198 protein-coding genes, 11 tRNA genes, 1 pseudogene and 2 riboswitches (1 of these 212 cut by a window edge) are annotated in these 219,010 nt (G+C 62.8%); of the genes and pseudogenes, 70 read left to right on the top strand and 140 right to left on the bottom strand.

Translation table 11 applies throughout. The features are described from left to right. Positions 1-101: 101 nt before the first annotated feature. The 9 genes from NJ75_RS24275 to NJ75_RS05945 are packed head-to-tail and all read right to left on the bottom strand — an operon-like array spanning position 102 to position 8,175. Positions 102-272 (bottom strand): hypothetical protein, encoded by a 171-nt coding sequence (locus NJ75_RS24275; RefSeq protein ID WP_156135722.1) that lies wholly within the window; start codon positions 270-272, stop codon positions 102-104. Positions 273-283: 11 nt separating this feature from the next. Then, the gene (locus NJ75_RS05980; protein ID WP_039332345.1) at positions 284-1,051 is read right to left on the bottom strand and encodes an MBL fold metallo-hydrolase; all 768 of its coding nucleotides are present in this window, start codon (positions 1,049-1,051) and stop codon (positions 284-286) included. Beyond that, a complete protein-coding gene (locus NJ75_RS05975; protein WP_039332463.1) occupies positions 1,048-1,824 on the bottom strand; it encodes a TatD family hydrolase in 777 nt (258 codons plus the stop codon). The genes NJ75_RS05980 and NJ75_RS05975 overlap by 4 nt, the downstream gene beginning before the upstream one ends. Then, a complete protein-coding gene (gene metG / locus NJ75_RS05970) occupies positions 1,824-3,389 on the bottom strand; it encodes a methionine--tRNA ligase (RefSeq protein ID WP_039332342.1) in 1,566 nt (521 codons plus the stop codon). The genes NJ75_RS05975 and metG overlap by 1 nt, the downstream gene beginning before the upstream one ends. Positions 3,390-3,424: 35 nt before the next feature. Then, positions 3,425-4,393: a DNA polymerase III subunit delta' gene (locus NJ75_RS05965; RefSeq protein WP_039332340.1), complete on the bottom strand. Its 969-nt coding sequence runs from the start codon at positions 4,391-4,393 to the stop codon at positions 3,425-3,427. Then, positions 4,390-5,025, bottom strand: coding sequence for a dTMP kinase (tmk, locus tag NJ75_RS05960; protein WP_039332338.1), 636 nt, complete (start codon positions 5,023-5,025; stop codon positions 4,390-4,392). The genes NJ75_RS05965 and tmk overlap by 4 nt, the downstream gene beginning before the upstream one ends. Next, a complete protein-coding gene (locus NJ75_RS05955) occupies positions 5,022-6,182 on the bottom strand; it encodes a D-alanyl-D-alanine carboxypeptidase family protein (protein ID WP_236727072.1) in 1,161 nt (386 codons plus the stop codon). The genes tmk and NJ75_RS05955 overlap by 4 nt, the downstream gene beginning before the upstream one ends. Positions 6,183-6,239: 57 nt before the next feature. Further along, positions 6,240-7,196, bottom strand: a complete 957-nt coding sequence (locus tag NJ75_RS05950) for an SPOR domain-containing protein (protein WP_039332334.1) — start codon at positions 7,194-7,196, stop codon at positions 6,240-6,242. Beyond that, positions 7,180-8,175, bottom strand: coding sequence for a lytic murein transglycosylase (locus NJ75_RS05945; RefSeq protein ID WP_052242098.1), 996 nt, complete (start codon positions 8,173-8,175; stop codon positions 7,180-7,182). The genes NJ75_RS05950 and NJ75_RS05945 overlap by 17 nt, the downstream gene beginning before the upstream one ends. 161 nt (positions 8,176-8,336) lie before the next feature. On the opposite strand from NJ75_RS05945, the gene NJ75_RS05940 reads away from it, so the two are divergent. Beyond that, positions 8,337-8,426, top strand: a tRNA-Ser gene (locus tag NJ75_RS05940). 5 nt (positions 8,427-8,431) lie between these two features. Here the strand turns inward: NJ75_RS05940 and NJ75_RS24270 are convergent. Then, positions 8,432-8,575: a hypothetical protein gene (locus tag NJ75_RS24270; RefSeq protein ID WP_156135721.1), complete on the bottom strand. Its 144-nt coding sequence runs from the start codon at positions 8,573-8,575 to the stop codon at positions 8,432-8,434. Positions 8,576-8,710: 135 nt separating this feature from the next. Between NJ75_RS24270 and NJ75_RS05935 the strand changes: the two genes are divergently transcribed. Beyond that, positions 8,711-9,238, top strand: a complete 528-nt coding sequence (locus NJ75_RS05935) for a hypothetical protein (RefSeq protein ID WP_052242076.1) — start codon at positions 8,711-8,713, stop codon at positions 9,236-9,238. A 72-nt stretch (positions 9,239-9,310) separates the two neighbouring features. Here NJ75_RS05935 and lpdA read toward each other — a convergent pair whose 3' ends face one another. From lpdA to NJ75_RS05920, 3 genes are read right to left on the bottom strand one after another with little or no spacing between them, the layout of a single operon-like run. Further along, the gene (lpdA, locus tag NJ75_RS05930) at positions 9,311-10,735 is read right to left on the bottom strand and encodes a dihydrolipoyl dehydrogenase (RefSeq protein ID WP_039332332.1); all 1,425 of its coding nucleotides are present in this window, start codon (positions 10,733-10,735) and stop codon (positions 9,311-9,313) included. 13 nt (positions 10,736-10,748) lie between these two features. Then, the gene (locus NJ75_RS05925; protein WP_039332329.1) at positions 10,749-11,135 is read right to left on the bottom strand and encodes an acyl-CoA thioesterase; all 387 of its coding nucleotides are present in this window, start codon (positions 11,133-11,135) and stop codon (positions 10,749-10,751) included. 36 nt (positions 11,136-11,171) lie between these two features. Continuing rightward, positions 11,172-12,461, bottom strand: a complete 1,290-nt coding sequence (locus NJ75_RS05920) for a pyruvate dehydrogenase complex dihydrolipoamide acetyltransferase (protein ID WP_039332328.1) — start codon at positions 12,459-12,461, stop codon at positions 11,172-11,174. Between the two features lie 171 nt (positions 12,462-12,632). Between NJ75_RS05920 and NJ75_RS05915 the strand changes: the two genes are divergently transcribed. After that, positions 12,633-13,091, top strand: a complete 459-nt coding sequence (locus NJ75_RS05915) for a universal stress protein (protein WP_039332326.1) — start codon at positions 12,633-12,635, stop codon at positions 13,089-13,091. Here NJ75_RS05915 and NJ75_RS05910 read toward each other — a convergent pair whose 3' ends face one another. The 9 genes from NJ75_RS05910 to radA all read right to left on the bottom strand — a co-directional run bounded on the left by NJ75_RS05910 (position 13,092) and on the right by radA (position 24,201). Further along, positions 13,092-15,371, bottom strand: coding sequence for a ribonuclease R family protein (locus NJ75_RS05910; protein WP_039332324.1), 2,280 nt, complete (start codon positions 15,369-15,371; stop codon positions 13,092-13,094). A gap of 39 nt (positions 15,372-15,410) precedes the next feature. Further along, positions 15,411-16,730: a M28 family peptidase gene (locus NJ75_RS05905; RefSeq protein WP_039332322.1), complete on the bottom strand. Its 1,320-nt coding sequence runs from the start codon at positions 16,728-16,730 to the stop codon at positions 15,411-15,413. Positions 16,731-16,810: 80 nt separating this feature from the next. Then, positions 16,811-18,358 carry a proline--tRNA ligase gene (gene proS, locus NJ75_RS05900; RefSeq protein WP_039332320.1) on the bottom strand — a complete coding sequence of 516 codons (1,548 nt, stop codon included), beginning with the start codon at positions 18,356-18,358 and terminating at the stop codon, positions 16,811-16,813. 83 nt (positions 18,359-18,441) lie between these two features. Next, entirely contained in the window at positions 18,442-19,032 is a 591-nt protein-coding gene (gene phaR / locus NJ75_RS05895) for a polyhydroxyalkanoate synthesis repressor PhaR (RefSeq protein ID WP_407668266.1), read from the bottom strand. Positions 19,033-19,071: 39 nt separating this feature from the next. After that, complete coding sequence (gene alr, locus NJ75_RS05890) at positions 19,072-20,043, bottom strand: alanine racemase (protein ID WP_330217040.1); 972 nt, start codon at positions 20,041-20,043, stop codon at positions 19,072-19,074. 88 nt (positions 20,044-20,131) lie between these two features. Then, entirely contained in the window at positions 20,132-21,748 is a 1,617-nt protein-coding gene (locus NJ75_RS05885) for an MFS transporter (protein WP_156135720.1), read from the bottom strand. A gap of 88 nt (positions 21,749-21,836) precedes the next feature. Beyond that, a complete protein-coding gene (locus NJ75_RS05880; protein ID WP_039332313.1) occupies positions 21,837-22,265 on the bottom strand; it encodes an iron-sulfur cluster assembly scaffold protein in 429 nt (142 codons plus the stop codon). Between the two features lies 1 nt (position 22,266). Next, positions 22,267-22,821: a CvpA family protein gene (locus tag NJ75_RS05875; protein ID WP_039332311.1), complete on the bottom strand. Its 555-nt coding sequence runs from the start codon at positions 22,819-22,821 to the stop codon at positions 22,267-22,269. Between the two features lie 12 nt (positions 22,822-22,833). Beyond that, positions 22,834-24,201, bottom strand: a complete 1,368-nt coding sequence (gene radA / locus NJ75_RS05870) for a DNA repair protein RadA (RefSeq protein ID WP_039332308.1) — start codon at positions 24,199-24,201, stop codon at positions 22,834-22,836. Positions 24,202-24,320: 119 nt separating this feature from the next. Between radA and NJ75_RS05865 the strand changes: the two genes are divergently transcribed. Continuing rightward, complete coding sequence (locus tag NJ75_RS05865) at positions 24,321-24,842, top strand: hypothetical protein (protein ID WP_156135719.1); 522 nt, start codon at positions 24,321-24,323, stop codon at positions 24,840-24,842. A gap of 4 nt (positions 24,843-24,846) precedes the next feature. Here NJ75_RS05865 and NJ75_RS05860 read toward each other — a convergent pair. The 3 genes from NJ75_RS05860 to efp form a co-directional block, all read right to left on the bottom strand. Beyond that, positions 24,847-24,930: transfer RNA gene (locus tag NJ75_RS05860), tRNA-Leu, on the bottom strand. 40 nt (positions 24,931-24,970) lie between these two features. Beyond that, entirely contained in the window at positions 24,971-25,795 is an 825-nt protein-coding gene (locus NJ75_RS05855) for an inositol monophosphatase family protein (protein ID WP_039332303.1), read from the bottom strand. Positions 25,796-25,798: 3 nt separating this feature from the next. Then, entirely contained in the window at positions 25,799-26,362 is a 564-nt protein-coding gene (gene efp, locus NJ75_RS05850; protein WP_039332301.1) for an elongation factor P, read from the bottom strand. Between the two features lie 108 nt (positions 26,363-26,470). Between efp and NJ75_RS05845 the strand changes: the two genes are divergently transcribed. After that, the gene (locus tag NJ75_RS05845) at positions 26,471-26,848 is read left to right on the top strand and encodes a hypothetical protein (protein WP_052242072.1); all 378 of its coding nucleotides are present in this window, start codon (positions 26,471-26,473) and stop codon (positions 26,846-26,848) included. Here NJ75_RS05845 and NJ75_RS05840 read toward each other — a convergent pair. The 3 genes from NJ75_RS05840 to thiE all read right to left on the bottom strand — a co-directional run bounded on the left by NJ75_RS05840 (position 26,840) and on the right by thiE (position 30,729). Beyond that, positions 26,840-28,792, bottom strand: coding sequence for an OPT family oligopeptide transporter (locus NJ75_RS05840; protein WP_039332299.1), 1,953 nt, complete (start codon positions 28,790-28,792; stop codon positions 26,840-26,842). The two genes, NJ75_RS05845 and NJ75_RS05840, sit on opposite strands and share 9 nt — an antisense overlap. A 64-nt stretch (positions 28,793-28,856) precedes the next feature. Beyond that, complete coding sequence (locus NJ75_RS05835; protein ID WP_039332297.1) at positions 28,857-30,029, bottom strand: L,D-transpeptidase family protein; 1,173 nt, start codon at positions 30,027-30,029, stop codon at positions 28,857-28,859. Positions 30,030-30,084: 55 nt separating this feature from the next. Continuing rightward, complete coding sequence (gene thiE, locus NJ75_RS05830; RefSeq protein WP_039332295.1) at positions 30,085-30,729, bottom strand: thiamine phosphate synthase; 645 nt, start codon at positions 30,727-30,729, stop codon at positions 30,085-30,087. Positions 30,730-30,809: 80 nt separating this feature from the next. Here thiE and NJ75_RS23220 point away from each other — a divergent pair, with 80 nt between their 5' ends. Beyond that, complete coding sequence (locus NJ75_RS23220; RefSeq protein WP_052242070.1) at positions 30,810-31,172, top strand: hypothetical protein; 363 nt, start codon at positions 30,810-30,812, stop codon at positions 31,170-31,172. A gap of 70 nt (positions 31,173-31,242) precedes the next feature. On the opposite strand, the gene NJ75_RS05820 is transcribed toward NJ75_RS23220, so the two are convergent. The 5 genes from NJ75_RS05820 to tkt all read right to left on the bottom strand — a co-directional run bounded on the left by NJ75_RS05820 (position 31,243) and on the right by tkt (position 36,987). After that, positions 31,243-32,148: a fructose bisphosphate aldolase gene (locus NJ75_RS05820; protein WP_039332294.1), complete on the bottom strand. Its 906-nt coding sequence runs from the start codon at positions 32,146-32,148 to the stop codon at positions 31,243-31,245. A gap of 175 nt (positions 32,149-32,323) precedes the next feature. After that, positions 32,324-33,511, bottom strand: a complete 1,188-nt coding sequence (locus tag NJ75_RS05815; RefSeq protein ID WP_039332291.1) for a phosphoglycerate kinase — start codon at positions 33,509-33,511, stop codon at positions 32,324-32,326. Next, positions 33,508-33,978 carry an MOSC domain-containing protein gene (locus NJ75_RS05810; protein ID WP_039332290.1) on the bottom strand — a complete coding sequence of 157 codons (471 nt, stop codon included), beginning with the start codon at positions 33,976-33,978 and terminating at the stop codon, positions 33,508-33,510. Before NJ75_RS05810 ends, NJ75_RS05815 begins: the two co-directional genes overlap by 4 nt. Before the next feature lie 12 nt (positions 33,979-33,990). Continuing rightward, positions 33,991-34,998, bottom strand: coding sequence for a type I glyceraldehyde-3-phosphate dehydrogenase (gap, locus tag NJ75_RS05805; RefSeq protein ID WP_039332288.1), 1,008 nt, complete (start codon positions 34,996-34,998; stop codon positions 33,991-33,993). 21 nt (positions 34,999-35,019) lie between these two features. Then, entirely contained in the window at positions 35,020-36,987 is a 1,968-nt protein-coding gene (gene tkt, locus NJ75_RS05800; RefSeq protein WP_039332286.1) for a transketolase, read from the bottom strand. Positions 36,988-37,207: 220 nt separating this feature from the next. Between tkt and NJ75_RS05795 the strand changes: the two genes are divergently transcribed. The 5 genes from NJ75_RS05795 (at position 37,208) to NJ75_RS05775 (ending at position 39,252) form a co-directional block, all read left to right on the top strand. Beyond that, positions 37,208-37,414 carry a hypothetical protein gene (locus NJ75_RS05795; protein ID WP_156135718.1) on the top strand — a complete coding sequence of 69 codons (207 nt, stop codon included), beginning with the start codon at positions 37,208-37,210 and terminating at the stop codon, positions 37,412-37,414. A gap of 38 nt (positions 37,415-37,452) precedes the next feature. Beyond that, positions 37,453-37,806: a cell division protein ZapA gene (locus NJ75_RS05790; protein ID WP_039332283.1), complete on the top strand. Its 354-nt coding sequence runs from the start codon at positions 37,453-37,455 to the stop codon at positions 37,804-37,806. A 197-nt stretch (positions 37,807-38,003) separates the two neighbouring features. Continuing rightward, positions 38,004-38,591 (top strand): 5-formyltetrahydrofolate cyclo-ligase, encoded by a 588-nt coding sequence (locus NJ75_RS05785; protein ID WP_039332280.1) that lies wholly within the window; start codon positions 38,004-38,006, stop codon positions 38,589-38,591. After that, positions 38,588-38,806, top strand: coding sequence for a DUF2842 domain-containing protein (locus NJ75_RS05780; RefSeq protein WP_039332278.1), 219 nt, complete (start codon positions 38,588-38,590; stop codon positions 38,804-38,806). Before NJ75_RS05785 ends, NJ75_RS05780 begins: the two co-directional genes overlap by 4 nt. Before the next feature lie 68 nt (positions 38,807-38,874). Further along, positions 38,875-39,252 (top strand): limonene-1,2-epoxide hydrolase family protein, encoded by a 378-nt coding sequence (locus NJ75_RS05775; protein WP_039332276.1) that lies wholly within the window; start codon positions 38,875-38,877, stop codon positions 39,250-39,252. A gap of 53 nt (positions 39,253-39,305) precedes the next feature. Here the strand turns inward: NJ75_RS05775 and NJ75_RS05770 are convergent. The 10 genes from NJ75_RS05770 to thyA all read right to left on the bottom strand — a co-directional run bounded on the left by NJ75_RS05770 (position 39,306) and on the right by thyA (position 47,380). Further along, positions 39,306-39,382: transfer RNA gene (locus NJ75_RS05770), tRNA-Asp, on the bottom strand. A 41-nt stretch (positions 39,383-39,423) separates the two neighbouring features. Further along, positions 39,424-39,500, bottom strand: a tRNA-Asp gene (locus tag NJ75_RS05765). Positions 39,501-39,638: 138 nt separating this feature from the next. After that, positions 39,639-39,715, bottom strand: a tRNA-Asp gene (locus NJ75_RS05760). 103 nt (positions 39,716-39,818) lie between these two features. Continuing rightward, positions 39,819-40,391 carry a YdeI/OmpD-associated family protein gene (locus tag NJ75_RS05755; RefSeq protein WP_039332274.1) on the bottom strand — a complete coding sequence of 191 codons (573 nt, stop codon included), beginning with the start codon at positions 40,389-40,391 and terminating at the stop codon, positions 39,819-39,821. Between the two features lie 29 nt (positions 40,392-40,420). After that, positions 40,421-41,767 (bottom strand): dihydrolipoamide acetyltransferase family protein, encoded by a 1,347-nt coding sequence (locus NJ75_RS05750; RefSeq protein ID WP_039332272.1) that lies wholly within the window; start codon positions 41,765-41,767, stop codon positions 40,421-40,423. 4 nt (positions 41,768-41,771) lie between these two features. After that, complete coding sequence (locus tag NJ75_RS05745; protein ID WP_039332271.1) at positions 41,772-42,827, bottom strand: alpha-ketoacid dehydrogenase subunit beta; 1,056 nt, start codon at positions 42,825-42,827, stop codon at positions 41,772-41,774. Continuing rightward, positions 42,824-44,119, bottom strand: a complete 1,296-nt coding sequence (locus NJ75_RS05740; protein ID WP_236727071.1) for a 3-methyl-2-oxobutanoate dehydrogenase (2-methylpropanoyl-transferring) subunit alpha — start codon at positions 44,117-44,119, stop codon at positions 42,824-42,826. The genes NJ75_RS05745 and NJ75_RS05740 overlap by 4 nt, the downstream gene beginning before the upstream one ends. 227 nt (positions 44,120-44,346) lie before the next feature. Then, complete coding sequence (locus NJ75_RS05735) at positions 44,347-45,105, bottom strand: SDR family NAD(P)-dependent oxidoreductase (protein WP_039332267.1); 759 nt, start codon at positions 45,103-45,105, stop codon at positions 44,347-44,349. Between the two features lie 161 nt (positions 45,106-45,266). Then, positions 45,267-46,289, bottom strand: a complete 1,023-nt coding sequence (locus tag NJ75_RS05730; protein ID WP_052242066.1) for a VOC family protein — start codon at positions 46,287-46,289, stop codon at positions 45,267-45,269. A gap of 146 nt (positions 46,290-46,435) precedes the next feature. After that, the gene (gene thyA, locus NJ75_RS05725) at positions 46,436-47,380 is read right to left on the bottom strand and encodes a thymidylate synthase (RefSeq protein WP_039332265.1); all 945 of its coding nucleotides are present in this window, start codon (positions 47,378-47,380) and stop codon (positions 46,436-46,438) included. Between the two features lie 152 nt (positions 47,381-47,532). Here thyA and NJ75_RS05720 point away from each other — a divergent pair. After that, positions 47,533-47,609, top strand: a tRNA-Pro gene (locus NJ75_RS05720). 203 nt (positions 47,610-47,812) lie between these two features. Next, entirely contained in the window at positions 47,813-48,424 is a 612-nt protein-coding gene (locus NJ75_RS05715) for a hypothetical protein (protein ID WP_052242064.1), read from the top strand. Positions 48,425-48,495: 71 nt separating this feature from the next. On the opposite strand, the gene recG is transcribed toward NJ75_RS05715, so the two are convergent. After that, positions 48,496-50,553, bottom strand: a complete 2,058-nt coding sequence (recG, locus tag NJ75_RS05710) for an ATP-dependent DNA helicase RecG (protein WP_039332447.1) — start codon at positions 50,551-50,553, stop codon at positions 48,496-48,498. A 145-nt stretch (positions 50,554-50,698) separates the two neighbouring features. Here recG and NJ75_RS05705 point away from each other — a divergent pair, with 145 nt between their 5' ends. The 3 genes from NJ75_RS05705 to mfd all read left to right on the top strand — a co-directional run bounded on the left by NJ75_RS05705 (position 50,699) and on the right by mfd (position 55,055). Further along, on the top strand, positions 50,699-51,085 hold the full coding sequence (locus NJ75_RS05705; protein ID WP_039332263.1) for a host attachment protein: 387 nt from the start codon (positions 50,699-50,701) through the stop codon (positions 51,083-51,085). Between the two features lie 127 nt (positions 51,086-51,212). Further along, positions 51,213-51,494, top strand: a complete 282-nt coding sequence (locus tag NJ75_RS05700) for an FAD assembly factor SdhE (protein ID WP_039332261.1) — start codon at positions 51,213-51,215, stop codon at positions 51,492-51,494. Between the two features lie 27 nt (positions 51,495-51,521). After that, positions 51,522-55,055: a transcription-repair coupling factor gene (gene mfd, locus NJ75_RS05695; protein WP_039332259.1), complete on the top strand. Its 3,534-nt coding sequence runs from the start codon at positions 51,522-51,524 to the stop codon at positions 55,053-55,055. Here mfd and NJ75_RS05690 read toward each other — a convergent pair. Further along, complete coding sequence (locus NJ75_RS05690) at positions 55,014-56,294, bottom strand: bifunctional diguanylate cyclase/phosphodiesterase (RefSeq protein ID WP_039332257.1); 1,281 nt, start codon at positions 56,292-56,294, stop codon at positions 55,014-55,016. The genes mfd and NJ75_RS05690 overlap by 42 nt on opposite strands. 151 nt (positions 56,295-56,445) lie before the next feature. Here NJ75_RS05690 and NJ75_RS05685 point away from each other — a divergent pair, with 151 nt between their 5' ends. Continuing rightward, positions 56,446-57,225: an NAD kinase gene (locus tag NJ75_RS05685; RefSeq protein WP_156135716.1), complete on the top strand. Its 780-nt coding sequence runs from the start codon at positions 56,446-56,448 to the stop codon at positions 57,223-57,225. A gap of 80 nt (positions 57,226-57,305) precedes the next feature. Then, positions 57,306-57,380: transfer RNA gene (locus NJ75_RS05680), tRNA-Asn, on the top strand. A gap of 86 nt (positions 57,381-57,466) precedes the next feature. Here the strand turns inward: NJ75_RS05680 and NJ75_RS05675 are convergent. From NJ75_RS05675 to NJ75_RS05645, 7 genes are all read right to left on the bottom strand, one after another. Continuing rightward, the gene (locus tag NJ75_RS05675) at positions 57,467-57,790 is read right to left on the bottom strand and encodes a hypothetical protein (RefSeq protein WP_039332255.1); all 324 of its coding nucleotides are present in this window, start codon (positions 57,788-57,790) and stop codon (positions 57,467-57,469) included. A gap of 112 nt (positions 57,791-57,902) precedes the next feature. Continuing rightward, the gene (locus tag NJ75_RS05670) at positions 57,903-60,986 is read right to left on the bottom strand and encodes a CHAT domain-containing protein (RefSeq protein WP_236727070.1); all 3,084 of its coding nucleotides are present in this window, start codon (positions 60,984-60,986) and stop codon (positions 57,903-57,905) included. Further along, on the bottom strand, positions 60,983-69,319 hold the full coding sequence (locus NJ75_RS05665; protein WP_156135715.1) for a hypothetical protein: 8,337 nt from the start codon (positions 69,317-69,319) through the stop codon (positions 60,983-60,985). Before NJ75_RS05665 ends, NJ75_RS05670 begins: the two co-directional genes overlap by 4 nt. Then, the gene (locus tag NJ75_RS05660; RefSeq protein ID WP_236727069.1) at positions 69,319-71,016 is read right to left on the bottom strand and encodes a ShlB/FhaC/HecB family hemolysin secretion/activation protein; all 1,698 of its coding nucleotides are present in this window, start codon (positions 71,014-71,016) and stop codon (positions 69,319-69,321) included. Before NJ75_RS05660 ends, NJ75_RS05665 begins: the two co-directional genes overlap by 1 nt. A gap of 256 nt (positions 71,017-71,272) precedes the next feature. Beyond that, the gene (secA, locus tag NJ75_RS05655) at positions 71,273-74,008 is read right to left on the bottom strand and encodes a preprotein translocase subunit SecA (protein WP_039332443.1); all 2,736 of its coding nucleotides are present in this window, start codon (positions 74,006-74,008) and stop codon (positions 71,273-71,275) included. Between the two features lie 101 nt (positions 74,009-74,109). Continuing rightward, positions 74,110-74,376 carry a hypothetical protein gene (locus NJ75_RS05650; protein WP_039332248.1) on the bottom strand — a complete coding sequence of 89 codons (267 nt, stop codon included), beginning with the start codon at positions 74,374-74,376 and terminating at the stop codon, positions 74,110-74,112. A 49-nt stretch (positions 74,377-74,425) separates the two neighbouring features. Then, positions 74,426-75,034: an energy transducer TonB gene (locus NJ75_RS05645; protein ID WP_052242060.1), complete on the bottom strand. Its 609-nt coding sequence runs from the start codon at positions 75,032-75,034 to the stop codon at positions 74,426-74,428. A 98-nt stretch (positions 75,035-75,132) separates the two neighbouring features. Between NJ75_RS05645 and argJ the strand changes: the two genes are divergently transcribed. Together argJ and NJ75_RS05635 are read left to right on the top strand one after the other, a co-directional pair. After that, entirely contained in the window at positions 75,133-76,359 is a 1,227-nt protein-coding gene (gene argJ, locus NJ75_RS05640; RefSeq protein ID WP_039332246.1) for a bifunctional glutamate N-acetyltransferase/amino-acid acetyltransferase ArgJ, read from the top strand. A 32-nt stretch (positions 76,360-76,391) separates the two neighbouring features. Next, on the top strand, positions 76,392-77,165 hold the full coding sequence (locus tag NJ75_RS05635) for an inositol monophosphatase family protein (RefSeq protein ID WP_052242094.1): 774 nt from the start codon (positions 76,392-76,394) through the stop codon (positions 77,163-77,165). Between the two features lie 40 nt (positions 77,166-77,205). Here the strand turns inward: NJ75_RS05635 and trxA are convergent, their stop codons facing one another. The 8 genes from trxA to ahcY all read right to left on the bottom strand — a co-directional run bounded on the left by trxA (position 77,206) and on the right by ahcY (position 90,088). After that, positions 77,206-77,526, bottom strand: coding sequence for a thioredoxin (gene trxA, locus NJ75_RS05630; protein ID WP_039332242.1), 321 nt, complete (start codon positions 77,524-77,526; stop codon positions 77,206-77,208). 60 nt (positions 77,527-77,586) lie between these two features. Further along, positions 77,587-81,108 (bottom strand): double-strand break repair helicase AddA, encoded by a 3,522-nt coding sequence (gene addA / locus NJ75_RS05625; protein ID WP_039332239.1) that lies wholly within the window; start codon positions 81,106-81,108, stop codon positions 77,587-77,589. Then, positions 81,075-84,047 (bottom strand): PD-(D/E)XK nuclease family protein, encoded by a 2,973-nt coding sequence (locus tag NJ75_RS05620; RefSeq protein ID WP_039332238.1) that lies wholly within the window; start codon positions 84,045-84,047, stop codon positions 81,075-81,077. Before NJ75_RS05620 ends, addA begins: the two co-directional genes overlap by 34 nt. Position 84,048: 1 nt before the next feature. Then, positions 84,049-84,771 carry a nucleotidyltransferase family protein gene (locus NJ75_RS05615; protein ID WP_039332237.1) on the bottom strand — a complete coding sequence of 241 codons (723 nt, stop codon included), beginning with the start codon at positions 84,769-84,771 and terminating at the stop codon, positions 84,049-84,051. Continuing rightward, positions 84,768-85,751 carry an aminoglycoside phosphotransferase family protein gene (locus NJ75_RS05610; protein WP_039332236.1) on the bottom strand — a complete coding sequence of 328 codons (984 nt, stop codon included), beginning with the start codon at positions 85,749-85,751 and terminating at the stop codon, positions 84,768-84,770. The genes NJ75_RS05615 and NJ75_RS05610 overlap by 4 nt, the downstream gene beginning before the upstream one ends. Beyond that, complete coding sequence (gene tsaE / locus NJ75_RS05605; protein WP_039332235.1) at positions 85,742-86,191, bottom strand: tRNA (adenosine(37)-N6)-threonylcarbamoyltransferase complex ATPase subunit type 1 TsaE; 450 nt, start codon at positions 86,189-86,191, stop codon at positions 85,742-85,744. Before tsaE ends, NJ75_RS05610 begins: the two co-directional genes overlap by 10 nt. After that, positions 86,188-88,536, bottom strand: coding sequence for a sensor histidine kinase (locus NJ75_RS05600; RefSeq protein WP_039332233.1), 2,349 nt, complete (start codon positions 88,534-88,536; stop codon positions 86,188-86,190). The genes tsaE and NJ75_RS05600 overlap by 4 nt, the downstream gene beginning before the upstream one ends. Positions 88,537-88,678: 142 nt before the next feature. Then, a complete protein-coding gene (gene ahcY / locus NJ75_RS05595) occupies positions 88,679-90,088 on the bottom strand; it encodes an adenosylhomocysteinase (protein ID WP_039332440.1) in 1,410 nt (469 codons plus the stop codon). Positions 90,089-90,319: 231 nt separating this feature from the next. Between ahcY and NJ75_RS05590 the strand changes: the two genes are divergently transcribed. After that, positions 90,320-90,799 carry a peroxiredoxin gene (locus tag NJ75_RS05590; RefSeq protein WP_039332231.1) on the top strand — a complete coding sequence of 160 codons (480 nt, stop codon included), beginning with the start codon at positions 90,320-90,322 and terminating at the stop codon, positions 90,797-90,799. A 109-nt stretch (positions 90,800-90,908) separates the two neighbouring features. Here NJ75_RS05590 and NJ75_RS05585 read toward each other — a convergent pair whose 3' ends face one another. The 4 genes from NJ75_RS05585 to NJ75_RS05570 form a co-directional block, all read right to left on the bottom strand. Next, positions 90,909-91,655, bottom strand: a complete 747-nt coding sequence (locus NJ75_RS05585; RefSeq protein WP_039332229.1) for a TorF family putative porin — start codon at positions 91,653-91,655, stop codon at positions 90,909-90,911. 14 nt (positions 91,656-91,669) lie between these two features. After that, entirely contained in the window at positions 91,670-92,119 is a 450-nt protein-coding gene (locus NJ75_RS05580) for a hypothetical protein (protein WP_039332228.1), read from the bottom strand. A gap of 110 nt (positions 92,120-92,229) precedes the next feature. After that, positions 92,230-92,844, bottom strand: coding sequence for a GTP cyclohydrolase I FolE (gene folE / locus NJ75_RS05575; RefSeq protein WP_039332226.1), 615 nt, complete (start codon positions 92,842-92,844; stop codon positions 92,230-92,232). A 12-nt stretch (positions 92,845-92,856) separates the two neighbouring features. Further along, a complete protein-coding gene (locus NJ75_RS05570; protein WP_230487615.1) occupies positions 92,857-94,374 on the bottom strand; it encodes a phospholipase D-like domain-containing protein in 1,518 nt (505 codons plus the stop codon). A gap of 139 nt (positions 94,375-94,513) precedes the next feature. Between NJ75_RS05570 and NJ75_RS05565 the strand changes: the two genes are divergently transcribed. After that, a complete protein-coding gene (locus NJ75_RS05565) occupies positions 94,514-95,260 on the top strand; it encodes a class I SAM-dependent methyltransferase (protein ID WP_062780395.1) in 747 nt (248 codons plus the stop codon). A gap of 27 nt (positions 95,261-95,287) precedes the next feature. Here the strand turns inward: NJ75_RS05565 and NJ75_RS05560 are convergent, their stop codons facing one another. From NJ75_RS05560 to grxC, 5 genes are all read right to left on the bottom strand, one after another. Next, the gene (locus tag NJ75_RS05560; RefSeq protein ID WP_039332222.1) at positions 95,288-95,596 is read right to left on the bottom strand and encodes an FtsB family cell division protein; all 309 of its coding nucleotides are present in this window, start codon (positions 95,594-95,596) and stop codon (positions 95,288-95,290) included. Positions 95,597-96,450: 854 nt separating this feature from the next. Next, positions 96,451-96,527, bottom strand: a tRNA-Arg gene (locus NJ75_RS05555). A 45-nt stretch (positions 96,528-96,572) separates the two neighbouring features. Continuing rightward, entirely contained in the window at positions 96,573-97,049 is a 477-nt protein-coding gene (locus tag NJ75_RS05550; protein WP_039332220.1) for a DUF1178 family protein, read from the bottom strand. After that, complete coding sequence (locus NJ75_RS05545) at positions 97,046-97,876, bottom strand: carbon-nitrogen hydrolase family protein (protein WP_269078571.1); 831 nt, start codon at positions 97,874-97,876, stop codon at positions 97,046-97,048. The genes NJ75_RS05550 and NJ75_RS05545 overlap by 4 nt, the downstream gene beginning before the upstream one ends. After that, on the bottom strand, positions 97,873-98,139 hold the full coding sequence (grxC, locus tag NJ75_RS05540) for a glutaredoxin 3 (RefSeq protein WP_039332218.1): 267 nt from the start codon (positions 98,137-98,139) through the stop codon (positions 97,873-97,875). Before grxC ends, NJ75_RS05545 begins: the two co-directional genes overlap by 4 nt. A gap of 172 nt (positions 98,140-98,311) precedes the next feature. Between grxC and NJ75_RS05535 the strand changes: the two genes are divergently transcribed. Further along, positions 98,312-98,773 (top strand): Hsp20 family protein, encoded by a 462-nt coding sequence (locus NJ75_RS05535; protein ID WP_039332216.1) that lies wholly within the window; start codon positions 98,312-98,314, stop codon positions 98,771-98,773. A gap of 54 nt (positions 98,774-98,827) precedes the next feature. On the opposite strand, the gene NJ75_RS05530 is transcribed toward NJ75_RS05535, so the two are convergent. The 4 genes from NJ75_RS05530 to tpiA all read right to left on the bottom strand — a co-directional run bounded on the left by NJ75_RS05530 (position 98,828) and on the right by tpiA (position 102,624). Next, positions 98,828-99,517 carry a Crp/Fnr family transcriptional regulator gene (locus NJ75_RS05530; RefSeq protein WP_039332214.1) on the bottom strand — a complete coding sequence of 230 codons (690 nt, stop codon included), beginning with the start codon at positions 99,515-99,517 and terminating at the stop codon, positions 98,828-98,830. 72 nt (positions 99,518-99,589) lie between these two features. Continuing rightward, entirely contained in the window at positions 99,590-101,221 is a 1,632-nt protein-coding gene (locus NJ75_RS05525; protein ID WP_039332212.1) for a CTP synthase, read from the bottom strand. A gap of 153 nt (positions 101,222-101,374) precedes the next feature. Further along, positions 101,375-101,764 (bottom strand): preprotein translocase subunit SecG, encoded by a 390-nt coding sequence (gene secG / locus NJ75_RS05520; protein ID WP_456152435.1) that lies wholly within the window; start codon positions 101,762-101,764, stop codon positions 101,375-101,377. An 89-nt stretch (positions 101,765-101,853) separates the two neighbouring features. Continuing rightward, on the bottom strand, positions 101,854-102,624 hold the full coding sequence (tpiA, locus tag NJ75_RS05515; protein WP_039332210.1) for a triose-phosphate isomerase: 771 nt from the start codon (positions 102,622-102,624) through the stop codon (positions 101,854-101,856). A 281-nt stretch (positions 102,625-102,905) separates the two neighbouring features. On the opposite strand from tpiA, the gene NJ75_RS05510 reads away from it, so the two are divergent. The 5 genes from NJ75_RS05510 (at position 102,906) to trpC (ending at position 108,905) form a co-directional block, all read left to right on the top strand. Then, the gene (locus tag NJ75_RS05510) at positions 102,906-104,846 is read left to right on the top strand and encodes a peptidylprolyl isomerase (RefSeq protein ID WP_039332208.1); all 1,941 of its coding nucleotides are present in this window, start codon (positions 102,906-102,908) and stop codon (positions 104,844-104,846) included. A gap of 5 nt (positions 104,847-104,851) precedes the next feature. Further along, the gene (locus NJ75_RS05505; protein ID WP_052242058.1) at positions 104,852-106,390 is read left to right on the top strand and encodes an anthranilate synthase component I family protein; all 1,539 of its coding nucleotides are present in this window, start codon (positions 104,852-104,854) and stop codon (positions 106,388-106,390) included. Further along, positions 106,387-106,974 carry an anthranilate synthase component II gene (locus NJ75_RS05500; protein WP_039332206.1) on the top strand — a complete coding sequence of 196 codons (588 nt, stop codon included), beginning with the start codon at positions 106,387-106,389 and terminating at the stop codon, positions 106,972-106,974. Before NJ75_RS05505 ends, NJ75_RS05500 begins: the two co-directional genes overlap by 4 nt. After that, positions 106,971-107,960, top strand: coding sequence for an anthranilate phosphoribosyltransferase (trpD, locus tag NJ75_RS05495; RefSeq protein ID WP_039332205.1), 990 nt, complete (start codon positions 106,971-106,973; stop codon positions 107,958-107,960). The genes NJ75_RS05500 and trpD overlap by 4 nt, the downstream gene beginning before the upstream one ends. Before the next feature lie 156 nt (positions 107,961-108,116). Beyond that, a complete protein-coding gene (gene trpC, locus NJ75_RS05490; protein WP_039332204.1) occupies positions 108,117-108,905 on the top strand; it encodes an indole-3-glycerol phosphate synthase TrpC in 789 nt (262 codons plus the stop codon). A gap of 3 nt (positions 108,906-108,908) precedes the next feature. Here trpC and NJ75_RS25295 read toward each other — a convergent pair whose 3' ends face one another. Together NJ75_RS25295 and NJ75_RS25290 are read right to left on the bottom strand one after the other, a co-directional pair. After that, positions 108,909-109,229 (bottom strand): lysoplasmalogenase family protein, encoded by a 321-nt coding sequence (locus tag NJ75_RS25295; RefSeq protein WP_269078570.1) that lies wholly within the window; start codon positions 109,227-109,229, stop codon positions 108,909-108,911. Positions 109,230-109,299: 70 nt separating this feature from the next. Beyond that, positions 109,300-109,635 (bottom strand): annotated as a pseudogene (locus NJ75_RS25290) (hypothetical protein); the annotation flags it as partial. On the opposite strand from NJ75_RS25290, the gene trmFO reads away from it, so the two are divergent. After that, positions 109,627-110,994 carry a methylenetetrahydrofolate--tRNA-(uracil(54)-C(5))-methyltransferase (FADH(2)-oxidizing) TrmFO gene (gene trmFO, locus NJ75_RS05480; protein WP_039332203.1) on the top strand — a complete coding sequence of 456 codons (1,368 nt, stop codon included), beginning with the start codon at positions 109,627-109,629 and terminating at the stop codon, positions 110,992-110,994. The pseudogene NJ75_RS25290 and the gene trmFO sit on opposite strands and share 9 nt — an antisense overlap. A gap of 4 nt (positions 110,995-110,998) precedes the next feature. Here the strand turns inward: trmFO and NJ75_RS05475 are convergent, their stop codons facing one another. Both NJ75_RS05475 and NJ75_RS05470 read right to left on the bottom strand, forming a co-directional pair. Continuing rightward, positions 110,999-111,469 (bottom strand): EF-hand domain-containing protein, encoded by a 471-nt coding sequence (locus NJ75_RS05475; RefSeq protein ID WP_039332202.1) that lies wholly within the window; start codon positions 111,467-111,469, stop codon positions 110,999-111,001. 80 nt (positions 111,470-111,549) lie between these two features. After that, complete coding sequence (locus NJ75_RS05470; RefSeq protein WP_052242056.1) at positions 111,550-112,137, bottom strand: hypothetical protein; 588 nt, start codon at positions 112,135-112,137, stop codon at positions 111,550-111,552. Between the two features lie 143 nt (positions 112,138-112,280). Here NJ75_RS05470 and NJ75_RS23215 point away from each other — a divergent pair, with 143 nt between their 5' ends. The 6 genes from NJ75_RS23215 to NJ75_RS05440 all read left to right on the top strand — a co-directional run bounded on the left by NJ75_RS23215 (position 112,281) and on the right by NJ75_RS05440 (position 118,149). Further along, a complete protein-coding gene (locus tag NJ75_RS23215) occupies positions 112,281-113,900 on the top strand; it encodes a TadE/TadG family type IV pilus assembly protein (protein ID WP_082013282.1) in 1,620 nt (539 codons plus the stop codon). After that, positions 113,897-114,373 (top strand): TadE/TadG family type IV pilus assembly protein, encoded by a 477-nt coding sequence (locus NJ75_RS05460; RefSeq protein ID WP_039332200.1) that lies wholly within the window; start codon positions 113,897-113,899, stop codon positions 114,371-114,373. Before NJ75_RS23215 ends, NJ75_RS05460 begins: the two co-directional genes overlap by 4 nt. Continuing rightward, a complete protein-coding gene (locus NJ75_RS05455; protein ID WP_039332197.1) occupies positions 114,370-114,819 on the top strand; it encodes a TadE/TadG family type IV pilus assembly protein in 450 nt (149 codons plus the stop codon). The genes NJ75_RS05460 and NJ75_RS05455 overlap by 4 nt, the downstream gene beginning before the upstream one ends. A gap of 149 nt (positions 114,820-114,968) precedes the next feature. Continuing rightward, the gene (locus NJ75_RS05450; protein ID WP_082013281.1) at positions 114,969-116,888 is read left to right on the top strand and encodes a pilus assembly protein; all 1,920 of its coding nucleotides are present in this window, start codon (positions 114,969-114,971) and stop codon (positions 116,886-116,888) included. After that, positions 116,885-117,478 carry a TadE/TadG family type IV pilus assembly protein gene (locus NJ75_RS05445; RefSeq protein ID WP_039332192.1) on the top strand — a complete coding sequence of 198 codons (594 nt, stop codon included), beginning with the start codon at positions 116,885-116,887 and terminating at the stop codon, positions 117,476-117,478. Before NJ75_RS05450 ends, NJ75_RS05445 begins: the two co-directional genes overlap by 4 nt. Continuing rightward, complete coding sequence (locus NJ75_RS05440; RefSeq protein ID WP_039332190.1) at positions 117,475-118,149, top strand: TadE/TadG family type IV pilus assembly protein; 675 nt, start codon at positions 117,475-117,477, stop codon at positions 118,147-118,149. Before NJ75_RS05445 ends, NJ75_RS05440 begins: the two co-directional genes overlap by 4 nt. Before the next feature lie 57 nt (positions 118,150-118,206). Here the strand turns inward: NJ75_RS05440 and NJ75_RS05435 are convergent, their stop codons facing one another. The 6 genes from NJ75_RS05435 to NJ75_RS05410 all read right to left on the bottom strand — a co-directional run bounded on the left by NJ75_RS05435 (position 118,207) and on the right by NJ75_RS05410 (position 121,795). Beyond that, on the bottom strand, positions 118,207-119,601 hold the full coding sequence (locus tag NJ75_RS05435) for a pyruvate dehydrogenase complex E1 component subunit beta (RefSeq protein WP_039332188.1): 1,395 nt from the start codon (positions 119,599-119,601) through the stop codon (positions 118,207-118,209). Between the two features lies 1 nt (position 119,602). Beyond that, positions 119,603-120,670: a pyruvate dehydrogenase (acetyl-transferring) E1 component subunit alpha gene (gene pdhA, locus NJ75_RS05430; RefSeq protein ID WP_156135714.1), complete on the bottom strand. Its 1,068-nt coding sequence runs from the start codon at positions 120,668-120,670 to the stop codon at positions 119,603-119,605. Between the two features lie 305 nt (positions 120,671-120,975). Next, a tRNA-Arg gene (locus NJ75_RS05425) sits at positions 120,976-121,052 on the bottom strand. 63 nt (positions 121,053-121,115) lie between these two features. Next, a tRNA-Arg gene (locus NJ75_RS05420) sits at positions 121,116-121,192 on the bottom strand. A gap of 63 nt (positions 121,193-121,255) precedes the next feature. Next, positions 121,256-121,332: transfer RNA gene (locus tag NJ75_RS05415), tRNA-Arg, on the bottom strand. Positions 121,333-121,360: 28 nt separating this feature from the next. Beyond that, entirely contained in the window at positions 121,361-121,795 is a 435-nt protein-coding gene (locus NJ75_RS05410; RefSeq protein WP_039332184.1) for a (deoxy)nucleoside triphosphate pyrophosphohydrolase, read from the bottom strand. A 72-nt stretch (positions 121,796-121,867) separates the two neighbouring features. On the opposite strand from NJ75_RS05410, the gene NJ75_RS05405 reads away from it, so the two are divergent. Together NJ75_RS05405 and NJ75_RS05400 are read left to right on the top strand one after the other, a co-directional pair. After that, positions 121,868-122,050, top strand: a complete 183-nt coding sequence (locus NJ75_RS05405; protein WP_039332426.1) for a Flp family type IVb pilin — start codon at positions 121,868-121,870, stop codon at positions 122,048-122,050. 100 nt (positions 122,051-122,150) lie between these two features. Further along, entirely contained in the window at positions 122,151-122,330 is a 180-nt protein-coding gene (locus tag NJ75_RS05400) for a Flp family type IVb pilin (protein WP_039332182.1), read from the top strand. Between the two features lie 91 nt (positions 122,331-122,421). Here the strand turns inward: NJ75_RS05400 and NJ75_RS05395 are convergent, their stop codons facing one another. From NJ75_RS05395 to NJ75_RS24265, 5 genes are all read right to left on the bottom strand, one after another. Next, entirely contained in the window at positions 122,422-123,849 is a 1,428-nt protein-coding gene (locus NJ75_RS05395; RefSeq protein ID WP_169745700.1) for a M48 family metalloprotease, read from the bottom strand. A 176-nt stretch (positions 123,850-124,025) separates the two neighbouring features. Continuing rightward, positions 124,026-124,970 (bottom strand): acetyl-CoA carboxylase carboxyltransferase subunit alpha, encoded by a 945-nt coding sequence (locus NJ75_RS05390; protein ID WP_039332178.1) that lies wholly within the window; start codon positions 124,968-124,970, stop codon positions 124,026-124,028. A 32-nt stretch (positions 124,971-125,002) separates the two neighbouring features. Next, positions 125,003-125,842 (bottom strand): tyrosine recombinase, encoded by an 840-nt coding sequence (locus tag NJ75_RS05385; protein WP_052242050.1) that lies wholly within the window; start codon positions 125,840-125,842, stop codon positions 125,003-125,005. Between the two features lie 46 nt (positions 125,843-125,888). Beyond that, the gene (locus NJ75_RS05380; RefSeq protein ID WP_236727068.1) at positions 125,889-127,568 is read right to left on the bottom strand and encodes a hypothetical protein; all 1,680 of its coding nucleotides are present in this window, start codon (positions 127,566-127,568) and stop codon (positions 125,889-125,891) included. A 227-nt stretch (positions 127,569-127,795) separates the two neighbouring features. Next, entirely contained in the window at positions 127,796-127,939 is a 144-nt protein-coding gene (locus NJ75_RS24265) for a hypothetical protein (protein ID WP_156135713.1), read from the bottom strand. 97 nt (positions 127,940-128,036) lie between these two features. On the opposite strand from NJ75_RS24265, the gene NJ75_RS05375 reads away from it, so the two are divergent. Together NJ75_RS05375 and aroB are read left to right on the top strand one after the other, a co-directional pair. Further along, the gene (locus tag NJ75_RS05375) at positions 128,037-128,618 is read left to right on the top strand and encodes a shikimate kinase (RefSeq protein WP_039332172.1); all 582 of its coding nucleotides are present in this window, start codon (positions 128,037-128,039) and stop codon (positions 128,616-128,618) included. Then, positions 128,609-129,715 carry a 3-dehydroquinate synthase gene (gene aroB, locus NJ75_RS05370; protein WP_039332170.1) on the top strand — a complete coding sequence of 369 codons (1,107 nt, stop codon included), beginning with the start codon at positions 128,609-128,611 and terminating at the stop codon, positions 129,713-129,715. The genes NJ75_RS05375 and aroB overlap by 10 nt, the downstream gene beginning before the upstream one ends. Here the strand turns inward: aroB and NJ75_RS05365 are convergent. The 12 genes from NJ75_RS05365 to NJ75_RS05310 all read right to left on the bottom strand — a co-directional run bounded on the left by NJ75_RS05365 (position 129,712) and on the right by NJ75_RS05310 (position 146,995). Continuing rightward, positions 129,712-130,164, bottom strand: coding sequence for a DUF488 domain-containing protein (locus NJ75_RS05365; protein WP_039332168.1), 453 nt, complete (start codon positions 130,162-130,164; stop codon positions 129,712-129,714). The two genes, aroB and NJ75_RS05365, sit on opposite strands and share 4 nt — an antisense overlap. Before the next feature lie 38 nt (positions 130,165-130,202). Then, complete coding sequence (locus tag NJ75_RS05360) at positions 130,203-130,985, bottom strand: enoyl-CoA hydratase-related protein (RefSeq protein WP_039332424.1); 783 nt, start codon at positions 130,983-130,985, stop codon at positions 130,203-130,205. Positions 130,986-131,151: 166 nt separating this feature from the next. Next, positions 131,152-132,120: a glucokinase gene (locus tag NJ75_RS05355; protein WP_039332166.1), complete on the bottom strand. Its 969-nt coding sequence runs from the start codon at positions 132,118-132,120 to the stop codon at positions 131,152-131,154. 28 nt (positions 132,121-132,148) lie between these two features. Then, entirely contained in the window at positions 132,149-133,987 is a 1,839-nt protein-coding gene (gene edd / locus NJ75_RS05350) for a phosphogluconate dehydratase (RefSeq protein WP_039332422.1), read from the bottom strand. Continuing rightward, positions 133,987-134,613 carry a 6-phosphogluconolactonase gene (locus NJ75_RS05345; protein ID WP_039332164.1) on the bottom strand — a complete coding sequence of 209 codons (627 nt, stop codon included), beginning with the start codon at positions 134,611-134,613 and terminating at the stop codon, positions 133,987-133,989. The genes edd and NJ75_RS05345 overlap by 1 nt, the downstream gene beginning before the upstream one ends. Beyond that, the gene (gene zwf, locus NJ75_RS05340) at positions 134,606-136,054 is read right to left on the bottom strand and encodes a glucose-6-phosphate dehydrogenase (protein WP_039332162.1); all 1,449 of its coding nucleotides are present in this window, start codon (positions 136,052-136,054) and stop codon (positions 134,606-134,608) included. The genes NJ75_RS05345 and zwf overlap by 8 nt, the downstream gene beginning before the upstream one ends. A 171-nt stretch (positions 136,055-136,225) precedes the next feature. After that, the gene (locus NJ75_RS05335; RefSeq protein ID WP_236727067.1) at positions 136,226-137,137 is read right to left on the bottom strand and encodes an alpha/beta hydrolase; all 912 of its coding nucleotides are present in this window, start codon (positions 137,135-137,137) and stop codon (positions 136,226-136,228) included. A gap of 1 nt (position 137,138) precedes the next feature. After that, positions 137,139-139,187, bottom strand: a complete 2,049-nt coding sequence (locus NJ75_RS05330; protein WP_039332160.1) for a glycoside hydrolase family 97 protein — start codon at positions 139,185-139,187, stop codon at positions 137,139-137,141. After that, the gene (locus NJ75_RS05325; protein WP_039332158.1) at positions 139,187-140,821 is read right to left on the bottom strand and encodes an alpha-amylase family glycosyl hydrolase; all 1,635 of its coding nucleotides are present in this window, start codon (positions 140,819-140,821) and stop codon (positions 139,187-139,189) included. The genes NJ75_RS05330 and NJ75_RS05325 overlap by 1 nt, the downstream gene beginning before the upstream one ends. Beyond that, positions 140,818-142,641 carry an alpha-amylase family glycosyl hydrolase gene (locus NJ75_RS05320; RefSeq protein WP_082013280.1) on the bottom strand — a complete coding sequence of 608 codons (1,824 nt, stop codon included), beginning with the start codon at positions 142,639-142,641 and terminating at the stop codon, positions 140,818-140,820. The genes NJ75_RS05325 and NJ75_RS05320 overlap by 4 nt, the downstream gene beginning before the upstream one ends. Continuing rightward, positions 142,634-144,160 carry a tryptophan halogenase family protein gene (locus tag NJ75_RS05315; protein ID WP_039332156.1) on the bottom strand — a complete coding sequence of 509 codons (1,527 nt, stop codon included), beginning with the start codon at positions 144,158-144,160 and terminating at the stop codon, positions 142,634-142,636. Before NJ75_RS05315 ends, NJ75_RS05320 begins: the two co-directional genes overlap by 8 nt. A gap of 114 nt (positions 144,161-144,274) precedes the next feature. Further along, positions 144,275-146,995: a TonB-dependent receptor gene (locus NJ75_RS05310; protein ID WP_052242088.1), complete on the bottom strand. Its 2,721-nt coding sequence runs from the start codon at positions 146,993-146,995 to the stop codon at positions 144,275-144,277. Between the two features lie 350 nt (positions 146,996-147,345). Between NJ75_RS05310 and NJ75_RS05305 the strand changes: the two genes are divergently transcribed. The 3 genes from NJ75_RS05305 (at position 147,346) to NJ75_RS05295 (ending at position 150,921) form a co-directional block, all read left to right on the top strand. Further along, positions 147,346-148,380 carry a LacI family DNA-binding transcriptional regulator gene (locus NJ75_RS05305; protein ID WP_039332154.1) on the top strand — a complete coding sequence of 345 codons (1,035 nt, stop codon included), beginning with the start codon at positions 147,346-147,348 and terminating at the stop codon, positions 148,378-148,380. Between the two features lie 139 nt (positions 148,381-148,519). Then, a complete protein-coding gene (locus tag NJ75_RS05300) occupies positions 148,520-150,025 on the top strand; it encodes an MFS transporter (RefSeq protein WP_039332152.1) in 1,506 nt (501 codons plus the stop codon). Further along, positions 150,022-150,921, top strand: a complete 900-nt coding sequence (locus tag NJ75_RS05295) for an ROK family protein (RefSeq protein ID WP_039332150.1) — start codon at positions 150,022-150,024, stop codon at positions 150,919-150,921. The genes NJ75_RS05300 and NJ75_RS05295 overlap by 4 nt, the downstream gene beginning before the upstream one ends. Here NJ75_RS05295 and NJ75_RS05290 read toward each other — a convergent pair. The 4 genes from NJ75_RS05290 to NJ75_RS05275 all read right to left on the bottom strand — a co-directional run bounded on the left by NJ75_RS05290 (position 150,900) and on the right by NJ75_RS05275 (position 157,787). After that, the gene (locus NJ75_RS05290; protein WP_052242046.1) at positions 150,900-152,222 is read right to left on the bottom strand and encodes a glycoside hydrolase family 32 protein; all 1,323 of its coding nucleotides are present in this window, start codon (positions 152,220-152,222) and stop codon (positions 150,900-150,902) included. The two genes, NJ75_RS05295 and NJ75_RS05290, sit on opposite strands and share 22 nt — an antisense overlap. Position 152,223: 1 nt before the next feature. Next, entirely contained in the window at positions 152,224-153,618 is a 1,395-nt protein-coding gene (locus NJ75_RS05285) for a putative 2OG-Fe(II) oxygenase (RefSeq protein ID WP_052242045.1), read from the bottom strand. Further along, positions 153,615-155,117 (bottom strand): tryptophan halogenase family protein, encoded by a 1,503-nt coding sequence (locus NJ75_RS05280; protein ID WP_039332148.1) that lies wholly within the window; start codon positions 155,115-155,117, stop codon positions 153,615-153,617. Before NJ75_RS05280 ends, NJ75_RS05285 begins: the two co-directional genes overlap by 4 nt. A gap of 159 nt (positions 155,118-155,276) precedes the next feature. Continuing rightward, on the bottom strand, positions 155,277-157,787 hold the full coding sequence (locus NJ75_RS05275; protein WP_039332146.1) for a TonB-dependent receptor domain-containing protein: 2,511 nt from the start codon (positions 157,785-157,787) through the stop codon (positions 155,277-155,279). Positions 157,788-158,053: 266 nt separating this feature from the next. On the opposite strand from NJ75_RS05275, the gene NJ75_RS05270 reads away from it, so the two are divergent. Next, entirely contained in the window at positions 158,054-159,073 is a 1,020-nt protein-coding gene (locus NJ75_RS05270) for a LacI family DNA-binding transcriptional regulator (RefSeq protein WP_052242042.1), read from the top strand. Positions 159,074-159,079: 6 nt separating this feature from the next. Here NJ75_RS05270 and NJ75_RS05265 read toward each other — a convergent pair whose 3' ends face one another. The 3 genes from NJ75_RS05265 to NJ75_RS05255 are packed head-to-tail and all read right to left on the bottom strand — an operon-like array spanning position 159,080 to position 163,657. Beyond that, positions 159,080-160,312, bottom strand: coding sequence for a glycoside hydrolase family 68 protein (locus NJ75_RS05265; RefSeq protein WP_236727066.1), 1,233 nt, complete (start codon positions 160,310-160,312; stop codon positions 159,080-159,082). Then, positions 160,236-162,335: an alpha-galactosidase gene (locus NJ75_RS05260; protein ID WP_039332142.1), complete on the bottom strand. Its 2,100-nt coding sequence runs from the start codon at positions 162,333-162,335 to the stop codon at positions 160,236-160,238. Before NJ75_RS05260 ends, NJ75_RS05265 begins: the two co-directional genes overlap by 77 nt. Further along, the gene (locus NJ75_RS05255; protein ID WP_052242041.1) at positions 162,335-163,657 is read right to left on the bottom strand and encodes an MFS transporter; all 1,323 of its coding nucleotides are present in this window, start codon (positions 163,655-163,657) and stop codon (positions 162,335-162,337) included. The genes NJ75_RS05260 and NJ75_RS05255 overlap by 1 nt, the downstream gene beginning before the upstream one ends. 320 nt (positions 163,658-163,977) lie before the next feature. Here NJ75_RS05255 and NJ75_RS05250 point away from each other — a divergent pair, with 320 nt between their 5' ends. Then, the gene (locus tag NJ75_RS05250; RefSeq protein ID WP_039332138.1) at positions 163,978-164,901 is read left to right on the top strand and encodes an intradiol ring-cleavage dioxygenase; all 924 of its coding nucleotides are present in this window, start codon (positions 163,978-163,980) and stop codon (positions 164,899-164,901) included. A gap of 70 nt (positions 164,902-164,971) precedes the next feature. On the opposite strand, the gene NJ75_RS05245 is transcribed toward NJ75_RS05250, so the two are convergent. From NJ75_RS05245 to NJ75_RS05190, 12 genes are all read right to left on the bottom strand, one after another. Then, entirely contained in the window at positions 164,972-165,979 is a 1,008-nt protein-coding gene (locus tag NJ75_RS05245) for a zinc-binding dehydrogenase (protein WP_039332137.1), read from the bottom strand. 10 nt (positions 165,980-165,989) lie between these two features. Next, positions 165,990-166,829, bottom strand: a complete 840-nt coding sequence (locus NJ75_RS05240; RefSeq protein ID WP_039332135.1) for an SDR family NAD(P)-dependent oxidoreductase — start codon at positions 166,827-166,829, stop codon at positions 165,990-165,992. Positions 166,830-166,855: 26 nt separating this feature from the next. After that, positions 166,856-167,932, bottom strand: a complete 1,077-nt coding sequence (locus NJ75_RS05235) for an aromatic ring-hydroxylating dioxygenase subunit alpha (RefSeq protein ID WP_052242038.1) — start codon at positions 167,930-167,932, stop codon at positions 166,856-166,858. Positions 167,933-167,942: 10 nt separating this feature from the next. Further along, positions 167,943-168,476 (bottom strand): 2,4'-dihydroxyacetophenone dioxygenase family protein, encoded by a 534-nt coding sequence (locus tag NJ75_RS05230; protein ID WP_039332133.1) that lies wholly within the window; start codon positions 168,474-168,476, stop codon positions 167,943-167,945. 7 nt (positions 168,477-168,483) lie between these two features. Then, the gene (locus NJ75_RS05225) at positions 168,484-169,029 is read right to left on the bottom strand and encodes a 2,4'-dihydroxyacetophenone dioxygenase family protein (protein ID WP_039332131.1); all 546 of its coding nucleotides are present in this window, start codon (positions 169,027-169,029) and stop codon (positions 168,484-168,486) included. 13 nt (positions 169,030-169,042) lie between these two features. Next, positions 169,043-169,576 carry a 2,4'-dihydroxyacetophenone dioxygenase family protein gene (locus NJ75_RS05220; RefSeq protein ID WP_039332130.1) on the bottom strand — a complete coding sequence of 178 codons (534 nt, stop codon included), beginning with the start codon at positions 169,574-169,576 and terminating at the stop codon, positions 169,043-169,045. A 74-nt stretch (positions 169,577-169,650) separates the two neighbouring features. Next, positions 169,651-172,155, bottom strand: coding sequence for a TonB-dependent receptor (locus NJ75_RS05215; protein WP_039332129.1), 2,505 nt, complete (start codon positions 172,153-172,155; stop codon positions 169,651-169,653). Between the two features lie 150 nt (positions 172,156-172,305). Beyond that, positions 172,306-173,247 carry a helix-turn-helix domain-containing protein gene (locus NJ75_RS05210; RefSeq protein ID WP_039332128.1) on the bottom strand — a complete coding sequence of 314 codons (942 nt, stop codon included), beginning with the start codon at positions 173,245-173,247 and terminating at the stop codon, positions 172,306-172,308. A gap of 17 nt (positions 173,248-173,264) precedes the next feature. Further along, positions 173,265-174,506, bottom strand: coding sequence for an MFS transporter (locus NJ75_RS05205; protein WP_039332126.1), 1,242 nt, complete (start codon positions 174,504-174,506; stop codon positions 173,265-173,267). 34 nt (positions 174,507-174,540) lie between these two features. Further along, a complete protein-coding gene (locus tag NJ75_RS05200) occupies positions 174,541-175,086 on the bottom strand; it encodes a VOC family protein (RefSeq protein ID WP_039332124.1) in 546 nt (181 codons plus the stop codon). A gap of 54 nt (positions 175,087-175,140) precedes the next feature. Next, positions 175,141-176,154: a zinc-dependent alcohol dehydrogenase family protein gene (locus tag NJ75_RS05195; RefSeq protein ID WP_039332122.1), complete on the bottom strand. Its 1,014-nt coding sequence runs from the start codon at positions 176,152-176,154 to the stop codon at positions 175,141-175,143. A gap of 85 nt (positions 176,155-176,239) precedes the next feature. After that, the gene (locus NJ75_RS05190) at positions 176,240-177,040 is read right to left on the bottom strand and encodes an IclR family transcriptional regulator domain-containing protein (RefSeq protein WP_039332120.1); all 801 of its coding nucleotides are present in this window, start codon (positions 177,038-177,040) and stop codon (positions 176,240-176,242) included. Positions 177,041-177,155: 115 nt separating this feature from the next. On the opposite strand from NJ75_RS05190, the gene NJ75_RS05185 reads away from it, so the two are divergent. Genes NJ75_RS05185 through NJ75_RS05165 form a run of 5 tightly spaced genes read left to right on the top strand, consistent with a single transcriptional unit; the run spans position 177,156 to position 182,471 of the window. Then, complete coding sequence (locus tag NJ75_RS05185) at positions 177,156-178,373, top strand: Tm-1-like ATP-binding domain-containing protein (RefSeq protein ID WP_039332406.1); 1,218 nt, start codon at positions 177,156-177,158, stop codon at positions 178,371-178,373. 4 nt (positions 178,374-178,377) lie between these two features. Further along, the gene (locus tag NJ75_RS05180; protein WP_052242036.1) at positions 178,378-178,827 is read left to right on the top strand and encodes an acetyl-CoA carboxylase biotin carboxyl carrier protein; all 450 of its coding nucleotides are present in this window, start codon (positions 178,378-178,380) and stop codon (positions 178,825-178,827) included. A gap of 1 nt (position 178,828) precedes the next feature. Beyond that, positions 178,829-180,163 (top strand): acetyl-CoA carboxylase biotin carboxylase subunit, encoded by a 1,335-nt coding sequence (locus tag NJ75_RS05175; protein ID WP_039332118.1) that lies wholly within the window; start codon positions 178,829-178,831, stop codon positions 180,161-180,163. Then, a complete protein-coding gene (locus NJ75_RS05170) occupies positions 180,160-181,632 on the top strand; it encodes an acetyl-CoA carboxylase (RefSeq protein WP_039332117.1) in 1,473 nt (490 codons plus the stop codon). The genes NJ75_RS05175 and NJ75_RS05170 overlap by 4 nt, the downstream gene beginning before the upstream one ends. Then, on the top strand, positions 181,629-182,471 hold the full coding sequence (locus tag NJ75_RS05165) for an HAD-IIA family hydrolase (RefSeq protein ID WP_039332115.1): 843 nt from the start codon (positions 181,629-181,631) through the stop codon (positions 182,469-182,471). Before NJ75_RS05170 ends, NJ75_RS05165 begins: the two co-directional genes overlap by 4 nt. Here the strand turns inward: NJ75_RS05165 and NJ75_RS05160 are convergent. Both NJ75_RS05160 and NJ75_RS05155 read right to left on the bottom strand, forming a co-directional pair. Beyond that, entirely contained in the window at positions 182,468-182,749 is a 282-nt protein-coding gene (locus NJ75_RS05160) for an HNH endonuclease family protein (protein WP_039332112.1), read from the bottom strand. The genes NJ75_RS05165 and NJ75_RS05160 overlap by 4 nt on opposite strands. Then, positions 182,749-183,627 (bottom strand): DMT family transporter, encoded by an 879-nt coding sequence (locus NJ75_RS05155; RefSeq protein WP_269078569.1) that lies wholly within the window; start codon positions 183,625-183,627, stop codon positions 182,749-182,751. The genes NJ75_RS05160 and NJ75_RS05155 overlap by 1 nt, the downstream gene beginning before the upstream one ends. A 202-nt stretch (positions 183,628-183,829) precedes the next feature. On the opposite strand from NJ75_RS05155, the gene NJ75_RS05150 reads away from it, so the two are divergent. From NJ75_RS05150 to NJ75_RS05125, 6 genes are all read left to right on the top strand, one after another. Further along, positions 183,830-184,846, top strand: coding sequence for a glycosyltransferase family 2 protein (locus NJ75_RS05150; RefSeq protein WP_052242034.1), 1,017 nt, complete (start codon positions 183,830-183,832; stop codon positions 184,844-184,846). Next, positions 184,843-186,516, top strand: a complete 1,674-nt coding sequence (locus NJ75_RS05145; protein WP_039332108.1) for an ArnT family glycosyltransferase — start codon at positions 184,843-184,845, stop codon at positions 186,514-186,516. Before NJ75_RS05150 ends, NJ75_RS05145 begins: the two co-directional genes overlap by 4 nt. 4 nt (positions 186,517-186,520) lie before the next feature. Beyond that, a complete protein-coding gene (locus NJ75_RS05140; protein WP_039332105.1) occupies positions 186,521-187,432 on the top strand; it encodes a hypothetical protein in 912 nt (303 codons plus the stop codon). A gap of 347 nt (positions 187,433-187,779) precedes the next feature. Beyond that, the gene (locus tag NJ75_RS05135) at positions 187,780-188,565 is read left to right on the top strand and encodes a glycosyltransferase (protein WP_236727063.1); all 786 of its coding nucleotides are present in this window, start codon (positions 187,780-187,782) and stop codon (positions 188,563-188,565) included. Then, positions 188,562-189,395 carry a class I SAM-dependent methyltransferase gene (locus NJ75_RS05130; protein WP_236727062.1) on the top strand — a complete coding sequence of 278 codons (834 nt, stop codon included), beginning with the start codon at positions 188,562-188,564 and terminating at the stop codon, positions 189,393-189,395. Before NJ75_RS05135 ends, NJ75_RS05130 begins: the two co-directional genes overlap by 4 nt. A gap of 111 nt (positions 189,396-189,506) precedes the next feature. Next, positions 189,507-191,051: a CpaF family protein gene (locus tag NJ75_RS05125; protein WP_052242028.1), complete on the top strand. Its 1,545-nt coding sequence runs from the start codon at positions 189,507-189,509 to the stop codon at positions 191,049-191,051. Between the two features lie 7 nt (positions 191,052-191,058). Here the strand turns inward: NJ75_RS05125 and NJ75_RS05120 are convergent, their stop codons facing one another. Beyond that, positions 191,059-191,277 carry a hypothetical protein gene (locus NJ75_RS05120; RefSeq protein ID WP_052242026.1) on the bottom strand — a complete coding sequence of 73 codons (219 nt, stop codon included), beginning with the start codon at positions 191,275-191,277 and terminating at the stop codon, positions 191,059-191,061. A gap of 60 nt (positions 191,278-191,337) precedes the next feature. On the opposite strand from NJ75_RS05120, the gene NJ75_RS05115 reads away from it, so the two are divergent. Continuing rightward, entirely contained in the window at positions 191,338-192,252 is a 915-nt protein-coding gene (locus tag NJ75_RS05115) for a DMT family transporter (protein ID WP_236727061.1), read from the top strand. A gap of 88 nt (positions 192,253-192,340) precedes the next feature. Continuing rightward, positions 192,341-192,472: a hypothetical protein gene (locus NJ75_RS25285; RefSeq protein ID WP_255355086.1), complete on the top strand. Its 132-nt coding sequence runs from the start codon at positions 192,341-192,343 to the stop codon at positions 192,470-192,472. 61 nt (positions 192,473-192,533) lie between these two features. Here the strand turns inward: NJ75_RS25285 and gcvPB are convergent, their stop codons facing one another. The 12 genes from gcvPB to NJ75_RS23690 form a co-directional block, all read right to left on the bottom strand. Beyond that, positions 192,534-194,087, bottom strand: coding sequence for an aminomethyl-transferring glycine dehydrogenase subunit GcvPB (gene gcvPB / locus NJ75_RS05110; RefSeq protein WP_039332100.1), 1,554 nt, complete (start codon positions 194,085-194,087; stop codon positions 192,534-192,536). Beyond that, positions 194,084-195,442, bottom strand: a complete 1,359-nt coding sequence (gene gcvPA, locus NJ75_RS05105; RefSeq protein ID WP_039332098.1) for an aminomethyl-transferring glycine dehydrogenase subunit GcvPA — start codon at positions 195,440-195,442, stop codon at positions 194,084-194,086. Before gcvPA ends, gcvPB begins: the two co-directional genes overlap by 4 nt. A gap of 4 nt (positions 195,443-195,446) precedes the next feature. Continuing rightward, the gene (gene gcvH, locus NJ75_RS05100; RefSeq protein ID WP_039332096.1) at positions 195,447-195,818 is read right to left on the bottom strand and encodes a glycine cleavage system protein GcvH; all 372 of its coding nucleotides are present in this window, start codon (positions 195,816-195,818) and stop codon (positions 195,447-195,449) included. Next, positions 195,818-196,954: a glycine cleavage system aminomethyltransferase GcvT gene (gene gcvT, locus NJ75_RS05095; RefSeq protein WP_082013284.1), complete on the bottom strand. Its 1,137-nt coding sequence runs from the start codon at positions 196,952-196,954 to the stop codon at positions 195,818-195,820. The genes gcvH and gcvT overlap by 1 nt, the downstream gene beginning before the upstream one ends. Positions 196,955-197,029: 75 nt before the next feature. After that, positions 197,030-197,155: riboswitch (glycine riboswitch) on the bottom strand. Continuing rightward, positions 197,156-197,256, bottom strand: a riboswitch (glycine riboswitch). 53 nt (positions 197,257-197,309) lie between these two features. Then, on the bottom strand, positions 197,310-197,987 hold the full coding sequence (locus NJ75_RS05090; protein ID WP_039332094.1) for an NAD(P)H-binding protein: 678 nt from the start codon (positions 197,985-197,987) through the stop codon (positions 197,310-197,312). Continuing rightward, positions 197,980-199,179 carry a deoxyguanosinetriphosphate triphosphohydrolase gene (locus tag NJ75_RS05085; RefSeq protein ID WP_236727060.1) on the bottom strand — a complete coding sequence of 400 codons (1,200 nt, stop codon included), beginning with the start codon at positions 199,177-199,179 and terminating at the stop codon, positions 197,980-197,982. The genes NJ75_RS05090 and NJ75_RS05085 overlap by 8 nt, the downstream gene beginning before the upstream one ends. Then, positions 199,160-199,849 carry an aspartate/glutamate racemase family protein gene (locus NJ75_RS05080; protein WP_039332092.1) on the bottom strand — a complete coding sequence of 230 codons (690 nt, stop codon included), beginning with the start codon at positions 199,847-199,849 and terminating at the stop codon, positions 199,160-199,162. The genes NJ75_RS05085 and NJ75_RS05080 overlap by 20 nt, the downstream gene beginning before the upstream one ends. Before the next feature lie 79 nt (positions 199,850-199,928). Next, complete coding sequence (locus NJ75_RS05075) at positions 199,929-200,249, bottom strand: hypothetical protein (protein WP_039332091.1); 321 nt, start codon at positions 200,247-200,249, stop codon at positions 199,929-199,931. Continuing rightward, positions 200,249-201,661: an NAD(P)(+) transhydrogenase (Re/Si-specific) subunit beta gene (locus NJ75_RS05070; protein ID WP_039332090.1), complete on the bottom strand. Its 1,413-nt coding sequence runs from the start codon at positions 201,659-201,661 to the stop codon at positions 200,249-200,251. The genes NJ75_RS05075 and NJ75_RS05070 overlap by 1 nt, the downstream gene beginning before the upstream one ends. Beyond that, the gene (locus NJ75_RS05065; RefSeq protein WP_011445494.1) at positions 201,661-201,945 is read right to left on the bottom strand and encodes an NAD(P) transhydrogenase subunit alpha part 2; all 285 of its coding nucleotides are present in this window, start codon (positions 201,943-201,945) and stop codon (positions 201,661-201,663) included. Before NJ75_RS05065 ends, NJ75_RS05070 begins: the two co-directional genes overlap by 1 nt. Before the next feature lie 11 nt (positions 201,946-201,956). Next, entirely contained in the window at positions 201,957-203,072 is a 1,116-nt protein-coding gene (locus NJ75_RS05060) for an NAD(P) transhydrogenase subunit alpha (RefSeq protein WP_039332391.1), read from the bottom strand. A 19-nt stretch (positions 203,073-203,091) separates the two neighbouring features. Beyond that, positions 203,092-203,214, bottom strand: coding sequence for an aa3-type cytochrome c oxidase subunit IV (locus tag NJ75_RS23690; RefSeq protein WP_082013273.1), 123 nt, complete (start codon positions 203,212-203,214; stop codon positions 203,092-203,094). Positions 203,215-203,382: 168 nt separating this feature from the next. Here NJ75_RS23690 and NJ75_RS05055 point away from each other — a divergent pair, with 168 nt between their 5' ends. Further along, entirely contained in the window at positions 203,383-204,801 is a 1,419-nt protein-coding gene (locus NJ75_RS05055; protein WP_039332086.1) for a sigma-54-dependent transcriptional regulator, read from the top strand. Between the two features lie 19 nt (positions 204,802-204,820). Further along, a complete protein-coding gene (locus tag NJ75_RS05050) occupies positions 204,821-205,588 on the top strand; it encodes an SDR family NAD(P)-dependent oxidoreductase (RefSeq protein WP_039332084.1) in 768 nt (255 codons plus the stop codon). Here the strand turns inward: NJ75_RS05050 and folP are convergent. The 3 genes from folP to NJ75_RS05035 all read right to left on the bottom strand — a co-directional run bounded on the left by folP (position 205,585) and on the right by NJ75_RS05035 (position 208,631). Further along, positions 205,585-206,691 (bottom strand): dihydropteroate synthase, encoded by a 1,107-nt coding sequence (folP, locus tag NJ75_RS05045; RefSeq protein WP_039332082.1) that lies wholly within the window; start codon positions 206,689-206,691, stop codon positions 205,585-205,587. The genes NJ75_RS05050 and folP overlap by 4 nt on opposite strands. Then, on the bottom strand, positions 206,691-207,833 hold the full coding sequence (locus tag NJ75_RS05040; RefSeq protein WP_039332080.1) for a site-specific DNA-methyltransferase: 1,143 nt from the start codon (positions 207,831-207,833) through the stop codon (positions 206,691-206,693). Before NJ75_RS05040 ends, folP begins: the two co-directional genes overlap by 1 nt. Positions 207,834-208,040: 207 nt before the next feature. Further along, complete coding sequence (locus tag NJ75_RS05035; RefSeq protein WP_039332078.1) at positions 208,041-208,631, bottom strand: ribonuclease HII; 591 nt, start codon at positions 208,629-208,631, stop codon at positions 208,041-208,043. 49 nt (positions 208,632-208,680) lie between these two features. On the opposite strand from NJ75_RS05035, the gene NJ75_RS05030 reads away from it, so the two are divergent. Further along, complete coding sequence (locus tag NJ75_RS05030; protein ID WP_039332389.1) at positions 208,681-209,811, top strand: PQQ-dependent sugar dehydrogenase; 1,131 nt, start codon at positions 208,681-208,683, stop codon at positions 209,809-209,811. Positions 209,812-210,174: 363 nt separating this feature from the next. Here NJ75_RS05030 and NJ75_RS05020 read toward each other — a convergent pair whose 3' ends face one another. Further along, complete coding sequence (locus NJ75_RS05020) at positions 210,175-212,487, bottom strand: S8 family peptidase (RefSeq protein ID WP_052242023.1); 2,313 nt, start codon at positions 212,485-212,487, stop codon at positions 210,175-210,177. A gap of 95 nt (positions 212,488-212,582) precedes the next feature. Between NJ75_RS05020 and NJ75_RS05015 the strand changes: the two genes are divergently transcribed. The 7 genes from NJ75_RS05015 to NJ75_RS04995 all read left to right on the top strand — a co-directional run bounded on the left by NJ75_RS05015 (position 212,583) and on the right by NJ75_RS04995 (position 216,421). Beyond that, positions 212,583-213,272 carry a pyrimidine 5'-nucleotidase gene (locus NJ75_RS05015; RefSeq protein WP_039332383.1) on the top strand — a complete coding sequence of 230 codons (690 nt, stop codon included), beginning with the start codon at positions 212,583-212,585 and terminating at the stop codon, positions 213,270-213,272. Between the two features lie 46 nt (positions 213,273-213,318). Then, positions 213,319-214,155, top strand: coding sequence for a 2,3,4,5-tetrahydropyridine-2,6-dicarboxylate N-succinyltransferase (gene dapD / locus NJ75_RS05010; protein ID WP_039332075.1), 837 nt, complete (start codon positions 213,319-213,321; stop codon positions 214,153-214,155). Between the two features lie 110 nt (positions 214,156-214,265). Continuing rightward, positions 214,266-214,424 carry a hypothetical protein gene (locus NJ75_RS24710; protein WP_169745699.1) on the top strand — a complete coding sequence of 53 codons (159 nt, stop codon included), beginning with the start codon at positions 214,266-214,268 and terminating at the stop codon, positions 214,422-214,424. A gap of 18 nt (positions 214,425-214,442) precedes the next feature. After that, positions 214,443-214,796: a hypothetical protein gene (locus tag NJ75_RS23685; protein WP_082013272.1), complete on the top strand. Its 354-nt coding sequence runs from the start codon at positions 214,443-214,445 to the stop codon at positions 214,794-214,796. A gap of 35 nt (positions 214,797-214,831) precedes the next feature. Then, complete coding sequence (locus tag NJ75_RS05005) at positions 214,832-215,263, top strand: cupin domain-containing protein (protein ID WP_039332381.1); 432 nt, start codon at positions 214,832-214,834, stop codon at positions 215,261-215,263. Continuing rightward, on the top strand, positions 215,260-215,664 hold the full coding sequence (locus tag NJ75_RS05000) for a DoxX family protein (RefSeq protein ID WP_039332073.1): 405 nt from the start codon (positions 215,260-215,262) through the stop codon (positions 215,662-215,664). Before NJ75_RS05005 ends, NJ75_RS05000 begins: the two co-directional genes overlap by 4 nt. Before the next feature lie 4 nt (positions 215,665-215,668). Then, the gene (locus tag NJ75_RS04995) at positions 215,669-216,421 is read left to right on the top strand and encodes a sulfite exporter TauE/SafE family protein (protein ID WP_039332071.1); all 753 of its coding nucleotides are present in this window, start codon (positions 215,669-215,671) and stop codon (positions 216,419-216,421) included. Here the strand turns inward: NJ75_RS04995 and NJ75_RS04990 are convergent. Next, complete coding sequence (locus NJ75_RS04990) at positions 216,414-217,016, bottom strand: GNAT family N-acetyltransferase (protein WP_052242022.1); 603 nt, start codon at positions 217,014-217,016, stop codon at positions 216,414-216,416. The two genes, NJ75_RS04995 and NJ75_RS04990, sit on opposite strands and share 8 nt — an antisense overlap. Positions 217,017-217,095: 79 nt before the next feature. Between NJ75_RS04990 and NJ75_RS04985 the strand changes: the two genes are divergently transcribed. The 3 genes from NJ75_RS04985 (at position 217,096) to NJ75_RS04975 (ending at position 218,719) form a co-directional block, all read left to right on the top strand. Continuing rightward, a complete protein-coding gene (locus NJ75_RS04985) occupies positions 217,096-217,401 on the top strand; it encodes an alkylphosphonate utilization protein (protein WP_039332069.1) in 306 nt (101 codons plus the stop codon). A 286-nt stretch (positions 217,402-217,687) separates the two neighbouring features. Further along, on the top strand, positions 217,688-217,978 hold the full coding sequence (locus NJ75_RS04980) for a hypothetical protein (protein WP_039332377.1): 291 nt from the start codon (positions 217,688-217,690) through the stop codon (positions 217,976-217,978). 342 nt (positions 217,979-218,320) lie between these two features. Continuing rightward, positions 218,321-218,719 (top strand): hypothetical protein, encoded by a 399-nt coding sequence (locus NJ75_RS04975; protein ID WP_039332067.1) that lies wholly within the window; start codon positions 218,321-218,323, stop codon positions 218,717-218,719. Between the two features lie 14 nt (positions 218,720-218,733). On the opposite strand, the gene NJ75_RS04970 is transcribed toward NJ75_RS04975, so the two are convergent. Further along, on the bottom strand, positions 218,734-219,010 hold the 3' portion of the coding sequence (locus NJ75_RS04970; RefSeq protein ID WP_039332066.1) for a YybH family protein. It continues 119 nt past the right edge of the window; 277 of the gene's 396 nt are visible here — the last part of the coding sequence; the start codon falls outside the window, past its right edge — the gene reads right to left on this strand; it ends in the stop codon at positions 218,734-218,736.

Raw genomic sequence — 219,010 nt, 5'->3', positions numbered from 1 at the left:
ACACAATGGACAGGTTTATCGCCTGCAAACCATTGAAACTAGGACACAAGACACGAATTGGTGTTGATATATGTAAACTAAGCACGGAGAGGAGCGCGTCGTCACCATCCCAGCACAGAGCATACCAGAGCCACGACGATAAACAGAAAGGCCCATAAAGCGGCCATTCTCAAGCCGTCAGACAATCCGATCTCACGGCCCTTTAAGTTGGCGACGGCCAAGACAAGCGCCATGGAAATGCCAATGATGCGCACTGTGTCGTAGCTGTCCATGCCGCACCGCCTTAGAGATTTACTTCGAGCCCGTCGTACGCAGGTTCGACATGGTCCGGAGTTTCGGCGCACAATGTCCGGTAATCCATCGACTTGTCGAGATGCGTCAGGATGCCGTGTCGTGCTCTTGTGGCTTCGATCAGTTCGAGCGCCATGCCCAGATGCGAATGCGTCGGATGCGGCTGCCGCCTGAGGCAATCGACGACCAGAACGTCGACCTTGTAGAACAGGTCGATCATTTCATTCGTAATTTCGCTGAAGTCTGTGGCATAACCAATTGTTTTTCCGCCCTGATCAAAGCGAAACGCGGTGGACTGCGCCGGACCGTGCGGCATCTGGCAATGACCGATGCCAATGCCGCACAACATCCTGACACGGTCGAGATTGTCCAGCTCTACAATGGTATGATAACCGTGCTGCCCGGCGAAGACATACCCGAAGCGTTGGCGCAGTCGGCGGACGGTCTCGCTTGCCGCATAGCCCGGAATGGGTCCTGCTCGACCATAGCGGAGCGGCCTGAGGTCATCGATCCCATGGCAGTGGTCGGCGTGGTCGTGAGTCCACAGTACCCCATCAACGCGATCGATGCCGCAACTGAGAAACTGCTGCCGCAGGTCCGTCGGGGTGTCGACCAGCAGGCGACTGCCGTCAAAGCCTTCGATCATGATGGCAACCCGGGTGCGCCGGTTTCTTGGCTCGTTCGGATCGCAATCGCCCCAATCGTTGCCGATGCGCGGCACGCCCGTCGACGTGCCGGAGCCGAGGATCGTCAGCTTCACAGGCTGGCCTTGCTGAACAGCTTGAAGAAATTGGCGCCGGTGCGATCCGCAAGGGCTTCCTGCGAGGTTCCACGCAGGCCAGCGACGAAGGCGCAAGTGTCCGACACGAACGCCGGTTCGCAGGTCTTGCCCCGGTGCGGCACCGGCGCCAAGAACGGCGCGTCGGTTTCGACCAGGATTCGATCTTCAGGCAGTTCGGCGGCAATCGCTTGCAAGTCCTTGGCATTCTTGAACGTCACGATGCCGGAAAGCGAGATTGACAGGCCCAGTTCCAGCATCCTGGCAGCAAACGTCGCGGATGCGGTGAAGCAGTGGATCAATGCGGGGAAGGCTCCCTTCCCCATTTCTTCCTCGATGATCCGCGTCGTGTCGTCTTCCGCATCGCGCGTGTGGACGATGAGTGGCAGGCCGGTTTCGCGGGCCACGCGGATGTGGACCCGGAACAGGTCCTGCTGCACCTGCCGGTCCGAATGGTCGTAATAGTAATCCAGCCCGGTTTCGCCAATGCCGATGACCCGCGGGTGCGCGGCGGCTTCCAGCAGCGCAGCCTCGCCCAGATCGGCATGACCATCAGCCTCGTGCGGATGGATGCCGATGCTCGCCCAGACATCGCTTTCGCGCTCAGCCGTGGCGACGATATCGGCCCACTCGCGCTGGCGGGTCGAGATGTTGAGAAAGCCGCGTACGCCGGTTTCGCGCGCACGCCCGAGAACCTGGGCCTGATCTTCGACCAGACCCTTGTAGTTGAGATGGCAATGCGAATCGATCAGCATCATGCCGAGGCAGGCTCCTCGGGCATTTCGAGGCGCGGGAACGCCGGCACCGGCTGCGCGAGCTTTTCACCGGTAGCCACGCGCGCCAGATACCAGTCGGCATCGGTCAGGGCTGCAAACGTGCGAGCGTCGCCGGGTACGCCGAGCTGGTCGAGGACCTTGGCAGCAGCGGCGGGCACCACCGGCGCAATCGCGATTGTCAGATCCCTGATGGCCATGAACAGGGTAAGCAGCACCGCCTTCATTCGTTCCGGATCGGTCTTGCGCAGGGCCCAGGGGGCCTGCTCGTCAACGTAGGCATTGCATGCGAAGACCGCGCGCATCCACGCATCGATACCTGCAGAGAAGTTCAGTGCCTCGAACTCGCGCGGCAGTTCGTCCCGGCAGGCTGTGAACACGGTGGCGAGCAGCGCATCGTCGGCCTCGGAGCTTGCAAACTTCTCAAGTGTCCCGTCCATGTTCTTGAAAATCATGGACAGTGTTCGCTGGACAAGATTGCCGTAGCTGTTTGCCAACTCTGCATTGCAGCGCGTGACAATCGCTTCCGGGGAGTACGACCCGTCCTGCCCGAAGGCGACTTCGCGCATGAGGAAATAACGCAGCGGATCGACGCCAAAACGCTCCGCCAGTTCCAGCGGATCGGTGACGTTGCCGAGCGACTTGGATTCCTTCTGCCCGCGATTGAGCAGGAAGCCATGGCCGAAGACCTGCTTGGGCAGGGCGATATTCGCGCTCATGAGGAACGCCGGCCAGTAAACCGTGTGAAAGCGGACGATGTCCTTGCCGATCAGGTGGAGGTTCGCGGGCCAATACCTTGCAAAGTCGCCGGATTCATCGGGAAACCCGAGCCCGGTGACGTAGTTCGTCAGCGCATCGACCCACACGTACATGACGTGGCCGTCGCTGCCCGGCACCTTCACGCCCCAGTCGAAGCTGGTGCGCGAGACCGAGAGATCGCGCAGACCACCTTCGACGAAGCGCATCACCTCGTTGCGGCGGCTGTCGGGCTGGATGAATTGCGGGTTCTCGTTGTAGAGCTTCAGGAGAGGCTCGGCGTACTTCGAGAGGCGGAAGAACCAGGATACCTCGACGGTCCACTCTACCGGTGTTCCCTGCGGCGAGAGCTTCTCGCCCCCTTCCCCGGCCACCAGTTCACTTTCATCATAGAACGCTTCGTCGCGGACCGAGTACCAGCCTTCGTAGCGATCAAGGTAGAGATCGCCGCTGGCTTCCATGCGCCGCCAGAGTTCCTGGGTCGAGGCGTGATGGCGTTCTTCTGTTGTCCGGATAAAGACGTCGTACGAAACGTTAAGCTCATCGCACATCTTTATGAAATACGAAGACATTTCATCTGAAAGCTCGCGCGGCGTTATGCCCAGCTCGCGCGCCTTCTGCGCCATCTTCAGGCCGTGTTCGTCCGTGCCCGTCTGGAAGCGCACGTCGCGCCCCATGGCCCGCTGGAACCGCGCGATCACGTCAGCCGCAATCGCTTCGTAGGCATGGCCGATGTGCGGCTTCCCGTTGGGGTAGGAAATGGCGGTGGTGATGTAGAAGGGTTCGCCCATTGGGCCAGTCGCTTTCTGAAAGGGAATCCGGTGGCTTATCGCGCCCCTTCCCTAGTCGGCGCGGCCGATGCCAGCAAGGAGCCGATTTCCATGGTCAGCATCGATGGATCAAAGTTGTAGATCGGCGCTTCGCCGGCAAGCCGGACCAGGCGGGCATGGACTTCGACAAGCCGCACCTTGGCAGCATCGTCGACACGATCGAGCGCGCCGACCACGGTCATCCGCGCAGCTTCTATGGCGGCGGCGATCCTTTCACGGTCCGGTCGCGCGCCGAGCGCCCCGGCCAAGGCGCCGCGTAGCGAGAGGTCAGGATCGCCATGTTCGACGATCCGGGCGAACAGCGCCTGCGCCTTGCCCAGGTCCTGCGCCGCGAAGGCCAGGGCCGCGCCGGGCGATCCTCCCGCGACCGCCAATGCGCCCTTGCGGGTCTCGGCATCGAGTTCTGGTGCTGCATGATCCAGGGCGCGCGAAACGTCGCTCGCCGAAAGTGGATGGAACCGCACCACGGTGCAGCGTGACCGGACTGTCGGCAGCAAGCGGCCGAGAGCGTGGACGACGAGCAGGAAGAAGGTGCCGACGGGCGGTTCTTCAAGGCTCTTGAGCAATGCGTTCACCGCGCTCTTCTCAAGCAGGTCAGCCGAATCGATGATCACCGCCCGCCGCCGCCCCAGTGTTGGGCGGGTCGTGAGGCGCCGCTGCAGCGCGCGGACCTGATCGACAGAGATGCTGCGCTTCAACTGATAGGGCTTGCCCTCGTCGCGCTTCTTGGCCTCGTCGTCATTGGCGGGGAGCGGGAAGAGCGTCAGAATGTCGGGATGCGCCTCGACCGGCGGTTGCGGCACTCCGGGTTCGGCAACAAGCTCTGCGGCAGCCGCACGAGCGAAGCTGGCCTTGCCGAGGCCCTCGCGCCCGGCGAGAATCCAGCCATGGTGCATGCGTTCGCCGGCAATGGCCGCGCGCCAGATGCGCCAGGCTTCGTCATGGCCAATCATGCGCTCGCTCATGTGAGAAAGCCTGCGATACGGGCCATGATCCTCGAATGCACGTCAGCGGGCGATCCCTCGGCATCGATCACAGCAAAGCGGTCCGGGTCTTGCGCGGCAAAGGCGCGGAAAGCCTCGGCCACACGGGCATGATAGGGTGCACCGCGGCTCTCGATGCGATCACCCGCGCCACCATCACGCATGGCGAGACGCTGGGCCGACACTTCCGGGCGTACGGTGAGCAGGACCGTAAGGTCCGGCAAGAGGCCCTCGCTGCCGATGCGGTGCAGGTCAAGAACGTCAGTGTCGGAAAGCCCGCCGCCACCGCCCTGATAGGCACGGCTGCTGTCGACGAAGCGGTCACAGATCACCCATGCCCCGCGCGCGATGGCAGGCCGGATGAGCTTCTCGACGTGATCGGCACGGGCCGCGGCGAAGAGCAGGGCCTCGGCGCGGGCGCCCCATCCCTCCCCATCGGTGGTGAGCAGCATGGTGCGGATCGCCTCGGCGCCCGCAGTCCCACCCGGTTCGCGCGTCGTCACGACTTCCAGCCCGCGGGCACGCAAGGCTTCAGCAAGCATCCGCCCCTGCGTCGACTTGCCAACGCCCTCGCCGCCTTCAAGCGCAATGAAGCGGCCCGGTGCAGCGCTCACAGGCCGACCAGCCCCATTGCACCATTGCGCAGGCGGGCCAACACGCCGCCGCGTGCCACATCCTCACCGGCGGCGAGCGGCAGGACATGAACCGGCTCTCCGGGCACGCGAACGAGGAGGCTCGCCACGGTTTCACCCTTGCGGATGGGCGCCTTCAACGGACCCTTGTAGCGCACCGACAGCCTGTACTTGCTCGCTGCTCCCTTGGGCATGGTCACGCTCAGGTCATGAGGCGCAACAAGCGATACCTGGCGAGCTTCGCCACCCTGCACCGCCGCCGAGCCAAGGGCAGAGCCTTTGCGATAGATAGGTTTGGCATCCCAGGCGGCAAAGCCCCATTCGATGAACGCGCGTGACTGGTTGGTGCGGTCAATCGGCCGGTCATAGCCGCCAAGCACCATGACAAGCCGCCGCCCGTTGCGCTGGGCCGAGCCGACGAAGCCGTAGCCCGCCTCGTTGGTAAAGCCCGTCTTCACGCCGTCCGCACCTTCGGTGTGGCCGTAGAGCGGGTTGTGGTTGGGCTGGGTGATGCCGTTCCAGGTCATCTGCGAATGGCCATAGAAGCGACGGTACAGGTCCGGGAAGCGAGTCATCAGCGCGCCGCTCAGCGTCGCCAGGTCCGCAGCGGTAACGTAGGTCTGGCCCTCGTCCATCCAGCCATTTGGCGTGTTGAAGTGGCTGTCGCGCATGCCGAGCTCGTCGGCCGCCTGATTCATCAGCGCAGTGAAGGCGGGCACGGAGCCGGTTGCCCCCTCGGCCAGCACGACGCAGGCATCATTGGCCGAAACCGTGACGATGCCCTCGATCAGTTCCGCCACCGTGGGCTGCGCTTCGGCGGGCAGGAACATCGTGCTGCCGACATTGCGCCACTTGCGGAAGGTTTCGGGCCGGATCGGGATGCGCTGGTCGAGCCGCAGCTTGCCCTTCGAAATCAGGTCGAACGCGACGTAGCTAGTCATGATCTTGGTGATCGAGGCTGGGACGAAACGCCGATGCGGATCGCGCGAGAAAAGCACGCGCCCTGAGCCGACATCAAGCATCAACGCAATCGGCGCGTCGATCCGGGGCATCGAACCGAGCGGATCCGCTCCACGGAACTCTGGCGCCGCGGCTTGCACCGGCAGGGCTGCCAGCGTGGCAGCCATCGCAATTGTCACGACCTTCAAACGCAAGTGCAATCCCCGGACAACGCCGGTCGCTTCGCGCCTATCAGGTCACGGCGCGAAAACGACCCTTGCGTCGGCATAGCCGCCCGCGCGAACCTTCGCCAGCGCTGCATCTGCTTGTCCACGATCCTTGTGCGGTCCGACACGCACGCGCCACAGCTTGCCGACCTGCGACACCGAACCGCCGGTCGCCCTGGCGGCGGCATCGGCACGTGCCTGCGTGGAGTATGCGCCTACCTGGATAAGAAAGCCTTTTGCCGAGGCAGAAGTGGGTAAAGGCTTCGGGGTAGCGGGCTTCGGAGTAGCAGGCGGGGGCGCTTCCTTGGCCGCAACCGGCGCATCCAGCCTGGCGGGAGCAGGCTTGGCAGGGGCAGGTTGGGCGGCAACCTTCGGTTCGGGCTTCGCGGGCGCGGCGGGTTTCGGCAAGGTCGGCTCGGCGACGGTGTCGGCCGGCAAGGCAGCAGGCGCGATGCCGAGCTTCCGCTTCAGCGCAGCCAGCAAGCCCGGCGGCGTATCCATCCGTGCGGGAGCCTGATGGCCTGTCCTGAGCAACGCCCGCTCGGCCTCGGGCGGGTTCACACGGCGAACGCGCACAGGCAGACGCGCACCTGGCGCAGCGCCGAGTTGCGTCCATGCGCCCGCCGACAGCGCCACCAGACCATTGCCGGTCATGGGGCCGCGTTCGGTCAGTCGGACGAGGATGGTCTTGCCGGTGTCGAGCGAAGTGACTTCGACGTAGCTCGGCAACGGCAGGGTTCTGTGGGCACCGGAAACGCCCGCCCCGGCGACAGCCTCGGCATAGCCGACCGAATCGTAATTCAGCGTGTCGGCGGGCGTATAGGTCACCCCGTCGACGACGAACGGCGCCCCCAGCACCATCGGATAATCGCCCGCTGGACCTGGGCCACCAGCCTCGGAAACTGCTGAAACGCGGGCATTCGCACCGCCACAAGCAGCAAGCAGCAGCGTGGCAACGAGTGCAATTCGGCTAACGGGAGATCTCATCTGCAAGAAGTCCTACGGACAGAGCGTAAAAGTTCGAGCAGTTGTAATCGAGGATAACCCTATAATTTCCGGTTAGCAGATAGGCGGTCCGCCCTCTGCCATCGGGTTCGAGCAGGCTGGCCATGACATTGTCGCCGGGCCAGCTGCCGCTCCGCGGCACTATGCCCAGAGCGCGCCATTCGGCCATGGTCTTCCACCCGGTATGCCGGTCGAACACGCGCGGGCACCGTGGGCTTTTCAGCGTGGTGCCAAGGCTGTTGCGATCCAGCCCATCCGGCACGCTGACGGCAATGCCCCAAGGCTGCCCCGAACGCCAACCGGCATCGCGAAAGTAATTTGCGATCGAGGCGAGCGTATCGGTGCGGCTGCTCCAGATGTCGGCAAAACCATCGCCATCGCCGTCTTGCGCCACGCGCAGATAGACCGAGGGCAAGAATTGCGGATTGCCGAAAGCCCCTGCCCAGCTGCCGACCAGCTTCGACCGCGGCACGCCCCGATCGACCATCTTCATCGCCGCAACAAATTCGTCGGCAAACAGCTCCCGTCGCCGTCCTTCGTAGGCGAGCGTTGCCAGCGCTCGTGGCAGATCGAAATTGCCGGTATAGCCCCCGTAATCGGTTTCATGGCCCCAGATTGCCATCAAGACCGGCCCAGGCACGCCATAGCGCTGCTCGATCGCGCCAATCTGGCCGCTCACCGCCGCATATTGCCGACGCCCCCGCAGAATGCGCGACGAATCGACATGCTGGCGACGGTACGGCTCGAAAGCCGGGATGGTGCCGGACGATGATCCCGGCTGCGCACGGTCGAGCTGGATGACACGCTGGTTGAGAGTGAGGCCCGAAGTCATTGCCGCAATTGTCGATTCGCGGACGCCTTCAGCCCGTCCACGCGCGGCAAGAAGTTGCAGATACCCTTGAAAGCCTGCCTCTTCCTCATCGGCCTGCCCAGCGGCAGGGCCGGCGGCGAGCAGAGCCATGGCAGCCACTCCAAACGCCCGGATCGCCTTCGCATTCTTCAGAAACATCATCAAACCGATGTCGCACGGAACATCATGGTTGGGAATCCCCTTTGCGACCGACGCCAAACCCGCTAACGGCGAGCCGAGCCAGCATCGCCAGAAGGCGAAGCCGGCAGTGCGGACAGGTGGCCGAGTGGTTTAAGGCAGCGGTCTTGAAAACCGCCGTGGGTGGAAGCTCACCGTGGGTTCGAATCCCACCCTGTCCGCCAAATTTTTAGCTTTCCTCTGACTCCGGGATTTCCAGCGCCTTGACGCTCATGTCGTCCCGGTCGACTGCATGACCCGGCTTGACCGTCTTGCAGCGCCATTCTGCTTCCCAGGGCAGCGGATTCAGGGGTTCTTCGATCTCGAATTCCATTGAACTCTCTCCTCACCTTGGAAAGCGACGAGAAAAGCGAGCGTTCCTTCCCAACAAGAATTGTTTCAATTTGGACCTTGTCTTTCAGCAACACGTGTGGGACGCCTCTGAAATAACAGGGGAATGGAGCACCACATGAAGTTCGTCATAAGCGCCGCTGGAATCCTTTTGATTTCGGCCACCACTGGTTTTGCGCAAGAAGCCACATCCCAAACTGCAACAGTCGCCGCAACGCCTACTGCCCAATCCGCAGTTGTTCAGACCTCCGCCCGATTGCTGCCGGCGAGCACTTTGGTTCCGGTAACTCCCGACACCGAGATCACTTCGAAAAAGGTCGAGGTCGGTGACAAGTTCAACTTTTCAGTGGTCAACGATGTGCTGGAAAACGGAACGGTCGCTATTCCTCGTGGGTCCAAGGTCGAAGGAACTATCACGTGGAAGACCGGGAAGGCCGTCGGGGGCAAGTCCGGGAAATTCGAAGTGACATTCAACAAGATCAACGTCCGCGGCACCGACTATGCCATGCGCGGAGTGCATCGCCAGGAAGGCAAGGGGAACACTGTAGCGGCTGTTTTCGCGACGTGGCTCGTGAGCGGACGGTCAGCCGTAATGCAGCCGGGTCAGTTTGTGAACGCGTTCACCGTGGACAGTATCCCTTACTGATTTCACAAGTTAGACAAAGAAGGGCGCGGATGGATGACCGTCCGCGCCCTTTTTGTTGCCAGATGCCGATCCTCAGATGTGGATCGCGCGCCCGTAAGCCGCCAGGACGCTTTCGTGCATCGATTCGCTGATGGTCGGGTGCGGGAACACCGTGTGCATCAGTTCGGCCTCGGTCGTCTCGAGCGTCTTGCCGACGACATAGCCCTGGATCATCTCGGTCACTTCCGCGCCGATCATGTGCGCGCCCAATAGCTCGCCGGTCTTGGCGTCGAACACGGTCTTCACGAAGCCTTCGGGCTCGCCCAGGGCGATGGCCTTGCCGTTGCCGATGAACGGGAACGTGCCGACCTTGAGTTCGTAGCCGGCTTCCTTGGCCTTGGCCTCGGTCAGGCCGACGCTGGCGATCTGGGGGTGGCAGTAGGTGCAGCCCGGAATGTTGGCGCGGTCCATCGGGTGCGGGTGAACGTCCTTGTTGCCGAGCTCGGCGGCAATGGCTTCGGCGGCGATCACGCCTTCATGGCTTGCCTTGTGCGCCAGCCACGGCCCCGGCGTCACGTCGCCGATGGCCCAGAGACCCTTGACGTTGGTGCGTCCATAGCCGTCGATGGCGATGATCCCGCGCTCGGCCTTCACGCCCAATGCTTCGAGGCCGATGTTTTCGGTGTTCGGCACGATGCCGACCGCAACAATGACGTGGCTGTAGTCGGCCTCGGCAACCTTGCCGTCCTTGCCCTTGATCTTCGCCTTCACGCCCGAGGCCGAGACGGCAAGGCTCTCGACGCCCGCGCCGGTCATGATCTTCATGCCCTGCTTGGTCAGCGCCTTTTCCAGGAATGCAGACACGTCGGCATCTTCAACCGGCACGACGCGATCCATCATCTCGACGACAGTAACTTCGGCGCCCATGTCGTTGTAGAAGCTGGCAAATTCGATACCGATCGCGCCAGAGCCGATGACCAGCAGCTTGGTCGGCATCTGCTTGGGCGTCATCGCGTGGCGATAAGTCCACACGCGCTCGCCATCAGCCTTGGCGAAGGGCAGATCGCGAGCACGGGCGCCGGTGGCGACGATCACTTGCTTGGCGGAGATCGTCTCGGTGCCCCCTTTGCCATCGACGCCGCCGGTCACCTCGACCGAAGTCGCCGACTTCAGCACGCCGTTGCCCATGTGCACGGTGATCTTGTTCTTCTTCATCAGGTGCGTGACGCCCTGATTGAGTTGCTTGGCCACACCGCGCGAGCGCTTCACCACCGCGTCGAGGTCGGCGCGGATGTTGTCAGCGGCGAGGCCATAGGCGGCCGCATGCTTCATGTGGTTGAGCACTTCGGCCGAGCGCAGCAGCGCCTTGGTCGGGATGCAGCCCCAGTTGAGGCAGATGCCGCCGAGGTTCTCGCGCTCGACAATGGCGGTCTTCAGGCCGAGCTGCGCGCAGCGGATCGCCGCGACATAGCCGCCGGGACCCGATCCGAGGACGATGACGTCGTATTGGTCAGCCACGCAAATGCTCCTGTCAGTCTGTCTGCGGCAAGGGCCGCGGTTTGCGTTCGTCGTCGATGGCGACGAAGAAGAATCGTGCTTGCGTTACCTTCTGGCGATCCTCGCCGGTGCGGGCGCGGCGCCAGGTTTCCACATCGATGGTCATCGAAGTGCGTCCCGCCTTGGCAAGAGAGGCATAGACCGAAACCTCGTCACCCACATGGACCGGGTGATGGAAGGTCATGCCCTCCACGGCGATCGTCGCGGCGCGGCCCTTGGCCCTTCTTGCCGCGACAATGCCTGCCGCCATGTCCATCTGCGCCATGAGCCATCCGCCAAAGATATCGCCGGCGGGGTTCGCATCAGCTGGCATCGCCGTGATGCGGATGGCCGGTTCGCCCTGTGGTAGCGGATCGGCCATCATTGCACCCCTGCGACTTGTTTCAGGCGATCAGGCTCAGGCCACCAGACCCAGCGGGTTCTCGATCAGGTTCTTGAACGCCTGCATCAGTTCGGCACCATCGGCGCCATCGATGGCGCGGTGGTCGAAACTGCCGGTTGCCGACATGACCGTGGCAATGCCCAGTGCGCCATCAATCACGTAAGGGCGCTGCTCGCCCGCGCCCACGGCCATGATCATCGCCTGCGGCGGGTTGATCACCGCGTCGAAGCTCTTGATCCCGAACATGCCGAGGTTGGAAAGCGAAGCCGTGCCGCCCTGGTATTCGTGCGGCTGCAGCTTGCCCTCGCGTGCCTTGCCGGCGAGCGTCTTCATTTCCGTGGCGATGGCCGAGATCGACTTGCTGCCGGCATCGACGATGATCGGCGTGATCAGGCCAGAAGGCGCCGCGACGGCGACCGAGATATCGGCGCGGCTGTAGGTGCGCAGTTCGTCGCCCGCGAAGCTGACGTTGCACTTGGGTACCTGCACCAGCGCCTTGGCCAGCGCCTTGATGATCAGGTCGTTGACCGAAAGCTTCACGCCCTGCGCCTCGAGCGCCTTGTTGAGCTGACCGCGCAGCTTGAGCAGGGCATCGAGCTGGATGTCGACGGTAAGGTAGATGTGCGGGATCGTCTGCTTCGCCTCGGTCAGGCGGCGAGCGATCGTCTTGCGTACGTTGTTGAGCTTGGTCGCCTCATAGGGGATGCCAAAGTCGGGCACGGCTGCAGGTGCCGGAGCCGCAGCAGGTGCCGCTGCCGGAGCAGAGGCTGGTGCAGTGGCCGCAGGCGCGGCGGTGGCGGGCTTGGCACCTTCGACGTCGGCACGGACGATGCGGCCATTGGGGCCTGATCCGGCGATCCCCGCAAGGTCGATGCCCTTGTCTGCGGCAATGCGCTTGGCCAGAGGGCTGGCGATCACGCGGTCGCCCTTGGCGGCAGGCGCTGCGGCAGCAACAGGGGCCGGTGCCGGGGCAGGCGCTGCTGCAGGGGCAGGCGTTGGCGCGGGTTCCGCCTTCGGAGCAGGAGCGGCCGTGGCGGCAGGCGCAGGTGCGCTGGCATCTTCGTCCTCGCCTGCGATCATCGCGATCACGGTGCCAACCTTCACGCCCTCGGCACCCTCGGCAACGTCGATCGAAACGATCGTGCCTTCATCGACAGCCTCGAACTCCATCGTGGCCTTGTCAGTTTCGATCTCGGCCATGATGTCGCCCGAGGAAACCTTGTCGCCGACCTTGACCAGCCATTTGGAAAGCGTCCCTTCTTCCATGGTGGGGGAAAGGGCGGGCATCTTGATGGCGATGGGCATGGGCGTGTTTTTCCGTGTCCTGATGGCAAGCCGCAGGGAGTCCGTAGCGGAAACCTCCTCTGCACCTTTTGTCACGCCCATTTCACCAGCATGGCGCGTCGGGTCAAGTGGCTTGCCGCTTGCGCCGCATACGAATTTGCCGATACGTGTGGATCGAGAGGACAGTTCGCCATGTCGCAGCGCATTTATCTGGTCATCATGGACGAGACCGACGAGGCCAAAGGCGCCTTGCGTTTTGCGGCGCGGCGCGCGGTCCGCACCGATGGCACGGTCCACATCCTTGCATTGGTGCCGCAACAGCAGTTCGTCGCGTTTGGTGGCGTGCAGGCCACGATCGAGGAGGAAGCGCGCGATCGGGCCGAAGTCCTCGCCATGACTGCCGCCGGAAGCCTGGCCAGCGAGTCAGGCCTTTCTCCGCAGATCTCTGTGCGTATGGGCGACGGCCCGAAAGTCGTGCGCGAATATCTGGGCGAGCATCCCGAAGTCTCCGCGCTGGTGCTGGGCGCGGCCGGTGGCGGCAATCCCGGGCCTCTGGTCAGCCACTTCGCCGGCATTGCCGGGCAGCTCCCCTGCCCGCTGATGATCGTTCCCGGCGCGATCTCCGACGAGGAAATCGACCGCTTCAGTTGATCACTTGCGCTTGCCCTGGTGCCGGATGTTCGATGGGCGACCCCGCTTGCCCGCGGTATAGTTTCCCTGCCGCCTGGGCGTGTGTTCCATCTTGCCGCCACGCCGCTCGATGCGTTGGACGCCTTCGGCAACGTCAACCGGCTCGAACTTGAGCGCCCCTGTAAGGGGGTTGGCCTCGGCAAGCCGCAGCTTGAGAATCTGCCCCATGGCAAACTCCTCGCCGCTCAGTTCACCGATCAGGCGCTGCGCCTTCTCGTCATGGTTGAAACGCTCCGCCCCGAGGGTCGATACCGGCACCAACCCATCGCCACCGAGACCGATAATGGTGGCGAACAGACCGAACTTCTGGACGCCGGTGATTCGCGTGTCGAACACTTCGCCGACCTTGCCCGAAAGCCAAGCCGCGACATAGCGGTCGATGGTGTCGCGCTCGGCCTCCATCGCGCGGCGCTCGGCATTGCTGATGGCTTCGGAAACCCGCGCAAGATCGCCCCGGTCACGGTCCGACAGACCGGACGTCGGCGGCAGATCGGCCTTGGGCCGTGGCTGCTCCAGACCATAGGCGTCGACCAGCGCGCGGTGGACCAGCAAGTCCGAATACCGTCGGATCGGCGAGGTGAAGTGCGCGTAGGACCCCAGGCTCAAGCCAAAGTGCCCGGCATTGCGCGGACCGTAGTAGGCCTGCGTCTGGCTGCGTAGCACGGCCTCCATGATCAGCGCCTTTTCCGCCTCGTCGGCAATGTCCTTGAGCATGCGGTTGAACAACGAGGGTGTGATCACCTGCCCCAGCGAAAGCTTGCGATCGAATGTCGCCAGATAGTCCTTGAGCGCCACCAGCTTCTCGCGGCTCGGCGGTTCGTGAATGCGATAGACGACCGGAGCGACCTTTGCCTCCAGCGCCTTGGCCGCAGCAACGTTCGCCGCGATCATGAAGTCCTCGACCACCCGGTGCGCATCGAGCCGTTCGCGAATCGCGATCTCGGCGATCTTGCCCTGCTCGTCGAGCACCACGCGCCGCTCGGGCAGTTCGAGGTTCAGCGGATCGCGTTCATTGCGCGCCTTCTCCAGCAACCGCCACGCGTCCCACAAGTTGGCGAGGTGCGCCTCGGCTTCCCCTGAATCGATGCGCCGCTGCGCTTCTTCATAGGCGATCACTTCGGCGATCCGCACGATCGCGCGGGTAAAGCGCCAATCCTTGATCCGCCCCGCGCTGTCGATCGAGAGGTGGCAAGCCATCGCGGCACGGTCTGCGCCCGATTTCAGCGAACAGACGTCTGCCGACAGCACTTCGGGCAGCATCGGCACGACGCGATCAGGAAAGTAGACCGAGTTGCCGCGCTTGCGGGCTTCACGGTCGGTCTGGCCGCCGGGACGAACGTAGAAGCTGACATCGGCAATCGCGACAAGGGCGTTGAAGCCGCCCTGTCCGTCCGGCTCGGCCCAGATGGCGTCGTCATGATCGCGCGCATCGGCCGGGTCGATCGCCACGATCGGCAGATGCCGCAGGTCTTCGCGCTTGTCTTCGCTGAGCGGCAGCTTCGCCGCCTCCTCGGCCTCACGGAGCGCGGCTTCGGGGAACACGAACGGAATGCCATGCTTGTGGATCGCGATCAGGCTGAACGCGCGCGGCGCCAGCGGATCGCCCAGCACGGCAACCACCTTCATGCCCGAACGCGGTGAGCGCCCCGCAGGCTCGGCCAGCACGAGTTGCCCCGCCTCTGCGCCACCAAGGTCCGAAATCGGCACGGCATTGCGCACGCGCTTGTCGACCGGCGCGAGCCAGCCTTTGCCAGTGCCGTCAAGTTCGACGACGCCCATCAACTGCTCTTCGCCGCCCTGAATCTTCTTCATCGGATGGGCGAGCCAGCCCTTCCCTGCTTCCTCAGTGCGCGCCAGAATGCGATCACCGACGCGCAGCGCAGGGCCGCGGTCCCTGGCCTTGCCCCGCGGTTCCACGACCCGCAGCCGCGGCGGCGGGCTTGCGTCCTCCGGCTGCCAGCTGTCGGGGATGGCGACAGGTTCGCCCTCATCGATTTCGACAATGCGCAACACCGTTACGCGCGGCACGCCACCCATGGCGTGGAAGGCGCTGCGGTTGCCATCGATCAGGCCTTCTTCGGCCATGTCCTTGAGCAGCGTCTTGAGCGCGATCTTCTCGGTGCCTTTCAGGCCGAAAGCCTTGGCGATCTCGCGCTTGCCCGCAGGCTCGTCCGATTGTGCAATGAAGTCCAGCACTTGCTGGCGCGTCGGGAGCCCTTGCGGAAACTTGTTCTTGGCCATTGGCGGCATGTGGTCGTTATGCCCGCCGATGGCAAGAAGTTACGGCTTGGGTAACGGGCCGAATTGACCGCCCGGTACTGCCGAAGCGATGGGACTTTCGTCTCCATCGGCAGCGACTGCACTGACGCCGAACAGCCAGTCGTCCGCGCGAACGCCAGGCAGGCTGGCTTTTGTCCCCACGGTTTCGAGCACGCGCGTCTCCCACATCGGCGCGTCGGTCCGGCGTTGCCACAGCACATAGCGCGCGGCCCCCGGCACCGGTTGCCACGCGATGTCCGTGCTGGGCTGCACTGCGCCCTTGACCACGGGCACGGGCGGAATCGGCGTGCGCGCCAGCTTTGCCAGCGCACGCACGTTCAGTCGCGTCACCTTGGCAAGATACGGAAAATCCATCTCGTCCACAGTATCGCCGAACTTCACCCCGCCTTCGGTGCGCAAGTCCTGATGCTGGTGTTCGTAGTCCTCGACCGCCACGGTGAAGCGGATCGCGGGGTAGCCCTTGTCGGAAAAAGGCAACTGGTCCCCGCCCCGGCCGAGCCGGTCAGCCCGCCAGATCTGCCGCACCGCCAGCCCGGCATCATCCTTATCCGCCAGCTTGGCAATCCAGCGCGAGATATTGCGTGATGGACTGTCATTCTCGCCCCCATAACGGCGCATCTGGGCGCGGAGGGCGTCGGTCGCATCGGCGCGAGGGCCTTCGGACAGGACGCGCACGTGTGCATCGTCCCTGTAGCCGTCGGACCCAGTCGAGCCGCCGACGATATCGTTGTTGAGCACGGCCTTCACGGTCCAGCCCTGCTGCGCCGCATAGTCCGCCAGCAGCTTGCCGCCGAGCAGCCCCTGCTCTTCGCCCGACAGCGCAGCATAGACGATCGTGGCGGGGAACTTCTCCTTCGACAGCACACGCGCAGCTTCAATTACCAGCGCAGTGCCCGAGCCGTCGTCGTTAGCGCCCGGCGCATCCTTCGTCGCGTCGAGCACGTCCGACACGCGGCTGTCGATGTGCGCCTGCACGATGACAACCTCGCTGGGACGTTCGGTACCGCGCTGGATGGCCACCACATTGACGAGACGGGTCGGCACCGGGACACGGTCACCGCTCACCACCGTTTCCGGCAGGACGATCTCCAGGCAGTTGCCGCAAGCGGCCGAACTCTTGCGAAACTCCGCTTCGGCCCATTTACGCGCCGCACCGATCCCCCGCTCGGGGTCGGTCTGCGACGACAGCGTATGGCGCGTGCCGAAGCTGACGAGCTTTTCCACATTGGCCCGCAGCCGTGCCTCGGAGATAGCGTCCTCGGGCGCGGCCAGAACTGCAGACGAATACAGGAACGGGACGAGGTAAAGCGCGTGTCTCATGCGGCCGAGACTAGCGCCACGACCGGCAGCGCCAAGGGGCCCTGACAAAAAGGGCGGCAGTTCCCTGCCACCCTTGTTGATCAATAAGCCCTGGCGATCAGGATCTTCTCGACCGCCGGTTCGCCGGTGAACGGACAAACCCCATCCGGCTTCCGGGCATCGAGGGGCGTGTTGCGGATCGTCAGCTTGAGCGCCTTCAACTGCTCGACAACCTTGTCCAGCGCGGCACCGGTCGGCTTGCTCCAGCCCATTTCGACCCAGCCGGGATACTTGTTACCCTCGGCGAAGTAGGTCTTCAGGCCGTCAAGATCCCTCACGTCGCGCACGATCTGCGCATCGCGGCGCTGGCGCGCCTCCTCGTAGAGGGAATTCTGGATCGCCTCGAGCTCTGCCGCAGCCGAGGCGATGAAATCCCCCTTGGCCTGCCCGACGAAGTTGGGCTTGGCATCCTCGCGCCACAGCCGGTCACGGCGTAGCGCCGAAACCTGCCCGCCCTCTGCGTCGCGACCGCCGATCTCGAGAATCAGCGGCACGCCGCGCTTGACCCACGCCCAGCGCTTCTGCGTGGCCTTGCCCGGACGCTTGTCGAGCAGGACGCGCACACGCTCGCCGAAGGCAGACTGGCTGGCCAGCGCCTTGCGGATCTCTTCGCAGTAGGCAAGCAGCGCTTCGTCCCCATCGTTGTCGCGCAGCATCGGCAGGATCACGATCTGCTGCGGCGCCACCTGCGGTGGGACGCGAAGGCCGTCGTCGTCGCCATGTGTCATGATCACGCCGCCGATCAGGCGCGTCGAAACGCCCCACGACGTGGTGTGCGCCAGCGCCTGCTGGCCCTCCTTGTCCTGATAACGGATGCCCGCGGCCTGCGCGAAGGTCGTACCCAGGTAATGCGAAGTGCCGGCCTGCAGCGCCTTGCCGTCCTGCATCATGGCCTCGATCGAGAAAGTCTCGACCGCGCCGGGGAAGCGTTCGTTCTCGGGCTTCGGCCCGGCGATGACCGGCATCGCCAGCGGACCTTCGGCAAAGGCGCGATACATCTCGAGCGCGCGCAGCGTCTCCTTCATCGCGTCAGCCTCGTCGGCGTGCGCGGTGTGGCCCTCCTGCCAGAGAAACTCGCTGGTGCGCAGGAACATGCGGGTGCGCATTTCCCAGCGCACGACGTTGGCCCACTGATTGACCATCAGCGGCAGGTCGCGCCATGACTGGACCCAGCGCGCCATCGCCGCGCCGATCACCGTTTCCGAGGTCGGACGAACAACCAGCGGCTCTTCCAGCTTGGCTTCGGGATCGGGCGTCAGTCCGCCCTTGCCGTCAGAAATCAGGCGGTGGTGCGTGACGACCGCCATTTCCTTGGCGAAGCCTTCGACATGTTCGGCTTCCTTGGCGAAGTAGGACAGCGGGATGAACAGGGGGAAGTAGCAGTTCTCGACGCCCGCTTCCTTGATCTCGGCGTCCATCAGCTTCTGGATGCGTTCCCAGATGCCGTAGCCCCATGGCTTGATCACCATGCAGCCGCGCACGCCGGATTCCTCGGCAAGCTCGGCCTCGGAAATCACGGCCTGATACCACTGGGCGAAGTCGTCAGCGCGCTTGACGTTGAGCGCGTGCTTGATTGCGGGCTTGTTCATGAGGCAGCGCGTTAAAGCGCAAAAGCGCTTCCCGCAATGCCGTCATCAGCTCAAAATGACGGAAAGGCGGGAAGGAAAACCGCTTACTTGGAAAGCTCGTCGAGCTTCTTCTGCATGTCGGCCATCTGCTTGCGCAGGACGTCCAGGTCGTCGCCCTCAGCAACGGGGGTACTCTCGTCCTTGGTGGCCGCGCCGGGAACGAAAGCGGCGGCAGCAGCCTTGAACATTTCCATGTTACGCTGTGCGATCTGGGCGAGCGGATTGGCGCCGATGCTTTCCTCGATCGCCTTGCGCATCTTGGCCTGGTTCTCGCGGAAATGTTCCATCGAGGCTTCTAGATAGCCGGGCAGGAATGCCTGCATCGAATTGCCATACATGGAGATGAGCTGTCGCAGGAAATTGGTCGGCAGCATCTGCTCGCCGGCGGACTCCTCCTCCATGATGATCTGGGTCAGAATCGCGTGCGTCAGATCCGCACCCGTCTTGGCATCGATCACCTGAAAGTCGACATTGTCCTTAACCATCTGAGCAAGATGGTCGAGCGTGATATAGCTTGAGGTACTGGTGTTGTAGAGGCGACGGTTTGCGTACTTTTTGATTATAACCGTGCCGCCGGACTTGGACTCACTGGCCATGGTTTGGGCCCCCACTGCGACGTTGCTTAGTATTAGCATGTGCAGCATGTGCGGCGCAACAAATCTTAACAACCCCAGTCAGAATCCATTTTGGCGGGAGAAGCGCTTGCCCAGCAATGTCAGCAATTCGTATTGCGAAAGCCCGCTTTGCGCGGCTGCAGCAGGGAGCTGGTAGTCCGCGGTTAACCATTCACCCTCATGACAATCGGGGATTTCCGCCAGATCCACGATCGTCAGGTCCATCGAGACACGCCCCAGGACCCGAGCCTTTCGGTCCTGCCAAAGAAACGTGCCGATGCAGGACCAGCATCGCAGGTATCCGTCGGCGTAACCGAGCGAGATGATCCCGATCCGCATCGGCTGATCGGCAGTGAACAGTGCGTTGTAGCCCACCCTGTCGCCCGCCCGCAGTGTCCGAGTCTGCAACAGCGCCGCTTCGGGCCGGACGACCGGGCGGATGTGCGGCGCCAGTTCGGGTCTGGCGATGCCGCCATAAAGCGCAAGCCCGGGCCGGGTCAGGTCGGCGTGATAGCCCTTGCCGAGCGCTATGCCGGCGCTGTTGGCGAGGCTGTAACGCCGGGCCGGGATGCTGCGGCGGACGTCCTCGAACAACTGCAGCTGCGATTCGTTCTGCGATACGTCCTCGTCCGCACTGGCCAGATGGCTCATGCACAGGTCGATCTGAAGTGCACTGATCGCGGGATCGCCAATCTGATCAAGCGGCACGCCGAGACGGTTCATCCCGGTATCGACCATCAGGTGGCAAGGGCCTCCTCCGCCACTGCTCCAACGCCGCGCCTGCTCCAAACTGTTGATGACAGGACGAACACCTGTTGCCCTTGCAAACTCGCTTTCTTCGCCGGTCAAGGGACCATGAAGCACTGCTATGGATGCAGCGGGCACGTAAGGCAGTATCTCTGCCGCTTCAGTCCAGTGCGCCACGAAGAAGGTGCCGCAGCCCGCGGCGGCAAGCACCGGAACCACCCGCGCCGCGCCTACCCCGTAGGCATCAGCCTTGACCGCGGCACCAGCGCTCGCGCGGCCGGACAGGGCATCAAGCGCGCGCCAGTTGGCGGCGAGCGCTTCGGCATCGAAGCCGAGACGGAGCGTCGGGGCTGGCGGGGCAGGAAAGGTGATGTCAGTCGTCCGTGAAATCAGTGGGCAGTCCAGGCTTCAAGCCCCACAGCGAGACCAGAAACGCGACGAGGACGATCACCCAGGTGTACCACAAACCGGCATAGGGATCGCCGGTTCGGGCGACGATGTAGCTCGAAATCAGCGGCAGGAAACCCCCGAAATATCCTGTGCCAAGATGATAGGGGATCGACATCGAACTGTAACGGATCCGCGGCGGGAACATCTCGGACAGGAGGGCGGCGACCGGGCCGTACGTGGCGCCGGACATCGCCATGAGCAGCAGCAGCGCGACGAGGATGAGGGCAAGACGGAGCGGCGAAGGCTTAACCTTGGCAAAATCATAGCCGAAGGCTGCCAGTTCGCTCTGGAGTGCCTGCGCCCTTACCGTTGCCTTTTCAGTCCATGGATAGTCCGAGAGAGTTAGCGCTTCGCCTCCGACAGTTACGGCAAAGTTGCCCTTCTGCTCCAGAGAGTAGGAAATCCCCGAGGCGGATAGATCGGAAAGCAGCTTTCCGCACTTGCTTGTCTGTTCGCCCTTGAACGGACTGTAATCACACTCCGCCCCGGACACGAGCACAGGACTTCTTTGCGCTGCTGCAGCAAGCTCCGGATTGGCGGCCGACCCTAGAAGCCAGAACGTGGGGAAGAGCAGCAGGAGAGTGACGGCATAGCCGATCACGATCGGCTTCTTGCGCCCGATCCGGTCTGAAAGTGCGCCGGCCATAAGGTAGAACGCCATGCCGATCGCTCCGCCTATGCCGACGATGACCTCCGCCCAGGTGTCGTCAAGTCGCATCGCGGACTTGAGAAACGCAAGGCTGGAAAACATCGCGGTATACCAGATAACGGTCAGACCAGCGGCGATGCCGAACAGCGCGATGAAGATGCGGCGCTTGTTACCTGGATAGGCAAAGCTCTCGACGAAGGGATTGCTTGCCAGCTCTCCCTGCTCCTTCATCGCCTTGAAGACAGGGCTTTCCGAAAGCTTGAGGCGCATCCACAACGATACCGCAAGCAGCGCAAGGCTGACCAGGAATGGCACGCGCCAGCCCCAGGAATTCCACACCGCCTCGCTCATCACGCTCTTGCTCGTCAGGACCACGATGAGGCTGAGTACGAATCCGCCGACAACGCTGGCCTGGATATAGCTGGTGTAGTAGCCCCGGCGACCACCCGGTGCATGTTCTGCCACGTAAACCGCAGCGCCGCCGTATTCACCACCAAGCGCAAGGCCCTGGAGGACTCGCAGAAGAATGACGATGGCGGGGGCGACAAGGCCGATGCTGTCGGCCGAGGGAATAAGGCCGACGCCTGCGGTGGCGATGCCCATGAGCGTCACGGTTACGAGGAACGTGTACTTGCGGCCCAGCTTGTCACCGAGGAAACCGAACAGCACGGCGCCCAGAGGACGAAAGCCGAAACCGACGGCGAACCCTGCCCACACCAGTAGCAGCTGGAGCGTTGCGTTGTCGGATGGGAAGAACGTCTTGCCGATGATCGCGGCAAGTGTGCCGTAGATGAAGAAATCGTACCATTCGAACACGGTGCCCGCCGAACTGGCAGCGATCACCAGCCTGATGTCGGAAGCGCTCGGCTCCACCGCGGCCCCGTGTTTCATGGTATCTGGCACTCGATTTCCCCCGCGTCACTCTTATCGGAGGGTGCTGTAGCCAAGCGGCATCGCCTGCCGCAAGCCCCGCATTCGATCAGGGAAGGACATGCTCCGGCAGGGCATCAAGTGCGGCATCCCATGCGAGCAGTATCGCGGCGTGGCGAGCGGGATAGGCGAGCGCCGGATTGAGCAAGTGGATGCCCGGCCACTCAGGCTGGTTGCCCTCCCCCGCCAGCCATGCCGCCAGCGTCACCCGTGCCCGTGCAATGTCGGTTCGGGAGCGGCCAGCAGCCTGCTCGGCAAAAACCGCAGCCGCTGCCTGGCCAACTGCGCAGGCGTGCGGGCGAACGCCGACTGCCTCTATGGCGCCAGTATCGTCCGTGCGAAGCGAAAGTTCGATCGAACTGCCACAACTGCGTGACCTGGCCGCGCCGTGATACGGCGCATCCGGCACCCACGGATACTGTGCCAAAACCATGGCCTGGCCCAGGATGTCGGGCGTGTAGAGCCCGCGCGTGGTCATTCTATTCGCCCAGCAACTGCTTGCGCGCCTTGCGCCTGGCAACTTCACGGGCCTGATCGGCAGCCTCTTCACGGCGCTCCGAAATCAGTGTCAGCAATTCTTCGCTTGCGGCATTGAGGAAGGGATAGGCGCGCGACTGCACGATCCACTCCGGACGCCCATCCTCACCCCAGACGAGATCATAGCCGAAGACGATGATCGAATAGCCCAGCACGACGATGATGAAGCCCTTGACCGCCCCGAACCCGAAACCCAGCACGCGATCAATCGGTCCAATCGCCGAATCCCGACTGGCAGACCCCATCCGACGCGCAATAATCCGCGTGAGAAGATAGGGGAGCAACAGCAGCAGGAAGAATGCGAGGACCCCGGCGCCAGTCTCGGTCGGCAGATGGACGGCCAGCCAAAGCGTCAGCGGTGCGTGGAGATAATGCACTGCCAGCAAGGCAATGCACCACGCGGCCAGCGAGAGCACTTCCTCGATGAAGCCACGTATGAATCCCCCGACGGCACCGATGCCCAGGAAGATCAGGACGACATAATCAAGACCGGTCATTGCGCCGCGAGCCTATGAGCCGCCCATTATGCGGTCAATGAGATTTGGCAGCAGCTTGAGCGGGGAGTAGCGCAGACCGTCGACCTTTTCCGCGCCTGCTTCGGGTCCGCAGCCGAGGCTGAAACCCAGCTTGGCCGCTTCGCGCAGGCGAACGGGTGTGTGGGCCACCGGGCGGACTTCGCCAGCGAGCGAGACCTCCCCGAACCAGATCGAAGCGGCAGGCAAAGGGCGGTCCGACAAGGCGGAGATCAGCGCTGCGGCCACGGCAAGGTCGGCGGCCGGGTCGGTCAGGCGGTAACCGCCGGCGACATTGAGATAGACTTCGGCCGTCGAAAAGCTCAAGCCGCATCGGGCTTCGAGCACCGCCAGCAACATTGCAAGCCGGCCACTGTCCCACCCAACCACGGCGCGCCGCGGGGTGGCCCCGCTCGCGAGTCGGACCGTGAGCGCCTGTATTTCAACCAGCACCGGCCTCGTGCCTTCAAGCGCCGGGAAGACTGCGCTGCCCGCGACCTGATCCTCACGCCCTGAAAGGAACAGCATCGAGGGATTGCCGACCTCTTCCAGCCCTGCCCCGGCCATTGCGAAGACGCCGATCTCGTCCACGGCGCCGAAGCGGTTCTTGATTGCGCGTAGGATGCGATACTGGTGGCTGCGCTCCCCTTCGAAGCTCATGACCACATCGACCATGTGTTCGAGCACGCGCGGGCCCGCGATCGAGCCGTCCTTGGTAACGTGGCCGACCAGCACCAGCGAGACGCCGGTTTCCTTGGCATAGCGGATAAGTTCGAACGCGCAGCCGCGTACCTGGCTGACCGTGCCCGGTGCACCTTCGATCTGGTCCGAATGCATCGTCTGGATCGAATCGATCACCAGCAGCGAGGGCGGGTTCATCGATCCCAGCGTGGTCAGAATGTCCCGCACCGATGTAGCCGAAGCCAGTTGGATCGGCGCCTTGCCGAGGCCGAGGCGGTCAGCCCGCAGACGAACCTGATCCGACGCTTCTTCGCCGCTGATGTAGACTGCCTCGCCACCGGCCATCGCGATCTTCGCCGCCGCCTGAAGGAGCAAGGTTGACTTGCCGATGCCCGGATCACCGCCCATCAGGACAGCACAACCGGGCACAAGCCCGCCGCCCAGTGCCCGATCGAACTCGGCAATGCCTGTGGACCGGCGCACCGGAAGCGCGACCGGCGCATCGAGCGGCACGAAAGCAACGCGGCGGCCGCCACTCGACAGGTCATGCTTGGCCGAAAAGATCGTTTCCGGCGCTTCTTCGATCAGCGTGTTCCATTCGCTGCAATCGACACATTGCCCCTGCCAGCGGGTGGTGACGCTGCCACAGGCCTGGCAGACAAAGCGACGTTTGGGTTTGGCCATGGATTGCGATTACCAGAACATAGGCGGAACGCAAGCGCATCTCCGCCATTTCCGTAGCTCTTTGCTAACCATGCTGTGGGGCATCATCCTTAACGGCGGATCAGGTATGTCCCTTAGCCATGGCCGCGCCGTCTGATCATTTTCTGGGTATCCAGCCCCGGATGTACCGCCACTTTGCGGTACTCACCGTTGCCCTGTCGACCGTGATTGCCGTGTTCGCCAACGGCGATGCTCAGGAGGCGATGGCGCAGGCCGACCGTCATGCCGAGCGCCAGGCTGCCAAGGCGCGGAGCGGCAAGGCCAAGTTGGTGGACAACCGCTCCAGCCAGCGCAAGTCGTCCTCGGGACAGGCCGGCTTCAATGGCCAGTTCGGCGCGCCCATGGATGGCAGCGGGATGTCGGACGGCAACAGCAGCATCATTCCCGAAGGAATGACGACCGCGCCCGGCACGATCATCATCGAGGTTGATCAGGCTGCACTTGCCCGGATGACTCCTGCGCAACGCGCAGCCTATCTGCGGAAACTTGAGGAAGAACGGAAGAAGCGCCTCGAACAGGGGCAGATGACGCCGACGCCCGAGCAGGTCAGCGCGCTTGCCGCGCAATCGGCGCTGCGATCCGGATCGGATGCTGTCGATTAGGGAATGGTGCCCCTGGCCCGACTCGAACGGGCACGTATTTCTACAAACGATTTTGAGTCGTTCGCGTCTACCATTCCGCCACAGGGGCACTGGACGGCACCGGCCTTAGCCAGCGCCGTCCTGCAACGTCAAGCGTTACGGAGTGCGCCAACAAGAAGCTTGTGGAGCTTCGAGTGCAGCGCATCGTTGCCGGCGAGGATCGTCTCGTCGCAGATCGGGTGCGAGCGCCCCTTGTAATCGGACACGAAACCGCCGGCTTCGCGCACGAGAAGGCAACCTGCTGCCGTATCCCAGGGATAGAGACCGGATTCCCAGAATCCGTCGAAGCGGCCCGCTGCGACCCAGGCAAGGTCGAGCGAGGCGACGCCGAAACGGCGGATACCGGCAATGCGGGGGCCCAACTCGCTGTAGATGCGAATCCATTCACCCATGTCACCCCGGCCGGAGAACGGAATGCCAGTGGCAATCAGCGCCTCGTCGAGATGGCGACGCGCCGAAACGCGCAACCGGCGGTCCTGCAGCCATGCACCTTGCGACTTTTCGGCCCAGAAGCTTTCGTCGGTGATCGGCTGATAGACGAGCGCTGCGGTGACTTCGCCCCAGCCCTTCCCATCCAGCGTGGGTTCCTGCACGGCGATCGAGATCGCGAAATGCGGAATGCCATGGAGGAAATTGCTGGTGCCGTCGAGCGGATCGATGATGAAGCGCGGCTTGCCCGGCTCACCGGCGATCTCACCACCTTCTTCCATCAGGAAGCCCCAGCCCGGACGTGCCGCGCGGAGTTCATCCCACAGCGTGCGTTCGGCGTGCTGGTCGGCCTTCGAGACGAAGTCCGCCGGGCCCTTCTTGCTGACCTGAAGATGCTCGATCTCGCCGAAGTCGCGGCGCAGGCGGCCACCCGCCTTGCGCGCCGCGCGCTCCATCACGCGCATCAGGCCGGAAATGGCTGCCATCGATCAGTTCGCCTTGCCGACGTAGCTGCGCTCATACACGTCGACGACGATGCGCGTGCCGCTCTCGATGTGCGGCGGCACCATCACACGCACGCCATTGTCGAGGATGGCGGGCTTGTACGACGAAGAGGCGGTCTGGCCCTTCACCACGGCGTCGGCTTCGACGATGGTGGCTTCCACCTGTTCCGGCAGCTGCACCGAGATCGGGCGCTCGTCATACATTTCGAGAAGTACGGTCATGCCATCCTGCAGGAACGCCGCGGCATCGCCGAGCAGATCCTTGGGCAGGTTGATCTGGTCGTAGGTCTCGACGTCCATGAACACCAGGTCCTCGCCCTCGGCGTAAAGGAACTGGAAGTCCTTGGTGTCGAGGCGGACGCGCTCGACAGTGTCGGCGCTGCGGAAGCGGACGTTGGTCTTGCGGCCGTCGATGAGGTTCTTCATCTCGACCTGCATGAAGGCGCCGCCCTTGCCGGGCTGGGTATGCTGGGTCTTGGCGACCTTCCAGATGCCCTTTTCGTATTCCAGGATATTGCCCGGACGGATGTCCACGCCGCTGATCTTCATGATGGAAAGAGCCTTACCGTGAGTAGGGAAGCGCGGCCCTTAGCGGTTCGGGCCCAAAGCTTCAAGCGCGATTGCCCAACGCTGCTGCCACGTGCTAGCGCAACGAGCATGAAGCGCATGGTTGTTTTCGCAGTCGGAGTTCTCGGTCTTGCTGGCGTTGCCCAGGCGGTGCCGGGCGGCAGGCTGATGGTCCTGCCCAAGGGCGGCTGGACTTGCGAAGTGCCGGGCGATGCCGCGGTGCTTCCGGTCGAGAAGCCTGAACTGGGGTTCAAGACGATCCCGGATTCGAGCTATATCGCACCTGATGGATCGCGCGGCACCTATCTGCGCCTGGCAGACCGGGTGACGATCACCAGCGGCGTGTTCGCCGGCCGCCGCTTCCAGATGGACGGCGAGGAAATCCTGCGCGAACTGGCGACGGACGATACGCAACTCAACCTGCGTTGCGTTCATGCCGGGCCGGTCAACCTCTCTACCTCAGGCTGATCCCACGGCACTGTCACGCCGCATGCGCCAGTAGGCGTAGGCGATGATGCTCCCGAACGCGATCACGCCGAATGGCAGCGCGCCCGGGAAGTCCTCGACCACAGCCAGGGCATCGGGATTGTCGGTAGCCGCGACGATTGCGGCGTAGGCAATGTTGAACAGGCTGTCACCGACGATCAGGCCGGTGGCGGTGAGGACGCCCATGCGCTCGGCAAATTCGGGCGCGGACTGGCGGGCGGCCCATCCATTGTAAAGGTGGCCAAGTACCGCGCCAACGATCACCATCGCCGTGACCGAGGTTGGCAGGTACATGCCCATGCCGACAGCGAGCGGCGGGAGCGAGCGGTTGCCGGTACGCTTCAGAATCTCGTCGACGAAGATAACGCCCACGCCGATCGCGGCGCCGAGGCCGACGAGGTTCCAGTCAAGATTGCCGCCGAGCACCCCTTGGGCAATGGCGGAGATCAGCGAGGCCTGCGGGGCCGAAAGCGCGTTCTCGCCTGCGCCTGGCGCTCCCTGGAAGCCGAAGGTTGAGTTGAGCAGGTCTAGGATCGGCGGGATCACGAGTGCCCCGAACAGCACGCCCAACACGAGAGCGACCTGCTGACGCCACGGCGTTGCGCCGACGAGCTGGCCGGTCTTGAGGTCCTGCAGGTTGTCGTTGGAGATCGTCGCGACGCCGAACACGATGGCGGTGACGAACAGGGCGAAGGCGACCAGCGCCTTGGTGTCATCCTCGCCCAGGCCTCGTCCGAACAGGCCAAGGAGAAGGAGCGAGATGCCAAGCGCGGCGAGGATTCCAACGCCGGAAATCGGGCTGTTCGACGCGCCGATCAGGCCGGCCATGTAACCGCAGACCGAGGCGATGATGATGCCGGCGACGAGGACGTAGACTACAGATGTGATCAGCGATAGCCCGAGCGCGGCCGCGACGGGGCCTCCGGTGGCGAAGTCTGCCAGCAGCAGGGCAATCGGGATCATCGCCGCAAGGATGGTTCCCCCCACGATGCCGATGGGAATGTCACGCTCGGTCAGGTCAAGGCTGCCCATTCCGGCACCGCTGCGGGCGCGGTTGGCAGCGATGGCCGCAGTCACTCCCTTCACGATCGGTCCAATTACGCGAAGCAGCGTCCAGATCGCCGCGACACCGATCGTGCCAGCGCCGATGAAGCGGATCTTCTGGCGGAAAACCGTGCCGACGAATTCGGACAGTTCGGTTCCGGCCGGAATCCCGCCTGCCGTCAGTTGTGGAAGCAGAATGCCGAAGCTGATCACAATACCGACGAGCATGGCGATACCGACGGCAAGTCCAACGAGGTGGCCAACGCCGACCAGGGCGAGCGACAGTCCACCGGTCAACATCGAGCCGCCGGTTCCGACCTTGAACGCCCCGCCCACTTCCTCGACGGCCAGCTTCATCTTGGCGAGCAACGGGTAGAGCGCAGCGAGGAGCCCTCCTGCAGTCACTGCAGCAAGACCCTTCCGGTTCTCCTCCGCGCCACCGACCCCTGCCCCCACCTTTAGAACTTCAGCGGCGGCAACGCCTTCGGGATAGGGAAGGTCGGACCCGGTCACCAAGGCTCGGCGCAGCGGCACCGAGTACATCACGCCGAGGATGCCGCCGACGGCAATGACTGCGACCGACTCCCAGTAGGGAAAGTCTGCCCACCAACCGACCATGACGAGGCCGGGGAGTACGAACACGATCGCCGATAGCGTGCCCGCCGAACTCGCAATCGTCTGGACGATGTTGTTCTCCTGGATGGTTGCGCCCGAAAACGCACGCAGAACAGCCATGGAGATCACAGCCGCAGGGATTGAAGTCGCGAACGTCAGGCCGATACGCAAGCCAAGGTAGACGTTGGCGGCCGTGAACACGATCGTCAGGATCGCGCCCAGAACCACGCCACGAAGTGTCAGTTCCCTTGGGACCATGCCGCTCATTTCCGCTCCATCCGGTGTAACAGGTGGCCTGTCTTGCACGATGAAGCACGCATGGGAAGCGGCATCAGCTTACAAACGAAACCTTCGTCGCACCCGTTACCATCTGCGCGAGCCGGGCTGCGTCCCAGTTCGTCAGACGAACGCAGCCGTGGCTTTCAGCGCGTCCGATGGTCTGCGGCTCAGGGGTGCCGTGGATGCCGTAGTGCTCCTTGGAAAGGTCGATCCAGACAACGCCCACGGGGCCGTTCGGTCCGGGCGGAAGGAGATGTTCGCCCTTGCTGTCGGGCACGTCCCAGAACAGGCTGGCGTCGTAAGAAAATTCGGGGTTGTAGGACGTTCCGTTGATCTTCCAGTCGCCGAGCGGCAGTGGATCATGGGAAGAGCCGGTTGTCACGGTGAAGACGGCCACCAGCTTGTCCGACTTGTCGTAGGCTTCGAGAGTCCCCATGGACTTGCTGACGACGATGCGCGCAGCTTCAGGCTGAGCGTCGCTCACGCCAAGCATGGCCAGTGTCGAAAGCCAGCCCTTGTTATCGACCATGCCGGGATCAAGGCGGTCGCCACCGGTGTTAGGCACGCGAAGCTGCATTCCGGCGCGGTACGGTTCGACCGGGGGTGTGTCGGCTGTGGGCGGGTTGCGAGTCTGGCGCTCTTTCATTGAAGCTTCGCGCGCTGCTGCTTCTTGCGCCAGGGCGGGATTCAATCCCCGCAACACCTCTGGCGTGGTATGAAAGCGCTCGGCCAGCTTCTCCTCGAGCGATGTGTAGCCGATTTCCGAAAGCTTGGCCTGCTGCGCCGGGTCCTTGGGCAGCGGTGCATAGCGGCCTGCGGCGAACTCTTCGGGAATCGTGACGACGCGTGTTGCCGCAATATTCGACCAGCGCGACAGGGCCTTCATCGTGGCATCATCGAACTTGCCAGTCACAGGCAGGTCGTTTGCCTTCTGGAAACCGCTCACGGCATTTGTCGTCGATAGGCCGGTCTTGCCGTCGATGATGCCGGGTGAGAACCCGAGCCGTTCCAAAACTACTTGCGCCTGCATGACCGGACGCGCCGCGTCTTCCTGTTGTGGCGGCTGACCCGGGGCGGGATCGTTCGACGCCATGGGAGCCGCGAACGCAGGCGTACTTGCCACCGTCTCGCTCGGGGCTGGTTCAGGCTTGTTCGAATTGCAGGCGCTGAGGCTCAGGGCACTCAGTACGAGTAAGGACGACGCGGCTAGGTTGAAACGGGACATTGGCGCTCCGGAGACATTTCCTCTCCAGAACCCCCTGCCCTTGCCGCCGGTTCCGTCAGCTATCCTCGTTCAGTCGCGGATTTGCCCGGATGGCGTCGAAGAAAGCTGCCACGTTGGCCACTTCGTCGCCACCCCACACCGCATTGCTGACCGCCAGGAAGTCAGCGCCGGCCTGTATCAGCGGCGCGCAATTCTGGGGCGTGATTCCTCCGATCGCAACGCACGGCAGCTCGAAGATCGACTGCCACCATTCGAGGAGGTCGAGTCCGGCGACGTGCTTGGTGTCCTTGGTGCTGGAAGGAAAGAAGGCGCCGAAGGCAACATAGTCCGCCCCCGCCTCGCCCGCGTCCATGGCGAGATGCCGGCTGTCGTGGCAGGTAACGCCAATCTGCGCATTACGGCCTAGGCGGTCGCGGGCGTCCTTCACGTCACCATCATCCTGCCCAAGGTGCACGCCGTCGGCACCGAGACGCTTGGCCAGGCTGATCGAATCGTTGACGATGAAAGCCACGTCACGGTCCGCGCAGATGCGCTGGAGCGGCTCGGCAAGGCGCGCAGCCTCGTGCTCGTCCACGTCCTTCACCCGGAACTGGAATGCGGCCACCGGCCCTGCATCAAGGGCGCGCACGAGCCTGTCAGGAAAAGTGCCCGCAACATCGAGGGGCGAGATCAGGTAGAGTTCGGAGGAAAGCTTTGCCATGGCGCGCGCCTTATCGGTTAGCCGCCGCTGCTGCAACTTCGGTTCCGGAACGGTTCATCCGGCGGGAGCATTGTCGGGGGATGACCAAAGCCTTCCTTGCCCTTGTCCCTGCGGTTGCTCTTGCCGCCTGCGCCACCACCACGAAACCAGAACGCACCGATGGGAACGCGATGGTTGGCCAGACAACACTCGTCGGCGCCGACAAGATCCGGGTCGATTCGCTGATCGAAGACAGCCGTTGTCCGATGAATGCGCGTTGCGTCTGGGCTGGCCGCGTGATCGTCGAAGCAACCCTGCAGCGCGGCGGCACGTTCGAGACCAGGCGCTTCACTCTTGGGGAGCCGACCGATGGGATCATGCTCGATACAGTCGAGCCCGGCCGTCTTGCTGGCAAGAAGCTGAAGCCATCGGACTACCTGTTTCACTTCAGCGTCGCGCGATGACCCCACAATAAAACACCCCGCCCCGGCTGTGCCGGTGACGGGGTGGCCTTTCCGTCCTCTCAAACGGTAATCAGGCGGCGACGAGAGTCTTCTGCGTCGAGCCGGTATAGATTTCGTCGATTGCCGCAGCGAGCGAAGCGTCGAATTCCGCGTCGGTCATCTGGTGACGCAAGTCTTCAAGCAGGGCGCGGCTGAAGCTGGCGATGATGCCCGTATTCTTGGCGAGTTCGACGCAAGCCTCGGGACGCTTGTATCCGCCCGACAGTGCCACCACGCGAAGCACCTTGGGGTGCGCGACGAGCGGGTCGAACGTGCACGGCACGATCGGCAGCGACAGCTTGAGCATCACCTGCGTGCCTTCGGGCAGGGCATCGAGGTTCTTGAGGATTTCTTCCAGCAGGATCGCGTCGCACTCGGCGCGGGTCTCGCTCTTGATGTTTACCTCAGGCTCGATGATCGGCATCATGCCGTGGCTGAGCACTTGATTGCCGACTTCGAACTGCTGCGCAACCACGGCAGCAATGCCTTCGCGGTTGGCCGAGTTGATGACCGAGCGTTCCTTGGTGCCATAGACGCCCAGAGCCTTCGAACGGGTCAGCAGGTCGTCAAGTGTCGGCATCGGCTTCATCAGCTGGACGCCGTTTGCCTCGTCCTCGAGGCCCTTGTCGATCTTGATGAAGGGTACGACGCCCTTTTCGATCAGCGCCTGCGGAACCGACTTGCCATCAACCGTGCCGTCCATCGTACGCTCGAACAGGATGGCGCCGATGACCTTCTCACCCGAAAAAGCATCCGAACGAATGATGCGGGCGCGCATCTCGTGGATCAGGCCGAACATTTCCTCTTCCGAGGCCCACGCGCCTTCTTCGATGCCATAGCCCTTGAGAGCCTTCGGCGTCGAACCGCCCGACTGGTCAAGTGCGGCAATGAAGCCGTTGCCGGAGGCCATCTTCGCGGTCATTTCGGTCGTGTTCATCAGCGGGTCCTGTTCCTTGCAGAAACGGCGGAATTCCGTCTCCGCATACCTATGCGTAAAAGCGCTTTTGAAAGACGCTCCCGAAGATCCAAGAGCGTCTGAAATGGCGCATACCTATGCGGTTATGCGCCATAAAGGAGCGCGTGCCGCAGTGCAACACGCGCTCCGGAATTTTTTAGCGTTCGAGGGCTGCCACGCCCGGCAGTTCCTTGCCTTCCATCCATTCGAGGAACGCACCGCCGGCCGTCGATATGTAGCTGAAATCGGCGGCAACACCGGCGTGGTTGAGCGCGGCCACAGTGTCTCCACCACCGGCAACAGAAACCAGCGACCCTTCCTTTGTCAGCGCAGCGGCCGTCTTGGCCAGAGCGACAGTGGCCGCATCGAACGGCTCGGTCTCGAACGCGCCCATCGGACCGTTCCACACCAGCGTACGGCAGGTCTTCAACGCGTCGCCCAGAGCCTCGACGGCGGCAGGCCCCACGTCGAGGATCATCTCATCCTCGGCAACCTCATGGACGTTGCAGGTACGCAAGCTGGCTGGGTTGGCCGCGAATTCCTTGGACACAACCACGTCGTAGGGCAGGTGGACAGTGCAGCCCGCCTTGTCGGCATTGTCGAGGATTTGCTCGGCGGTGTTGGTCAGGTCGTGTTCGCACAGCGACTTGCCGACATTGACCCCGCGCGCGGCGAGGAAGGTATTGGCCATGCCACCACCGATGATCAGGTGATCGACCTTGGTCACAAGATGCTTGAGCACGTCGAGCTTGGTCGAGACCTTGGCACCGCCGACAACGGCCGCGACCGGACGTTCCGGCTCGCCCAAGGCCTTCTGCAGAGCCTTGAGTTCGGCCTCCATGGCGCGACCAGCGTAAGCGGGCAGCACGTGGGCCAGGCCTTCGGTCGAGGCGTGGGCGCGGTGTGCAGCCGAGAAGGCATCGTTGACGTAGATATCGCCGAGGCTGGCGAAGCGCTCGATCACAGCCGGATCGTTCTTCTCCTCGCCGCCGAAGAAGCGGGTATTTTCAAGCACCGCGATAGCCCCCGGCGCAAGTGCCGCGACCGCAGCCTTGTCGCCTTCCCAGTCGATGTAGCTGACCGGGCGGCCCAGCACGTGAGACAATGGCTCTGCCAGCTTCTTCAGCGAGAATTCTTCCGAAGGCTGCCCCTTCGGACGGCCGAAATGCGCCAGCACCAGAACCTTGGCGCCCTTGTCCGATAGCTCGTTCAGCGTGGCAACGGTGGCGCGAAGGCGCGTGTCGTCGCTCACCACGCCGTCCTGCATCGGCACGTTGAGGTCCTCGCGAACCAGCACGGTCTTGCCGGTCAGATCGCCGATATCGTCCAGAGTCTTGAAGCTCATTCCTCGATCCTCACTTCGTCGCCGACGGCAATTTCGCCATCGCTGATCACCCGGCCGAGCACCCCGCCGCGCCAGTCAGGCATCAGCGCAAGTTTCAGGCCGGGCAGTATTTGGTCCATGCGGCTGCACGGGTCGCATTCGCAGGTTGTCTCGATCCGCAGGCTCTTGCCAATGGCGATGACCTTCCCAGCCTCGCGGGGCAAGCGGATGCCACGGACCAGCAGGTTCGCTCGGCGCACGTGCCAGGGAAGCATTTCATCTGCGGTCAGCTTGAGGTCCGCCAGAGCGGCATCCCAGCTTTCGGCTTCCATCAGCGAGACCTGCCTGCGACCGGATTTGCCGGGACGGATTGCCCCGCGCAGGTCACCGCGAACACCAAGTTCGCGCGTGACGGAAACGTGATCGAGCGTCTCGATAGGCCCGCGCGGCCGGTCATGCCGTGCAATGCCTCCGAGACGCCCGCTCATCGCGTCAGTTCCTCAGAGGAACTTCGCCATTGCGCCCGCGGTGTCGAGCATGCGGTTGGAGAAGCCCCACTCGTTATCGTACCACGACAGGACGCGAACCAGCTTGCCTTCAAGCACGGCGGTCTCGAGGCTGTCGATGGTCGACGAGTGCGGATCGTGGTTGAAGTCGATCGAGACCAGCGGCTCTTCCGTGTAGCCCAGCACGCCCTTCAGCGCACCTTCGGCAGCGGCCTTGAGCAGCCCGTTGACTTCTTCGACGGTGGTGTCGCGCTTCGGCGTGAAGGTCAGGTCAACGACCGAGACGTTCGGGGTCGGGACGCGGATCGACGAACCGTCGAGCTTGCCCTTGAGATCGGGCAGAACTTCACCCACGGCAACGGCGGCGCCGGTGCTGGTCGGGATCATGTTCATGGCAGCGGCACGGGCACGACGCGGGTCCTTGTGGATCTGGTCGAGAATCTTCTGGTCGTTGGTGTACGAGTGGATCGTGGTCATCAGGCCACGCTCGATGCCGATCGATTCATGCAGGACCTTGGCCATCGGCGCGAGGCAGTTGGTCGTGCACGAGGCGTTCGAGACGATCAGGTGATCGCCGGTCAGCTTGTCGTGGTTCACGCCATAGACGACGGTCAGGTCGACACCCTTGGCCGGTGCCGAGATGAGCACGCGCTTGGCGCCTGCATCGAGGTGCTTCTGGCCGCCGGCGCGATCGGTGAAGAAACCGGTGCATTCCAGCGCGATGTCGATGCCGTTGGCGGCGTGAGGCAGGTTGGCCGGGTCCTTCTCGGCGGTCACCTGAATGCGCTTGCCATCGACGATCAGATCGTTGCCGTCGACCGAAACGTCGCCCGCGAACGCGCCGTGGACGCTGTCGCGCTTGAACAGCAGGGCGTTGGCCTTGGCATCGGCCAGGTCGTTGATCGAGACCAGCTCAAGGCCGCAATCGGGCCGTTCGAGGATGGCGCGGGCGACGTTGCGCCCGATGCGTCCGAAACCGTTGATTGCAACCTTGATCGCCATGTCAGGTATCTCCTGTTTGAATTACGAAACCCGCGAGAGGATCTGCGGGACAATCTTTTCGGCGGTAAGGCCGAAGTGATCATAGAGGGCGTCGATCGGAGCCGAAGCGCCGAAGGTATCGATGCCGATCGACAGGCCATCACCGACATACTTCTGCCAGCCAAGAGTGACGCCAGCCTCGATCGACACCTTGAGCGCGTCTGCAGGCAGGAGGTCTGCCTTGTAGGCGGCGTCCTGTTCGTCGAACAGTTCCCAGCACGGAACCGAGACAACGTCGGCGCCGAGGCCCTTTTCTTCCAGAGCTGCAGCAACCTTCATCGCCACTTCGACTTCGGAGCCAGTTGCCAGCAGCACGACCTTGCGTGCGGCCGACGACGAAACGAGACGATAGGCGCCCTTGGCACTCTTCATTTCGGCGTCGAAGCGGACCGGCGGCAGGTTCTGGCGGGTCAGCGCGAGGACCGACGGGCGATCCTTGTTGGCCAGCGCCAGGGCCCACGCTTCCGCCGTTTCGATGGCGTCGGCCGGGCGGAACACCAGCAGGTTCGGAATCATGCGCAGGCTCATGACATGCTCGACCGGCTGATGGGTCGGGCCGTCTTCGCCAAGCCCGATCGAATCGTGGGTGAACACGTAGATCGCGCGAACGTGCTGCAGGGCCGACATGCGCACGGCGTTGCGGCAATAGTCGGAAAACACCAGGAAGGTGCCGCCGTAGGGAATGATTCCTCCGTGCAGCGCCATGCCGTTCATCGCGGCGGCCATGCCGAACTCGCGGATGCCGTAGTAGACATAGCGGCCGTCGTAGCTTTCCGGCGTGAACGGGGCGGTCGATTTGGTCTTGGTGTTGTTCGAACCGGTAAGATCCGCCGAACCACCGACCATCTCGGGCACGTTTGCAGTGAACGCCTCGAGCGCCATTTCGCTGGACTTGCGGGTCGCAACCTTGGGCGGGGTGGCGATCAGCGACTGGATGTAGGCATCGAAACCTGTATCGGCCGGAAGGTCACCTGCCATGCGGCGGGCGAGTTCGGCGGACTGCGGGTTGGCTGCAGCGCGCTTTTCCCACTCGGCGCGAGCGGCCTTGCCGGCTTCTGCCGACGTGCGCCAGTTGGCAAGGATATCTGCCGGGATTTCGAACGGCGCCGAAGTCCAACCAAGATATTCGCGGGCGGCGGCGATTTCGTCAGCGCCGAGCGGCGCGCCGTGAACGTTGTGGCCACCCTGCTTGTTGGGCGCACCTTTGCCGATCACCGTACGGCAGGCGACCAGCGACGGACGCGGATCTGCCTTGGCTTCGGCAAGGGCGCGGGCGATGTCGGCAAAGTCATGACCGTCGCACGAGGTCACGTGCCAGCCTGAAGCAGTGTAGCGTCCGAGGATGTCTTCGTTGGTCGACAGCGACGTGTCGCCATCGATGGTGATCTTGTTGTCGTCCCACAGGACATTTAGGCGGCCGAGCTTGAGCGTCCCGGCAAGGCCCACGGCTTCGTGGTTGATGCCTTCCATGAGGCACCCGTCACCGGCGACAACCCAGGTGTGGTGGTCAACCAGGTCATCACCGAACTGCGCGTTGAGATGACGCTCGGCCATCGCGAAGCCGACGGCCATGGCAAGGCCCTGCCCCAGCGGGCCGGTGGTGCATTCGACGCCCGGGATCAGGAAGTTCTCGGGGTGACCGGCGCAGACGCTGTCGATCTGGCGGAACTTGCGGATGTCCTCCATCGTCGGGCTTTCGTAGCCCGTCAGGTGAAGGAGCGCATAGATCAGCATCGAGCCGTGACCGGCCGACAGGATGAAGCGGTCACGGTCGGACCACTTCGGCGCGGCAGGATCGTGCTTCAGGAACTGCGTCCACAGCACCGTCGCCACGTCGGCCATGCCCATGGGCATGCCGGGGTGACCGGAATTGGCTGCCTGAACCGCGTCCATGGCAAGCGCACGGATCGCGTTGGCCATGGGAGCCAGCGCGGTGGAATCGCGTGTCATGCTGAAAAAGCCCTTCCCTGCGAGCGGCCGAACGGCTGTGGCCGCATGAATCCGGTGATTCGGAGCGGGGTCTCTTTGGTCACCATAGGGCCAAGGGTCAAGGCTGGCAGGGCGGCTTCTTTATTGCAGATGCACAATGTGAGCTTCTGCGCCCGACTTTCCCCGGCGCAGTCCTGCCATGGTGTTGCGCGTCCATGCGATTGTGCTAGCGTGCCAAGCCATGGCGACGGAAGCACTCGGCGCCGCTCTGGACCGGCTTGAGCAGGCGCTCATGCGGGTCGAAGGAGCGGTCGCGCAACAGGGAACCACAGGGGCTGCAGCGGGCGAAGAGCTGGCGCTGCTCAAGGTTCGTCATCGACGCCTGAAGGACACGGTCGCCCAGGAATTGCGACAGCTTGATCTGTTGCTGGCAGGTCTTCCGAAATGAGCCCGCTATTATGAGCCCCTTGGCATGAGCCCTCTGTCATGAGCAACGTCAGTCTACCGATCGGCGGCCGCAACTTCGCGGTGTCCTGCGCTGACGGCGAGGAAGCCCATATCGAGATGCTCGGCCGCATGGTCGACGAACGTGCTCGCAAGATCGGTGGCCAGCAAAGCGAGACGCGGATGCTTCTGTTCGCGGCATTGATGATGGCAGACGAGCTGCACGAAGCGCACAAGGGCGCTCCTGCCCCTGATGCCGCACAACCGGTAACGCCCGCTCCCGCCTCGATCGAAAGCACAGAAATCGACCCTGCCATGGTCGATCGCGTCAACGCATTGGCAGAACGCATCGAAAAACTCGCTGCCGCCCTTGAGCAAGGGCCGGTCAGCGCCTAACTAGGTCGTGACGGGATCTGCCCGGCACGAGCCGCATGAACATCCCTGAGGCTATAAGCAATCCAAGGGGGCTGCCCCTGTCTGGGATCCTGGTCCCGGGCAAGCGGTCCCCACCTGACGTCGAGGCGTCAGAGGATTTTCCGAGCAAACGACCCATGGTGGGCCCGTCACCCCCTCCTTTCTGTCCGGAGCACCTTGTGGAAGCCAAGAATGCGTTGCGCACCGAATTTAGAGCGCGGCGCAATGCCCACGTCGCAGCGCTCGATGCCCGCGTGAAGGCGCTGATGTTCCGCCGGCCGCCCTCGCCCGTCATGGCGATGGTACCGGAAGGAGCGACCGTCGGGATCTATCTCGCCGGCCCGGCAGAGGCACCGGCAACCGCCTACGCGCAGGTGCTGCATGAGGCCGGTCACAAGATCGCACTGCCGTGGTTTGCCGACCGCTCGTCGCCGATGGTGTTTCGCGAGTGGAGTTCGCCGTGGGTGGACGAACTGCTCGCGCCCGGACCGTGGAAGGGCATAGTCCAACCGGCAGAGGATGCCGCAGAGGTCGTGCCCGAAGTGCTTTTCGTGCCCCTGGTTGCTTTCAGCGCCGATGGTGGGCGCATTGGCCAGGGCGGCGGTCATTACGACCGCTGGCTTGAAGCGCATCCGTCCACCCTTCCCATCGGCCTTGCCTGGGACTGCCAGCTGGTCGAGCACCTGCCCCGCGAGGCGCATGACGCCCCGCTGTATGCCGTGGTAACGCCGACGCGAATCTATGGTCCGTGGGAGCGCCAAAGGTGAGGGAAGATTACAAGCCGACCTGGCGCAAGCCCGTTGGCATTCTCGGTCTGGTCCTGGGCCTGATCGTTTATGCGTTGGGCGTCGCTGCTTTGTCCGGCGTCATCGGGCAATGGCACGTCCTGCTGCAGACCCTTGCCTACATCGTGCTTGGAACCGTCTGGCTCCTGCCGCTGCGGCGCTTCCTGATCTGGATGGAAACCGGCCGCTGGGGTTGAGCGCAAAGGTTGCTGGACAGTGCAACGCGATTCCTTACCCTTTTGCCTAACGCAAAGGGGAGAATGGCATGCCTGGTCCAATTGAAACCGTCGAGGCCTTCTGCGCGATGTGGGAGCAACCCGGCGGATTTGCCGCTGCGGTGCGGGAATACTTCACAGAGCAGACCGATTACGAAAACGTGGGGATGACCCACACCATCGGCATCGAGCAAGGCCTTGCGCTGGTCGCAGGCTTCGAAAACGACATGGGGATTGCGCGCATCAAGGTCGACATGCTGGCGATTGCTGCCAACGGCAATACGGTCTTGACCGAGCGGGTCGATCACATGATCAACGCTGCAGGCGAGACTTTCGTATCCCTGCGCCTAATGGGTATTTTCGAGGTGCTTGACGGCAAGATCGTGAAGTGGCGCGATTACTTCGACACCGCGCCGTTCAAGGGTTAGGCGCTCTGAACGCGAAAGGGCGCCCTGAGGCGCCCTTTGCATCGCATCTGACGTGGCGCGAGTGACGGGGCTCGAACCCGCGACCTCCGGCGTGACAGGCCGGCACTCTAACCAACTGAGCTACACCCGCGTAACGTCAAAAAAGTGCCGCGAAGGCACCGTACCAAGTGGTGGCGCGAGTGACGGGGCTCGAACCCGCGACCTCCGGCGTGACAGGCCGGCACTCTAACCAACTGAGCTACACCCGCGTACCTCTTGGAAGCCGCGCCTCTATGGCAGGCCGTGTGGGCTGTCAACGGGCTTGAAAGCGGGAATTTTTCCACAACGGAGCGCCGCGTGGCGCACAAAGAAAAAGGCGCCCGGAGGCGCCTTCTTCATCATCCCAATGGCGCGAGTGACGGGGCTCGAACCCGCGACCTCCGGCGTGACAGGCCGGCACTCTAACCAACTGAGCTACACCCGCTCGCCGTTGGGAGCGCCGCCTCTATGGCAGCTTTTGCAGGCTGTCAACGCTCAACCACGAGCATTTGGCCTCGATCGACATTTTCTTCTCGCCGCCTGTGCCTTCAGCAATTCTGGTACTTCCAATTGCGGCTCTTGCCTTCGCCAATCCATTCGACCGCCTGCGCAATGCGCTTGTCCCGCGTGGGTTCGGTCTTCGCCTCGACGATCCATTCGATGTACTCCCGGCGCTGACCGGGAGGCATTGCCGCAAAGCGCTCTGCTTGCCCAGCGACTGCCAGAGCGGCGCTGAAGGGTTCGGGGAGTTCCGGCACTGGCTTGGGGGAAGCGCGCGGCAACTTTGCCTTTGGCGCAGAAAGCCGGGCGACGGCGGAGTTCAGTCGTTCGACAACAGTGGCCTCGTCCGGGAAATTCTCGAGCGATGCGATCCTGCGAAACGGACCCGTCCCACCCGCTACCTCGTCGTTATGGAAGAAGATCGAGACATGGGCCTTGAAGGCCGCCATGCCTGCCAGGTTCTTTCCGCCCAACGTGAAGTGCGGCATGCCCCACTTGATGGCTTCGACGCATTCGGGCACCTCGCGATGCACCAGCGCCCGAAAATGCTCGAGAACCGGTCGAGCGAATGCTCCTGCATTCGCGATATGCTGATCGATGCGCGGATCGGTCGTCGGCATGTGTACCTCCGATCCGCACATCTATCACATCAGTCAGCCAGTAGCAGCACCGGCGTTTCGATGAGCTTCTTGATTCCCTGGACAAAGCTTGCGGCATCGTGGCCGTCGACCACGCGATGGTCGCAGCTGATCGAGATGTTCATCAGCTTGCGCTTCTCGATGCGCTCGCCACCCATGCCGTCGGGCACGAACATCGGCCGCTCGATTATCCGGTTGGGTCCGATGATGGCGACTTCGGGCCGGTTGATCACCGGGGTCGTCGCCACGCCGCCCAAGGGTCCGAGCGACGTGACGGTGAGGGTCGAGCCCGAAAGCTCATCCGACTTGGCGCTGCCATTACGCGCCGCTTCAGCAAGACGGCCAATCTCGCGCGCAAGCTGCCACAGGTTGAGGGACTGCGCATTGCGGATCACCGGCACCATCAGGCCCGCCGGCGTCTGCGCCGCCATGCCGAGATGGACCGCTCCGTAACGGGTCACCACGCCAGCTTCGTCATCGTAGCGGGCATTGATCATCGGGAATTGCGGCAGGGTACGACAGATCGCGGTGATGAGCAGCGGCAGCATCGTCAGCTTGGGCTTGTCGCCGCGGCTGCTGTTGAGCTGTTCGCGCATCACTTCAAGTGCCGTAACGTCGCACTCTTCGACATAGGAGAAGTGCGGAATGTGGCGCTTTGATGCCGCCATGTTCTCGGCAATGCGGCGGCGCATACCAATGACCTTGATCACCTCATCGCCACGCTCCGGACCGGCGGAGCGATAGCCCCCCGTTGCATTGTAGGCGAGGAACTGATCGAGATCCGCATGGCGCACGCGCCCTTCCTCGGACGGGCGCACTTCGGACAGATCGATGCCGAGATCGCGCGCACGCTGGCGGACGGCCGGGCTCGCGAGGACCTTGGCATCGTAGCCGCGGCGAACTTGCTCGACCGCCTGCGCGGGAGCAGGCTTAGGCACTGCCGTGGCAGGCGGAGGTGGCGGTGGAGAAGGTGGCGGCGGTGCAGCTGCCTCAACCCGCGCCGCGTCGCCAGCGTCCGACGTCTCGACCTCGATGCGCTCTTCAACGATTTCCGCCTTGGGCGCGGGCGCGGGCGCAGGGGCTGGCGCCGCAGCAGGCGCCTGCGCCTCCCCTTCCCCTTCGGTCTCGATGACAACCAGTGCCGAACCAATCGCTACCACATCACCGACTTCGCCCGCGATCGAGACGACCTTGCCCGCCACGGGGCTTTCCATTTCGACCGTTGCCTTGTCGGTCATCATGTCGGCCAAGCGGCCATCTTCCTCGACCATGTCGCCCACGGCGACGTGCCAGGCCACGATCTCGGCCTCGGCGATGCCTTCGCCGATGTCGGGCAGGCGGAATGTATAGGTTCCCATGGCTTCAGGCTTTCGTAAGGCGGTCGATGGCCTCGCCGATGCGGACAGGGCCTGGGAAGTAGGCCCATTCGAGGCTGTGTGGATAGGGGGTGTCAAAACCCGTCACGCGCTCGATCGGGGCTTCGAGGTGATAGAAGCAGCGCTCCTGAACCAGAGCCGAGAGTTCTGCACCGAAGCCCGAAGTGCGCGTCGCTTCATGGACGATCAGGCATTTGCCGGTCTTTTCCACCGACTTTTCCACCGTCTCGATGTCGAGTGGAACCAGGGTGCGCAAGTCGATGATCTCGGCATCAACGCCCTTTTCCGCGCAAACCGCGGCGGCCACGTGGACCATGGTGCCGTAGGCCAAGACCGTGAAAGCGTTGCCCGGACGGACGATGCGGGCCTTGCCCAGGGGAATCGAATAGTAGCCTTCAGGCACCGCGCTGTCGGCATGCTTCGACCACGGCTCGACCGGCTTGTCGTAATAGCCATTGAACGGGCCGTTATAGATGCGCTTCGGTTCAAAGAAGATCACCGGATCGTTATCCTCGATCGCCGAGATCAGCAGGCCCTTTGCATCGTGCGGGTTGCTCGGCACGACCGTCTTCAGGCCGGCGACATGCGTGAACAGCGCCTCGGGGCTCTGGCTATGCGTCTGCCCCCCGAAGATGCCGCCGCCGAACGGCGAGCGCACGGTCATCGGCGCGATGAACTCGCCGGCCGAACGATAGCGCAAGCGTGCCGCTTCCGACACCAACTGGTCGAGCCCCGGATAGATGTAGTCGGCAAACTGGATCTCGGGCACGGGGCGCAGGCCATAAGCGCCCATGCCGACAGCCACGCCAATGATCCCGCACTCGCTGATCGGCGTGTCGAACACGCGGGTCTTGCCGTACTTCTTCTGCAGGCCCGCAGTGGCGCGGAACACGCCACCAAAATAGCCGACATCCTCTCCCATCACGACAACGTTGGGATCGCGCTCCATCATGATGTCGAGCGCATCGTTGATTGCCTCGATCATGTTGAGACGGCGGGTCGGAGCCTCGGCGAGGCTGACCGGCGATTCTTCGTGGGTCATGGCTGCTTCCCCTCCTCGGACCACTCTGGCCATTTGACCCGACGCTCGTGAATTGCCTGCTCGCTCTGCTCCCGAAGGTGCCAGGGCAAGTCTTCGAACACGTCTTCGAACATGGTGTGGAACGGGTGATGCAGGCCGTGGCCGAGAATGCCGTTCTTTTCAGCTTCCTTGGTCGCGGCCTTGACCATGTCCATCAGTTCGCGATCCATCGCGGCGTGCTGCTCTTCGGACCACTCACCAAGCGCGATCAGATGCTGCTTGAGCCGATTGATCGGATCTCCAAGCGGCCACTCCTCACGCTCGTGCGCCGAACGATACTGGCCAGGATCGTCCGAGGTCGAATGTCCCTCGGCGCGATAGGTGAAGTGCTCGATCAGCGTGGGTCCAGCGTTCGATCGAGCGCGGTCTGCTGCCCACTTGGTGGCCGCATAGACTGCCAGGGGGTCGTTGCCGTCCACCCGCAGCCCAGCCATGCCATAACCGATTGCGCGAGCGGCAAAGGTGGTACGCTCGGCGCCGGCAAATCCCGAAAAGCTCGAGATCGCCCACTGGTTGTTGACGACATTGAAGATGACCGGCGCGTTGTAGACGGTTGCGAAGGTCATCGCTGAATGGAAGTCCCCCTCTGCCGTCGATCCCTCGCCGATCCAGGTGGCCGCAATCCGGGTGTCACCCTTGATCGCGCTGGCCATCGCCCAGCCCACCGCTTGTGGATACTGCGTGGCGAGGTTGCCGCTGATCGTGAAGAACGAAGCCTCACGCGCCGAATACATGATCGGCAGCTGACGCCCCTTCAGCTTGTCCGCCCGGTTCGAGTAGATCTGGTTTATCATCTCGACGATCGGGTAGCCCCGCGAAATCAGGATACCCTGCTGGCGGTAGCTCGGAAAGACCATGTCGTCAGATGCCAAGGCCATTGCCGGGGCCACGGAGGTTGCCTCTTCCCCCGTACACTTCATGTAGAAGCTGGTCTTGCCCTGCCGTTGGCCGCGATACATGCGGTCGTCGAAGGCCCGGGTCAGCGCCATGGTGCGAAGCATCCGCCGCAAGGTTTCGGCATCGAGCTTCGGATCCCATGGCCCGATTGCGCGATGATCGTCGCCCAGCACGCGAACCAAGTCGAAACACAGCTCCTGCGTTTCAGCTGCGGTGCACTGCTCGTCAGGACGCGGCTGCGCACCGGCGGGCGGGATTTCGAGGTGCGAATAATCGACCTCGTCGCCCGGCCGGAACTTCGGTTCCGGCACATGCAGCGCCAACGGCGCCATGTTGCCGCGCACGCTTCCGCTCATGCTGCGAACACCTGCATCTGAACTCTCCCACATCGAATCGCGCTTTCCATATGGAAAAGCATGACAGACGCAAAGTTATATACTCTTGTTATTTTATTTCACAGAGCTTTTCTCGCTTCCGCCGTCCGGCGGATCGAAAAACGTCTTTTCTAGCAAGGCTAATATATCGTCCGAGGATCACAAAGCGCCGAAGCGCCTCTTGTTCCAACAGGAGCCCGGTGTACCGGTCAGCTGCCGTCAGTGATCAGAGTTCCGCCATCGATCACGAGATTGTGGCCGGTGACAAACGCGCCGGCCGGCGCAGCGAGGAACACCGCGGCGCCCGCCACTTCATCCGGCGTTCCAGGACGACGCAATGGCGTCATCGCCATGCGACGCGCCATGAAAGCGGCATCGTCAAGCAACGGCTGCGAAAGTTCCGTGGCGATGAACCCGGGAGAGATGGCATTGACCCGCACTCCGCTAGGTCCCCACTCCACAGCGAGATTGCGTGCCAGTTGCGCTACGCCCGCCTTCGCAAGAGCGTAGGCATTGATCCTAAGGTTGCCTCGCAGAGCCGAGAGACTGGCCATTAGCAAGGCCGCACCGCCGCCGCTCGCCGCGATATGCGGAAGGGCAAGATTGCACAGCACGACCTGGCTCCGCAGATTGATTGCCATGACACGAGCATAATCGTCCATGTCGATCTGCGCGAACGAACCCGGATAACCGGTGATTCCGGCATTGCAAACCAGATGGTCGATCCGCCCGAAAACCTCGAGGCTTTCAGCCACTAGGTGGGCCAGCGCTGCGTCATCGCTCACGTCGCAGGGGCAACCCGGCATGCCCAGCTCCGCGGCCACGCGCGCAGTATCGGCCGGGTCCTCGCTCGAGATCATCACTCTTGCGCCGGCTGCGATAAGCGCCTCTGCAATCGCGCGACCAATCCCACGCGTGGAGCCGGTAACGATGGCCGCTTTGCCCGAAAGATCGAACAGACCACTCATGCGCGAGCGACAGGACTGCCTTGGTCAGCCAGCACGGATAACGTCACGTCCATGTCGGTAACACCCTCTCCCATATGCTTGCACCGTAAGGGCGCATAAGAGATGGACCGTTGCAGGACAAAGGCAATCCATGGATGCCCCCCAATCAATGCCATGCATGGTTATTCGGCCGCGTCCAAGAGACGTGCCGTTTCGGCCGGGTGATATCGCAACTCGTCAGGCCCGGCATATCGCACGTCCCAATTGGGTTCGCCTTTCATGAAGTCCGGCAGGTTGGTCATGTATATCGCTGTTCCGAAAGCGCCGTCCCAGATGCGCGGCTTCCAGCTGTCATCAACGCAATCACAATCTGCACCGTATTCTGCCTCGCCACCCGCCGGACACGGCACGTAAAGGAACGCGGCCGAGGTCAGCCTGTGCCGCCCGAAACCCCAGTTCCAGTCACCGTAAGTGTAGCCGCGCCTGTCGAGGTAGTTCTTGGCCACCATCAGCTCGTCGATATCCTCGACTTCCCAATTGGCGTGGTGAAACTTCAGCGTCCCGTTGAAGCCCGGCATTGGCGCGTGCGCATCGGCCAGGAACACGTTGTGATGTTCGTAGCAGCCATCCGCCCGCATGTAGACGCCAAAGCCCTTCTGCATGTCGGTGATGCGGAAGCCGAGGATGTCCTGATAGAAAGCCACCGCCTCCTGCACGTCCGGAAACGTCCAGACGCAGTGGTGCGTGCGCTTTGGCACCGCCCGATCAATCCATTTGCGCGGCTGGTTGAGGCGGGCAATCCGGCCCACCGTATTCTGCGGGGTTGGCGCGCCAAAGACAGCACGCGGCTGCCACAGTTGCAGCCCAATCGCCTGCCCGAACGGCGTGACGAAATGGACCGCGCCCTCAGCATCAGTGGCCAGGTCAACGACGCGCTCAAGGCGAGCCTTGAGGCGTTCCAGCCCTTCCGCGTTGTCCACCGCCCAAACGCATTCATGGACGCCCTTCGTCGTCTGCGCCGAACCCTTGGGCAGATCGGGATGACCGCGCTTCAAGAACAATGACTGAGAACCGTCGGCCGCTTCGAAAAGCGCCGAGCCATCGTTCTGCTCGATCAACGTCAGCCCAAAATCGCGGAAGAAGCGAACGCAAGGTTCAACCTCCTCTACCATCCATGTCAACCGCTTGATGCCAATGATCGCCACGCCAATTCTCCTGCCTTGCTTGCAAGGGAATGGCGGCGTTCTCATCCAATCGTCTTGCGCCAGATCAAATCCGGATCATGAATTGTTTGAAGGACAGTGCATCAATTTCATGGATGCCGAACAGTAAGTCCACGCCCTTTGCCGATTCAGATCGCCACGTCGGCCTTGATCACGCCCTGCGGTGCATAACCGGTCACTTCAAAATCCTCGATCCTGTAATCGAAGATTGAGTCTGGCCGGCGCAGGATCGCAAGCCGAGGATCTCCTGAAGGCTTTCTGGCGAGCTGGGTTTCAACCAGTTCGGCGTGGTTGAGATAGAGATGCGTGTCGCCCCCCATCCAAACCAGTTCTCCTGGTTCGAGATCACACTGCTGCGCTAGCAAGCGGATGAACAGGGCCGCACCCCACAGATTGAATGGCAGGCCCAGCGCCACGTCGCAGCTGCGCTGGTAGAGCAGACCATTCAGCCGGTTCCCGCTGACGTGGAACTGGTAGGTCTTGTGGCAGGGAGGCAGCGCCATCGCGTCAAGCTCGGCCACGTTCCAGCCCTCGACGATATGGCGACGGCTGCCGGGATTGGTCCTCAGCGAGCGGACCACGTCGGCAACCTGGTTCACCCCATACTCGCGCCGGCGAAACAGGTCATCGCCTGCCGGTTCATAGACCGGCCAGTCTACCCATTGCTTGCCATACACCGGACCGAGATCGCCCCATTCACGGGCGAACGCCTCATCTTCTACAACGCGTGCCGAAAAATCCGCGCGGGAAATGTCATCGCCGGAAGCCTTGCGGTATTTGTCCAGTGGCCAGTCCGTCCAGATCTCGACACCCTGCGCGCACAGCTTGCGGATATTTGTATCGCCAGTCAGGAACCACAGAAACTCGCGGGTCGCTGTTTTCCAGTACACCCGCTTGGTCGTAAGCAAGGGCATGCGCCCGTCGGAAAGGTCGAAGCGCAATTGCGCGCCGAAAACCGATCGTGTGCCCACGCCGGTGCGATCCACCCGCTCGTCTCCGCGCTCCCAGATCTCGCGCATGAGATCGAGATACTGCTGTTCGTAATGGCGGGCGGAATCGGCGCGTTCAGACATGGCTTCGCTTCTAGCTGCGCGGGCGGGCTCGAGCAAAATCGCCGCCGCAATTTCCCGGCGAAAAAACTTGGCGTTACCCGCTTGCCAGCGTCGGAACTGCTTCGTATAGGGCGCCCCTGCCTCGCAGCCGGGTCACCGGTTGGCGGATCGGTCGGGGAATAGCTCAGCCTGGTAGAGCACTGTCTTCGGGAGGCAGGGGCCGGAGGTTCGAATCCTCTTTCCCCGACCATTTCACCTTCGAAGGTGATCGAAAGGGCGGCCTTCGGGTCGCCCTTTTCGTTTGGCCAGGCTGCTCGGTTCATCGCGCACCTGCCACAACTCCTTCATTTGGCCCGCAAATCCGTCTCGCAAAGTCGCAAACCGGGTTTCGCTGCGGAACGACAAAGACGACCTTGTCCGGGTTACCCAATCAACAGGACAGGAACTCCATTCGTGACCATCCGCAAACTCACTGTTGCCCTTCTCGTCGCCACATTACCCATCGCCACCGCAGCAAACGCACAAGACGCAGCTGCTGGCACCGAAGCCACGGCCACGGCTGAAGCCACCACGGCCGCGCCGGCGGCGGCCACACCGGCCGTCGGCGCTGTTGTCTATGATGCTGCCGGCGCCGAAGTCGGCAAGATCAAGAGCGTCAACGCGCCCAACTTCGTGATCGACACCGGCAAGAACACCGCCACCTTGGCGCTGACCGCACTCGGCACTGGTCCCAAGGGCCCGGTCCTCGGCATGACCAAGGTCGAACTGGATGCGGCTGCCGAAAAGGCTGCTGCAGCGGCAAAGGCTGATACGGCTGCTGCGATCGTTGTCGATGCGCCGGTCTATGCCTCGGATGGCACCACCCAGCTAGGCAAGGTCGCCGAAGTGACCGATACCGAATTCGTGCTCGATGCGGGTACGGTTCGCGTGAAGCTGCCGAAGACTTCGGTCGCCAAGGGCGCCTCCGGTCTGATGATCGGCATGACCGCGCAAGGCTTTGCAGACGCTACAAAGAGCGCCGACCAGAGTGCGAATGCAGCGGCCGCAAAGCCCGCTGGCAAGTAAGCAATTCAGGGAGCGGGCGGCGCGTTTACCCCTTTTTCGCGCCGCCCCAACCGTTCCCTCGGATCAGGCTCTTAGCCGCCCCTGAGAAGTTGCACGCCCCAATCCCGCTCGAAAAGGTAGAGCAGCACGCGGGCCGCTTCCCCTCTTGGCGATGACAAACCGCCGTCGCGTTCCATCAGCAGTCGTGCATCATCATGTGCTAGTGGCAGCAACCGCGCGATCTGTTCGAAGTCCGCCACCTTGAACGGCGTATCGCCCGATTGCCGGGTGCCAAGCAACTCTCCGCCGCCCCGCAAGCGCAAGTCTTCCTCAGCCAAGCGAAATCCGTCCTGCGTTTCTCGCATAAGTGCAAGCCGCTCGCGCCCCGTTTCCGAGAGAGCCTCACCACGCAGCAGCAGGCAGGTCGATTGCTGGCTGCCCCGTCCGACACGCCCGCGCAACTGGTGCAACTGGGCCAAACCGAAGCGCTCTGCCTGCTCGATCACCATCAGCGTCGCGTTAGGAACGTCGACGCCGACCTCGATTACCGTCGTCGCAACCAGCAGTTGCGCGTCACCTCGGGCAAACTGCTCCATGGCCGCATCCTTGGCCTCGGGCCGCAGCTGGCCGTGAACCATGACCACGGTATCCCCGAACCGCTCCTTCAGCGCAGCATAGCGCGCTTCTGCGGCAGCAATGTCTTCCGTCTCCAGCTCGCGCACCATCGGGCAGACCCAGTAGGCCTGCGCACCTTTGGCAATGTGCCGCGCCACTCCCTCGACCACGTCGGCAAGGCGCTCTGTCGAAATCACGCGGGTGTCGATGGCCTGACGGCCGGGCGGCATTTCGTCGAGCCGCGAGACGTCCATCTCCCCGTACTGCGCCAGGGTCAGCGTGCGCGGGATCGGTGTGGCCGTCATCGCCAGGCAATGCGGAGTCCGCCGCGCCTTCTGGGTCAGCATCAGGCGCTGCCCCACGCCAAAGCGGTGCTGCTCGTCGATAACCACAAGCGCAAGATTGCGGTAGGCGACGGCCTCCTGGAAGATCGCGTGCGTACCGACGCAAATGTCGATCGAGCCATCGAGCAGCCCCATCAGGATCGATTCGCGCGCCTTGCCCTTGTCGCGTCCGGTCAACAGCGCGATGTTCACGCCTGTCCCTGCAGCCATCCGCGTCAGAGTCTCGGCATGCTGGCGCGCGAGGATTTCGGTCGGCGCCAGCAGCGCGGCTTGCCCGCCCGCCTCCACCGCGATCAGCATGGCATTGAGCGCCACCGCCGTCTTGCCAGACCCGACATCGCCTTGCAGCAGACGCAGCATCGGCGCGCCTTGCGCCATGTCGCTTTCGATCTCGGCAATCGAGCGCTTCTGCGCGCCAGTCAGTTCGAACGGCAGCTTGAGCATTGCACGCAATCGCCCGTCCCCGTGCAGCGGCGTGCCCTTCTTCGCACGGTTGCTCTCCCGCACCAGCATCAGGGCGAGGCTGTTGGCCAGCAGTTCGTCATAGGCGAGCCGGTCCTTGGCCAGCTTGTCCTCGGCCTTGTGTGCAGTCGGCAGCGCCGCGTCCCAAGACGGCCAGCCCATTCGCGCGATGAGGCCCGGCTCGATCCACTCCGGCAGCTTGGGCAGGTGCGCCAGCGACTGCGCCACCAGGGCCTGAACCCGCCCCTGCGTCAGCCCTTCTGACAGCGGATAGACCGGCTCGTTCAGCTGGCCGAGCATGCCGGCGCTGTCCTCGCTCACATGATCGGGATGCACGATCTGCCAGGTCTGGCCGAACTGGTCGAGCCTGCCCGCCACCCAGCGCTTCTCGCCCAAGGGGAGCTGCTTCTTCGCGGTATAGGCCGCTCGCCCGAAATAGGTAAGCGCGACATAGTTGCCAGCGGCATCCTCGGCTATGACCCTGAAAGGACCGCGCCCGGCCGACTGGCGATAATCGCGCACCGTCAGCGGCAGCACGATCTGTTCCCCCAGCCCCGCCTCGTCCAGATTGGCCACCGCCCGGCGCAGCACCCAGCGATCGGGCAGGTGGTACGCGATATCCTTGACGCGGGTCAGCCCCAGCTTCTCGAGCGGGCGCGCCAGACCAGGCCCCACGCCTTTGAGGCTGGAGCTTTCCGCGAACAGGGGGTTGAGCAGGTCAGGACGCATCGCCCGCCCGACATAGGCTGCAAGGCCACGTTTCGCCAATGCCGCCCAAAGCGAAATTCACGGCCATTTTTGACCCAGCGCATGGTTCAGGTGCCGAGCCGGTGCTTGAGTTGCTTTCGAAGATAACGAAAGCAGGAGCAAAACGATGTTGATCCCTCATGGAGCCGTCATTGCCGTCGTCGATGGCAAGGCCTGGGAACTCTACCGCAACGCCGGGACAGAAGCCACGCCCGAACTCGCGGCCATGGAAACGCCTGCGCTCGTCGAGCACAATCACTCCAGCGGCGGCAGCCACGCATCGCCGCATCAGCAGGACGAGACCGCCCACTGTGCCGCGGTAGCCGATTGGCTCAACCGGCAGGTGCAGGGTCACAAGATCGCCCAGCTCGTGCTGATCGCTCCGCCGCGCGCCTTGGGCGAACTGCGTCACCAGATCGGCAAGGGCACCCAGAACGCGATCATCAAGGAACTGGCCAAGGACATGGTCGGTCGCCAGCCCACCGAGATCATCGCCGCGCTGCGGGGCAAGTAACTCGCGCGGCCAAGCGATGGGGCATTCCGGCGCGGGGAAGGACGGCTTCGGCCGGAGGCGCCGGGATGCCCTTTGGCATGGGGCCAGGACCCTTGTCTCGCTGGGCCGATGGGCCTAACGGCAGAGCATGACCGAGCCTGCTGCAATCGCCCCCGAGAGCCTTCGTCGCCTGCACTTCCGCGCCTGGCACCGCGGCACGCGCGAAGCGGACTACATGATCGGTTGTTATTTTGACCGCTACCACGCCAATTGGTCGGCCGAGCAGGTCGCCTGGTTCGAAGAGCTGATCGAGGAAGACGACGTCGAGATCATGGCATGGGCGCTCGGCACACAGCCTGTGCCCGAAAAGTATGCCGGTGCGATGATGGACGCCATGCGCAAGCTGGACTACGTCGAGATCCCGCGCTGATTTTGCCTCTCGCGCGTTAAGCCTGCCATGTCCGACCTCGCCCGCATCCTTTCGGCCAAGACGCCGCTAACGCTTTCATCCGTCGCGCGTGGCGCGCAGCCGCTTGTTCTCGCCGATCTCGCCCGCGCCGCCAAAGGTCGCGCCGTCTTCATTGCGCCTGACGAGTCGGCAATGCGGGCCATCGTCGAGAGCGCCGCATTCTTCGCGCCGGACCTTGAAGTCATCGACTTTCCGGCGTGGGACTGCCTGCCGTTTGACCGTGCCTCCCCGGCGCTATCGGTCAGTTCCCGCCGCCTCGCCGCACTGCAGCGGCTGCAGCGCAAGCGCAGCGGACCGCAACTGCTCGTCACGACGATCAACGCCGCGCTCCAGCGCGTCCTGACGCCGTTCCGTATCCGCGAATCCACCCGCCTGCTTTCGCCGGGCACCGAGATCGGCCGCGAAAGCCTGATCGCACTCCTCCAGCGCCAAGGCTATTCGCGCACCGACACGGTCGTCGACGCTGGCGAGTACGCGGTGCGCGGATCGGTGTTCGACATCTATCCTTCTGGCCTCGACCACGGCCTTCGGCTGGACTTCTTCGGCGACGAGCTTGAAACCCTGCGCCTGTTCGATCCGAACACGCAGCGCTCGGTGCAGCCGGTCGAAACGCATCTCCTGCTGCCAGCCAGCGAAGCCCTGCTCGATGATGACAGCATCAAGCACTTTCGCAGCCGCTACCGCGAACTGTTTGGCGCGAACGCCACCGGCGATCCGCTCTATCAGGCCATCACCGATGGCCGTCGCCTTGCCGGCATGGAGCACTGGCTCCCGCTGTTCGAAGACCGGCTCGTCACGCTGTTCGATCATCTGGCCGAGGATGACCTTGTCCTGATCGACACGACTGCGATCAAGGCTGCCGAACAACGCATTGCCGACATTGCCGACTATCACCAGTCGCGCCTCGATTCCTCGTCCAAGGCGCCGGGCAGCTACCGTCCACTGGCCGAAACCGCGCTCTATCTCTCGCGCGATGAACTGGACCGGGCGCTTGCCGGTTGGCCGGTGCACCGCACCACCATCTTTGCCGAGCCGGAATCGAAGCAGGTTGTCGATTTCGGCTTCACTTCGAGCCACGATTTCACGCCGGAGCGCGCTGCCGCAACCTCCGGTGGGACCAACATCTACGAAGCGGCCGCCAAGTACATTTCGGCATTGGGCACGCGCGGCAAGAAGCCGATCATCGCGGCCTATACTGCCGGCTCGCGCTCACGCCTCGCCTCGCTGCTGGCGGAAGCCGGCAAGTTTACACCGCAGATGGCTGAAACCTGGCAGGAGGCACTGGGCCTTGCGGCGACGGGAAAACCCGCCGCCGTCGTCCTCCCGCTCGAACAGGGCTTTGCCAGCGACGATCTGGAACTGCTGACCGAGCAGGACATCCTTGGCGACCGTCTTGTCCGCCGCAAGAAGAAGCGCAAGGACGCCGACGCCTTCCTGGCTGAATTGTCCGCGCTTACGCCGGGCGATCTCGTCGTCCACATGGACCACGGCATCGGTCGTTACCTCGGCCTGGAAGCCATTGGCGTCGGCGACAGCCCGCACGATTGCGTTCAGCTGGAATATTCCGGTGGCGACAAGCTCTACATCCCGGTCGAAAACCTCGACGTCCTGTCGCGCTATGGTTCAGACGCTGATGGCGTTGCGCTCGACAAGCTTGGCGGCGAAGCATGGCAGCGCCGCAAGGCGCGGATGCGCGAACGCATCCTGGAGATGGCCGGCCACCTCATGGCCACGGCGGCCCAGCGCGCCCTGCGACAGGGCACGGTGCTCCCCGTCGATCCCACCAGCTACGGCCCCTTTGTCGACCGCTTCCCATGGGACGAAACCGAGGATCAGGAACGCGCGATCGACGACGTCCTCGGCGACATGGCCGAGGGCAAGCCGATGGACCGCCTCGTCTGTGGCGACGTCGGCTTCGGCAAGACCGAAGTTGCCTTGCGCGCGGCGTTCGTCGCAGCCATGCAGGGTGTCCAGGTGGCCGTCATCGCGCCGACGACCCTGCTGGCGCGCCAGCACTATTCGAATTTCGTCGAACGCTTCAACGGCTTCCCGCTGGAAATCGGTCGCCTCTCGCGCCTCGTCCCCGCCAAGGAAGCTGCCGAAACCAAGGCCGGGCTGGCCAGCGGCAAGGTTGATATCGTCATCGGCACCCATGCGCTCCTGTCCAAGTCGGTCGAGTTCAAGCGCTTGGGCCTGGTCATCGTCGACGAGGAACAGCGCTTTGGCGTCACGCACAAGGAAAAGCTCAAGGAACTGAAGGCGGACGTTCACGTCCTCACCCTCACTGCCACGCCGATTCCGCGCACGCTGCAGATGGCCATGTCGGGCCTGCGTGAGCTTTCCACGATCCAGACCCCGCCGGTGGACCGCCTTGCCGTGCGCACCTATGTCATGCCGTGGGACGATATGGTCATGCGCGAGGCCTTGCTGCGCGAACACCAGCGCGGCGGGCAGAGCTTCATCGTCGTGCCGCGCATCGCCGACATGCCCGAGCTCGAGGAATGGCTGCGCCTCAATGTGCCCGAAGTCCGCTTCGTGACAGCACACGGCCAGATGAGCCCGACCGAGGTCGAGGACCGGATGGGCGCGTTCTACGAAAAGAAGTACGAAGTTCTGCTATCGACCACGATCGTCGAGAGCGGCATCGATATCCCCTCGGCCAACACCATTGTCATCCACCGCGCCGACCGCTTCGGGCTGGCCCAGCTCTACCAGCTGCGCGGACGCGTCGGTCGCGGCAAGATCCGCGCCTACGCCTATCTCACCGTGCCAGAGGACATGGCGCTGTCCGAAGTCGCCGAAAAGCGCCTCAAGGTTCTTGGCGATCTCGACAGCCTCGGCGCCGGCTTCCAGCTTGCCAGCCACGACCTTGACATTCGCGGCGCCGGCAACCTCCTCGGCGACGAGCAGTCGGGCCACATCAAGGAGGTGGGCTTCGAACTCTATCAGTCGATGCTCGAGGATGCGATCCTTGCGGCCAAGGCCGGCGACATCGGCCTCGCCCGCGAACGCGAGGCACTTAGCCCCCAGATCACGCTCGACGCGCCGATCATGATCCCCGAGGACTACGTCCCCGACCTTGCCGTGCGCATGGCCCTGTACCGCCGCATGAACGACGCCGAAGGACCGGACGCTGTAGAGGCCCTCGCCGCCGAGATGATCGACCGCTTCGGCCCCCTGCCCGCGCCCACGCAGAACCTGCTGCGCCTGATCGAGGTCAAGCGCCAGGCCATCGCCGCCAATATCGCGAAGATCGACGTCGGCCCCAAGGGAGCGCTGGTCAGCTTCCACAAGGACACCTTCCCGGACCCCGTCGGCCTCATCGGCTATGTCGAGAGGCTCAACGGCGTTGCCAAGCTTCGTCCCGACAACAAGCTGGTCATCACCCGGGCTTGGGGCACGGCCGAAGGACGCCTGAACGGCCTGGTCCAGATGACGAAGGGTCTGGCTGCAATCGTGAAGCGTGCGAAGAAGGGTCGCCTAAAGCAAAGCGGAGACCTCTGCCGCGCTGATCGGTCCTGATCGCAGGAAACCCTGGAACGTGTCGCAGCCCTCTTGCTGCAGTACTGAAAGCTGGCTCTCGCGCTCGACGCCTTCGCATACGATCTTGAGCCCGAGCGCACGCGCCATCGCGACGATCGCCGTCAGGATTGCCCTGTCGCGCGGATCGCTGTCGACGTCTCGGACCATGGATGCGTCGAGCTTGATCGTATCGAGCGGCAGCGACTTCAGCGTGCGGAAGTTGGCATAGCCCGTCCCGAAATCGTCGAGCGCCACGCGCACGCCCACTGAAGCGAGCTCCGCCAGCGCCGCTGCTGATTGGGCAAAGTCCGCCACCAGCGCATGTTCGGTCACTTCCAGCGTAAGCCTCGTCGGCACGAACCCGGTTCCGACCAACAACTCGCGAAAGTCTGCAGCGAATGCTTCGCTTGCCAGATCCTCGGCTGTCACGTTGAGGGACAACGCGAGCTTGCCCCACCCCGCCGCCGCCGCCAGTGCCTTGCCCGCGATATGCCGTGAGAGCTGCGCTACATGATCGCCACGCTCGGCAATGGCGAAAAGCGTCTCCGCGCCGATCCGGCCAAGTTGGGGATGGTCCCAGCGCGCGAGAGCTTCCACGCCGACCAGCACGCCGTCGGCCACGCGATACTGTGGCTGGAACACGAGTCCGATCTCGTCCCGCGCCATGGCCCCGATCAGATCGGCTTCAAGCCGCGCCGCACTCCGACCTCGCGCCCGGTGCGAGCCATCGGCCCAGAGTATGCGGCGTCCGGCTTGCTGCTGTACCGCGCCGAGCGCTTGATCCAAGCGGTCGATCATTGCCGCCCCGGCCTCGCCCGGAATTCCGCGCAACAGCGCCGTTCGTGGAACCAGGTGCAGCATCTCGCCCCGCACCGGCAGACCGCGAGAGATGCGGCGCGTCAGTGCTTCTGCCAGCCACTGCCAGCGCTCACGACTGATAGTGCCGTCGCTGGCGATCAGGAACTCGCCACCGCCCACGCGCGCCACCAAGGAACCAGGGTCCAGTTCGTCGACCGCAAAATCGGCGATACGTCGCCCTATTTCAGCCAGCGCAGTATCTCCGCCCGCATGGCCGTAAGCCAGGTTGACCGAACTCAAGCGGTGCAGACCGACAAGCATGGCATGGACAAAGTCCGGCTCATGCCGCGCCAGCCACGATCTTGCCGCAGCCAGTCCCGGCAAACCAGTGAGGGCATCCCGGCCAGCATCGGCATCCGGCAAGGTCAGGCGGTGAGGCATGATGCGTCGAATAGCAGCGGAACCTTGCCAAAGCGTTCCCCGTTCGCGGCAAGCCCCCGCTCCAGTACTTTTGTGCATTGCGCGGCTTCAGTTAGCCCCATATCCCCGCTCCGGTACGATGCAGTCGCGTCAGATGGGGGCTTTGATACTGATGCCGGACTTCACTCGCCTAGCGCTTGTAGCTTCGCCCAGCGAGCGCGCCCAGGACGCTTACGAGAGCCTTCTGAAGAGCAGGAACTGGGTTTCTCTCGATCAGGCAGAGGCGGCCGTGGTCATCGGCGGCGACGGCTTCATGCTGCAGACACTGCACCACATGCTCGATATTGACCACGTCGTGCCGGCCTTCGGGCTCAATCTCGGCACAGTGGGCTTCCTGATGAACAAGTACCGGTCGAGCCGTGGCATCGAGGAGCGACTGGCCAAGGCCACTCAGATCTCGGTCTCGCCCCTGCGCATGACTGCGATAACCAACTCGGACGAAGAACATTCGGTCTGCGCGATCAACGAAGTCTCGATCCTGCGCGAAACCCGCCAGACCGCCAAGCTGGAGGTCAGCGTCAACGGCAAGGTGCGCATGCCCGAACTGGCCTGCGACGGCGTCCTCGTCGCTACCCCTGCTGGCTCCACCGCCTACAACCTCTCGGCCAACGGCCCGATCCTGCCGTTGTCCTCGAACATGCTGGCGCTGACGCCGATCAGCCCCTTCCGTCCCCGCAGGTGGCGCGGCGCGATTCTGCCCGACACCTACGAGATCGTATTCAAGGCGCTCGAATCGGTGAAGCGGCCGGTTCTCGTCGTGGCCGATCAGAAGGAAGTGCGCGATGTCCGCGAAGTGCGTGTGAAGGCCTGGCCCGAACACCGCCTTACCCTGATGTTCGACCGCGGCCAGAGCCTCGAAGACCGCATCTTCGCCGAGCAATTCATGGTCTGAGCAAAAATCTCGAAACAGGTGCTTGCCAAACGAGAATCGCCTGTTATTAGCGCGCTCCTGCCCCGGGGAACTGGGGCTGCTCCCTGATAGCTCAGCGGTAGAGCTCTCGACTGTTAATCGAGCGGCCGTAGGTTCGAATCCTACTCAGGGAGCCACTTTCTTCCAAGCAATTCAGCATCATGCCCCGCCCTTCATTCAGGGCATAGCGGCTGCGCCGGTGTTGGCTGGCTTTGCCCTTGCCTCAGTGAAACACGCCTAACCTGCCCTGCAGGATGGCATCGAGCACTGCGGGATGGAATGGTTCGACAAACCGCAGCCTGATCCTGAACGCTGCACTTTCCTCGACAATCGCCGCCCGTGATTCGAGCCCCGTGAAGGTCAGCCATACCATGCTGCCCGGGCTCAGATTCTCCAGACATTCGATCTGTGCGTGCGTACCGGTCAATTCGTGGGCGTTAACCTTGGCCCTGAAGATGCCGCGGCGATAGGCCGCCGGGATCGGACCCTCTGGAACGCCTGCAGAGTAGGGAGAGCGGCGTGCCGTGCCGTTGTTCTCAAGCCACATTGCTCATCTCCGATCCTGTGTTCCCGACAGGATTGAGGACGGCCCGTTAACCGCAAAGTTCAGCCCGCAGGATCACCTGCGGGCCTTTACGTACCAGCATCGAAAGCTGCGCTTATCGCGAAGCCTGCGTCGTCATCGGTGCATTGCCGGTTACCAGCGGCTTTGCGCCGTCGCCCACGATGATGAATGCAGCCCAATAGAAAGGATGGGACGTATTGGGATCGTCCATCAGCTTTTCCTGAGCCCCCTCCAGAGCACTTGCGAGTTCCTGCCCGGGCCTGGAATCGATGACACCGCCGATCAGACGCTTGGTGGCGTCGAAGTCGTCCGGCACCGGCCAGTGGCTGGCAATCACCGAACGCGCACCCGCGCCGACGAAAGCGCGGACCAGCCCGTCGAGCGCATAATTGCCGCCGGTGGTGACGCCCGCCTCCCGGCTGGCTGCCACCGTTGCCATCCCGGCCGTATCGCAGGCTGAAAGGATCACAAGGTCTGCATTCAGCTTCAGGTCGAAGATTTCGCGGAAGCTCAGCAGACCATCAGAACCCATGTCCCCGAAACTGGTCACCAGCGCGGGGCGTGCCGGGCAATCCGCGCGCGGAGCCGTGACAAGGCCGTGCGTCGCAAAGTGCAGCACGCGATACTGATCGAGGTCACTTTCGCTCAGTAGGGCGCTGTCGCTGAACTGCGCATCGGTCTTCACCGCGCTACCACCCAGGCTGAGCTTCTTCTGCGCGAAGAGCAGCTCGTCGGCAGAGATCGGATTCTGCCAAGTGGCCAGCGGCCAATCGCATTCATCCGCCACCGCCGCCATAGGCCGTTGCGTGGGCTTGGCATTATGCCCCAGCCCTAGGTAATTGCGTGGTGCCCCCGATGCCGCAAGCTTGCGAATGTCGAGGAATCCGCGCGGGCTCACCGCAATCGAAACCTCGCGCCCACGGCCCAGCCACTCGACACCGGTGAAGTCGAAGGGATCGCCGTCCGGGCTCTCCATCCGCTTCTTGTATTCCGCGATGCCCTTGTCGCCGGCTACCAGAACCGTTGGCGGAAGCTGCAGCATGGCGCCATCCGGTTCGAAGATCAGATGACGCGTGCCGGGCAGCAAATCCTCAACCTGTCCGAAAACGGCCTTGTAGAGCGCGCGGGACTTGTCGAGGTCGAAGGGATAGTTGACCTGCTGGCCATTCTCGACCTTCACGATCGTATCACGAATGTCCTGAACCTGCCTGGCCAAGGCCGCTGGCGTCAGGCCAAGGTCCACGACGCGCGCATCGCCACTTGTCGCAAACAGACCATAGGCGCGGTCGCCCACCAGCATCAGCTTGTAATAGGATTCCCCCGGCTTGAGTGCGGCCTGCAGTTCAGCCAGCTCAACGCCACGCGGCGCCAGCACGTTATAGCGCGGAAACGCCGCCAACTTGCTTACCAAAGCCGTCTGGTCGCGACGCAATGAGGCCAGGTTGTCCTGCGCCGCAACCAGCGCGGCTCTCTGCTTCTCGTCAGGCATGGCAACCGCTGAAAGCTGTTCGACCAGAGCCTCGGTGCGGGCGATGTCACGGGTGCGGACCAGCGACAGACGGAACAGCGCCGCTGCCTCGTCATTGCCTTCTGACATCTGGCGCGCCAACACTGCCTGCGTCTGGGCAACGCCCGGACGCTGAAGCACTTGCGAGGCCACAAACGTTGCCTTGGCTGCATCTGGTCCGTTGCTCTTGGCCAGCAACCCGAAATAGGGTCCGAGCAGATCGCGCAATGTCGTCCCGGCATCGGGGACCGACAGGCTTTCCTCTACGACTTTTCCATAAAGCGCCAGGGCTCCGGCCTCGTCGCCGCTGCGGCCAAGCCACGCCGCTTTGCGGGCCTGCGTGGCCAGCAAGGCCGGTGACTGCGGGAAGGATGCGCCGATCAGGGCAATTGCCCGGTCGAAAGCCGCACCGCTGTCAGCCTTGCGGCCCTGCGCTTCGGCCAGCAATGCCAGCTCTATCTGGATTTCTGCACGCAGCCAGCCAGCGGAGGCAACGCGCCCGCCCCTTACCGCTTCGAGCCTCCGGCTGGCGCCTTCAAATCCTGACACTGCTTCATCCAGCCTGCCTTGAACGCGCGCCGCCGTTGCCTTCAGAGCATCGGCTTGCGCATCGAGGATCTCTGCGCGCTCAAGGTCCGTAAGCCCGGGATCGACCGCCCCCAGCCGCTTGAGCGACGAACTCTCGCGGTTGATCTGTTCGGCTAGCGGCGCATTGATCACCCCAGCCGCAAGGCTGGGCCGGTCATAGACGTCCCCGACGGCGCTCACGGGCGTTGCCAGTTCCTTCAGCGCAGCCGCAGCCTTGCGCTGGTTGAGCCGGTTAATTGCACGATAGTTACGGATCAGGCGCTGCGTCACGCCGTCCCCCCGCGAAAGCGCTCCGGCTGCTTGTGAAAGCAGGCGGTCGGCTGCCGTGAAGTTGCCGAGATTGGATTGCTGCAGGCCCTGATTGGCCAGGGCTTCTGCAAGTCCTGCCCCACCGGTCGAGCGATCACGACTGGCCAACGCCTCGAAAAACTCCGAGGATTCGGCAAAGCGGCCGCCATTGTTGCGCAAATACCCTTCGTCCCGCGCACCGAGGCGATCCAGTTGCCCCGCCTGCACGCGCGCGAAGGCGGCAGGATCGCTGACCTCGGTCGTCGCCACGCGGATTTCGCCCGGCACCGGACTGTCGCTGACAACGCTCGCGAGAGCCAGTCGCAGCGCCGGATCATAGCCTGCAAGCCCTTCAACAAAGTAGGTGGTCCCGCCGCGCTTCACCGCATAGCGTTTGTATTCGACATTGGCGTTCTGGTCGCGGCAGTTCACTGCGCTAACCCGGCCCAGCGTTTCGATCGCGACGCTGCCTTCGCCCCCGCAAGCCAAAGTCACGCCGGGAAGGCCGGTGGGCTCGTTGCCCATGGAGATGTCCCGCCTCACGGCAATCAGACTGCCCACTGCCCCGGCGGCGTCTCGACAACTGACCCGGTAACCACGATCGAAGATACCGCCCAGCCGCTTGTCCAGCGGAGCATTCTGCGCGGTGCAGGTCACACCCGAACTGCCAACACGGAACGAGTTGCGGATCGACAGAGGCTGCTGCCCTTCGGCCGCCTGCAACGGCGTTGCCGCCGATGCCAGGAGTGCCGCCATCATGGCGCTGCTGCGAATTGTCTTTATGCGCGCGTTCACTGGGCGTCTCCTTCCGCGCTGTCCTCGTTCACGACCGACCCGATCAGGGCCGGATTGCCACTGCCGGCCACCGGTTGCTCGATTTGCCCCACGGGATCGAGAGGCTTGCTGTCGATCAGCTGCGGTGGCGGAGCGATTGGGCTGGAGGCTGCATCCTCCCCTTCGGTAGCCCGCTCCTCCTGCTGCTGCTCTTCCTGTGCAGGATCATCGCTATTCTCGTCAGAGGTCGGCCCAGACGGTTCTTCGACAAACGCCGGCGTGCTTCCCAGCGTTTCGTTGGAGATAATTTCAATCTGGCCCGAAATAGACCCGATGGTATCGGGGCCCTCCATGGCAGAAGCGCATGACGCCACGGAGAACAGGCAGCCGTTGATCTGGCTGTCAGCCGTGAAGGGCGTGAAATCGGCGTCCGGCGAATTGACCACAAGGCCGTGTGCCGCCGCTCCGGTAACGATCCCGTCAGGGGTCTGGAAAGCGCCATTGACGACAATGGAAATTGATCCTGCCGCCGAGTTGGTCGGCGCGGTCACATCGGTCAGGTCGGCATCTGCAAGGAAGCCAGCCGGATTGAGCGTCGTGCCGGTGTTCTGGATATAGAGCGTGCCTGTCGGATAAAGGTCCAGCCCCAGGCTGCGAAGCACCCCTTCCGGTCGCTGGACAGATGCCGGCGCATTCAGTTCGGCGATCCTGCCTTCGTAGAATGGATCTGCCGCAAGTTTTTCGAGAATGCTGCTCGACGCTACATGGATATGGTCCGCATTGATCTCCAGAACGCCACCGAGGGGGGCAGTGCTCCCCAGTTGGCTGGCCGAAGTAAGATTGATCGATCCTGTCGCGGCATCCAGCTCGAAACGGCCCGTCGTGAATTCGAGAACGTTGGACTGAGCAAAGCCGGTCCCGGTAATCGCGCCGACAACACGGATTGCGCCGCCCGGTATCTCCGTCTGCAGTTCGCCCGAGGCAAAGATGACTCTGCCGGTGGTGCCCGCCACATTGGTCGATCCGATGGCTCCCCCCGCCACCAGCGAAACGTCACCAATCAACATGTCCGTTGCGTTGGCAGAGCGATCCACCGCAGCGATGACCAACTCGCCGGTCGAGACGAGGCCGATCTCGGCATTGCTCAGTGCGTATCCGCCATTTGCGGCTAGCCCATCCCCGATCAGCGCGGTCCTGGTCGAATTGGAGATCAGGTCGACAAAGCCCGTCTCCGCCGTCTGGATACCCGAAAGGATTGTCTGGCCGGTCGGAAGGGTCGCGTTACCGTTGTCGATAATCGAAATGTCGCCGGACACGATCCGGACCTGCGTGGCCAACCAGCGCCGTGCCACCGTCGCTGTTCCGGCGGCCTCGATCTTGATGTCGTTGAAGGACCGCATCCCTGCGCCGGAGAAGTCGCCCTCCGTGGCTACTGCGATCCGCCCGGCAATCGCTACATTGCCGATGGTGACATTGCTGCCGGTAGCTGCCGGGGTCGCCGCAAAGATTGCCGGGTAGTTGATACTTCCGGGCTGCGCGGTGGTCGGCAGCATGGAACTGCCCGCAATCAACAAGCGGCCTGTGGCATTCGTCAGTTGGCCCGTCGCGCTGAACACGGCCCCTGCCAGAGCGGTCTGGACGGATGCGGTTCCCCCTGAAAGCAGCACCACATCCCGGCCTCGCACCGTCCCGAGATTAAGCGCCGTGGCGCCACTTGCCAGGATGTCGCTTCCCGAAACGAGTGAGGCTGCGGTAATCGACTGATTGCGCGAGATAATCTCGATGCGATCGTTCTGCGCCTGAAGGCTCGAGAAGGTCAATGGACCGTTGGCCGTTATCCCTATCCGGCCGCCAGAAAACACGTTGCCCGTGGTCACCCCGGTCCCGGCGGCGATCCGCAATGAACCGACGCTTGAATTGTTGGAGATCGTCACCGCCCCGGTCAGCGCCACCGGCGTCGCACCGAACACGAGCTCCTTGTCAAACCCGTTGGCGGTTTGCCCCGAAGCCTGCATCGAACTGTTGGCGACGAGCGCGCGGTTGATGACATTGAGACCGGTTATGGAGAGGTCACCAACCGAGCCGAGCAGTACGTCATACCCGACAACGGTACCAGTGCCGAGACCGCCACCGGACGCAACGCGGACGTCTCCGCTCGAGGTCAGGTTGCCAGTGCTGACATTGCCATCGGCCGCGATCGAGATCAGCCCCGCTCCGCTGGCGGTTGGCGTGCCCGAGCCCGCCGAGACTTGCCCGACAGTCAGGCTTCCGCCCGCGGAAAGTCTCAATGAGTTGGAAACCGACAGGTTGCCGGTTGTCAGATCGCCTCCCGCGCCTGCTGTGAGGCTGCCGGAGCCGGACGAGTTTGTGATCCGGACCGCTCCGCCTACTGCGACGGGCGCTGTTGCAAATACCAGTTCCTTGTCGAAGCCATTGGCCGTCTGGCCCAGCGCGGCCATCGAAGCGTTGGCAATGAGGGTGCGATTGACGATCGAAAGACTGTCGATGGTGACGCCAGTTCCGGCCAGAAGCAGGGTGTCATAGGCTCGCACGAAGCCCGTCGTCACGCTGCCAACGGCACTGATTCCAGCGTCCGAAGCTGCAAAGATGGAACCTGTCTGGACGCTGCCGCCAGACGTGATCCCGACCGAATAGAGATCGCCGTTGCTGCTGTTCGGCGTGCCCGTTCCGGCCGAGATATTGCCGGTCGTCACGCTGCCGGCCGACTGCACGGTGACAGATGTCGCTGCTGTCATGTTGCCGGTCACGGTGACGCCCAGCGTCTCGAGATCTATGGAATCGCTGGATGTCAGGTCGCCAAAGCTTATGGCCCCTCCCGCCGTCACGTCGATTGCGCCTACGGCGAAGAGAGCACCCAGATCGATCCGCCCCAGTGCCTGCAGCGTTAGCGAGCCCTGCGTCGACAGGTTGGCATAGCCGACAATATCCTGGCCCGAAGAGAGGCTCAGCGAATTGGTGCCAGTCAAAGTCCCGACGCTTGCCGGAGCCGTGCCCGGAAGAACCCAGTTGCCCGCGTCGATTGCCACATTTGCGGCTGTCAGCGTGGACTGATCGAGCAGGATCGAGAATGCATTGGGCGTCGAGAGGAACAGGCTGCCCGATAGGTCCGCGGTGGAGTTGGTCAACGAAACGTAGTCCGCAAGAGCGCCTGCAGCCACGTTATCGGCGATCGCGACGAACGAAGCATTCGTACCAGTCAAGCTGCCGCCATTCATCTCCATGTCGATGGCATCGCCGATGATGGTGCCGGTTCCAGAGGTCGCCCCCGTGCCTCCGACCGCAATCGCGCTGAAGCTGAGATCGCCTGCGGTCAGGCTGCCAAGTTGGCCCGGCTGCTGGAACCGGTGGGTAACCACCAGGGCCGCACCAGAAACCCGGTCGGTCGCGACATTAGTGCCTACAGTCGCATTGCCGCTGGAACCTGCAGTTGCGCCGTCACCCCCATTGCCGCCTGTCCCATGGGCGTTGAAACTGCCGCTGCCTGTGATGGTTACCTGGCTGCCGCGAACGAGCAATGTCGATCCACCTGCCGCCCCAAGGGCACCACTGCCGCCCGTTCCGAAGGACAGATCGCCTGCACCGCCATCCCCGCCGACGCCCGAAGCGCTGGTAAGCACAGACCCGAAGGTGGCCGATCCGGAGTTGATCGCGCCTGTAGCGAGCCCGCTGGCGGTTCCGAGTTGGACTCTACCGCCGGCACCAGCACCACCTGCTCCGCCGTTCAATCCGTCACCCCCGCCGCCGCCGAAGCCACCGGCAGAGACGTTGACGGAATTGATCTGCAACTGGCCATTGCCTGCAGTGCCAAAGATCAAGGCCGTTCCGCCAGTAGCATCACCACCCGCGCCGCCAGTGCCGGTGGGAGACGAGGCCAATCCGCCAAAGCCTCCAAATGCCGATGAATCGGCAACAAGATTGCTGATGGTTACAGAACTCGCGCCTTCGAGCGCGCTGTTGGCGAACACCTCGACCTCGCCACCTTGCGCAGTGCCGCCTGCGCCGCCGAACTGGCCGAAGCCGCCAAACCCGTCAGCGGTTGCGAATGTCTGGCCGAGGACGAGCGTTCCCTGCCTGGCCGAAATTCCGACGAACCCGCCGGTACCGACGCCGCCGGCAAAACTGTCGCCGCCAGTGCCTTCGGAAGTCACGAACGTGAACCCGCCGATGTCGATGCTACCGTTGTTGCCAAGGTCATCAGGCGTGCCGACCGTCAGCAATGCGGTGCCCCCGGCACCCGCGCCGCCGAGGCCGCTCGGTCCGTTGAGGTATCCGGCACCACCAAAGCCGCTCGCTTCGATGGTGGCGCCGCCGTCGATGGTGATACTTCCACCGTCGCTGTAAAGACGGCTTGTACCGCCGGTTCCGTTACCACCGTTGGCCCCGACATCGCGGCCAGCGCCACCCGTGCCGTCCGAGTAGATGGCCAATGTGCCAGAGATGCCCGCGGTGCTTGTCCCCGACGCGGTGAAGGATGCGTTACCACCCGCGCCGTTGCCACCGCTGAGCGACGTAAACTGATCGCCACCTTCGCCTGTCGCCGAAATCGTCACATCGTCGGCAGCGAAGGACAGGCCCGATCCGAGCCGCACGGCGATGTTGCCACCCGTGCCATTGCCGCCTGCCGCACCGTACGATCCGCCGCCGCTGCCGAATGCCGAAAGATTGAGGCCTGCGGTGAACGATACCTCGTTCCCGGTGGTCGCGCCGTTCGAACCCAGATTGATGGAGCCGCCCACAGCCGTTCCACCAGCCGCGCTGCATGTAACGCCGCAAGTTCCGCTGTTGCCGCCGGTGGCATCGGCAAGCGCATTGAACCCGTCAATGGAGGAGAGGAGACTGCCGCCACGGTCGAACAGCAGGTTGATCGTCCCCCCTGTCGCCGAGCCGCCATTTCCGCCAGCGCCGGGCGTCGGACCTTCGCCTCCGTCTCCGCCTGCGCCGCCAAGCGCACCCGCGTTGATGATGACGAAACCGAGTTCGTATCCGCCTGCTCCGCTGCCGCCTGACGCCGCGAAAGAATTGAGATTGATCTGTCCGCCAAGCGCGGCCCCGCCGTTTCCACCGCGGTCACCGGTGGGAGAGTTCATCGTTCCCAGAGCGCCGCTGCCGCCAACGCCGGACGCATTTGCGTTGAGTTGACCAGTGCTGATCAAGCCACCGTCGACAGCCGCATTCAGATTGATCGTGCCGCCCTGCCCGAGGCCGCCGTCGCCGCCGACTTCTCCTATGGGTTCACCCGTCCCGCCCGTTCCGCCACGGCCAGTCGTGCTGATCGAGACTGTAGGCGCGGTGATAAGCGTGGGCGCGGTCAGACTGGCGTTGGCATTCAGAGAAATGGTGCCGCCGCGTCCGGTGCCGCCATTTCCTCCGGACTGGCCATCACTACCTACTCCTTCGGAAAAAAGGTTCAGGCCGTCGAAGGAATCGACGGTCGAACTCCCGGCTGTGAACGTAATCGTTCCGCCTTGCCCATCTGCGCTGGACCGACCGCTACCGGCGTAACCGGTCGCCTCGAAGGTGACGCTGCCAGTCTGGCTGAGGTGAACCGCGCTGCGGTTGGCATTGAACGTAATCGCCCCGCCTGTCGCGCCGCCAGCGCTGCCGCCGGACGCAAAGCCAAACACGTCACCGCCTGAACCGATCGCGCCGATATAGGAGATGCCGCTGGTCGCGAACGTAGCGTCAGCGATACCAATATCGACCAGACCACCCTGGCCGAAACCGGCGATCATCCCCGGGCCGCCATAACCTTCTGCGACAAAGGAAAACGAACCGCCGGCCGATAATTGTCCGCCAGTCATGGCTATCCGCGCGGTGCCGCCTGTGCCTGTGCCTCCCGCGCCGGTACCGTCAGACGCATCCCCGCCGCGTCCGGTTGCCGCGACGGCGATATCTCCGCTCGCCGCCAGTGATCCTCCGGTCGATACTCGCAGCCGCGCGAGCCCACCCGTTCCGTCCCCGGAGGCACCGCTGCCGAACTGAGCGCCACCACTGCCGTTGGCAGACATGAACAAGTCGGTGGTCTGGATGGTGCCGCCGTTGGCGAAGACATCGACGGTGCCGCCAGTCGCGTCGCCCGCATCAGCCGTATCACCCGCGACGGCGCCGGTTGCATTTGCGGTCAGTGAAATGCCCGATGAAGCTGAAAGGGTCGCCCCGTTGCGCGCTTCGGCAGTTACGAACCCGCCTGTTGCCGGCGTGGTCAGACCGGTGCCAGAGGCGCCCGAGGCGTTCGCTGTTACGTCAAGGGCGCCAGTGATCGTTATACTGGTCGTGTTTGCAAAGAGATTGACCGAACCGCCGCTTGCACTGCCTGATGATCCAACCGATCCGAAACCATTGCTCCCGAAGGCCGAAGCGTCGAAACGCGCCAGTCCATTAATGACCAATCCGGAGCCGCTGGTGGCGATGGTGTAGACCGAAACATTGCCGCCAAGCGCTGAGCCACCGACAGTTGCACCATCTCCACCGATTGCATCTGCAAAACCATCGAGAGCCTGCAGTGACAGAGAGGCGGTATCGAGCGCGTAGACGCTGATCAGCCCCCCCGTGGCATTGCCGCCCGCGCCACTTGCCGAACTGCCCGCCTGCGCACGGGCTGACAGTGCCGAAGCAGCGCCGATGGCTATGGTGGAGTCACCGTTGGCGCGAATTGCGGCAAGCCCCCCCTGCGCACTACCACCGTCAAGCGCGCACGTGACACAGCCGGCACCGTCATATCCTCGCCCCGTGGCATCAAGGAGTGCAGTACCCTGAATGTTGACCTGCGAACCACCCGTACCGGTCGAAAGGATCCACGCGGTGCCGCCTGTCCCGGTTCCGGCGCCGGTGCCCACGCTCTGCGCCTGGCCGCCAAAGCCAATCGCATCAAGCTGGACGTTACCGGTAATGTCGATCTGGCCGCCATTGTTCGACTGGATCTTGGCAAAGCCGCCCTGCGCGTCTCCGGCGTTGGTATCGGGCGAAATCGCTGGAGCGCCAAAGCCATTGGCGCTGAGGTGCACATCGCCCGTGACATCGATCGTGCCGCCATCAGTCGCATAAAGATGCGCGCTGCCGCCAACAGCAAGGACCGAAGCACTCGACCCACTTCTATCAGCATGGAATTCGACGTTGGCGCCGAAGGAAACCTGCCCACCGGCATTCGCAAAGACGCTGACGTCACCACCGGTCGAGCTCGCAAAGACGTTGGACGCGAAATCCAGACCTGCGCTGCTCCCCGAGCCAAGCTGAAACTGTCCAGTCAGCCGGGCCTCCAGGTTCGACGTGAAGTCGGCATCGCCACCCGAAATGTTTGCGAGCCCGGTTCCGCCCCCGCTGGAGGCGAAGCTCTGCGCGCTTCCGCCTGCCACGTCGTTACCGGCTGACAGCACGACGGTGTTGCCAATGACATCCGCCGCGCCTGCGATGTCGAATCCCAGCGAACTGCCGGCCCCGATGGCCATGGTGATCGCGTCGTTCTTGGGGACGGCAACCATGTAGATGCGATGGAAGAAGTCCGGGTTGGACGCCGCTGGGCCGGTTATCGTACCGTTGTTGCTCGCAACTGTGCCGGTTGCGCTTGTTCCGGAATCGACCTGAATGTCGAACAGGCCGTTGGGAGAAAAGGTGATTGTGGCAGCATCGGCAGCAACGAGCGCGGCGGAACCGTTGACAGTGATGGTGCCGTTGTTGGTAACCGCCGGCGCAACCATGGCGATGTAGGAGCCGTCCGTCGTCGCGCCGAGTTGAGCGCCTGCGCTGACCACGATCTGCGAGCCAGCCACGCTGACTGGCTGAAAGACATAGGCGCCGCTGGTGTCGAAGCTGCCGTCGGTCGTGCTGTAATTGAGATCCGATGTGGTGAGAACCAGATTGCCGACATCGAAGACCGACGATGCACCAATGAGGATGCCGCCAGGGCTGTAGAAGAAGACAGTCCCGCCCGGAGCAGAGCCGCCCGCAGCTGATTGCAGACGAGAAACGACCGTCCCATCAAACTGGATTGCACGTGTCGATCCCGAAGGGATGATGCGGTTGAGCACCGCAAAGTCGCCGTTCGATGCAGGGTTATTGGTGAACGTAGCCGTCGTGCCGGCCGACTGGAATATGATTGGTCCGCCCGTTGCTGCGGTATCTGTCGGCGTCCAGTTGATCACCGCGCTCGGACTGGAGACGACAACATCCGTCGTGCCCGAACCGGTGTTGATCGAGACAGAGCCGAACGTCGATGTCGGCGTAGCCTGGAACGATTGCGCCTGCGCAACCGAACCCGATGCCGCCAGTGCCGTCGCCAGCGCAATTCCGGAAGCCGAAAGCAGTTGCTTGCGGGGGGCCTTTACATGAGCGCGCATCAGAAGTTCCTCCACGGCAGCAATCGCGTGGTCAAAGTCATGAGAAAGCGGGGCTTGGAACGGCGGGCCTGGAGGCCGACCTTTTCCAGGGGCACAGCCAGCGTCGCCTCCAGACGGAAGCGGGAGCCAATGTCGGAGCGGAAACCGCCACCTGCAGACGTCAGGCGGTCGGATCCCGCAAGCCCCTTGTTCCAGACCCACGCGGCGTCTGCGAACACGAACGGCTGAACGCGGATTTCTCGGCTGCTCCCGATCGGAAGGCGCGGTCCCCTGAATTCAGCCGTGGCGCCCACGGCATCATCGCCGATCAGCTCTCCCGGATCGAACCCGCGACCGATCGTGAAGTTGCCGGTCGAGAATTCCTCGAACGCGAACAGCGGCTTGAAGGCGTACTGGGCACGAGGGGCGAGAAGAAAAGACACCTTGCCAAGCGCGCGCTCGTATTCACCCTGCCAGCGCACGACCGTAGCGGTTGGCGAGGCATCAGCACGGCTGGCGGGTAGTGCCGTGGCACATGAAGCGCCTGCGCATGGCCGCGTCGCGTCAAGGATGGCGAGCCCCTGGCGCGCTTCGAACGAAGACGCGAGGCGCCATCTCGGCTGGGCGTGGGACGTATCGACGGCATCCATGTCCAGTCGCCCCCATGCCACGCGGATCTTGTCCTGCGTGAGTGGCACGATCAGGTTGACGTCCTGATTGACCAGATCGAAGCCACCGCTGAGCCAGATGTTTTGAGCGAGCGAGCGCTGGAGCGGATAACGGGCATGAAGGCTGGCGTAGAGCGTACGCGCGTCGAGCGAGACATTGGCCGGAAGCCCCGCCACATCGGGCTTGGTCCAGGCATAGGTGAACTGGCCACCGACGACGAGGCCACGTGAGCCGGGGCGGAACTCATGGCTGCCCTGCAGGATATGCTGCTCCGAAAAATCGGACGTCGCATAGTAGGACAGCGTCGTGACATCTCCCATTCCCGTCAGCCCGTAGAACTGGCCGCGGAGCTGTCCGCCGAATCGACCGGTAGCCTCAGACGCAAGGTTCTGGATCGTCAGGTCGAGAGCATAGGGTTCGCGCAATACGCTCACCTCGGCCACGAGATCGCCCGCTCCGGTGCCTGCGGGCTTCAGCGTCAGTTGGACATTGTATCCCGGCAGATCGCGGGCCAGCAGAAGGTAGCGTTCGGCGCGGCGCTGATTGAACACTTCCTCGCCGGTCAGGGCGCCAAGGTATTGCTGCAGTTTCTTCTCGGCCCCTTGAGTCTCACCGCGGGCTCGGACGGTGGTGATCCGGGCATAGATCACTTCCATCCGGACCTGACCGTTCTCGATCTTCTGGGTCGGCACCTGAACGGCAGCAAGGTAGCCCCTGTTGCGCAGCATGGTTCCTGCAGCGTCACGGATCTGGCACAGGACAGAGATCGGCTGCGGCGTTCCCGCAAGCGGCTTCCACGTCTCCGAAAGCTCGTCCGGTGCGATCTCCTTCAGGTTGTTGAAGGTAACTTCGCTCAGCGTAACCCTGATGTCCGCATACTGCGGGTCTTCCAGCGGACAGGGCGAGCGCTCGATCTCGTTCCTGACCGAAAGGCGTGGCGCAGATTGAGGAGCCTGCCCTGTGATGCCGCGAAGTTCATCGCGCGATGGCGGAGTGGTAGCCTGACCGGGTGCCGATTGCGCGAGCGCCGGAACTGTCGTGGAGGCCATCGCCGCAAAGGCAAGAACGCCTCCGCTTGCCAGCAAGCTCCGCTTGCGCATCTCCCTGAACGTCATTCTGCAAGTGCCCCCGTCGGATAACTCTTCGACGCGGCCCGTTCTGTTCTGTTTATCGCTCGTTCATGTTTAGCAACAAATGCGGATCGTGCAATCGCCGAGGACCGGCGATTGCACAATAACATTTGTTTCAAGCCCTTGAATCAAATCAGCTTGACCGAGATGCCCTCGGCAAACCTGAAACCAGTGGTCAGGCGGCAACGCCATGGCAGTGCTTGTACTTCTGCCCCGATCCACATGGGCAGGGCGCGTTGCGGCTGATGCCTTGGCCCGCATAGGGATCCACCGCCGACGAACCGACGGTCAGCCCGCCGCCAGCCTGCGGAGGCAGAGCGCCGAACATGGTTGGCGCCGGCGCCAGAGGAGCCGCGTCGTTCTCACCCGTGGAAGGATCGATGTGGCTCGTAAGGAAATCCGGCAGTTCGGGCAGCTGGAATTCCTCGGACGGGCGAAGGCGGATCTCGCTGGTCGTGAGAATGCGCGTAACATCCTCGCGGATGGCATCGAGCATCTTCTCGAACAGGCCGAACGCTTCCTGCTTGTACTCGTTGATCGGCGTCTTCTGTGCGTAAGCGCGCAGGAACACGACCTGGCGAAGCGCGTCGAGCGTCGCGAGGTGCTCCTTCCAGTGATGATCAAGCCGCTCAAGCAGGATCGACTTCTCGAGGCTGCGCCAGGCCACCGGATCGATTTCGCCGATCTTGCGGTCCATATGCTCGTCGGCGAGCGTCTGGATGCGCTCCTCGATGGTATCCGGCTCGATCGCCTCTTCCTGCATCCAGTCCTCGATCGGAACCTCGAGGCCCAGAACATCGCGCACCCTGCCCTTGAGGCCTTCGACATCCCACTGTTCGGGATAGGAGCCGGGAGGGCAGGCGTCGCCGACGATGGCGTTTACCGTATCGTGACGCATGTCGGTCACGACATCGCCCACGGCTTCGGCATCCATGATGTCGGCGCGCTGCTCGTAGATGACCTTGCGCTGGTCGTTCATCACGTCGTCGTATTCGACGACCTGCTTGCGGATGTCGTAGTTGCGCGCCTCGACCTTCTTCTGCGCGGTCTCAATAGCCTTCGACAGCCACTTCGAACCGATCGCCTCGCCATCGGCAAGGTTGTTGTTCATCATCTTGGCGAAGAGCGTGTCAGGGCCGAAGATACGCAGCAGGTCGTCCTCGAGGCAGAGGTAGAACTTGCTCATGCCCGGGTCACCCTGACGCCCCGAACGACCGCGCAGCTGGTTGTCGATGCGGCGGCTTTCGTGGCGTTCGGTGCCGATCACGCACAGACCGCCGGCGGCAAGCACCTTGGCCTTTTCCTCGGCGACTTCAGCCTTGATCCGGGCGATCCCGGCATCGCGCTCCGGGCCTTCGGGCAGATCGCGCAGTTCGTCCTCGATGCGGAACTCGACATTGCCGCCAAGCTGGATGTCGGTGCCGCGGCCCGCCATGTTGGTGGCAATGGTCACCGCGCCAAGGCGGCCCGCCTGCGCCACGATGTGCGCTTCCATCTCGTGGAAGCGGGCGTTCAGGACGTTGTGCTTCACGCCTTCCTTGGTCAGGAATTCGGAAAGCAGCTCCGACTTTTCGATCGACACGGTGCCGACCAGCACCGGCTGTCCGTTCTCGTACTTGTCGCGGATCAGCTTCGCGATGGCCGCGAACTTGTCGAGCGTGTTCTTGTAGAACTCGTCTTCCTCGTCGATGCGCTGCACCGGCACGTTCGTCGGGATCGAGACGACGTTCATCTTGTAGATGTCGAAGAATTCCGGCGCTTCGGTGGCAGCCGTGCCGGTCATGCCCGAAATCTTCGGGTACATGCGGAAGTAGTTCTGGAACGTGATCGAGGCCATCGTCTGGTTCTCGGGCTCGATCCGCACGCCTTCCTTGGCTTCTACCGCTTGGTGCAGGCCGTTCGACCAGCGCCGGCCGTCCATCATGCGGCCGGTGAACTCGTCGATGATCACGACCTTGTCGTCCTTGACGATATAGTCGATGTCTCGCTTGAACATGACGTTGGCCTTGAGAGCCTGGTCGAGATGGTGGACCACCATCGTGTTCTCGACGTCATAGAGGTTCGAACCGACCAGCAACCCGGCTTCCTCGAACGCGCGTTCGACCCACTCGACGCCATCTTCGGTGAGCGTGATGTTCTTGGTCTTCTCGTCCGCCTCGTAGAGATCGGGCTGGATCTGCTTCACGATGGCGTCAACCGAGATGTAAAGGTCGCTCTTGTCGTCGGTCGGTCCGGAAATGATCAGCGGCGTGCGCGCCTCGTCGATCAGGATCGAGTCCACTTCGTCGACGATCGCGAAGTTGAACGGGCGGTGCACCATCTGCGACCGTTCGTGCTTCATGTTGTCGCGCAGGTAGTCGAACCCGAGTTCGTTGTTCGTCGCGTAAGTGATGTCCGAATTGTAAGCCTCGCGGCGCTGCTCCTCGTTGAGGTTCGGCACGATCACGCCAACCGTCAGCCCGAGGAACCTGTAGAGCACGCCCATGGTCTCGGCGTCGCGGCGGGCGAGGTAGTCGTTCACGGTGACGACGTGGACGCCCTTGCCTTCCAGCGCGTTGAGATAGACCGCCAGTGTCGCAACCAGCGTCTTGCCTTCGCCGGTGCGCATCTCGGCGATTTCGCCGCGGTGAAGCACGATGCCGCCAATCATCTGCACATCAAAGTGACGCATCCCGAGCGTGCGGACCGAAGCCTCGCGGACTGTGGCAAACGCTTCGGGCATGATGTCGTCGAGCGTCTTGCCCTCGGCCAGCATCTGGCGCAGCTTCGGCGTCTGGGCAGCCAGTTCCTCGTCGGAAAGCGCCTGGAGGTGTGGTTCATAACCCGCGATCTGGCGAACGAGCTTGTCGAGCGACTTGACGTAACGATCGTTGGAAGAGCCAAACAAGGCCTTGGCGATAGAGCCGAACATGGGCGGATTTTCCTGTTGATCTGTGATGTAGTTGGCCATGCGCATCATCGGCGCGCAGCGTCGGACAGTGTCGTGCCGGTAAGGGTATGCTGTCCGTGGCGCTATTCGCGCGCGCGGTCAGTCAATTCAATGCCGCAAGGCCGGATCAGTGCCGGAGCGGGCAGCCACACCGTCTTGCGGCGGGCATTCGTGCGCTTCTGCGGCACCGCGCCACCGCGGGCCGCGCAACGCTGCTGGCGCTGCTCGACAGAAGTTGAAGCGCCTGTCGCCATGCCTGCTTCGGCCACTTCCGTGCGCGAGACGGCAAGCGCCGCCTCGGGCAGGGAAAGACCCGTAATCAGGGCCAAAAGGGCAAGAAGCATGCGCATTGCCGCAACAGATAGGCATTCCGTCGCGGTTCGTCCATATGGAAAGCTCTCAAGGCGCGACGTCAAACACCTCTATCTTCGTGGTGACCTGCACCTGCCTTTTTACCGGCTTTCCAGATTTGTCCTTGAACGGAGCCATTTTCGGGGGCCCGCCGGGACACGGTCCGGCGCCTGGCAACTCCCTCGTACCTGACGGCGTAGTGATGGATTGGCGGCAGTTGGTCACGTTGCCCTGCTCGTCAACGACAAACGCCAGCACTTGCGTTGTGGGTGAAATCGAGGCCGGGACAAGATCATCCGGGATCGTCCAGCGTACCGAATTCGAATAGGTCCCGACGACGGCCCTTCCCTGCCCATCCATGGCAGGGCTGAAACGCGCCCGTGACTGGATCAGGTCGCACGTGGCACTATCAAGCAATGCACTTCCGCTGCTCATGGTGACGTCACAGCCGGACGGAACTCCGTCCGTTCCGACCTGAATGCGAAAGGCGACGGTGCCCTCCTGTTCGTTCCGAAGGGCTTCGGAAGGATAATCTTGGGTGGTAACCCACTCGCCCGGGTTTCCCATGGGCTTGGGGGATTGTGGCTCCGCGGCCGATGCATTCTGCTGAACAACGACAAAGGCCACGCAGGCCGCAAGATATCGGATCGAATTCATCCACTGAGGCTACAAGGTGCATTGCAAAGCACAAGCCGACAAACCCGCGTTCTGCGCATAACTTGAACCGGAAGCGCCTGCGCGCTAGGCGCATCGCCATGTCTGACGCCGTTTCCCCGCTCGCAACGCCCTTCCCCGCCCTGCCCGCCATTGCAGGCGCAACCCCGCGCATCGCGCGCGCCGGGTACAAGGATTGGGGCCGCTGCGACCTCACCTATGTCGAACTTGTCGAGGGCACGGCGGTTGCGGGCGTCTTCACGCGCAACGTGTGCTGCTCGTCAGAAGTGGAACTCGGTCGGCAGAACGTCCAGCAGGGCAAGGCCCGCGCGCTGGTGGTGAACGCCGGTAACTCCAACGCCTTCACCGGCTATCGCGGCCGCGAGGCGGTCGAGCAGATCATGTCGCAAGTCGCCGCACACCTCGGCTGCGAAAAGGAGCAGGTCTTCGTCTCCTCCACCGGCGTGATCGGCGTGCCGCTGCCCAAGGACAAGGCCCGTGCGGGGATCGAAGCCGCACTCCAGGCCGAAGTCTGCTCATGGGAAGACGCCGCCCGGACCATCGGCACCACGGACACCTTCACCAAGGGCGCGGCCGCTTCGGCGATGATCGGCGATACCCGTGTGACGTTCAGTGCAATCATCAAGGGCAGCGGCATGATCGCGCCCGATATGGCAACGATGCTGGGCTATATCTTCACCGATGCCGCCGTCAGCCCGGCATTCCTGCAGGAGTGCCTTTCGGCCGCAAACCGTAGGACGTTTTCATGCATCACTGTCGACAGCGACACCTCGACCAGTGACACCGTGCTCGCCTTCGCCACCGGCAAGGCAGGAAACGCCGAACTGATCAGCTTCGACAGCCCCGGTGCCGATGCCTTCGCCGCCGCGCTTGAACAGGTATGTCGCGAGTTGTCCCACCTCGTCGTCAAGGATGGCGAAGGCGCGCAGAAATTCATCGCCGTCAGCGTTACCGGCGCGGTGTCCGACGAGAGCGCCCGCAAGGTGGGGCTTGCCATCGCCAACTCGCCGCTGGTCAAGACCGCCATCGCAGGCGAGGACGCCAACTGGGGCCGGGTTGTCATGGCCGTGGGGAAGGCTGGCGAACCAGCCGATCGCGACCGCCTCTCGATCGGGTTCGGCGGCACTTGGGCAGCGCGTGACGGTCAGCCCTTGGCCGATTACGACGAAGCGCCCGTCGCCGCGCATCTCAAGGGCAGCGAGATTTCGATAGAGGTCGATCTCGGCCTGGGCGAAGGCTCGGCCACGGTCTGGACCTGCGACCTGACGCACGGCTACATTTCGATCAATGCGGATTACCGGTCTTGAGCCGGTCCCTTGACGATGCAGTGGCCGCCCTCATGCGGGACACTGCGGAAAAGACGCTGCTGAAGCACTACCAGCGGCTGGCCATTGAAGAGGTGAGCAACAAGGCGGTCGACGATGTCGTCACCATTGCCGACACCGAAAGCGAAATCATGCTGGCCGAAGGGCTGGCAAGGATCCTGCCCGAGGCGGCGATCGTCGGTGAGGAAGCGGCCCATGCTGATCTGGCAATCTTCGATCGCCTGTCTGACAAGCTGTGCTGGATCATCGACCCGCTCGACGGGACGAACAACTATGCGGTCGGCAAGCCGCCGTTCGGTATCCTGGTTGCCCTGGCGCAGGGCGGCGAAACTGTTGCAGGCTGGATCTACGACCCGCTCTCGGGCCGTCTGTGCACCGCGCATCGCGGCCAGGGCGCTTGGGTCAACGGCGAGAAGCTGACCGCGCGAGGCAGCGGCAATGACACGCCGATTGCCGCGATCTCGCTGGTCTTTGTCGACAAGTCCAAGCGCGCGTCGCTGATGGAGCATATCGCGCCGCACTACACGCTGGTCGATATCCCCCGTTGCGCCGCCGAGCAGTATCCCCGCATAGCTCTTGGCCAGAATGACGTGTCCCTGTTCGAGAAGACACTGGCGTGGGATCATGCCGCAGGCGTGCTGTTCCTGAACGAGGCAGGCGGCAAGGCAGCGCGACCTGACGGTTCGCCCTACCGCGTCGATCGCCATCTGGAACCCGGGCTGATCGGCGCGGCAAGTCCCAGGCTGTTCGACGAACTGGCCGAGCGTCTTTCGCGCATGCCGGCCTGATACAAGAACCCCCGCTTTCGCGGGGGCAATTGCTTCGAAATCAAAGAACGCTTTCGAGCCATCCCTTGATCTGGCTCTTCGGCGCAGCACCCAGCTTCTGGGCGACCGGCTGACCGTCCTTGAACAGGATCAGCAGCGGGATCGACTGCACGCCGAACTGGCTGGCCGTATCGGTGTTCTCCATGATGTCGACCTTGGCGATCTCGACCTTGTCGGCCAGTTCCTCGGAAATCTCCTCAAGCGCGGGGGCGATCATCTTGCACGGCCCACACCAATCCGCCCAGAAATCGACGAGGACGGGCTTGCTGCTGCCCAGAACTTCGGAGGCAAAAGTGGCGTCGGAAACGGCCTTGGTCGACATTGCGTGAAACTCCTGTGTGGTTGAGGGCAATCTAGGCACTCGCGCGCGCGGTGCAACAGATCAGCCGGACAAGGATTCCTGAACCCCGGCAAGGCGCAGCTTTTGCGCTGCGATCAGGTCATCGGGAATAACGAACAATTGCGGCGTGTGGGTATAGAGCAGCGCAGCTTCAACCGGCAGGCCGGGGTGTATTGCTTCAAGCGCGGCAACATAGGCGGCCATCTGGCGGATGTAGGCCGCAGGAATCTCCTCGAGCGAGGCCGGAGGGCGGCGCGCTGTCTTGAAATCCACGATCCGTATGCCGTTGTCGGAGATGATAAGGCGGTCCACCGTGCCGCTCACGACCCGACCTCCGACGACCGCTGCCAGCGGCACTTCAGCCAGGGAATCCGGGCCGAAGACGTCGTTCCAGCCCGGTTGGTCGATCACCGCGATGGCATACGCCACCATGGCCCTGTGGTCCGAATTGTCGAAATCGCTCGCCATCCGGGCAAGCCAGGCGAGACCGGCCTCCTGTCGCCGCTCGACCGGAAGTTCCGGAAGGCGCTCGATAAGGCGATGCAGAAGCGTCCCGCGTCTTGCCGCCAGCATGGCATGAGGACCGGGCGGCGCTGGCGGATCCGGGGCTTCGTCCTCTCCCAGCGAAGAAGGTGCAAGCGGGCGCGGCGGGCGAGGTTCGGGGCCGACTGCAGCGCGCAACACCTCCGGGACCTCAATCCGCGCAGAACGTCCGGATCGCTCGGCCGGCTGGCCTTTCAGGCTGGCAGGACCGCCGATCTGCTTGACCGCGCCCCAAAGCGGATCGCTGCGCCAATCGCCCTCGAACAGCGGCTCGAGTTGTGCGTACCAGCTGTCCTCGGGAAGGTCACCTGCCCCCTTCCTGCGCCTTTTGCCCTTCGCCCCTGCAATGAACAGGGCTTCCTCGGCACGCGTCATCGCCACATAGAGCAGACGCCAATGCTCCTCGCGCTCGGCGCGCTTGGCTTCTGCCTCCGCCTCGAGAACAGCGGGTGCCTTCTCCTCCTTTCGTAGCGACGGCAGGGGGACCTTGCGCACGGACCCCAGAACGTCTTCGACGAGCTCAAGACCGCGGGGTGGAGACAGGTCCGGATCATCCGCAGCATCGGCGAGGATCACGATCGGCGCCTGCAGCCCCTTCGATCCGTGCACGGTCATCACCCGCACCAGGCCATCAGCCTTGCCTGCCTCGCGCTTGAGCTCACCCTCCCCGGCGTCGAACCACTGCAGGAAGCCGATCAGGCTGGGCACATTGGCGCTGGAAAACGCGATCGCTGCGTTGAGCAGTTCGTCGATCGGATCGTTGGCCTCACGCCCAAGGCGTGCGACCAGTCTGCGACGGCCATCCCAAGGCCCCACCAGCAACCAATGCAGCAGCACTTGCGGCGGATCGAAATCGGCCCGGGCAAGCAGGCTGCGCAATTGCTCCATCGTTGCGAAAGTCGCAGGCCCCTCGTTCTGGCGCAGCCAGTCCCACAGCCGCACGCCCTGCCTGCGATAGCCGTGTTCGAGCAGGTCTTCCTGCGACCACCCGATCAGCGGAGAAACCAGCAACGCAGCCAGGTTCAGGTCATCCAGCGGTTGCGCGGCAAAGCGCAGCGCGGCCACCAGGTCCTTCACCGCAAGCGGAGCGCCAAGCCGCAGCCGGTCCACGCCCGCCACTGGCACGCCGCGCGCGTGCAGACGTGCCACGATCAGCCCCGCCAGTTCCTTGCGCTTGCGCACCAGGACCATGACGTCGCCCGCACCGGCATGGCGCTGAGCCTTGCCCAGTGGGAAGCCGCTGTCGATCCACGCCTTCACCTGCAGCGCGATCTGGTCCGCCAGCTTGCGATCAGGGCGCGAGAGCCAGCTTTCGGCGCCCTCGTCTCCCCCTCCCTGGTCGCCCCCGCCACCGTCATCCTCCTCGTCCGGCGCATCATCGCCGACGATCTTCCAGAGGCCGACCGTGCCGGGGATATCCAGACCGACATGGCGCTCGGGCTTGCGATCAAGGCCCAGCCGATCCCACCCCAGATGATCGATGGCACGGTCGACGAATTCGAGGATCGGCCTTGACGTGCGAAACGATTGGCCCAGCCCGAGTTCGAGCAGCTTGCGGTCCGGGTCGGAGAGGATCTGCGCGACCTGATCGAGTTGCTCCCTGACCCGAAGGCTCGCCTGCGCGAAGTTCTCGGGACTCGTCCCCTGAAAACCGAAGATGGCCTGCTTGTAATCGCCCACCACGAACAGCGTGCGCACGGCAGGCCCACGCTGGCCTTCGCCGGTGAAGAAGTCGGACACCAGCCCTTCGAGCACGATCTCCCACTGCGAGGCATTTGTGTCCTGCGCTTCATCGACAAGGATGTGGTCGAAGCGGCGATCGAGCTTGAAGCGGATCCATTCGGCGCTGGTGCGCTTGGTCAGAAGGTCAGCGGCGGTGCGGATCTGGTCATCGAAATCGATGAAGCCCTCGCGCGCCTTGGCATCGCTCCAGGCCAGGGCAAAACGGCGACCGATGGTAAGCGCTGTCTCGAGCAGGTCGGCAAGATCAAGCTGTGCCTTGCGGGCCTTTACTGCCTCGACGCAGGCAATGACCCGCGCGGCATAGTCGGCATATCCGGGCTGCTTCTTTTCGATGTTCGTGGTCGACTTGGCTTCATCTTTGGCCGTGAGAAACTGGCTCTTCAGCGCGGCAAAGGTGTTCAGGCGTCCTTCGGGGCCCGCAGCGAGCCAGTCGCCAAGGGTGTTCGCCGTTTCGGTACCACTCTTGGTGCCCCAGGCGCTGTTCATCTCCATGCAGCGCCGGACGGACTCGCAATCGAACCGATCATCGGCGCACATGGCGGCAAGGCTCTCCGGCCCGTCATTCTCGCCGAGCCCGATCACGCGGTTGATCCGCGGGCGCAGTGGCGGTTGCCATGCACCCGGCCCTGTCCACAGATCCAGTGCACCGGCGCAACGCAGCAGAAAGGCTTCCACCTGATCCTCGCTCATCCGGCGCGAGAGCGAGGCAAGACCGTCGATCAATGCCTCGTCGCCCTCAAGTTCGGCCGAAACCAGCAATTCGGCCAGCACTTGCCGAACCAGCAAGGCGCGGTCGCGGTCCTCCATGGCTCGGCTGCCCGGTCGGAGGCCCGCCTCCACGGGAAAAGACGCAAGCAGCCACTGGCAAAAGGCGTGAATGGTCTCGATCCTGAGGCCGCCGCCGGGGCAATCGAGCACGGCGGCAAAGCGGCTGCGGGCGCGGGCCACGGTTTCGGGTCCAAACGGCGCGCCAATCGCCTTCAACTGCGCGGCGAGCTCGATCTCGGGAAGACGCACCCAGCTGGCGAGAACCTCGTTGACGCGCGTCGCCATTTCGGCGGCACCCGCCTTCGTGAAAGTCAGGCAAAGGATCTGCTCGGGTTCGACACCCTCCTGCAGAAGCAGGCGCAGAACGCGCGCGGAAAGGACCTGCGTCTTGCCGGTCCCTGCGGACGCAGATAGCCAGACGGTGCGTTGCGGATGGACCGCATGCGCCTGATTGTCCCTGAGTGGATAGACCTTGCTCACCGGCCGCTTTCCTCTTCGCGACCCTGCCATTCGTCGAGACGCATCAGCTGGTCAAAATCACTGTAGCCCGGAAGATCGGGATTGAGCCGCGCCGTGAACGGCTCGCTGCCGAGCAACCAACGCGCAATTGCTTCACGCAGGAAACGCTCGGTTTCGGGCAGGAAGTCTTCAAGCGACAGGCCGGTCTGCCGCGCCGTTTCCTTGACGGGAGATTTCATGTAGCCAAAGCCGCGATCCTTGTTCCGGCCAAGCGACCAGTACTCGAACTTCGTTGGCTCGCCCGAGACGTCTTCCATGCCACCGCCACGGGCGATCATGCCAATGAGGCCAAGCTGAAGGGCGTATCCTTGCGCGACCATCTTGCCCGATGGCGGCGTGCCGGTCTTGTAGTCGACTACGGCCAGCGTTCCGTCGGCCAGCCTGTCGATACGATCTGCACGGCCGTGAATGCGGATGCCGTCAACCATGATCTCGCCCTTGCGCTCGATCGCCAGAACGTCGCGGCCTTCGCCGGCAAGGCGGTCCGTTTCCTCCTCGATCCACAGCAAGGCATCGATCAGGCGCGGCTTCCACATCGCCCGCATGAAGGGGTGGGCGCTCATCTCGTCGAACATGCGTTCGGCAAGCGGCACGAGTTCGCCGGGACGGCCGCCGCCATCGTGCCATGCCTTCAGCACATCGTGAACTGCGGTGCCTTTCCAGGCAGGCGTCGGATCGGCATCGACCGGATCCAGGCTACGCAGACCAAGAATCGCCGAGGCATAGAACTGGTACGGATCGCCGCGCAGCCGATCCAGTGCCGTAACAGCAATCGGAACGCGCCGCTGCTCCGCACTGGGCATGGGGTGCGGCCGGGGGTGAGGCTGCTCCGGTTCGGGATCGGCCAACGCTTGGGCAAGGCTGACCGCGCGCGTCTCGCGCCGAAGCTGCTCGCCAAGCATTGCGTGAATTCGCAGCAGGAAGCGCGAAGGAATGACCGGACCGGTTGCATCGCGGTGCGCATGGCTGAGCACGACTTCGGGCGCTCCCAATGCAGCAGCAAGGTCGTGCGCAGAAAGACCGATGCGGAAATCGGCACCCGGGATGCCCAACGCGCGGAGGATGGCAGGTGCCAGCAGCGGGTCAGTCGCCGGGCTACCTGGCCAGGAGCCCTCGGTCAGGCCAGCGCAGATGACAAGATCGGCGCGGCTCATCCGCGCTTCGAGCAAGCCGTAGATCGCCAGACGCGGATGCTTCCCATAGGGCGGGCGGACGGAGACTTCCTCCATGGCATCGCGCAACAGTGCCGGCAGTTCTTCGGGCGGCAAAAGGCCTGGATGCTCTGAAGCAGCTTCGCGCCAGGTCTCGATGAACTGCGCGAGACAGCGCCCATCGGCCTGTGCCCACAGCCCCTGCCCGCACAGCGCTTCTCCCACTTCGGACAGAGCTATCAGCGCCGCATCCAGCGACACGTGGCCATCGAGCGACAGCAGCGGAAACAGCAGGTCCTCGACGACCGACCACCAGTCTGCAAGACCCGGATACCGCTTTTCATGTTCCTTCGCCTTGCTCCGGATGGCAGCCAGTCCGGGGCCGGGTCGGGGGCCACGCAGGGCCAGATCCAGCTGTCGCACCCGCTCGAGCCATTTCGCCCTTCCCTCGCCTGCGCAGACCAGCGGGTGGCCAAGCAAGGCAAGCAGCGGGACAGGTGCGGCCCGCTCGGCAACGACTTCGGCCAATTGAAGGATCACCCTGCCTGCCGCCGTCTGCGGCAACGGCCGGCCGGCTGTATCGTCCGCGCCAATATTCCAGCGGCCAAGATGCGCCACGACCCGCGCCGCCAGACTGCGGTCCGGCGTGATCACCGCCACGCGGCGCTCTGGCTCGTCAAGAGCTTCGCGGACCAACACGGCAATGGCCTGCGCTTCTTCCTCCGGGTTGGCGCTCTCCATCATCCGAACGCCGGAAAGACGGCGCTCCCTCGCCTCGAGCGAAGCCCAAGCAGCACTGGCTTCCGGCGGCAGGAAGAGATTCGAGATTGCGCGGCTGCGTTCCGGCGGCGCAGGCGCAAGGCCAGAACGGTGCCACGGCTCAACCTCGCCTCGCCCGATCCCCATGCGGTTCAGCAGAAGCTTCAGGTGATACTGCGGATGCGTTACGACATCCCCGCGCTGAAATACCTTGCCGTCAGGTCCGCCTGCAGACCCGAGCGCGTCCCAGACCGAAACATCCATCGCAAGATCAAGATCGGGCAGAACGACGCCGCCGTCCGGAAGATCCGCAATCACCCGAAGCAAATTCGCGACCGCAGGCGAGGCCGAGGTTACGCCCGCAGCGATCACGGGATGGGCAGGCGGGGTTTCCCTCCACACCTGCGCCGCGTGGGCCAAAAGCAGATTGCGTCGTTCGGGCGCATCGATCCTGCCCAGCCGCGCCAGTTCGTCCTTCCACTTGAAGAATACGGTGGCGAACAGCTTGGTGCTTTCCCGCCAGTGCTCCGACAGTTCCGACGAGAGGCCAAGGATGCCTTCGTCGAGCATGTCCTCGGGACGCACCCCTTCAATGAGGAGCCGGTCGATGCTCTGTGCCACGCTTCTGGCCTGTCGCAGCAAGGCAGCTTCACCGGGCGCTTCGTTGCCCAGTTCGTCGCGGATCAGCGCGGAGAGTTTGAGCAGCCGGTGTACTGGGTCCACGGCATCGGGAATCCCCGCCCCGGCACCGATCGGGTCAAGCAACGGTCCCAGCGTCTCGTCGAGGTCAAGGTCGCCCACTACCGCCATGCGCGGCAGCAACAGTCCCTGCCCGCTTATCCTAACGAAAGCTTCGGTGACCGTGCGGATTGCGCGTTGGCTTGGCAGCAGCAGCGTCAGGCGCGCGAGGCCAAACCGATCCTCGCGATAACGAGGGACCAGGCCGGCGACCAAGGCGTCGGCAAAACCCCTGTGCGCCGCGATGGACCAGACACGCGGACGGGTGGAAAACTCGGCCATGTCAATCGCGCTTCAGCGCAGCCTCGGTTGGGGCGATCATCTGGGGTTCGCCCACTTCATACCACAGTCCCTGGTGGGACAATCCGTAAAGCCGCCCCTCTTCAATGGCCCGTTGCCACAGCACCATCGTTCCGAACGGACCTTCCGGCGCGTCAAGGAGCAGGCGGTGCGAAACAATCTGGATGCCGCTGTAAATGAAAGGCGCCACACGACCGGTCCGACGGCGCGATATCCGGCCGAGGGCATCCATGTGGAAATCCCCCTTCCCGCGATAGTTGAACGCCCGCGCATGGGGCACGAGCAGCAGCAACGCATCCATCCTTTCGGCGTCCCAATGATCCGAAAGGTGGGCAAAGACGTTCCGCGGCCCGTCGAGCCAGATATTGTCGGAGTTGAGGCAGAAGAACGGATCGGTCGCCAGCAAGGGCAATGCCTTGACCATGCCCCCGCCGGTTTCCAGCAGCTGCGCCCGCTCGTCCGAAATGGCGATGGCCGGGCTTTTGCGTTGCGCCAGATACGCTTCCATCGCGTCGGCAAGATAATGGACGTTGACCACGGCCCGGGCCAGGCCGGCTTCCTCAAGCTTGTCCAGCGCATGGTCGATCAAGGGCTTGCCCGCCACCTGCACCAGAGGCTTTGGCCGCGTGGCCGTAAGCGGGCGCATTCTTTTGCCAAGGCCCGCCGAAAGAACCATGGCCACGTCGCTGACAAGAGGCTTGCTCATACTGTAAACGATCCGCCCATGCTGGCGCGCAGGTCTGCCGGAATATTGGCATCGAACCAGGCGGCAACCGGAGCCAGTGCCGGATGCGCGAGATCGCGTTCCAGCAGAGCCCAGACGCGAGGAATGTAGTCAAGGTAGCGCGGTTTGCCATCGCGCTTCCAAAGCCGCACGAAGATGCCGACGATCTTGGCATTCCTTTGCGCGCCAAGCCGGGCGTAATCCGCGAGGAAATCGTCGCCTTCGCCGGTCTTCTGCAGGTAGTAGTCCAGCATGCTGGCTTCGAGGTCAGGCGAGACATCCCTGCGCGCATCCTGAAGGAGCGATACCAGATCGTATGCCGGGTGGCCGTTCAGGGCATCCTGAAAGTCCAGCAGCCCCTGTCGATCCAGGCCGTTGAGCAGCATGATGTTCTCGGCGTGATAATCGCGCAGGACAGTGACCCCGGGGCGCTGACGCGGAAGAAGGTGCGACAGGACCTCTTCCCAGGCTGCGTTCCAGCCCCGCCCATCGACATAGAGGGACTGGGTAGGCACGTACCACTCGATGAACAGGCGAGCCTCGCGCTGATACTCGGCCAGCGTATATCCCGTGAAAGGCCCCGCAGGCAGCTTGCGCAGCTGCAGCAGGGCGTCGATGGCATGGCGATACACCTCTTCCTCATCCTGCGGCCAGGCATCGAGGTATTCGCGCATGCGCACGTCACCGAAATCCTCCAGCAGGACAAAGCCCTGCGCCGGATCCTCGGCGAGGACATGGGGCGCGCGCAGGCCATTTGCATCGAGCCACTTGGCAGCGCGAAGGAACGGCTCGGGATCTTCGTTGGGCGGCGGCGCGTGCATCAGCATCGCATTGCCCGCTGATCGGCGAATACGAAAGTAACGACGGAACGATGCATCGCCAGGCAGTGGCTCGACGGTAGCGCCGATCCAGCCTGCCTTGTTCAGGAAGGCGTCGACGCCCGAAGGAATAGTCAGGTCCATGGTACTCGCTCTATCCAATCGCGCCCCGGCGTTACAATGGCCCGCCTGCCGTTTTCCGTGGATTCCAGCACGATCGAAAGGCATCCGGGCTCATGCGCGAAGCCCCCGGCATTTTCCGGCCATTCAGCGAGCAGCGCCGCGCCTTCGCGATAGTCATCCAGACCGATCTCTTCCGCCTCGGACGGATCGTCCAGACGGTAGAAGTCTGCGTGGACCAGGGGCAGACGCACCGACGGCGGATCATAAAGCTCGATGATGGCAAAGCTGGGACTGGGCACTTCTCCGGCGTGTCCCAGTGCTGCAATGATTGATCGCGCCAAGGTTGTCTTTCCCGCGCCCAGGCCGCCAGAGAGGGCAATCACATCGCCCGGGCGCAGTTTCGCGGCGATCTCGCGGGCGAGAACAGCCGAACTGTCCAGGTCGGGCAACTCGAAGATCACGGCAGCACCACGATGGCGCTGGTGCCAAGGCCGGGCTCGGACACAAGCTCCAGTGTTCCGCCATGCGCTTCCACCAGTTGGCGAACCAGCGGCAGGCCGAGCCCCTGCCGGCGCTCCACCGCCTTGCCTTCGGCATCGAGCTTCAGCCCCTCAAGAGCGCGGGCAAGGACCGCAGGCTCCATGCCGCGGCCATTGTCGGACACGACCACCTGGAGCGGTCCCCCCTTGCTTCGGGAGGCAACGACAAGGATCCTGCCGCCCTCGGGTGTAGCGGCCACGGCATTGTCAACCAGTTGCCCAAAGGCCCGACGCAACCTGCGGGCATCGCCGATCACGGTTCCGGCGCTCTTGTCGCCGCGCAGATCGAGGGCAAGGCCAGCAGCCGTGATCCGCTCTCCGCGTTCGCTGACAACTTCGGTCAGCAACGGGAATATCTCCACCGGCTCCTGTCCCAGCGGCAGCGTTCCGGCCTCGCTCTGCGAAAGGTCGAGCACGTTCTCGATCTGCTCGCCAAGCCGGGCGACCGAAGTGAGGATTGCCGAAACATATTCGTCCTGCTGGGGCGTCAGATCCCCGGCGATGCCACTTTGCAGAAGCTCGGCAAAGCCTCCGATCGAAGTGAGGGGCGTGCGGAATTCGTAGCTCATGTTCGCTATGAACCGCGTCTTCACCGCGTCGGCCTCGACCAGCGCCGCATTGCGTTCGAGCAGGGCCGCCTCGGCCTTCTGGCTGTCGGTGATGTCCAGGACCGTGAGCATCCCGTTCCCGTCCGGAAGCGGCACGCCAGCGAGGGCAAAATGGCGTCCATCCGCAAGCGTCAACCGGCCGGAACGCTGCTTGCGCTCCAGCGTCGCCGCCTGGATAACCTGCGCTATCGTGCCAATCTGCGCGGGACGTTTAAGTTGCGTTGCCAGCCTGTTAAGCAGAACGTCGACCCGCGGATGGGTGGTGAGAAACTCCTCCTCAAGCCCCCAATCTGCAGCAAACCTTCGGTTCCACAGCTGCAGCTTGCCGTCAGGTGCAAAAACGGCGAGCGATTCGAACAGATTGTCGAAAGTTGCCGTTCGCGTCCGCAGCAGGGTGTCCCGCGTCGCCGAGAGCTGCAGTTGTTCGGTACGATCCTCGAAGATCATCAGCAGCCCACCATCCGGCATGGGCTGGCCGACCACGCGCAGATGAGTCCCCCCGGAAAGGTGCCAGGATTCCTCGATTGGCACGCGGGCGAGGAACCAGGCCTGCCTTTCGCGGCGCCACTCGGGGAAATCGCGGACTTCCGGCAACCTGCCCGCATCTCGCATCCGGTCAATGACCCGGTCGAACGGCGGTGTGTCCACCACCCAGGCCTTTGGCACACCGAATATGCGCAGGAAAGGCTGGTTTGCGAAGACCAGGTTTCGCTTCTCGTCAAACTGGGCAATGCCCGCCGAGAGCGTATCGAGCATTTCGCGCTGCGCTTCGCGGAAGCGGCGGAACTGGCGGATCAGCTCCTCCATTTCCTCGATGTCGACGACGTATCCGGCGATCCCGTCCTCGCCCAACGGCAGGTCCGTGACGCGCACCGCGCGGCGCTGCCCCTTGATCGTTGCCAGCAGCGAACGCTCGATCGGCACCTTGCGAGACTGCGCCTGGCGGGCAACCTGGGATGCGGAGAGACCATCGACAGGTTCGATCAGTTCGATGCCCTGAGCGATAACCACATCGGCGCTCGCAGCACCAACGGCTTTCACATAGGCGCTGTTGACAAGACGCAGGCGCAGGTCCGGCCCGCGAAACCACATCGGCAAGGGAGCCGCCTCGATCAGGCCCGAAAGCCCGGCAAAATCCGCCCGTGCCGCAGTCGTCTCGCTGCGCAGGCGGACCAGCTCTTCCTGGCTTTCCGAGAAGTCGAAAAACCAGACAAGGGCGGCACCACCCGGAGAGATCTGGGGGTCGGCCAGGTGTCCCTGGGCCGAAAGGCTGCGTTTGCCATCCTTGGGCGTGAGCGCCAGCCTGAAGGACGCGCCGGTCTTTTGCGCCTTTCGCACAGCGTCGCTCAATTGCGAAAGCTGCACCTCGTCAAAGCCTGCACCTTCTGCGTCCAGTTCGGTCAGGTAGCCGGGCATCGTCTCGAAGCCGAACCATCCGGCAAGCCGCGCAGGGCCTTCAATCCTGCCATCGGCGCGCACCAGCAATGGCAGGGCGGGCGATTCATCGACCATCCTCGCCAATCGGCGCGCCTGGCGATGCACCGCCTCGCCCTTGCGCGCGCGCGCTCGTGCAACAAGCACCAGCCAGCCTGCCCCTGCGGTCCAGGCGGCAAGCAGCAATCCGATCAACACCATGATGGTCTGGTTGAGCAGCGGCATCGTCCTCTCGCTAGGGCCTGCCCCCAAGAATTACAATCCGGCGCACTACAATACTGATGATCCGGTATCACTCATTCCAAGAACCGAAAGGGCGGCGTGGTTTCCCGCGCCGCCCTCTGGTGTTCTGGCTGCTATCGCACGATCAGTAGCGATAGTGGTCCGGCTTGAACGGCCCGGCTTCCGGCACGCCAATGTAATCAGCCTGCTTCTTGCTGAGCTTGGTCAGCTGCACGCCGAGCTTCTCGAGGTGCAGCGCCGCAACCTTCTCGTCGAGGTGCTTGGGCAGCACGTAGACTTCGTTCTTGTAGTTCTCGGCCTTGGTGAAGAGCTCGATCTGGGCCAGCGTCTGGTTGGTGAAGCTGGCGCTCATCACGAAGCTCGGGTGGCCGGTGGCGCAGCCCAGGTTTACCAGGCGACCCTTGGCAAGGATGATGATCTGCTTGCCATCGGGGAATTCGACGAGGTCGGTGCCCGGCTTCACTTCGGTCCAGTTGTAGTTGTCGAGCGCAGCGATCTGAATCTCGCTGTCGAAGTGGCCGATGTTGCAGACGATGGACATCGGCTTCATCGCCTTCATGTGCTCGGCGGTGATTACGTCCTCGTTGCCGGTCGCGGTCACGAAGATGTCGCAGCGCTTGACCGCTTCTTCCATGGTGACAACTTCATAGCCTTCCATCGCCGCCTGCAGTGCGCAGATCGGATCGATTTCGGTGACCATCACGCGCGCGCCGCCCTGGCGCAGCGATGCGGCCGAGCCCTTGCCGACGTCGCCGAAGCCGGCAACGCAGGCGACCTTGCCGGCCAGCATCACGTCGGTGGCGCGACGGATGGCGTCGACCAGCGATTCCTTGCAGCCATACAGGTTGTCGAACTTCGACTTGGTAACGCTGTCGTTCACGTTGATCGCCGGGAAAGGCAGCTTGCCGTCCTTGGCGATCTGATACAGGCGGTGGACGCCCGTGGTCGTCTCTTCCGAAACGCCCTTGATGTTCTTGACCGACTGCGTGAGGTAGCCGGGCTTCCTCTTGAGGAAAGCGTTGAGCGCGCGGACGAACTCGATTTCCTCGGCGTTCGAAGGCTCGAACAGCTTCTCGCCAGCTTCGACACGTGCGCCCCACAGGGCGAACATGGTGGCATCACCGCCGTCGTCGAGGATCATGTTGGCAGTCTGGTCGTCACCCCAGTCGAAGATCGAACCGACATAGTCCCAGTATTCCGCAAGGGTTTCACCCTTGATCGCGAAGACCGGGATGCCGGCAGCGGCGATGGCAGCCGCAGCATGGTCCTGCGTGGAGAAGATATTGCAGGTGGCCCAACGCACTTCGGCGCCCAGCGCGACCAGCGTCTCGATCAGCACGGCAGTCTGGATCGTCATGTGCAGCGATCCGGTGATGCGCGCGCCCTTGAGCGGCTGCGATGCGCCGAATTCCTCGCGCAGGGCCATCAGACCGGGCATTTCGGTTTCGGCGATCTTGATTTCGGCGCGACCGAAGTCGGCAAGGCCGATATCGGCGATCACGTAGTCGTTCTTGGCGTCAAGCACGCTGGCCACGAAGCTTTCTCCTGAAAAATCATCTGCGCGGCAGACCAAGGTACCGGCGCGCTCCTGCAGGGCCCATAGCGTGCCCGCCCCCACTCTGCAAACTTAATATAAAGATGTCTTTATATCGCTATTCGGGATTACCGCACTGCCGGACTGTTGCAGACCACCGCAGCGCGCCTATATCCAACCCGCCATACTCGTCCGGGCCCCCTCGCCCGGCGCAACGAAAGGAAGATGGGGATGACAATCGCTGTTGGAGACAAGCTGCCCGACGTCAAGATCGTCAAGGCGACTGCCGAAGGTCCGGAAGCCGTGCAGTCAGCCGATTACTTCAAGGGCAAGCGCGTTGCGCTGTTCTCCGTCCCCGGTGCCTTCACCCCGACCTGCTCGGCCAAGCACCTCCCCGGCTACGTGGAAAAGGCCGCCGATCTGAAGGCGAAGGGCATCGACGAGATCGCCTGCACCGCCGTCAACGATCCCTTCGTGATGAAGGCCTGGGGCGCCGCTTCGGGATCGAGCGACGTGACCATGCTGGCAGACGGCAACGGTGACCTCGCCGAAGCGCTCGGCCTTACCATGGACGGTTCGGGCTTCGGCCTCGGCAAGCGCGGCCAGCGTTTCTCGATGGTCGTCAACGATGGCGTCGTCGAGCAGCTGTTCGTCGAAGCTCCGGGCGACTTCAAGGTCAGCTCCGCCGAGCACATGATCGAGAACATCTGATTTTGTTTGCGCCCCCGCGCAGGCGGGGGCCTCGTCCGGTTTGCTGAACTGCTGGTAACACCACCGAGGTCCCCGCCTTCGCGCGGACGCAACCTTGAGTTCGATGCACTCAGAACGAAAGCCGGACCCTTCCCAGCACCCGGTCACCGGCGTGCTTGAGATCGGCAAAGGGCGAAACCGAGACACCCGAAGTGTCGATATCGGTGCCAGCGTAGTCGAGCCCGATCGTGAACGGAAACTGGTTGTATTCCACGCCCAGCCTCCAGTCTGCATAGTCCCCGGCCGGACGCAGCCTTGCCGAGCGAAGATCCTTCGTGTCCCCCGTGGTGTATCCCACTGATGCGGAAAGACTGATCGGCAGCGCCGGCACGCCGAAGTTCGCTGACCCTCTCAGATAGAGATTGTCCCCGCCGATCGCGTCCTGTTTCGGCGCATAGAACGCATCGGCCCGCACTTGCAGCGGTCCGATCGAATAACGCGCACCAAGGCCCACTTCCCCGTAGTCGGCACCGATATCCGCGCCGCCGAAGAAATGCCCGATAGCTTCCGTCCGCAGGGTGATCGCCCCGGCTTCCCAATCCTTGCCGATAGCCACGTCGCCGACGACATCGGCATTGGCATGGCGGTCAGACTTGCGCAGCGCCGCCATGCGCACCGAGGCATCGAGCCCGGCAAAGCCGACGCTGGCATCAGCCGAGGCGGAGATTTCTCCGTCACTCCAGCTGAGCCCGCGCCGGACTTCGTCCGTAGTTGCCTCCACGCCCACGTCCACCGATTGAGCCAGCGCTTGCGGCGCCTGCACCGAAGCGATCACGCCAAGAACTGCCAGGCCATTCAGAGTGTGGATGCGGGTCATGTACTCATTTCTCCTCAGCCCTCGCGCTGCCTGGCGTGGGCTCCTTCTGCTTCAACGAGGATCACTTCGCGATCCTGCGCAACCATGGCCATCATCGCACTGCGCAAGTCATCGCGGCGCGCCTCGATCACGCGGTCGATGCCATTGCCGCGCTCCGAGCACCAGCCCGGCGACGATCCCGTAAGCACGTCATCGCGCAGCATCGAACGACTTGCCTGCATCTTTGCGCCAACCCGTGCCTGCCGCTCGACCGAAAGCGATACGGACCACTGGCAGCGCAAGGAGGAAGCCCGCCCGGCACCGCCGGCCGAACCGATCTGCTTCATCTCGACCCTTGTCTTTCCGCTGTAATCGGCTGTGATCGGGCCGGCAGCATGCTCGATGACGGTCGAGTGCTCCATGCCCATCGCCGGAGCGCTGAAGCCCAGCGCAACGGCAAGACCTGCAAAGCCAAGCGTCTTCATGTTGTGTCTCCTGCAAACGTCCCGGCTTTTTTCCGGTGACACAAGCAAGATAGAACCGCGATTGTGTGCAACCAACCGACCGACTTGTAATGTTTCTTTGCTAGGTTGCCTCAATAGCCCATCAGGCTGAGCACTTCCTTGCGGCTTCGCGTATCGTCAAGGAACGTGCCCATCATCCGGCTCGTCACCATTCCAACACCAGGCGTGCGCACGCCGCGCGCGGTCATGCAGGCGTGGCTCGCCTCGATGACCACCGCCACACCATGCGGCTTGAGATTGTCCCAGATGCACTGCGCGACTTCGGCGGTCAGGCGCTCCTGAATCTGCAGGCGACGCGCAAACCCATGAAGGACCCGCGCCAGCTTGGAAATGCCGACGACCTTGTGCCGCGGGAGATAAGCGATGGCCGCCTTGCCGATGATCGGCGCCATGTGATGCTCGCAATGGCTCTGGAACGGAATGTCCTTCAGCAGCACGATCTCGTCGTAGCCACCAACTTCCTCGAACTGGCGCGACAGATGGCTTGCTGGATCCTCGCCATAGCCCAGACAATATTCCTTCCAGGCACGGGCCACGCGCTTGGGCGTATCAAGCAGTCCCTCGCGCGCCGGATCGTCACCCGACCACCGGATCAGCGTGCGGATGGCGTCCTGGACATCTTCGGGAACAGGTGGCTTGCCCTGGGCCAGATCGTCATCTTCATCAGGCCCCACCAGACTGCTCATCACGTTCCTCCGCTACCTTGCAGGCCGTCGCAGGAAGCGACTCCTGAACAGACCCCGGCGGTAGAAGGACAGCATTTCCTCCGGACGCTCTGGGTCGAGTACCTCGTTGTCGGCCAGCGCCTTCTCCGCATCGGTAAGGTCGTGCGGCACGAACCGCCCCAGTCTCTTGCCCTCCTGCGGAGCAGCAGCGATGGCCGCAGCCATCGAACCGTGCTGGTCCAGAAGTTCCGCTACCCGCTCTGGCCCGATACCGCAATGCTCGGCCAGAAGGGAAACGCGCAACCGGCGGATTGCCTCGCCACAATGACCATTGGCAGGCCTTGCACAGTCGATGAACACATCGCACTCGCTATCAAGACCCATCGACCGGTTGTTCAGGTTTGCCGATCCGATCCTCAGGATCTCGTCATCGACGATTGTCAGCTTGGAATGCACGTAGATCGGCGTGCCCTTCGCGGTGAAGGGATGCCAGACCGAGAAGCGACCTGCGTGATCGACCTGCTCGATCGCCCGCACCAGCCGGATGCGTGCCCCATCCATCGCCGTCTGCTCCAGCCAGCCATCCGAACTCTGCGGGTTGATGAGCACGATCTCGGGGGGATCCGGCTCCTCCATCCGCCTGACGATGGCTTCTGCAATCTTGCGCGATGCAAAATACTGGTTCTCGAAGTAGATGAACTTCTTCGCCCGCGCGATATGCTCGAGAAACAGCGCTTCCACCTCGCGCACCTCGCGTGCTTCGGCAAAGTGTGATCGCGTCCGCGCGATGCCGATCTCGACATTGCGGAATTCAGCCTCCACCGTGGTTGGCCAGGGGGAGGCCCGTTGCGGCTCGCAAGGCTCGAACGGCTTACCCCCGGCCTGTTCCCACCGCTTTCTGCCGAAGGCTCCCAGGACAGCGGCAGCCTCGCCTTCCATCAGCATGGTGCAGTCGTGCCATGGGCCATAGAGCTTGCCTCCGGGCCGTCTGCGCCGCTTGTCGTCGTCGATGTGCTGTCGCGTGTCCCAGCGATCGCCCGCCATGTCGATCCCGCCGCACACGGCAAAGCGATCGTCGATCACCGCAATCTTCTGATGGTGGCTGCACCCCAGGGGATGCGCGCTGTCGAGCTTGAACACGATGCGCGGGTGCCTCCACCAGCGCAACAGATCAAGCATCATCGAGCCACGAAAGACGGCCTTCAAGGCGCCGAAGTTCCACTTGAGAACCCTGACATCGAGTTGCTTGCGACGGTTGGCCAGCCAGACGACAAAGGGGCCAAGCCGCGCCGGCGAAACGCGCCTTCGCGGCAGGTTCCACCATCGCCGGCCGCCGCCGATGATGATCCGCGTATCGAAATCCCATCCAATCAGGAAAATCCGTTGCTGCGCGCGCATCATCGCCTCGCGCATGAGCGCGAAGTAATCTGCAGCATCGATCACCGCATGCGCCCTGTCGGCCATCGCATAGCGCCAGACTGATTCGGATTCCGACTGCATCCGGGCAAGGCCGCCGGCCTGTTGCTCGGTCACGCCTTCGTGTTCAGCCACAAAAACTTACTTCGATTATGTTACCAGCACACACCACCGACATTCCCCTGCATACCGATAGATTGCTATCTTTTTGTCACTAGTAAGGAAAAGTCCGTTTCAGCTTTACCGCAGCGGACTCAACCGCAATCCAGAAGCCATGGCAAGCGGCTCAACCCTGATATCGTCCCTACGCACCGGGCTGCTTGCAGTTCCACAAGTGCGTTCGACGATCGATCGGATCAGGGACCTGGCAGACCCCGATCGCCGCGCCATCGCGCGCATGAAGCGCACCCATTCCAGCGCCATCCTGCAACCTTGGCCGACGACCTGCGAGGATCGCTACCCCGAGATCTTCACGGCGCTCGACGCGCATCTGTGGACCCTCGCCAACCCGCGCATCCTCTCCTTCGGGTGCAGTGATGGCAGCGAAGTCCGCAGCCTGCGGCGGTGGTTCCCAAACGCCCGCATTGTCGGTCTGGACCCCAACCCGGCGATGATCCGGACCGCGCGGGCGCACCTCGCGCTGCACCCTGACCCCGATATTTCCTACATCGAGGCCGCCGACGTCGGGGTGCTTGAAGGCCAGACGTTCGATGCCATTCTGGCCATGGCAGTGTTTCGACACGGCGCCCTGGAAAGCCAGGCGCCGCAGTCCTGTTCGGCCTGGCTGCCCTTCTCCCGCTTTGCGCAGACGGTTGCCGCGCTGGATCGCCATCTTGCCCCGGGCGGTTGGCTCACGATCTGGAATGCGCACTTCCGCTTCAGCGATACTCCCGTCGCTGCGCGCTATCATGCGCGCTCCCTTCGCTTCACGCGCGCCGATCCGATGACTCTGCTCTACGGACCCGACGATGCGCGCATGGACGGGAGTTACAGTGACGCCATGTTCCAGAAGCGGCGGTAAGCCTCCGCTGCATTGGCGGAGACCCGCTCAATCCTTGAGCTGCATCACTACGTCGTCAGGATGCGTCACGTTGAGATTGCTATGCAGCAATTCGCCGACAAGATCGGGGTCCGCATGGCGAGGATCGAGCAGATCGACACGGTTCTTTATCCGGTCCCGTTCGGCCGTCAGCGACGCGATTTCCTTCTGCCGCTGTTCGAGCACCCGCGCGTTCTCGCCCCAGGCCAGCAGACCGCTTGGCCCGGCAACGCCGACCGCCGCAAGCACAAGCAGGACGACAAGCGCCATCGACTGCGCAAGGCTGTCTTTCGGGAGAAGTGGGCGACGGGTTTTCATGTCACGACTGAATCACAAATCCTGCGCCGTTTCAAGGACCTTCACCTCCACCCGCATCACAATAGGTAAAACGGCAAAGACAAAAATGTCATCTGCCCACCACCACCCCACTACAAACCCACCGTCGCCCCGGGCTTGACCCGGGGCCCCGCGTTTTTCCTGCACGGTCTCGCAACAAGGAAGCGGGATCCCGGGTCAAGCCCGGGATGACGGTTTGGGTCAGTACGGACAAGCTTGACAAAAAGAACCATATAGGTTATACACTCCGCCCACAGGTCAGGAGAGGGCACAAGGCCAACCCGCTCCTCTCCCTTCGGAAGCTGACGCTGTGGCCGATGCTTCCGGCGCGATCGGTGCGGCAGGTGCGCAGCGGGTTCAATGCGGGGCGAGCCCCAAGACCCACCGGGCAATCCCTGCCGTTACCCAAGGACAGACAGGACAACCCAGGGCTGATAGCACGGCGCCGAACCCTGAGCGACGCTGCGGATGCGGAACCCGCCATGATTGTGCGACTGTGTCAGCACAAACGACAGGTTCTTTTCACGCAGCCGCTTGCCAGAAGCCAAGGCAGTACGCGAGCCGCTGCCACAGCTTCGTCCTTTCACATGTGTCCGCCCTCAGGCTGAGCCGACAAGGGGTTCGGAACCGCCCCCCGGCGACTCGCACCCGGTCCCGCGCCCCATCCCTTGCGTGCCAAACGGCACCGCACCGGTCGCGCGATCTGCAAGCTTCCCACCGGCGCACCGGTCCGCACTCGCCAGCGGATGATCCCTCGCACCACCTCACGGCGTCCCCGCGCAGGCGGGGACCTCAGCGTCCCCGACCACGGCAATGACATCAACGCTCTAGGAAAATGGTGCGCCCGACGGGATTCGAACCCATGGCCCCCAGATTAGGAATCTGGTGCTCTATCCTGCTGAGCTACGGGCGCCCGCGCACTCCTTTAGGCAGGGGCGCGGGCGCTGGCAACGCTCTTTCAGTTGGCTTCTTCCGGCGGAACGACGGGAATAAGCAAGGGAGCAACCGCAATGCCCTCCTCAAGCAATTCGCGCGCCTCATCGGGCGTCGCACGGCCGTGGATGGCGCCGGGGTCCTTCTCGCCGTAGTGCATTGCGCGGGCATCGTCGGCGAATTTGTCCCCTACCCAGGTCGAGGACTTGATCGCCTCGGCCTGCATAGCCGCGACGGCCTGCAGCATGGCCACGGCCTCGGGCGGCAGCGGCACATTGGCGACGGGCGCGGATTCCACAGGCTTTGCCGGCACCGGTGCCGCAAGCTGGTTGCCCTTGCGGCCAACATTGGGCGCCATGACCGCCTTGGCGACATCGGGCGATCCACACGAGGGACAGGACACCAGCCCCCGAGCGAGTTGACTTTCATAGTCCTGCGAGGAGCCGAACCAGCCCTCGAAGCGATGCCCGTTCGGCCCGCATTGCAGATCAAAGACAATCATGCCGCCGATCTAGGGATTTCGCGCTTGTTGGCAAGACTGGGAAGCTGTGCGCGAACCTCGCCCGTTCGGGCAGGGTCGACATATGCAAAGCCAAGCGAGCTGCCTTCACCGCCATCGTATACAACCTCGCCCCAGGGATCGACCACGAGCGAATGCCCGAAGGTCTCGCGCCCGTCTTCGTGAACGCCGCCCTGTGCAGCGGAAATGACCCAGGCGCTGGCTTCCACGGCGCGAGCGCGCTGCATCAGGTGCCAGTGCGCCTTGCCGGTCGGCACGGTGAATGCCGCCGGGATGCGGATCGCGTCGCAGCGGCGACGGCCCAGTTCCTCGAACAGGGCCGGGAAGCGGATGTCGTAGCAGATGGCCATGCCGAAGCGGCCCAGCGGCGTCTCGACAGTCACCACTGCATCGCCGGGCGTGTAGGCTGCGGATTCGCGCCAGGTCTCGCCCGTTGCCAGATCGACATCGAACATGTGGATCTTGTCGTAGCGCGCGGCGATTTCCCCGTCGGAATCGATGATGAAGCCGCGATTGGCCCACTTGCCGTCATCGCGAAGCACGGCCAGCGAACCAAGATCGATCCACAGCCCCAGATCCCGTGCCGCCGATCGCGCGGCGGCAAGTACCGGATTGTCAGCTTCGGTCACGATATGCGGGGTTGCCCTTGCCCGGTCGCGATCGAGAAGCCCGCACATTTCGGGGGTGAAGAGCATCGCCGCCCCCTCGTCCGCCGCCTTCCGCGCTGCGCCGACGATCGCATCTGCATTGGCCAGCGGATCGATCCCGCTGGTCATCTGGAACAGCGCAACCTTTAAGGGATCCGTCACTTTCCGAGCATCATGTCCAGCTTGCCCTGCGCATTGAGCGCGGCAAGATCATCGGATCCGCCAACATGAATGCCATCGATGAAGATCGACGGGACGGTGGTATGGCCGGGAGCGCGTTCCAGCATTTCCGCCTTCTTGGGTCCGCCCATCGTCACATCGAATTCTTCGTAGGACACGCCCTTGCTGTCCAGCAACTGCTTGGCACGCGCGCAGTAGGGGCAACCCCACTTCGTATAGACTTCGACCTTGGGCGTATCGGACATCGGTACCTCTATCTGGGTCTTGAAATGCGGTTTTCGCTAACACACATGGGTTTTCGTGTCATGCGCCGCAAGCCGGGCCTGATCACGAATACGTTCGTAAAACCGCCGATGCGGGCGCCGGGTTCCGGGTTCGCAAAGGCAAGTGCAGATTGCTCTATCAGAGGATATTGCCATGAACCGTTTTGACTTTACCCCCTATCGCCGCACCACCGTGGGCTTCGACCGCCTGTTCGACCTGCTTGAACGCCAGGCCCGCGCCAATGCCGGTGACAATTATCCGCCCTTCAATATCGAGCGTAGCGGCGAAGATGCCTACCGCATCACGCTGGCGGTCGCCGGATTCAAGGCCGAGGACATCGACATCACCGCCCAGCAGAACCTGCTCGTGGTAAAGGGCCAGCGCCCCGAACCGCAGGACCGCGAATTCCTGCATGTCGGCATCGCAAACCGCGGTTTCGAGCGTCGCTTCGAACTCGCCGATTTCGTCCGCGTTGAAGCCGCAGACCTTGCCGACGGCCTGCTGACCATCGATCTCGTGCGCGAAGTGCCCGAGGCGATGAAGCCCAAGAAGGTGCTGATCGGCGCGCAGAACCAGCTCAAGGTGATCGAAGGCGACAATACCGCCGCCGCTTGATCTCTCACAGGAAAAACAGGGAAGAGCGGGCCGGTACGGTCCGCTCTTTCTGAATCACCAGGCTTCGGCCACGTCTATCAGCGCCTCGCGATCAAGAATGGTCACGCGCCCGCCTTTCAGGGCAATGATGCCATTGTCGACCCAGGCGGAAAGCTGGCGATTGATCTGTTCGCGCGACATGCCGGCAAAGTTTCCGAGTTCGCCCTGGCTCAGCGCAATCTTGAGCTGATTGCCGGTGTCAGACGTGTCCCCCATCATCAGGCGCAACAGGAAACGCGCCAGCCTTGGCCCGGATGTGTAGGCCCGGTCGGCCTCGATCACGGCGTTGTTCTGCCGCAACCGGCGCGCCATCGCCTTGAGCAGGCGCAGGGCCAGCCCCTTGTGCTTGTCGATGATATCGCCAAAGGCCCCGCGGGTAAGGATCAGCGCCTCGATCGGCTCGATGGCTTCGACCGTGGCGGTGCGATCCCCGCCATCGAGAAAGGCGATCTCGCCCAGGACATGGCCGGGCTCGGCATAGTCGAGGATGATCTCGCGCCCGTTTGCCGCCAGCATGCTGACCCGCGCGAGCCCCTTGAGAATGATGAAGAGAGTCTTGCCCTCTTCACCTTGCGCCATCAACTCCTGCCCTGGCTTGAACTGGCGGACCTGGCCACGCGCGATGATATCGGACAGCTCGGCCGGTTCGCAGTCCGCGAAAAGACTTTGTGCCGTCAGCGCTTCAGCCAGCTTGGCCGCATCCATGTCGAGGTCCCCCAGATTGCTGCAGCGCAGATAATCAGGGAAACCTCGCCATGACCAGTCCCTTAAGAGCTTTTAAACCAGACGCGCCTGCTTGACGGCCGCGGCAATGAACCCTGCAAAAAGCGGATGGGGTTCGAAGGGACGGCTCTTGAGCTCCGGATGGAACTGCACGCCGATGAACCACGGGTGATCCGGACGCTCGACGATTTCCGGCAGGAGACCGTCGGGAGACATGCCCGAGAACACCAGACCGCCCTTCTCGAGCCGCTCCTTGTAGGCGATGTTCACTTCGTAGCGATGGCGATGGCGCTCGCTGATTTCGGTCGCGCCATAGATGTTGGCAACATGGCTGTTGCCTGCAAGCTTGGCATCATAGGCGCCCAGCCGCATCGTTCCGCCAAGGTCACCGCCTTCCGACCGCTTCTCGAGACCCTCGGCAGTCATCCATTCGGTAATGATGCCGACCACCGGTTCATCGGTGGGGCCGAATTCGGTAGACGAAGCTCCGGGAATGCCGGCGGTGTTGCGGGCGCCTTCGATGCAGGCCATCTGCATGCCAAGGCAGATGCCGAAGAACGGTACCTTGCGTTCGCGGGCAAAGCGCACCGAGGCAATCTTGCCCTCGGTGCCACGTTCTCCAAAGCCGCCTGGCACAAGGATGCCGTGCATCGGTTCGAGATGCGCTGCGATTTCCGCATCGTCCTTCTCGAAAAGCTCGGCGTCGAGCCACTTGATCCGCACCTTTACGCGGTTTGCCATGCCGCCATGGACCAAAGCTTCGTTGAGCGACTTGTAGGCATCCTGCAGGCCGACATACTTGCCGACGACGCCGATGGTCACTTCGCCCTCGGGGTTCTGGTGCCGATCGACGATATCGTCCCAGCGCGTCAGGTCCGGCTCCGGCGCAGTCAGGCCGAAATGGCGCAGCACTTCGCTGTCGAGGCCCTCTGCATGGTATTGCAGCGGCACGGCGTAGATGCTCGAGGCATCGAGAGCCGGAATGACCGCAGACTTCCGCACATTGCAGAACTGCGCGATCTTGGCTCGCTCGCCCTCGGGCAACGGCTTCTCGCAACGGCACAGGAGAATGTCGGGCTGAATGCCGAGGCCGGTGAGTTCGCGCACCGAATGCTGGGTCGGCTTGGTCTTCAATTCACCGGCAGCCGCGATGTAGGGCACCAGCGTGACGTGCACGAAGCAGGTCTCGTTCCGGTCGAGTTCGTTGTGCATCTGGCGCAACGCCTCGATGAACGGCAGACCTTCGATGTCGCCCACAGTCCCGCCGATCTCGCACAGCACGAAATCGAGATCCTCGGTTTCGGCCTGCGCAAAATCCTTGATCGCGTCGGTCACGTGCGGAATCACCTGCACCGTCGCGCCAAGGTAATCGCCACGGCGCTCCTTCGCGATGATATCGCGGTAGATGCGGCCCGAGGTAATGTTGTCTGCCTGGCGTGCCGAAACGCCGGTAAAGCGTTCGTAGTGGCCCAGATCGAGATCGGTTTCAGCACCATCGTCGGTCACGTAGACTTCGCCGTGCTGATAGGGGCTCATCGTCCCTGGATCGACATTCAGATAGGGATCGAACTTGCGGATGCGCACGCGAAAACCGCGTGCCTGCAGCAAAGCCGCCAAGCTTGCTGCCATGAGTCCCTTGCCGAGCGAGGAAACCACGCCGCCGGTGATAAAAATGTACCGCGCCATGGGATTCGGGCCTTAGCGTCAGAAGTTGCAACTAGGCAAGCGGTTGCGGCTGCAATCTTCGCCACAATCCACAAGCCTTGGACGAAAGCAAAACGATAACCGACCCGCGACCTGTCCGGTCGCGGGGCGGCGAGCCGCTCTGCGGTATTCCGTTTACTGGCCGGCGGCGCCGTTCAGCGGATCATTGGCCGGGGCCGACTGGACCGGAGCCGTGCCAGGCTGCGCGCCCTGCGCCGGAGCCAGGGGATCCGCCGCCGGTGCGTTCTGCACGGGCGTGGTGCGCTCCAGCGAAGTATCAATCTCGCGGCTCGAGTTCGTGCCAACCGCAAGAGCAGCCAGAGCAATGCTGAGCACGACAAAGGCTGTGGCGAGAATCGTCGTCAACCGCGTCATGAAGTCAGCCGCACCGCGAGCCGACATGAAGCCGGCCGGGCTTCCGCCCACGCCCAGGCCACCGCCCTCGGACTTCTGCATCAGGATCACGACCACCAGCAGCGCTGCGACAATGGCCTGGACCACGGTTAGAAAAATGAACAACGACATGAATCACACCTCGTGCGCGAAACCGCGCGGGAATCTTGAGCGGCATGTAGGCTTGCTGCGCCGTCGGCGCAACCCGCGCGTTGCGGCGCTCAAGCCTCTCCGTTGTCGGCCGCGGCCACGATCGGCAGGAAAGCTTCAGCCGTCAGGCTCGCCCCGCCGACCAGCGCACCGCCCACGCCTTCTGCAGCAAGCAAGTCCCTGGCGTTTCCGGCGTTGACCGAACCGCCATAAAGGATGCGCACCTTCGCACCGATCTCGCCGTAGAGAGCAAGCAGTTGCTGGCGAATCTGGGCATGCATGGCGACAACGTCTGCAACTTCGGCCACGCGCCCGGTCCCAATCGCCCAGACCGGCTCATAGGCAACCGCCACCTTGCCTGACGCTACTGCGTCTGCAGCAGCATCGGCGTCCGGCATCGAGGCAGTGACCTGAGCGGAAACGACCGCTTCGGCCTTTCCGCCATCGCGCTCTTCAAGCGTCTCACCCACGCAGACGATGATTCCGAGCCCGGCAGCAAGTGCGGCTTCGGCCTTCGCCTTTATCAGGTCGTCGCCTTCGCCATGGTCCTTGCGACGTTCGCTGTGCCCGACGATCACGAAGTCGGCTCCGGTATCGACCAGCATTTGCGCAGAGACGTCGCCGGTGTGCGCGCCCTTTGCGTTGACATGGCAATCCTGCCCGCCAACCCCCATTGCGCTCACCGCCTCGCGAAGAGCGCCAATCAGGGTGAACGGAGGGGCAATGGCAACCTGAACGTCCGGATAGCGCCCTGCCGCCCGGTCAATCGCCCGCGCTTCGGCGAGCATGGCGCGCGTCCCGTTCATCTTCCAGTTGCCTACAATGTAAGGACGGTGCGGCATGATCGGCGCGTTCCCCTGAATTTCGCAGATACAATCGGTTGCAGGACATCGATCGCCCTGCTTCGTCGGCGCGGCTATCAAACCCGGACTGATTCTGCAAAACGCCTGATCGCATAAGCGGGCATAGCGCCGGTTGCCGCAGGCGCCGCTGCCACACGCGACCTATTGCGCGACGATCGATGGCATGGAGCCATTGCGAGAATTGCGTTTGCCTCCTAAGGCAACCGCTAACCGAACCTTCGGGTGCGTTGCCGTGCCCAGACGAGAGACGAACTACACAAATGCTCGGCTTTTTCCGCTCGTTCCTCAAGTCGCGCATCGGCGTTGCCGTTGCCCTGATCTTTCTTGGCCTGATCGCGCTGGCATTCGCCAGTGCCGACGTCACCGGCAGTGGCTTTGGCGGAATCGCCGGTGGCGATCGCGCTGCCAAGGTCGGCTCCAATCGCATCGGCACGGCTGAACTCGGCAAGGCGCTGACCAACGCGTTCGAGCAGGAACGGCAGAAGCAGCCCGGCCTGACGATGAAGCAATTCCTCGACGCTGGTGGCATGGACACCGTGCTCACCGGCCTGACAGACAGGCTGGCCATGGCCGAGTGGGGCCGCGAGCATGGTCTGATGGCAGGTGATCGCCTGATCGACAGCGAAATCACCAAGATCCCGGCCTTCCAGGGTCCTGATGGCAAGTTCAGCCAGTCGGCCTATGAGCAGCTGCTCGCCCAGCGCGGCCTGACAGACAAGGACGTCCGCAAGGATCTCGGTCAGGGCCTGCTGGCCCGCCAGATCCTGTTGCCAGCTGCATTCGGCGCCCAGATGGCTGACGAAGCGGTCCAGCGCTATGCTGCGCTGCTGACGGAGAAGCGCGTCGGCACGATCGTTTCGGTGCCATCGCTCGCCTTTGCGCCGACGTCGCCCCCGGCCGACAGCACTCTTGCCGCGTTCTACAACGCCAACAAGAGCCGCTACATGCAGCCCGAACGCCGCACGATCCGCTATGCGATCGTTGACGAGGCGAGCCTGAAGACCGTGGCAGCGCCCAGCGACGCCGAAGTGGCCCAGCGCTACAAGCTCAACAGCGCAGTCTACTCCGCATCCGAACAACGCTCGGTAACGCAGGTCATTGTCCCTACCGAGGCCGCTGCCAAGGCGCTTGCCGCAGAAGTCGGCGCCAACGGCTCGCTCGACAATGCCGCTCGTGCCAAGGGCCTGGTCGCCAGCAAGCTTGCCGATCAGACACGCGATACCCTCGCCAACCAGACGTCGCGTGCCGTATCCGATGCCGCATTCGCCGCGGCTTCGGGCACGCTGGCAACACCTGCGAAGTCGGGCCTCGGCTGGCATGTACTCAAGGTCGATGCCGTCAAGCGCAATGCCGGAAAGACTCTCGAACAGGCGCGCCCCGAGATCGTCGCGGCCCTGACCCTAGAAAAGCGCCGCGCAGCGCTGTCCGATCTTGCCGCACAGGTCGAGCAGGAAATCGACAATGGCACCGGCCTTGCCGATATCGCCAAGACGCTGAACCTGACCGTCTCCACCACGGCTCCGCTGACAGCGAATGGCAGCGTGTTCGGCAAGCAGGACGAGAAGGTGTCTGCCGACATCGCCCCGTTGGTTCAGGCCGCGTTTTCGATGGAGCGCGAAGGCGAAGCCCAGCTGGCAGAGATCAAGCCTGGCGAGAAGTTTGCCGTTTACGATGTCGGCCAGCTCGTCGCCGCCACGCCCGCCCCGCTGGATCAGATCAAGAGCGTCGTTGCCCGGGACTGGGCCGTTCAGCAGGGCGCAGCGAAAGCCAAGGCTGCCAGCGACAAGATCCTGGCAGCATTGAACAAGGGCACGCCGCTGGCCGAAGCTCTCAAGCTCGCCGGCGCCGCTCTGCCCGCTCCTCAGCCCGTGGACCTGCCGCGTCAGGCGCTTACCCAAATGCAGGGACAGGTTCCTGCACCGCTTGCGCTGATGTTTGCCATGGCCAAGGGCAGCAACAAGCGGCTCGAAGGGCCGAACAACGGCGGCTGGTACGTCGTTTCGCTCAAGGAAATCGTCCTCGGCCAGGTCAAGCGCGGCGACCAGATCTTCCAGCAGGCTGCCCGCTCCTTCGGACAGGATGCCGGCGGCGAATATGCCGAGCAGCTCCGCCTGGCGATCCGCAAGGATGTTGGAGTCGAACGGAACGACGCCGGGATCAAGGCCGTCCGTGACCAGCTGACCGGCAGCAACGCCCAGTAAATCCCATGACCATCGACCTCGCCGAAACTGCCGTCGCACTCCCCGAGAACCATGAGGCTGCGCTTTCGCAGCTGTCTGCCGGAAAGCCTGCGCTGATCTGGCGCAAGCTGATTGTCGATACCGAGACTCCCGTGGGCGCCGCGCTGAAGCTCATGGAGAGCGGGCGGGGCGATTTCCTGCTCGAATCCGTGCAAGGCGGCGAAGTGCGGGGACGGTACAGCCTGCTCGGCATCGACCCGGATCTGGTGTTCCGCGCCACCGGCACACGCGCCGAGATCAATCGCATCTGGCGGCACGACAAGGCCGCCTTCGCGCCGCTTCCCGGCGACGCACTTGCAGAGCTGAGGGCCCTTGTCGCTGCCTGCCGGATCGATGTTCCTGCCGCGCTTCCGTCGGCGCTGGCCTGTCTTGTCGGCTATTTCGGCTACGAGACGATCGGCCTTGTCGAGAAGTTGCCGCGTGCTCCGCAGAGCGACCTTGTCCTGCCCGACATGCTGTTCACCCGCCCCACCGTGGTGCTGGTGTTCGACCGCCTGTCCGACGAACTCTTCGCCATAGCCCCGGTCTGGGCCGAAGGCGGCGCGCCCGAGCGGCTGCTTGAAGCCGCGGCCGAACGCATCGACAACGCCTTGTGCAAGCTGGCGGAGCCTGTTCCGGCCGATGCCCGTCTGGCCGAGGCGGTGGACGTGACCCCGCAACCCGTCATGCCTGCCGCCAACTATGCGCGCATGGTGAGTGCCGCGAAGGACTACATCGAGGCAGGCGACATTTTCCAGGTCGTACTGGCCCAGCGCTTCACCGCGCCCTTCCCCCTGCCGCCGATCGCACTCTACCGCGCCCTGCGCCGCATCAACCCCTCGCCCTTCCTCTATTTCCTCGACATGCCGGGCTTCGCGCTGACTGGATCGAGCCCGGAAATTCTGGTCCGCATCCGCGATGGCGAAGTGACGATCCGCCCGATTGCCGGCACCCGCCCGCGCGGGAAGACGCCAGAGGAAGACCGCGCCAACGAGTTGAGCCTGCTCGACGATCCCAAGGAACGCGCCGAACACCTCATGCTGCTCGACCTCGGCCGCAACGATGTCGGCCGCGTGGCCAAGGCAGGTACGGTCAAGGTCACTGAAAGCTATACTGTCGAGCGCTACAGCCACGTCATGCACATCGTCTCGAACGTGGTCGGCCAGCTCGACACGAACCGGGCTGACAGCGTCGACGCCCTGTTCGCGGGCTTCCCGGCCGGCACTGTCAGCGGCGCGCCAAAGGTCCGCGCATGCGAGATCATCGCCGAGTTGGAACCCGAAACACGCGGCGCCTATGCCGGCGGCGTCGGCTACTTCGCGCCTGACGGTTCGATCGACAGCTGCATCGTCCTGCGCACCGGCGTGATAAAGGACGGCGTCCTCCACGCGCAGGCGGGCGCTGGCATCGTGGCCGACAGCAACCCCGAATACGAACAGCGCGAGTGCGAGCTGAAATCGGGCGCATTGTTCGCAGCGGCGCGTGAGGCTGTGCGGGTGGCAACAGAAGCGAAGTTTGGCCAATGATCCTCGTCATCGACAACTACGACAGCTTTACCTGGAACCTCGTCCATTACCTCATGGAGATGGGCGCGGAGGTTGAAGTCGTGCGCAATGATGCGCTCACCGCCGAACAGGCGATCAGGACCGGGGCGCAGGGGTTCCTGCTTTCGCCCGGTCCCTGCACGCCCAACGAGGCGGGGGTGAGCCTTGATCTGGTCGGCGCGGCGGCGGATGCGAAAGTGCCGTTGCTCGGCGTGTGCCTTGGCCACCAGTCGATCGGGCAGTACTTCGGCGGCAAGGTCGTGCGCGGTGGGTTGATGCACGGGAAGACCTCGCCGGTCACCCATGATGGCACCGGCGTGTTCGAGGGTCTGCCCTCGCCGTTCATCGCCACGCGCTATCACTCGCTGATCGTGACCGACATTCCCGATTGCCTCGAAGTCAACGCGCGGTCGGATGACACGCACGTCATGGGCTTTCGCCACACCTCGCTGCCGATCCACGGCGTGCAGTTCCATCCGGAAAGCATCGCCACCGAGCACGGCCATGCGATGGTCGCGAATTTCCTGAAGCTCTGCGGCATCAAGACCAACCCGCTTCCGGCATGAGCCTGCCTGACGTCACCCATCCGCTGGAGGAAGCCGACGCAGAGGCCGCGTTCGCAGCAATCCTAGACGGCACCGTGGCGGACGAAGCCATTGCGCAGTTCCTCGCCGCAATGTCCGACCGGGGCGAGACGGCGAGCGAGATTGCCGGTGCAGCCCGGGCGATGCGGGCGCGGATGATCCCGGTCAGCGCACCCGCCAACGCCATAGACGTCTGCGGCACCGGGGGAGACGGGCATCACACGCTCAACGTCTCTACCGCAGTCAGCCTCGTTGTTGCCGCGTGCGGGGTACCGGTGGCCAAGCATGGCAACCGCGCGGCGAGTTCGAAAGCAGGCGCCGCCGATACGCTGGAGGCGCTCGGCCTCAACCTCGATCGCGCCGCCGAAACTGCCGAGGAAACGCTGGCCGACCTTGGCATCTGTTTCCTCTTTGCTGCGCGCCATCACCCCGCGATGGGCCGCATCATGCCGATCCGCAAGGCACTGGGCCGCCGCACGATCTTCAACCTGATGGGGCCGTTGGCCAATCCGGCAGGCGTGCGCCGCCAGCTGGTCGGCATTGCGCGTCCCGCCTATGTACCGATCTATGCCGAAGCAATCCGGCGCCTTGGCACAGATCACAGCATGGTCATCTCGGGCGACGAGGGGCTGGACGAACTGAGCCTTGCCGGCGGCAATGAACTGGCCGAAGTGCGTGGGCACGAAGTGCTTATGCGCCGTGTCAGCCCGGAAGATGTCGGCCTGCCGCAAACCCCGGTCGACGCCATTCGTGGCGGCGATGCTGCTTTCAACGCTGCAGCCTTGCTCGCCCTGCTGCAAGGTGAAGTAGGTCCGTACCGTGACGCGGTGCTGTTCAACGCCGCCGCCGCGCTGATCGTTGCGGGTGAGGCGCATGACTGGCACGGCGGCGTTGAAGAGGCCGCCGAAGCGATCGACAAGGGCCTGGCCAACGCGCTGCTCAATTGCTGGATTGCGGCGCTGAAGTAGCGCGCGGCGCGATATCCTTCGACAGGCTCAGGATGAGCGGGTCTTTGTGGATGATCCTGCCTCCTCCTTCCCCGCTCATCCTGAGCTTGTCGAAGGATGCCAGATCATAAGACACACTTGCCCCCGGCCTCCCAACCTCGCTAAGGCGCCCCTGCCATGACCGACAAGCTCACCGAGATCTGCGACACCAAGCGCGTTGAAGTCGCCGCCCGCAAGGCCGCTGTCAGCATCGGCGAGCTGGCCGCGCGCGCCGCGCAGCAGAGCGCCCCGCGCGGGTTCGAGGCGGCACTGCGTGCCCGCGCGCAGACCGGCTATGCATTGATCGCCGAGATCAAGAAGGCCAGCCCTTCAAAAGGACTGATCCGCGCCGATTTCGCCCCTGCAGACCATGCCCGCGCCTATGAAGCCGGGGGCGCCGCCTGCCTTTCGGTGCTGACCGACGCGCCATATTTTCAGGGGCATGAAGACTATCTCGTCGCGGCGCGCGCCGCCTGCACACTGCCGGTGATCCGCAAGGACTTCATGGTCGATCCCTGGCAGTGCCTTGAAGCGCGCGCCATCGGGGCCGATGCCATCCTGATCATTGCCGCCTGTCTTTCCGACAGCCAGATGGCCGAGATCGAGGCCGCGGCCCGCGAACAGGGCATGGATGCGCTGGTCGAAGTCCACAACGAAGAGGAAATGGAGCGCGCGAGCCGCCTGAAGTCGCGCCTGATCGGCGTCAACAACCGCGACCTGAAGCGCTTCGTGACCGATCTTGGCACGACCGAGCGCCTTGCTCCGTTGGCCCCTGAAGGCACCTTGCTGGTTGCCGAAAGCGGCATCAACACCCACGCCGACATATTGCGCCTTGAAGGTTGCGGCGCGCGCACGTTCCTCGTCGGTGAAAGCCTCATGCGTCAGCCAGACGTTGAAGCGGCAACCCGCGCCCTCCTGCAGGGCTGAACTTTACCGGACGGGCCGAAACTCGCCCCTCGTCCGCAGAGTGGCGATCACGCCGGTGCAGATCATGAACTGGCCGAAGTAGTAGAGCGGCCAGATCAGCAGCCCCGGGACCGCGCTGCGCGCCAGCGGGACCATCCTCGCGAAGATCAGCAGGTCGGACACGACGAACATGGCGGCGCCCAGCGCCACCCGGCTGCGCGGAAAATCGCTGGCAAATGCGGCCGTCGCCATTCCGCCGAGCAACAGAGCATAGCCTGCAACGTCCATCCGGCCGGACAGCGCCCACGACAGCGCCGGGACGCCGATGACAGATACCACCGCCACGGCCTTGTCCAACCCTGAAAGGCTGGCGCAGATACAGCGCTATCGCGGCGACGTGGCCCGCAAAGAAGGCTGCAGCACCACCGGTGAAGTCCACTTCCAGCACCATGTCGCCAATCGCGCCCAGCGCCATGACCAGAGCCAGCAAGTGGGCGCTGCGCGAGGGATGATGCGCCCAGGCATATGCAGCGAGCAGGGCAACGCCCGCGCCTTTCCAGAGTATCAGCCAAAGGCCGGGCACCTGCCCCTTTGCGGCAAGCCAGTAACTCGTTCCGGCGATCAGACTGGCGACCAGCCAGGGCCGTTTCTCGATCAATGCGCGTCCCGGCACCCGGCGTCTTCTCCCTTTGCCCTGCGGACGCTCTTGCCGCAACGGCGCGGCAATGCCAAGGGCAAGCCCATGACGCATCAGGTCCATATCATCGGCGGCGGCATGGCCGGCAGCGAAGCGGCGTGGCAGCTTGCCCGTCGCGGGGTTCGCGTAAGACTTTCCGAAATGCGCGGCAGTGGTGACACTACCCCTGCACACAACGGCGATGGCCTTGCCGAACTGGTCTGCTCGAATTCCTTTCGGTCCGATGATGATGAGAAGAACGCCGTCGGGCTGCTGCATTACGAAATGCGCCAGTGCGATAGCCTGCTCATGGCGGCAGCGGCCAAGGCGCGGGTGCCCGCGGGATCGGCGCTGGCTGTCGACAGGGACGTGTTCTCTGCTGAAGTCGAGGCGGCCCTGCGCGCGCAGCCTACGCTCGAGATTGCAAGGGAACGCATCGATTCACTGCCCGGAGAGGGGCTGACGATCGTGGCGACTGGGCCTCTCACCAGCCCTTCCCTTGCCGAAAGCATCGGTGGCACGACCGGCGCCGACAGCCTCGCCTTCTTCGATGCCATCGCGCCGATCGTCTACCGCGATTCCATCGACATGGATGTGGCGTGGATGGCCTCGCGCTGGGACAAGGGCGCGGAGGCCTCGCTCGCGCTCGGCGGCGACGGGCGCGATTACATCAATTGCCCGATGACGAAGCCGCAGTACCTCGCCTTCCGGGAAGAGCTGCTCGCCGGTGAGAAGACCGAGTTCAAGGAGTGGGAAGCCAACACCCCCTACTTCGACGGGTGCATGCCAATCGAGGTCATGGCCGCGCGGGGCGAAGAGACGCTCCGGTTCGGACCGATGAAGCCGGTGGGACTGGACAATCCGCATTGGGCCACAGCGGAACACCCCAATGGGCGCTGGCCCTATGCCGTGGTGCAACTTCGCCAGGACAACAAGCTCGGCACACTGTGGAACATGGTCGGCTTCCAGACCAAGCTGAAGCACGCCGAACAGGTTCGTGTGTTCCGCACGATCCCCGGCCTTGAAAATGCCGAGTTCGCCCGACTGGGCGGCTTGCACCGCAACACCTTTCTCAATTCGCCAACGCTGCTCGATCGGCAGCTTCGACTGAAATCGGCGCCGCACATCCGGTTTGCCGGTCAGATCACGGGCTGCGAAGGCTATGTCGAAAGCGGTTCGGTCGGGATGCTGGCCGGCCTGATGACGGCGGCGCAGATTGCAGGGCGCGCGTGGACACCGCCTCCGCAAACGACGGCCTTGGGAGCACTGCTGTCGCACATCACCGGCGATGCCGATGCCGAGAGCTTTCAGCCGATGAACGTCAACTTCGGCCTCTTCCCGCCGTTGCACGACGTGAAGAAGAAGGCGCGTAAGGAAGCTTATACCGAGCGGGCCAAGGCGGACATGGCCGGGTGGCTCGGTTCTCTGGCGTAAGCCCCTATTTGCAGGAGCATTTCTGCTTTGGCTTGGGTGCTGCCTTCGGCCGCGTGGTGGCAAACTCCTCACGGGTGAGAAACAGGTCGCCATTCCCATCGGCCGACTTGAACTTGTCGACAGTGACATAGGCCCATTCCTCGAAAGTCAGCAGATTGTTGCCGTCCTTGTCGAGCTTGCGGAACGCCGATGCGCGCAGGCTCAGCATTTCGGTGCGGCTGATCCGGTTGTCCCGGTCCTTGTCGACCAGATTGAACCTGCGGGTCTCCTTGCCGACAGACGTTGCTTCGGGAGGGGCGACACCGGTAAGCCCTTCGATGTCGGCGCTTGGCAGACCTTCCGGAGCGACTGCAGCATCGGCGACCGGCAATGGCGGGGCAGTCCCTTCCCGTGTTTCGGCACGGCCCTGCCACCAGAAGACGCCAGCAGCGCAAAGCATCAGGGCAGCGAGACCACCAAGCAAGGCACGAACCATTTTTTTCACCCTCCTTGATGAAGGGTCTAACGCTGCAGGCTTGTCGCGGCATGGGTAGATGCTACCGCTTTGGCACGAACTCAGAAGCCCAGCGTCCCTGCGCGGACCACCCGCAGGAAATCGACAAGGCGGCGTCCCTTTCCCGGGTTATCGGAACTGTCCTTCATGGCGCAAAGAACGGCAAGTGGCCGCATCGCGCGGGGCAATGCACCTCTCCGCCCGCCTGAGGTTGCCTCACCCGCCAGATATCGCGCATGAGCCGCGATCGCGCCCTTGTCTCGAACGTCAAGCACCTCGGCCAGTGCGAGATAGGCATTGGTCAGGGCCAAGGCGAATTCGTCTTCCTGTTCCTCGCCCATGGCGCGAGCCTCCCAGCTGTCGACCAGTTCCACCAGCCGACCGTGCTGCCCCTTCCACGCCCTTAGCGATGCCAGTGCCGGTTCGCTGACCGGCCATGCCTCACCGCTCTCGTTCAAGCGATCCCGCCACCACGACAGCCGCAACTGGACCATCAAGGGTTCGCGCCCGGGGCGGGCGGTCTCGGCCAGTTTCTGCTCGAGCATGAACAGGGCCAGCCACGCAGGGCGCGCCGCCGCAGGAGCATAGGCAAGGGCAATTTTACGCGTGATATCCAGGGTTTCGGCGGGTTTCGATGGTAACTTCGACATTAAGAAACAACTCTCGCAAATCCCGTATTGTTTAACGGGCCGTCAACCAGATGGCTTCAAGATGAACTTACCACGACAATCTACTTAACGATTCGCGGGATTGGCATCGGCAGCCGCCGACGGAATGAGAAAACGGTAGCAGCATGCTCTCAGCATTTCGATCACTCTCGGGGTTGGTCCACTTGTGCAAGCGCCTTGCCCGGCACAAGGGCGGCAATGCAACGCTGCTGCTTGCCCTGGGCATGCCGGCATTCATTGGCGGGGCGGGTTTGGCGGTCGATACCGCACAGTGGTACATGTGGAAGCGCGAATTGCAGTTCGCCGTGGATCAGGCAGCTCTGGCCGGCGCCTGGGCCCGAACGCAGAGCGCGACGCGCGCCATCTATTCGGACCGGGCGCTTCAGGAATTCAACGCCAACATCTCAACCGTTAACGACATCACCGTGGGCCCGCCCTCGGTTACGTTGTCGAGCTATGCCGGTGGTAGCAACAACAGCGTCACGGTGAGCGCGACGGTGCGGGACACCCTGCCCTTCTCGAGCTTTCTGACGGGAGAAGGCACCACGGTCACAGCATCGGCGCAGGCAGCCTATACGTCCGGCACGTCCTTTACGTCCTGCCTGCTTGCGCTCGATGAAGACGATAGCGGCGCCGTCACGATCGGCGGCACTTCCGTGCTGAAGGCCAAGTGCGGCATTGCGGCCCTTTCGACCTCCGACTCGTCCATCCTCGTCGACGGCAATCCCGACATCGATGCCGGTTGGGTGCTTTCTCGCGGCGGCATCGACGAATGGTTCAGCAACCACACGGACGACGAGGTCCACGACTATCTCGAAGGCCTGTTCGATCCCTATGCCAACCTTTCGCCGCCGAACCCGACTGAAAGCCAGGTGGCACGCAGCTACTACTGCGTGAAAGGAACGACCACGACCCGAGCCGACCGAAACAAGAAGACCACTGTCACCTATACCTACTGGAAGGGTGCGACCTGGCAAACTGCGACCGAGCAGGTCAGCGGCAACAAGAACGCGAAGAAGGACTATTCGACCGAGAACAACGACAGCTATGTCATTGTCGAGAACACGGTAGTGGCGGGCACGACCTATGCGACCACCGTAGTCTGGACCCAGACGAACAGCGGTTCGGGGAACAACACCGTCTGGGAAAAGATGGAAACGGTTGTTGCCACCACCCTGTCCAACATCAGCAAGACGACCACCGCCGACCTGGCCTCTGCGCTGCCCGGGACTTATGTCGGGGGCATAAAGGTGTCTTGCGCCACGACGTTTGCGCCGGGCGTCTACATCATCGACGGTGGCGGGGTCGAGATCAGCGGTCAGTACGCCGTCGTCGGCAGCGGTGTGATGTTCGTGCTCAAGAATGGTGCGTACATCAAGATCAATGGCGGCTCGAACATCAACCTCACTGCCATTCAGGCTTCGGAACTGGTCAGCCGCGGTGTGTCCGAAACGGATGCCAACGCACTGGCAGGCATGCTGGTCTTCGAGGATCGCAACTCCACCGGGACTGACCGCAGCAAGATCAATGGCGATTCGGACACGGTTCTGAACGGGACCATCTATCTGCCAAACAGCGGCATCGACTTTACCGGGACCGCCAAGGTCACCAGTCAATGCCTGATGATCGCGGCTGACACGATCGCGATCTCCGGCACGGCCAACATGAGCTCTTTCTGTCCGCCCGGACTGACTGAAGACACCGTGGTGGCGAAAGAAGTCAGCAAGGTGAAGCTGATCGTATGATCCCAGCCCGATCGCTTCTGCAACGCCTGATCCGCGATCCAAGCGGGGCGATGGCCGTGGAAACCGCCATCATCGCCCCGCTCATGGTGCTGTTCAGCCTTGGCGCCTACCAGGTAAGCAGCCTGGTTGCGCGGCAAAGCGAGTTGCAGAGCGCCATGACGCTGGCCGAATCCGTCGCACTTGCCACCGACCCTGACACGTCGGACGAACTGAACGCACTCAAGAACGTGGTTGTTGCCACAGCCGGACTTGAACCCGAACAGGTGATGGTGGCGGCGGCTTATCGTTGCAATTCCTCGAACGCCTATGTCGCCTTGGAAAGCACCTGCGCGACAGGCGACAATGTTTCGCGCTATGTGCAGGTCACGTTGTCTTACGATTACGTGCCGATCTGGACGGAGTTCGGCTTGGGCTCGACCATTTCGCTCCAGGTCAATCGTTATGTTCTCTACGGTCAGAGGACAAAGGCATGACTACCGGACGCTTGGCCAGAACGCTCCGTGCATTGCTGCGCCAGAAGCAGGGTTCCGTGGTAACGGAGTTTGCTCTTCTCGCACCCACGATCCTCGCATTGATGCTCGGGGTTTTGCAGATCGGCATTGGCATGCAGAACTACAACGCGATGCGTTCGGTTGCGTCAGACGTGATGCGTTATGCTGTGGTGAACTATCAGACCGGAAATGAGCTTACCAACGATCAGATCCGGTTTTACCTGCGATCCATCGCGATAAAGAGTCCTTACAAGCTGGAAAGCGCGCGTCTGGCGATCAGCGTAACGAATGTAATCGATCCGCGTATAGATGGGACTGTCGAGAAAACCGTAACCATGACTTACAGCATACCGACAGTGCTGTCGTTTATTGGGGTTGATGCATTTCCCATCACATATACTCAGCCCCTTTTTTTGATGGAAAGCTGAATATCCATTGGGGCGTCACCAAATCGCGTACACGGCTTTGGGTTAAGCACGCCTTATACGATTTCCTCTGTGCGCTCCGGACACTTTAGGAAATATTTTACGATGAAAGTTATCCTTAATATTAGGGGTTTCTGCGTAGTCGTCTAATCATGTCGTCAGACGCTTATCTTTCCTGCCGTCATTCGTGGCTTCGAACGCATTATCGTTCGACGGTCAGATGCCTGCGCAGTCTCTGCCGGGATGAGTCAGGCAATGCCCTGATCATGCTTGCGATGTCGGTCGTTCCGCTGCTTGCCCTGGTTGGCTCAAGCATAGACATGGGGCGCGCCTATCTCGTCGAATCCCGACTTCAACAGGCCTGTGATGCCGGCGTCCTGGGTGCACGCAAGGAACTGGGCGCGATCGTGGACTTCGACCCGGACATCGACGGAGCAGCGGTCATCAGCAAGGGCACGCACTTCTTCAACGCGAACTTTGCCGACGGCATCTACAACTCCGTCGACCGAGACTTCGTGATGACGCTGGAGGACGATCAATCCGTCGGCGGCATTGCGTCCGTCATCCTTCCCACCGACATCATGCAGTTCTTCGGCAAGGACGAAATTGCCATTTCCGTAAATTGCCGCGCCGAACTGAGCGTGCCCAACACCGACATCATGATGGCTCTCGATGTCACCGGCTCGATGGCCGAGAGCAACCCCGACGACACCTCGCCCAAGATCGCCGTGCTGAAATCGGTGGTGAAGGGCTTCTACGCCACCATGGAAGCGAATCGCCAGCCACAAAGCCGGATTCGCTATGGCTTCGTTCCCTATTCAACGAACGTGAACGTCGGCGGCTTGCTCAAGGACGAGTGGGTGGTCCCGCAGTGGCGCTATCCATCGCGGACCCTGGTTAGCACCAGTGGAAGCGGCGGGCTTTATGGCTATTACAGTGCGGTCTCTCCAGTCTCCGGAACCTATTACACCACCACCTCGACGTTTGCCGCGACGGAGGCCGGTGGCGGATATACCTGTTCCGCACCGGCGAACACGCTGACAACGTCGACGCAACTCTTGTCCACGACGACCGCCCAAGTGAGCAATCCGTCCGGCACAAGGACAACCTACACCTATAATCGTACGAGGAACGGCAACACCTACTCCGTCTCTCGTTCAGGCAGTACCTGCACGCTTTCCACCACGACCTACGCAAGCTACGTCGACACCTTCAAGTATATCACCGAGCCCAGTCTCGCTTCAGGCAGTTCCTGGCTCTACAAGGATGTGCTGAAGGACACGAGCGACTGGCGCACAGCGTCTAACGGTTGCATTGAAGAGCGATCCACCTACGAGATCGACGACTACGACAATGTCGATCTCGATCGCGCTCTCGATCTCGATATCGACACCGTGCCGACCGCCGGCGCGCCTGACACGCAGTGGCGGCCGATGTATCCTGCCATGATTTATGAGCGCGCCAGGCTCTGGGATGGCTCGGGCAGCTTCACCACCAGCGAAGTCACCACCAACAGCGAGTTCCTTGCTCCCGGCATTGCCGGATTCGCTGCCTGCCCCACGTCAGCGCGCAAACTGCAGGTCTGGGACCAGAGCGCCTTCCACGGCTACATCGACGGACTGGTTGCCGCAGGCAGCACTTACCACGACATCGGCATGATCTGGGCGGCGCGACTGTTGTCTCCGAGCGGAATCTTCGCGGCCGAGAACGCCGATGTCTCCACCCGTCAGAGGACCAGTCGCCACCTGATCTTCCTGACTGACGGGCAGACCTCCTCGCTGGACATCAGTTACAGTTCCTATGGCGTGGAACCGATCGCGCAGCGGCGCTGGCATCCCAGTTCGCCCCTCACGCTCACGCAGACGATCGAAAAGCGGTTTTCCTTCGTCTGCGAGGAAGTAAAGAAGCGCAACGTCACGGTCTGGTTCGTCGCATTCGGCACCGATCTCAACCCAATCATGACCGACTGTGCGGGCAGCGGCCACTATTTCAGCGCGAAGAATGCCGAAGAGCTGCAGAACGCCTTCCGGAAGATCGCCCGTTCGATCGGTGACCTGAGACTGGCCCAATGATCAGGCGCCAACTGCACAGCCTCGGCACGGATGCGGATGGCGCAACGGTGGTGGAATTCGCGCTGGCATCTCCTGTTCTGGTGCTCTTGCTGATGGGGCTCTTCGACATGGGGTACTCGGTATATGCAAACACCATGCTGCAAGGGGCGCTGCAGCGCGCCGCGCGCGATTCCACTGTCGAAGGGGCAGCAAGCACGCTGACCACGCTGGATGATGCGGTGAAGGCAGAGGTCCACCGCGTAGTCCCCGATGCTTCCATCGCGTTTTCGCGCAAGGCTTATGCAAACTTCACCGATATCGGGCTGGAGGAAGACTATACCGACGCCAACGAAAACGGCGTCTGCGATGACGGAGAGCCTTACGAGGACGCCAACGGCAGCGGCACATGGGATCGCGACAGAGGCGCCAATGGTCTGGGAGGAGCGCGCGACGCGGTCGTCTATACCGCGACCATGACCTACAGTCGCAAATTCCCGATGGCGTCGTTGATTGGCCTCAGCGAAACAGTGACCAACAGCGCCAGCACGGTACTCCGGAACCAGCCCTACGATGCCCAGAAAAGCCGGGCGAAACTCGGGAACTGTACATGAAGCGGATTGTCGAACGCCTGGCGGGCCTGGTCCGCAACAGGTCCGGCGTCGCGGCGGTGGAGCTCGCTCTTGGTGCGCCACTTGTGCTAACTCTCGGGCTGTGGGGAGCGGAACTGGGCAATCTTGCCATCACTCATATGCGTGTCAGCCAGCTTGCCATGCAACTGGCCGATAACGGGTCACGCATTGGCGACGAGTCGATGCTCGAAAACCTGAAGATCTACGAAAGCGACATCAACGACCTGCTGGTTGGCGCCAACATCCAGGCGGGCAAGCTCGATCTGTTCGAGCATGGCCGCGTGGTCATCAGCAGCCTCGAGGTGGTGCCGGGCACTGAAGATACCCAATACATCCACTGGCAGCGCTGCAAGGGTAAGCGGAACTTTCAATCGTCGTACGGTGGTGAAGGAACGGGAACCGATGGCTCGCTGTCAGGAATGGGGCCAGCAGGGGAGGAAGTGACCGCGACCGAAGGCGATGCGGTCATTTTCGTCGAGATCGAGTACGCTTACCAGCCGCTCGTCAGCCAACGCTTCGTACCCGATGCCGTGATACGGACCACCGCAACTTTCAACGTCCGTGCGGATCGGGACCTGACCCAGGCCTACCAACGCAACGCCGCCGCGCCTAACCCCATCGCACGATGCAACGTCTATGACGGATACGACTGAATGCAAAAGGGCGCCGAATCGCTCCGGCGCCCCTGAACTTTCAGCGGATCAACCACTTCAGCGGTAGCAGACCTTCCGCACGGCAGCCGCGATCTTGCTGGCGTCGATCAGGGCCAGCTTTTCAAGATTTGCCGCGTAAGGCAGCGGTACGTCCTCGTCGCATACGCGCAGGACGGGGGCGTCAAGGTGATCGAAGCCCTCTTCCATGCAGATCGCGATGATCTCGGAAGCGATGGAGCAGACCGGGAAGCCTTCCTCGGCCACGACCATGCGGTTGGTCTTCGCCAGCGAGGCGAGAACCGTTTCCTTGTCGAGAGGGCGAAGCGTGCGAAGATCGATCACTTCCGCATCGATGCCCTCGGCGGCAAGCGCTTCGGCTGCTTCGAGCGCGAAGCCGACGCCGATCGAGTACGAAACGATCGTGACATCCTTGCCCGGACGAACGATGCGCGCCTTGCCGATCGGCAGGACGAAATCGTCGATCTGCGGCACGTCGAAAGTGCGGCCATAGACCAGTTCGTTCTCGAGGAAGACTACCGGATCCTCGCTGCGAATGGCCGCGCGCAGCAGGCCCTTTGCATCGGCGCTGTCATAGGGCGCGATGACGACGAGGCCGGGGACGTTGGCATACCACGGACCGTAGTTCTGCGAGTGCTGCGCACCGACGCGGCTGGCAGCACCGTTGGGGCCGCGGAACACGATCGGGCAGCGCATCTGGCCACCGGACATGTAGTTGGTCTTCGCGGCCGAGTTGATGATGTGATCGATCGCCTGCATGGCGAAGTTGAACGTCATGAACTCGATGACCGGGCGAAGGCCGCCCATGGCAGCGCCTGCGCCGATACCGGCAAAGCCATACTCGGTGATGGGAGTATCGATGACGCGCTGTGGGCCGAACTCCTCGAGCAGACCCTGCGTTACCTTGTACGCGCCCTGGTACTCGGCCACTTCCTCGCCCATCACGAAAACGCGATCGTCGGCACGCATTTCTTCGGCCATGGCATCGCGAAGCGCTTCGCGAACCGTGGTCGGAACCATCGCCGTGCCAGCGGGAAGCTCGGGATCGGCGGCCGGCTTGGCATCGCTCTTGGGCGCGATCGCGGCCGCTGCCTTGGCCTTGGCGTCCTGCCCGGCAGGCGCTTCGCTTTCGGCTGCCTTCTGTTCGACTGCGGGTGCGGCTGCAGCTGCAGGTGCCGCGTCAGCCGAATCATCTTCGCCCTTGATGGTCGCAATGACAGTGCCGACCTTCACGCCCTCGGTGCCCTCTGCCACGAGGATTTCACCGATCGTACCCTCGTCGACAGCTTCGAATTCCATCGTTGCCTTGTCGGTCTCGATCTCGGCGAGGATGTCACCCGATTTCACTTCGTCTCCGGCCTTGACCAGCCACTTGGCAAGCGTGCCCTCCTCCATCGTCGGGGAGAGCGCAGGCATCTTCAGTTCGATGGCCATCTCAATAGTTCTCCACCAGCACGTCGGTATAAAGCTCGGCCACATCGGGCTCGGGCGATGTTTCGGCGAAGTCCGCCGACTCGGCGACAACCTGGCGAATGCGCTTGTCGATTTCCTTGATCTTCTCCTCGGTCACACCGCGCTTGAGAAGTTCGGCCTTGGCGCCCTCGATCGGATCGTGATTGTCGCGCATTTCCTGCACTTCCTCACGGCTGCGATACTTTGCAGGGTCAGACATCGAGTGGCCACGGTAGCGATAGGTCTTGAGTTCCATCAGGACCGGGCCATTGCCGGCGCGGACGTACTCAAGCGCAACTTCCGCTGCCTGACGGACTTCGAGAACGTCCATGCCGTTCACGTCCATGCCCGGAATCCGGAACGCCGTGCCACGGCGATAGAAGTGCGTTTCCGCCGAACCGCGCTTTACCGCCGTCCCCATCGCGTAACCGTTGTTCTCGACCACGAAAATGATCGGCAGCTTCCACAGCGCCGCCATGTTGAAAGTCTCGTAAACCTGGCCCTGGTTCGACGCACCGTCGCCGAAGTACGCCATGCAGACGCCGCCGTCATTGCGGTACTTGTGCGCAAAGGCGAGACCTGCGCCAAGCGGAACCTGTGCCCCGACGATGCCGTGACCGCCGTAAAACTTGTGCTCGGTGCTGAACATATGCATCGAGCCGCCCTTGCCGCGCGAAATGCCTGCGCCGCGTCCGGTAAGCTCTGCCATGATGACCTTGGGATCGATGCCGTAAGCGAGCATGTGGCCATGGTCGCGATACCCGGTGATCACACTGTCGTGCCCTTCCTTGAGGGCGGACTGAAGGCCAACGGCGACAGCTTCCTGGCCAATGTAGAGATGGCAGAACCCGCCGATCAGGCCGAGACCGTAAAGCTGACCCGCCTTTTCCTCAAAGCGGCGAATCAGAACCATCTGTTCGTAGAACTTCAGCAGTTCCTCATCACTGGCATCGTAGCGCTTGTTGTTCGCATGCGCCTGCTGGAGACTCCGCAAGGCGAAGGCCGCTTCTTCGGCTACGTCGGACGCAATCACCGGCTCGGTCCCGACCACGGAAGTAGTCGCACGCTTAGCGGTAGGTTTCGTGGCAGATGTATTGGCTCTGGGCCTCGGGGACTTCGCCAAGTCTGGGTTTCCTTTTCTGGCAGCCTCGGGTTCCGTAGGGTCAGGAACGCACAGGCGAGCCTATACCTTAGCACAGCCCGTTCGCAACGCTGTTCGGTCAATACGAAGCTATTATGGATACCTATGCAAATTCCGCGAACCGTTCTGGCTCGCAGTTCGCGGTCGCACAAATGCATGGGCTGCCAGAAACGAAAAGAGCCCGCGCAAAGGCGGGCTCTTTCGAGAAACGGTGATGGCGCACCCGGAACGATTCGAACGTCCGACCCTCAGATTCGTAGTCTGATGCTCTATCCAGCTGAGCTACGGGTGCTCACCATCATGTCCTGGCTGAACCAGCGGCACAGCCTTCCCGAATCACCTTCCCGAAGGAAGGTGGCGCACCCGGAACGATTCGAACGTCCGACCCTCAGATTCGTAGTCTGATGCTCTATCCAGCTGAGCTACGGGTGCTCACCATCATGTCCTGGCTGAACCAGCGGCACAGCCTTCCCGAATCACCTTCCCGAAGGAAGGTGGCGCACCCGGAACGATTCGAACGTCCGACCCTCAGATTCGTAGTCTGATGCTCTATCCAGCTGAGCTACGGGTGCTTGGGAGACGCGCCTTTAGGGGGCTGATTCACCTTTGGCAACCCCCAAGCAGAGGAATTACCGCCTGGGCTAGCGGAATGTCCAACGGGGGCATCGGCAGACCTGCCAGTTCCTTGGCGTCTACCCAGCGAATGGCGCTCCCAGCTTCCTTGGCCATTGCCACGCCACCCCAGATTCGCGCGCCATAGAGCAAAAGGAGGATCTGCCGGGAGCTGGAGGCCAGCGCATCATTGGCAAAGCAAATCGGGAACAGGCCTTCTGCGTCGATCGCAAGGCCTAGCTCTTCGTCGATTTCCCTTACAACCGCAGCAGCGAGGGTCTCCCCCGCCTCCACCTTGCCGCCGGGAAACTCCCAGAGGCCGCCGTGCTGCTTGTTCGGGGGGCGTTGTTGCATCAGCACGCGCCCTGCCCGATCAAGGATCGCTACCGCCACGACGATCATGACTGTCGAGAATTTTTCCATTCTGCGCGCCTATCAACCTTTTCTTAGGAATGGCAACGTAGACCAACCTACGCTGCAACCATGGAAACGGAAATGAAGACCCTTCTTCAGAAAATCTTCCGTAACCATTGCGGCGCTACAGCTGTCGAATACGGTTTACTTATCTCGTTGATCGGCCTTGCTGCCACCTTTGGCATGAAGAACTTCACCGCAGCTTTGTACAACTTGTACGTCACTGTAGATGAAAACACTAACCAGAAGACGAATACGGATTAACGAATCCTTAGTCTTTTGTAAGTAAGAGTACGAATGCTCGCTCCGGGGACAAAATGGGGCGGGACGGGAAGAATGAAGCACCACCTCTAGGAGACCGAACATGAAGCTTTTCCGTGACCTGCTCGCCAACAACGAAGGTGCAACCGCGATCGAATACGGCCTGATCGCTGCTCTCGTTGCTGTCGCTGCCATCGGCGCCATGACCTCGCTGGGCAACTCGCTGAGCAACACCTTCACCGACGTGTCGAACGACATGGACACCGCTGACCAGGCCAACTAATAGTCGGCTCCTCGTCAGAGGATTTGTAGAGGCAGGTGCCATGGCACCTGCCTCTTTTCGTATGTTCGTCGAGAATTCAGAAGAAGCAGCGTCAATAGACGACCAGCTTGACCTTCTGCCCCGCAACCAGACGGCTCCCTGAGGAAAGACCGTTGAGCACCAGGAACCGTTGCAGCGGCTGGTCGGTATAAGCCATCCGCTTCGCCAGGGATTCGACAGTGTCGCCCGATTTTACAGTGACCACCGACAGACGGCGAGGCTTGACCGCCGATGCTTCGGTTGCACTGATTCTCCGGATGGACCGGAACATGGTATCGAACTGTGAGGCTTGCCCAGCCTGGCTGATGGTCGTGAAGTGATAGGCCTGCTGCGGGCCGAATTCATAGGCGAACACCACAACGTCAACCTGCCCATTGCCGCTGTTAACGCGGGCTGTACCGTAGACGGCGGGGATGCCGTTGACCGTGGTCCGTTCAAGCGTTGCAGGCGCGAGCTGCTGTTGGCTTGAAAGCTTGGTGAAGACCGAGCGCACGTAATTCTCGAGATTTCCACTATATGCTGCGGTCGAAAACTCGCCCTTCCCGCTTTGCCCGGAGATGGAGACGGCCCGCGTGCCATTCACGAGGTAGAAGCCATTGGGAGCCCGGAAGGCAAGCCGCAGAGCGGGATGCACGAAGCTGGAACCGTCGACGATGCCTTGGGCAGGATCATCCCCATAGGTCAGCCCGTTGATGCCAGCGAGGAAGGTATCGCGGTTCGTTCTTCCGGTGGTGTTGCCCGCTCGGGTTAATGCTGCCCGGACACGCGAGGCGGGGTCAGGGTGGGTGCTGGCCCATTCCGGCACCTGATTCGTCGTCCCCTTAACGCTGGCATCGAGTGCGTTCTGGTTGGCAAGGCTCTGCAGAACTGTCGACATCGCCCGAGGATCGTAGCCTGCCCGCTGAAGATAGGTGATCCCGAGGTTGTCCGCTTCGGTTTCCTGCCCGCGCGAATACTTGAGAGTCAGCAACTGGCTGCCGGTCGAGAAAATCTGCTGGCCAAGCTGGCCAAGGGCGCTGTTACCGAGCAAGGCACCCGACAGGATCGATCCAAGCGCTCCGAGCAACGAATTGCGAGTCGCCTGGCTTTCGCGCTTGGCCGCGTGGCGTGCGGCCACGTGACCGACTTCATGCCCCAGCACGCCGGCCAGTTCGGCCTCGTTGTTCATCAGCGCCGCAAGCTGACGCGTTACGTAGACATAGCCACCGGGGATGGCGAAAGCATTGTTGACCGGGGAATTCAACAAGGTGACGGTGAAATCACCGCGGGCGTTGCTGAGGCCGGATTGGATCGCGATATTCTTGCCCACCGTTTCGACATAGGTGGCCTGCGCCCCCGTCATCGCTCCGCCAAATTCCTGAAGCAGTTGTGGATGCGCCTCAGCGCCCTGCTTCTTGTCGGCTGCGCTGATAGCCTGCGTCGCGCCTTGCGCGCTTGCCGGACTGCCAGTTTGACTGACACACGCAGGCAGAGACGACATCGCGATGACCGACACAGTCAGAAACGCTGCACGCGAACGGCGGAATAACGGCATCTTCAACTCCCCAAGGCGAAGGTCTAGCGGGACGCGAGTGCAGAACACCCGCCCGCTACGGGACTGGTCCGATAACCGTCTTGTCGCAAATCCGGTTCCCGAGCGCCAGATGGCGCCCGCGATCAGGCGCCGATGCGCAGGAAGCGTTCTGCCCGGATCTGGCGCAGCTCGTCCGCCGGCTTTCCGACCAGCGCATCGAGCTCTTCGCCGATGGCCTTGCCCAGGAGCGCACAGGTCGCGTCAGGATCGCGGTGCGCTCCACCAACAGGTTCGCGCACGATGCGGTCGATCACGCCAAGCGAAAGCAGATCCTGCGCCGTCACCTTCATCGCCTCTGCCGCGTCTGCGGCCTTCTCGGCCGTACGCCACAGGATAGAGGCACATCCTTCAGGAGAAATGACCGAATAAACGGCATGTTCAAGCATCAGGACGCGTTCTGCGCTTGCCAGCGCCACTGCGCCGCCGGATCCGCCCTCGCCCACAATGGTCGCCACCATCGGAACGCCCAGCGCAAGACAGGCCTCCGTTGACCTTGCGATTGCTTCAGCCTGACCGCGCTCTTCCGCCTCTACGCCCGGGAAGGCTCCCGAAGTATCCACAAGCGTCACGACAGGCAGCCCGAATCGGCTCGCCATTTCCATGAGCCGGATCGCCTTGCGATAGCCTTCGGGCTTGCCCATGCCGAAGTTGTGGCGAATGCGGCTTTGGGTATCGTTGCCCTTTTCATGGCCGATAAGCATGAGCCGGCGACCATCCAGCTTGGCGAAACCACCGACGATCGCCTGATCTTCACCGAACAGACGATCCCCGCCCAAAGGCATGAAATCCGTAAAGATCTTCTCGACGTAGTCCTTGAAATGCGGACGTGAAGGGTGCCGTGCAACCTGCGTCTTCTGCCAAGGGGTCAGCGCCTTGTACGTGCTGGCAAGCAATTCGGCCGACTTGCTTTCAAGCCTGCGGATCTCGGACGAGATGTCGATGTCTCCGCCCTGCGCAGTCTGGCGCAGTTCGGCGATGCGGGCTTCCAGCGCGGCGACCGGCTTTTCGAACTCGAGGTAGGAAATCATGGCCAATCCGCTAGGCGCGAGCGCGGATTTGGTCAACTCCGGGCAAGCGGATGACGCTGGTTTACGAGGGCGACCAGACGCGCGGAGTCAACGTGCGTGTAGATTTGCGTGGTCGCGATATCGGCGTGGCCCAGCAAGGTCTGCAACACGCGCAGGTCAGCGCCGCCCTCCAGGAGATGGGTGGCGAAGGCATGGCGCAGCACATGCGGGCTGACCTTTTCCGGGTCCAGGCCAGCCCGAAGCGCCAAATCCCTTAGCAACTGGAACAATCGAACGCGCGACAGGAACCCACCTCGCGGCGATGGGAAGACGAATCGCCCGCCCCCTCCCCGCGCTACCAGCCAATCGGACAACGCCTTCACGGCCCGGGCGGAAACCGGCACCATCCGCTGCGTCCCTCCCTTTCCCGTGATCGTCAGGAACGGTGCATCACGAGGCACCGCCGCCAATGGGAGCGAAACCAGCTCAGTCGCTCGCAGGCCAGACCCGTAGAGAAGCTCCAACAGCGCCAGCATCCGCAGACCCTCCGGAGTCCGGGACGCGGCATCCTCTTCCGCCTGCCTGAAAAGAGCGCCGATCTCCTCATGGCCGAGCAGGCGGGGGAGAGCGCGACGGGTCTTTGGCCGTGGCAAGGCGCCGGACGGATCGTCCTCTCTCACCCCTTCGTCGACAAGGAAGCCGTAGAACTGCCGCAAAGCCGAAGACTTTCGTGCCAGCGAGGCTGGCGCCAGGTCCGCAAAGGCGACCGAAAGCCGCGAAATGTCTTCGCGCGTTGCTGTCGACAAGCACCCGATCGCCTCGGCCGCACCCGCAAGATCGCGGCGATAGGCGGCGATTGTATTGGGTGCCGCTCCGCGCTGGACAGCCAGCATCGACAGAAAATCTTCGACTGCAGGCTCTGCCCTGGCTTTCACCCCCTTAGACGCGAGCGACGGCTTCGGCAGCAATCATGCGTGCCTCGTTACCGAGCCCGACACGGTGCAGGGCCGACACCACATGATAGAGGTGCAACGGGGTCATCCGGCCCCAGCCATCGCCCTGCATGCCAAAGGCCGCAAGCAAAGCCACCAAGGCCTGATTGTTCGACGCCGCAGCCTGATCGATCGCCCGGGTCCAACGAGTCTGCCGGTTGAAATCAACGCCCAGCTTGCCTGCAAAGTCGCGCGCGGCGGCAGGGTCGACCCGCTCGAGCCCCATCATGCCCGCAAGCAGGAAGCGCGATCTGATCGCGTTATCGGAGTCGTCATTGTCAGCGAATGCGTTCAGCCCTTCAGACCCAGTCCGGTTCGCCCGGCCCGGATTTGACAGGACCAGCAATCCCCAGGCCTCCGTTCCAACCGGGCAGAACGGTGCCCATTTTATCGCGTTGCGATCGAGTCCGGCGGTCAGCATCGACGAAATCAAGGGCGCCGCGCTATCGGCCAGTGCCTCGGAGGGGACCATCCGTGCTGATGCATGAGATGTCAGGACCAGCCCTGCATAGGCCCGCTCCGGATCATTGCCATCGCCCCACAGGCTGCGGATCGCGTCAAGCCGGTCTTCCTGCGCCTCGGCCACATAGGCGGTGCGCAGGGTCGCTGCCCGCTGGGTCCATTCATCCTCAGTGGCGTCTGCTGCCTCGGCATCGCGCTGAGCATAGATCGCGCTGTAGAGGTCGATCAGTGACCGCGACGACAGTACGCCACGTGCAGCGCCAACATCGGCAGCCGCGGCCCGTGAATAGATGGAGAGCATCGGCGCCCGCGCCGCCAGCAAGGCATAATTCTCGCCAGCCTTCTTGCGCAGGTCCTCCGGAGGCTCGAGCCCCGTGGCAAAGGACATGCCGATGCTCCAGGGCGTCAGTGCCTCCACATCGTTCCACTCGATCTTGACAGCACGCCGCGCGTTCGTTGCCGCTCCGGCGAACTTCTGTGCCAGCAAGATGTCGATCTTGGTTCCGGTTCCCCTGCGCAAGGCCTTGTCGAGCGTGGCCATCGCGGTCGACCCTTCGTCGGTGAAGGCAGAACAGATCGCACGCGAAAGTTCCCAGTCCCACCCGGGCCGGCCTGCGGCAGTTAGCGCTGTGATGGGACACAGCCCGACGGGATCCGCCGTGGCAAGGAAGCTCGCCATCGCGGCGTCCTCAAGGCCACGGGTGAAATTTCCGCTGTCGACCGATTGCACCATCGCCCGCGCCGCGTCCGCTTCGCCCATGCGCAGCAGCAGCTGCGCACGCATCGCCGCCCAGTCCGCCCCGTTCATGCCGACAGGTGTTGCCAGCCTGCTGGCAATCACCCTACGTGCGAGGATGTGGCCCCAGCGCGACACGAAGCGTCCGCGCATCTTCGTGATCACGCCCTCGACGAACGGGCCGTTGAGGTAATGCGTCGAGCCGACCGGGAAACCGCCATCGCTCTGGTCGATCACGCCCACGACATCGAGGCTGCGCCGTCCGGCCGGCGGAATGTCCGATTTGGGCCTCGCCGAATCTATCAGCTTGGCGAGGAGTGCCGGGTCGATCGAATCGAGCAATGCCTGATCGCTGAGACCGCCCCCGGTCGTGGCTACGGGTTGCACCGTGTCGGGCAACGGTTGCACGACAGGCGAAGCTGTCGGCATGGGAGCCGCCGATCCCGATGCAGCTGGACGCACTGCCGCGGGAGCCGCGTTACGTGCCGGTGCCGGTGCCGGGGCGCTGGAACGCTGTGGCGCAGGGCGCGTGGGCGCAGGAGGGTTATCAAAGCCCGGCGGGAGCAGGGATTCCTGCGCAAGCAAGGCCCCGGACAGGGAAGCCAGGGCAGCAACCCCGCCCAGCCAGAACGTCATCCTTCCGGACACAGGCCTGCTCACTGCGCATTGCCCCCGACCGGAGGTTCGCCGACCGGCTGTTCAACCCACTGCATCGGCTGTGTTCCACCCCTGATCCAGATCACCGTCAACAAGGCCACCACTACAACTGCTGCCAGAGCGACCACGGCAATCCTCTTCATTCAACCACCCGGTACCAGACGACAAACCCTTTTGCACCGCCGTGCAGTCGAGGCGGTGCTTGCAACGGGCACTAGCGCAAGTATAGGCGGCGCGGCAATGGAACATGACGCGCATCCGCTCAGCTCGTCCGAAATCGCCCGCATCGCGCGGCGGATTGCACGACCGTTGGTACTCGTCGGCATGATGGGCGTGGGAAAGACGACCGTCGGCAGAAAGCTGGCGACAATGCTGCACCTGCCTTTCCTTGACGCGGACGAAGAGATCGAACGCGCCGCACACATGCCAATCCCCGAGATTTTTGCCACCTATGGCGAACAATATTTTCGCGATGGTGAGCGTCGCGTCATCGTTCGCCTGATGGGCACAGGGCAGCACACGGATCGCAAGGTGCTGTCCACCGGCGGCGGAGCGTTCTGCAATGCCGAAACCCGCGCACTGATCCTTGAAAAAGGCATTGCAGTCTGGCTCGACAGTGACGTCGAAACCCTTGTCGAGCGGGTAGGCCGGAAGGACAACCGCCCCCTCCTTCGGTCGGGAGACCCGCGCGAGATCCTGGCTCGCCTCAAGGCAGAACGGGAACCGTTCTACTCCCAGGCCCCGATTCACGTCACCAGCAGTGCGCAGCCGCATCATGTGACTGCCGACAAGATACTCAAGGCAATCGACAAATGGCTGTGATCCCCGTCGCCATCGCTGGCGCCCCTTACGAAGTGCGCATCGAGGCAGGGCTGCTGTCCAATGCGGGCCAGCATTGCCGGCCATTCCTGCGCAAGGACCGTGTTGCCGTTATCACCGATGCGAACGTCGCCGCAAATTGGCGCGAAGTGGTTGCGGCCTCATTCACGGCTGCAGGCATCCGCAGCGAATGGCTCGTTCTGACCGCCGGCGAAAGCACCAAGAGCTGGCAGTGCCTCGCCGAAGTTGTCGACTGGCTGCTGGCACTGGAAGTCGAGCGCAAGGACAACATCGTTGCCCTCGGCGGAGGCGTGATCGGAGACTTGACGGGATTTGCCGCCTCGATGGTCAAGCGGGGCTGCGGGTTCGTCCAGATTCCCACCACGCTCCTTGCCCAGGTCGATTCCAGTGTCGGGGGCAAGACCGCAATCAACACGCCCGCCGGCAAGAACCTGGTTGGCGCATTCCACCAGCCCTCGCTGGTACTCGCCGATCCGCTGGCCCTCGACACGCTGCCCTTGCGCGACACCCGTGCAGGCTACGCCGAGGTCATCAAGTACGGCCTGATTGACGACGCGCCCTTCTTCGAATGGTGCGAGGCCAATGGGACAAGGTTGCTCGCAGGTGACAGCGGCGCGCGGGAAACTGCAATTGCCAGGAGCGTTGCAGCAAAGGCCCGGATCGTCGCCGCAGACGAGAAGGAGACTGCCGGAATCCGCGCGTTGCTGAACCTTGGCCACACCTTTGGCCACGCGCTGGAAGCGGAGACCGGCTTTTCGGACCGCCTGCTCCATGGGGAAGGCGTGGCTCTAGGCACGGTACTCGCCGCGCGCTTCTCGGCACGTCGAGGGCTGATGAACGGACAGGATGCGCGTCGGATAGCGGCCCACATGGAAGCGGTCGGCCTGCCATCATCGTTGCAATCGCTTGGCCTCGCCTGCGATGGCCGCCGCCTGGTGGGCCACATGCTGCACGACAAGAAAATGGACGCAGGCACCTTGCCCTTCCTGCTGATGCGGGGGATCGGGCAGACATTCCTTGCAAAGGACGTCGACCTCGCCGACGTGGCAGCGTTCCTCGATGAGGAATTGCGCGCCTAGGCAGCGTCCACGGGGATCAGGTCGATCACCTCGAAGTCCGGCAAAATGGCCTGCCGCAGCAAGGTGCGATGGCAGCCGTGTGCCTCGCGCTCATAGCAGAGCAGAGCAACCTTGCGCTCGCTTGCCATGTCGGCCAACCTGGCACCGGCCGCAATCGCTTCGGGAAGTTCGAGCTGGCCTTCGTAAATCCGCTCGAGAGTTGCGTGATCGTTGCGCCGTGCCGCCGCGCGTCCTTCGGCCGGGGTACCGAGCGCCTTGAAATGCACATACTCGATTCCGGCGTCGCGCGCATTTGCCGCCAACACCGACTTTGAGAAGCCCGGCCTGCGAGACAGAGGAAGCGCCCGGACATCGGCAAGCACCTCAACGCCCGCCTCACGCAGCGCTTTCATCACCGCAGGCACAGTTGCCTGCTCATAGCCGATAGTCCAGATCCTGCGGGTGGTCATACCCCTGAAGTGGGGTAGACCATCCGCATATCAAGGGTTTACTTGCCGGTGAACGCCGCCTTGCGCTTTTCAAGAAACGCCTTTCCACCTTCGGCCGCATCGGCGCTGTCGCCGGCTTTCCATTGTCCTTCGGCTTCGACGAGCAAGGCGCTGGCGTAGTCCGCTTCAAGCGCCTTGGCGATGTTCTGCCGCATCACGCCGAGGGCAACCGTTGGCCCTGCTGCCAGTCGGGTAGCCAGAGCCATCGCCTCGTCCTGAAGAGCGGCATCGTCCACAGCCTTGTAGATCAGGCCCCAGCTTTCTGCCTTCTCCGCTCCGATCTTCTCGCCCAGCATCATCATCTCGGTGGCACGCGCCTTGCCGACGAGACGCGTAAGCATCCACGAGGCGCCCCCATCGGGCACGAGCCCAATGTTGACAAAAGCCTGGAGGAAGTAGGCGCTGCGGGCGGCGATCACGAAATCGGCTGCCAGCGCTATCGAGCATCCGACGCCTGCCGCAGGTCCATTGACCGCCGTGACCACCGGAACCGGCAGGCGCGATAATGCAAGCATCAAGGGATTATAGGCCTGCGTCAGCGCAGTGTAGGCACCTCGCCCGCCTGCAATCGAGCGATCACCCCGCGCGGCAAGATCAGCGCCGGAGCAAAACGCGCGGCCCTCTCCGGTGATCACGACGGCACGTGCTCCACCGAGATCGTTGACGGCATTGGCCAGTTCAAGCGCCATGTTCGGCGGACAGGCGTTCAGCCGCTCCGGCCGGTTCAGCACGATCTTGAGGACATCGCCTGCACGCTCGACGCGAATGGTCTCGTATTCCATCTGGGCACCTTCTCCTTCGGCATCCGCATTCATGCTTCCGACCCAAGCAATACCGCTTCGGCAGAACGAATCCACCAGAATTAATTGCCCGATTAAAGCGAGAATGCCGGTCTATCTGGTCCCATCCATAGGCGGGCGAGGCACCGCACGCCTATCCACACATTGATCAGTCTGGATAGGCTTGTGCGTAGGCTGCTGCTGCACCGAACAGCCCCGGCTGCGGGTGGGTAATCAGCTTCACCGGGATCGCCGCCATCAGCCCTTCGAAGCGACCCTTGGCGCGGAACCGGTCAGCAAATCCCGATCGCACTAGCGTGTCCTTGATGCGCAGGCCAAGTCCGCCCGCCATCACCACGCCAGTCGAACCGTGCGCAAGCGCGAGGTCGCCGGCAACGCTGCCCAACGACAGGCAGAATCTGTCAACCGCCGCCGCCGCCAGGCTATCGCCACCTGAAGTGCCGAGTTCCCAAAGCTCGCGGTCGGTGCGGGGGGTGTATGGGCGTCCTTCCAACAGCGCGAGAGCCTCGTAGATGTCGACTATGCCCGGCCCTGCCACGACACGTTCGACCGATACCCGGCGATGACGCTTGCGCAGGCCTGCGAGGATAGCATCCTCGATCGCATCGAGCGGCGCGTAATCGATATGCCCGCCCTCGGTCGGTTGAACGCGATAGGCGCTTTCGTTCCGCCAGAGTTGCGCGACACCGAGGCCGGTGCCGGGGCCGACGACGCTGATCACGCCAGTGGATGGCAAATCCGTTTCCGGGCCGGAGAGATGCAGGAAATGACTATCGTCCGCCTGCGCCACTGCATGAGCCACGGCGGCAAAATCGTTCACCACCACGTAGCGTTCCGCACCGAGCTTTTCGGGAATCAGAGCCGGTCGGATGATCCACGGATTGTTGGTGAACTTGATGATCTCGCCGCCAACCGGGCCCGCAACTGCGATCGCTGCTGCCGACGGCAACGGCCTGCCGACGATCCGCCCGAAGTCCTCCCAGGCGAGCTGGAAAGACCCGTGTTCGGCGGTCTTCAGCGTGACCGCTTCACCAAGGGAAACGACCCTTCCCCCCGTCACTTCCGCAATCGCGAAGCGGGCGTGGGTCCCGCCAATATCGACGGCAACTACCTGCATCCTGTCCCCCTATTCTCTTTCGTTGCCGTCAGAGCCCGGCTGCAGCCAGCATCGCCGAACCACCGCGTTCGGCCTCGTCCGAATGCAGGCGCATCAAGGCGAACAGTTCACGCCCAACGCCCATGGCTGCTTCGGGAGCTGGCGCATTCTCGCGCGCGGACCATTCAGCAGCATCGACCAAGGCGGCCAGTTCGCCTGTATCTGCGCAGACGCGCACGATGTCGCCGTCGCGCAGTTTGGCCAGTGGGCCACCGGTCTTCGCTTCCGGCGACACGTGGATCGCAGCAGGAACCTTGCCGGACGCGCCAGACATGCGGCCGTCAGTGACCAGAGCCACCTTGAAGCCGCGGTCCTGCAGCACTCCGAGCGGCGGTGTCAGCTTGTGCAACTCGGGCATGCCGTTCGACGCGGGTCCCTGGAACCGCACCACGACCACAACATCCTTCTCCAATTCGCCGGCCTTGAAGGCTGCCAGAACGTCGTTCTGGTCGCTGAATACCCGGCAAGGCGCTTCGATCGTCCAGCGCGAGGGGTCCACAGCGCTGACCTTGATCGTGCCGCGGCCGAGATTGCCCTTGAGCAGGCGGAAGCCGCCTTCCTGCTGGAATGGTGCAGCTACCGGGCGCAACATCTTCTCGTCGCCCGACACCTCCGGCGCGGCTCTCCATTTGAGCGTGTCGCCATCCATGACCGGCTCCTGCGCGCCCTCTTCGAGCGACTTGCCGTAGACGGTCATGATATCCGCATGGGCGAGGCCTGCGCCGATCAATTCGCGGATCACGTAGGGCATGCCACCGGCCGCAGCAAAAGCGTTCACGTCGCCGGCCCCGTTCGGATAGACGCTGGCGATCAGCGGGACGGCGCGGCTCAGCTCATCCATGTCGTCCCAGTCGATCTGGATGCCCGCGGCCCGCGCGATGGCTGGCAGGTGGATCACGTGGTTGGTCGAACCTCCGGTCGCCAGCAGACCGGCAATTGCGTTGACGATCGCCTTTTCATCCACACACAGTCCGAGGGGGCGGTAGTCGTCACCGTCCCATCCGATCCGGGTGATCCGGTGCACCGCAGCGCGGGTAAGTTCCTGGCGCAGCTTGAGGCCGGGCTGGACGAAGCTGGAGCCCGGCATGTGCAGGCCCATCATTTCCATCATCATCTGGTTGGAGTTGGCGGTGCCATAGAAGGTGCAGGTGCCGGGCGAATGGTAGCTTGCGCTCTCGCTTTCGAGCAGTTCGTCGCGCCCTACCTTGCCCTCGGCATAGAGCTGGCGGATGCGGACCTTTTCCTTGTTGGGCAGGCCGCTCGGCATCGGGCCGGCTGGGACGAGGATCGTCGGCAGGTGTCCAAAACGCAAGGAGCCGATCAGCAGACCAGGCACGATCTTGTCGCAAATGCCCAGCAGCAGTGCGCCTTCAAACATGGCATGGCTAAGCCCGACGACCGCAGCCATCGCGATATTGTCGCGGCTGAACAGCGACAGCTCCATCGAGTCCTGTCCCTGCGTCACGCCATCGCACATCGCGGGAACGCCGCCCGCCACCTGCGCCGTCGCACCGACCTCACGGGCAAAGATCTTGATCTGCTCAGGGTAGCGGCCATAGGGCTGATGCGCCGAGAGCATGTCGTTATAAGCGGTGACGATGCCGATGTTCATCGCCTTGCCGCTTTTGATCAGCGTCTTGTCCTCGCCCGAGGCCGCAAAGCCGTGGGCCAGGTTGCCGCATGAAAGCTGCGGGCGATTGAGGCCCTGTTCGCGCGACCGCTCGATCAGGTCGAGGTAGGCCGTACGCGTCGGACGCGAGCGTTCGATGATGCGTTGGGTGACGCGCTCGACGATAGGGTGCAGGGCGACACTGGAATTGGAGGGCATCATTCGCTCCAGTAGATGGTAACGGGCGGGCCAAAGCCGCGGAGGAAATCTGTGACGGGATAACGCTCATCACCGTCAAGTGCCGCATCGAGCAGCGCCTTCTTCGAGGTGCCAGTCACGACAAGGATGATCTCCCTCGTCGCCTTGAGTGCTTTTTCATTCAAGGTGAGCCGATCAAACGGCGCTTCCTGCGGCAGCGGGATGGGCGTGGTCGCGATGACGGCAGGCCCGGGTCGGACATGCGCTGTCATTTCCGGGAACAGCGAGGCGACGTGCCCGTCCTCACCCATGCCGAGCCAGACGAGGTCGAATGGCGCGACTTGCGCGCCTTCTGCGAGGCGTTCGAATTGCGCACCGGAATCCCCGAGCGCTGCATGGATCTTGCCGAAGTTGCTTGCCGGATGGTCGTCCGCCACCCTGCGATCGTCAGTCAGGGCAATGGTGACGCTGGACCAGTCGAGCGGGCGATCCTTGAGCAGGGCCAGCACCTTGATCGGCGTGGAGCCCCCGGTGAACGCGATCCGCTTATGGCCCGCTGCCGAAACGACTCGCGCGATATGATCCGCCACGGCCGCAGCATCGCCGGCCTGCGCCCAACGCACGCTTGCCGGCACGAGGTCAGTCATTCCAGCTTCTCCCGTCCCGTTCGGTCAGGGCAATGCCGGCGTTCGGCCCCCACGACCCAGCGGCATAGGGCCGAGCTTCCATCTCCGTGTCGGCCCAGACCTTGCGGATAGCGTCGACCCATTTCCACTGCGCTTCCACTTCGTCACGGCGCACGAACAGCGTCTGCTCGCCCTCGATCAGGTCGAGCAGCAAACGCTCGTAGGCAATGCGACGGCGCGCCTTGGCAAACGCCGTGGTCAGCGACAGGTCCAGGTTCACTTCGCGGAGCACGATCCCACCGCGATCCAGCCCCGGCTCCTTCGCCATGACCTGCAGGCGAACGTATTCCTCGGGCTGAAGGCGGATGACCAAGCGATTGGCGCGCAGGCGGCCACCACGCTCGGCGAAGACGTTGTGCGGCACCTGCTTGAATTCGACGACGATCTCGCTGCGCCGCTCGGCAAGGCGCTTGCCGGTACGCAGGTAGAACGGCACCCCGGTCCAGCGCCAGTTGTCGACGTGCGCCTTGATGGCGACGAAGGTCTCGGTATCCGATGCCTCGCCAAGATCTTCCTGATAGCCCGCCACCGAAGCGCCCTTGACTGCGCCGGTGCGATATTGGCCGCGCACCATCTCCTCGGCTTTTACCGGGCGCAGTGCGCGCAGCACCTTGACCTTCTCGTCGCGGATCGAAGTGGCATCGAGGCTGGCTGGCGGCTCCATCGCCGTCAGCGCCAGAAGTTGCAGCATATGGTTCTGCACCATGTCGCGCAGCGCACCGGTATCGTCGTAGAAACCCTTTCGGCCTTCGAGGCCGACCGTCTCGCTGACCGTGATCTGCACGTGATCGATGCCGCCCGCGTTCCACAACGGCTCGAACATCATGTTGGCAAAGCGCAGCGCCATCAGGTTCTGGACCGTTTCCTTGCCAAGGTAATGGTCGATCCGGAAGATCTGTTCCTCGGCAAAGGCGGCGGCGACAGCATCGTTGATCCGGGTGGACGAAGCGAGATCGTTGCCCAGCGGTTTTTCAAGGCCGATCCGGACATTGGCATGCGCCAGCCCCGCCCTCTTCAGGCCTTCGATGGTCGGTTCGAACAGGAAGGGTGCGGTCGACAGGAAAATCGACAGGCCGCACGAAGTATCACCCAGTTTTTCAGCGAGCGCGCCGAAGCCATCGACATTCGAGGCATCAAGCGTCTGGTATTCGAGCCGTTCGAGGAAGCTTGCCAGCTTCTCGTCATCGCGCCGGTCTTCTGGCAGGAACTCGGCTAGCGCGTTACGGGCGAACTCGCGGAACTCGGCGTCGTCATGCTCCGAACGGGCGGTGCCGACTATGCGCAGGTCGGGCCGGATCAGCCCGTCCTCGTGCAGTGCGTAAAGCGAAGGCAGCAGCATGCGCCGCGAAAGGTCCCCGGTCGCGCCGAACAGCAGCAGGGCCGAGCAACTGGTTTCGATCATCGACGCTAATCTCCCTTGGCAATGCGGCCCGCCGAAATCGGCGCCGGGCCCGTGCCTTGCACCGGCCCTAGACCCTTAGTCCTTCCGGTTCAGTACGCATATGTATGCAGGATAGCTATGCGCTGGCGCCGGGTAGACATCCTTGCACTCCGACAGGCGCTCGGGCAACCGTCAGGGGCGAAAGAGCCACTCGAGCACTTCCGGCAAGCGGGCTGCCCAGGCGTCCTCGTCATGGGACGCACCGGGATAGAACCGGCTCTCGAAATCTGCACCCTCTTGCCATCCTGCGCTCGCGAAGGCCTGATCGACCTCCTTCTGGTAAGGCGCATAGAACTGGTCGAGCGTCGCGTCGCCATGGTCCATCCACACCCGGCGAGCATCGGGCTTGCCCAGCGTCGACGAGAAATAGTCGCGCCACACCTTCGCGGCCTGCGCGTCATAGCCAGCAACCGCGTCGGAGATCGCTGCCGGCCAATGTGAACTCAAGCAGGCCGCCCGCCCGAACACTTCAGGCCTGGCGGCAATGGCATAGCAGCTCATCAGGCCGCCCATGCTCGAGCCGATGATCGCGGTGTTGATCTTTGCCGGACGCGTGCGGAACGAGCGGTCAACCCAAGGCTTCAGCACATCACCGATCCACGCGAGGTATCGAGATGAGGTCACAGGTCCCTTTGCCATCACGTCCATCTTCGCCCGCAGTTCCGGCGGAGCGGCATCGTAGGCCGGCTTCGGCAGATACTGGCGGAAGCGATCCTCTCCCGGAGCCCAGATCCCGACTATGATCCGCGGTTCGATGCCTTTACCCATGACAGCAAGCATGGCCTTGTCCGCCGCCCAGATCTTGTCGAAGTTGGAATTTCGCCGGTCAAACAGGTTGTGCCCATCGTGCATGTAGACCACCGGATAGCTGCGGTTCGACCCGTCATATCCAGGCGGCAGCCAGATGCTCAGTCGCTGCGGCGGCAACCCTGCCGCCGCAATCTCGCTATATTCGATTATCCGCCCCTGATCCTGCGCCGCCGCCGGATGCGTGGTCATCGCCAGCAGGAGCATCCCCATCCCGGCAAGCAGGCGCAGCATCATGTCACTTGCCCGGATGCAGACGCACGGCGAGACCACCGCCGGGTGCCAGCCAGGCCGGCAGGACATCGCCCTTCTTCACCTTCAGCGTGGCATAGGCGATACGGTGCCGGGCCTCGGTCTCGTAAGTAGCGCCCTCGCCGTCCTTCCACACTGTGGCGGTATAGGTCTTGCCCGGGTCGAGGAAGTCGAGGCTCAGCGAAACGTCGCGCGCCGTCGCATCGTTCACGCCCCCGACATACCAGTCCTCGCTGTTGCGGTCCTTGCGCGCAAAGATCGCGAAGTCACCCACCTCACCGGCGATCAGGTGGCTCTCGGACCAGTCGGCGGGCACCTGCTTGATGAAAGCCAGTTCCCTGGGATGCGCCTCGAGGCTCTCGATGAAGTCCGCTGCCATCTGGATCGGGGAATAGAGGGCAAGGTAAAGGCCGAGCTGCTTGGCAAGCGTGGAGGCCAACGGCACCTTGTTTGCGCCTTCAAGGCTCAGCACGCCCGGCGTGTAGTCCATCGGCCCGGACAGCATGCGGGTGTAGACCAGCGTAGGCTCGTGGTCCGGTCCGTTGGCAAACTGGCCCCAGGCATTGTATTCCATGCCCCGCGCGCCTTCGCGATCGATCCAGTTGGGATAGGTGCGGCGCAGGCCAGTGTCCTTCACCGGTTCGTGGGCGTTGACGACGATGCGATACTTCGCCGCCATCTCCACGACCTTGAGGTGATGCTGAACCTGCCGCTGGCCGTCATGGTATTCCATCTTGTACGTGTCCTGCGTGTCACCGGGGGCAAGGATGCCACCGGCATCTGCGACATAGCCGGTCTTCACCGCCCGAACGCCCAACCGGTCGTAAAGCTTCATGGCGTCTTCGAGTTGGGCCTCGTAGTTCGCGATATTGCCGCCGGTTTCGTGGTGGCCGATCAACATGACGCCCTTCTTCGCGCCGTATCTGGTGACGGCTTCGATATCGAAGTCGGGCGTTGCCTGGGTGTAGCTGAAGTCCTTGCCGTTGCCGAACCATGTGCCGTTCCAGCCTTTGTCCCAGCCTTCCACCAGCACCCCGCCGAAACCGTGCTTGGCGGCAAAGTCCATGTACTGCTTGGTCCGCGCGGTCGTCGCGCCATGTTTGGGCCCTTCGGCCCACGACCAATCACCGCGGATCATGCCCCACCAGATGCCAATGTACTTTATCGGCTTGAAGTAGGAGACATCGCCGATGTTGTTGGGCTCGTTGAGGTTCAATTCGAGGTCGTTCTCGACCAAGCCCTTGGCACTGTCGGCGATGCGCAGCGTGCGCCATGGAGTGTTGAATGGCACTGCGCGCACAACCTTCGGGCCACTGGACGAAGGGGCCAGTGTCGCCCGGAACGAAGTGCCGGTCTGACGCTTGAGCCACATTCCCGAATAATCGACCAGTGCGGCTTCATGGAACGACAGGTGGGTGCCGTCATCGAGCTTCATCGTGATCGGCGTGTGCGCGGTGGAGACGGCGTCGATCGGGGTCTTCTGGTAGACCTGCTCGTAACGGTTCCATTCGCCGCCGGTGATCCACCATGCGGTGCCGTTCTGCGCGACGTTGAACTCGGTCAGCTCGTCGGCGATCTTCATCACCTTCATCGCGGGCTGTTCCGGGATCTCATAACGGAAGCCGAAGCCGTCATTGAACAGGCGGAAGCGCACATTCATGCGTCGGGCACCCCAGTCCGGCGTCTGTTCGAACCTGACCAGCAATTCATTGTGGTTGTCGCTGACATAGCGACGCTCGCCCCACGGCTGTTCCCAGGTTTCCTTCCCCGATGCGGTCTCGCTGCCGATGATCTTCTGGCCCCGCTGCATCGTCGGGCCGTCGCTGGTGATGAAGCCCAGCATCGACGACGCCAGCAGCAGCTTGCCCTTGCGGGTCAGGCTGTAAAGCGGGTGCCCGTCATTGTCGGTTGTGACGGAAAGGACCAACGATCCGTCCGGGGATGATGCGGTCACGGTTTCAGCAAGAGCCGGCGAAACGAGGGCGCACGAAAGGGTCAGCGCCAGCGGCGCTGCAACGTTCAGAAAGTTACGCATCAGATCCTCTCTTCGATCAGCAGCGCGCCAAACGGCGGCAACTGCCCAACAATGGCGCCGTTTACCGACGCGAGTTCCTTGCCATCCCGAACCAGTCCTTGCGGCCAGACCACCGGGACGGAGGACAGGTTGAAAAGTCCTGCAATCGATTGCTCTCCCGAGACGCGACGGATAGCAAGCAGGCATTCGTCTGCATGGAGAACCTGGAATGAGCCAAGGCGTAGCGCATCGTTTTCACGGCGCAGACGCAGCAGGCGCGTGGTCAGATTGAGCAGCGACGACGGATCGGCTTCCTGCCGGTCTACCGCGCGCGCCAGATTCTCTTCGCCCAACGGCAGCCACGGCGCTCCGCATGTGAAGCCCCCCTCGCCTGACTGCACCACCCACGGCATCGGCGTGCGGGCCCCATCGCGTGAAAGCGTCAGCGGCCAGTTGGCAATCGCTTCCGGGTCCTGCAACTGCTCGAAGGGGATCTCGACCTGGGTCAGCCCCAGTTCCTCGCCCTGATAGACAATGATGTTGCCCCGCAGCGACGTGAAAAGCATGGCCTTCAGCCGTGCAAACGCCTCGCGATCATCGAGGCCGCACCAGCGCGACAGTGCGCGGGGAGCGTCGTGGTTCTCGAAAGCCCAGCTCGGCCATCCGATACCCGGCGTGTCCGGCCACTTGGCAACGGCCTGCTCGACGAATTTCGGAGTCAGCTTGTCCGCATAGAGGAAGTCGAAGCCATAGGCGCTGTTGAGATGATCCTCGCCCGCGGTGAAGGCTTTCATCTCGGTCTCGGCCAGATCGCCACCCACTTCGGCCACAGTGAACACCGCGCCATACTGATCGCACAGTTCCCGCACGCGCTGGATGAACCTCAGGATATCGGGGTGCGACTGGTTGTAGATCTTGAGCTGATAGTCAAACGGGCGCGTCTTGCGACGCCCGTCATCGGGCGCTGGCGGATTATCGCGCAGCGTCGGGTCGTGCATGAGGAAGTTGAGCGCATCGAGACGGAACCCGTCCACGCCACGATCCAGCCAGAAGCGCATGACGCCAAGCAGCGCATCTTGCACATCAGGATTGTGCGCATTCATCTGCGGCTGGCTGGAAAGGAAGTTGTGCAGGTAATACTGCTTGCGCCGCGCATCCCAGGTCCATGCCGGACCGCCGAACACTGATTGCCAGTTTGAGGGTGGCGAACCGTCGGGCCTGGGATCGGCCCAGACGTACCAGTCCGCCTTGTCGTTCAGCTGATCCTGTCGGCTTTCCTCGAACCATGGATGGAGGTCCGAAGTATGGGCGTAGACCTGATCAATCGTGACCTTCAGCCCCAGTTCGTGGGCGCGTTTCACCATTGCGTCGAAATCGGCGAGCGTGCCGAAAATCGGATCGACGTCACAATAGTCGGCCACGTCATAGCCGAAATCGCGCATCGGCGATTTGAAGAACGGAGAGACCCAGATTGCATCCACGCCGAGGCGCGCCACGTGCTCCAGACGTTGCGTGATGCCCGGCAGGTCGCCGATGCCGTCACCATTGGAATCACAGAAGCTGCGCGGATAAATCTGATAGATCGCAGCGCCACGCCACCACGGCACGTCAGGCTGTGGCTTGGTGCTGGGAAGTACGGCTTCGGAAGTCTTCATCGAACGGTAGTTTCCGGGGAGGGAGCAACACGGCAAACCATGCTGCCGAAGGCGGATAGCTCGACCGTAACGCTGCCGGGCGCGGAAACCTGCGCCGGGCATCGCCCATAGAGCGTCTCAAGGCTTGCTGCGGACACCCCGATCACGCTTTGCATGGCGATCGGCTTGTCCGAGGTATTGAAGGCAATGAAGTATTCGGTACCGCTAACCGGATCAAAGCGGGAGACCGAAAACAAGCCGGGCGCTTCCGAATACGTTCGCGTAACCTGCCGACCTCGCGCCAGCGCCGGGTGGGCCTTGCGCAGCTGGGCCAGGGTCGCGATCAACCTGTAAAAAGGGTGGGCCGGATCGAAGTTGGCCGTTGCGTTGGTTGCCGAAGTGCCAAGCAGACGATTGTCGTTGTAGCTCGCGACCTTGCTGGCGAACATGTCCTCGCGGGCGTCCTGATCGTTGCCATCGCCCATAAAGCCCTGCTCGTCGCCAGAGTAGATCACTGGCGAACCACGCAGGGTTAGCAACATCACATGGGCAAGCTCGACGCGCCTGGTAAGTTCGGCGTCTGAAATCCCCGGCATGTCCTTGGCGAGCAGCGTGGAGAACCGGCCCATGTCGTGGTTGCCAAGGAACGTCGGCATCGCCAGCGCGGCTTCTTCGCCGCCCTCATAGAGCACATCGCCATCGAAAGTATCGGCGAGGACCTCGGTACCCTTGCCCTGCCCCAGCACGGCGCGCACCGCGCCCTGAAAGGCGAAGTCCAGCACTGCCGGATAGCCGTCACGCCGGGTGTAACGGGCTATGGTGCCGGGGTCCGACCCTTCGTGCGCCACTTCGCCGAAAATCGAGAAGTTGGGTATGCCGGCCTGCTTCGCCGTATCCAGCATCGCAGGTATAAACGCCTGCCAAAAACCCGGATCGACATGCTTGGCCGTGTCGATGCGGTAGCCGTCGATGCCGAACTGCCTGATCCAATCGGCATAGATCTCGATCATGCCGGCGCGTACCCGGGGATGCTCGGTGAAAAGGTCGTCAAGGCCGGCGAAGTCACCGAAGCGGCTGTTCTCGCCGCGGAACGTGCTGTCACCGCGGTTGTGGTAATAGATCGGATCGTTAAGCCAATCGGGCACCTTCACGTGCGCTTCGGCTGGCGGAACGAATGGCTCGTAGGCAAAGCCGGGATTGGTCAGCTTGGCGAAGTTGGCTGCACTCGAGTCCGCGTCTCCGGCGAACCCAGGATTGACCGGCTCACCATTCACGCCACCCTTGCGCGAATAGGGCCAGTTCGCCTTGTCGCGGTAGGTGTACTGGCCACCCTTGTACTGGATTACGTCAGCGGTGTGGTTGGCGATGATGTCCATGTAGACCTTCATCCCCCGGGCGTGGGCCGCGTCGACAAGCGCCTTGAAGTCGGCATTGGTGCCGAAGTGCGGATCGACGCGGGTGAAGTCGGTCACCCAATAGCCGTGGTATCCGGCACTCTCGAGCCCCGGCCCGCCCTGCACCGGCTTGTTCTTGAAGACCGGTGCCACCCAGATCGCGGTGGCGCCAAGCCGCTGCAGGTAGTCTAATCGCTGGGTCAGCCCCTTGATGTCGCCGCCGTGGTAGAAGCCCTTGGCGGCGGGATCAAAACCGGTCTTGTAGCGATCTCCCTTCAGGCCGCCGCGATCATTGGCCTTGTCGCCATTCTCGAACCGATCGGGCAGGAGGAAATAGATCGTCTCCCCCGCTGCCGGACGCGCCCGGACTTCGGCGAGCGGCACGTCGGCCTGCGCGGGTTGCGAGGCGAGCAGCGCCAGAAGAGAAAGACCCATGACCTTACGCATGTGCCGGCACCTGTCCGCAAACATGCGACACGTATTCAGCGTGAGACGGCATTCGGGCAACGTCCTTTTCGTAGGCACCGCGCACGGTATCGAGGAAGGCTTTGAGGCTTTCGGGCGCAACCTGGTCGGCAAGCGGATGCCAGCGTGCGGGCACGACACCCTGCCCGATCATGACCTGCACCCAACCGGGCACGTCGAACAGTTCGTCGTGTTCGCGCACGATGCGTCCCGACGCCCGGAACATCGCAAGACGTTCGCCCAACGCATCGGGCAGTTGTCCGGCTGCCTCCATCTGCCGCAGAGAGTCCCAGAAGGGTTCGCCGTGCCTGCCATTGGCGACGTAATGCAGGATCACGAAATCGCGGATGCGCTCTATTTCGAAAGCTGCGAGGCGGTTGTAAGCATCGCGATCAGCATCGTGAACAGGGCCATTGGGCATGAAATCGACGAGACGGCTGATTGCGGTCTGGATCAAGTGGATCGAGGTGGATTCCAAAGGCTCAATGAAGCCGGAGGAGAGCCCGATCGCCACAACGTTCCGCTCCCAGAACTTCTCGCGCCGCCCGGCCTTGAAGCGGATGGTGCGCGGATCGGCCAGTTGCTCGCCATCGAGGCGGCCGATAAGCCGCGCTGTGGCTTCGTCTTCGCTCATCAGGTCGGAGCAGAAGACGTGGCCGTTTCCGGTACGATGCTGAAGCGGAATGCGCCAGCACCAGCCGGCGGGCTGGGCAATTGAACGGGTGTAAGGAACAAGCGGCTCAGCCCTGTCGCAGGGCACCGCCACTGCGCGATCGCATTTCAGCCACTGGCTCCAATCGAGATAACCGACGCCCATCTCCTGACCCAGAAGCAGGCTGCGGAAGCCAGAGCAGTCCACAAAAAGATCGCCATCGATCACGTCGCCACGTTCAAGGCGAAGTGCCGCCAGATTGCCGTTCAGCACATCGCGGTCGAAACCGACGATCCGCCCCTCGATCCGGCGAACGCCACGGCCTTCAGCGTAACGCCTGAGGAATGCGGCATAAAGCGAGGCGTCGAAATGGTAGGCGTATGGCATCGGCGGCAAGGCGCTACCTTGCGGACGGTCGATATGCGCGAACTTGTTTGCATCGGAAGCGACGGCGTTGAGCACGTATTCGCCCAGCGGACCGGCAAGGCCATGTGCACGGCCTCGCAGCCAGTAGTGGTGGAACGGCAGAACACCGAGGCTGCGACCCGTAAGCCCGAAGCCGTGGATGTAGCGGTCATCGAAACCACCCCAGCCTTCGAAAGCGATCCCAAGCTTCCAGGTGCCATGCGTTTCGCGCAGGAACTGGGCCTCGTCGATACCCAGTGTCTGGTTGAACAGGCGAACCATCGGGATGGTCGCCTCACCGACGCCGACCGTGCCGATTTCCTCGGACTCAATTAATGTCACCTGCCAGTGCGGCGAAGCCAGCCGGGCAAGAGCAGCGGCGGTCATCCATCCTGCCGTGCCGCCACCTGCAATGACGATCCTGCGCTGATCTGTAGCCGACACGTCCGTTCTCCCGCAGTGAATTCTCTCGAGAGTGCCTTCTGCGGGCACATTCTTGCAACGTCTCTGTCCCGAAAGGGTGGAGGGAGCGGGATGAGGCCGCTCCCTCCGGAGGGATCAGAACTTGTAGTTGAAGCCTGCCATGAAGCGACGACCGTAGGTCTGGTAGTTGCGGATCTGCAGCGGTGCGCCATTGTCGACCGAAACGAAGGGCTCGTCGGTCAGGTTCTGGCCCTGCACGAAGAGGGACAGGCCATTTAGCGGGCTGCTTTCCTGGAAGTCATAGCCGATCTGCGCATCGACGATGGTTTCCTTCAGCGCGCGGCGCAGTTCACGCTCGCCGCCGAAGCCGACAAAGATTCCTTGGAACGACGAGCGGTGACGGGCCGAGACGCGGGCGTTGAAGCCGGCCTTCTCGAAGAACAGCGTGCCCGAAGCAACCCAGCGCGAGTAGTCCGGAAGGTCCATCGAATTGGCGTTCGGACCCGGCTTGATCGAGGTCTTGGTGTAACCAAGCCCGCCCGTGAAGCCGAAGCCCTCGAGCGCCGGGGTGATGACTTCAAACGGCAGGGTGCCAGCGAGTTCCACACCATAAAGCTTGCCACCCGAACCGTTGACCGCCGTGTTGATCGTACCGACGAAGTTCGTGATCGGAACCGGGGCGACGATCGGCAGGCCGGTGTAGTCGTACGGGACAACGTCCTTGTAGATGTAGTTGTCGAGCTTCTTGTAGAACATCTGCAGGCCGACGTAGCCCTTGCGGCCGAAGTACTTTTCGATGTTCAGGTCAGCTGCCCATGCACGATACGGACGCAGCTGCGGGTTGCCGCCGTTACCGGTGATCACGCCGCTGTTGACGTTGTAGCTGTAGTCCAGGCTAACCTTCATGTCCTCGAAGCGCGGACGCTGGATCTCGCGCGCTGCGGCAAAGCGTACCACCCAGTCACCCGGAATGCGGAAATTAAGGTTGAGGCTTGGCAGGATGTCCCAGTAACGCGCGCCGCGGGTGACAGGCACCAGCGAGGCAGCCGCAAGGTTCACGAAGCCACGCGACTTCTGCTCGGTGTTCTGTGCGAGAACGCCGATATTGCCGTCCATCTCGACATCGCCGAGCGTCGCCTTGAGGTCGCCCTTGAAATAGATCGACATGACGCGCTCGGTGACCGAGTAAGCCTTTGCCGGAACGTCCTTCGAAGCGTTCAGCGTCTTTACGTAGACTCCGTCTTCGAGCAGCGCGAAGGGATCGTAGCCGATGACCGGACCGGCACCGATGAAGCCAAGGTCGGTTGCGCCCGTGCGGTACTTCTCCGGCACGACCAGCGACTTGGCGCCGCCGGCGAGGTTCAGGAAATACTCGACCGGCGTCTTTGCCTTGGTGCGATCGACGTAAGCCGTGCCGACCGTCAGCTTCGAGAGGAAGCTGTCTTCCAGTTCCTTGCCGACTTCGACCTGGAAGCTCTTGATCTCGTCGTCGATGATGCGGTCGTTGTAGTAGCCCTCCTGCGAACCATTCGGCGCGCCGCCACCCCAGCCGAGCGGGTCGGTCAGGACGATAGTGTTGTAGTTGCCATAATCGAGGACGTGGCTGGTGAAGCTGGTTCCGGTCGGACCGCTGACGAAGGTCAGCGTATCGGTCGCACCGACACCAGCGCCCGGGCCGGTGCCCGCGTTGGTTTCAAGGGTAAGTTCGTTGCGATCGGTCTTCGAGTAGCCGAAGTCGAACGAGGCCGACCAGCCATCCTCACCGGCCCAAGCAGCGTTGAAACCGCCCGAGAAGATGTCCGAGTTGCGTTCGTAGCCATGATTGTTGACGACGGCCTCGACGCCCGAGAACGTGCCCTTGGTGATCAGGTTGCCGTTGGTCTCGATACCGGTAGGCGACAGCTGCGCACCACTCCAGGCCAGCGGAAACTCGATGCCACGCTTGATCTGCTTGTCCTTGAAGTTGCCGTAGAAACCGTCAACGGTCAGGGTCAGCTCGTCGACCGGCTTGAACTGCACGGTGCCCTGGATGCCGAGACGCTTGAGCTGCGTTGATACGCCAAAAGGCTTCATGCCGCCGATGATCTTGGTATTGTTCGGGCCGTCGGCGTAACCCCAAGCCTCGAATTCCTGAGCCTGATATGGCTCATCGGTGTAAGCAGCCGACAGAGCAACGCCAAGGCGATCTTCCATGAACTGGCCGACATAGGTCGCCGTCGCACGATAGCCGAACTCGTTGCTGTCCTTGTTGACTTTGCCAAGGTCAGCGTAAGTGCCGCGGCCGCCGAACGAGAGAAGGCCCTTGCCGAATTCCAGCGGACGGATCGTCTTGATGTCGACGGTGCCGACGAGGCCCTGGTGGACAAGGTTCGCCTGCGGCGTCTTGTAGACGTCAACGCGGCTGACGATTTCCGAAGGGAACTGATCGAACTCGACGTTGCGCTGTTCGCCCGTCGAGGTTTGCGGGCGACCGTTCAGCGTGGTCGAGGAAAGGTCCGCGCTCGAACCGCGGATAGCGATCGAGTTGGCGCGGCCGAACAGGCGCTGGGTGGTGAGACCCGGCAGGCGAGCGATCGATTCACCGATCGAGGCATCGGGCAGGCGGCCAATGTCTTCGGCCGAGACCGATTCCACGATCACCGGCGAGGTCTTCTTGACGTTGACGGCCGTGGCGAGCGCGGCGCGGAAACCGGTCACGACGATGGCCTGCTCCTGCGCCTCCGGAGCCGCGTCAGTTGCCTGCGCCTGATCCTGCGCCGGGGTGGCGTCCTGCGCCATGGCCGGAGTCGCAACGAGGGCGACTGTCATCGCTGCGAGCGATACGCCGGCAGCAGCGGATAATGTGCGAATTGCCATGTTGAAATTCACTCCCCCAAGCCGGAAGCTCCGACCCTGAACCTTCTGTTGAAACCGTGATTGCACTCGGCGGTGCCGCTGATCCCGGCCTTCCGCTCCATTCCGGTTTAAGGGAGCGATGAAGAATGGCGAATATGGCATACGTATACTATGCATGCGCCGCCCCCCGGATTGGTTTCAGTTGATGCTATTTGGCAACGCTCCCTCCGTGAGAAAAACCCTTGCGAAATCGGCATTTCCCATTGATTCTGGCAGCGCAACCGCCGAGCCATTGCATGACTGAGACATCACGCATAAAGTCCGGGTTGACCGACCACGGGACCACACCGGGCGGTGGGAGTGATCGGGATATGGGGCGCAGGCCTTCCAACAAACCAACCAGTTTCGACATTGCCTACCTTGCCGGCGTATCCCAGCCCACCGTGAGCAGGGCGTTGCGAGGCAGCAAATCGGTCAGTCTCGCGACACGGCAGAAGATCGAGGCGATTGCTCGACAACTCAATTACACGGTCGACAAGAATGCTTCTTCACTGCGTTCGCAGCGGTCGAACACGTTGGCTCTGCTGTTCTTCGAGGATCCGACGCCTGATGAATCCAACATCAACCCGTTCTTTCTCGCCATGCTGGGATCGATCACGCGGCATTGCGCCAATCGCGGTCTTGACCTGCTGATCTCGTTCCAGAAACTGGATGACGATTGGCACAAGCGTTACCAGGACAGCCATCGCGCGGACGGACTGATCCTGCTTGGTTATGGCGACTACACGGCATACGAGCCGCGACTGCGCCAGTTGATCCGCTCGGGCACGCATTTCGTACGCTGGGGCTCGGTTGACGACGGCACGATCGGGGCCACGGTCGGATCGGACAATTTCGGCGCGGGGCGGCTTGCTGGCGAGCACCTTCTGGCACGTGGACGCAAGCGGATCGCTTTCCTCGGCCAGGCGGATTCGCACTATCCGGAATTCGAGCAGCGCTATGCCGGCCTTGCCAAAGCTGTGGTGACTGCAGGCCTCGCGCCCGACCCATCCCTGCTTGTCGACGCCGTTTCATCCGAGGAGAACGGCTATCACGCTGCGCGTGAGCTTCTATCGCGGGAGGCGTCGTTCGATGCGATCTTTGCCGCGAGCGATCTTATCGCGGTAGGCGCCATGCGCGCACTGTCCGAAGCCGGACTGTCGGTTCCCGACGATGTCGCCGTCGTGGGCTTCGACGACATTCCCGCTGCCGCCTTCACTTCGCCTCCGCTGACGACGATTATGCAGGATATCCGGCTGGCTGGTGAAGCTCTGGTGGAAAGCGTCCTTGCACAAGTCGAAGGTCGCCCAGGCAACCCACGCGTGCTGCCGGCGCGGCTTGTGGTTCGGGCAAGCAGCGGCGGGTGAACCGCCGACGGTCTTGGTATTCGTATGCGCATCGATTGCAGGAACGCCCGGATTCTGCAACTTCGCGACGCCTGATTGCAATGCAATGGCCGCGTGAGACGGCCACCTGGCGCGCCAACAGCGCCCCGATGGAGAGCCGATGACCACCTTGATCCGCCAACCCGCTAGGGAAAAACCCAGGCAGAGTTTCTGGGGACTGTGGAACATCAGCTTTGGCTATTTCGGCATCCAGATCGCTTTCGCACTGCAAAACGCAAACGTCAGCCGCATCTTCCAGTCACTTGGCAGCTCCGTCGACGATCTCGCATTCCTGTGGATCGCGGGGCCGGTAACGGGCCTTATCGTGCAGCCGCTGATCGGTTATCATTCGGACCGGACCTGGGGCTTCCTTGGCCGCCGCCGCCCCTATTTCCTTGCCGGTGCGGTGCTCGCCGGATTGGCCCTGATCGGCTTGCCCAACACCGGGCTGCTCCTGCTCGCCGCCGCCTTCCTGTGGCTTCTAGATGCTTCGCTCAACGTCGCAATGGAGCCCTTCCGCGCCTTTGCCGGAGACATGACACCGGACGACCAACGCGCGCAGGCCTTTGCCTTTCAAACGTGCTTTATCGGCGCGGGCGCCGTGCTTGGCAGCCTCGCGCCGGCGCTGTTCAACTGGCTCGGTATTCCTAACGTCGCGCCGGAGGGGGTGATCCCGCCGTCCGTCCGCTACAGCTTCTATCTCGGCGCGGCAGCGATGGTCTTCAGCGTGGGCTGGACAGTGCTCAGAGTGCGCGAATACTCACCCGATGAAATGGCAGAGTTCGATCCGGGCTCCGACCACGATCATGGCGCGGAGCACGAGCCACTGATCTATCCGCGCAGCGGGCCGTTCTGGACGATTGCCGGAATCGTGATGCTTGGGCTTGTCCAGGCGCTCGCCCTGGACAAGCAGCTTTACGTGCTGGGAGCCGGGCTTTGCGCATTCGGCCTCATCCAGATCGGCGTTCGTGCCACGTCAGCCCGAGGAGCGCTTGCGCACATCGTCAGCGACCTTGCCCAGATGCCCGTCCAGATGCGCCAACTGGCATTCGCGCAGTTCTTTACCTGGATCGGCTTTTTCATTGTCTGGATCTACACCACGCCGGTGGTCACCGCACAGGCGTTTGGCGCGACCGACACGACCAGCCTTGCCTATAACGAAGGCGCGGACTGGGTCGGGATAATGTTCGCATTCTACAACGGCGTTGCCGCAGTTGCGGCGTTCCTGCTGCCAATTCTGGCGCGGCGCATCGGCAATGCCGCAACTCATGCAGTTGGCCTTCTGTGCGGGGCGGCAGGTTTCGTCGGGATTCTCCTGATCCGCAACCCGGATGCGCTGCTCCTGCCGATGGTCGGCATGGGGATTGCCTGGGCATCGGTGCTTTCGATGCCCTATGTCATTCTGACAAGAGTGCTGCCGCCGCGAAAGTTCGGGATCTACATCGGCATCTTCAATTTCTTCATCGTCATACCCCAACTCGTCGTGGCGACACTGATGGGTGGTGTGATGCGCAGCTTCTTCCCCGGAGAACCGCGCTGGACGATGCTGGTGGCGGCCTTGATGATGACGGCGGCAGCAGCTGCCATGATACTGGTTAAAGAGAATGCGAAAGTGACGGGCGAATGAGCGAGAAAGGTCTGATCGGAGCGGTCGAAGCTGGCGGCACCAAGTTCGTGCTTGCGCTTGCGACGCATGAGGGTGAAATCCTCGCCCGCACGCGCATGCCGACGAACACGCCGACCGAGACATGGCCGGCAATGCAGGCGTTCTTCGAAGAGGCAAGCGCGCAGCATGGTCCGATCGCGGCGTTCGGCGTAGCAAGTTTTGGCCCTATCGACATCGACCCGACGTCGTCCGCCTACGGCACGTTTACCACCACGCCCAAGCCGGGCTGGTCAGGCGCACGGTTTCACGACGTGCTGTCCGGATTTGGCGCCCCGATCAAGGTGGATACCGACGTGAACGGCGCCGCGATCGGCGAATGGATGGCCGGGGCGGGTCAAGGCTGCCGCACCCTCGCCTACACCACCATCGGCACCGGGGTCGGCACGGGCGTTGTGCGCGATGGCCAGTCGCTGATGGGCATTTCGCACTTCGAGAGCGGCCATATCCAACCGCCGCGCGATCCGTCGCGCGATCCCTTCCCCGGCATCTGTCCCTATCACAGCGACTGCCTCGAAGGCCTGGCTTGTGGTCCAGCCATAGAGAAGCGGTGGGGCACCAGCCTCGACAAGCTCGGGGCAGAGGAAGTGGGCATTGTGGCCGACTACATCGCCCACCTCGCCTCGACACTGGTGCTGCTGCACATGCCGGACCGGCTGATTTTCGGCGGTGGCGTGATGAAGGCGCCGGGGCTGGTCGAAGCGGTGCGCAAGGCTACGGTTGGCCAGCTTAATGGCTATGTTCAGCATCCACGGCTCGACGCCGAGCTGGAAAGCTACATCGTCACGCCGGGCCTTGGAGATGATGCGGGAATCACCGGCGCCATCGAACTCGGCCGTCAAGCGCTCGCAGCAAGGTAACGGGCAGAAAGTGTGCCGCTGCCGCGCAACGCCCATGCCTCACCGGCAAGGCGATGCTGCAAGGTGAGGCAATCTGCCCCAGCCCCTGCGATGATCTCGATGCTGCCGTGGTCGAGCCAGATCTCGACTGGTCCATCGCCGGTGAGCTCCATTTCGCACTTCCGATCAAGCTGGGGCGTTAGTGCATCCTTGCGCACGACCTCGATCCTGCTTGCCTTGCGAGAGCATGCGAGAAAGCGTCCCGCGTCATCGGAAAGCGTGAAGCTCCACTCGCCAGCATCCGCCGTCAGCATGGCACAACCCGGCAGTGGAAAGCAGCCGTGATCCAGCTCGATCTTCTCCGCTCCACCGAAGAGTGCGCGGCATGATGGTTCGATCGACTGGACGAGCACGAAGCCGTCCTCGCGCCGCCTGAGCGAAAGCCTGCGAGGGAGGCTCATCGCACCGCGCCACCCTTGCAGCGGCAAGTGCTTCTGAACGGCATGGTTGCCCATCCAGCCAATCCACGTCGGCCTGTCTAGTCGGTCGCGTGGTTCCGTCCAGCCAATAGCCGCGTAGAACTCGTCGCCGTAGTCGGCCACCTGCCAGGCGCTTTCGGCTTTGAACCGGATACCGTCAAAGCTGCCGGCCCGATAAAGAGCGCCCGATCCCGGCGCGCCTGAAAGCACATCGACCTTGAACAACCAGCGTGTCTCAGCGGAGCCTTCAATGGGTAGTTCGACGAGGAACGGGCATTCCCACAAGTGTCCCGGCGCGCCGTCTGTCGGTATCTCAGACAGCTCTTCCCATGATTTCAGGTCGCCCGATCCATAGATCAAGGCGCGATTCTCGTCGGACAGGACCACGGTCATGATCCAGCGCTGCGTCGGCTCATGCCAGAACACGTTGGGATCGCGGAAGTCTTCCATCTTGCGGTCCAGCACCGGGTTTGCGGAATACTTGGTAAAGGTGCGCCCCTGGTCGGTGCTTGCGGCAATGCATTGGAACTGATGCAGGCGATCGGTTCTGGCGCCGGTGTAGATTGCGATCATCGCGCCATGTCCGAAGCCAGCACTGTCGGCATGATCGATGACTGCCGAACCCGAAAAGATCATGGTCTGATTTTCCTCGGCCAGTGCCACCGGCAGCTCCCGCCAATGTGCGAGGTCCGACGAAACAGCGTGCCCCCACGACATGTGCCCCCATTCTTCACCGAAAGGATTGTACTGGTAGAACATGTGCCACGCGCCATCCTGCCAGACGAGGCCGTTGGGATCGCTCAGCCAGTTGACGGCGGGGGCATAATGATAGCGAGGGCGCATCTCAGGCCTTTGCGGGCGGGTTGGGGATTGCGGGAGCTGGAACGACATCGAAAGCGATGGTCATTCGCTCTCCATCAGTGAACGGCACAGTGCCGTGCCACATCGTCGAGGGAAACAGCACGAGCCGACCTGGCTTGGGCTCGATCAAGCCGTAAGGCTCAAGCGCCAGCGCGAGTTCGGGCGGCGGTTTTCCGAATTGCAGGTAACCCGCCGGCGCCGCCCCCCGCCGGGGCTCCTCCGGCACGGTAACGTAAAGTGCAGAGCTGATCCAGCCCATAGGGTGCGTGTGCATCGCGTGATATCCACCGGGCCGCAGCTTTACCGACCAGCTACCGGCGAACAGAGACCGCCCCCGTGGCGCAGCAAGCAGCGGGTGCGCGGGGTCAGGCGAGGATAAGTCGGCGATGTAGCGTGCGACTGCCACTTCGATCCTGCTCCTCGCTGCAGCGATGACGGGATCGATCCGCAGCAGCAGCGGCCGCTCGGTCTGCGTGCCGCCGCGAACTGACTGTTCGTGCCAGGGTTCGTTCATGGTGTGAAGCCGGCGAAGCGTCCGTGCCAGTTCCGCCAATTCTTCAGCGCTGAAGCCAAGATCGAACGCCCGGACATCGCGCATCCCGCCGTCGAGCCAATCGACACGGGCATCACCGAGGAGCCGCCAGGCAAGCGAAAGATAGGGCCAGAAAGCGCGCATTGCTGCGGTTCCGGCGTGGCGCAGGCAAACGTCGCGGCCGCGTTCTATCTGCCCACCGCGCAGGAAGTGTCGAACGCGGGCGAGATCGAGCCCCACGTCCTGAACGTGTTCCACGCCGTCGAACAATGCCGCGTTGTCCGCCGCTTCACCGCTCTCGCTGGCAATGAACAGCTTGCCGAGCAGCGAAGGTTGGCGTTCGCCCAATGCCGCTTCGGCGTCTGCTATGACGGCGCGGGCATCGTCCCATTGCCGGGCCGTGGCAAGCACGTGGAACCACGCCATCCTCAGGCCGAAGTTGGCAGGATCGCGCTCGATCGCGGCTGGAAAGCTGCGCGCGAAGTCCGGATCGCCGACAGTCGCACGCATTCCGCACAGGCAGCGGTGACCTTCGATCCAACCGGGATTTGCAGCCAGCACGCCTTCCAGCAGGTCTTCACCTTCCAGCTGTCGTCCTTCGGCCGCCAAGGCAGTCGCACGGCTGCGCTGGAGGTCTATCCGCTGTGGCTGCAGCCTTGCCGCCTCGGCGTAGAGGTCTGCAGCATTCAGCCCCGCCTCAAACGAGATCTGCGCCAGTCCCAGCGCCGCGTTGGGATCGCCAGGCGCGGCTTTGGCCGCCAGCAGGATCGCGTCCAGAGCACCGCCAAGGTCCTGCACTTCGCGCAACGCGACGGCGCGCCGGAACAAGGCTTCCGCCTCGCTCATGCCGCGCAGTTGGCCTTGATGAACTGCTCATGCGTCGGTTGCTGAAGCGCAGCGTGGTGCATCGCCGCCCGCAACTTGCCCAGCCACTCGCGTCCGTCGATCCCGCGGTAGTCTGCAAGCGGATCGGTGCGCTCTGGAATGTTCCCCTGCCCGACATGCACCGCCAGCCACGACGGCGCGCCGAACAGGTCGGCATCGCGCTGAACCAGGCGGCCGTAGCGACGGAAATGCTCGATCTTGGTCTGGAGCGTATCGGGAATGTCCATTGCCGCGCAATAGCGCCAGAGTTCGGAGTCATCGCGCGTCGTGAGCTTGTAGTGCAGGATCAGGAAATCGCGGATCCGCTCGTACTCGTTGATGGCAATGCGGTTGTACTCCTCGATCACGATGGGATCGAAGGTGCGTTCGGGAAACAGGGCAAGCAGCTTGGAAATGCCGGCCTGGATCAGATGAATCGAGGTTGATTCCAGCGGCTCCATGAACCCGCTGGAGAGGCCAACCGCAATGACATTCTTTTCCCAGAAAGTCTTGCGCCGACCAGTGACAAAACGCAGCGGCCGGGGATCGGCCAACGCCTTGCCATCCAGGCGCGACAGGAGCTTGTCCGCAGCCTGATCCTCGGACAGGAACTGGCTGCAGAAAACGTAGCCGTTGCCAGTGCGATGTTGCAGCGGAATGCGCCACTGCCACCCCGCTTCCCGCGCAGTCGACCGGGTGTAGGGCGTCAGCGGCCCTGCATTCTCGCATGGTACGGCCATTGCCCGATCGCACGGCAGCCAGTGCGTCCAGTCCTCGTAGCCCGCCTTGAGCGCACCTTCGATCAGCAGGCCGCGAAAGCCCGAGCAATCCACGAACAACTCCGCTTCGACCGCTCGCCCATCATCCAGCGTTACCCCTGTGACAAAGCCGGTCTCGGCGTCCTGCTGCACGCTGGCGACCTTGCCCTCGATGCGCGTCACGCCCCTGGCTTCTGAGTATTCGCGCAGAAACTTCGCATAGAGGCCTGCATCGAAATGATAGGCATAATCGAAGGTCGAAAGCACATTGCGCTGATCTGGCATCGGCGGAGCAAACCGGTTCTCCTTTGCCAGAGCCCACGCCATCGAATGCTCGTCCAGCGGCGCAGTCTCGCCCGCTTCACGCGCCCGCAGCCAGTAGTGGTGAAGGTTGACGATATCGAACGCCCGTCCATGCGGACCGAACGGATGGAAATAGCTGTTGCCGAGGCTGCCCCAGTCAACAAACTCGATGCCGAGCTTGAAAGAGCCCTTGGTCTTGCGCACGAACTCGCGCTCGTCGATCTGGAGCGTCTCGTTGAAGGTGCGGATCGGCGGGATCGTCGCCTCGCCTACGCCGACCGTGCCGATTTCGTCGGATTCGACCAGCGTGATGCTGCAGTTGTGCCGCAGCGCCTGAGCCAACGCCGCCGCTGTCATCCAGCCTGCAGTGCCACCACCGATCACCGCGATGGATCGGATCATCAGGTCAGGATTGCTCATGTCATACAGCTCATTCAGGCGTGCCTCTTGTTGGCGTCCCTTCTGTCCTATCGCTCTTGCGGCGATATTGGAACGGAAGGGCGGAACGCATCAGCGCCCCGCCCCTCCCTCATGCGACCCGAGGTGACCGGGAGAGACGCCAGGCCTCTCCCGCCAGCATCAGAAGTTGTAACGGACCGAAGCCGAAACCGTGCGGCCCAGTGCAGGCGCACCGCCGATCACGACCGGGTTGGCAGTCGGGTCGGCAATGCCGCCGTTGCCGCGCAGGTCGAAGGTATCGAACACGTTGTAGACCTGCAGACCGAGTTCGAGGTCCTTCATCGGGTAGACACGAAGCGACGGGTTGAAGATGGCCTTGCCCGGATACTCGAAGCCCGCATCGTCAATCGCACTGGTCTGGCCGGTCATCGCCACGCCGACGGTGGCGATATCGCCGATGTCGTAATTGGCCGATGCCGTGTAGATCAGGTCAGGCAGGTTGGGCGAACGAGTATAGGACGTGGCACCTGCCGACTGGCGCTTGGCCTTCGAGTAGGTAGCGTTGCCGACGAAGCTGAAGCCGCCGTTGCGATAGGTTGCGAAGAATTCCGCACCGGTCGACTTGAACTTGGCATCGATGACGCAACCGCCAGAACCACCGGGGCAGCGGGTGGCCGACAGCTCATAGGTCGACTGCTTGAAGTTGCCCTTGAGCAGCGTCATTTCCATCGTGAACTGGCCGCCGAACAGATCGCCACGGCTCTTGATGCCGAGTTCGTGCTGGGTGACGAAGTCAACCGAAGGCGTCACGCCGTCAGCCGAGCAGCCGTTGCTGCCGATGTCGCTCGCACGGCACAGCACACCGTCGTTGCGGATCTTGCCGCCCAGCGTCTGACGGTCGCTGTTGAAGCGGCCACCCCGTGAGGTGCGGGCGAAGATCGTCACGTTCGGCGTGACCTTGAACAGACCGCCCACGGTCCACGAGGTGTAACTGCGGGTATAGTTCAGGTTCTCGCGCACGCCGTTGGCAGTGATCGCAGGGATGGTCACGCCATTGCTGTTGATCGGGAACTCGGCTCCGCCGCCGATGGCATAGCCGGTCGACTTGATGCGCTCGAAGCGGACCGAGCCATCGAGCCCGAACTGGTCGTGGTCGAAGTCGAGCGAGAGGTACGGCGCCGTGTTCGCATACGACAGGTCGTAGTCGCGAGCGCAGCATTCGCCCCAATTGTTGTTGTAGCCAGAGGTGCCGGCCTGGGTCAGCTTGTTGCCCGCGCTGTCGAACAGATCGAGCTGCGAGGGGTTGTCGCCGTTCAGTTCGCGCAGCGACTTGTTGACGTGCCAGTCCATCGCGATCTTCTGGTTCATGTAGAACAGACCAGCGCGGGTGGTCAGCTTGCCCGATGCGACGTCGAACTTGCCGGCGAGGGTCAGGTCATTGGCAAAGCTGCCAATGTCGCGGATGTTGGTGCGCACGTTGACGTTGTTGTCGAGGTAGCGATCGGTAAACAGCTGACCGGCCTTGGGACCGCTGGCATAGCGGATCGCGGCGACGGTGCGGCCGTTGACGGTCGACCCGAGCACCGACGAGGTCAGCGCGGTGTTGAGGAACGGTGAGGCAAACGCACCGCTCATGCTGGTGTAGCGCATGTTGTTATCGACAGTGATCCCGCCGTCGAAATCATAGTGGAACTGGCCACCGAAGGACTGCGCCTGGGTGGTGATGCCGTCCATCTTGACGCGCTCGAGGTTGCCCTCACGGTTATAGATGAGGAAGTCCTGATTGTAGATCGAGTAGTTCGAGGAATCACGACCATCGAAGCCCGGATAGGGGCGAATGTTCGAGACCTTCTTGCCGGTGATCGTGGCAAGTGCGGGTGCGCCGGTGTAGTTCGGCTCCTGCGTATCGGCCACCTTGAAGTTGAGGCGGAAATAGCCGCGCCCTTCGTTGAACTCCTTGGTCAGGTTGCCCTTGACCTGGAAGGAATCCGACACCGTATAGTCCGCCTTCAGCGGGCCACGACCGTTCTTCACGTAACCGCCGATGTGGAAGTACATCGTGTCGTTGATCGGACCGCCATAACGGAAGTCGGCGCGGGTCTCGTCATAGCCGAGGCCGCGGTTAATCGAGACAAAGCCGCCCTCCTGCTTACCGGTGTGGCTGATGTAGTTGATCACCGCGCCAGGTGCCTGCGAGGCAAAAGTGCCGGCCGAACCGCCACGAACGCCTTCGATGTTCTGCACCGATCCGTCGAAGCGGGTCCAGTAATCGTTGTTGCCGAACTGGATATCGCCGAACAGCACGGTCGGCAGGCCATCTTCCTGGATTTGCACGAACGGCGAACCACCGGTGGCGACCGGAAGACCGCGCACGGCGATGTTCGAGTTGCCGCCTGGGCCGGCGGTACCGGCAACCTGGATGCCCGGGATGGCGCGGAACACTTCGGCTTCTGAGGTAGGACGGATCGCCTGAATGGTCTCGGACGAAATCGAGCTGACCGAGACTGCGCTGTTGAGCTGCGTCTTGTCACGGCCCGATGCGGTCACGACAATAGCGTCAAGGCCGGTTGTCTCAGGAGCGGCTTCGGCGCTGTCAGCCTGTGCTGCGTCCTGCGCGAGAGCGGGCATGGCCGACATCGCGCTGCAGAGCGCGACAAGCGAGGCACAGCCGTAAAGGGGTGTAAGCTTCATATTTCCTCCCACCAAGATGCTCCTGCAGCACCTGCAGGAATCAGTCAGATGTTCGCTAAACCCTACTGCAATCGTTTGCAAGTCCAAATAACAATCGATTGCATTCGATGCGCAAATCGTGTTTATCATGCAACACCGGGCGCCGAGCCCTACGAGAACTCGGGCACCATAGTCATTGACACGCCGCCTCCGTGCGGCGCATCAATCGCCCGAAGACATTGCGCAAAATCGCGCAGAGAAGCGCTTGTGCAGGACATGCATTTTCCATGGACGACGTAAAAAAGCCCGGCAAGATCAGGAATATTGCCGAGTTAGCCAAGATTGCTGGCGTTTCCGCCGGAACGGTTTCGCGCGCACTTGCCGACAAATCCCTGGTAAACAAGGAGACCCGAGAACGCATCCAGGCCCTGGCTCGGGAACACGGGTTCCGCCCCAATCAGATGGCCCGTCGGTTGCGCACGCAGCAGACCGGCGTGATCGGCGTGGTCATTCCACTTGGCCATGAACGGCGCCAGCACATCTCGGACCCCTTTTTCATGACGTTGTTCGGCTACCTCGCCGACGAGCTGACAGAGAGCGGACACGACCTTATGCTCTCTCGCGTCATTCCTGGGGACGACGAGTGGCTCGACCGTATCGTGGACTCCGGCATGCTCGATGGCGCCCTGGTCATCGGACAGTCAAACCAGTTCGACGTGATCGAACGGGTCGCAAAACACTATCGACCGTTGGTCGTTTGGGGCAGCTATCGCGAGGGTCAGGTCCAATGCACGGTGGGCGTGGACAACGCGGCTGGCGGAGCGCTCGCAACACGGCGCCTGCTGGCGCGCGGAGCCAAACGTCTCGCCTTCTTCGGTGATACCAACGGACCAGAAATTGCCGAACGCCTGCGCGGTGTAGAACGGGCGATCGCCGGGCTATCCGATGTCAGTCTTGCCAATTTTCCGACCCACCTGGCAAGTGATGAGATGGCAAGCCAGATAACAGCGCATCTCGACTCCCTTGCCGGCGAAGTGGACGGCATCGTGTGTGCATCCGACATCATCGCGATGACAACCATCCGAATTCTCCACGAAAGAGGAGTCACCGTCCCGGATGACGTTGCCGTCACCGGTTTCGACGACCTCCCATTAGCCGCCCGGATGGTGCCGCAGTTGACCACCGTGAAGCAGGACATCGCCGAGGGTGCCAAGGCAATGGTCGATGCGTTGCGCCGCAGGATTGCCGGAGAGGATGCTCCATCGACTGTCATGCAGCCGGAACTGGTCGCGCGCGAAAGTGCCTGATCTGGATCAGGCAATCGTCACACTGTCGCCGTCAAAGTTCAGGGAAAAGCGCGGTGCAGGTGTTCCTCCGAAATTGCTGCGCAGCAATGCAGGGCACTCTGCAGTGGTTCGCCCTTCCATGCCCCAATAATCTACGAAGCTCCACACGACGCCTTCTCCAGTAACCCACCAGCTGTATGACTGCTTGGCCTCGGCGTCGGGATTGGCGGCGACGAGGCTCGTCCCGTTGATCGGTCTCCACGGCCCTGCCAGGCTGTCGGCCACCATGCCGTATAGTGCATTCGGACCAGCTACCGCACCGGGAGCAAAGGTGTGGGTCTGCGTGGACCAGAACAAGTAATAATGTCCATCGCGCACGATCACGTGGGGGCGCTCAAGTTCATTGTTCACCCCTGTCGCTTCGATCAGGGGATCTCCAAGCTTCCACTCGCCCTCCATCAGGGTCGCCATGCCGACATTTCCATTGAAGGCGTGATCGGTCCAGGCAGCACTGCCGGTAAACAAAAGATGGGCCAGCCCGGTTGCGGGATCGCGCAACCAGGCCGGATCACGAAACCCCTTGATCAGGCCGGGTGCTCCCGCATCCTGCCTGTCATAAACATACCGCACCCCGTCTGCGATCAGGATTTCGCGCGGCTCCTGCCATTGCCCCGGGCCAGCGTCACCCAACCGCCCCACACTCGAGAAGATTCGCTGTTCGAAAGTCATCGCCTGTTCGCCGCGCCGGCCGGCTGCGGTGAAGAAATGATGCACGGTTACGCCGTCGTCCATCAATACCGCCGATCCGGCCCATTCGCGGCTGCCGGGCGTCATGCCATCGGGAAAAGCATTCCCGTGATCGATCCACCCCCCATCCCCGATCGAAAGCAGCCTGATCCGGGCATGACCATGACGTTCAACCGGGTCGGCAAAAACCGGCGCAGAGAGAAAGAACCACCAGCTGCGGCCCAAATGTTGCACTGTCCTGCCATCTTCGTGAGCAAGTGGCCAGCAGTCCCATAAATCGATGTGGTCAAACAAACGCACCACATCGTCCCTGCCGATAATCGGGATGCGGGGTGCATCGCCAAAGCATGTTGGTTCCCAACGGCTCGCACCAAACGGTGCTACCTTCTGGATCAGCGCTGAAATTTGAGACATCGTGAGCTTTCTCGAAGTGCGGTCAGGCGCATTTGCGCATGTGAAAAATGGAAACTGTCTCGGCCTTGGATGGCGGCAACGGCAGCCCGGAGTGCGCAAGCCAGCTTGCAGAGAACTTTTGCGGCTCGGCGATCATCGCTTCGAACAATGGGGCGCTTTGCATGGCATGGCCGCCCTCACCCCCGGCAATCCTCATCAACTGCACATCCCACCAGCCTCCTCCGGCTGCAAAAGGTAGCGGAAGTGGTTGCGGCCGCCGATCTGCCGGTGGTTCTGCACGGATGATGAAAAGCAGGAGTTCGTCTTCTTTGCCCTGCGCCTGCCAGAGTATCCCGTCAGCGCCCTCACCCAACCAGACACGGCCTTGGTGGAGCAAGTCACGCCATTGCTTGTAAAAGGAAATCCAGCCCGCAAGTTCTGCGCGCTCGCCCTCCGACAGCGTGCGCGGATCCATTTCCACGCCGAGATGACCAGTCAGCGCCATCGCCGCGCGAAAAGCGAGAGGATGGCTACGACCAGTCGCATGTGCGGGGCTCGCAGCAATGTGCGACCCCATCACTTCTGGCGGCAGAAACGAGAGAAATCCGCGCTGTATACTGATCCGGCTGACTGCGTCGATGTTGTCACTGGTCCAGTAGCGATGACAAAATTCGGCCATTCCGGCATCGTTACGGCCACCGCCACCGGCACAGGACTCTACCTCAACTCCAGGATGCGCGGCACGAACTCTCGCAAGCAGAGCATAGACTCCACGCAACTGCGCGGCACCGCCGGCTGGCGCAAGATCGCGGTTGTGATCCCACTTGAGGTATGTGATCGGCAGCTCGGTCAGAAGAGCGTCGAGACAGTCGAAGAGATAGTCACGGACATCCGTTCGAGCCATATCCAGGACGAGCTGGTTGCGAGCTGTCGGCTGCGGCCGGCCCGGCAGGGACAGTGCCCAATCGGGATGAGCACGATAAAGGTCGCTATCCGGGTTGATCATTTCCGGCTCGACCCACAGACCGAACTCCATGCCCAAGGCGTTCACCCTGTCCGCTAGGGGTTTCAAGCCGTTCGGGTACTTTCGCGGATCGGCTGTCCAGTCGCCCAGTCCGGAAGTGTCATCATCCCGATTGCGAAACCAGCCATCGTCCAGAATGAAGCGTTCTACACCAACCGATGCCGCTGCCTCGGCCAAGGCAACGATGCGTGCTTCGTCATGGTCAAAGTAGCAGGCCTCCCATGAGTTGAGATGCACGGGACGGGGGCGCATAGTGCGGCCAGGCCACTGCAGCCGGGCACGCACCGCATCGTGGAACGCAGATGCCGCACCGTTCCGCCCCTCGGTTGACACCGTGAAAATCGCGTCTGGTGCTGTCCAGCTATCTCCAGGGGATAAAGTGACCTCGCCCGGCTGCAGAAGAGCGCCTGCGCTCATGATCCAGCAGCCTTCATCGTCGCGCTCTATTGCAACGCGATTGTCGGCCGACCACGCCAACTGCAATGCGCGAACGGTGCCTTGGTGCAAAGTCGCACCATGATCGAGCACGAAGACACCACCCGGTCCACCGTGCCCGGAAATGCCCCGCCGCACCTCGCGCACCCACGACTGCTGAGGCATGGCCTCACAACATTCCACCAGCTCAGCGTTATGACGGCCACGCCATGACACGATCCGACCTGAAGTTGACGGGAGCGGCAGCATGGCGCTGGCGAGCCAATCCACCGAGAAAGCCAAATCACCTACGTTGCGGACGACGCTGCGGCATACGCATGCCCTACCCGAGACCTCGAAAGTCTGTTCAACTTCAACGCCGGAATCCTCATCGCGACAGCGGATAATCACGCATCCAGCACCGTCGGAAACGTCCACAGCAGAAAAGTCGATATCCAGGCATTTCCCGGCGCTGCTGACCTTCAGGAATGCAGGGCCGAACCAGCCAAGGCCTGACACCGGAACCGAGCAGAACGGCACGTCGTGGTCGAGTGAATACGAGGCGGGACCGCGCAGGTCCGACAATGGCGGCAGGCCTTGCGTCTCGACCGTCGGACCGAAATGTCGCCAGACCGGCGCCCTGCCTTCTGCCGTGTCCCAAGCTAGGGACGCAGTCCCCGTATGCAAGGCAAAAGTGCGAGACATCACGCAACCACTGCCTGCTGCGACATGGCTCCGACCCGCCCTTCACGGACCCACAGAACCGAAACACCTGCAAGTGCAAGCGAGACACCACAGAACATCAACATGTTGCGCGGATCGCCACCCAGCGCGAGCTTGTAGGCATCGAAGCCGATCGAGACGAAGCCAAGATCGAGCCTGCTCATCACCACAGCAAACAGCAGCATGGGGATTACGATCATCATGTTGAAAATGCCCATGTAGACGCCCGTGCGCTGCGGCGGGATTGAGTTTGTCAGAATGGCGTAGGGGTTACCCATGATGCTGCCCCACGCCAGGCCAATGCCGATGGCCGGAACGAACAGGAACGCCTTGTCTGTCACGTTCGGCAGAAGAAACATGCCGACGCCACCGGCAAACAGGCAAAGTGCATGGAGTGGCCCCGGTCCGATGCGCTTCACGAGAGGAACCATGGCGAAGGCGGTCACAAAGGAAATGGCATTGTAGAATGCGGCGACTTCGCCGTTGGTCAGTACCGCCGTGTGGAAGGCACTGCTGTGAACATCGGCGGTCCCATAGACTGTCCGACTGATCGAATAGACGGCATACGTCCAGTAGCCGGACATGCCGGCCCACTGAAACAGGCTCATAAGGCCCAGTTTGCGCATGGCGACGGGCATGTCGGCGATCGCTGCCCCAATCTCGCTAAAGGTCGCCCAAACACCCCTCGGCTGGGCTTTGATGTGGGCGATCTCGTCTGCCGTAAGCGGGAGTTCGGGAACGCGAAGCACCGACCACAAGATCGTGGTCAGCGAAAGTACCGCACCGATCATGAACACGATGCGGACGGTGTAGGGAATTCCATGGCTGTCTACCCAGTCCTGGTTCATGCCGAAGCCGACAAGCAGTGAGGGCGTGAGGAACGCAAGCATCTGCGCGAGACCAGTAAAGGCGCTTTGCGAGAGGAAGCCCGCCTGGCGCTGATCGGGATTAAGCCGATCAGAGACATAGGCGCGGTAGGGCTCCATCGTGATATTATTGCCGGCATCGAGGATCCACAGCAGCGACATCGCCATGAGGATTGAACTCGACAGCGGCATGAAGAACAGGCCGAGGCAGCACAGTACTGCACCGATCAGGAAATAGGGTGTGCGACGCCCCCACCGGCTGGCAGTCCGATCGCTCAAGGCTCCGATGATTGGCTGCACAAGCAGGCCGGTGATCGGCCCGGCCAGCTGGAGCATGGGCAACTGGGATTCATCAGCACCGAGATAACTGTAGATCGGCCCCATGTTGCCCTGTTGCAGGCCGAAACTGAACTGCAGGCCGAGGAATCCAAGATTCATTTCGAGAATGCGCGCCAAGGACAGTTTGGGTCTGGCGATGTTACTGGTTCCCACGTCCGGCTCTCCCATGGACCTATTCCGGCCCTCTCGCCGCTTCTTGCCACAGCATGTCGAGCCTTACAACAATCGATTGCAGAAATACCTGACCCCACATTCGAGGCTGTGATCGGAAGCTTTGATGGAATGCAATAAGTTACCAGAAAACAGACCTTTGCGAAATATATGCAAACTCAAGCCAGGTCTTGGTGAAGGGTTTCGATCCGCAGGACGTTAGACATCGGCAAACGATGATATCAGCGGGACAAAGGGACAGACATCCAATGCAGCATGGCGACATCACCGAAGACACCTCGCACGACCATCAGTCCGAGGGTCTTGCTGCCGATCTAGCCCAGATCGAACGCCTGCGAGTGGGACGGCGTCGCGCCCTTGCCCTCTTCGGCTCGGCCGGCGGCAGCGCATTGCTGTTTGGCTGCGGCGGCAGCGATGGGGCAGCATCAAGCACAACGACAGTAACAACCAGCACCGCAACGGCAACGGCGACAGCTTCGGCGACTGCAACTGCGACAGCTACTGCGACTGCTGGCACCTGCACCGTCCCCGCGACCGAGACCAACGGTCCCTACCCGGCAGACGGTACGAACACCACCTCTGGCCTTACCTCGAACGCTCTTACAGCCAGCGGAATCGTCCGAAGCGACATCAGGTCCAGCTTCCTCGGCAGTTCGACAGCCACCGCCGTCGGCGTTCAACTGACGCTTACGCTGACCGTGGTCGACGTGAACAACGGTTGTGCCCCACTTGCCGGTTACGCCGTATATATCTGGCACTGCACGGCAGATGGGTATTATTCGCTCTATACCCTGCCGAATGCAAGCTACCTGCGGGGCGTGCAGGTAACCGATACCAACGGGCAGGTTACATTCACCACGATCTTCCCGGGGTGCTATTCCGGCCGCTACCCGCACATCCACTTCGAGGTGTTCTCAAGCCTCGCCAACGCGACCAACGCGAATTACGCCCGACTGATTTCGCAGCTCGCACTGCCTGCGGCAGCCTGCAACGAAGTCTATGCACTTTCGGCGTATCCAAGCAGCAAGACGAACTTTGCAAACGTTACGCTTTCCAGCGACAACGTCTTCGGCGACAACACCGACGCACAGCTCGCGGTAATGACACCCACGGTGACCGGCTCGACAACTACGGGGTACACCGGCACGACGACCATCGGCATCGCAACCTGACGGTCCTGCGGTGCCGAGCCTAGCCTTCAACCTTGCCCTGAAAAGGCTCAGCCTCAGCAAGTCTCACACATCATTGCCCGGGATCTATCAGCACCTTGCACTGATGCGTACGCTTGCGCAGGCTCTCGAACACGTCTGGCGTTGCGGCGAGCGAGATCGTGTCGGTTACCAGCAGACGTGGTTCGACGGCGCCGCGGTCAAGGGCGTCAAGTGCTGCCTCGTACTCCTGCCGGGTGAAGAAGGCAGAGGTCACGAGCTTCACCTGCTTTGACAGCATGGCGAAGCTGTTGATGCTGTCAGGACGGGTGCAGAGGCCTAGCAGTGTGATCGTGCCATCGTTGCGCACCTGATCCACAGCCTGGGCGATAAGACCCGGAACCCCGACGCATTCGAACACGACATCGGCCTTGCCGCCGAGCGCGCGGTCGGCGCTGCCAACGGGATCGGCGGGCTCTACCACGAAATCATGGGCCCCCATCAGCAGCGCACGATCGCGCTGCCAGTCGGCAAGGTCCTGCACGACTACGCGCCCCGCCCCGAACCTCCGCGCCCAGAAGGCCACAGCAAGACCAATGGGCCCGGCCCCCAGGACCAGCACCTTGTCACCGATCTTCATTCGGCTGAGCACGACGCCGTGGAGTGCAACTGCCAGCGGTTCGACGATCGCGCCATCGGCGAGGCTGGCGCTGGATGGCAGGCGCACGCACTGGTTCGGACGGGTCAGGGCGTATTCGGCGTACCCCCCGCCCTGCAAGCCAAAGCGCTCGCACCACTGGACTTCGCCAGTCTGGCAGGCATGGCAGTGGCCGCAGCTTTGCAGCGGTATTACCGAGACCAGATCGCCGTTGCGCAGACCTTCGACGCCCTTGCCGAGAGCGACGACCTCGCCAGCGAATTCATGGCCGAGCACCGAACCGGCACCCTGCCCATAGGCCGGGTCCTCGGTCATGTGCAGATCCGAACCGCAGATGCCGCAGCGGCCGACCTTTACCACGACATCGCCCTCCCCCGGCGTCGGGTCGGCGATGGTCTCGACGGCCAAGGGCTTGTGCAGCCCCTGCATCACGGCGGCGCGCATAACGGGGTCCTTACTTGTACTTGCCGAGCATCATGCCACCGTCGATCACCACGTGGCTGCCGGTCATGTAGTCCGAAGCATCCGAGGCGAGCAGCAGCGCAAGCGGCTTGAGTTGGTCTGTCTCTGCAACCGAACCGAGCGGGACGATGGCGTCCCATGCGGCCCGAGCGACCGGGTCTTTCTTGAGCCAACCGCCGCCGATGTTGGTGACGAACGGGCCCGGAGCAATGGCATTGATGCGGATCTTGAACTCGGCGAGTTCGAGGCCGAGCGCGCGCACCATGTGAAGAACGCCAGCCTTGGCTGGCATGTAGGGCAAGCCGACAATCGGTTCGGTGACGAGCCCGGCGTTGGACGCGGTGGTGATGATCGAGCCCCCGCTACGACCGCTGGCACGCCCCCCCTTCTTCATGATCCGCACGGCGTTGCTCACGGTATAGAACACGCCGTTGAGGTTGACCTGGATCGAACGGTCCCAGCGGTTGTGATCGTAAGTATCGACCTGGCCATCATCGTTGCGGTGGCCTGCCGGGTTCCAGAAGCCGGCGCCGGTGTCGATGCCGGCGTTGGCGAAACAGATGTCGAGCCCACCATAAGCGCTATCGTGCGCGTCGAAGGCGGCGACGACGTTCTCCCAGTTGGAAACGTCCAGTTGATCGGAGCGGACTTCATACCCCTCGCTCCGCAACCTTGCCGCTTCCCGGGCAGCGCCATCTGCATCGATGTCGGTCAGCGTCACTGCAGCGCCCGCCTCCGCCATGGCCTCGGCATAGGCGAGGCCGATCCCCGATGCGCCGCCGGTTACAAGCGCCGAGCGCCCCTTGATGTCGAACTTGTCGAGCGTTCCCATTTGCATCCTCTTGTTCTTGGTTTCGTTCAGGCAGCGGCGCTGGCCTCGCGCTCGCGGTCGATCAGGCGCTGCAGCATCCGGCGGGCCCGCACGCCGCCGCCGTCTCCACCGAGAATGACCGGGCGCAGATCCCAGAAGTCTGCCCCGCGCATCAGGCGGTGGCTGTCACGGATGATCGGCATGTCCTCCTGCTCGAACGCGAATTCGAGCGCGCCGCGCATGGCCGCCGTGAACTCGGCATCGCCCAGCTTGTAGTCGCGGGCCGTCGCCCAGAAATAGTGAGTGGTGTCGGGCGTTTCTGGCGTGAAAGCGTGCAGCGAGGGCAGCAGCGTACACTCCTCACGAGGGGTGCCAGGATCGCCGGCGCGGAAGTCGAAGTAGAGCACTGCGGGTGCGTGCCATTGGACGAGGCCGTAGAAGTCCTGCCGGCGCCCCTCGGTCCCCATGACCGCCGAGATGCCGACCGAGAGGTGATCGTTCAGGCGGATGTATTCGGCGAAGACGCTGCTGCCATTCTGCCAGAACTTGCGCTCACCTTCTGTAAAAGCACTGGCGACCAGCGCGGGATGGACGAAGTTGGCGTGGCTGAGATCGAGGATGTTGTCGCTGTAGAGCTCGTAATGCCCTTCGGCGACGGTTACGCCACGGACGGCTTCCCACTTCGGGTCCGAGAGCCAGGAGAAGTCCGGGATCAGTGAGGCGTCGGCCTTTGCCGCGTCGCCCATCCAGATCCAGAGCAGGGCATGGCGTTCGACAAGGGGGTAGACCTGAAGGTTCGCATCGGGCAGTTGGCCGCCCGGGTGCGGGTTGTGGACGCACACACCCGCGCCGCTGAAGCGCAGGCCGTGATACGGGCACATCAGCGCGCCATCCACCACCGTACCATGACCGAGCGGCGCGAAGCGATGGGGGCAGCGGCCGGTGATGGCCTGCGCCACGCCTGCTGCGTCGCGGAACAGGGCTACCGGCTCTTCAAGGAACGTGCGCTGCTGCGGCTGTGTACCTAGATCGCTCGCCCAGCCTGCCACGTACCAGGTGTTGCGCAGGTATGTCCCCCGTGGCTCCTGCCCGAGCCGCGGAACCGGTGCCCTCTCCTCGCTCACGATCGCAGCGTCAGAGATAGAGGGCGGGGTTGATCGCGATGTTGTGCTCGCGGCAGTAGCTTTCGTAGTGGTTCATGAACCACCAGACATCGAGCGTTTCGACGTGATTGCCGTGCTCGTCGAAGAACTCGTTCGCACCCTGCATGTGGAACAGCGCCTTCATGCCGTTCGGGTCGTCAGTGACGAGGGTGTGCGCGGTGCCCGGCGTCTCGGTAATGAAGTCGCCGGGGCGGCAAACCCAGTCATATTCGAGATAGCGGAACGATCCTTCGAGGCCGATCGCCCAGACCTTGCCGCGGTGCTTGTGCGTGCCGATGACGCCCGGTCCCTTGATCCACAGCACGTTGACGTAGACGTTCTCGCGGACGTCGAATGCAAGGTGACGGATGGCCGCGTTGTCACCGAAGGGAACCCACGGGCTCTCGACTTCCGACGAGCCGACGTAGGTGCCTTCAACACCCTTGGCGCGAATCAGGTCACCGTAGAGTTCCGGAACATTGACGATCTTGTAGGCACCCGATGGGGGTGCGGTCATGGTACCCATGGCAGCCTCAGAGATAGAGCTTGGGGTTGATGGCGATGCCGTTCTCGCGGCAGTACGTTTCGTAGTGGTTGATGAACCACCAGACGTCGGTGGTGTCGACCAGAACGGCATTCTCGTCGTAGAATTCGATGGGGCCCTGCATCCAGCCGAACAGCTTGCAACCTTCCGGGTGGTCGGTGACGAGCGTATGGCTCTCGCCGGGCGTCTCAAGGATCAGACCGCCCGGTGTGGCAACCCAATCGTACTCGAGATAGCGGACGCTGCCTTCGAGGCAGACCATGGTGATGGTGCCGCGATGGAAGTGCGTGCCGATGACGCCCGGCCCCTTCACCCACAGGATGTTCGAGAACAGGTTCTGGCGCACATCAAACGCGAGGTGCTTGATCGCGGCGTTTTCACCGAACGGCACCCACGGGCTGTCGACGTCGGTCTGCGCGTCGATGTAGCGACCGCCGGGGCTGAGGCGTTTGACCAGGTCCTTGTGCGCGAAAGGAACATCGACGATCTCGGCCTTGTCCGAGGGCGGCGCGGTCATCACGGTGGCGGTGCTCATTGTGCAGGTCCTCTCAACGGATCAGCGTGTCGACATAGTCGGCGCCGATTCCGACGGCGTCATAGTGTTCGCGCGCTGCCTTCATGTAGTCGAACACGTCGTAGTGGCCGACAGTGTTGCCCTCTTCATCGAGCCACATGAGCGGGCCGGAGACGACGAAGAAAACCTTCATCGGGTCCTCATGCTCGTAGCAGACCAGCGTATGGCTCTCGCCCGGGGTTTCATAGACGAAGTCACCGGCAGTGGCGGTCCAGCTGTGCTCGAGGTAGGCCCACTTGCCGCTGATCGTGTAGGCCCAGATCGGATGCGGGTGATAGTGGCGGTTCACCAGACCCGCCTGCTTGCTCATCAGCACGTCCGCCCACATGTTCTTTGCCGGGCTGATCCAGACGGGCTTGGAAAATACCGTTTCGGAGATTGGCACCCAGTAGCGCTCGTCGCCCTCGGCGATCTTGGGCATGTAGACTTCGGGCAGACCGCCTTCACGGAAGACCTTGTCGACCGGCTTGATGTCCTTCCAGAACTCTGTGTGCGCCGCTTCAGGCATTGTCTCTCTCCGTATTGATGGACGCGGGCGAAGCCGAAGGGGATACGACCCCGCCCGCGCACTCGTTCAGTTTATCAGAACTCCACGCCGAGACGCGCGAACCACTCACGCGGGCGGCTGTAGGTGCCGTAGAACTGACCACCGGCAATCTGGGCCTGGCCAGTGACCAGATAACGCTCGTCGGTGATGTTAGTCATGCCCACAGTCAGGTCCCAGTGGTTGCCCGACTTGTAGGTGATGTTGCCGTTGATGATGTCAGTCGGCCCACGCTGGAGCAGGTAGGCGCGCTCGGTATCATTCCAAAGCGACGTGGTGTGTGTCCAGTCAGCCAGCACGACAAGCTTGGAATCCCCGCCCATCGAAAGTTCGTAGCGCGGGCTGACGTTGAACTTCCACTTCGGCGTCTTGGGCAGATCGGCACCCGGGAACACGCCAGCCTGGAACGGATTTGCAGCAACCTGCGCTCCTGCAAGAACCGCAGTATAGTACGAGTCCGTGTAACCGACCGAGGCATTGATCAGGAAGCCATCCGTCGGAGCTGCGACGACCTCGACTTCAAAGCCCTTGATGCGCGCATCGCCGGCGTTCTGAATGGTCGGCGAAACGCCCTGCTGGAAGTTCAGCTGGATGCCCTTGTAGTCGGTGAGGAACGCAGCTGCGTTGATCTGCAGGCGACGATCCAGAAGCATCGACTTCACGCCCACTTCCCAGGTCGTTGCCTTCTCCTCGTTGAAGTCAGGCGCGGTTGGCAGCGGGTTGGAGAGGCGTGTCGTCCAGCCACCGGTCTTGTAGCCCTTCGACCAGCTGGCGTAGAGCATGGCGTCTTCGGTCGGGTGATACTGAAGGCCGATCTTGGGCGAGAAATCGCTGAACGACTTACGCTGCGTTCCGGCGACGTAGTAGCGCAGTGGCTGACCTTGATTGGGGAAACCGGCAGCGATACGGCATGCATCGGAGATCGGATTGATCGAGGCGCACTGCGGCACGCCGATCTGATTCAGGATCTTGTAGGTCAGGCCGTTGGCATCCGATTGGAAGCCCTCGAAGGTCTTGTTTTCCTTGGTGTAGCGACCGCCGATGGTGATGCCGAACTGTTCGGTGGGACGGTAGTCGATCTGGCCGAAGAAGGCATAATTCTTGGTCGAAAGATCGTTCGGACCGTCAACCTGCAGCAGACCTTCGGCGAACGTCACGTAGTCGTGAAGGTCGCCCGCTTCCTTGAAGAAGTATGCGCCCAGAACGTAATTCAGCTTCTTGTCCATCGCCGAACCATTGAGCTGCAGTTCCTGGCTGAACTGCCACTGGTTCATGGTGAAGCTGGTGTGCAGGAAGTTCAGCGGCGAACCGTCGAGGTCCATGCCGGCGTTCCAGTGCAGTTCACGATAGGCCGTGATCGACTTGACCATCATCGTGTCCGAAAGATCGAACTCGATGGTGCCCGAACCGCCGTAGGTCTTCAGCTTCGAGTAGTTGTTGCCGTTCGCATACGACACGTCGATGTCCTTGGACACGAAACGGTCGTCGTAAGGCAGGCGATTGTTGGCCGGATTGGCATCGGCGTTGACGCCGAAGACGGTCGGATTGTCAAAAATGCTGTTCAGGCCGCCGATGCCACCAATGTACGCAAACGAGGGCGGACCACCACCGCAATCGCCAACGACAACGCCCTGAATGGCGCAGTTGTAGGTGCCTGCGAACACGGCCGGGGTCGTCTTGATCAGCGTATTGGCGAGCTGGGACTGGTCGATGTTGCTGTAGTCACCCGAAACGGTGACCCGCAGGTTCGACTTGTTGTCGTAGCGCAGCTTGCCGCGCAGGTTCCAGCTGTTGTCGCCGCCTTCGCTGCCGTAGCCGATATTGTTGTAACCAGCGGCCTTGTAATTGGTGATCGGCGTAGAGGCGAAGTTGTTCGCGCCGGGGAATGCAACGCGCTTGACGTAACCGTCGCGGTTCTTGGTTGCAAAGCTGACCGACGCTGCAAGACCGTCAGTCAGCGGCAGGTCCGCTGTGCCACGGGTCTGTACGAGGCCGAAACGGCCAGTCGTGATATCACCCTTGAAACGGAACTCGTCGCCCGGATCGTGCGTGACGATAGAGATTGCGCCGCCGATGGTGTTACGACCGAACAGCGTGCCCTGCGGGCCCTTGAGCACTTCGATGCGCTCCACGTCGGGAAGATCCTGGTTCGCACCGACCGAACGGGCGAGATAGACGCCGTCGAGATAGACACCCACGCCCGGATCGATGTTGAACGCGAAGTCGTTCGCGCCGATGCCACGGATATAGGCCGAGAGAACCGCCGACGAACCCGAGAACGGCGTACCGGCGTCCAGCGTGACGTTGGGCGAAATGTTCAAAAGACCCGCAACGCTGCCGACGGCACGTTCCTGCAGAGCATCTGCGCTGAATGCGGAAATCGCGATCGGCACGTCCTGGACGTTCTCCGCGCGCTTCTGTGCAGTCACGACAATCTGGGCGATGCCGCCGCCGCTGTCTTCGGCCTGAGCCTGATCCTGTGCAAACGCTGGCGCCGCAAGGACCGTCGCCATGGCTGCAATGGAAACCGATGCTATTCTCATGGTTTTCCTCTCCCTGTTTATGTCCGAAAGGGGCCCCTGCCCCGGAATTTCGCCAGCTTGATAGGCACTGGCGGAACTTGTCGCTTGCACTCACGCGCAAGCTGATCAGGACTGCCGCGCAAAAGTCCTGCTGCGCGGCATTCCCTTACGTCATGCTGGTGACTTTCTGCCCATTCGCCAGTCGCGCGGGGCAGCGCCGAACTGCTGCCGGAAGCAGCGCGTGAAGTAGGCACTGTCATTGAAGCCCAGCTCGAATGCGATCTCGGTTATGCTGGAATCGGGTCTGGCCACCAGCCTGTCAGCCGCGCGGCGCAGGCGCTGATCAAGGATGTAGGCCGTGGGCGTAGTACCCATCGCCGCGAAGATGTTCTGCACCGTACGAACCGATATGCTGCAGGCATCGGCTATGGACGTAGTGCGCAGGGCCGGGTCCTCAAGGTTGGCTGCAACCATTGCCAGCACGCGGCGGCGCATGTCGGCCTCGCCTGCGTCGGTTGAAGGACGCTGCGCCCCGCGTACGGCCATTGCGGCGAGATCATAGAATACGGCGTTGACACCGATTTCCCATTCCGGATCCTCTGAGGCGCGCTCGCCCTGCTGCCACAACGAAAGCAGGAAATCGTGGAACACGCGCCCGCCAGGCGTCGCGCCGCACATGCGTTGCATCAGCGCATCATCGATGCCCGGAAAACGCTCGGCCAGAGGCGCTCGCGGAAACTCGACCACAAGCAGTTCGTGGCCTGTGAGGCGGATCGCATAAGGCTGGTGCGGGCTGGCGAGAACGAAATCGCCCGGCTGGAGTGTGCATTCGCTGCGCCCCTGCATATGCTGGCTGTTGCCGCGGCATTGAAGGTGGAGGATCAGGCGCTCGTCATTCTGTGGCAGAGGATTGCGCCCTACTGCCGAGTGGGATGAATCCGTGCGGATCATGTCGAGCTCGCCGACGCGCCAGGACAGCATCTTCCCCGCGAAGTCTTCTCCCGGCACGTTGACGAATGTGCCCGTAAAGGCCCGATCGGCAATCTCGTTCCAATATCGCGCCCGATCATGGGGAGCCACGTCAGCAGTGTGAAATTTGAGAAGCGCACCCATGGTTCTTCTCCGTCGTGTCAGGCGATCGAGGGGATCGCGTTGCCGGAGCGCCGCGCAACGACGCGCGGTGCGGATTCGATAAGTCCAAGTGTCAGGAAGCCCGCCAGCACGGTGCAGCCGAGCATCAGCCACAGCGGGGCAGCAAGACCGTAAGCGTCAGCCAAGGTTCCGGCGAGGAACGGGGACAGAACCCCGCCGAGCACCTCGCCTGTCCCCATGACGACGCCTGTGAGCGTTGCGGTCAACCGCGGGTCGACCGATTCCGACGGGATCGTGGCCATGAACATCGGGAAAAGCCCGTTGAGGCCCCAGCCGAAGAAGAAGATCGCTGCGAGGACCCACGCAGACCCTTCGTAATAAAGGCCACCCAAGGGCAGGATCACACCAAGGAAAGAGAAAAAGATCATCACCGGGCGGCGGCCAATGACGTCGGAGATCGCCGGTACAGCGAAGCTGCCCAGACCCGCGGAAATCCCGAGCGTTGCCATCAGCCAGCTCATTGTGTCCGGATCAAACCCGCGCGCCTTGGTCAGGAACAGCGGCATGAAGGCCCAGCACACAACCAGATAGGAAACCAGCAGGATCGAGATCAGGGCACAAAGGATCACGTTGCGATGGCCAAATGCCTCACGCAGCGTGACTTTGGGTGCGGTGTCGTCATGCGCCTCCACCGGCGGCTCGCGCAGCGTGAACCAGATCAGGGCCGCCGTCACGAGTCCGGGGAGCGCAGCCAGGTAGAAGCCGGTTCTCCAACCAACGGCAACAGCGACGGGCACCAACAGCAAGGGCGCAAGTCCCGAACCGAGCAGATTGGAACCCAGGTTCTGCGCAACCCCCATGGCAAGGCCGCGGCGCTCAGGGGCGACCTCGGCAACAATGATAGAATGGCTGACCGGCATGACACCACCCTCGGCAGCCCCCATCAAGAGGCGCGCGCCAAGCAGCATCAGAAACGAAGAGGCGGCGCCAGAGATGAAGGAGCACAAGCAGAATGCCACCGTCGCCACTACAACCACGGGCTTGCGCGACCCCAGCTTGTCCGAGATGCGCCCGACCAACAGGCCCGACAGCGCCCAAGTGAGCGACAGGGCCGAGCTGAACATGCCGACTTGCGTGTTGCTCAATTGCAGGTCCGGCTGGACGAACGGCATCAGGAAGTTGAGCGCGTTCCGGTCAAAGAACAGGATGCCGAAATTGAGGCTGAGGAGCGCGGTAACCCACACCTGATAGCCGCTGCCTCTTGCCTGTGTGCCCTTCATCCCGATCTCCCGTCCCTGCTATCGTTGTTATGGTTCAGATGAATGGACGGACCGGGTCGGCGCCATCCCACCCTTGCGAAGCCTGCCACATTGCCGTGAAATGCGCGTCCATCCCGGGCGTGGCCGGGATCAGTTCAAGAAAGCCCGGTGCCGCAGCATTCCCCCCTTCCAGATAGGCGACGCTGCCGCCTGTCGGCACAGCAGCCTTGAACGCAAGCTTGTAGCCCCGTGCGAGATAGCCGGGCAGTTCAGCCTCTACGTCCTCGTAGGCGATGCCGAAGTGGTGGAAGCCGTAGCCGCTCTTCTCGATGGTTTCGCGGTAAACGGACGGGTTGCCGTCAAGAGGCTGTATCAGTTCGACCTGCATGTGACCGATGAAGCCCATCGCGATCGTGACATCTGCGTTCGATGGCGCGCCCCGATAAAACTGGTCGGGACCGAGAAAATGGTCGAGCAGGAAGAACGGCCCGGCGGCGCAATCCTTCTGGAAGTGCGCGATCGACGCGCGGACATCCTCGACCACGAACGCGGTCTGCATGACGCCGCCGAACGGCTGGCCGAAGCCGAGCATCCTTGCCATTTCTGTCCTCTCCGCACGCCCCGCCTCTGGCGGACGGAAGCGTACCAAATGCTGCTAAAGCGTGATTGCGACCTTGCCGAACAAGCCTGCCGATGACTGGTAAGCGTAAGCGTCGCGGGCCTTCTCGATGGGGAATACCTTGTCGACCACGGGCTCGATCCCATGCTGGTCAATGAAGGCATTCAGGCGCTCGGCCATGCCTTTGGAACCGACGAAAATGCCGCGGATCGAGGCCCCCTTGAACATCAGGCCGTGCGGGTTGGTGTCGCCCTCGCGCGTCAGCACGCCGATCAGGGCGATTTCGCCCGCGAAGCCGACCGCGGCGATGGATTGCTTGAGCGTACCTGCGCCTCCCACCTCGACGACCTTGTCAACGCCGCCACCAGCGAGCCGTGCTGCTTCGGCACCCCACTCGGGCGTGGTGCGGTAATTGATCACATGATCGACACCCAGCGCTTTCACCCGCTCGAGCTTCTCGTCCGAGGACGAAGTGGCGATGACGGTGGCACCTGCCGCCTTGGCAATCTGCAGCGCCAGGAGAGAGACGCCCCCGGTGCCAAGAACCAGGACGGTGTCCCCCGCCTTTACCGGGCGCGGTCCCTCCATGAGGGCGTTCCACGCTGTGACACCGGCGCAGGGCAGACAGGCCGCCTGCGTGAAGTCCAAGGTTTCAGCCAGCGGGACAACGCCATGCTCGGGCAGGACAACATAATCCTGCAGCATGCCCGGCGCAGGCGGTGCGCCAAGGGCTGCGCCCATGCCGGGGTTGGGCGGGCCGTCCATCCAGTCCTGGAAGAATATACCGGCCACGCGGTCACCCACCTTGAGCGAGGCAACGCCCTCGCCCACCGCGGCAATCTCGCCGGCGCCGTCGGAAAGCGGTACGGTATCCTGCTGTACGACACCGCCCATGTAGAAGCCGAGCGGAATGATCTGGTCGCGGTAGTTCAGCGAGCACGCACGAACGCGCACCAGCACTTCGCCCGGACCGGGCTGCGGAATGTCGGTCTCGTCCAGCCGCAGATCATTCAGCGACGTAGAGCCTGCGGCTATCACCCACTGGCGCATCGGCATTTTCTCCCTGTGAGACGATCATCACCGATCCAGCGTCACAAATTAATCAGTTGGACAAACCGATTTCACGGAGTGAAACCTAGTTTGGGTTGGCTTCGAGCGCCGCCGCGATTGCTCGCGCAGTTGCCTTCAAAGCTTCCAGATGTCTCTGGACAACTGCTTCGTCCGCTCCCCGCCTGCCCGGCCAGGTCACGTTGATGGTTGCTATTGGCGATCCACCCACCATGATCGGTACAGCCATCGACCGTCGCCCGTCTCGCAAGACGAGTTGCTTCGACCGATCTGGCCAGGGCAGCAGCGGATCGCGGGTTGCATACCCCCGCTGCTTTACCTGCTGCAGCATCTGCCGAAGCTCAGCCTCGCTGCCGTCAGGTGGATTGGCGGGGCGAAGGCGGTCGATGATCGAGTCGCGCTCGGCATCTCCGCATGCCGCCAAGTATGCTCTCCCAGTCGCGGTATGGATGTAGGATAGCTTGACGCCCACTGGACCGAGAATAGCAGAATCCAGCCGGAAAAGCGGGCTGTTGGTCTCGAGGATCTCCATGTGATCAAGCCGCGGGGCGGCCAGCACGGACGGCCAGGCCACCCTTGTCGAAAGCGCCTTCAGGTGTGGAGAAGCGACTTCGGCAATATGCGCAGCTGAGGTGAAAGACGCGCGTTCGATCCGATCGACATGCGGAAGGTAGGCACCATCTGCCAGACGCTGCCAAACCAGCCCTTTTTGCCCGAGGGTGACAAGCATTCGCAGCAAGGTCGCTTTGGGCAACCCCGTCGCCTGATGGAGTTCGTGCAGGCTTGCCGCCTTGCGCGTCTGCACCTCAATCAACACGTCCAGTCCACGCTCGAGCGCGCGCACGGTCTTGACCCTGCGTTCCAGCATCCATCCTGCTCCGGCAAATTCTGCGTTTCACCTTATGCAACGCAAAATCACGAAACCCCCGTGCAAAGTCAACCGCGCTGTCGCAGCAATAGGGGACGGAGAGGAAAACCTGACGATGACGAAGCCAAGCGTCCTGTTCATCTGCACGCAGGATACCAAGGAAGAGGAAGCCCGCTTCACCCGAGCCGCTTTGGAAGCGGCTGGAGTTGACGTGGTCCACCTCGATCCCAGCGTCCGCCGCACTGTCGGCGGTGCGGAAATCTCGCCCGAGATGGTTGCGGAGGCCGCCGGCATGACGATCGAGGAGGTCCGGGCACTTGGCCACGAAGGCAAGTGCCAGGATGCGATGATTGGCGGTGCAATCGCAGCAGCCCACGCATGGGACGCCAAGTCGCCCGTCTCGGGCATTCTTGCCGTCGGCGGCTCGATGGGCTCGGCGCTTGCCGGGGCACTGATGCAGAGCTTTCCCTATGGCCTGCCCAAGCTGATCGTCTCGACCATGGCCTCGGGATTTACAAAGCCATACATGGGCGTGAAGGACATCGCGATGATGAACGCGGTGACCGACATATCGGGCATCAACACCATCAGCCGCGATGTCTTCCGCAACGCCGCTAACGCCGTTGCAGGGATGGCCAAAGGCTTTGATCGCGACAAGGGCCCGGAAAAGCCGCTGGTCTTGATTACCACTCTCGGCACCACCGAAGTCAGCGTGAAGCGCATCCGCCAGGCTCTGGAAAGCGATGGCTGCGAGGTAATGGTATTCCACTCCTCCGGCGCGGGCGGGCCCACCCTTGATGGTCTGGCCACCGACAAGGACGTGGCGCTGGTGCTGGATCTTTCGCAGACCGAGATCCTCGACCATCTCTTCGGCGGGCTGGCAGACTCCGGCCCCGATCGCGGTCGCGCAGCGCTGCGCAAGGGCATACCGACGATCCTGGCACCTGGTAATGCCGACTTCATCATCGGCGGACCGATCGATGCAGCAGAAGTGCAGTTCCCCGGCCGCCGCTACCATCAGCACAACCCGCAGCTGACAGCGGTGCGAACCAAGGTGGATGATCTCAAGAAGCTGGCCGACCACCTTGCCGCAAACGTGCGCGAAGCCAAGGGGCCGGTTCGGGTTTTCACCCCGCTCAGGGGCTTTTCCAGCCACGATAGCGCAGCCGGACATCTGCAGGACCTCAGCGTGCCAGGCCCGTTCGCCGAGTACCTCGCGCAGGTGATGCCCGATCATGTGCCTGTCACCGCGATCGATTCCCACTTCAACGACGAAGCATTTTCGAGTGCGGTGATCGCCGCTGCCCGTGAATTGCTGGCCGCAAAGAACTGATCCGATGATGACCGACGACATTCCCCTGACCCACGAAGACATCGCCGAGATCGCCGAGATCCTGGAGAAGTCAGGCTACCGCGAACTCGACCTTTCGACGCGGCGCTTCCGGCTGCGCGTGGCCAAAGGCGTCGATGCACAGGGCGGCGTGACCCAGGAATGGCAATGGGCCGGATCGGGACCCGAAGTCTCGACCGAAGCAAGCGCGGCAGTCGTCGATCCGAACGCAATCTGCTCGCCCCTGCCCGGCACCTTCTACCATGCCCCACAGCCCGGAGCGCCGCCGTTCGTGCAGCCGGGCGACGAAGTCGGCCCCGAAACAGTGATCGGCATCGTCGAAACGATGAAACTGATGAACCCGGTGCACGCCGGCCGCAGCGGCACGATTGCCGCGATCGTCGTCGCGAACGGAACCTTGGTCGCCAAGGGCGAAGCTCTGGTCCGGCTGACCTGAGATGATCCACAAGCTGTTCATCGCCAACCGCGGGGAGATTGCACTCCGCGTGATCCGCACCGCGCGCGCAATGGGGATCGAAACCGTCCTCGGAGCTTCCGAAGCCGACGCTGCATCGCTTCCGGCGCAGCTTGCAGACCATGTCCAGATCGTTGGCCCCGGGCCATCATCGCAAAGCTACCTGGCCATCGATGGCGTGGTTGACGCGATGGTGAAGTCAGGCTGCGACGCGGTGCATCCGGGCTACGGTTTTCTGTCCGAAAACGCCGCGTTTGCGCGCGCAGTGCAGGCCGCAGGCGTCCGCTTTGTCGGACCGGACATCAAGACACTCGAAGGCATGGGCGACAAACTTGCAGCCCGTGCGCTTGCCGTTGAAGCTGGGCTCCCCGTACTTCCGGGCGGCGAGGCGGCAACGCGCGCCGACGTGCACGCTCGCGCAGCGCAGACGGGCTATCCGCTGCTGCTCAAGGCCGTGGCAGGCGGCGGCGGCAAGGGCATGCGCCGCGTGGATCGCGCCGAAGATCTCGACAGCGCTCTCGACATGGCTCAAGCCGAGGCGCAGGCCGCTTTCGGCAATGCAGCAGTCTATGTCGAGCGGTTCGTCGCGCGGGGGCGCCACGTCGAAGTGCAGCTTCTTGGCGATGGCACGCAGGCCATCCACCTTGGTACGCGCGATTGCTCGATCCAGCGCCGCTTCCAGAAGCTGGTAGAGGAAGCACCTGCCCCGGCCATGCCTCCGGAGGCCCGTGAAGGTATCGAACAGGCGGCCGTACGGCTCGCCCGACACATCGGCTATCGCGGCGCGGGAACGGCCGAGTTCCTTGTCGATGCCGAGGACTTCTCGTTCTACTTCCTTGAACTGAACGCACGCATCCAGGTCGAACACCCGGTGACCGAGGCAATTACCGGCGTCGATCTTGTCGAGCAGCAATTGCTGGTCGCCATGGGCAAGCCGCTGTCCCTCACGCAGGCGATAGTGCGTCCGCACGGCCATGCTATCGAAGTACGCATCAATGCCGAGGACCCGGACGCCGATTTCCGCCCGTCGCCCGGACGTGCAGTCCGCGCCGCGTGGCCGGCCGGCGAGGGTATTCGTGTCGACACTCACATCGGCATCGGGGGCGAGGTGCCACCGTTCTACGATTCGCTGATGGGCAAGCTGATCGTGCACGGCGATACGCGCGAACAGGCCGTGACACGGCTCTCCGACGCGCTGCGCTCGCTTCACATCGAAGGACTGCCAACCACCGCTTCACTCCACCGCCGTATCGTCGCCGATCCGCGCTTTATCGCTGGCGGCGTCGATACCGGCTTCCTCGCGGGACTTGCCCAATGACCGAGATCCGTCTCGTCGACGTCACCATGCGCGACGGCAACCAGAGCCTGTGGGGCGCGACCGGCCTCAACACCGCACACATGCTGCAAGCTGCTGCGCTGACTGAAGCGTGCGGATTCAGGGCGATTGACTTCACCTCATCGAGCCACATGGCCGTGGCGGTGCGCTACTTCCAGAACAATCCCTGGGAGCGTCTCCGCCGCATGTCGGCTGCCATGCCGACAACGCCGCTTCAGTTCATCACCACCGGCCTGCGGTTCATTGCCTGGCAGCAGGCGGATCCCGAGTTCATGCGCCTTGTATACCGCGCCTTGCAGGCCAACGGGGTCGGGCGCTTTGTCCTGCTTGACCCGATGCACGAAGTGCCCGCGGTGATCGAGGCGGCAAAGCTGGTGAAGGAAGAGGGCAACGCCGAGGTCATGGCAGCCCTCACCTTCACGCTTTCCGAAATACATACAGACCAGTTCTACGCCGATTTTGCCCGCGCGGTGGGGCAGAGCCCGAACATCGACCTGTTCTACATCAAGGACCCGGCAGGCCTGCTATCTATGGACCGTGCGCGCACGCTTGTCCCGGCAGTGAAGGCCGTGATCGGCAATCGCCCGCTCGAGATCCACGCCCACACCACGGTGGGCCAAGGCATGTTGGCGAGTCTCGAAGCCGCCAAGCTCGGCATTTCGGCCATTCACGTTGGCGTCGGTCCAGGCGGTGATGGCTCGTCGCTGCCCGAAGCAAACCGTACGGTCGCCAACCTCGAAGAAGCAGGCTTCTCTGTCGGTGTCGACAAGGCCGCGCTCAAGCGCCTGACGACCTACTGGCAAAGCGTCGCGCTGGCCGAGGGCCTGCCACCGGGCACACCGCAGAACTTCGACGCCAGCTTCCTTCGTCACCAGATCGCAGGCGGAGTGATGACCACCATCGCACGTCAGCTCGAGGAGCTTGGCCTCTCGGACCGGATGAATGCCGTGATCGAGGAAACCGGTCAGGTCCGAGCCGACCTTGGCTTTCCGATCATGGTCACGCCATTTCCGCAGATGGTCATGACGCAAGCCCTGTTCAACGTGATTGGTGAGCGGCGTTACGCTCAAGTTTCGGATCAGGTTATTCGCTACTGCATGGGCAAGTTCGGCAAGCCCACTTCACCGGTCGACCGCGAGGTGCTCGCCACGATCATGGACCGGCCACGCTCGCGCGAGCTGGAGAAGGAGCCAAACTTCCCTGCTCTGGGGGATCTTCGCCGCCAGTTTGGCTACGACATGCCAGACGAGGAATTCCTTTTGCGCGCGGTAATGCCAGCCGAGCAGGTCGATGCGATGCTTGCCGCGGGACCATCGCGTGCCACTTATTCGCCAAAGGTCGCCCCGATCCTCTCGCTGCTACGCAAGCTTGCCGCCAAGCCCAATGCACGCGACATCGTGATCGAGCGCGGCTCTTTCCGTTTAGCCCTTCATGCGGGAGCTGCGCTTTGACATTGACCTCGGATTTCAAGGCTCGCCTGCGCGATGCAGCCGGCTTCATTTTCGACATGGACGGCACGATTGCGCTGGGGGACTCCAAGAGCGGAGGGCACCGCGCGCTGCCGCACGCAATCGAGGTGCTGGGCGCGCTGAAGGATAGCGGGAAGCCGTTCGTCGTCTTTACCAACGGCACAGCCAAGCCGCCGGCCGCCTACGCAAACTCGCTGCGAAACGCAGGCTTTCCGGTGGACGATGACCAGATGTTGACACCATCATCGTCGGCGGCCGTATGGCTTTCGAAGAACGGGGTGAGCAAAGTGCGGGTTCTCGGCAATGCCGGTTGTGCCGCACCGCTTGCGGATGCAGGCCTCCATGTGGTCGGTCCGTCCGAAGAGGCCGAAGGTGTCGAGGCAGTTTACACCGGCTGGTTCCGAGAGTTTGACTTTGCCGCTCTTGAGGCTGCCTGCCATTCATTGTGGAACGGTGCACGGCTGTTCACGGCCAGCAATGTGCCCTTCTTCGCCACGGAAAATGGCCGGGCAATCGGCGCCAGCTTTCCGATCAATGCCATGCTCACGGCAATGACGCGCAAACGCCCCCGTATCCTCGGCAAGCCTTCGAAGATCGCGTTCGAGACGGCACTGACGATCATGGGCCTGCCGCAAAGCGCAGCGAAAAGTGTTGTCGTGATTGGCGACGATCCGGCACTGGAAATGCGGATGGCAAATGCCGTCGGCGCACATTCGATCGGGCTTGCGACGGGCATAATGGGAACCGATGCCCAGCTTCTCGAGAAGGACCGCCCGTCAGCGCTGTTGAGCGACCTCAAGCCTCTGCTCGACGTCCTCTAGCGCTTTCTCGCCGCAGTGGGCGCATGAAAATCCGGGTCTTTGTCCGCAATCCACACCAGAAACCGGGCAATGTCGGGATTGGCTATGAGAGCCTCCCGGTCTGCGCCGAAGCGCCCTAGTTCCCCGTTCGAAAACGTTGCGTGAAGCGTCCGGTGACAGATCGGGTGGACCGCTTCGGTCTGCCGCCCGCCCCGGCTCTTGGGTACGGGATGATGGAACTCCACGCGCTTCCCCAAGCGCCGCCCGCAAAGCCAGCAGGGCTTGGCAAGCGCGTCCATCAATCGGTCATGGCCGGTTCTGAAGGCGGCTTGCCAGCGCGCCACAGGTAAAGCCCCGCGCCAACGATGACCAACGCTCCCAAAGCTGCCACGAGATCCGGCCGCTCACCGAAGAGGACCCACCCGAACGTGCCGGCAAGCAGAAGCTGGACATAAGTCATCGGTGCAATCGAGGCCGGTCCGGCCCGCGTAGTCGCAACGTAGATCAGGGCGTGAGCGCAGCTCGCCGAGATCGCGATGACCGCACACTTGATGAGGACAGGCATTGGCAGCGCAGGAACCTGGAAGAAGTGGATGCCGCTTTCGTGGCCCGCCCACGTGCCCAGGCACAGGAAACCAGCGCCGATCAGCGCCACATTGAACTGCATCGACAGCAGGCTGCCCGTACCGGCAACCTTGCGGTTGGCAACCATGAGCAGGGCCATGCCGCTTGCCGCGACTACCGGTAGCAGTGCAACCGGCCCCAGCAATGAAAGATTGGGCCGCAGGATCACCAGCACCCCTGAAAACGCCACCACGGTGGCGATCCAGGTTTCCTTGCGCATCGGCTCGCTCAACAGGATCGCGGAAAGAAGGGCCGTAATCATCGGGCTGGTAAAGGAAATGGCCGTTGCCTCACCGATGGGCATCAGGTGGACAGCGCTGAAGAAGCTTACGGCCGACATAGCCACGCTCAAGCCACGCAGAACCTGCCAGCGCAGTTTCGGGAAGGCAAAACCCCGGGGCCCCTCTCGGACGAGCAGGATAATGCCGAGCCCCAGTGCTCCGAACACATAGCGCAAGGCTGCGATTGCGGTACCGGGCCACGCGCCTGCCATGCTCTTTACCAGCACATCGCCCAGCGAAAGTAGAGCAAAACCGCCAAGGGCAAAGAGCAATCCGGATCTGTGACTATCCTGCAAGATGCGAAATCCCGTTGCCCTTGTTGAACCGGTTATTGATCATAACCGAAGTCCTAGCGGGATGGACACGACAGCTCCAGTGCGAAGTGCGGCACTTTACCGGCAGTTAACCATGGCAGCTTAAGAATACGGAGTTGCGGGGCACCGGGGGCGCCGCCACAAGGACGGAAACGGGGCCATGACCAAGCTGATCATCCAGATACCCTGCCTTAACGAGGCTGACAGTCTGCCTGACACGCTGGTCGCCCTGCCCCGGCGAATCCCCGGCATAGACAAGATCGAGATACTGATCATCGATGATGGCAGTACCGACGGCACGGCCGAAGTTGCCCGGCGCTTCGGAGCGCATCATATTGTCAGTCACCGCCGCAACCGCGGCCTGGCCGCCGCATTCCAGAGCGGTCTGGACGCCGCCCTTGCCGCTGGCGCCGATATCATCGTCAATACCGATGCCGATGGGCAATACGCTGGTGAGGACATCGCCAAGCTCGTAGCACCGATCGTGGCAAACGAGGCCGATCTGGTCATCGGTGATCGAGGCGTGGGTCGGAATGAACATTTCGGACCGATCAAACGCGGCCTGCAGCGCCTTGGCAGTGCCGTCGTGCGAAACCTCTCGGGCACCGAGGTCACTGATGCGGTCAGCGGCTTCCGTGCGATCAGCCGCGCAGCAGCGCAGCGCATCACCATCACCACCGAATTCAGCTACACGACCGACATGCTGATCCAGGCAGGCCGCAAGCGCTTCAAGATAGTCAGTGTCCCGATCCGCACCAATGCGACCGAGCGCCCAAGCCGGCTGTTCAAGTCAATCCCTCAATTCATCATCCGCCAGTTGATGACCATGGGGCGGGCATACGCCACCTACAATCCCCTGCGAACGTTCGCCGTGATTGGTGGTACCATTGCATTAGTCGGCTTGCTCCCGGTCCTGCGCTTCCTGGCCCTGTGGGTCATGGGCGACGGTGCGGGCCACATCCAGTCGCTGGTGCTCGGCGGAGCACTTATCGTCATGGGAACTCTTACGGGACTCCTCGGCGTCCTGGCCGAACTCATCGGCGCCAACCGCAAACTCCTAGAGGCAGCGCTTGGGCATATTCGCAGACTTGAACAGGACATCGCGACGCTCAAGGACGGCAGCTCGCCGCATACTGGTTGGTCTTCGAACAATGGCTCGGACAAGGAAGCGGCATGACTGCCGCATTCCAGGCGGCGACCTCTATCAAACCGACCGTGAACCACGGTGACAGATCGTATCTGATCGCACTATGCTCACTTCTCATTGTATCGGCCCTGCAACTCCAGCTTACGTTCAATCGCGCAATCAATTGGGACGAGTTCTGGCATTACAGCCTGACTGTCCTGGCGACGAAGGGCGAGCTGGACCAGCCACTGCAGACGTTTTTCACGCGGGCATTCATGTGGGTGCCAGCGCTGCCCGGCAATGCGGTGGACCATGTGGTTTTGATCCGCCTGTTCATGTTCGGCTGCGAACTGGTGACTCTGGCCTGCGTTGCCAGCATCGCGATGCGGTTCAGCGACAAGACAACCGGCCTGCTATCCGCGCTTGCCTATCTGTCGGCGGGGTACGTCCTGCAGCACGGCACGTCTTTCCGCTTCGATCCGCAGGCAACCGCCCTCCTGATGGCAAGTCTATGGGTTCTGCTGAGCCGTCCGGCAAGCCTGCCATGGATGCTGTTCGCCGGCGTTCTCGGCGGATTGGCGGGCCTCACCACGATCAAGTCGGTTCTTTACGCACCTGCTTTCGCAGGCGTGTTCTGGCTTCGCTGGACCGAAGCCGGCAAGGATCGCGCCTACCTCAAGGCCGTGGCCGCGATGGTCGCTGCAGCGGCGCTGACCTTTGTGGTTGCCTATGCGTTTCATGCCAGCAACATCAGCGAAGCAAGCGGGCGCGGAGCGAAAGACATCGTCGGCGCATCGGCAGAAAAGATGTTCAGCCTTACGACCCATCCTTACTGGCGGCACAACGTCAAGGGCGCAATATTTTCGCCTGCCACGACGCTTCTGGTGCTTGCGGTGCCCGTTGTCCTGTTGCGCAGCGACCGTCCCGGCGCAGAGCGTGTCGCTCTGGCGGGACTTTGGCTGCCGCTTACGACGCTGGGTTTCTACCATAACACCGCGCCGTACTATCACGTCTTCATGCTGGCACCGGTGACGACATCAGCATGCGTCGGGATCCGGCTTGCCACCCGGCGCTACGGCACGTTGCTGGTCGCCCTGTTCCTGATGGTCGGGGCAGCGATAACCATGAGCCGCGAGGAGACCGGCACGCTGGAAAAGCAGCGCCTGCTGGTTGCTGCAGCGAACGAAATCTTCGGCTCGCCGGTAGGCTACTTCGACAGTTGCGCCATGCTTGGGCAGTTTCCCAAAGCCAACGGCTTCATGACGCCATGGGGCACCGAGCGCTACTTGCGCGGCGAATTGCCGAGCCTTGAGCAGATCCAGCGCGAACGCGTAGTCCCGCTGGTGGTGAACGACGACCAGATGTTTGCCAATGCGTTAAACTCGAAGGCAGACGTTCCGCAACTTCTGCCTTCCGATCTTGCGATGCTGCGCAAAAGCTATTTGCACTTCTGGGGTCCATTCTGGATCGCGGGTTTCGACCTTCCACAAACTACAGCGCCGTCAATCTTCACTGTGGTGGTACCCGGTCTGTACACCGTTGCCTCCGGCAGAAGCATCGTCATCGACGGTGTGCGTCATGAATCCGGTACCGTAGTCGAACTGGAACGGGGGCCGCACAAGGCGTTTACGAACGCCGGAGCCGCGCGCCTTCTCTGGGGACGAGGCCTTCGCATTCCCACGCAACCAGCGCCGTCCGAACCTTACTTCACGTCGTTCTGAAACAATGAAGCCGGCCTCAATCTTTGCCCTCCAGATCGACTGGCTCACCGACCTGCGCGGAAGGATACAGTCCCTTGTTGCGCGCCGAAGAATGCCGCTGCTTCTTGCGGCTACCGGACTTTTCGCCAGCGGCAGCTGGTACGCCTTTCGGACGCTTGGTCTGGCCCCACGCGATCTTGATCCCCAGGCGCTTCTGGCCACTGTGCTGCTCATGCCGCTCTCGCTGCTCTACTCTGGACTGGGGTTTGCCCTGCTTTCACGCTGCGCGGGGGCACGCACCACCCTTAAACAGGCCACGATGATCGCTTCATACGGCACCTTGGCCGAAGCCCTTCCCATACCGGGCGGAGCAATGGTCCGGGTCGGCGCGCTGATGGCGGCTGGAGCCAGCGCGGCGCAAAGTTCGCTATTGGTGCTGATGACGGCGGTGCTCTGGATTGCACTTGCAAGCCTTGGATGTAGCTTTGCCCTATGGCTTCATGAGGCCAATGCCAGCTGGGTGATGGCCGTGGCAGGCCTGATGGGAATGTTACCAACGATCTTGTGGATGCTGCGGCATGTCGGGGTAGTGCTGACTTTGTTGACGGTCGGCCACCGCCTTGCCGGATTGGCCCTGATTGCGCTGCGCCTTCATATTGCACTGCTTTGTCTGGGATTGCTCGTACCTCCGATGCATACGCTCCCGTTCGCCCTGGCCAACATTGCTGGCTCCGCTGCTGCCATTGCTCCAGCAGGCCTTGGCATCAGCGAGAGCCTTGCGGCGCTTGTTGCAAATTCCGTCAAAGTTGCGCCAGCGGCGGCGTTCCTTGCCGTGGGGCTTGATCGCCTTGCCTGCCTGACGGCGAGCGCCGTTGCCGTAGTGGCAAATCTGATGTCGAAAGCACCGAACCGATTATCCCTGGGCGATGACATATGAATGGCAGGACGATTGTCTGGGGTACGTTCGATTGCGGCAAGCCACGCGTGCGAATTATGCTGGAAGCCTTGCGCTCGCTTGAGCCAGACCTTGTCATCTGCCACCGCTCCCCATGGAACGAGATTGAAGACAAGTCGATGTTGGGCCCAGGTGCACGCCTGATCGTCTTCCTGCGCTTGCTCGCAGCCTATCCTGCGTTGCTGTTGGCCTATCTGCGCACACCGCAGCATAACCGCGTTGTCGTGCCTTATCCCGGTATACTTGATGTTCTGGTGCTCTACCCCTTCGCGAGATTGCGCGGTGCGCGGATCTGCTGGGACATGTTCCTTTCCGCCTATGACACGATCGTGATCGACCGTCAGATGATTCGGAAAGGCAGCCTGTTCGCCAAGCTTCTCTATTCGACCGAATGGTTGGCCACTCGCGCTGCCGCAACCATACTGCTCGATACCTGCGAACACGCCCGCTACATTGCAGCGCTCTATCGCCTGCCCTTGTCCAGGACAGGAACTGTGTGGGTCGGAGTTGAAGGCGACGTTTTCACGCCCGTCAGCAATCCGCCCGCCGGAATGCCTGTCAAAGTGCTTTTCTACGGCCAGTTCATCCCCCTCCACGGCCTGCCGGTCATCGTGGAAGCCATCTGCGAGATAGCCTCTCGCCCCGAAGCGCCTGCCATGGAATTCACCATAATCGGCACCGGTCAGGAACAGCCATCCGTCGATGCCATGATAAAGCTGCATCAGCTCAAGAATGTGAAGCGCATTCCATGGGTTGACTACCGGCTCCTCGCGCAGAAAATCGCCGAGGCCTCGATCTGCCTGGGCGTATTTGCCGCCAAAGGGAAAGCTGCTCGCGTGATCCCAAACAAGGTCTTTCAGATCCTTGCAGCAAGGCGGCCACTTGTAACCATGGATTGTCCTGCGATCCGGGAAATCATCGCTCCTGGCAGGTCAATCCGCCTTGTTCGTCCTGGAGATCCCTTCGACCTTGCCAACGCATTGATCACACTGGCACAAGAACTGTGTGATCCGGCAAAGTCCGTCGAAATCCACAAGGCGGCGCAGAAGGAAATGACCACGGTCGGGATGACTGTGGTCAGGGATCAACTTGCAAGTGCGCTGGAGACACAGTGAATACGACTACGATGCTCCACGCCCGGTCTGACACCCACGAAGGCCTGTTTTGCAAGGACAGGCAATACGGCCCGATGCTGGAGGGACTTTGGGTACCCGCCCCACGCTATGTGCTACGACGGGATCGCATCATGGCAGCTCTGGCCGGACATGCGCCGGGACGTGTCCTGGAAGTCGGCTGCGGTGCGGGCGCGTTGCTGCGCGAACTGGCTGATCTCGGACACAAATGTATCGGCCTTGAAGCCGCACCTGCCGCAGCGTCGGTGGCAAGAACGATGACAAATGGCACCGGCGCCACCCAGATCGTGAGCGAACCTGCTCCGGACTGGAAGGAGAGCTTTGACACGCTCCTGGCCTTCGAGGTCCTCGAACATATCGAACAGGACGAGCAAGCTCTTCGGGAATGGCTGACCTGGTTGAAGCCCGGCGGTCTCGTCATGCTTTCGATGCCCGCTCACATGCGCAGCTGGAGCAGGCGCGACGAATGGGCGGGCCATGTACGCAGGTACGAGCGTGCCGACATCATGCGACTTACTGCGCGATCCAACCTGCGCCTCGAAGGCGTAGAGTGCTACGGCTATCCGCTGGCAACCTTTACCAACTGGCTAGCAAACAAGCGCTTCCGCAACAAGGACATGGCTGGCGGAGCAGATGATCCGCACACCGCTACGGCAGCCAGCGGAACGGATCGGTCTGTCGACCTCGCCTATTTTGGCATGCAACAGAGCTGGCTCGGTCGCTTCGCAATGGCGCTTGCCTGCCAGACCCAGCGGCTATTCCGCAGGACTGACTTCGGCGACGGATACATTGTCATCGCCCGAAAGTCCTGAAGTGACACAAATTAGGGAATCTTCAAAGTTTCAAGTCTATTCACCATTCCTGAAGACGGATCGCTGACCAGATTGGCCGGATGATCGTCGGGACACTGACGGGAACTGCGAATGAGCGCTTTCGGGCGAAAGAACGGGATTGCAGGCAACGCCGCCGGGGCTCGCCCCTCGTTTGGTGTTGCCCGGCCGATGCGCAGCGGCGAATCTGCGGCGCCGGTGCCCGCAGCACCGACGGCAGTGCCGATGCCCATGGGCGGTGATCAGTTCCCGCCCCTGCCACCGCTCGATCCAGTTGATACCCCGATCAACGCCGCATCGCTCAAGGCTGATGCCCTCACCCGCCTTGCCGACCGTGCGAACGGCGTAAACGAAGGCAACTATCAGGCCGAGGGCTTCGAGGCTTCGGTTCACAAGATCAAGGAACAGGTGCTGCCGCGCCTGCTCGAGCGCGTCGATCCCGAAGCGGCGGCCACGCTGACCAAGGACGAGCTTTCCGAAGAATTTCGCCCGATCATCCTGGAAGTGCTGGCCGAACTCAAGGTCACCCTGAACCGGCGTGAACAGTTCGCGCTGGAGAAGGTGCTGATCGACGAGCTGCTCGGCTTCGGGCCGCTGGAAGAGCTGCTCAACGACCCCGACGTGTCGGACATCATGGTCAACGGCCCGGAGCAGACCTACATCGAAAAGAAGGGCAAGCTCCAGCTCGCCCCGATCCGCTTCCGCGATGAAAGCCACCTGTTCCAGATCGCGCAGCGCATCGTCAACCAGGTCGGCCGACGAGTTGACCAGACGACGCCCCTGGCCGACGCCCGCCTCAAGGACGGTAGCCGCGTCAACGTGATCGTCCCGCCGCTGTCGCTTCGTGGCACGGCCATCTCGATCCGTAAGTTTTCCGAAAAGCCGATCACGCTCGACATGCTGCGCGATTTCGGTTCGATGTCGGACAAGATGTGCACTGCGCTGAAGATCGCGGGTGCCTGCCGCATGAACATCGTCATCTCGGGCGGTACCGGTTCGGGCAAGACGACCATGCTCAACGCCCTGTCAAAGATGATCGACCCCGGCGAGCGCGTGCTGACCATCGAAGACGCCGCGGAACTTCGCCTGCAGCAGCCACACTGGCTGCCGCTCGAAACGCGCCCGCCGAACCTTGAAGGCCAAGGTGCAATCACCATCGGCGACCTGGTGAAGAACGCCCTGCGTATGCGCCCTGACCGCATCATCCTCGGCGAAATTCGTGGCGCAGAGTGCTTCGATCTGCTCGCGGCGATGAACACGGGACATGATGGCTCGATGTGCACGCTTCACGCCAACTCCCCGCGCGAATGTCTGGGACGTATGGAAAACATGATCCTGATGGGCGACATCAAGATCCCCAAGGAAGCCATCAGCCGCCAGATCGCGGAATCGGTCGACATCATCGTTCAGGTCAAGCGCCTGCGGGACGGTTCGCGTCGCACTACCAACATCACCGAAGTGATCGGGATGGAAGGCGACGTGATCGTGACCCAGGAACTGTTCAAGTTCGAGTATCTGGACGAGACCGAAGAAGGCAAGATCATCGGCGAATTCCGGCCGTCAGGCCTGCGGCCCTACACGCTCGAAAAGGCACGTCAGTTCGGCTTTGACCAAGCCTACCTGGAAGCCTGCCTCTGATATCGGATCAGGCCGCGAACCACTCCCTCGCGGCCAGGCCGAGGAATACGCACGCTGCCAGAAACGCGATCATATAGATCACGGTCCACGGCATGAAGCCCACCGCGTCAAGATTTACACGACGGAAACGCCGACGTTCAGCCCAGACCGATGTTGTCGCGACAGCGAGCGCAAGTGCGCCGGCGGCGAAGTGATATTGCCAGATATGCGGGAACCAGTCTTCCATTGCTCGCCAGATGGGCAACGAGGGGGTTGATCGCAAGGGGCAATGGCCTATGGCCCGCTCATGGCAAAAGCGATGTCCAGCGCCCACGATCGCCCCATGCTGGCCCTCGGCCTGCGACTGGTTGCGACGGTTCTGTTCTCGGTCATGCTGCTGCTGGTCAAGCTCACTGGCGAGCGAAACATAGCGCTGCCCGAAACGCTTTTCTTCCGGCAAGCCCTGCCGGCGCTATCGATCTTCGGGTGGCTGGCGGCGCGCGGGCAAATCGGGCGGTTGAGGACACAGCGCCCCTGGATTCATGCCCGGCGCGCGTTGATCGGCGGGACAGGCATGTTCCTGACTCTGGGCGTGGTCAGGCTGCTGCCCCTGGCCGAAGCGACCATACTGGGCTTCACGACGCCGATCTTCGCCGTGATCCTTTCTGCGTTGTTCCTCAAGGAAAAGGTCGGCCCGTGGCGCTGGACTGCGGTCATAATGGGCCTGCTCGGGGTCGTGGTCATTGCTGGGCCCGACACTACCAGCCTGCCGCCGTTCGGCGTTGCGGTTGGCATTGGCGCCGCCTTCATGGTCGCGCTGGTGACCATCCAGGTCCGCGATCTTGGCCGCACCGAGGAACCGATTACGGTCGTGTTCTACTTCTCGGCTTTCAGTGCCCCCGTTCTGGCGCTTGGATTGATCGGACAGGATCTTGGCCATGACGCCGTTGGCTGGGCGATGCTGGCAGGGATCGGTATCTCCGGGCTGTTCGCACAGATTGCGATGACTGCTTCGCTCCGCTTCGGCTCGGTGTCGAGCGTCATCGTGGTTGACTACATCCAACTGGCATGGGCGACGTTCTGGGGTTGGCTGATCTTCAATCGCCTTCCGCCAGCAACCACCTGGCTGGGCGCGCCGATCATCATCGGGGCAAGCCTCCTGATTGCCTGGCGCGAACATCTCTTGGCCCGCGCTCGGGAACGTGCCCCTCTGGCTGCATGATGGAACCGCGCCGCAATTGCGGCGTTTCGCCTCTTGTCCAGATCGTGAGGTTCCCCCGCCTCACCCCAAAGTTCGAAAGGTGTAAGCCATGATCCGCAAGTTCGTATTTGCCACCATGATGGGTGGTCTTCTGCTCGGCGCCACTGCCTGCAACACCGTGCGCGGTGCGGGCGACGACCTGAAGTCGGCAGCCAATGAAACCGAAGAAGCGATCAACTGATCGGTCTTGTGGTTGAGAAAAAGGGCCGCTCCGGATTTCCGGGGCGGCCCTTTTCGTATCCTCAGTCCTTGTAGACCAGCTTGGGCTTTCGCGCTGCAAGTGTCTCGTCGAGACGACGCCGCGGAGCCAAATGCGGCGCGGACTTCAGCAGCTCATCCCCTGCCTTGGCCCGCTGTGCCAAGGATCGCATCGCGCCAATGAACTGGTCAAGCCCAGCCTTGCTTTCGGTCTCGGTCGGCTCCACGAGCATGGCTCCGTGGACGACCAGCGGGAAGTAGACCGTCATCGGGTGATAGCCCTCGTCGATCAGACCCTTGGCGAGATCGTTGGTCGAGAAGCCTTCAGCAAAGCCATCGTCCGAAAACAGCGCTTCATGCATGCATGGTCCGGCGCCACCGAAGGGCGCATCAAGCACGTCATCAAGGCTGCGCAGAACGTAATTGGCGTTTAGCACCGCATCACCCGAGACCTGCCGCAAGCCATCCGCGCCGTGGCTGAGAATGTAGGCAAGGGCGCGGGTGTACATGCCCATCTGGCCATGGAATGCGCACATCCGGCCGAATGCTTGCGGGTGCTCCTGATGCGCCTGCTCTTCCTCGATGAGCTTGATCGAACCATCGGCCTGCCTCGCGGTAAATGGCAGCGGACCAAATGGCGAAAGCGCTTCGGACAGAACCACCGGCCCCGAACCCGGACCGCCACCACCGTGCGGGGTGGAGAAGGTCTTGTGCAGGTTGATGTGCATGGCGTCGACGCCAAGATCACCGGGACGCACGCGCCCGACGATGGCGTTGAAGTTCGCCCCATCACAATAGACGTAGCCGCCAGCGGCGTGAACCGCGTCGGCAATGATCTTCAGGTCACGCTCGAACAACCCGCAGGTGTTGGGGTTGGTGATCATCACGCCCGCCACATCGGGACCAAGCCGCGCGGTCAGCGCGGCGGTATCGACACGGCCATCCGGAGTGGCCGGGATGTTTTCGACCTTGAACCCGGCGAAGGCCGCCGTTGCGGGATTGGTGCCGTGCGCGCTTTCCGGCACAAGGATGACATCACGCGGATCGCCCTTGGCTTCCAGCGCGGCACGGATGCAGAGCAGCCCGCAGAGTTCGCCGTGAGCCCCGGCCTTGGGCGTCATTGCGACGCCATGCATGCCTGTCAGCTCGATCAGCCAATGCGCCAGTTCGTTGATAACGCCGAGCGCGCCCTGCACTGTTTGGACTGGCTGCAGCGGGTGCACGTCGGCAAAGCCGGGCATGCGCGCCACCTTCTCGTCCAGTCGCGGATTGTGCTTCATCGTGCACGAGCCGAGCGGGAAAAGACCAAGATCGATCGCATAGTTCTGGCGCGAGAGGCGCGTATAATGACGCACCGTTTCCGGCTCCGACAGCCCCGGCAGATCGGGACGTTCGGCACGGGCCATTGGCCCCAATGCCGAGAGATCGATCCCGTCTGTTGCTGGAAAGTCCACGCCCGAGCGATCGGCATTGCCGAGTTCGAACAGGAGCGCTTCCTCCAGCTGCAGCGCGCGGTTGCCGGTGAAGGTCTGGATACCGTTGTCGGGCGCATTCTCGCCCATCGAGGGACGCCATCCGGTGGGGTTGATCGCGTTCATGCCAGCACCTCCTTCAGCGCCGCGACCAGCGCAGCGATGTCTTCATCCGTCGTGCATTCGGTGGCGGCCACGACCATGCCGTTAGCGAGGCTCTCTTCCTGCGGGTAGAGCCGGCCGAGCGAGATGCCGCCAAGTACCTGGCGGTCAGCAAGTTCGCGCACGATCTGGCGCGCATCGCGCGGCAGGGTCACGGTGAATTCATTGAAGTAGTGTCTGTTCACCACCTCCACGCCCGGGACTTCGGCCAGCGCAGCGGCGGTCTTGCGTGCGGCAAGGTGGCTCAACTTCGCCATGTCTGACAGGCCCGAACCGCCCAGCAGGGTCATGTGGATCGAGAAAGCCAACGCGCACAGACCGGAGTTTGTGCAGATGTTGCTGGTCGCCTTCTCGCGGCGAATGTGCTGTTCGCGCGTAGACAGCGTAAGCACGAACCCGCGCTTGCCATCGGCATCGACCGTCTCGCCACAGAGACGGCCTGGGATCTGGCGCAGATACTTTTCGCGGCATCCGAACAGGCCAAGGTAGGGGCCGCCAAATTGCAGGCCGACCCCGAGCGACTGACCCTCGCCCACGACAATGTCCGCGCCCAGGCTACCCGGGCTCTGCAGCACGCCAAGCGCAACCGGTTCGGTCACAACGGCGATCAGCAGCGCGCCTGCGCCTTGCGCGGCGGCTGCAATCTTTGCCAGATCAGGTATGCGGCCCAGAATATCCGGGTACTGCACAACGACGCATGACGTTTCGACATCGATCTTTGCAATCAGTGCATCATCGTCCGGATCCGTCGCAAGATCGGGAACGGTGGTGTCGAGAACGTCACCCGTGAACTTCGCCATCGTGCGCGCGGTTTCGACGTAGTGGGGATGAAGCCCGCCCGAGAGGATCGCTTTGCCGCGCTTTGTGATGCGCCCAGCCATCGCGATCGCTTCCCAGCACGCGGTAGAGCCGTCGTACAGCGAGGCGTTGGCTACGTCCGTGCCGAAGAGCCGTGCGACCTGGGTTTGGAATTCGAACAGGACTTGCAGCGTGCCCTGCGCGATTTCCGGCTGATAGGGCGTGTACGCGGTCAGGAACTCGCCGCGCTGGATCATGTGATCGACGGTGGCCGGCACATGGTGGCGATAGGCACCGGCACCGAGGAAGAATGGCACAGATCCGGCGGTCGTATTGTCTGCCGAAAGTCGCGCCATGTGACGCTCGACCGTCATTTCGCTGGCGTGGTTCGGCAGGCCCGCAATGGGCGCAGAGAGACGCGCTTCGGCAGGCACGTCGGCGAATAGTTCGTCGATCGAGCCGGCACCGATGACCGAAAGCATCGCGCTCCGGTCGGCGTCGGTCAGGGGAAGATAGCGCATAGGATCAAAGCTCCGCGACGTAGGCCTGGTAGGAGGCCTCGTCCATCAGGCCATCGAGTTCGGCGGCTTCGGAAAGGGTCATCTTCCATAGCCAGCCTTCACCTTCGGGGTCGGAGTTGACCAGCTCCGGCTGTTCTTCGAGGGCGGCATTGGCAACCGTGACGGTGCCCGAAACCGGGGCATAGACGTCCGACGCTGCCTTGACGCTGTCGACAACAGAGGCGCTGTCGCCCTTGCCCACCTCACTGCCTGCACCGGGCAGTTCCACGAAGGTGATGTCGCCCAGCTGGCTCTGGGCATAGTCGGTGATCCCGACCGTTGCTTCATCGCCTTCAACCGCGATCCATTCGTGGTCCTTGGTGAAATAGCGGGTCATCAGGCGGCTCCTTTGCGATGGTAGCGATGGGGAACGAAAGGCATGGGCACGACGCTGGCAGCAAGCTTGCGGCCACGAACGTCGATGGAAAGCGGAGTGCCGGCAGCGGCAAGATCGACCGGCAAATAAGCCATGGCGATGGGACGCTCGAGGCTGGGCGAGAAACCGCCGGAGGTGACAGTGCCAACTTCGGTTTCGCCCGAAAGCACCTTGGCGCCCTCACGCGCGGCCATGCGGCCGTCGATGGCGAGGCCCACACGGCGGTTGGCAGCACCAGTGGCGATGCGCGGCAGCACCCTGTCCGCACCGATGAAACCACCTTCGATGCGGCGGCGCTTGTTGATCCCGAACAGCAGGTCGGCGCTGACCGGATCCACCGTCTCGGTCATGTCGTGGCCGTAGAGCGGCAGCCCGGCCTCAAGCCGCAGACTGTCGCGTGCGCCAAGGCCGATCGGTTTTACTTGCGGTTGACCGCAAATCAGATCGGCAAGTTCAGCGGCGCTTTCGGCCGGGACCGCGATCTCGAATCCATCCTCGCCGGTATAGCCCGAGCGGCTGATCCATGCGTCGACGCCGCCAAGCTTGAACTGCCCGCCACGCATGAAAGTGAGCGCCGAGAGTGCGTATTCGCCAGTAACCAGCCGTTCCAGCGCTTCGAACGCCTTCGGCCCCTGCAAGGCAAACAGCGCGCTGTCCTCAAGGTGGTTCAGGGTTACGGCATCGGGCAAGTGCTCGCGCAGGTGGCCAATGTCGTCCCACTTGGTCGCGCCGTTGACGACGAGGTAGAAGCCGGTGCCCCAGCGCGTGACCATCAGGTCGTCGAGAATCCCGCCATCCTCGTTGAGCAGGAGCGAGTAGCGCACGCCGCCCACAGGCAGCGTTGAAAGGTCGATCGGCAGGACTGCTTCCAGCGCCGCCTCAGCACCCTCACCCGAAACATAAAGCTGCCCCATGTGCGAAACATCGAAGAACCCGGCGCTCGTCCGCGTCCAGAGGTGTTCGGCGATGATCCCTTCGAACTGGACCGGCATCCAGTAGCCCGCGAAATCGACCATCCGTCCACCGCGCGCACGGTGCCACGCATCAAGCGGCAAGGTCAGCGGGCCGACAGGTACGTCAGGGTCGATATCGGAAATATCGCCAGAGTTATTGCCAGAGGTATTGTATGTGTCGCTCACAAATATCAGTCCCGTGCAGTTCAGACGCCATGCGGCGCCCCCTCTGTCACGGAAACCTGAGAGCTTTCCCCCGCCCGCCTCTCCAGACGGGTTTGGATGGGGTTACCCCTTCGGCGGCCCTTCCCTTTGCGGGAAGCGGCACTTTCCAGAGTGTCGCTATCGACCAACGCGGTCCATTTGCCTGAGAGATTCCGGGGCGGTTGCTCCTTCGGCGTCTCTCGACCCTGAACGAATCGAGAGAGCTCTCCCGCGCGATCAGCGACGCTTCCTCATCGTTGCAGTGCAGCAGGAAGTCAACTGGAGTGAGACCAGCTTATCCCCTGCGCAGGATGCGCTGCATCTCGTCGTGCTGGTGCACCACACGCCCATGCTGCTTCGTGCCAGCCAACTTCAGGATCACTTTCGCCACGTCGCTGGCCTTGGCGGAACGATACTTGCGCAAACTGCCGAGCATCAGAAGGTCTGTCAGCGGGCTGAGGATCATGCCGATCCTTTCGGCGGGCCTGGGTGAACCATCGCGCTTGCCGCGCAAAAGTCCGGGCCGGATTACGTCGAGCCGATCGAAGTGCAGCTTCGCCAGCTTGTCTTCGACCTCGCCCTTTACAGAAAGGTAGAAGTTCTTCGACGAGAACTGCGCCCCCACCGAGGACACGACGATAAGTTGGCGCGCCCCTGCGGCCTTGGCTGCTGCCGCGCATTCCAGGACAAGGTCATGGTCCACGGCGCGAAAGGCCTGGCGGCTTCCGCCCACGGCATTGATCGTGGTGCCCAGCGCAATGACCACGGTATGCGGGCGTCCCGCCGCTATGGCATCAGGCCAATGGCTGGTATCAGACAGCAGCATTTCCATGCGCGCGCCGGGCGGCAGCGGAACCTCGCGACGCGCAACGGCGACCAGATGGATGTCGGGACGACCGACCGCCTCGACCATGACCGCACGACCGATCAGCCCAGTCGCGCCGACGAGAACCACGCGGGTCTGCTCAGACATTGCGCAAGCCCTCCGGCGCCTGACCGAACAGTCGCGCATAGCTGTCGATCGCGTAGCGGTCGGTCATGCCCGAAATGAAGTCGGCGATGTGCCGCGTCCGTGCCGGTTCCGCCTCGGGAAGCGAGGCGCGCCAGCTTTCGGGCATCTGCACAGGGTCCTCGGCATAGGCCCGGAACAGCGCCGCGATCACGCCGCGTGCGCGATCTGCCGTCTGGCACTGCTCCTCGTGCAGGTAGAGCCGGTCATACATGAACTGCTTGAGTGCCCGCTCTTCCTCGCCCATCGCAGGCGAGAACGTGGCCAGCGCAAGCCCAGCCGCGCGCACGTCCTCGACGCTAACGACCCCCGTTTCCGCGATGTTGGCCCGAGCCGTGGTGATGACATCATTGACCATCCGGCCGATCTGTCCACGCACAAGTTCACGCAACAGGCGGTCCTGCGGTGCACCGGGAAACCGACGCTCGATCGCGCGCCACTGCTCTGCCAGCGATGGCAGTTCGAGCAATTGATCGAGACACAGGAACCCCGCCCTGAGGCCATCATCAATGTCGTGATTGTCATAGGCGATATCGTCCGAAATCGCCGCGACCTGCGCCTCGAGCGAGGCGAAGGAAGACAGTTCCAGAGAGAATGCCCTGTCCAGTTCCTCCAGAGCCCAGGTCGGCTTCAGGATCGGCCCGTTGTGCTTTGCCAGGCCCTCCAGCGTTTCCCAGGAAAGGTTCAAGCCTTCGTGCCCGCAATAAGGGCTCTCCAGCCGCATCAATACGCGCAGAGTGTTGGCGTTGTGGTCGAAGCCGCCTGCCCCGGCCATTGCCTCTTCCAGAGCATCCTCTCCGGCATGGCCGAACGGCGGATGACCAATGTCGTGCGCAAGGCAGAGCGCTTCGGTCAGGTCTTCGTCCAGCCCCAGCGCGCGGGCGATCACCCGGCCGATCTGTGCCACCTCAAGGCTATGCGTCAGCCGCACACGGTAATGATCGCCATCCGGCGCGATGAAGACCTGCGTCTTGTGGCGCAGCCGGCGGAACGCGATCGAATGGATGATGCGGTCGCGATCGCGCTGGAACGCGCTGCGCGGCCCGCGCGAGGCCTTGTCGTCCAGCCCGAACTCCCGCCCGCGCGTGCGCGCAGGGTCGCTGGCATAAGAAGCGCGGCCCTCGATCACGCTGCGCTCAACCGAGAATCCAGTCAACTGCGGCCTGCGCGTGGATGCGCGTACCATCGAAGATCGGCAGCACGTTCGCGTCTACGTCGATAACCATGTCCAGTTCGGTGCAGGCCAGCACTGCGCCCTTTGCACCACGCTGGCCCATGTTGGTCAGCATGGTCTTGAACGTCCGCTCGGCCGAGCGCGAGGCCTTGCCCAGCATCAACTCGTCATAGATGATCTTGTCCATCGCTTCGACTTCCTCGACGACGGGTGGCAGCAGGCTCACGCCATGAGCGACGAGGCGCTTGCGATAGAAGCTCTCCATCACGACGTTGCGCGTGCCGATCAGCGTGGCATTCGTTACGCCCTTTTCCTTCATCTTCGCGCCGACAGCATCCGCAATATGGATCACCGGGATCGACACTGCGTCGACCACCTTGTCATAGACCTTGTGCATCGAATTGGCGCCGATCAGCAGCGCGGTGGCCCCCGCCTGCTCCAGCCTGCGGGCGCTGTCGGTCAGCACTTCAGCGGCATGGTCCCACTGCTCCGGCGTCGAAAGGCGAATAAGGTTGGTGAAATCGAGGCTTTCGATCAGCAGCGGCGCGCTGGCCGTCTTCGAGGTGCGCGCCTGCACCAGCTGGTTGATGTCTTCGTAATAAGTGCGGGTCGAAACCCAGCTCATGCCGCCGATAAGGCCGATCTTGCGCAAAACGATAACTCCCCGGGCTTGAATGACAGGCCCCTGTTTGCACCGGCCTTACGAAAGGCGGCGGGGGAGGTCCAGACCGCTAACGCTTCCTCTCTGGCGCCAGACCGCTTGCACAGAGCGCTGCGGCGCTTGTCGTGACACCAAGCAGTTCGGCATCGCCAAGGCGCTTCACCGTGGCGACATAATCGGCCAACCCGCGTTTAGGTGCCTGAAGCGACTGCAACCGCTGCAACTGGCCGATGCTCAGGCGGTCAGTCATGCGCTCCGCCATGCACGAAGCGTTGGAATCGGAAAGGCCCGCATCGACGAGCGCCGAGCGGACCTTTCCATAAGCCAGCTTTGATGGCGAGCAGGCTGCCAGCGTCAAGACCGTGGCGATGACAGCGGCAGCCTTGCGCATCAGTGCTGCAGCGCCTTGACGATATCCTCGACCATCTTCTTTGCGTCAGCCAAGAGCATCATGGTCTGGTCCATGTAGAACACGTCGTTGTCGACGCCGGCATAGCCCACGCCACCCATCGAGCGCTTGACGAAGAAGATCGTCTTGGCCTTGTCGACGTCGAACACCGGCATGCCGTAGATCGGCGAGGACTTGTCGGTCTTGGCCGCCGGGTTGACCACGTCGTTGGCGCCGATGATGAAGGCCACGTCCGCCTGCGCGAACTCGCTGTTGATGTCTTCCAGCTCGAACACTTCATCATAGGGCACGTTGGCTTCGGCCAGCAGCACGTTCATGTGCCCGGGCATGCGGCCCGCCACAGGGTGGATGGCGTACTTGACGTTGACGCCTTCCTTCTTGAGCACGTCGCCCATCTCGCGCAGCGCGTGCTGCGCCTGGGATACGGCCATGCCGTAGCCCGGGATGATGATGACGTTCTCGGCTTCCCTCATCATGTAGGCCGCATCCTCGGCAGACCCGCGCTTCCACGGGCGCTGCTCGCGGGCAGCGCCACCAGCGGCAGTGGCCTCGGCGCCAAACCCGCCCGCGATAACCGCAAGGAACCCGCGGTTCATCGCCTTGCACATGATGTACGAAAGGATCGCGCCCGACGAGCCAACCAGTGCGCCTGTCACGATCATCGCGGTGTTGTGCAGGGTAAAGCCCATCGCCGCCGCCGCCCAGCCCGAGTACGAGTTGAGCATCGAGACGACCACCGGCATGTCCGCGCCGCCGATCGGGATGATCAGCAGGAAGCCGATGATGAACGACAGCACCGTGATCGTCGCGATCACCCAGGCCGACTGGTCCTGCGTGAAGTAGGCGACAAGGCCGATGATCGCGATCAACGTGCCGAGGTTCAGCACATGGCGGCCCGGCAGCAGGATCGGCGATCCGCTCATCTTGCCGGCCAGCTTGAGGAAGGCGATGACCGAGCCGGAGAACGTGATCGCACCGATGGCGATGCCGAGGCCGAGCTCGATGCGGCTGACCGGATTGATCTGGCCGTCCGGGAGCATGATTCCGAAGGCATCAGGATTGAGGTAGGCAGCAAGGCCCACCAGCACGGCGGCAAGGCCGACCAGCGAGTGGAACGCGGCGACCAGCTGCGGCATGTCGGTCATCGCGATCTTGCGGGCGATGACGAAGCCGATGCCGCCACCGATGGCCAGCGCCACGATGATTTCCGGCAAGCTGGCGATCTCGTGTGTCAGCAGCGTGGTGGCGACCGCGATGGTCATGCCGATCATGCCATAGCGGTTGCCCGCACGGCTCGTCGCCGGGCTGGAAAGCCCGCGCAGCGCGAGGATGAAGAGGACGCCCGAAACCAGATAGGCCAGCGCCACCCAAGGAGAGACAGCGACGTGTTCCATCACTTCTTCTCCTTCTTCTTGTACATCGCCAGCATGCGCGCCGTCACGGCAAACCCGCCGAAGATGTTGACCGAAGCCAGCACCACAGCGCCCAGCCCCAGCCACTTGGCCGAAGGGCTACCGGCAGCAGCCGATGCCACGAGCGCGCCGACCACGATCACCGAGGAGATCGCGTTGGTCACCGCCATCAGCGGCGTGTGCAGGGCCGGCGTGACCGACCAGACGACGTAGTACCCGACAAAGCAGGCGAGCACGAAAATGCTCAGGATCGATATGAAGTCCATGGCTTTCCCCCTCAGCCGAGCAGTCGTTCGTTCACAACCTTCCCGCCCTGCGTCAGGCGGATGGCGTTGCCGATTTCCTCGTCCAGAACAGGCTTGCCCTGCTCCTTGTCCCAGAAGGCCGAGAGGAAGTTGTAGAGATTGCGCGCGAACAGCGCCGAGGCATCCGCCGGCAGGTGCGCCGGCGTGTTCGAATAGCCGACGATCTTGACGCCGTGCTTTTCGACGACTTGATCCGGCACCGAACCTTCGACGTTACCGCCCTGCGCCACGGCAAGGTCGAAGATCACCGAGCCCGGCTTCATCGTCGCAATCTGCGCATCCGAGATCAGGCGCGGCGCGGCACGGCCCGGGATCAGCGCAGTCGTGATGACGATGTCCTGCTTGGCGATGTGCGCGCTGACCAGCTCGGCCTGCGCCTTCTGGTATTCCTCGCTCATTTCCGTGGCATAGCCGCCGGCGCCCTCGCCTTCGATACCGGCGACGCTTTCCACGAAGATCGGCTTGGCGCCGAGCGACTGGATCTGCTCCTTGGTGGCAGAGCGCACGTCGGTCGCCGAGACCTGCGCACCGAGGCGGCGCGCCGTGGCAATCGCCTGAAGACCGGCAACGCCGACGCCCATGACGAAGCACTTGGCAGCCGAGACCGTGCCTGCCGCCGTCATCATCATCGGGAACGCGCGGCCATAGAGGTTCGCTGCGACCAGCACTGCCTTGTACCCGGCAAGGTTCGACTGCGAAGACAGAATGTCCATGGACTGCGCACGCGTGATGCGCGGCATGAACTCCATCGCCAGCGCTTCGTATCCGGCAGCGGCATAGGCATCCACCCGTGCCCGCTTGCCGAAGGGATCAAGCCCGGCGACGATCCATGCGCCGGGCTTTGCGCCTGCCAGTTGCTCAGGCTCCGGTCCCTGCACGCCAAGCACGATGTCCGCGCCCTGCACCGCATTGTCCGCAACCTCGGCCCCGGCGGCGCGGTAATCATCGTCGGAGATCGAAGCGGTAATCCCCGCCCCGCTCTCGACGGCCACTGTGGCCCCGAGGGCAATGAACTTCTTCACGGTCTCAGGCGATGCCGAAACCCTGCTCTCCCCTGTCGCACGTTCCCGAAGGACGGCGATCTTTATTGCCCCCGCCACGGCGCTCTTACTGGATCACCAGGATGACCACGAAAACCAGCGCGCAGATCGCCGGCGTGGCCCACTTCACCATGTTCACGAAACCTTCGTACGTCGACTTTGCAGCCTTGATGTCGTTTGCCGGAGCCATTTTCTTCCCCAAAAACCATGCGCCACTGGGGCGCGACGTGCATGCTCTAGCGATGGCCGCCCCTGCGCTCAAGTGCGGAGCAGTCTCATCGCGCTTAATCGGCTCTTTACCCTATCGGCCTAGAGCAATGCTCCTGACGTATTTGCGGGGGAGTCAAAAGACTAGGTCATGCAGGAGCCCGAACAGCGCCTTCTCATGCTCATCGACGATGAACCCGCCCAGTGCCGCCTGATTTCGGCGCTGGCTTCGCGGGAGGGCTGGCGCACGGTCATCGCCCGCGATTCGGAAAGCGCGATCGCCACGCTGGGCACCCGCCAGGGTATGCAACTCGGCGCGATCATTCTGGATCAATGGGTTCCGGGCGACGATGCCTGCGCACTCATCGCCGAATTGAAGGCACGCCGTCCCGCACTTCCGATTCTGATGCTGACTACCAGCAACTCGCCCCTGCTCGCTGTGGAGGCAATGCGCGCGGGCGCCACCGATTACCTTATCAAGCCGGTCGCGCCGGAACGCCTGCTCCAGGCCCTGCGCAGCGCGACTTCGCGCGAGACCGACGCAAGTGAACTGCAACCCCTGACCGAGAAATTCGGCGCCCCGCTCGACTTCGATTCGATGATCGGCGCAACCCCGGCCTTCCGCGCGGCGCTGGCCGTGGCGGCAAAGGCCGCGCGCACCCATGGCAGCGTGTTGATCGAAGGCGAAAGCGGCACAGGCAAGGAAATGCTGGTCCGCGCCATGCACGCAGCCAGCCCGCGCAGCCGGACCGCACTCAAGACCATCAACGTCGGCGGCATGCCTGCCAATCAGGTTGAATCCGCGTTGTTCGGACACGAGAAAGGCGCGTTCGCCGGAGCGTTCGAACGTCACGTCGGATTGCTCCAGCATGCTGATGGCGGCACCCTTGTCATCGACGAGGTTGATCGCCTGCCGGATTACGTGCAGGAGCGAATGATCCGCTTTCTCGAACGGGGTGACGTCCAGCCCATCGGCGCGCGGCATTCATTCCGCGTCGATGTTCGAGTGATCGCCTGCGCCAATGCTGGCCTGCGGGACCTTGTCGAGACCCGCGACTTCCGCGCCGAACTCCATGCCTTGCTGAGCCAGACACAGGTCCTGCTGCCGGCATTGCGAGAGCGCTCGGCGGATATTCCGGCACTTGCAAGGCATTTCCTGACCCGCATCGGCGAACAGCCAGGGCTCAGGCCGCTCGGCATTACTGATGGAGCGTTGGCACTTCTGTCGGCATATGATTGGCCTGGAAATGTCCGCCAGTTGCAGGCCACCCTGTTCCGCGCCGCCGTATTCTGCGATGGCGAGGCGCTAACGGCACAAGACTTCCCCAGCCTTTCGAACCTGATCGGGGAATCCAGCCGCCGCGCACCGAATGTTACCGATGGCGCCGGCATCACCCTGTTCGCACCCGATGGCAACCTGCGACCTCTCGAAGACATCGAGGCCGACGTCATCCGGCTGGCAATCGGCCACTATCGCGGTCGCATGACCGAAGTTGCCCGCCGCCTTGGTATCGGCCGCTCCACTCTTTACCGCAAGCTTTCGGAACTTGGCATCGACAACGCGGCCTGACCCGCGCTAGCTTCCCGGCATGACGGGAAATAGCGAATTTGCAGGTTGCATCGCGCTTGTCACCGGTGCCGCCGCGGGGATAGGTGCCAGCGCCGCGCGCTGGCTCGATGCGCAGGGGATCGGCGAGCTCGTTCTGGTCGATATTGACAGGCCAGCGCTCGACCGGCTGGGCCTGTCCTGCAAGGTCCATCCTTTTGGCGGCGACGTCACGGATCCCTCGCTCTGGAAACTGCTGGAGCGCGAAGTGCCTCGGATCGATTACGCCGTGCTCAATGCCGGTATCGCCAGCAACGGCGAGATCACTGACCTCGACATCACCGCCTGGCGCAAGACACTGTCGGTCAATCTCGACGGCATGTTCCTTTCGCTGCGTACCGCCTTGCGCGCCATGAAGAGGGCAAACCGCGGAGCGGTCGTGCTGACGGCCTCGGTCTCCGGCATCAAGGCAGCCGCCGGAACCGCGGCCTATTCCGCATCGAAGGCCGCGACGATCCAGCTGGCAAAGGTCGCGGCTGCAGAAGCCGCAAGGTACGGCGTGCGGGTGAACGCCATCGCACCGGGCGGCGTCGACACTGGCATTTGGGACCGCGCCGAATGGTTCGCACCGCTGATCGAACAGCATGGTGGACGCGCCGAAGCGCTTGCCGCAATGGCAAAGGACGCCACGCCACTTGGGCGCTTCGCCAGCGCGGATGAGGTTGCGGCGCAGATCGGCTTCCTGCTGTCCGACGCAGCAGCGACCATCACCGGCACCTGCCTGGTCAGCGATGGCGGCGTCTCGCTCTAGGCAAGCTGGCTGAAATCCGTCAGCGCCGCATCGCGCAGGCCGCGCCAGACGTGCATGGCCTGCACGGTTTCGGCCACATCGTGCACGCGCACCATCTGGCAGCCGGCATCCATCGCCTTGAGCGCCAGCATGACCGAACCGGCCATGCGCTGATGGGCTGGCACCTCGTTGGAAAGTGCCCCGATCATCCGCTTGCGACTGGCCCCGAACAGGATCGGCTGACCAAGCGCATGGAACAATGGCAGGGCATTGATCAGCGCAAGGTTCTCCGCGAGCGACTTGCCAAAGCCTATGCCGGGATCCAGCAGGACCTTCTCCCGCGCAATCCCCGCCGCGACGGCTGCGTCACGGCGTTCGCGCAAGGCATCGAACACATCGAGCACAACGTCGGCGTAGTCGCCATCGGCATGCAGATCGCCGTCGTTGCCAGGCGCATGCATCAGCACCACCGGAGCCCCGGAACGAGCCACGATCTCGGTCGTCCGGGCGTCATGACGCATAGCCGAAACATCGTTGACGATGTGTGCCCCTGCCGCCAGCGCCGCCTCGATTACCAAGGAGCGCCGACTGTCGATGGAAATCGCTGCGCCTGCTGCCGCAAGCTGCTCGATCACCGGCACCACGCGCTTTGCCTCGTCGCCTTCCCACACCGCCGCGGCGCCGGGGCGGGTGGATTCACCACCGACGTCGATCACCCCCGCCCCGGCTGATAGCATCGCGTGGGCGTGCTCAAGCGCGGCGTCAGGCTTGTCGAGGAATTGGCCACCATCGGAAAAGCTGTCGGGCGTCACATTGAGGATACCCATCACCACCGGCTGATCGAGCCGCACCACCCGCTGCCCGCAGGCGATGGGCGCGTGCGTGCAGCGCAGGTTGTCCCATTGCTCCGCTGCATCGGCGGCCAAGGCATCGGGCAAGGTGGCAATTGCCTTCTGAACATCGCCCGCGCCGAACCTCTGCCGCGAGACCACCTTTCCGCCCTCGCGCACGATCAGGACAAAGCGGCTGGCGTAGATCAGACCCCCGCCCAGCCTGATCGCCTCGCCATCTTCCGCTTGCGGACTGTCGGCGAACGCGATCGGACGGATATAGACGCGAGGCATCAATCCTCGACGGCGAGCAGGTACAACTGGCGCAGCGCGTCGATCGGCTTCACCTCGCCCTCGTGCTCGACATGCCAGAAGGTCCAGCCATTGCACGATGGCGCGCCCTGCAGCTTTGCACCAAGCCCATGGATCGAACCGATCTCCGCGCCTGCCTGGAGCGAACCATCAGCCCGCACCACTGCCTCGAACTTGCCCTTCTTGGCGGTCAGACGGGTACCAGGGGCCAGATAGCCACTCTCGACCAGCGCGCCGAAGGCCACCTTGGGCGCCGTGCGCTTCGACTGCATCGTAACAAGCGCGGATTCGTCCAGCGGCAGCGCCAGTTCGATGCGTTCCTGCGCTACTTCGATGTAGTCGTCCTCGCGCTCGCAGCCGATCCAGTCGCGGCCCAGGCGCCTGGCCACCGCGCCTGTCGTGCCAGTGCCGAAGAACGGATCGAGCACCACATCGCCCTTGTTGGTCGTCGCCAGCATCACGCGATAGAGCAGCGCCTCGGGCTTCTGCGTCGGATGCGCCTTGGTACCGTTGCGGCGCAGGCGTTCGGGGCCTGAGCAGATCGGCAGCACCCAGTCAGAGCGCATCTGCAACTCGTCATTCAGCGTCTTCATCGCACGATAGTTGAAGGTGTACTTCGACTTCTCGCTCTTCGATGCCCAGATCAGCGTCTCGTGCGCATTGGTAAAGCGCGTGCCCTTGAAGTTGGGCATCGGGTTGGCCTTGCGCCAGATGATGTCGTTGAGGATCCAGAAGCCGAGGTCCTGCAGGATCGTGCCGACGCGGAAGATATTGTGATAGCTGCCGATCACCCAGATCGAACCATCGGGCTTGAGCAAGCGCCGCGCCTCGGTCAGCCATTCGCGCGTAAACTGGTCGTAGACCGCAAAGCTCGAGAACTTGTCCCAGTCGTTGGTCACCGCATCGACATGGCTGCCATCAGGCCGTGCCAGATCGCCGCCCAATTGCAGGTTATAGGGCGGATCGGCAAAGATCATGTCGATCGAGGCGTCCGGCAGCTTGCGCATCTCCGAAATGCAGTCACCACGCAGGATCTGGTTCACCGGAAGCGCGACATCCGCCTTCAGCACCTTTGCCGGCGCCGCACGCAATGCCTTCGCGCGTTCCTTGACTGCAACTGCCATATCTAGTCCCTGACCCCTTGTGGATAAGCCCACCGTTTGAGTCATCGGAGACTCGCCGTCAAGCGGCGACTCGCCAGATTCCGGCGAGTCGCGCGGGGTTCAGGATGAGAACGAAAAGAGTCTATTTCGACATCTAGAGTCTTGGCACGGGCACAGGACTCAACATCTAGTGGTGTGCCCAGACAGACTCACCGCCAAATTTTTTCGTCAGAGCAACTGCAACTGCGCCACAGGGGCAAAGCTGCGCCGGTGCAAGGGCGTTGGCCCGTGTTCACGCAGAGCCGCCAGATGCTCGGGCGTGCCGTAGCCTGCATTGCGCTCCCACCCATAGTGCGGATGCGCCAGCGCCGCCTCGCGCATGATCCGGTCGCGGTGTTCCTTGGCGATGATCGAGGCTGCAGAAATGCACGGCTCCAGCGCATCCCCGCCGACGATCGGCCGTGCGGGCCAGCACCATTCCGGTCGCCGGCCATGCGGCGTAAGGTTGCCGTCGATCAGTACCTCGCCCACGCCTTCGTCGTGTGCGATCTGCTCGCACAGTGCCTGCACCGCCAGCGTCATCGCCAGCATGGTCGCGCCGAAGATGTTGAGCCGGTCGATCTCCTCGGGCTCGACCACGCCAACCGCCCAACGGCAACGGCGCTTGATCTTCTCTTCCAGCTCCGCCCGGCGCGCCGCGCTCAGCTTCTTGGAATCATCCAGACCCGAAGGCCGCGGCTTGCACAAGACCACCGCCGCCGCCACCACTGGCCCGGCGAGTGGCCCTCGCCCCGCTTCGTCCACACCGATGGTGACCATGGACGAAAAGGAGGTGGCACAACTGGCGTTCAGGGGCATTGTGGGCTGCATGACGAATCCGATCCTGCGCTCGCTATCGCCTCTCGCCCTGCTCCTCGCAAGCTGTGGCTCATCGATTTCCGCCCAAGGCGCCGATCCCGCGGCAGGCATCACGATTACCGATGTCGCCACCTTTGACGAGCCATGGGCGATGACCTTCCTGCCCGGCACCAATATGGCGCTGATCACCGAGAAGAAGGGCAAGCTCAAGCTCTGGACCGAGGGCACCAGCAAGACCGTTGAAGTCTCCGGCACTCCCACCGTCGATTACGGCGGACAGGGCGGCTTTGGCGATGTCGTCGCCGCGCCCGATTTCGCGCAGAGCGGCATGGTCTATCTCAGCTGGGTCGAAGCGGGCGCGAATGACACGCGCGGCGCGGTCGTCGCACGCGCAAAACTGGTCATGGGCGACGCGCCCCGTCTTGAAGGCTTGAACGTGATCTGGCGGCAGTTCCCCAAGGTCACCGGCAAGGGCCACTTCTCGCACCGCATCGCCTTCTCGCCCGACGGCAAATACCTGTTCATCTCCTCCGGCGATCGGCAGAAGTTCACGCCTGCGCAGGACCTTTCGGCCAACCTCGGCAAGATCATCCGCCTCCTGCCCGATGGCACCCCCGCCCCCGGCAATCCCTTTGCAGGCAAGGGCGGCGTCTCGGCACAGATCTGGTCCTACGGCCACCGCAACCTGCTCGGCCTCGCCTTCTCGCCCGATGGTCGCCTGTGGGACTTGGAACACGGCCCCGCCGGCGGTGACGAGATCAACCACGTCGAAGCGGCCAAGAACTACGGCTGGCCCTTGGTGTCAGACGGCGACCACTACGACGGCAAGCCGATCCCCCGCAACAGGACCCGCCCCGACCTCGCCCAGCCCGCGATCAGCTGGAACCCGGTCATCGCGCCGGGCGACATGATCTTCTACACCGGCAAAGCCTTCCCGCAATGGCAAGGCCAGGCCCTGATCGCCGCCCTGGGCGCAGGCGGCATCGTCCGCGTGAAAATCAAGGGCGAGAAGGCGACGGAACTCGAACGCATAGACCTCGGCAACCGCATCCGCGAAATCGAACAGGCCCCGGACGGGACGCTCTACGTGCTGGAGGATGGCGAGGATGCGAAGCTGCGGCATGTGGTGCCGAAGGGGTGAGCGCTGGCCCCAACGGTCAATCGAGCGTTAAGCGCGCCTCCAATTCTAGCCGTCAAAATGGCACTGAGATCTTCTAATCGAAAGCGTGGACATCATTGCCTACACCGGACATTATTGCTGCATGATTTCCACGATTTCGCAAACGAAGGTGTGGGCCTTACGGATCATCGCCGCTGCTTGGCTTGCGACGGCGCTTCCATTTGCCTTGTTGAGTATTTTCCTTTTTGAGCTCCCGCTCTGGCCCAATTTTGGTCCGGACAGCACGACGGAAGGCGTGAGTGTTTGGGCCGCATTCGTTGCGTGGTTCTACATTACGCCAGTTGGACTGCTAATAGTTCGTCGTCGCTGGAATCGGGGATTGACCTAAAACCCCCGCGACCAACTCACCGCAACCCCACCATCGTCCGGCGCATCCGCAAAATGCCCCGGCTCCCGGCGGAAGAACACGCTGGCCGAGGCATCACCGCCCCACAGCGCCGTCGCCCAAGCCAGCTCCGCATCAAGATCGCGCCCCTTCGGTGCCAGCGACAGCGGTACACGTGCGAAGGTGGCGCTTTGCGTCGCATAGTCCCACGCCACCGGCAGGTTCAATTCGAGCCCGCCGCGCTCCACACGCAAGGGTTGCGAGACGCGCAAGGCCAATCGGTCGCCATCCGCCAGCACGCCTTGGCGCGAAAGATCCACGCTCCACGATGACGAGACGAGTCGCGAACCGCCAGTCGCCACCGCGCCGCTGTCGATCCGCGTGAAGCCGACACTGCCCGTCGCCCCCAGTGCCCAGCCTTTCCCGAACCGCCAGCCAAGCCCCGGCGAAACCGTCGCCGTCGTTGCCCCGCCGCCGCCCAGAGCCTCGGCAAAGCGCGCGCCAAGCACCGTGCGCTCCTCGCGCATCAGTCCAAGGCCGAGCCGCCAATCAAGCGCACCGCCCTGCCCGCCATCGAGCGCAAAGCCGATCTGCGTCATCCGATCCTCACGCCGCTCGCGCAAGGGATCGGGCCGTACCAGCACGCTGCGCTCCGCCGCAACCGTAAGCCCCAGCTTGCCCAACCGATAGCGCGCCGCCATCCCCGTCTCAGGCCGGGTGAACATTCTACTCGCCATGCCGGCGACAACAAACTGCGGCTCGCGCCGCTGCTGCAACCGCGCGGTCAAGCTCTCGGCGCTCACCTTCCATCCCAGCGCCAGATCGAGAGAACGATCAAGCCGCGTCACCACCGAAGATGCCAGAACCCGCGCCTGCTGCCCCTCGTCCGGCGCAAGCCGCAAGGGCACCGCGCCGAACCGCCGGTCCACCGTGAACGCCAGCGCAAAGCCCGAAGCATCCATCGCCATCGGCCTGCCCCCGCCAGCCAGCGCCTCATGCAATGGCAATCGCGCCTGCCCCACCCGCAGGCCCGCCGCGAGGTTAAGCTTGTAAGCCCGCTGGTATCCATCCAGCATCACCGCGCCAAGCGATGCCCCGCTCAACGCATCCCCCATCGCCCCGCTGCTCGTTCCCGTAAGCCCATCGAGCGACACCGCCACTTGCGTCCCTGCCAGCCCGGTCGAGCCCTGCGGCGAAAAGGCCCGCGCAATATCCAGAATCCCGCGGCCATAAACCGCATCGGTGCCCGTGACCCCCGCATCTCGCGCGGTACGCAGCAGCAGGTCAACGATCTGCGTTCCGGTCAGGTTAGGGAAGGCCTGCGCGAGCAGCGCCGCCGCGCCCGAAACCTGCGGCGCGGCAAAGCTCGTGCCGCTCACCACTGTCACGAACGTCCCCTGCGCATTCGTCTCGGTCTTGATCTGGCTCCCCTCATAGACGCAGCACACGTCCTCGCCCTGCGCCATCAGGACCGATGCCGCCGAGCTTCCCGGCTTGTTGCTAAAGGCCGAAGCCGCACCGCTGGCATTCACCGAGCCGACGATGATGACATTGCCGCCGCCGGCCTGGAGCAGCGACTGCGCGAAAGGATCGGGATTGTTCGGATCGATCGCCGGATCGGTGCTGTCGCCATCGTTCCCTGCCGAAACGACGACCACCACGCCCGCCGAAGCGGCTTTCGCAACTGCTGACCGCAATGTCGTGTTGGCTGGGTCGCCGCCCAGCGAAAGATTGATGACCTTCGCGCCCGCAGAGACCGCTGCATTGATGCCCGCCGCGATTGCGCTGTCGGCAAACGTGCAGCCATCCGACGCAGCGCACGAACCCGGCGTATCGGCCCGCAGCATCTGGATCGTTGCGCCCCAGGCGATCCCGACGATCCCGGAATTGTTCCGCGCCGCTGCCGCCGTCAGGGCAACCTGCGTGCCGTGGTCGTCATCAGCATTGTTCAACCCGCGCGATTGCACCACGTCGGTCGATGATGAAGCGATCCGTCCGGCAAACTCGGCATTGGACGTATTGATGCCGGAATCGACGATCGCAATCGTTGTCCCCGCCCCGCTCGCTCCCGCCTGCCAGGCCGTGATCGCGCCGTGCAGCGAAGGCCCATCCGACCGGCGATATTCCGCCGTATCGAAATTGACTGGAGTAGGAGTGGGTGTAGGCGTCGGAACTGGCGTCGGCGTCGGCGTGGGCGTAGGTGCCGGCGCAGGCGCAGGCGTGCTCGAGACGCTGCCGCCCCCTCCGCATGCCGCCAATCCGGCAGCCAGCACTGCGACTGCGGCATGACCAAACCAGCGAATTTCCGACATCACCGCACCCCGGCTCCGGTAGCTTTGCCCAAGTCTTGCTGATAACCCCAGGGCCGTAAATGCCGAATGACACAGTTCCGGACTGGAATACGCAAATGCCCTTCGATCCCACGATTGTTGATTGCTGGATCTTCGATCTCGACAACACGCTCTATCCCCCATCGACCCGGCTGTTCGATCAGATCGATGAGCGCATGGGCCTGTTCATCAAGGACCTGCTCGGCTGCGACGAGCTGGAGGCTCGGCGCGTGCAGAAGCTCTACTTCCACGATCACGGCACCACCCTTTCAGGCCTGATGCATTACCACGCCACCGATCCGCACCATTTTCTCGGCTTCGTGCACGACATCGACATTACCCCGCTGGCTGCCGCACCGCGTCTGGCAGACAGGCTGGCGAAACTCCCGGGCCGCAAGATCCTCTTCACCAATGGCGATGATGCCTATGCCGCCAGGGTGCTTGCCGGACTCGATCTTTCCGACAGTTTCGACGGGCTGTGGGACATCCACGCCATGGCCTACAAACCCAAGCCCGAGCCCACGGCATACACCAGCATGATCGAAGCGTTGGGCGTCAATCCCGAGACTTCGGTCTTCGTCGAAGACATGGCGCGCAACCTCGCCCCGGCCAAGGCCCTCGGCATGCAGACGGTCTGGCTCGATCTCGCCACGGACTGGGGCGATCGCGCCAAGGATGATGCCGCAATCGACGTGGTCACAGACGATGTCGTCGCATGGCTGGATCATACGATTGCGGCGCTTGCCGATCAGACAACGCTCGGCTAGTCGCCACGCAATTTTGTTCCATACCGATCCCGCACGGAGAAACGCCATGACAGACCAGCTGCAAGCTGCCATCGAAGCCGCCTGGGAAGACCGCGCCAATGTCACCCCGGCCAGCGATGCTGTGCGAGAAGTGGTTGAGGCCGCGCTCGAACTGCTCGACAGCGGCAAGGCCCGCGCTGCCGAAAAGGTGGACGGCGAATGGCGCGTCAACCAGTGGCTCAAGAAGGCCGTGCTGCTCTCGTTCCGCCTGAACGACAACGCAGTGATCGAGGCCGGCTCGGGCGGCGCTCCTGCATTTGACAAGGTGCCCTCGAAGTTTGCAGGCTGGGGCGAGAACCGCTTCCGCGAAGCCGGTTTCCGCGTCGTCCCCGGTGCCGTCGCGCGCAAGGGCGCACACATCGCCAAGGGCGTGGTGCTGATGCCAAGCTTCGTCAACATCGGCGCCTTCGTCGATGAAGGCACCATGGTTGATACCTGGGCAACCGTCGGCTCCTGCGCGCAGATCGGCAAGAATGTCCACATCTCGGGCGGCGCCGGCATCGGCGGTGTGCTCGAACCGCTGCAGGCAGGCCCCGTCATCATCGAGGACGGCGCATTCATCGGCGCCCGCTCGGAAGTGGCCGAAGGCGTTATCGTCGGCGAAGGCGCAGTGCTGTCGATGGGCGTCTACCTCGGCGCTTCCACCAAGATCGTCGACCGCGCCACGGGCGAAGTCCACATTGGCCGCGTGCCACCCTATGCTGTCGTCGTTCCAGGTGCCATGCCGGGCAAGCCCCTGCCCGACGGCACCCCCGGCCCGTCGCTCTACTGCGCCGTCATCGTCAAGACGGTCGACGCGCAGACCCGTAGCAAGACCGGGATCAACGAACTCCTGCGCGATTGATTGATCTGAATTAATCACCGTTCCGGTCATGTCCATGGGGGCATTGCCGGAACAGGGCGCTTGCCTGCGCGTAGAGTCGCCAAGCACGGTTCTACCGAAGGAGAAGCGCCATGGAACGACGCGGCGAAGAAACGCACATCACCACCGAGGAGGCTCGCGGGGGCGAAGGCCTCAACGTGGTACGCTGGGTCCTGCTGATCAGCCTGGTCCTGGCAATCGGTGCATTGACAGTCATCTGGGTAACCGGGGCGCTCACCACGCCCCAGTAAAATGAACGAGGGGGCGGCATGACACTTGGTTGGAAGCTGGACAGAACCCAGCGCGAAAACCTCCTCGCCGCCCTCCCGCCTCGTTACGAGCGAGCCATTGCCGACCACGTGACTCTGTCAGTCGCGGGAACAATCCCGCCAGAAGCGGTGCATCGTGCTGAAATTGTCGGATATGTCGACGATGCTGAAGGGGTTGAGGCATATATCGTTTCAATTGATGGGACGACTGGCAGACCAGACGGCGGTACTTGGCACCTAACCTGGTCGCTCGCCGAACATAGGACTGCAAAGGAAAGCAACACGGCCATCGCGGCGCTTGGCTGGACCGAAGTTTCTCCTGTTCCCCTTCAACTTACCCCAGCACTGTGGTGATTGACTCAGCGCGTATGTCGGGCAACCGTTTCGTGATGCCCGCGCATGAAATCGTTTCCAGCCTGAACCTCGCGCCCCATCCTGAGGGAGGGTGGTTCCGGGAAACTTGGCGTGCGCCTTTAGTCGGCGGCGGACGCGCCTCGAGCACGGCGATCCTGTTCCTGCTGGCAGCTGGCGAAAGATCACACTGGCACCGCGTCGATGCTGACGAGATCTGGATCTGGCAGGCGGGTGATGCTCTTGCACTGCACACTGCAGCGGAATCCACAACTGCACCCTCGACGCTGATCCTCGGAAACGATCTCGCCACGCAAGATCTGCAGGGGATCGTTCCTGCCGGGCACTGGCAGGCCGCCGAACCTGTCGCCGGTGAACATGGCTACGTGCTTGTCTCATGCATTGTGGCGCCGGGATTTGACTTTGCCGGGTTCACCCTCGCCCCGCCCGGCTGGAAACCCGGCGCATGATCCGCGCCGCTGCCCGTCTGGCGCTGGCACTGTTCTACTTCGCGGCGGGCGTGATCCACATCGCATCGCCCCGCCCGTTCCTGATCATCATGCCGCAATGGGTCCCTGCCCCCGAAGCTGTCGTGCTATGGACAGGCATTGCCGAACTGCTCGGGGCTGTTGGCCTGGCGCAAGGCGTTTCCCTGCCGATCCGCCGGGCTGCGTCCATCGGTCTCGCACTCTATGCGGTGTGTGTCTTCCCGGCCAACATCAACCACTTTGCGATTGATCTGGCAAAGTCGGATCACGGCGCGGGCCTCGCCTATCATGTCCCTCGCATGTTTGCGCAACCGGTGCTCGTCTGGCTTGCGCTGTGGGCCGGCGGGGTCATCGAATGGCCATGGAAGCCACGGACCCGATAGACAGATGCTCCTTTCCGATCCTGCAACCCTCGCCGCCTGCGCAGTGGCTGTCATTCTCGTTGGCATGGCCAAGGGCGGATTTTCCGGTCTCGGAGCACTTGGCACACCCGTTGCCGCCTTGGCTCTTCCGCCATCGACCGCCGCCGCCATCCTCTTGCCCATCCTCATCGTTCAGGACGTCGTCAGCGTCTGGTCCTTCCGGCATGCCTGGGACAAATGGATCGTCGGCTGGATGCTGCCGGGAGCCATGGTCGGCATCGGCATCGGCTGGGCCATTGCTGCCAGTATCGACGAGAAGGCACTCATGGGCGTTCTCGGCGGCATCACGCTCATGTTCGGCCTTTACCGCCTGTGGATCGAGCGTGGCAATCGCGTGGCCGCCGCGTCTGCATCTCCGGGCTGGGTCGGCGCGCTGTTCGGAATGGCCACCGGCTTTACCAGCCAGGTCGCCCATGCGGGCGGTCCGCCCTTCCAGATGTGGGTCACCCCGCGCAAGCTTCCGCACCTGATGTATGCCGGAACCAACGCGATCCTTTTCGCCGCGATCAATTGGCTCAAGGTGCCAAGTTATATCATGCTTGGGGCCTTCACCCACGAAGTGGTGGTGGCCGCCGCTCTGCTCGTCCCGTTGGCGGTCATTACCACACTGATCTCTGTCCGTGTCGTCCGCGCGCTCAAGCCTGATCGGTTCTACACCATCATCTACCTGCTGATGGTCATGCTTGGCGGCAAGCTGATGGTCGATGCCTTCACCTGAACGGCACCGGCCTGGCCATGGTCCAGAATGTCGGGCCCTTTCTGGCGACCGGCCACGTGTCGATCAGTTCGAAACCCATCGAGCGGTAAAGCCCGACATTGCTCTCCGTCGCGGTTTCCAGAACGGCCGGTAGCCCCGCAGCGTCGGCTTCGGCAAGGCCAGCCCGGATGGCAAGGCCGCCAAGGCCCTGCCCCTGCCTGTCAGGTCGAACACCGGCCATGCGCAGATAGAACTGGCGCTCACCCTTCGGCAAATGCTTGCCGATCATCCGGTCCGCGCGCTCCGCCCGCAGCACGGCCGTGCCGAGCATCGCGATAAAGCGCACCAGCGCCGGCGGCGTCAGACTTGCATGCTCATGAACGCTCCCCGGTGGCCGCCACAGCGTGACGACTTCACATCCGGCCGTTCCCAGTACCATACCGTGCCGCAGGTGATCGTGGAACATCCAGCGGATCAACTGCGGCATTCGACGCTCGCGGGATTCATCATTGGCAAACATCCAGTTCATCGCCGGATCTTGACGGAAGGCAGCAGTCAACGTCTCGGTCGCTGCGTCAGCATCGCCAGGTCCCAGGCGAACGATTGTCCGATCCAAGCATATCCTCCCTCGAATGCCGCTTTTGCTGGCAAGCAGCGCCCCCGCGTGCCACGGGGATGCGCGAATGGAGGGAACGATGAGCGAAGATGAAGACTATGTCTACGACGAGGACAGCGGCGAATGGCTGCCAGCATCCGAACTCGCGGCAAAGCGCCAAGCCGCCTGCGCCGTTGAGGTTCGCGACGCCGTCGGCAACCTCCTGGCTGATGGTGACCAGGTTACCCTGATCAAGGATCTCGACGTCAAGGGCGCCGGGCAAACCTTGAAGCAGGGCACGCTGATCAAGTCGATCCGGCTGACGGGCGACCCGCAGGAGATCGACTGCAAGTATCCCGGCATCAAGGGATTGGTCCTGCGGGCCGAATTCGTTCGCAAACGCTGACCGGCCGAGGCGTGGGGTCGGCAAGTTGCCCCCCGCCAGCGTAGCTTTCGATTCGACGGCATCCCTGCGACGAATCGTTATTCATGCTTACGTATGAAGGGGCATGGCGGGATTGGCGCAACCTCTGGCAAACGACTGTTTTCGCGGCGAAAAGCACCGAGTTGCAAATCATGCAACTGACAGCACGGCAAATACAATTGCCGCACTGCACACGATTAGTATGCTGCAACGCAACAAGATAAGGGTGCTGAAGGCAATCTTTCCTTATCTTCCAGGAGATATTGCCATGATCAAGACTATCCTCGCTGCCGCTGCTGCCGTCCTCGTCGCCACCCCCGTGTTTGCTGCCGAACCGGAAACCGGCTCGTTCACGTACCAGGGCGTGAAGTACGATTACACCGCCGAACAGCAGGGCGATGTCAAGGTTCTCAAGGGCTCGGCCTATGCCGGCAAGGTTCCCTTCGAACTGAAGGTCACCAAGCGCACCGTCACCGGCCGCTTCAACGGTCGTCCGGTCACCTTCGACGTCAAGGACGTCAAGAAGATCTCCAGCAAGGCTGCTGCCAGCAACGATTGACTGCCCCGCAACACGGGACTGCCCAGAGGCTCGACCCAAAGTCGCCAGCTCGCAAGCAGCGCCTCACCCGTGAGCAAGGCCAGCTTCGTGCTGCACCGCTGATCCCAGCAAAGGGCGCTTCCCGCAGGAGGCGCCCTTTCTGTTTTGAATCTGGTTACCTTCCCAAGCACGCGCCGTCAGCACCAGCGCTGTGTTGCCAACGTCAGGACCGCGACGATCGGTTGCTGGACTCGGCCCCGCCGGGGCTGATCCACTGTCAATTGACGGGCGAACCGGTCGCCCCGGAACCGCCGCAACGCTCCGGCATTCCTTCCCCAAGGGAGGGTTGCAGGAGCCAGGTTCGTGTTGTTCGATCGCTTTGCCACCGTCATGATCGCCATCGGCGCCGGCTTGGGCCTTGCCGCAACCAGCACGATACCGACGCGCATGCCCTCACCGGAGCGACCATACCCTGCTGCCCGACCGGACGCCTATCCCGAAATCACTGCCGTCACCTACGAGAGTTATCCGGTGGCTCCGGCACCTATTTTCCATCGCCCCATGCGTATTGCTTATTGGGAGCAGCCTTGGGAAGAGCCAGAGGACCTGCCTCCGGCAGAGGCGCTTCCGGAATATGAGGATTACGAGATTGCGCCTGACCCCCAGGTCATCGAAGACGAAGAGGCGGATCTGCCGGCTCAGGCGGACCGGGAAATGCGACAGGAAGCTATCGTTATGAATATCTTGCCAACCGCGTCGTGAAGGCATTGGCGGGCTCAGCCGAGCGTCAAGAAAATTTCCGCGATCAAAACCCAGCCGTTACCGATCTTGCGCCACTTGGCGGCATAGGTCCCGGCGGCCGTCACTTCGCCGGATTCCTGAACAGTTGCGCTCCAGCGCCCGTGCTCCATGGCGATCGGTTCTACGGCTGAAGCGATCACGCTATCGGTGCTGCGCACGTAGACGGCTCGAGGAGCTTGCGCGAAATCTCGCTTCCAAGCCGCCAGTTGCGCCTTACGCCCAGAAATGACTGCACTGTCGCTGCCGGTGATC

This window comes from Novosphingobium subterraneum, assembly GCF_000807925.1.
GTDB lineage: Bacteria > Pseudomonadota > Alphaproteobacteria > Sphingomonadales > Sphingomonadaceae > Novosphingobium > Novosphingobium subterraneum.
The sequence above is the reverse complement of the archived record's forward strand: the minus strand, read 5'-3'. Positions and strand labels throughout refer to the sequence as shown.

Coding starts and splice junctions, on each gene's coding strand:
- NJ75_RS05875 (WP_039332311.1), bottom strand. CDS start 22,821: ATGACCGGTCTTGATTATGTCGTCCTGATCTTCCTGGGCATCGGTGCC.
- NJ75_RS05300 (WP_039332152.1), top strand. CDS start 148,520: ATGACCACCTTGATCCGCCAACCCGCTAGGGAAAAACCCAGGCAGAGT.
- NJ75_RS05560 (WP_039332222.1), bottom strand. CDS start 95,596: ATGAAAACCCGTCGCCCACTTCTCCCGAAAGACAGCCTTGCGCAGTCG.
- NJ75_RS05610 (WP_039332236.1), bottom strand. CDS start 85,751: ATGGACCTGACTATTCCTTCGGGCGTCGACGCCTTCCTGAACAAGGCA.
- thyA (WP_039332265.1), bottom strand. CDS start 47,380: ATGTCTGAACGCGCCGATTCCGCCCGCCATTACGAACAGCAGTATCTC.
- NJ75_RS04985 (WP_039332069.1), top strand. CDS start 217,096: ATGAGCGAAGATGAAGACTATGTCTACGACGAGGACAGCGGCGAATGG.
- zwf (WP_039332162.1), bottom strand. CDS start 136,054: ATGATCGAAACCAGTTGCTCGGCCCTGCTGCTGTTCGGCGCGACCGGG.
- NJ75_RS05015 (WP_039332383.1), top strand. CDS start 212,583: ATGCCCTTCGATCCCACGATTGTTGATTGCTGGATCTTCGATCTCGAC.
- NJ75_RS05040 (WP_039332080.1), bottom strand. CDS start 207,833: ATGGCAGTTGCAGTCAAGGAACGCGCGAAGGCATTGCGTGCGGCGCCG.
- NJ75_RS05195 (WP_039332122.1), bottom strand. CDS start 176,154: ATGCGCCAGTGGGTGATAGCCGCAGGCTCTACGTCGCTGAATGATCTG.
- NJ75_RS05390 (WP_039332178.1), bottom strand. CDS start 124,970: ATGATTTCCTACCTCGAGTTCGAAAAGCCGGTCGCCGCGCTGGAAGCC.
- NJ75_RS05835 (WP_039332297.1), bottom strand. CDS start 30,029: ATGTCCCGTTTCAACCTAGCCGCGTCGTCCTTACTCGTACTGAGTGCC.
- NJ75_RS05435 (WP_039332188.1), bottom strand. CDS start 119,601: ATGGCCATCGAACTGAAGATGCCTGCGCTCTCCCCGACGATGGAGGAG.
- NJ75_RS05170 (WP_039332117.1), top strand. CDS start 180,160: ATGACCGAGATCCGTCTCGTCGACGTCACCATGCGCGACGGCAACCAG.
- NJ75_RS05530 (WP_039332214.1), bottom strand. CDS start 99,517: ATGGATGCGGCCAAGCTGGCTGAAGCGCTGACGGCACAAAGTCTTTTC.
- NJ75_RS05115 (WP_236727061.1), top strand. CDS start 191,338: ATGGCAAAAGCGATGTCCAGCGCCCACGATCGCCCCATGCTGGCCCTC.
- NJ75_RS05455 (WP_039332197.1), top strand. CDS start 114,370: ATGACTACCGGACGCTTGGCCAGAACGCTCCGTGCATTGCTGCGCCAG.
- NJ75_RS05210 (WP_039332128.1), bottom strand. CDS start 173,247: ATGGGTGCGCTTCTCAAATTTCACACTGCTGACGTGGCTCCCCATGAT.
- NJ75_RS05440 (WP_039332190.1), top strand. CDS start 117,475: ATGAAGCGGATTGTCGAACGCCTGGCGGGCCTGGTCCGCAACAGGTCC.
- NJ75_RS05740 (WP_236727071.1), bottom strand. CDS start 44,119: ATGAGCGGAAGCGTGCGCGGCAACATGGCGCCGTTGGCGCTGCATGTG.
- NJ75_RS05865 (WP_156135719.1), top strand. CDS start 24,321: ATGGCCGCGCCGTCTGATCATTTTCTGGGTATCCAGCCCCGGATGTAC.
- metG (WP_039332342.1), bottom strand. CDS start 3,389: ATGGGCGAACCCTTCTACATCACCACCGCCATTTCCTACCCCAACGGG.
- addA (WP_039332239.1), bottom strand. CDS start 81,108: ATGGCAGGGTCGCGAAGAGGAAAGCGGCCGGTGAGCAAGGTCTATCCA.
- NJ75_RS05385 (WP_052242050.1), bottom strand. CDS start 125,842: ATGCTGGCTGTCCAGCGCGGAGCGGCACCCAATACAATCGCCGCCTAT.
- grxC (WP_039332218.1), bottom strand. CDS start 98,139: ATGTCCGATACGCCCAAGGTCGAAGTCTATACGAAGTGGGGTTGCCCC.
- NJ75_RS05275 (WP_039332146.1), bottom strand. CDS start 157,787: ATGAAGCTTACACCCCTTTACGGCTGTGCCTCGCTTGTCGCGCTCTGC.
- NJ75_RS05000 (WP_039332073.1), top strand. CDS start 215,260: ATGATCCGCGCCGCTGCCCGTCTGGCGCTGGCACTGTTCTACTTCGCG.
- NJ75_RS05320 (WP_082013280.1), bottom strand. CDS start 142,641: ATGCGTAAGGTCATGGGTCTTTCTCTTCTGGCGCTGCTCGCCTCGCAA.
- NJ75_RS05120 (WP_052242026.1), bottom strand. CDS start 191,277: ATGGAAGACTGGTTCCCGCATATCTGGCAATATCACTTCGCCGCCGGC.
- NJ75_RS05925 (WP_039332329.1), bottom strand. CDS start 11,135: ATGGCCGATCCGCTACCACAGGGCGAACCGGCCATCCGCATCACGGCG.
- NJ75_RS24710 (WP_169745699.1), top strand. CDS start 214,266: ATGGAACGACGCGGCGAAGAAACGCACATCACCACCGAGGAGGCTCGC.
- trpC (WP_039332204.1), top strand. CDS start 108,117: ATGACCGACAAGCTCACCGAGATCTGCGACACCAAGCGCGTTGAAGTC.
- NJ75_RS23685 (WP_082013272.1), top strand. CDS start 214,443: ATGACACTTGGTTGGAAGCTGGACAGAACCCAGCGCGAAAACCTCCTC.
- NJ75_RS05250 (WP_039332138.1), top strand. CDS start 163,978: ATGCAGCATGGCGACATCACCGAAGACACCTCGCACGACCATCAGTCC.
- NJ75_RS05510 (WP_039332208.1), top strand. CDS start 102,906: ATGCTCGGCTTTTTCCGCTCGTTCCTCAAGTCGCGCATCGGCGTTGCC.
- thiE (WP_039332295.1), bottom strand. CDS start 30,729: ATGGCAAAGCTTTCCTCCGAACTCTACCTGATCTCGCCCCTCGATGTT.
- NJ75_RS24270 (WP_156135721.1), bottom strand. CDS start 8,575: ATGGAATTCGAGATCGAAGAACCCCTGAATCCGCTGCCCTGGGAAGCA.
- NJ75_RS05395 (WP_169745700.1), bottom strand. CDS start 123,849: ATGTCGTCTCTGCCTGCGTGTGTCAGTCAAACTGGCAGTCCGGCAAGC.
- NJ75_RS05310 (WP_052242088.1), bottom strand. CDS start 146,995: ATGGCAATTCGCACATTATCCGCTGCTGCCGGCGTATCGCTCGCAGCG.
- NJ75_RS05620 (WP_039332238.1), bottom strand. CDS start 84,047: ATGGCCGAGTTTTCCACCCGTCCGCGTGTCTGGTCCATCGCGGCGCAC.
- NJ75_RS05380 (WP_236727068.1), bottom strand. CDS start 127,568: ATGCCGACAGCTTCGCCTGTCGTGCAACCGTTGCCCGACACGGTGCAA.
- NJ75_RS05375 (WP_039332172.1), top strand. CDS start 128,037: ATGGAACATGACGCGCATCCGCTCAGCTCGTCCGAAATCGCCCGCATC.
- NJ75_RS05735 (WP_039332267.1), bottom strand. CDS start 45,105: ATGAGTGGTCTGTTCGATCTTTCGGGCAAAGCGGCCATCGTTACCGGC.
- NJ75_RS05305 (WP_039332154.1), top strand. CDS start 147,346: ATGGGGCGCAGGCCTTCCAACAAACCAACCAGTTTCGACATTGCCTAC.
- NJ75_RS04980 (WP_039332377.1), top strand. CDS start 217,688: ATGATCAAGACTATCCTCGCTGCCGCTGCTGCCGTCCTCGTCGCCACC.
- NJ75_RS05660 (WP_236727069.1), bottom strand. CDS start 71,016: ATGGCCTCCACGACAGTTCCGGCGCTCGCGCAATCGGCACCCGGTCAG.
- NJ75_RS05820 (WP_039332294.1), bottom strand. CDS start 32,148: ATGAACACGACCGAAATGACCGCGAAGATGGCCTCCGGCAACGGCTTC.
- NJ75_RS05285 (WP_052242045.1), bottom strand. CDS start 153,618: ATGAGCGAGGCGGAAGCCTTGTTCCGGCGCGCCGTCGCGTTGCGCGAA.
- NJ75_RS05855 (WP_039332303.1), bottom strand. CDS start 25,795: ATGGCAGCCATTTCCGGCCTGATGCGCGTGATGGAGCGCGCGGCGCGC.
- mfd (WP_039332259.1), top strand. CDS start 51,522: ATGTCCGACCTCGCCCGCATCCTTTCGGCCAAGACGCCGCTAACGCTT.
- tkt (WP_039332286.1), bottom strand. CDS start 36,987: ATGACACGCGATTCCACCGCGCTGGCTCCCATGGCCAACGCGATCCGT.
- gcvPB (WP_039332100.1), bottom strand. CDS start 194,087: ATGAACGCGATCAACCCCACCGGATGGCGTCCCTCGATGGGCGAGAAT.
- gap (WP_039332288.1), bottom strand. CDS start 34,998: ATGGCGATCAAGGTTGCAATCAACGGTTTCGGACGCATCGGGCGCAAC.
- NJ75_RS05535 (WP_039332216.1), top strand. CDS start 98,312: ATGAACCGTTTTGACTTTACCCCCTATCGCCGCACCACCGTGGGCTTC.
- NJ75_RS05750 (WP_039332272.1), bottom strand. CDS start 41,767: ATGGGAACCTATACATTCCGCCTGCCCGACATCGGCGAAGGCATCGCC.
- NJ75_RS05635 (WP_052242094.1), top strand. CDS start 76,392: ATGCGGGACACTGCGGAAAAGACGCTGCTGAAGCACTACCAGCGGCTG.
- NJ75_RS05405 (WP_039332426.1), top strand. CDS start 121,868: ATGAAGACCCTTCTTCAGAAAATCTTCCGTAACCATTGCGGCGCTACA.
- NJ75_RS05180 (WP_052242036.1), top strand. CDS start 178,378: ATGATGACCGACGACATTCCCCTGACCCACGAAGACATCGCCGAGATC.
- NJ75_RS05050 (WP_039332084.1), top strand. CDS start 204,821: ATGACGGGAAATAGCGAATTTGCAGGTTGCATCGCGCTTGTCACCGGT.
- NJ75_RS05580 (WP_039332228.1), bottom strand. CDS start 92,119: ATGAAGACGCTTGGCTTTGCAGGTCTTGCCGTTGCGCTGGGCTTCAGC.
- NJ75_RS05650 (WP_039332248.1), bottom strand. CDS start 74,376: ATGCGCATGCTTCTTGCCCTTTTGGCCCTGATTACGGGTCTTTCCCTG.
- NJ75_RS05290 (WP_052242046.1), bottom strand. CDS start 152,222: ATGCGCCCTCGCTATCATTATGCCCCCGCCGTCAACTGGCTGAGCGAT.
- NJ75_RS05470 (WP_052242056.1), bottom strand. CDS start 112,137: ATGTCGAAGTTACCATCGAAACCCGCCGAAACCCTGGATATCACGCGT.
- NJ75_RS05035 (WP_039332078.1), bottom strand. CDS start 208,631: ATGGTCACCATCGGTGTGGACGAAGCGGGGCGAGGGCCACTCGCCGGG.
- NJ75_RS05500 (WP_039332206.1), top strand. CDS start 106,387: ATGATCCTCGTCATCGACAACTACGACAGCTTTACCTGGAACCTCGTC.
- NJ75_RS05600 (WP_039332233.1), bottom strand. CDS start 88,536: ATGCCGCTGCTCAACCAGACCATCATGGTGTTGATCGGATTGCTGCTT.
- NJ75_RS05525 (WP_039332212.1), bottom strand. CDS start 101,221: ATGGCGCGGTACATTTTTATCACCGGCGGCGTGGTTTCCTCGCTCGGC.
- secA (WP_039332443.1), bottom strand. CDS start 74,008: ATGTTCGGCTCTATCGCCAAGGCCTTGTTTGGCTCTTCCAACGATCGT.
- NJ75_RS05845 (WP_052242072.1), top strand. CDS start 26,471: ATGAAGCGCATGGTTGTTTTCGCAGTCGGAGTTCTCGGTCTTGCTGGC.
- NJ75_RS05240 (WP_039332135.1), bottom strand. CDS start 166,829: ATGGGAACGCTCGACAAGTTCGACATCAAGGGGCGCTCGGCGCTTGTA.
- NJ75_RS05150 (WP_052242034.1), top strand. CDS start 183,830: ATGACCAAGCTGATCATCCAGATACCCTGCCTTAACGAGGCTGACAGT.
- NJ75_RS24265 (WP_156135713.1), bottom strand. CDS start 127,939: ATGAAGAGGATTGCCGTGGTCGCTCTGGCAGCAGTTGTAGTGGTGGCC.
- edd (WP_039332422.1), bottom strand. CDS start 133,987: ATGCCCTCCAATTCCAGTGTCGCCCTGCACCCTATCGTCGAGCGCGTC.
- NJ75_RS05445 (WP_039332192.1), top strand. CDS start 116,885: ATGATCAGGCGCCAACTGCACAGCCTCGGCACGGATGCGGATGGCGCA.
- NJ75_RS05815 (WP_039332291.1), bottom strand. CDS start 33,511: ATGAGCTTCAAGACTCTGGACGATATCGGCGATCTGACCGGCAAGACC.
- NJ75_RS24275 (WP_156135722.1), bottom strand. CDS start 272: ATGGACAGCTACGACACAGTGCGCATCATTGGCATTTCCATGGCGCTT.
- NJ75_RS05280 (WP_039332148.1), bottom strand. CDS start 155,117: ATGAGCAATCCTGACCTGATGATCCGATCCATCGCGGTGATCGGTGGT.
- folE (WP_039332226.1), bottom strand. CDS start 92,844: ATGAGCAGTCTGGTGGGGCCTGATGAAGATGACGATCTGGCCCAGGGC.
- NJ75_RS05090 (WP_039332094.1), bottom strand. CDS start 197,987: ATGTCTGAGCAGACCCGCGTGGTTCTCGTCGGCGCGACTGGGCTGATC.
- NJ75_RS05475 (WP_039332202.1), bottom strand. CDS start 111,469: ATGGTTCGTGCCTTGCTTGGTGGTCTCGCTGCCCTGATGCTTTGCGCT.
- gcvH (WP_039332096.1), bottom strand. CDS start 195,818: ATGACCCGCTATTTCACCAAGGACCACGAATGGATCGCGGTTGAAGGC.
- trmFO (WP_039332203.1), top strand. CDS start 109,627: ATGACGCATCAGGTCCATATCATCGGCGGCGGCATGGCCGGCAGCGAA.
- NJ75_RS05400 (WP_039332182.1), top strand. CDS start 122,151: ATGAAGCTTTTCCGTGACCTGCTCGCCAACAACGAAGGTGCAACCGCG.
- NJ75_RS05190 (WP_039332120.1), bottom strand. CDS start 177,040: ATGCTGGAACGCAGGGTCAAGACCGTGCGCGCGCTCGAGCGTGGACTG.
- NJ75_RS05185 (WP_039332406.1), top strand. CDS start 177,156: ATGACGAAGCCAAGCGTCCTGTTCATCTGCACGCAGGATACCAAGGAA.
- NJ75_RS05675 (WP_039332255.1), bottom strand. CDS start 57,790: ATGTGGCTTGAGAACAACGGCACGGCACGCCGCTCTCCCTACTCTGCA.
- recG (WP_039332447.1), bottom strand. CDS start 50,553: ATGCGTCCTGACCTGCTCAACCCCCTGTTCGCGGAAAGCTCCAGCCTC.
- NJ75_RS05215 (WP_039332129.1), bottom strand. CDS start 172,155: ATGAGAATAGCATCGGTTTCCATTGCAGCCATGGCGACGGTCCTTGCG.
- NJ75_RS05220 (WP_039332130.1), bottom strand. CDS start 169,576: ATGCCTGAAGCGGCGCACACAGAGTTCTGGAAGGACATCAAGCCGGTC.
- NJ75_RS05690 (WP_039332257.1), bottom strand. CDS start 56,294: ATGCCTCACCGCCTGACCTTGCCGGATGCCGATGCTGGCCGGGATGCC.
- NJ75_RS05125 (WP_052242028.1), top strand. CDS start 189,507: ATGAGCGCTTTCGGGCGAAAGAACGGGATTGCAGGCAACGCCGCCGGG.
- phaR (WP_407668266.1), bottom strand. CDS start 19,032: ATGCTAATACTAAGCAACGTCGCAGTGGGGGCCCAAACCATGGCCAGT.
- NJ75_RS05880 (WP_039332313.1), bottom strand. CDS start 22,265: ATGACCACGCGCGGGCTCTACACGCCCGACATCCTGGGCCAGGCCATG.
- NJ75_RS05685 (WP_156135716.1), top strand. CDS start 56,446: ATGCCGGACTTCACTCGCCTAGCGCTTGTAGCTTCGCCCAGCGAGCGC.
- NJ75_RS05230 (WP_039332133.1), bottom strand. CDS start 168,476: ATGGGTACCATGACCGCACCCCCATCGGGTGCCTACAAGATCGTCAAT.
- NJ75_RS05460 (WP_039332200.1), top strand. CDS start 113,897: ATGATCCCAGCCCGATCGCTTCTGCAACGCCTGATCCGCGATCCAAGC.
- argJ (WP_039332246.1), top strand. CDS start 75,133: ATGTCTGACGCCGTTTCCCCGCTCGCAACGCCCTTCCCCGCCCTGCCC.
- NJ75_RS05335 (WP_236727067.1), bottom strand. CDS start 137,137: ATGATGCTGCGCCTGCTTGCCGGGATGGGGATGCTCCTGCTGGCGATG.
- efp (WP_039332301.1), bottom strand. CDS start 26,362: ATGAAGATCAGCGGCGTGGACATCCGTCCGGGCAATATCCTGGAATAC.
- NJ75_RS04995 (WP_039332071.1), top strand. CDS start 215,669: ATGCTCCTTTCCGATCCTGCAACCCTCGCCGCCTGCGCAGTGGCTGTC.
- NJ75_RS05975 (WP_039332463.1), bottom strand. CDS start 1,824: ATGCTGATCGATTCGCATTGCCATCTCAACTACAAGGGTCTGGTCGAA.
- NJ75_RS05140 (WP_039332105.1), top strand. CDS start 186,521: ATGAAGCCGGCCTCAATCTTTGCCCTCCAGATCGACTGGCTCACCGAC.
- folP (WP_039332082.1), bottom strand. CDS start 206,691: ATGCCTCGCGTCTATATCCGTCCGATCGCGTTCGCCGACAGTCCGCAA.
- NJ75_RS05910 (WP_039332324.1), bottom strand. CDS start 15,371: ATGGCCAAGAACAAGTTTCCGCAAGGGCTCCCGACGCGCCAGCAAGTG.
- NJ75_RS05840 (WP_039332299.1), bottom strand. CDS start 28,792: ATGAGCGGCATGGTCCCAAGGGAACTGACACTTCGTGGCGTGGTTCTG.
- NJ75_RS05585 (WP_039332229.1), bottom strand. CDS start 91,655: ATGACCCGCATCCACACTCTGAATGGCCTGGCAGTTCTTGGCGTGATC.
- NJ75_RS05550 (WP_039332220.1), bottom strand. CDS start 97,049: ATGATTGTCTTTGATCTGCAATGCGGGCCGAACGGGCATCGCTTCGAG.
- NJ75_RS05920 (WP_039332328.1), bottom strand. CDS start 12,461: ATGCCCATCGCCATCAAGATGCCCGCCCTTTCCCCCACCATGGAAGAA.
- NJ75_RS05915 (WP_039332326.1), top strand. CDS start 12,633: ATGTCGCAGCGCATTTATCTGGTCATCATGGACGAGACCGACGAGGCC.
- NJ75_RS05145 (WP_039332108.1), top strand. CDS start 184,843: ATGACTGCCGCATTCCAGGCGGCGACCTCTATCAAACCGACCGTGAAC.
- proS (WP_039332320.1), bottom strand. CDS start 18,358: ATGAACAAGCCCGCAATCAAGCACGCGCTCAACGTCAAGCGCGCTGAC.
- NJ75_RS05225 (WP_039332131.1), bottom strand. CDS start 169,029: ATGAGCACCGCCACCGTGATGACCGCGCCGCCCTCGGACAAGGCCGAG.
- trxA (WP_039332242.1), bottom strand. CDS start 77,526: ATGTCGACCAAGGCCGTTTCCGACGCCACTTTTGCCTCCGAAGTTCTG.
- NJ75_RS05055 (WP_039332086.1), top strand. CDS start 203,383: ATGCAGGAGCCCGAACAGCGCCTTCTCATGCTCATCGACGATGAACCC.
- NJ75_RS05330 (WP_039332160.1), bottom strand. CDS start 139,187: ATGCGTAACTTTCTGAACGTTGCAGCGCCGCTGGCGCTGACCCTTTCG.
- NJ75_RS05775 (WP_039332276.1), top strand. CDS start 38,875: ATGCCTGGTCCAATTGAAACCGTCGAGGCCTTCTGCGCGATGTGGGAG.
- NJ75_RS05410 (WP_039332184.1), bottom strand. CDS start 121,795: ATGGAAAAATTCTCGACAGTCATGATCGTCGTGGCGGTAGCGATCCTT.
- NJ75_RS05270 (WP_052242042.1), top strand. CDS start 158,054: ATGGACGACGTAAAAAAGCCCGGCAAGATCAGGAATATTGCCGAGTTA.
- NJ75_RS23690 (WP_082013273.1), bottom strand. CDS start 203,214: ATGGCTCCGGCAAACGACATCAAGGCTGCAAAGTCGACGTACGAAGGT.
- NJ75_RS05450 (WP_082013281.1), top strand. CDS start 114,969: ATGTCGTCAGACGCTTATCTTTCCTGCCGTCATTCGTGGCTTCGAACG.
- NJ75_RS05755 (WP_039332274.1), bottom strand. CDS start 40,391: ATGCCGACGACCGATCCGCGCATCGATCAGCATATCGCGAATGCAGGA.
- NJ75_RS05365 (WP_039332168.1), bottom strand. CDS start 130,164: ATGACCACCCGCAGGATCTGGACTATCGGCTATGAGCAGGCAACTGTG.
- NJ75_RS05745 (WP_039332271.1), bottom strand. CDS start 42,827: ATGACCCACGAAGAATCGCCGGTCAGCCTCGCCGAGGCTCCGACCCGC.
- NJ75_RS05070 (WP_039332090.1), bottom strand. CDS start 201,661: ATGGAACACGTCGCTGTCTCTCCTTGGGTGGCGCTGGCCTATCTGGTT.
- NJ75_RS05965 (WP_039332340.1), bottom strand. CDS start 4,393: ATGAGCGAGCGCATGATTGGCCATGACGAAGCCTGGCGCATCTGGCGC.
- NJ75_RS05175 (WP_039332118.1), top strand. CDS start 178,829: ATGATCCACAAGCTGTTCATCGCCAACCGCGGGGAGATTGCACTCCGC.
- NJ75_RS05945 (WP_052242098.1), bottom strand. CDS start 8,175: ATGGCTCTGCTCGCCGCCGGCCCTGCCGCTGGGCAGGCCGATGAGGAA.
- NJ75_RS05790 (WP_039332283.1), top strand. CDS start 37,453: ATGAGCAACGTCAGTCTACCGATCGGCGGCCGCAACTTCGCGGTGTCC.
- trpD (WP_039332205.1), top strand. CDS start 106,971: ATGAGCCTGCCTGACGTCACCCATCCGCTGGAGGAAGCCGACGCAGAG.
- NJ75_RS05325 (WP_039332158.1), bottom strand. CDS start 140,821: ATGAAGACTTCCGAAGCCGTACTTCCCAGCACCAAGCCACAGCCTGAC.
- NJ75_RS05565 (WP_062780395.1), top strand. CDS start 94,514: ATGGCAAGCGGCTCAACCCTGATATCGTCCCTACGCACCGGGCTGCTT.
- NJ75_RS05065 (WP_011445494.1), bottom strand. CDS start 201,945: ATGGACTTCATATCGATCCTGAGCATTTTCGTGCTCGCCTGCTTTGTC.
- NJ75_RS23220 (WP_052242070.1), top strand. CDS start 30,810: ATGACCAAAGCCTTCCTTGCCCTTGTCCCTGCGGTTGCTCTTGCCGCC.
- NJ75_RS05590 (WP_039332231.1), top strand. CDS start 90,320: ATGACAATCGCTGTTGGAGACAAGCTGCCCGACGTCAAGATCGTCAAG.
- NJ75_RS05795 (WP_156135718.1), top strand. CDS start 37,208: ATGGCGACGGAAGCACTCGGCGCCGCTCTGGACCGGCTTGAGCAGGCG.
- secG (WP_456152435.1), bottom strand. CDS start 101,764: ATGTCGTTGTTCATTTTTCTAACCGTGGTCCAGGCCATTGTCGCAGCG.
- NJ75_RS05905 (WP_039332322.1), bottom strand. CDS start 16,730: ATGAGACACGCGCTTTACCTCGTCCCGTTCCTGTATTCGTCTGCAGTT.
- NJ75_RS05665 (WP_156135715.1), bottom strand. CDS start 69,319: ATGCGCGCTCATGTAAAGGCCCCCCGCAAGCAACTGCTTTCGGCTTCC.
- NJ75_RS05205 (WP_039332126.1), bottom strand. CDS start 174,506: ATGAAGGGCACACAGGCAAGAGGCAGCGGCTATCAGGTGTGGGTTACC.
- NJ75_RS05260 (WP_039332142.1), bottom strand. CDS start 162,335: ATGTCTCGCACTTTTGCCTTGCATACGGGGACTGCGTCCCTAGCTTGG.
- NJ75_RS05950 (WP_039332334.1), bottom strand. CDS start 7,196: ATGAGATCTCCCGTTAGCCGAATTGCACTCGTTGCCACGCTGCTGCTT.
- NJ75_RS05245 (WP_039332137.1), bottom strand. CDS start 165,979: ATGCGCGCCGCCGTGATGCAGGGGCTGCACAAGCCCTTGGCCGTCGAG.
- NJ75_RS05615 (WP_039332237.1), bottom strand. CDS start 84,771: ATGAGCAAGCCTCTTGTCAGCGACGTGGCCATGGTTCTTTCGGCGGGC.
- NJ75_RS05255 (WP_052242041.1), bottom strand. CDS start 163,657: ATGAATCTTGGATTCCTCGGCCTGCAGTTCAGTTTCGGCCTGCAACAG.
- NJ75_RS25285 (WP_255355086.1), top strand. CDS start 192,341: ATGATCCGCAAGTTCGTATTTGCCACCATGATGGGTGGTCTTCTGCTC.
- NJ75_RS05005 (WP_039332381.1), top strand. CDS start 214,832: ATGCCCGCGCATGAAATCGTTTCCAGCCTGAACCTCGCGCCCCATCCT.
- NJ75_RS05295 (WP_039332150.1), top strand. CDS start 150,022: ATGAGCGAGAAAGGTCTGATCGGAGCGGTCGAAGCTGGCGGCACCAAG.
- NJ75_RS05935 (WP_052242076.1), top strand. CDS start 8,711: ATGAAGTTCGTCATAAGCGCCGCTGGAATCCTTTTGATTTCGGCCACC.
- NJ75_RS05505 (WP_052242058.1), top strand. CDS start 104,852: ATGACCATCGACCTCGCCGAAACTGCCGTCGCACTCCCCGAGAACCAT.
- NJ75_RS05030 (WP_039332389.1), top strand. CDS start 208,681: ATGACGAATCCGATCCTGCGCTCGCTATCGCCTCTCGCCCTGCTCCTC.
- NJ75_RS05700 (WP_039332261.1), top strand. CDS start 51,213: ATGACCGAGCCTGCTGCAATCGCCCCCGAGAGCCTTCGTCGCCTGCAC.
- NJ75_RS05885 (WP_156135720.1), bottom strand. CDS start 21,748: ATGAAACACGGGGCCGCGGTGGAGCCGAGCGCTTCCGACATCAGGCTG.
- dapD (WP_039332075.1), top strand. CDS start 213,319: ATGACAGACCAGCTGCAAGCTGCCATCGAAGCCGCCTGGGAAGACCGC.
- tpiA (WP_039332210.1), bottom strand. CDS start 102,624: ATGCCGCACCGTCCTTACATTGTAGGCAACTGGAAGATGAACGGGACG.
- NJ75_RS05705 (WP_039332263.1), top strand. CDS start 50,699: ATGTTGATCCCTCATGGAGCCGTCATTGCCGTCGTCGATGGCAAGGCC.
- NJ75_RS05200 (WP_039332124.1), bottom strand. CDS start 175,086: ATGGCAAGGATGCTCGGCTTCGGCCAGCCGTTCGGCGGCGTCATGCAG.
- NJ75_RS05645 (WP_052242060.1), bottom strand. CDS start 75,034: ATGAATTCGATCCGATATCTTGCGGCCTGCGTGGCCTTTGTCGTTGTT.
- aroB (WP_039332170.1), top strand. CDS start 128,609: ATGGCTGTGATCCCCGTCGCCATCGCTGGCGCCCCTTACGAAGTGCGC.
- NJ75_RS05020 (WP_052242023.1), bottom strand. CDS start 212,487: ATGTCGGAAATTCGCTGGTTTGGTCATGCCGCAGTCGCAGTGCTGGCT.
- NJ75_RS05160 (WP_039332112.1), bottom strand. CDS start 182,749: ATGGACGCGCTTGCCAAGCCCTGCTGGCTTTGCGGGCGGCGCTTGGGG.
- NJ75_RS05345 (WP_039332164.1), bottom strand. CDS start 134,613: ATGACTGACCTCGTGCCGGCAAGCGTGCGTTGGGCGCAGGCCGGCGAT.
- gcvPA (WP_039332098.1), bottom strand. CDS start 195,442: ATGCGCTATCTTCCCCTGACCGACGCCGACCGGAGCGCGATGCTTTCG.
- radA (WP_039332308.1), bottom strand. CDS start 24,201: ATGGCCAAACCCAAACGTCGCTTTGTCTGCCAGGCCTGTGGCAGCGTC.
- NJ75_RS05075 (WP_039332091.1), bottom strand. CDS start 200,249: ATGCGCAAGGCTGCCGCTGTCATCGCCACGGTCTTGACGCTGGCAGCC.
- NJ75_RS23215 (WP_082013282.1), top strand. CDS start 112,281: ATGCTCTCAGCATTTCGATCACTCTCGGGGTTGGTCCACTTGTGCAAG.
- NJ75_RS05360 (WP_039332424.1), bottom strand. CDS start 130,985: ATGGAATACGAGACCATTCGCGTCGAGCGTGCAGGCGATGTCCTCAAG.
- NJ75_RS05810 (WP_039332290.1), bottom strand. CDS start 33,978: ATGAGCGGGCGTCTCGGAGGCATTGCACGGCATGACCGGCCGCGCGGG.
- NJ75_RS05355 (WP_039332166.1), bottom strand. CDS start 132,120: ATGCAGGTAGTTGCCGTCGATATTGGCGGGACCCACGCCCGCTTCGCG.